Below are 193,165 nucleotides of genomic sequence, written 5' to 3' on the forward strand. Positions count from 1 at the left end.
CCCTCCCCCCCCCCCCCCCGCGCGCGGCGGGGGGCGGGGGGGGCCCCCTCCCCGCGGCCCGCGGCGGGGGCGGTGGGGGCCCCGCCCCTGCCCGGGCGTTGCCTGGCCCCGCCGGTCTGGGTCCATGGCGACGTCGCCTCGGGCAATCTACTCGTCGAAGATGGCAAGCTGTGCGCGGTGGTCGATTTCGGTAGTTCGGCTATCGGCGATCCTGCCTGTGACCTGGTGATCGCGTGGACGGAATTTTACGGCGAGAGCCGCCAGGCGTTCCGCGACGCCATTGCCCTTGACGAGCACAGCTGGGCGCGCGCTCGGGGCTGGGCGTTGTGGAAGGCGCTGATCGTCGCTTCGGGACATGACGGCAATCAGCGCGAGGCGGAAAAATCGTGGCGGGTCATCAATGAGGTGCTGGCGGATCACACAAACAGTCAGAGCGGGAGGGCCAATTCAGTTTGAACGGATCCCGCTCTAATGACGAGCGCATTACTGGCCGCCCATCTCCTTCTTGAATGTATCGAAATCGACCTGCATGCCGTTGAAGATGGTGCTCCAATGGCGGGTCAGCGCTGAAACGGCGACCGCCTCCTGGATCTCCTCGTCGGTGGCGCCGGCCCGCTTGGCGTCCTGCGTGTCCGACCAGATACAGTAGTTGCACGGGATTTGCGCCGCCACCGCCAGCGAGATCAGCGACTTAACTTTCGGCGGCAGCGCCGTCTTGTCGCTGAGCTGGATAGCCTTGACCTCGGCCCATGCACCGGGCAGACCGGCTTTCGGGAACTGCTTTACGAAACCGGGCACCCCGCCCATGGTCGACTGGATGTCCTTGACGGTTGCGTCATACTCATCGGCATAAGAAGGAGTTGCAGCCAGCGTCAGCACACAGGCGGCGGCGAGCAGGCAGGCACGGCGGATGGAAGAGTGCTTTGATGAAAGAGTACGACAGACAGACATGACATTCTCCTCTGGCATTTGTTAGCCTTACGATGTAAGGTAATGTCGAAAATGAACCTTACAGCGTAAGTTGTCAAGCGGCACCATGGACACATCGATCAAAAAAAAGCGACCGCGCGGCCGACTGTCTCGCGAGATGATCGAGGATGCCGCTTTGAAGGTGATCGAGAGCGAGGGCCTCGCCGGTTTTTCGATGCGCAAGCTGGCGACTGCACTCGGCTGCGAGGCGATGAGCATCTATCACCACTTTCCTTCGGTGGCGCATCTCTTCGAAGCCTTGGTGGACCGGCTGATCGGCTCCCTCGAAATGCCCGACACGGACCTACCTTGGCGACAAAGGTTGCGCATCGCCGTGCAGGATTTCCGCCGCGTCGCGCGTGAGCACCCGGCTTTCGCCAGCTTCTTCGTCACCTACCGGATGAACTCGCCGACCTGCCTTGCGTGGCTGAACGGCATCCTCGGCCTGTTCGAGGCCGGCGGCTTCGGACCGGAACTTGGTGCGCGGCTGTTCCGTACCACCGGCTATTATCTGATGGGTGCCATCCTCGACGAGACTGCCGGCTATGCGAAGGGGCCTTCGGCCGTGACCACAGTCAGCGATGAGCAACTGGCGCAGGATTTTCCAAAAGTAGCTGCGGCCGGGCGTTATTTCGGCACCGCCGAATTTGACCGGACGTTTGATCTCGGCCTTGACATGCTCCTGGACGAAATGGAGCGCGCCCGCGACGGCACCAGCGCGCCGAATACCGGGTCTTGACCTCATGCGCTCTCTGTTCGCCGTGATACTGCTTATCGGTACCGGCATCGGCGTCGTCTATCCCTGGGCGATGACCAATTTCTCCGGCCGTGAGATCGGCACCTGGAGGGTTTACGAGCAGGGCCGGTTCAAGCCAGTGACAGTGGCCCTTAGCGCACGCGACGGGCCGCTACGCGTGCTGGTCGACCTTACGGCAAGAGCCGAGCGTATCGTCTCGCAGCAGCGCACCGTGTTGACCGTCACTGCCGCCACCGGCGGCAGGACGGTGCTCGCCTCGACGCTGCAGTTCAACCATTCCGACAATCCTCGGCAGGTCAGTCCGCAACTGCCGGACAGGATCTTTCGCGACGAGGCGGGCCTGATCCCGACGGTTACCGCCGGCCCCTACATTTTCACCGTTGGTCCGGGCGACGCCGAGGGCATTCCGATGCGGGCCGTCGACCTCGTCCTGCGCTCGGCTGCCGGCGAGATCGACCGCCGAGCGCGGCCGGTCGGTTTTTCGCTGATGGCGGCCGGCCTGGCCGGGCTGGTGCTGGCATTCCGTTTCGGCGGCCGTCGGCCGGAAAATCCGAACTCGCAGCCGCCACCGCCTCGCTGGGGCAGGGGCTCCAATTGAACTATCGCCACGCCTACCATGCCGGAAACTTCGCCGACGTCGTCAAGCATGTCGTGCTCAGCCGGCTGATCGAATATCTGAAGCAGAAGGACAAGGCGTTTCGGGTCATCGACACCCATGCCGGGATCGGCCGTTACGATCTGTCCTCGACCGAAGCGCAAAAGACCGGCGAATGGCAAGGCGGCATCGGCCGGCTGGTCGATGCGGCCCTCGATGCGCCGGCGGCAGCACTGCTGGCGCCGTATCTTGAAGCCGTCCGCTCGCTTAATCCGGACGGCGACGTGAAAAAATACCCGGGTTCGCCGCTGATCGCTCGGCACCTGATGCGCAAGCAGGACCGGCTGTCGGCGGTCGAGCTGCATGCCAAGGATGCCGCCAGGCTGAAGTCGCTGTTCGACGGCGACTTCCAGACCCGGGTGATCGAGCTCGACGGCTGGCTGGCGCTCGGCGCGCATCTGCCGCCAAAGGAGAAGCGCGGCCTCGTCCTCATCGATCCGCCTTTCGAGGAAGAGGGCGAGTTCGGTCGCTTGGTCGACGGGCTGCAAAGAGCCCATCGGCGCTGGCCAGGAGGGATTTACGCGCTCTGGTATCCGCTCAAGGACCGCAAGGCGGTCGCCGCCTTCCGCAGGGCGCTGAAGCAGACGGGCGTTCCCAGGCTGCTCGACATCGGTTTTGAGATCAGGCCGGCCTCCGTCGAGCCGAGCCTCGATGGCTGCGGCATGGTGGTGGTCAATCCGCCCTTCACCCTGGAGGGCGAGTTGCGGACGCTGCTGCCGGCGCTGCACCGGCTGCTTGCTGTCGAGCAGCCATCGCATTGGACGCTGGACTGGCTGGCGGGAGAGTAGTTTGAGATGCGGTCCTTGCCGTTCCCTCAGTGCAACCGCGTCACCACAACCATAGTCGCTACAACCGCTTGACCGCGCGTCAGCGAATCCGCACAGTGGGCGCAGTCGACCTTGAGAGGCTGCCATGACTCGCTTCGCCCAATCCGCCCTTGCCGTACTGCTCGCCGTTTGCACGCCGCTGGCTGCGCCTCTTGGCGTTACTCCGGCGGTGCAGGCCGCCGACCTTGCAATCTATACTGACGAGGACAGCGGCGTGTGCGGCGAGGCCTGGGTGCTGAACAAAATCACCGACCGCTTCTCCTATCAGGTGCATCACGTGCCGCATCTGCCGGATGTGCAGATCGTCGACTTCCAGCGCATCCACCAGCATCGCTATCTGCCGGCCGACGACATCTGGCCGATCGGTCGCCGTTATTGCGGCGCGACCGTCAGCCTCTCCGACGGTCGCGCCCGCACCATCTGGTACTTGATCGAGGAAGGCCAGGGTTTTGCCTCGATCGGCGACAATGTCGAATTCTGCGTGTCGGGCTTCGACCGCTGGATGGTCTACAACGGCCGCTGCCGCGTCCTGCGCTGATCGCGCACTCGCTGATTCCGACTTTTTAGCACCGGCCACCTGATCGACCGTCACCGTTTCCATGCGGCGCAGCATTCGCGGGAAGCGCGATCTGCTGTCACGAGTTTGCGGGGAAACAGCACCACATGGATTTGCTCGTTTATACTGTTGCTCTCGGCGCGGTCGTTGCTGGCTTCGTCCAGGGGCTTTCCGGGTTCGCTTTCAGCCTGGTTGCCATGTCGATTTGGGTTTGGACCGTGGAACCCCAACTGGCTGCTGCCATGGCGGTCTTTGGGGCGCTCACCGGTCAGATCATCGCTGCCGTCACCGTCCGCCGGGGTTTCGACCTCAGGCTTCTGCTGCCCTTCCTGATCGGCGGGACCATAGGGATTCCGGTCGGTGTCGCCATCCTGCCCTTGCTGGATGTGCAGTTGTTCAAGCTGGTCTTCGGCGCGCTGCTGGTCGTTTGGTGTCCCTTGATGCTCTTTGCGCGTCGCCTCCCTCCCATCACGGTCGGGGGTCTTGTTGCAGACGGTGCAATAGGTCTGGTCGGTGGCATCATGGGTGGACTTGGCGGCTTCACCGGCCCGGTTCCAACGCTGTGGTGCGTGCTGCGCCAATGGGAAAAGGACAGGCAGCGTATTGTCATCCAGAATTTCAACCTTGTGACCCTCTCCATGACGATGGCCGCCTATCTTGCGGCCGGAAAGATCAAGCTCGAAATGCTGCCGATGTTTGCCGTCGTCGCGCCGGCGATGTTGATACCGACACTCCTTGGCGCGAGACTCTACATCGGCGTTAGCGAGGCGACTTTTCGAAAGATCGTCCTCACACTCTTGGCCGCATCAGGTGCGGCATTGTTGGCATCGTGCTTGCCGCACCTCACAAGCCGGGTTTGAACGACACACAGAAATCCCGACTTCCGCCGTGCCATGCGCTATCGACCGGTACGGCCCGCTCCCGACAGGTAGGCGCAGATCAGTTCGACGAGTTGCTTTTGCAGCTCCGGCGCGGCGAGCATGTTCCGGCGTGCCGCGTTGTGGATCACACCTTCGATCGCTGACGAAAGCACCCGCGCCACGGTCTCCATGTCGGCGCCTTTCCTTGGCTTGCGATAACTGGCGACAGCAGTCGCATAGTGATTGAGGTATTGTGCCTGGAACGAAGCATGGGCGGCCCTGGAGCCACGATCGCCAGGCGCCTCGTCGAGCAGCACCTGGTGTAGTGTCGGGTGAATGCTGTGTGCCGCGATCATGCCGCGCACCAGCTCCTGCGCGAATGTCCTGAGCGGCTTTTGGTCTTCCGCCGAATCGCGAATGACCGACAGCACATGATCGAAGTGACGGCGCCGGACGGCTGCGAGCAGGGAGAGCTTGTCGGGAAAATACTGGTAGAGCGTGCCGATGCTTACACCTGCTGTCTCGGCCACTTTGTTGGTGGTGAAGCCGGCCCAGCCCAGCCCGCTCAGAACATGAGCCGCTGCCTCGATGATCGCCTCGACGGTTGCCCTGGAACGCGCCTGGCGCGGCTGCTTGCGCATGCGCGTATGCGGTTTTGCAATGCGAGTAGACACGCCCTCTCATTCTCCTGAAAATATAAACAACATACTCGCATTTCCGGAAAAGGACACCGACCATGAGTGCGCTCGCTCTGGTTCGCGGCCTGTTTGCCTATCAGGCCTGGGCCATGACGAACTGCTGGAAAAGCTCGCGAGTCTCGACCCGCATGTTCACGGCAAGGAACGGCAGGCCGTGATACGGCTCGTCGATCACAGCCATGTGGTGTCGCGGATATTCTCGGCGCACCTGGTTGACGCAAGCCATGGCTACTCCGCCGCCACCACTGAGGACACGCCGGCGTTCGACGAACTTCGCGCCGCGGTCGCAGCGACCGATCGCTGGTATCCCGATTATCTCGAAACCGTTTCGTCGCGGCAGCTGTCCGAGCCCCTCGCTTTCGTGTTCACCGACGGGGATAAGGTATTGATGTCGCGACAGGAAATGCTGACCCACGTCGTACTGCACGGCGGCTATCATCGCGGTGAAGCGGGGCGCATCCTGGCACAGATTTCCGTCATGCCGCCATGGGATACCTTCGCCGTCCATCTCCACAGGGCCGAGCCTTCGCGCCGGCTGCAGATGAGCCGTGAGCCGCCCGGCGCCTGAACGGCCAAGCGCTTTCGATCACGCGGTCGGCTCGACCGGATCTATCGAACGATATCCTGTCCTTCAGAAATGTGAGCTGTCTGCTTACTTTCATCGCGCCGTGCAAGATAGTGCAGCGGCGTGCTCGTCGCGTTGCTTCCTACTTACCTGTAGTTTATCTTTTCAAACAAGACGAGGCGGGCGACCGCCTTCGTTCTGGACAATGTTCGCGCTGCGCGCCGGACGTTGAAGCGCAAAGCTGGTCGAAAAGGTCCTGAGCTTGACGAGAAGACCGGTCGAGATAGAGCGGCCAGAATTTCTGTCGCAGAACTTCACTGCGGGAGACAAAGATTCGCAGCCGGTTTTTGCGAGGGTAAAATGGTCGTGCGCTCGCCGTAACCGAAACTTAAGCTGCAAAAATCATTCTAATGCTTCGCTGGCTAGCAAGCCGCGAGTCAGATATGCAATGCGCGCCGGGTCAATAACGGCCGTCGGCACAACGGAAGGGGCATGATATGGCTAAGCAGTCATCCAAGGCGCCGGCATCCAAGGCACCGGCAAAGAAAGCACCAGCAAAAGCAGCCGCGGCAAAGGCCGCAACTGCTGTGAAGAAAGCGGCACCCGCTGCCAAAGCGAAGGCCGCCGCGCCTAAGGCAAAAGCAGCGCCGGCCAAAAAGCCGGCCGCCAAGGCCGCGGCAAAACCGGCCGTGAAGAAAGCAGCACCTGCTAAGGCAAAGGCAGCACCGGCCAAGGCTGCACCCGCAAAGAAGGCGGCACCGGCCAAGAAGCCGGCTGCAAAGGCGGCCGCGAAGCCAGCTGCGAAGAAGGCAGCACCGGCAAAGGCCGCCGCTGCGAAATCTTCTGCGGCAGTGAAGAAAGCAGCGCCCGCGGCCAAGCCGAAAGCAGCGCCCGCAAAGGCGAAGGCCAAGAAGTAGTCGCCGCCCTGCTACCGTCGGGGACAATACTCAAGACAGTCAGGGCGGGATGCCGGACAGGCGCCTCGCTTCTTGGTTGACGGTCGGGCAGAACGAGAAAGAGGCGGGAGGAAGACGTCTTTTCGCAGCTCCCAGGGCTTCGCCATGCGGCGAAGTCCGGTGGGATTTTCGTGGCTGCCAAAGGCTAACCTTCGGTGCAAGGCCGAGTTGGTAGCCAATCGGATTTGGATTGTCCGACCCGCTCGCGTCTGCCGCCGCACTGCGGCTTATCGCATCGCGATTGACGTCGAGACAATGGTTGTACGCTGGCGGCGCGGTTTTCCGCCTCTGGCCGTTGATGAACCCTGCATGATCGGTCAACAGTGCCCACGCACGAGCCCCTGTCGGAATCGATTTTCGGTGAGGGTCATGCGCGAAGTCACAATGCTACCGCGTCCTTTTGCGCGTCCAACGGGGCATATGGAGCTGTAGCCGCCAAACAGGAATCGACAATGCCCAGACTGCTCTACGCGTCTACTTCCCCCTACAGCTCCAAGGCGCGCATGGCAGCACTTTATGCTGGCATCGCGGTCGATCTCGTGCCGATAAAGACGGAGGAAAGGCCGGCCGAACTGATCGGCGCCAATCCGCTCGGCAAGATCCCGGTGCTGGTGCTCGATGACGGCCGCTCGGTCCACGACAGCCGCGCCATCACCCAGCATCTCAATCGGATGTCGAAGAACGCATTGTTTCCGCGCAATCCCGACAGGCGCCTTGAGGCGGAGGTGCTGGAGGCATTGGCCGACGGTATCTGCGACTGCGCGCTGTCGATGGTCTATGAGCGGCGCACGCGGCCGGAAGAGATGGTCTACCAGCCTTGGCTCGAGCGCCAGTGGACGAAGATTTCGGCCGCGCTCGATCTGCTCAACGCCAATCCGCCGAAGCTGCCGAAGAAAATCACCTTAGGCCAAATCGCATTGCGCGCCTGCCTTGGCTATCTCTCGCTGCGCTTCGCCGGAAAATGGGAAAAGGGCCGCGGCCGGCTGACGCGCTGGGCGGCACGCTTCGACGAGAAGTTCCCGGAACTGAAGCCCGCCATCCCGGCTTGAGGGCGGGCGGCCTCAACCGGTGCCACAAAAAAAGCCGGGCGCGAGGCCCGGCTTTTTCGTGTCGTGGCTTGGACGACTCAGAACTTCATACCGACGCCGAAAGTGACGCGATTGTCGGTCGACTTAACTTTGCCGATACCGTCGAAGTCCTTCCTGCCGAAGTCCGTGTAACGATACTCGACACGGCCGAACACATTGTCGGTGATCTTGATGTCGGTACCGACGCCGGCTGTCCAGCCGAACTGCGTGTTGGTGTCGCTTACGCCGGCAGCTTCAATCTTCTGGTTCTTCAGCGCGCCACCGGCGGTGCCGTAGAGCAGGATGTCCGGGCTGACGGCATAGCCGAGGCGGGCACGCAGCGAGCCCTCGAAGCCACCCTTGGCCTCGATGCCGGCATCGTCGCCCTTGACGCCGTTGTAGCCGATATCGGCTTCGGCACCGTAGACGAAGTTCTCCTGCTGCCAATTATAGCCGCCGAAGACGCCGCCGACAAAACCCTTGGTGTCGACGTCGACGCCAATGTCTTTGGCTTTGGCATGGCCGGCGAAGCCGTAGCCGACGCTCACACCGGCATAGGGACCGGCCCAGGATGCGACCGGAAGTTCTGCAATCGGGGCAGGTGCCGGCGGCTCTTCCTGAACCACGTCCGCGGCATAGGCAGTTCCGCCGAGGGCGAACAGCCCAAACGCCACCGCCAGCGGTCGCGCAAATTTAAGATTGGCTTGCATTGTTCTTTACTCCTTAAGCCACAGGACACAGGCTTGTTTTTCATGAGCGCCCTCAACCCGTCCGGGGGATGAAACGGATCCGGCGTTCAACGGTTGCAAATGTCGTGTCGAAATGCGGCTGAAGCGAACCTGAACTTGGGTCATTCCCTGGCACGAATGAGGCAGAACCTTGACGTTGCATCTTCGCAACAGCGAATGTCAGCAGGTTCGCCGTGCTGCACTGCACACGGCTTGGTATAAGGGCTCCAGCGCCCTATATTGCGGACGGGCTGGCCCGAATTCCGGTCGAACCAGAACGCCCACCGGCCACTTTGCCACAATCTTGCCCCAGGTGGAAATGGGATTTAACGCTTGGCGGGCCATAATTTGCCGGCGCTATCCCGGCAGGTCGGAATCGGCATCGGATTAAGGATTGACAGATGAGCAAGGTCGCCGCGACGGCACTGGTGACGGGCGGGGCGAGGCGGATCGGCAGGGCGATCGTCGAAGATCTTGCCGGGCATGGTTTTGCCGTCGCCATTCACTGCAATCGCTCGCTGGCCGAGGCGGAGGCGCTCGCGGCCGAAATCAACGGTGGTCATTTTGGTCGACATGGCCAGGCCGCCGTGGTTGCTGCCGACCTGACCGACATGGATGCCGTCGGCAACCTTGTCGGCCGCGCGGCGGCGGCGCTCGGGCCGGTGTCGCTGCTGGTCAACAACGCCTCGCTGTTCGAGCACGACAGTGTTGAGGATTTCGACTGGCCGGCCTGGGATCGCCATTTCGCCGTGCATGTCAAGGCGCCGGCGCTGTTGGCGCAGACTTTCGCCCGGGCCTTGCCGCAGAACAGTGAGGGGCTGATCGTCAACATGATCGACCAGCGCGTCTGGCGCCCGACGCCGCGTTATTTTTCCTATGCGCTGTCGAAGTCGACATTGTGGGCGTCGACCGAGATGATGGCGCAGGCGCTGGGTCCCCGCATCCGCGTCAACGCTATTGGTCCTGGCCCGACCTTGAAGAACACGCGCCAGCACGACAGCGATTTCGATGCCCAGATTGCCGGGCTGATCCTGAAACGCGGCCCGGAATTGCCGGAATTCGGTGCCACCATCCGTTATCTGTGGGCGGCACGCTCGGTCACCGGCCAGATGATTGCGCTCGACGGCGGCCAGCACCTTGCATGGCAGACGCCCGATGTGACAGGCATGGCGGAATGAGCCCCATTGACCAGAAACAAAAAACGCGCGGTGGCGCCGACGACCTGCCGCCCGAAATCGACCTCGAGGACGAGGCGGCCGAAGAGGTCGTCGAGCCTGCGGCCGGCGGTCCGGACGTCACCTTCACCGCCATCGACTGGACCCCGCATGCCGGCGACGCCGACGGCATGGTCGGCGCCGAGGTGATCCAGACGCTGGTCAAGCGGCTGCCCAATGCGCCCGGCGTCTACCGGATGATGAATGCCGCCGGCGACGTGCTCTATGTCGGCAAGGCACGCAGCCTCAAGAAGCGGGTCACCAGCTACGCGCAAGGCCGGTTCCACACCAGCCGCATCGGCCGCATGGTGCGCGAGACGTCGACGATGGAGTTCGTCGTCACCCGCACCGAGATCGAAGCGCTGCTGCTTGAAGCCAACCTCATCAAGCGCTTGCGGCCACGCTTCAACGTGCTGATGCGCGACGACAAGTCGTTCCCCTATATCCTGTTGACCGGCGATCATGTCTCGCCCGGTATCTACAAGCATCGTGGCGCGCGCTCACGCAAGGGAGACTATTTCGGCCCCTTCGCCTCGGCCGGCGCCGTCGGCCGTACCATCAACTCGCTGCAGCGCGCCTTCCTGCTCAGGAGCTGCACCGACTCCTTCTATGAGAACCGCACCCGGCCTTGCCTTTTGTTCCAGATCAAGCGCTGCGCCGGCCCATGCACCGGCGAAATCTCGCATGGCGATTATGCAAGGCTTGTCGCCGAGGCGAAGGGTTTCCTTTCCGGCCGCAGCCAGAAGGTGAAGACGGAGATCTCCGCCGCCATGCAGCAGGCTTCGGAGAACCTCGATTTCGAACGCGCCGCCATCTATCGCGACCGGCTGGCGGCGCTGTCGCATGTGCAGAGCCATCAAGGCATCAATCCGCAGACCGTCGACGAGGCCGATGTCTTCGCCATCCATCAGGAGGGCGGCCAGGTCTGCATCCAGGTGTTCTTCTTCCGCACCGGCCAGAACTGGGGCAACCGCGCCTATTTTCCCAAGGCCGATCCGGCGCTCGAAGCCGGCGAGGTGCTGGGATCGTTCCTGGCGCAGTTCTACGACGACAAGCCGACGCCGCGCACCATCCTGTTGTCGCATGGCGTCGAGGACCAGGAATTGCTGGCGGAGGCGCTCTCCACCCGGGCCGGCCGCAAGGTGTCGATCTCGGTGCCGCAGCGCGGCGAGAAGAAGGACCTGACCGACAATGCGCTGCAGAATTCGCGCGAAGCGCTCGGCCGGCGGCTGGCCGAAACCTCAACTCAGGCGCGGCTGCTCACTGGCTTTGCCGAGACCTTCGGCCTGGAAAAGCCGCCGGTGCGCATCGAGGTCTATGACAACTCGCACATCATGGGAACCAACGCCGTCGGCGCCATGGTCGTCGCCGGGCCGGAAGGGTTTGTGAAGAACCAGTATCGAAAGTTCAACATCCGCTCGACCGAGATCACGCCGGGCGACGATTTCGGCATGATGCGCGAGGTGATGCAGCGGCGCTTCTCGCGGCTGTTGAAGGAACATGGCGATGCCCCGCAAACCGAGGGCACGGGCGAGGCGAGCCCTACCGAACCGGGCGACGATATCGAGGACGCGGGCGGCTTCCCCGCCTGGCCCGACGTCATCCTCATCGACGGCGGCCAGGGCCAGATGACGGCGGTGCGCAAGATCCTCGCCGATCTCGGCATCGAGGATCGCGTTGTCGCCATCGGCATCGCCAAGGGTCAGGACCGCGATGCCGGCCGCGAACGCTTCTTCGTCAAGGGCAGGGCCCCATTCTCGCTGCCCGTTCGCGATCCGGTGCTCTATTTCGTCCAGCGGCTGCGCGACGAGGTCCATCGCTTCGCCATCGGTTCGCACCGCGCCCGCCGCAAGAAGGAGATGGTCAAGAGCCCGCTCGACGAGATCAGCGGCATCGGCCCGGGCCGCAAGCGCGCGCTGCTGATGCATTTCGGTACGGCCAAGGCGGTCAGCCGTGCCGCCGTCGAGGACTTGGTCAAGGTCGATGGCATTTCCGAACAGGTGGCGAAATTGGTCTACAATCATTTTCACGAGAGCTAAGACTTATTGCCGATATTTCGGCTGGCTAATCGATTCTGGCCTGTTGACCCCCCACATTCGCTTCTGATTTGACTAAGCAGGCAGAAAGAGTTCCCAAAACATGTCCCAGCGCGCGTTCAACCTGCCCAACATGCTCACTTACGCCCGCATCCTGGCGGTGCCGCTGGTGGTGCTGTGCTTCTTCCTGGAGGGGCATCTGAAATCGAGCGACTTCGCGCGCTGGTCGGCGCTCATCATTTTCCTGCTCGCCTCGATCACCGATTACTTCGACGGCTATCTGGCGCGCGCCTGGCAGCAGACCTCCAACATCGGCAAGATGCTGGACCCGATCGCCGACAAGCTGCTGGTCGCCACTTGCCTGCTGCTGCTTGCCGCCGACACCGACCGCCATGCCGGCATCGCCGGCTGGTCGCTGTGGGCGGCGATCATCATCCTGTGCCGCGAGATCCTGGTCTCGGGCCTGCGCGAATATCTGGCGGCTTTGAAGGTCTCGGTGCCGGTGACGCAGCTCGCCAAATGGAAGACCACCATCCAGATGATCGCCATCGCCTTCCTGCTTGCGGGCCCGGCCGGCGACAAGCTCTTTCCGCTGACCACCCAGACCGGGCTGGTGCTGCTGTGGATCGCCGCCCTGGTGACGCTCTACACTGGCTACGACTATTTCCGCGCCGGCCTCAAGCACATCATGGACGAGTAGCATGTCGACGAAGCTCATTTATTTCGCCTGGGTGCGCGAGCGGATCGGCAGACCGGAAGAAGACGTCGAGTTGCCGGCCGGCATCGAAACGGTCGCCGACCTGTTGCGCTGGCTGAAATCGCGCGGCGAGGAATACGAGCACGCGCTGCAATATCCTGACGTGATCCGCGTCGCCATCAACCAGGAACATGTCGAGCACCGCGAAAAGATCGCCGGCGCGCGCGAGATCGCGCTGTTCCCGCCGATGACCGGTGGCTGAACCATGTCCGCGGTGGTGCCTGTCGTGCGCATCCAGGCGGAGGATTTCGACGTCGCCGCCGAGATCGCCAGGCTGACCAGGGGTCGCAACGACATCGGCGCTGTGGTGACCTTCTCCGGCCTTTGCCGCGACGAGCAAGGCAGGCTCTCCGCGCTCGAGCTCGAACATTATCCCGGAATGGCTGAAGCCGAGATATCCCGCATCGCCGGCGAGGCAATCGAGCGCTGGCCGCTGCAGGGGCTCACCGTCATCCATCGCCACGGCAAGATCGCGCCGGGCGAAAACATCGTGCTGGTGGTGTCCGCTTCCGCCCACCGGCAGGCGGCGTTCGAGGCCGCGAATTTCCTGATGGATTATTTGAAATCACGGGCGCCGTTCTGGAAAAAGGAACACCATAGCGACGGTTCCGAAGGCGGCTGGGTCGACGCCAAGGAGGCCGACGACAAGGCGGCGAGCCGCTGGAAGCGAGACTGACCAGGCTTCCGCGAGCCCTCAACCTTTGTCAGTGCCGATCAGATGATCGAGCGAAATCCGGCCGGGTCCCCAGGCCATGATGCCAAGCGCCATCGCCGCCCAGGTAATGTGCAGCGGCGAGCCGTCCGGCACGGTGAGCTCGATGACCAGCGTCATCAGCAGCAACCCGAACGCCGCCAGTCGCGTCGCCAGGCCGAAAACAAGGAGAACTGGCAACACGATCTCCGCTGACCCTGAAGCGAACGCCACCAGCGCGGGTGCCGGAAAATCATAAGGACCGCCCGGCAGATGCAATTTGAGTTCCGAGCTGAAAAGCAGCACTGCGACATCGTTCAACTGTAGAAAACCGTCCCATGTTGACGCCGGACCGCCAGAACGGGACAGCGAGCGCGCAGCGCAGGACAAGCTGCGTCAGCGATGGCGTCGCGATCGTGCGCAGGGCGGCATTCAGCCTTTCGACGAGAGCGGCGAACCCTCGCGGTTCGGTGCTCGCGTTCTGCCTATGGCTCATCGTGCTCACCTTTCCTGATGTGCCGTCGTGAAGGCTCCCGCTTCCAGCACACCGGCAATGTTGGCGGAAAGCTCGAATTCGGCACTCTCCGCAAACGCTGCCGCGGCCGCTGCACCGAGCGACTCGCCCGCGACCAGATGCGAGATAAATACTGCGCCGCCGGGCGGTAGGTGGCGGACGAAGACCTCGAGGCCGGGCCGCGTGACCAGCGCATCTTCAGCGCCCGTTGCCCGGATCGGCCCAACAGGAGCGTCGTTCCGGTTTGCCGCGAAGACTGTGACTGCCGGGAACCGGGAGCGCGCGATCCGCGTCGCCGGATGCGGCCGCAGCACGGTGTCGGCAAGCCTCTCGCGAGGGATCGACGCCAGTGCCTCAGCCGACAGCGCCTCCGCGTCGGCGGCATGATAGGCATCGAGCCAGGCCCGCTCGATGCGCGCCACGTCGGCCAGCCACGGCATCGACTGCGCGTGTTCGTAGCGCTCGATGAAATCGGGAAAGTCGCGGCCATATTCGAATAGAAGCGGCGAGGTGGGTGGCGTTTCGCGGATGTGAAAGCGCGCCATCGCGCGAAAGAAATCCGGGCCGGTGATGCGCAGCGTCGCTGGAAAGCTGGCGGCCAGCGCATCGATCAGGCTGACCGTGACGTTGTTGCGGTAGACGGCATGTCGCTTGATCGCAGCCTTCCCGTTCGGCCCCGAGACAGAGTCAGGCGGGGCACGGTCAGGATCGAGCAAACCGGCGGTGAATGCCGCCGCATAGTCAAACCGGCGGCCGAGATCGCCCGACTGGAGCTCATCCTGCGGCATGGGCTTTTCCGAGACAGTCGCCGAGCGTGGACTGAACAGAGTTTGCGGAGCGGCCAAGAAGCCCGACGACAAGGCGGCGGGCCGCTGGAAGCGCCCCGCCGTCCAAACAAATTCCTGGGACAGCCATGCCAATACGCCGCCGGCCATTCATTGACCGCAATCCTGCGAAACCCTTTGCCGAAGGGGAGCAGGATCATGCTGGACAGGATCGCCGAGTTCTTCATCTTCGGACTGGTGCCGCTGGCCGTTGGCATACTTGCCGTTCCGGATCGTTCCGTGGCTGCCGAAAAGACCCTCAAGGGCGAGGTGATGTATCGCGAGCGCATCGCGCTGCCGCCCAATGCCGTGCTTTCCGTGCAGCTTGCCGACGTGTCGCTGGCCGACGCGCCGGCAGCAATCATCGGCGAGCGCAAGGTGGTGCCGGCCGGCCAGGTGCCGATCAAGTTCGAGATCAGCTTCGACCCGCGGGTGATCCGGCCTGATATGACCTACGCGCTGCAGGCGCGCATCACCGTCGATGACCGGCTGCTATTCGTCACCGATACGCGCCATCAGGTCGACCCGCTCAGCGACGCGCCACAGACCATCATGCTGAAAATGGCGGCGCCGGGCGACGAGCCGGCGGCACCTTCCGTGTTCGGCCAAAGCTGGCTGGTCGAATATATCGACGGCGTCGGCGTGATTGCCGAGCCGCGGGCGACATTCCGCATCAGCGAAGCCGGCAAGGCCGGCGGCAGCGGCCCTTGCAACGTCTATTTCGCCACCGCCAGGATAAACGGCTCGACGATCGCTATCAGCGACATCGGCTCGACCTTTAAGGCCTGCGCGCCTCAGGTCATGGCCGAGGAAAAGGCGCTGTTCGAGGCGCTGGCCAAAGCAGCATCCTACCACGTCGACGCCGGCAAGCTTGTCATCGCCGACAGAGATGGCCGCGCGACATCCTGCGCTTCAATGCCGCGAGCTAGCGCTTAGTCCGCGCCGATTGGCCCGCGCGGCAGCCGCATGTCGATCACGATGTGTTTCAGCGGGAAGAGGCCGGGCAGAGGGCGCGTTAGTTCCACATAAAATGGCGGGTAAGGCAAAAGGGACATTTGTCCCTTCGTTGAAGCCGCCAGAATGGCTGCGGCTCGTTCTGGCCTTAACTCAAAGGAGTCCAGACATGAAAACGCACACGCTTATCCTTGCCGCCACCGGTGCATCGCTCCTTGCCTTTACCGGCCTTGCCAAGGCGGACGACCATCTTGTCAATGCTCTTGACCACGGTCTCAAAGCGGACAGCCAACCGTTCCAGACCAACAAGGCCGGCCATAGCGGCGATCTCGCACCGGGGCAGGGCAGCCCGTTTTCAGGTGAAGAGACCAAGACCCCGTCCACCGACACGGAGGCGGCGAATGAACATGCGAACGTGAAGGAACGCCAGGCGAAATAGACTGACAGAACCCGCCGCTAGGGGGCGGCGGGCGACACACATCCTAGCGACAAAGTCGCATACGCCCGGCATTCTCAATTTGTCGCTTGTTTGAATACCGCGCCATAGTGATAGGGCGGCACATCAACCAATTCGGCAAGCTTGAACCCGCTCGCTTCCACCGCCGCGATGGTCTGTTTGGGTGACAGCCTCAGCTCGGTCTTTGGCCCGCGCGGCTCGCCCAAGAGCGTGGTTTGCTCGCGCGGATACTGGTGCCAGTTGACGATGGCAAAACGACCGGCAGGGTCAAGCGTCGTCCGCACGGCGCGGGCAAGGCGCGGCCGGTCCGGAATGCCATGGAAAGCGTTGGCCATGAAAACGAAGTCGACGGTCTGAGGCACCAGCCCGGCAAGCTCATAGGCGTCGCCCGCCACAAACTCGCAATTGCCCGCGCCGCCTTCGGCCAACCGCCGCCTTGCGACTTCGAGCAGATCGGCATCGATGTCGATAGCGATTACATGACGGGCGACCCTGGCGATTGGCAGCGTGAACCAGCCGTCGCCGCAGCAGAGATCGACCACGTCCGTGCCGGGCTTCATGCCTACTGCCGCCAGGACGCTGGCGGGCTCGGGCCACAGCGCTTCCCACCAGCCGCTGGTTGGCATTTCGGTGCCCTGGAAGAAGCCGGGAATGGCGCTGGTCATGGCCTTGTCGGCTCCCCAAAATCCTCATTGTCGGGACGGCGTTTGATCCGCCCTCCGAGCTTAACGCACCGGTGACCCGTCGAGGAGCCTGAAGCTGAAAATGTCCGCTACTGCATATCGCGCAGCAGCGTGCAGCGGTTTTGCGATACCGGCATGCATCAAAACAAGAACCTGAAGTGCATCGCATGAGACCGATCGAACGCGACGCGCTTTAGCGAAAAAGGCCGGCGTTGCGCCGGCCTTTTGATGGGGTTCGGAATGCCGGCTTAGCCGACGATCTCGGTATCCGAGAACCAGTATTTGATCTCTTGCGCGGCGGTTTCCGGCGCATCGGAACCGTGCACGGAGTTCTCGCCGATCGACAGTGCGTGCAGCTTGCGGATAGTGCCTTCGGCGGCGCTTGCCGGATTGGTGGCGCCCATCACTTCGCGGTTCTTGGCAATGGCGTTCTCGCCTTCCAGTACCTGCACGACTGTCGGGCCCGACGACATGGATTCGACCAGCTCGCCGAAGAACGGACGTTCCTTGTGCACGGCATAGAAACCTTCCGCCTCGCGGCGGCTCATCCACACCCGGCGCGAAGCCACGACGCGCAGGCCGGCATCTTCCAGTATCTTGGTGATAGCGCCGGTGAGATTGCGACGGGTCGCGTCCGGCTTGATCATGGAAAAGGTGCGTTCGAGCGCCATGGGGTCGTCCTTGTGATGGAGAGTGGAATTGAGGGTGGCGGGCTCTATACAAGCCGCCCGCCGCCTTGCCAAGGGGAGGCCGGCGCAGCGCGCATTTCTGCGGTGGGGCGGCGGACTTTCAAGTCGAACCATGCCGCCGCTCATCTTTTTGTTGAGATCGGATTTTCCGACAACCGGTACCCACTTGGGTCCGATCGACTGGCCGCCCTATAGCGCGTCGTCGTCAGCCTGACCCGACGTCGTCATAACTGCATCTCGATCGTCAGGTTGGCCGTGTCGCCAGCCCCGAGGCCTTCGCGGACCCGCACCGCGGTCTTGATCGGCAAGAGCAGGCTGCCGGATTTCTTGTCGGGAAACAGCGATGTCCGCCATCTGGTCTGGCCGATGACGGCCTCCACGCCAAGGGAGCCCCAGGGGCCTTGCCATCCCAACCATCGCCGCCTTGATCCGGGCTCCAAGCTCCGGCGGCAGGGTCACGAAATGCCAGCCGCCCTTGCCCGGATAGACCCAGATCTCGGCCTGCATGTCGTAGCGAAACATTCTATGCACTTCCTCAGGTCAAGGCCTTCACGACCGGCTTTGCCATGGTGTCTTGCTGGCATGCTGACGATCGGCGAACCATCCATGATATCCACAGCCCTGCTGGGGAGGAGTCATTCTTCCCCGCAAGGAGGATGGCAGCGCTGCCATTCCACTACCGCCTTGTCACGATAGACGGCCGCCGCGTTTCCCAGCCTTCCCGTTCCAGTTCCGGCACGCTGTGGTTCTCGCTGGGGTAGCCGATGCAGAAGTAACCGATCAGTGTCCACTCCGGCGGCACGTCCAGGATCGTCGCCATCTCGGCCGGGTCGAGGATCGAGACCCAGCCCATGCCTATTCCCTCGGCGCGCGCCGCCAGCCACATCGTGTGGACCGCCATGACAGCGGAATAGTCTATGGTGGCTGGCATGGTCTGGCGGCCAAGCCCATGCCCTTGCTCGGTTGCGCGGTCGGCGAAAACCGCAAGCTGGCAGGGCGCCTCGTTCAGGCCGGCAAGTTTCAGGCGCCCATACAGCGCGGCGCGTTCACCGCAAAAATTTGCGAGTGCCTCCGCGTTGCAGCGCTCGAAGCATGCCCTGACGGCGGCGCGGCATGTTTCGCTCTCGACGATGACGAAGCGCCAAGGTTGGCTCAGCCCGACGGACGGCGCGGCGCTGGCAAGCTCGAGCAGCCGCTCCAGCGCCCCTTCCGGGAGCGGCGTCGGCTTGAACCGCCTGACGTCGCGCCGCCACAGGAAGAGCTTGGCAAGCCCGGCGCGAAAATCGGCCGGGAACTCTGGGTTTGCGGTCATGGCGCGCTGCCTCTGTTGTGGTTGCCCGGTTCGCCGGTTTTTCGTCTTGTTTGCTTCGATCCGGGCAGTGATGCGGCGCCTCAAGCGACACTTCGTCTACCCGCGTTGTCGCATTTCGCCGGGCGGGAATTCTAATGCATGTCGCGCAAAAGTGTGCAGCGGTTTTGCGGCAACGACAAACAAGTGCATGCCGCGCAAAGGTGTGCAGCGGTTTTGCGGTAACGACATGCATCAAAACAAGAACCTAAAGCGCGTCACATGAGGCCGGTCGAACGCGACGCGCTTTAGCCGAGGCCGGGCGACGTTGCCGTCATCTACGCCGTTGAACCTTGATCGGCAAACAAAACCCGCCTCGGCAAGCCGGGCGGGTCGTCGGTACGAATCAGCACCATACCGAAATTAGTAGCATAGCTGCCGGCACAAAGCAAGAACAGAATGTGGCGTTGCCGATGAAGCTGCCGAGCTCAACTTGCGAGCGGGGCGATCGCTGCCGGCGCGACCGTGCGGCCGAGGCCGCCATGCAGATCGAGGCATCGTTCGAACCATTGAGCCACGACATCGCTGTCGTCGAGCAGCCGGTAGGGCGTGGCGATACGCGCCCATTGCAGCGCGCCGAAAACGATGTAATCGGCAAATAGCGGCGACGGGCCGCCAATGAAGGGCTGACAGCCGAGCATCGAGCGGAGCGGCTCCAGCGAGGCGCGGAAGCCGGCGAGTCCGGCGTCGCGGGTGGCGCAAACCGCCTCCAGGCACCTGCCGAAGCGCTGCTCGCGGTTCTGCCGGAAATAGGCGGCGTTCGCTTCGTCCTGCATGGCATGCAGGTCCAGTAGCGCCGCGGTGGTGACGTAGGGATGGATGGTCAGCTGCGACCAGCGTTCGATGAAGCGCGCCGTCGCCTTACCGCCGTCGCCGGAAAACAATGTCGGCCGCTCGGGATAGGTCTCCTCGAGATAGAGCGCGATGGCGAAGGAATCGGCGACCACCGTCTCGCCGTCGCGGATCACCGGAACGAGCTTCGAAACGCCGCCTTCCACCTTCGGCACTTCGAGGAAACAGGTCGGCACGCTGGCGATGTCGAGTCCCTTGTGGGCCAGCGCCATCGCCGCCTTCCAGCAATGTGGGCTGAACGGGCGAGCGGCGTCGCGTCCAACAAGGTCGTAGAGCAGAATGGTCATTGGCGGCAGCGTCCTTGCAGTCTAACTATGGCCGAAACAGACCCGCGCGAAACAGGGTCTCGCAGGTCGAGAGAAAATGAAACAGCATTTCAGGATGTTTGCGGCCTACAATCAATGGGCCAACGGCCGCATCTACGATGCCGCCGCCGATCTCGACGAGGAAGAGTTCGACCGCAATATCGGCGTCTTCTTCGGTTCGATGATGGGAACGCTCAACCACCTCCTGGCAGCCGACCGTATCTGGATGAAACGCTTCACCGGCGAGGGCGACGCGCCGGCAAGGCTCGACACGATCCTGCACCGCGCCTTGCCAGGCTTGCGGCTGGCGCGCGAGGCCGAGGACAAACGGATCATCGACTGGGTCGACGGCCTGAGCGACAAGGCGCTGTCGGGCCGCTTCTCCTACATGACCGTGTCGGATATGCGCACCGTCTCGCAGCGGCTGGCGCCGGCGCTCGACCACTTCTTCAACCACCAGACCCACCACCGCGGCCAGGCGCATGCGATCCTGACCATTCTGGGCAAGCCAAGCCTCGGACTGGACCTGACGATGTTCCAGCGTAGCGAGGAGGGCAGGGCTTTCGCCTGAACCTGGGGCGGCTGGTGAAGCGGACGGTGGATAGAGGACAATCTGCCGAGATTGCAAAACGCGCCAAAACATTTTATGGAGCGGACGGTCGTGAGGGCGGCCGCTCCAGCAGCATTCAGCAGCAACAGCGAGAATTGGCACGCATGCCCAATGAACCCTTGCGCCTTGTGGCGTTCTTCGCCGTGGTCCTGGCGCTTCTCAACTCCGGTTATTATTTCCACCAGGGCGACATTGTCGCGACCATCTATTTCATGATCGGCGCCATTCTTGTGACCGCGGTGACGCGGATGAGCATCAGAAGGCAGCTGATTTAGGACCGATCTTCTTATCTGGCCGCCATCTCGACGGCTGGTTCGCTTCGACTGCGATCGAATTGAAAGCAAAGTCTTAGGACTTCGTTTGTGCTGTTGCTTCAAGGTAGCCGGCTGAAGCAGGAGCAAAAGCATGCAGATCGATTTGTCCCCGACGAGCTGGGGCAGGGTCGTGGCGGTTACCGTCGCGGGTACGGCGGTCTGCATTGCAGCCGCATTCCTCGTCGACTCCTTCAATTTCCCATATTTGTCGCCGGAAGCGCTGTGGCGGGCGCAGCTGACCGACCTGCTGCTGCCGCTTATCCTGGCCAGCTCCTTCTTCTTTTTCCTGATGTGGAAAATGCGCCAGTTGGCGATCGCGCAGAAGGCACTGGCCGTCGTCGCGGCGACCGACAGCCTGACGGCGGTGTTCAACCGGGGTGCGTTTTCCATGCTCGTCGAGGCCTATCTCGAACAGGCCCGCAGCCATTCTGTCGTTAATGCCGGCGCCTTGCTGATCGTCGATGCCGACCATTTCAAATCCGTCAACGACCGCCTCGGCCACGACTGCGGAGACCAGGCGCTCAAGCTGATCGCCAAGACAATCCAGGGCCAGCTACGCGGCGCCGATATCGTCGGCCGGATCGGCGGCGAGGAATTTGCGGTTTTCCTTCCCGGCGCAGATCCTTCGCAGTCCTGGCTGGTGGCGGAGACAATTCGCCGACGCGTCCGTGAGGCGGAGTTCTCGCCTGACGGCCGGCCCTGTCCTCTCTCGGTCAGCATCGGCGGCGTCGCCTTCAGCGGGCCGACCACCTACGCCGAGATGTTCGTGGTGGCGGACAAGCACCTTTACAAGGCCAAATCGAACGGCCGCGATCAGGTCAGTTTCGAACCCGCAGCAGCGGGCGACCCGCCGGGCAGCGGCCCGATGACGGTCCATTGATGGTCGTTTCGGTCAGGCGGCGTAGCCGCCGAGGCCCCGGGCGACCGGCTTGACCGAGACCGCCGGCTGGGCGGCCGGCCAGAGGATGCCTGCCGTCACGGCGAAGGTGATCAGAGCGTCGCGTGCCGCTTCGGCCGAGATCTCGCCGGCACGTGCCGCCTCGCAGGCCTTCACCGCGGCGCCATAGCTCAGCCGGCGGCGCGAAGGCGGGAACTCGGTGAGGAATTCGTGCATCTCGGAGAACGAAGCGATCGTACGCTTGTAGCCGGCGCCAACGGTTAGGGCGACCGGGGTGGAAAACGTCCTGTCGTGCATTCTGGCCTCTCGAATGGGCGGAGGTCACGGCGGACGCCGTTCTCCGGTCTGGGGGTCGGGCAGAAACGCGGATCACGGCGCGAGGTTCCATGTTGCCGGGATTGTTTTTTCGCCGGCTCTGGGAGCGGTCGCCGGGCGAGCAGCGCCGGCGTCGAGGCGGGTGCCTATTTCCACATGCCGCGCATGCGGGCGCCGAGGTCGACACGCACCTGCGGCTGGCGGCGCGGATCGTCTCTGGCCTGGACGCTGGCCCATGCCACCTGCTCGAAGGCGCCGAGGATCGAGCGCGGGATGAAGCGCGTGCGCGAGGCATAGACGTGGCGGTCGCCGCGCGCCGCCTGGCCGTGGACGAAAAAGCGATGCGGCATGACCAGGTGCAGGCTGTCCTTGGCCCGCGTCATCGCCACGTAGAGCAGCCGCCGCTCCTCGTCGACGTCCTCCTTGCTGCCGACGCCGAGATCGATCGGGATGCAGCCGTCGACGGTGTTGAGCACGAAGACGTTCTTCCACTCCTGGCCCTTGGCCGAATGGATCGTCGACAGGATCAGATAATCCTCGTCGCGGTGCGGCGGGCCGGCCTCGTCGCTGGTCGCGTCCGGCGGATCGAGTGTCAGCTCCGTGAGGAAGCGCTCGCGCGACGCATAGCCGGAAGCGATCTGCTCGAGCTGCAGGAGATCGGCCCGGCGCGTCGTTGCATCCTCGTGGATACGTTCCAGATGCGGCTCGTACCAGAGCCTGACCTGTTCGATGTCGGCCGGCCATTTTTGCGCGTCGGCACGCAGGCCGCTATAGAGCGCGACAAAGCCCGGCCAGTCGTCGGCGGCACGCTGCGGCGGCCGATAGCGGGCAAGCCCCATCGTCTCGTCAAGCGAATTTGCCATGGTCTCGACGATCGCATTGGCGGCCGAAGGGCCGATGCCCGGCAGAAGTTGCAGCACGCGAAAGCCGGCGACGCGGTCGCGCGGGTTTTCGGCAAAGCGCAGTACAGCCAGCAAGTCCTTGACGTGAGCTGCATCGAGGAATTTCAGCCCGCCGAACTTGACGAAGGGGATGTTGCGGCGCGTCAGCTCGATCTCCAACGGGCCGCTATGGTGGGAGGCGCGAAACAGCACCGCCTGTGCTTTGAGAACGGTGCCGGCCTCGCGTTCGGTGAGTATGGCCTGGCAGACATAGCTCGCCTGCTCGGTCTCGTCGCGCACGCTCACCAGCTTCGGCTTTTCCGCCGATTTGCGCTCGGTCCAGAGATTTTTGGTGAAACGTTCCGAAGCTTCGCCGATCACCGCATTGGCGGCAGCCAGGATGGTCTCGGTCGAGCGGTAGTTGCGCTCCAGCATGACGACCTCCGCCGGCCGCGCGAACTGCTTGGGAAAATCCAGGATATTGCGCACTTCCGCGGCGCGGAACGAATAGATCGACTGCGCGTCGTCGCCGACCACCGTCAGCCCCGATCCGTCGGGCTTGAGCGCCGTCAGGATCGATGCCTGCAGCCGGTTGGTGTCCTGGTACTCGTCGACCAGCACATGGTCGAAACGTGCACCCAGATGCGCGGCGATTTCCGGCTCGCCGGCCATCTGCGCCCAGTAGAGCAGCAGGTCGTCGTAATCGAGCACGTTCTGCCCCTGCTTGGCCTCGACATATCGGGCGAACAATTGCTTCAGCTGTTCGGCCCAGCCGGCGCACCACGGGAACACCGAACCCAGCATCTCGCCGAGCGGCGCCTGTGCGTTGACGGCGCGCGAATAGATCGCAAGGCAGGTGCCCTTGGTCGGGAAGCGGGCTTCGGTCTTCGAAAACCCAAGCTCGTGGCGGGCGAGGTTCATCAGGTCGGCGGAATCCTCGCGATCGTGGATGGTGAAGGCCGGATCGAGGCCGATCTCCAGCGCATAATCGCGCAGCAGCCTGGCGCCGATGCCGTGGAACGTGCCGGCCCAGCTCAGCGCATCGGTAATCACCGAGGCATCGCGCCCCAGCACCTCGCCGGCGATGCGCTCGACCCGCTTGGCCATTTCCGCCGCGGCACGGCGCGAAAATGTCATCAAAAGGATCCGCCGCGGGTCAGCACCCCTGACGATCAGATGCGCGACCCGGTGCGCCAGCGTGTTGGTCTTGCCGGAGCCGGCGCCGGCAATCACCAGCAACGGCCCGGCGATCTTGCCGTCGCCATGTTCGACGGCAAGCCTCTGCTCGGCATTGAGCTTCGCCAGATAGGCCGGCTGGAAGGACGAATCACGGGCGGCGAGGTTCATCGCCCATCAAGCATCGTTTCTGCTTTGTTCGCAACGGTTTGCGGAGCCGGAATAGGGCCCGTGAACGAAGAAGCCTTGCGGGCAGGCCTGTCGACTAACGCTCGGGCTCGACGCCCATGCTTGCCGATTGCCGCCGCAGCGCCTCGCGATCGTCCTGTGGCGGCGGCAACAGCAGCGGATCGAAATCGTCAGGCACCTCGTCGATCACTTTCCTGGCGACGCGATAAGCAACATAGACGATTGCCCCGGCGATGAGCAGACGGATCATGCCTTCCTCCATTGATTGTGCAGCAACCGGAGACGCGGCATTTTGTTCCCCGGCTCCTCGGCGAATGCGGGAACGACACCGGCCGCGCAACCAAATCGCCGACGCCTCGTTGTCGGGCGAGAGGAGACTGCGATGAAAAAGCGCTCAATCCTGCTGCTTATGGCGGCTCTGACAGTTGCGGGTTGCGACAACAACATCCAGCCGACCAAGGCCCCTGGCGATACGGTCGAGCAGAACCCGCAGGTCGACAAGAATCCGGTGCCGAAATCGACGACCGGCGGCGATCAGCCTGGCACGCCGCCGAAACAATGATCGCCTCAAATGGAGTCGGCTCCGGTCAAGGAAGGTGGCCGGCGCCGCTTGGGAGGAAGCTGATGGCGCCGGCCAGGCGGAGATCAGGCCCGCCGCACATCCAAGGATAGCTGAGTCTTTCCGCAGCGTCATGGGCGATAGCGTACAGACGGCACGCCCCTGTGGACAAACCTGCCGGCCACAGCAGCGTTTGTTCATCACATAGTCCGTTCTTCCCATGGAACAAAGCGGGCTGCTGCGTGTTTGGGTGTCGATCGGACGCTCCCAAGGCCGCCGTTCACGAAAGGGCCCGCTCTCCTTGTCCCCCCTCAGGATAGCGGGTTCTTTTTTGCGTTTTGCGGGACGTTGCGGCGCGCGGGGTCGACGTCACCTGCTTGCCGGTTTTCGCGCCCTTATGCGGCGAACCGGGGCTCAAGGCCTTGCGAAGCATGGTTGTCCCGTGCAAAAGCCCGGCCATGCTGATCATCAACGACCTTTCGCTCCGCATGGCCGGACGCCTGCTTCTCGACCATGCCTCACTGACCTTGCCGGCCGGCAGCAAGGCTGGCCTTGTCGGCCGCAACGGCACCGGCAAGACGACCCTGTTCAAGGCGATCACCGGCGACCTCGCCTCCGAGACCGGCTCGATCAGCCTGCCCAAAAACACGCGCATCGGCCAGGTCGCGCAGGAAGCGCCGGGCACCGAGGAGCCGCTGATCGAGATCGTGCTCAAGGCCGACCTCGAACGGAGTGCCCTGCTCGAAGAGGAAAAGACGGCGACCGACCCGCACCGCATCGCCGACATCCACATGCGGCTGGCCGATATCGATGCGCACTCGGCCGAGTCACGCGCGGCCACCATTCTCGCCGGCCTTGGCTTCGACGATGCCGCGCAGCGGCGCCCGGCCTCGTCCTTCTCCGGCGGCTGGCGCATGCGCGTCGCGCTGGCCGCGGTGCTGTTTGCCGAGCCCGATCTGCTGCTGCTCGACGAGCCGACCAATTATCTCGACCTCGAAGGCACGCTCTGGCTGGAAAACTACGTATCGAAATACCCGCATACCGTGCTGCTGATTTCGCATGATCGCGACCTGCTCAACCGCGCCGTCAATTCGATCGTTCATCTCGACCAGAAGAAGCTGACCTTCTGGCGCGGCGGCTACGACCAGTTCGAGCGCCAATACACCGAGCAGCGCGAATTGCAGGAGAAGGGCCGCGTCAAGCAGGAAGCCGCGCGCAAGCACATGGAATCCTTCGTCGAGCGCTTCCGCGCCAAGGCATCGAAGGCGAGGCAGGCGCAGTCGCGCATCAAGGCGCTGGAGAAGATGAAGCCAATCGCCGCGATCGTGAACGACACGGTGCGGCCATTCTCCTTTCCGGAGCCGGTGAAGACGGTGGCCTCGCCGATCATTGCGCTCAACAACGTCAACGTCGGCTACACCGAGGGCGAGCCGATCCTGAAGAAGATGACGCTGCGCATCGATGCCGACGATCGCATCGCGCTGCTCGGCGCCAACGGCAACGGCAAGTCGACCTTCGCCAAGCTTTTGGCCGGCCGGCTGAAGCCGGAGACCGGCAGCATGACGGTGGCGCCCGGGCTTAAGGTGGCAATCTTCGCCCAGCACCAGCTCGACGATCTCAGGCCCGACGAAAACGCCTATGAGCATGTCCGCCGGCTGATGCCGGATGCGCCGGAATCCAAGGTGCGCGGCCGCGTCGCCCAGTTCGGCCTGACCACCGAAAAGATGAACACCGCCGCCAAGGATCTGTCCGGCGGCGAAAAGGCGCGGCTCCTGATGGGCCTGTCGGCCTTCGAGGGGCCGAACCTTTTCATCCTCGACGAGCCCACCAACCATCTCGACATCGACAGCCGTGAATCACTGATCCATGCGCTGAACGATTTTCCCGGCGCCGTCATACTGATCTCGCATGACCGCCATCTGCTCGAAGCGACCGCCGACCGGCTGTGGCTGGTCAAGGACGGCGCGGTCAATCCATATGACGGCGATCTCGAGGATTACAAGACGCTGGTCACCGGCGTCTCCGGGGACCGCCGCGGCAAGCGCGAGGCGGACAAAGCGTCGAAGGCCGACCGCCGCCGCGATGCAGCCGCGCGCCGCGCCGCCTTCGAGCCGCTGGCCAAGGAAATCCGCGCCACCGAAGCGCTGATCGACCGCATCCGCAAGCGCATCGACCTGATCGAGGACGAACTCGCCAACCCGGCCGTCTACGAAAAGGACCCCTCGAGCGCGACAAGGCTGGCCAAGGAGCGCTCCCAGCTCGCGCAACAGCTGGCCGGCCATGAGGAAAAATGGCTGTCGATGTCGGCGGAGTACGAGGAAGGCACGGCGGAGTAGGAAGAGCGCAATCTCCCCCCTCGCGGGGGAGATGCCCGAAATGCCGCGCCTACGACGCGTTGCTCAAGCGTGTCGCGGTCATGTGGCCGGGTACGTTCCCGGATACCCAAATGGTTCGCGGTAGGAGGTGAATGAGATGCTTGAAGGTCGGGAGTGGCGCAAAAAAGATGGAGCGTCAGACGAAGCGATCGAGAAACTCAGGGGAGTGGGCCCTTTGGTCCTGCCTGAAAGCTATGCTGCCCTTCTCTCTTTCAGCAACGGTGGTGAGGGCCCCCTGCCAGTCCAGCCGCTATGGCTTGCCTTGCACGCTGCGGAAGAGGTGATCGAAATAGAGCAACAGGGGACATTCAAGGAGTTCTTTCCGGGTTTTTTCGTTATCGGCAGCAACGGGGGCGGCGAGGCGATTGCGTTCGATCTACGCACAGTGGGGCTTTATCCGCTCGTTGCGTTTGACATGACAAATATTGATCTTGTCGAAAGCGTTTGGCCCATTGCGCCGGACTTTGATGCATTCTTGGACTTGATCGGCCTTTCCGACGAATAGCCCAGAGGGGGATGTAGGCCCGCCCATCTGGCCCTACACGTCGCCATAACAACCGGCTAGTTTGCTCCCATGAATCAGCACGCCAAGCTCAAAATCGGCCATTCGGCCTGTCCGCATGATTGCCCTTCGACCTGCGCGCTCGAGGTCGAACTGCTCGACGCCAGGCGCATCGGCCGCGTCCATGGCGCCAAGGCCAACAGCTATACGGCCGGCGTCATCTGCGCCAAGGTCGCCCGTTACGCCGATCGCGTCCATCATCCCGACCGCCTGCTGAAGCCGCTGGTGCGGGCCGGCGCCAAGGGCGACGGCGCCTGGAAGGAAGCGAGCTGGGAGGCGGCGCTCGATCTGGTCGCTGAAAAATTCATCGCGGCGGAGGCAAAATACGGCTCGGAGACGGTCTGGCCCTATTACTATGCCGGCACGATGGGGCTGGTGCAGCGCGACGGCATAGAGCGGCTCAGGCACGCCAAAAAATACTCCGGCTTCTTCGGTTCGATCTGCACCAATCTGGCCTGGACCGGCTGGATGATGGGCGCCGGCGCGCTGCGCGGCTCCGACCCGCGCGAAATGGCAAAGTCCGACTGCGTGGTGATCTGGGGCACCAACGCCGTGGTCACGCAGGTCAACGTCATGACCCACGCCATCAAGGCGCGCAAGGAACGCGGCGCCAAGATCGTCGTCATCGACGTCTACGAAAATGCAACGATGAAGCAGGCCGATCTCGGCCTGGTGCTGAAGCCCGGCACCGACGGCGCGCTGGCCTGCGCGGTGATGCACGTGCTGTTCCGTGACGGCATGGCCGACCGCGCCTATCTGGAAAAATACACCGACGATCCGCACGGTCTGGAAGCGCATCTCAAGACGCGGACGCCGCAATGGGCCGCAGACATCACCGGGCTTTCCGTCGACGAAATCGAGGCCTTCGCCCGTCTCGTCGGCACGACGAAGAAGACCTACTTTCGCCTCGGCTACGGTTTTTCGCGGCAGCGCAACGGTTCGGTCAACATGCACGCCGCGGCCGCGATCGCCGCGGTTACCGGCTGCTGGCAATATGAGGGCGGCGGCGCCTTCCATTCCAATTCGGGCATCTTCAAGCTCAACCAGGAACTGCTCGAAGGCACACGGATGCGCGACCCCGCGATCCGTCATCTCGATCATTCGCGCATCGGCCCGGTGCTGACCGGGGCTGAGGATGCGCTCTATGGCGGCCCGCCGGTGACGGCGCTGCTGATCCAGAACACCAATCCGGTGAATGTCGCGCCGGAGCAGCGGCTGGTGAAGCAAGGTTTTCTGCGCGACGATCTGTTTTCCTGCGTGCACGAGCAGTTCATGACCGACACCGCCAAGCTCGCTGATGTGGTGCTGCCGGCGACGATGTTTCTCGAGCATGACGACGTCTACAAGGGTGGCGGCAACCAGCACATCACACTCGGGCCGAAGCTGATCGACCCGCCGGAAGGTCCGCGCACCAACCATTTCGTCATGGAGGAGCTCGGCAAAAGGCTCGGTGTCGCCGATCGTCCTGGCTTCGGCATGACCGAGCAGCAGCATATCGACATCATTCTGGGCAAGCGCGGGCTGGGCAGCTTTTCGAGCCTGAAAGAGCAGAAATGGGTCGATTTGCAGCCGGATTTCGCGGCCGCGCATTTCCTCGACGGCTTCGGCCATGCCGACAAGAAGTTCCATTTTCGCGCCGACTGGACGGGCCAGGCCGCGCCCAACCGGCCACCGAAAAGCATGGGCCTGTTCGGGCCGGTGGCGAGCCTGCCGGAATTCCCCGACCATGTCGACCTGATCGAAGTGGCGGACGAGGCGCACCCGTTCCGGCTGACCACCTCGCCGGCGCGCAATTTCCTCAATTCGACCTTTGCCGAAACGCCGGTATCGCAGGCAAAAGAGCGCCGGCCGGAGCTGCTCTTGCATCCCGATGATGCGGCGGCACTCGGCGTCGGCGACGGCGGCCGTGTCGAAGTCGGCAACCAGCGTGGCGAGGTGGTGCTGCACGCAAAGCTGTTCGACGGCATCAAGTGTGGCGTGGTCGTCGCCGAAGGCATCTGGCCGAACAGCGCCCATGAGCGCGGCGAGGGCATCAACGTGCTCACCGGCGCCGATGCGCCGGCGCCCTGTGGCGGCGCCGCCTTCCACGACAACAAGGTCTGGCTGCGCCCGGCGGGTTGAGCGTCGGAACGATATCTCCATCCGGCCGTTTTCGCGTGGCGGGTGGAGGCATTGTCATGGCGGAAGTGTTGCCGGCGCCGGATCCCATCGGAAGGACACTGTCGTCCGGCGAACTCGTAACCACGATGTCCCACTTTCATCGCGCCGAGATTGCGCGCATGGCTGGGTGGCGCGACCGCCTGGACCGGACGAGCAACTGGGCGATAACCGTTGTCGCGGCGATGCTCTCCGTTTCGCTTTCGACAGCCAGCGCTCACCATGGCGTGCTGCTGTTTGCCATGCTGCTTGTCCTGCTGCTGCTGTGGATAGAGGCCCGCCGATATCGCTTCTTCGACTTCTATCGGGCTCGCGTGCGCCAGTTCGAACGGCACTATTTCGCGCAGATATTCTCGCCGCAGCCGGACTTCGCGTCCGATTGGCTGTTGATCGTCGGCGAGAGCCTGCGCGCCCCGAAATTCTTGATTTCGCAACGCGTGGCTTTGGCGCGCCGCCTGCGTCGCAATTACATCTACATGCTGCTGATTCTGCTGCTGGCCTGGATCCTCAAACTGTCGACCCCCAGTCTTCTGACCGAAGGCGTCCGCATCGGCTTCGTCGGGTCGATGCGTGAGGCCGTCGCCAGTGCTGCGCTGGGTCCAGTTCCTGGTGGCGCCATCGTCGTGCTGGTCGCCCTCCTCTATGCGGGCCTGCTGGTGACAGCCTTTCTGACGGAGAGCGACGACGGCGAACTCTCGTTCGGTGACGTTCACGTCTAGCAACGCAACGCCCTGTCGCGCGTTGTTGGACACGTGCATTTGGGCGATGGGGGTTTCATGGGTTGGCAGGCTCCGACACGTTCCAGCCTGGCGCTGCTGGTTTGCGCTTTCGTCCCCGCAGGCGCGGCCGGGGCAGCGGAGACGCTTGTTGCCGGGACCAAGGCCTCCGGCATGGGTGGTTCGGGCGAAGGCGCTTTCGTCGCCGAGATCGTGCTTCTGCTGCTTGTCGGGCGCGGCCTGGGCGAAGTGTTGCAGCGCTATGGCCAGCCGGCAATCATGGGCCAACTGATCGGCGGCATCCTGCTCGGTCCTTCGCTGTTCGGCTGGCTATGGCCGTCGGCCCAGCACCTGATCTTTCCCACCGATCCCGCGCAAAAGGGCATGATCGACGCCGTCTCGCAGCTCGGCATCCTGATGCTGCTTTTGCTGACCGGCATGGAGACGGACCTGCGGCTGGTACGCCGGGTTGGCGCGGCCTGTTTTTCCATTTCGGCTACCGGCGTCGTGGTGCCCTTCATCTGCGGTTTCGCGCTGGCGCAGTTCCTGCCGGACGCATTGCTGCCCAACCCGACGCAACGCACCGTTGCCGGGCTGTTCCTGGGCACCGCGCTGTCGATCTCGTCAGTCAAGATCGTCGCCATGGTGGTGCGCGAGATGAACTTCATGCGTCGCAACCTCGGACAGGTGATTATTTCCTCGGCGATCATCGAGGACACGATCGGCTGGCTGGTCATCGCCGTAACCTTCGGCATCGCCACCAATGGCAGGCTGCAGCTCGTACCGCTGGTGACCACCATCGCCGCCGTGGCACTGTTCATGGTGTTCTCCTTCACCATTGGCCGCCGTCTTGTCTTCACCTTGATCCGCTGGACCAACGATCAATTCCGCAGCGAGTTTGCGGTGATCACCATGATCCTTATCATCATGGGCGTCATGGCGCTGATCACCAACATGATAGGCGTCCATACGGTGCTGGGGGCGTTCGTCGCCGGCATCCTTGTCGGGGAATCGCCTATCCTCTCCAGCCATATCGAAGGCCAGCTGCGCGGCGTCATCACCGCGCTGTTCATGCCAATCTTCTTCGGCATGGCGGGGCTTTCCGCCGATCTCACAGTGCTCGCCGACCCGACGCTTGCCATGCTGACGGGCGCACTTGTGGTCATCGCCAGCATCGGCAAGTTTGGCGGCGCATTCATCGGCGCCAAGCTCGCCGCCATGTCGTTCAAGGAAGCACTCGCCGTCGGCAGTGCAATGAACGCGCGCGGCTCGACCGAGGTGATCGTCGCCAGCATCGGCTTGTCGATGAACATCCTGTCGCACAACCTCTTCACCATGATCGTCACCATGGCCGTGATCACCACCTTGGCCATGCCGCCGATGCTGCGCTGGGCGCTCGGCCGGCTGCCGGTTGGGCATGACGAGCAGCAGCGTGTCGAGCGCGAGGCGTTGGACGAATACGGCTTCATTTCCAGGCTGGAGCGGCTGCTGGTGTTGGTCGATGACAGCAGGATCGGCAAGTTCACTGCCTATCTCGCCGGGCTGGTCGGTGGAGGCAGCGGCATGCCCACCACCTTGCTTCAGCCGAAAGACGGCCGAGTTGACAGGCCGACCGACAGCAAGGGACAGGAGCGCGCCCTGCAGGAAATCAAGAAGGGTGCAAAAAAAAGCGCTCAGGCGGTGAAACGGATCGAAGATACGCTTGTCGACAAGTCCATCTGACGGCCCGCACCGAATTGGAGGCCACGGGTGAGACGATCGCCGAAGAGGCCCGCAAGGGATACGGCCTGTTGCTGGTCGGCCTTGACAATGTGCTGACCGCCGATGGCGCCTTCGCGCCGGCCCTCAACGACATTGCCGCAGGATTTGACGGCCCGCTTTGCCTGGTCCTGAACGGCGGCAATGCTGGCGAAAAGATGCCGACGCTGAAGGCCGGAACCAGCATTCTCGTCCCCGTCAACGGTACCCAGGTGGCGCGTCGCGCCGCCGACTTGGCGCTGGCGCTGGCCCGTCCAAACCGGGCACGGATCAAAGTTCTCTACGTTTCGCAAAAGGCAGCCAAGGGCCGCAGGTCGACATCGGTGTCGCATAGCCGCGAAGAGGCCGTGCTGAAAGACATCGCCGATTTGGCGGGCCGCTACGGCCTGCATATCGACACAGCGTTCCATACCCGCGTCACACCCGACAAGGCCATCACCCGGGAGGCGGCCAACGGCGCGGCGATCGTCGTGATGGGCGTCACCCAACGTCCGGGTGGGGACCTGTTCTTCGGCGAAACCGCCGGCGCTGTTTTGGCCGCCTGCAATTGCCCCGTCGTGCTTCTGGCCAGCGCGCGGCCCAAGCATGACGCCGCTGGCGCTGAGCTGGCGGCGTGATTTTCATGGCGCGCACTGACCCGTCGGTAGACATGTCGATTGAGGCTCTGAAGCGCTGATCAGTCAAACGTAAAGAACTAGAACCGAACGGTTCGGTTCTGTTGACGGAGCGTACAGGAAAGGGTGAACGCCGGCTCCCAGAATGTTCGCCAAGAAAATCACCAATGACCGCGTAACCAATTGACAATAAAGAAGAACAGTGTGGCGGAAGGAGCCGCATGTCGAATTTCAAGCGGCCAATTTGGCGCACCCGAACAAAATTTTCGTGATTGGAAACGACAGGCTTGCCGACCCATCTCGGGGTGGTCCGAGCGACGCGAATTCCTCCCAAGGCACGCCACTTGACGGACAGAACAAAGACTACCGGAGTACCCGAAATGACCAAGATCGCTCTTACCGCCGCCGCCATCCTTGTTGCCACCGGCACTGCTTTTGCCGGCAGCGACCACTATGGCTCGGACAACGTCAACCAGCCGGCCGCTCCTGCTGCCAACGTCGACAACACGTTTACCGGCTCGATCCGCAAGCCGGTTACTTCCGAGCATGCTGGTGCCAAGACGACTTCCGAGTCGGTGGCGCCTGAATCCGGCCAAGGCATCTGGGGCCGCTGATTATCACGGCCCCGGAGCACAAAGAGCGGCGGGCTTGGCCCGCCGCTCTTGTTTGGTGCGAAGCGGGTTTTGGCCGAAGGTCGGCGATCCCCGGCCTGCCAGGCAATCCCTAGCGAAGATCCTTCGGCCAGATGCAGTGCGTCAGCCGGGCGCCGCCGAAGGTGAGACCGTCCCAATCGCCATCGACGTCAAACCGAGCCAGGGCCGCGGTCGGGAATTTATCCGCCAGTTTTTTCAGCGCCGCTTGATCCGATCCAGCCCCGGCAAGACCGCGCGCGAACTCCTCCAACCCTGGATTGTGGCCGAGCAGCAGCAGCGTTCCGGTTCCCGCCTTTACTTGCCGCACCTTGGCGAGGATGTCCGCCGCCGCTGCCTCGTAGAGCGCCTGGGCAAATTTGACCTGCACCTTCGCCGGCAATTCCGCCGAGAGCAGCCGCCACGTGTCGCGGGTGCGCAGCGCCGGCGATACCAGCGCCAGTTCCGGCAGCCAGCCGCGCCGGGCCAGTTCGCGTCCGACCAGCGGCGCTGCCTTCAGCCCGCGCGCGGACAGCGGCCGGTCGAAGTCGATGAGGTCGGGATCGTCCCAACTCGACTTGGCGTGACGCAGCAGCAGCAGTTGCTTCATGGATTCAATTCAAATCCAAGGGATGTCCGGCTGAAAGTCTTTCCCATATCCGCCGCCATGTCTTGCACCCGTGACGGCATCAAAACTCGCCCAAAGCGCACCAAAGATAAACAGGCCTACGCACCGTTCATCTTTATCCCATCTGACCGAAATGTCTGCTTCAGTAATGGCCCAATCGCCCGATCGAACGTGAATTGCACCAACGACAGGACCTACTCGCCCGTCCTCGATCCGACAGAGATAAAAATATGCCGTGGCAGTTTTCGGATGGTCCGCCTCGTCGTACTCGAAGACGCCGGCCAGATCACGCTTTGTCCGGATCGCGCTGTCGAAAACGTCCATTGGTCTATTTCTGCCGACCCGACGATTTATTGGCTTTTTCGACGGACCCTTACGGGGTGATCCGCGCCAGGTGCTCGAGATCGGTCTCTTCGCGCAGCGGGTCGGGCGCGATCACCACCGACGTGGCGTTGTCGGCATCGTCGGCGAAGCGCGAAAACACCGTGCGGCCGCCTTCCATCCGCGCCTTGCCTTCGGCGACCAGCCCCAGCGCCAGCGGATAGAGTTGGTGCTCAGCCTTGAGCACGCGCGCGGCCAGCGTATCCTCATTGTCGCCGACCATCACCGGCACCGCGGCCTGGGCGATGATCGGCCCATCATCCATGTCGAGCGTGACGAAATGCACTGTGCAGCCATGGATGCGCATGCCTGCGCGGAGCGCCCGCGCATGTGTATCCAGCCCCTTGAAGGCAGGCAGCAGGGCAGGGTGGATGTTGACCATGCGGCCCTGCCACTTCTCGACGAAACGCGCGCCGAGAATGCGCATATAGCCGGCCAGCGCGACGATCTCGGCGCCAAAAGAGACAAGGGCCGCGTCGATCGCCCCGTCATGCGCTTCCTTGCTGGCATGGTCCGAGCGCGAAATCACCCTGGTGGCGATGCCGCGCGCCGCGGCGATGCCGAGGCCGGCGGCATTGGCGCGATCGGAGATGACGCCGACGATTTCGGCCGGATAGGCCGGGTTGCTCGCCGCCGCGATCAGCGCCGTCATGTTGGAGCCGCGCCCCGAAATGAGCACTACGGTGCGTTTTCTGGTCATAGGCCGATCGAGCCCCGATAGATGACGCCGGCATCGCGGCGCGGCACGATCTGGCCGATCGGCGTCACCGTCTCGCCGGCCTCCTGCAGAACGGCGGCGACCTGCGCCGCCTGGCCGGAGGCGACGACCAGGATCATGCCGATGCCGCAATTGAAGGTGCGCATCATCTCTTCCGGCGCGACGCCACCGGTCTTGGCCAGCCACGAAAACACCGGCGGCACCTCGATGGCGCCGAGATCGAGCTCGGCCGAAAAATCCTTGGGCAGAACGCGCGGGATGTTTTCGGGAAAGCCGCCACCGGTGATATGGGCCAGCGCCTTGATGCCATGCGTGTTGCGGATCGCCTTGAGGATCGACTTGACGTAGATGCGCGTCGGCTCGAGCAGCGCCTCGGCCAGCGTCGCCTCGTCATTGAACGGCGCCGGATCGCCCCAGCCAAGGCCGCTTGCGGCGACGATGCGGCGGACCAGCGAGAAGCCGTTCGAATGCAGGCCCGACGAGGCAAGGCCGAGCAGCACGTCGCCCTCGACGATGTCGTCGGTCGGCAGCAACTGGCCGCGTTCGGCGGCACCGACTGCAAAGCCGGCAAGGTCGTAGTCCTTGTCGTGATACATGCCGGGCATTTCCGCCGTCTCGCCACCGATCAGCGCGCAACCGGCCTGCCGGCAGCCGGCGGCAATGCCGCCGACGATCGAAGCGCCCTGGTCGGGATCGAGCTTGCCGGTGGCAAAATAGTCGAGGAAGAACAGCGGTTCGGCGCCCTGCACGACGATGTCGTTGACGCACATGGCGACGAGGTCGATACCGATCGTGTCATGCTTGCCGGCATCGATGGCAATCTTCAGCTTGGTGCCGACGCCGTCATTGGCGGCGACCAGCACCGGATCGGTAAAGCCGGCTGCCTTGAGATCGAACAGGCCGCCGAAACCGCCGATCTCGCCATCGGCGCCCGGCCGGCGGGTGGCGCGCACCAGCGGCTTGATCTTCTCGACCATGAGATTGCCGGCGTCGATGTCGACGCCCGCTTCGGCATAGGTGAGCCCGTTCTTGCGCTTGCTCATACTCTTTCCCTGCTTTCTCGGGCTCTTCGCATGAACGGTTTCGGTCCGCAAGGATAACGGCGCTGAAACTGCCAATCTCCCCACTTGAGGGGGAGATGGCCGGCAGGCCAGAGGGGCGCTGTCCCGCCGACCTGCCGATCGGCACCATTGCGCATCCAGGTCAAACCCCAACCTGGTTCCAGATCAATGAGAAAGCCCTGCTGTCGGCTCAGCTTTATGAGGTAATGCTGGTTGATGGGGCGTTGATCGCAAATTGCGCGGTGAAAGCCCGGATATAGGCCGGCCGTGCTTCCCCGCGCGCTACATAGGCAGCCAAGTTTTGATATTCGTCCAAAATGCCGGACATTCTTAGTCGCAGCAGCACTGACACCATCAATAAATCGCCCGCGCTGAACGTATCATCGAGCCAGTCGGCGACGCCTAAGTGGGCCGAGAGTTTGTCCAGCCGAGCCCGAACACGGTCCTTTACCAACGGCAAGCGCTCCTCGCTCCAAGGCTTGTCACGTTCGAATATTCTTGCCGTCGTTAATTCGAGGATCGGCGGCTCGACGGTATTAAGTGCGGCAAACATCCACGTGATCGCACGCGCGCGGGCATTGCGATCCTTCGGCAGCAATCCCGTATGCTGCTCAGCAAGGTGAAAGACGATCGAGCCGGTTTCGAACAGCGAGAGAGAACCTTCCTCATAGGTGGGGATCTGGCCGAAGGGATGGATGGCCAGATGGCCAGGCGCCTTCATTTCTGCAAAGGAAACAAGACGAACCTCATACGGCTGCCCCACTTCTTCGAGCGCCCAGCGAACGCGCGTATCGCGCGCTAGTCCCTTGCCGCCATCGGGCGATCGTTCAAAAGCTGTGATAGTGATTGTCATCGCGTCCGTTTTCCTTGCTCGCGGTCCAGGAAGGTCTGGGCGAATTCTTCGGCTTCCCATCGTGAGACGAATGAGCCTCCCCGAAATCGACATCTGTCTTGACCTATTTCATTTGTCTTGACCTATTTCATTGCTGGCGCCCTCGAGGGGTGATTGGCAGCTTCTGTGTCGCTTCTCACTTGCCGTAACCCTCCTTCTCCATCATGTATCGACAAACAAGAGCGACGGGATATGCGTTTGACCATCCCTAACATGATCACGATCATGCGCTTCGTGCTGGTGCCGGCAGTGGTGCTGGCCATGCTGCAGGAACGCTGGGACTGGGCGTTTGCCGGCTTCCTCATTGCCGGCATTTCCGACGGCGTCGACGGCTTCATCGCCCGCCATTTCAATCAGTTTTCCAGGCTCGGCGCCTATCTCGATCCGATGGCGGACAAGCTGCTGCTGGTCTCGGTTTTCGTGGTCCTGGGCTTCAGCGGCGAACTGCCGCTGTGGCTGGTCGTTACCATGGTATCGCGCGACGCACTGATCGTCTGCGCCGTGCTTTTATCCACCGTCATGGCGCATCCGGTTGAGATGAAGCCGCTCCTGGTGTCGAAGGCCAACACCGCGATTCAGATCGTACTGGCGGCAGTGGTGCTGGGCGAACTGGCCTTCGACATCCGTCTCGATCCGCTGAGGCCGGCCCTCATATTGCTGTCCGGGGTCTTGACCGTGGCTTCGGCCGCGGCCTATCTCGTGGCTTGGCTGAGGCATATGAGCGGCTATGGCGAAGGCTCCACACCCGGCACCTGAACATCGGGCACCTGACGAACGGTCCATCGACGCCGAGGCCGAAGCCGCGGCAGCGGAGGCTGCGGCATCGGCGTCGTTTCGCCGGCAGATCCGCTTCTGGCTGGTCAGCGCCATCATCCTCGCCGTCTTCCTTTACGTCTTCAGCGGCATCCTTCTGCCCTTCGTTGCCGGCATGGTGCTCGCCTATTTCCTCGACCCTGTCGCCGACCGGCTGGAGCGTCTCGGCCTGTCCAGGCTGATGGCGACGGTGGTCATCCTCGTCGCCTTTATCGTCGTCCTGGTGCTGGCCGTCGTCATCCTGGTTCCGGTGCTCGCCTCGCAGATGGCTGATTTCGCTAGCAAGCTGCCGGACTATCTGACCCGGCTGCAGAGCCTGATCACCAGCTTCGACCCGAAATGGCTGGAAGAGAAATTCGGCGTCGACGCCAATGGCCTGCGTGAAGGCTTGAACTCGCTGCTGACCTCCGGCTTCGGCCTCCTGACCACCGTCTTCACCTCGATCTGGAGCTCCGGCGTGGCGCTGGTCTCGGTCGTCAGCCTGTTCGTGGTGACGCCGGTCGTCGCCTTCTACATGCTGCTCGACTGGGACCGCATGGTGGCAATCGTCGACAGCTGGGTGCCACGCGACTATGTCAAGACCGTCAGGGCGATCGCCAGGGATATCAACACGGCAACCGCCGGCTTCGTGCGCGGACAGGGCACGCTGTGCCTGGTGCTGGGCGCCATGTATGCCACCGGCCTGACGTTGACGGGCCTGAATTTCGGCATCCTCATCGGCCTGTTTGCCGGGCTGATCTCGTTCATCCCCTATGTCGGCTCGCTGACCGGCCTGGTGCTGGCCGTCGGCGTCGCCTTCGTCCAGTTCTGGCCGGACTGGACCATGATCGCGGCGGTGGCCGGCGTGTTCTTCGTCGGCCAGTTCATCGAGGGCAATATCCTGCAGCCGCGGCTGGTCGGCAAAAGCGTCGGCCTGCATCCGGTGTGGCTGATGTTCGCGCTGTTTGCCTTCGGCGCGCTGTTCGGCTTCGTCGGCCTGCTGATCGCCGTTCCGGCTTCCGCCGCCGTTGCCGTTCTGGTGCGCTTCGCCATCGCGCGCTATCTCGAATCGCCGCTCTACAAGGGCCATGCCGACGAGCCGGTGCCGCCGCTGCAGGTGCGCCGCCGCGGGGGCGCGCGCGGTTGAGCCAGATGCCGGACAAGATCGATCCGCCGCGCCAATTGCCGCTCGATCTAGGCCACGGCACCGGCTATTCGCGCGACGAGCTCGTCGTTTCCAGCACCAACAGCCAGGCGGCGGCGCTTGTCGACCGCTGGCCGGACTGGCCGTCGCCGGTTGTCGTGCTGGCCGGGCCGGCCGGCTCCGGAAAAACCCATCTGGCCTCGATCTGGCAGACCCGCGCCGACGCGGTCAAAGTGGAGGCCGGCCGCATCGGCGAGCGCATCGAAAATCTTGGCGCGCATCCGGCCCTGATCGACGATGTCGATGCCGGCCCGGTCGACGAGCACGGTCTGTTCCACCTGATCAATGCGGTGCGCGGCGCCGGCTCGACCTTACTGTTGACGGCGCGCCGCTTTCCCTCCGCCTGGGGCGTCGGGCTGCCCGACCTGGCATCGCGGCTGAAGGCGGCGGCTACCGTCGAGATCCACGAGCCCGACGACCTCTTGCTGGCCGGCGTCATCACAAAGCTGTTCGCCGATCGGCAGGTCGAGGTCGAGCCGCATGTCGTGCAATATCTGGTGCGCCGCATCGAACGCTCGCTGGCCACCGCAATGCGGGTGGTCGAGCGGCTCGACCGCACCGCGCTCGAGCGCAAGACGCCGATCACGCGAGCGCTCGCCGCCGAGACCGTCAGCGCCATGGACGAAGGGCAGGGCGAGTTCGAGATTTAGAGGATTCCAGTTCAGCCGCCGTCCCATTTTGGGAAAAAAGGCTGGCATCTGTCTTGCACCTGACAGCTTGCCGGCTAATCCCGGTCCTGATTGCGTATCAAATCAGGTAGTAGGCTCGCCGGGATGGAGTGGTTGGGGTTCTCGCCCGGCGAGCTTGCCGTCAGATGCATCTAGTAGCGCCATTGCGGCGGCCAGGTCTCAACTTTCACCTCCGGCAATCGCGGCTCGTTCCACGCCAAAGCGTCGGCGATAATCGCCGGGCACCAGGCCGGTTATCCTGGCGAATACCTTGCGGAAGGAGCCGGGATCGTCATAGCCGACCTCCCAGGCGATCTGGTCGATCGATCGCATCGTGGTTTCCAGCATCTCGCGCGCCTTGCCGACCCGCAGGTGCTGACAATATTCGGTCGGCCTGAGGCCAGTGGCGTTGCGGAAGCGTCGCAGAAAGGTCCGCTCCTCCAGCCCCGCATGCTCGGCCATGGCGCCAAGCGTCACGTCGCGCGCGCCGTTCGCCTGCAGCCAATGCTGCACCTTGAGGATCGCTTCGTCGTCATGGGTCAATCGCGGCGCAAACGGGCTGTAAAAACGTTGCTCGCGGCCCGGTGGATCGACCAGCATGAAACGCGCCGTGTCCATCATTACGGGTGACCCGAGCACCCTGTCCACCAGCTTCAGGCCGAGATCGGTCCAGGCCATGTAGCCGCCGGCGGTAATGATATCGCCATCGTCGATGACCAGCCTGTCGGCGTCGAGCAGGATATCGGGAAAGCGTAGCGCCAGCGCGTCGCGATAAGCCCAGTGCGTCGTCGCGGCGCGACCGGACAACAGGCCGGTCTCGGCAAGCACGAAGGCGCCGGCGCAGACCGAACCGAGCGTCGCGCCTGCCGTGTGGCGATCCCTGAGCCAGCCGGCATAGGGCGCGGCTGCTTCCCGAGCGATCGGATCCCCCAACGTCGGCGGGAGGATAACCATGGCTGGTTCATTGTCGGCGCCGGGCTCGCTGTCGAAGCTGCGGACTACGGTGTGGCCCGCGTCCTCCAATTGCCAATGACTGACGCGAAGCCTCGCCGCGTCCGGCGACCGCTCGACAGCCAGCCGGTTTGCCAGCATGAAAAGATCGGTCAGGCCGAGCACGGCTGCTTCCTGCACGCCGGGATACAAGACGAGGCCGATTTCGATCAGATCACGCGCAGCCGTCATTTGTCAGTTTTGCCACGTTGAATGTCCGTTTTGCCAATGCTCACCCTGACCGCACTGTTATAATTTTTCCAGCTGAGGGGGCTAAAAGCTTCCCTGTTACCCCCAACTTTTCCATCAAGGAGTAGGACGATGAGCACATTCACCACCCATGACGGCACCGAGATTTTCTACAAGGATTGGGGCAAGGGCCAGCCGATCGTGTTCCATCACGGCTGGCCGCTGAGCTCAGACGACTGGGACAACCAGATGCTGTTCTTCCTCGAAAAGGGCTACCGCGTCATCGCACATGACCGCCGCGGCCACGGCCGCTCGTCGCAGACCGCGACCGGCAATGAGATGGACACCTACGCCGCCGATGTGGCGGCGCTGGCGGCGCATCTCGATCTCAGGGATGCGATCCACATCGGCCACTCGACCGGTGGCGGCGAGGTGGCGCGTTACGTCGCGCTTTATGGCGGCGGCGGCCGTGTTGCCAAGGCGGTGCTGATCGGCGCCGTGCCGCCGATTATGGTCAAGACCGACAGCAACCCCGGCGGCTTGCCGATCGAAGTCTTCGACGGCTTTCGCGCCGCCCTGGCCGCTAACCGCGCCCAGTTCTACAGGGATGTGCCGGCCGGCCCGTTTTATGGCTTCAACCGCGAGGGCGCCAAGGTCTCGCAAGGCGCCGTCGACAATTGGTGGCGCCAAGGCATGATGGGCGGAGCCAAGGCCCATTACGACTGCATCAAAGCCTTTTCCGAGACCGACTTCACCGACGATCTAAGGAAGCTCGACGTGCCCGTCCTGATCATGCACGGCGACGACGACCAGATCGTGCCGATCGCCGATTCCGCGCTGCTTGCGATCAAGCTGGTGAAGCATGGCACGCTCAAGGTCTACAAGGGCCTGCCGCACGGCATGTGCACCACCCATCCGGAGATCATCAATTCGGATCTGCTGGCCTTCATCCAGGGCTGACGGCTTGGGTATCGGACGGGCAGCGCAGACTCGTGCTGTCCGTCCGTCGCTTACGCATCAGCGGCGGCGGCAGACACGCTCAAGCATGATCCGCTTGCGCTGCCGACGAGATTCGCTGTGAGGAATGGTCGGAGTGGAGAGATTCGAACTCCCGACCCTCTGGTCCCAAACCAGATGCGCTACCAGGCTGCGCTACACTCCGAACGGTCTGTTGCCTAGTGATTTCAGCCCACCAAAGCAAGCGTAAAAAGCCATCGGCCTTGCTGCCGGCGGCATTGCGCAGTAATGACGGGCTAGTGCATGGCCAGAGAACAGTAATCTGGTGTCGGGGTCGTGCGCTTGCAACCAGCAATGAGGTGGTCATGTCAGCCCGCATTTTCAGCCCAGCCAAAACCGCGATGCAGTCCGGCAAGGCCAAGACCGGCCATTGGGTGCTGGAATTCGATCCGGAGCAGCGCAAGAAGATCGATCCGCTGATGGGCTACACCACGTCCGGCGACATGCGAAGCCAGATCAGGCTGACCTTCGACACAAGAGAAGAGGCGGTCGGCTATGCCGAGAAGGAAGGCCTGGCTTTCCGCGTCGAGGAGCCGAAGGAAATCAAGCGCCGCCAGATTTCCTATGCGGAGAATTTCCGCTATGACCGCAGGACGCCCTGGACGCATTGATCCCATACCGGCCCTGCCGGCACAATCCGCCGGTCATGCGGCCGGCCAGCGGTCCCGTAGCTCAGCTGGATAGAGCACCGGCCTTCTAAGCCGATGGTCACAGGTTCGAATCCTGTCGGGATCGCCAATATCTCAGGCCGCTCACAGGTCCATTCGGGACAGGTTCACTCGCCAGTCGCATAGGATTTCCGACACATGACAGCGATGGGCGCGGCGGCGCTGCTGATCCTTGTCCTGACTTATGCCGGCGTTGCCGTCGGCAGAATACCCGGGCTGCGCCTCGACCGGGCAGGGATAGCACTGCTCGGCGGTGCGGCGATGATCGCCATCGGCGCGCTCGACATGGAAGACGCCTACCGCGCCATCAGCTTCGACACCATCACGCTTCTGCTCGGCATGATGATCGTCGTGGCGCATCTGAAAGTGTCGGGCGCCTTTCGCGCGCTCGGCGGGTTCGCCATCGAGCATGCGCATGCGCCATTCATGCTGCTGGTGATGGTGACGCTGTTGACCGGCCTCCTGTCGGCATTCCTCGTCAACGACGCTATCTGCCTGGTCATGGCGCCGATCGTCGTCCACGTCACCCGCGTCATCAACCGCAACCCGGTTCCCTACCTGATCGCCACGGCGACCGCATCCAATTGCGGCAGTGTCGCGACCATCACCGGCAATCCGCAGAACATGGTCATCGGCGCCCTGTCGGGGATTTCCTATCCGGCCTTCTCGGCGGCACTTGCGCCGGTGGCCCTGTTCGGCCTCGTCGCCGTCATCGTCATCATTCGCATCGTCTACCATGCCGAATTTTCGCGCAAGGCCGAGCTCAGCCCCGAAGTCTACCGAGGCCGCATGCTGCCGGGACAGGTGCTGAAGGCGGTGGTCGTCTGTATCGGTTTGGCCATCGCCTTCTTTGCCGGCGTTCCGGTTGCCAAGGCGGCGCTGATCGGCGGCGCGATTCTGTTGCTGACCCGCGCCATCAAACCTGAGCGCATCTATCGCGAGATCGATGGGCCGCTGCTGTTCATGTTCGCCGGGCTGTTCATCGTCGTCGCCGGAGCCGAGAAGACGCTGCTTACGCCCGACATCGTGGCTTCGGCAAAGGACCTAGGGCTGAATGATGTCTGGCGGCTGTCCGGCTTCACCGCGGTGCTGTCCAACATCATGAGCAACGTCCCGGCCGTGCTGGCGCTGAAGCCGTTCGTGCCCGGACTGGAAAACCCCGAGCGGGCCTGGCTGGTCGTCGCCATGAGTTCGACGCTGGCCGGCAATTTCACGTTGCTCGGCTCGGTCGCCAATCTGATCGTTGCCGAGCACGCGCGGGTCTCCGGCAAACCGCTGGGCTTCATCGCCTTCTTCAAGGTCGGCCTGCCGTTGACGCTGGTCACCCTTCTTGCCGGGACGGCATGGCTGGCGGCCTAGAAGCGCGTCGCATTCGACCGACCTCATGCGGCGCGCATTAGGCTCTTTTTCATCATGTCGTTATCGCAAGACCGCTGCACACTTTTGCGCGGCATGCATTAGCCGGTCAGGGCGATGTCACCGTCAGATGGCCTTTCATGTTGGGATGGAAGCGGCAGAAATAATCGACCGATTCCGCCTTCTTCACCGTCAGGCTCGCCGCCTTCTTCGGCGGGATCATCACTTCCCAGGCGCCGTTGACGGTTGCCGTGTGGGCGAACACGTCCTTGTTTACCCACCTGATCGTGTCGCCGACCTTCGCCTCGATCTTCGCCGGCGAAAACACAAGCTTCTCGATCGTCACCTCGATGGTTTCGGCCTTGGCCGGCGCGGCACCCATGGCCAATGCCAGAGCAACCCACAGATGCCGCCGCGACATCATTGGCTCGATCCTCACTTCAGCATGCCGGCGACGTGTTCGGCGTGCTGTTCGTGGCCTTGGAATATTTTCAAGCCGGTTTCCAGCAGGCTCTTCAGCTCGGCATTGCTGGCGGACGGGATCAGCAGAGTTTCGAGCGCGCCATTGACCTGCTTGTGGTAGGCCACCTCGCTGGCGACATAGGCCTTGTCGAACGCTGCGCCCTTGAGCTTGGCAAGCTTGGCACGTTCCTCGGCCGCCGCCTTGGTCAGCGCTTTGCTGGTCGGATTATCCTCAGGCGTGACCTTGAGCTTCTTGACCAGGTCGAGAGCCTGTTTGTTGACCGCCTCATGATCTCGCACCATGTCCTTGGCGAAGTCCACGACTTCCTTGTTCTTGGATTTCTTCAGCGCCTGCTTGGCCGCCTCGACGTCAAGCACGCCCGCTGTGTAGGCGATATGTGCGATCTGCGGATCGGTCGGTTTGTCGGCAGCTTGCGACGAGGGCGCTGCGCCAAGCAGGAAAATTGCGGCCAGTGCCGTGGTCGATCGAATAAACATGATGCTCTCCTTCGCCCCGACGCGGAACTGCATCGGGCTTCGTTTTCAGTGATGCTCATTGGATGCAGGTCACGGGAAAACGTTCCCGCGAAAATCGCCGCGGCCTATCCGGAAGGACCAAGCCGCTGCATCACGGCATTGGTCAGCCGTTCGCAGCGCCGGCCCGCGAACGGAAAGGCGTCGAGCAGCACCGGGCCGATCTGGTCGTCCAGCGCCTTGCGCACCAGCGCGCGGGCGCGGTGCAGCCGCGTCTTGATGGTTTCTGGTCGCACGCCAAGCAGTTCGGCGGTCTCCTCGATGCTCAATCCCTCGATGACGCGCGCCACGAACACGATCCGGTAGACATCGGGCAGACTGTCGGTTGCCCGTTCGACAAGCTCAAGGATCTGCCGTTGCGCCATCGTCCGCTCCGGATCGTCGCTCGGGTTGAGGGGAAACCGGATGATTTCGGCTTGCGGGTTTTCAGGCATCGCTACCATTCGCCGCCTTTTGCGCAAGCGGCCGAGGGCTTCGTTGATGACGATACGCGACAGCCATGTGGCGAGCGAGGCATCGCCGCGAAAGGACTCGAGATGGGCAAAGGCGCTGACATACGCCTCCTGGACGATGTCCTCGGCCTCGCTGTCGTTCCGCACAACACCGCGGGCGATGCGGTAGAGCCTTTGGTTGTGCGTCTTGATGATGGTGCGAAATGCATCGCCATCACGTGCCAGCGCGCGGCCGACAAGCTGCATATCGCCGGAAGCGGCGGGCGTTGCCGTCAACGCAGCAGGCATGGCCGATCTCCTGATAGGCTTCTCATCGCGACATTGGATGCATCGGCCGACAAAAGGTTCCCGACCGATCCCGCCGGCCAACCTCGATCCGTTTCAAGGACTGGCAGAGACTATTCTACCGCCTTCACCACGCCGCCGCCCCTGTTTTGTAGAGCCGGCCGATCGGTCGCCGTGATATCGCTCAGGATCGCAATTTTTCCAGGCTGTTACGCCAATTTTCTGACTCAGTCTGGAAAGGTGCTGGCTCAGGCCTCAGCGGCCGCCGCCAGCCCGCGCGCCAGGTCGGCCTTCAAATCCTCGACATCCTCGAGCCCGATCTGCAGGCGCACCAGCGGCCCGTCATACGGGCCCTTGGCGATTGTGCGGTCGCCAAGGAATACCGGCACGGCAAGGCTCTCATAGCCGCCCCAGGAATAGCCGAGGCCGAAAAACTTCAACGCGTCGAGGAAGGCGTGCTGCTGCTTCTGTCCGCCGCCCGCGAGAACGATCGAGAAGATGCCGCTCGATCCGCAAAAATCGCGCTTCCACATAGCGTGGTCGGGATGACTGGGCAGCCCCGGATGCAGCACCTGCGCTACGCCGGGCTGATCCTCCAGCCAGCCGGCGAGGGAAAGCGCGCTCTTTTGATGATGCTCCAGCCGCACGCCCATCGTGCGCAGGCCGCGCAGCACCTGGTAGACGTCGTCCGGTCCGGCGCAGCAGCCCATCGTGTTGAACGTCTCGCAAAGCTGATTCCAGCAAGCTGCATTGGCCGACACCGTGCCGAGCAGCACGTCGGAATGGCCGGCCGGGTATTTCGTCGCCGCGTGGATCGAGATGTCGACGCCGTGGTCGAGCGGGCGGAAGTAGAGCGGCGTCGCCCAGGTGTTGTCCATCATGACGATGGCGCCGGCGGCATGTGCTGCCTTGGCGATGGCCGGTATGTCCTGCACCTCGAAAGTGTTGGAGGCCGGCGATTCGGTGAACACCACCTTGGTGTTGGGCTTGATCAGCGCCGCGATGCCGGCGCCGATGCGCGGTTCGTAATACTCGACCTCGATGCCCAGCCGCTTCAGCATCGTGTCGGCGAAGTTGCGGGTCGGATGATAAACGGAATCGACGATCAGCAGATGATCGCCGGCCGACAGGAAGGCGAGCAGCGGCAGCGTCACCGCCGCCAGGCCGGACGGTACCGCGACCGTGCCTGCCGAACCTTCCAGCGCATCGATCGCGCTGTTCAGCGCATCGGTGGTCGGCGTGCCGCGCGTGCCGTAGGTGTATCTCTGGCTGCGTGAAGCCATCGCCGCCGCATTGGGATAGAGCACGGTCGAGGCATGCACCACCGGCGGATTGACGAAGCCGAAATAGTCATGCGGGTTGTTGCCGGAATGGGCGAGCCGCGTGTTGACGCCCATCTCGCTGCCGTCTTTTGCCATTGCTTTTCGTCCCATGGGTTGGTCGTTAGCCATAGTGCGGCGGCATTGGCCGCGCAACCGCACCGCACTCGCCAGGCCAAGGTCTTGAATATGCCAATTCAGCAATGCGCCGTAGATCCTCTGAACGGCTGCCAGGTGCGCTTGGCAAGTCAAGGTCGGACTTTGCCGGCTTAATTGGCGCGCTGACCAATTTGCGAGCGCGTTTGTCTGCAATTCAGGCATTTCAGGCGGTTGGTTTTCAAAGTCTTTCGGATTTGGTCATTTCCCTTGACCTCACAGGAATAATCGCCTTCGATGTTGTTCGTGAATGGGAGGCAGCGCGTCGGTTACGATGCGCGATTCCGGTGATGGGCCGGGATTACATAGCTGCGTTCACACGGGAAAAAGTCAGGTTCGCCTGGAAAAAACAGAAAAGGGTCTGTGGGTCATGAAACACATTGCAATCGGCGTTTTGGGCGCCGCCGCGTTTGGATTCGCGGCTTCGGCTGCGTCGGCGAGCACGCTCGACGACGTCAAGGCGAAAGGCTTCATCCAGTGCGGCACCAATACGGGTCTTGCTGGCTTCGCGGCGCCTGACGACAAGGGTGAATGGAAAGGCATCGATGTGGATTTCTGCCGCGCCGTGGCGGCCGCCGTCTTCGGCGATGGCAGCAAAGTCAAGTTCACGCCGCTCAGTGCCAAGGAGCGGTTCACCGCGCTGCAGTCGGGCGAGGTCGACATCCTGTCGCGCAACACCACCTGGACCATCAACCGCGACACGGCGCTTGGCCTGAACTTCGTCGGCGTCACCTATTATGACGGTCAGGGCTTCATGATCAACGCCAAGAAGCTTCCGGGCGTGAATTCGGCACTGCAGCTTTCGGGCGCGGCGGTGTGTGTGCAGAGCGGCACCACGACCGAGCTCAACCTTGCCGACTATTTCAAGTCGAACAAGATGGAGTACAACCCCGTCGTCTTCGAAAAGCTGGATGAGGTTAACGCCGCCTATGACGCCGGCCGCTGCGACGTCTACACCACCGACCAGTCGGGTCTCTACGGCATTCGCCTGACGCTCAGCTCGCCGGCCGACCACGTCGTGCTGCCCGAGATCATCTCCAAGGAACCGCTTGGGCCGGCCGTGCGCCAGGGCGACGACCAGTGGTACCACATCGTCAAGTGGACCTATTTCGCGCTGCTCAACGCCGAGGAACTGGGCATCACCCAGGCCAATGTTGACGAGATGAAGAACTCGGACAATCCCGAGATCAAGCGCGTGCTCGGCCAGGAAGCCGACACCAAGATCGGCACCGATCTCGGCGTCTCCAATGACTGGGTCGTCAACATCGTCAAAGCCGTCGGCAATTACGGCGAGATGTTCGAACGCAATGTCGGCTCCGGCAGCCCGCTGAAGATCGCCCGCGGCATCAACGCGCTGTGGACCAAGGGTGGCCTGCAGTACGCTCCGCCGATCCGCTGATCGAAAATGGATCCGGAAGGCAGATCGTCTGCCTTCCGGTCTCTCTTTCCAGGGGACTGTCGAATGGCATCGCAGGAAGTTCTTCGCGAGGAGCCAAGCCGCGGTTCCTTCATCAATGATCCGCGCGTCCGCGGCATATTCTTTCAAGCGCTGGTCCTCGTCCTGCTGGTAGCGGGTGTCTGGTGGGTTACCCACAACGTCATCGCCAATTTGACGCGGCTGCACATCGCTTCCGGCTTCGGCTTTCTCAAGGGCCGCGCCGGTTTCGACATCAGCGAAAGCGCCATCGCTTATTCATCGGATTCGACCTATTTCCGTGCCATCCTGGTCGGCTTTATCAACACCGTGATCGTGGCCGTCGTCGGCATCATCACCGCCACCATCATCGGTTTCATCGTCGGCATCGGCCGGCTGTCGCATAACTGGCTGATCAGGAAGATCTGCACCGTTTATGTCGAGGTGTTCCGCAACATCCCCCCGCTGCTGGTCATCTTCTTCTGGTATTCCGGCGTGCTCGCCGTGCTGCCGCCGCCGCGCGAGAGCATCAATCTGCCGTTCGGCTCCTTCCTCAACCAGCGCGGCTTCTATTTTCCCCGCGCAATATTGGGCGAGGGCTCCTGGCTGATCCTGGTCGCACTGCTCCTCGGCATCGCCATGGCCTGGTTCGTGGCCCGCAAGGCGCGGCAGCGGCAGATGGCGACGGGACAGCCATTCCCGGTGTTCTGGACATCCATAGCGTTGATTGTCGGCCTGCCGCTGCTGGCCTACGCGCTGAGCGGCTTTCCGCTGAGCTTCGAATTTCCAAAGCAGTCGACCTTCAATCTCGTCGGTGGTTTTCAGGTCAGGCCCGAGTTCCTGTCCCTCTATCTGGCGTTGTCCTGCTATACGGCCGCCTTTATCGCCGAAATCGTGCGCGCCGGCATCAGGGGCGTCAGCGCAGGCCAGACCGAGGCGGCCGCGGCACTCGGGCTGCGCTCGGGATCGATCCTCAGGCTTGTCGTCGTGCCGCAGGCGATGCGCATCGTTATTCCGCCGCTGACTAGCCAGTATCTCAACCTGACCAAGAATTCCTCGCTCGCCATCGCCATCGGCTATCCGGACCTGACAGCGACTGCCGGCACGGTCTTGAACCAGACCGGGCAGGCGGTTGAAGGCGTGGTGATCATGATGGCTGTCTATCTCGCGCTCAGCCTGATCACGTCGGCGATTATGAACGTCGTGAACGCCAGGATGGCGCTGGTGGAGAGGTAGGGACATGCAGGAACACGACATGTCCTGGGTGCGGACGGAGATGGCGCTGGCCCAACCGGCGCCATCGAGCGAGCGTGGCCTCACCGCCTGGGTCCGCAAGAATCTGATCGCATCGACCGGCGACGCCATCCTGACCATCATCGGCATCGTGCTGGTTGCCATGATCCTGCCGCAGATCGTCAATTGGGCTTTCATCAACGCCCAGTGGACGGGACCGGACCGCACGGTCTGCGCCACCGTGGCGCAGGGCGGCATCCAGCCGGACGGCTGGACCGGGGCCTGCTGGGCCTTCGTCAACGCCAAGTTCGGCCAGTTCATGTTCGGCCGCTATCCTCTGGAAGAGCGTTGGCGCCCGATCCTGGTGGCCATCCTGTTCGTGGCGCTGCTGGTGCCGCTGCTCATTCCGCGCGTACCGCGCAAGGGGCTGAACGCCATTCTTCTCTTTTTCGTACTGCCGGTCGTCGCCTTCGTTCTGCTGGTCGGCGGCATGTTCGGCCTGCCCTATGTCGAAACCCCGCTCTGGGGTGGACTGCTGGTGACACTCAGCCTGTCCTTCGTCGGCATAGCCGTGTCGCTGCCGGTCGGCATCGTGCTGGCGCTCGGCCGGCGCTCGAACATGCCGATCGTCAAGCTGCTGTGCGTGATCTTCATCGAGACGGTACGCGGCATCCCGCTGATTACGGTGCTGTTCTTTGCCAGCGTGATGCTGCCGCTGTTCCTGCCGGCCGGCGTCAGCTTCGACAAGTTCCTGCGCGCGCTGATCGGCGTGTCGCTGTTTGCCGCCGCCTACATGGCCGAAGTGGTGCGCGGCGGCCTGCAGGCGATCCCCAAAGGCCAGTATGAGGGCGCCGATTCGCTCGGCCTCAGCTACTGGCAGAAGATAGGTCTGGTCGTCATGCCGCAGGCGCTGAAGCTGGTCATTCCCGGCATCGTCAACACCTTCATCGGCATGTTCAAGGACACCAGCCTGGTCATCGTCATCTCGATGTTCGACCTCCTCGGCATCGTCAAGCAGAACTTCTCCGACGCCAGTTGGGCGACGCCGCAGACGGCCAGATCCGGCCTGGTGTTCGCGGCTTTCATCTTCTGGCTGTTCTGCTTCGGCATGTCGCGCTATTCAATGTACACGGAACGCCGTCTCGACACCGGCCACAAACGCTAAAAAGGGGACCTTGTCATGGCCATAGAAAACGCCGTCAGTGCGGAAGAGATCAAGGTCAATGCCGCCAAGATGCACATTTCCACCACCGATGTCGCCATCGACATCATCGCCATGCACAAATGGTACGGCGAATTCCATGTGCTGAAGGACATCAATCTAAAGGTGATGCGCGGCGAGCGGATCGTCATCTGCGGCCCGTCGGGTTCCGGCAAATCGACGATGATCCGCTGCATCAACCGGCTGGAGGAACACCAGAAGGGCAAAATCATCGTCGACGGCAAGGAACTGACCAACGATCTGAAGAAGATCGACGAGGTGCGCCGCGAGGTCGGCATGGTGTTCCAGCACTTCAACCTGTTCCCGCATCTGACCATTCTGGAGAATTGCACGCTGGCGCCGATCTGGGTGCGCAAGATGCCGCGCAAGCAGGCCGAGGAAATCGCCATGCATTTCCTCAAGCGCGTCAAGATCCCGGAACAGGCCAACAAATATCCCGGCCAGCTTTCCGGCGGCCAGCAACAGCGCGTGGCGATCGCCCGCTCGCTGTGCATGAACCCGCGCATCATGCTGTTCGATGAGCCGACCTCGGCTCTCGATCCGGAAATGATCAAGGAAGTGCTGGAGACGATGGTCGGGCTGGCGGAGGAAGGCATGACCATGCTCTGCGTCACCCACGAGATGGGCTTTGCGCGTAAAGTCGCCAACCGTGTGATCTTCATGGACCAAGGCCAGATCGTCGAGCAGAACACGCCGGCCGAGTTCTTCGACCACCCGCGCCATGAGCGCACGAAGCTGTTCCTGTCGCAGATCCTGCACTGATCCTGTACCCCGGTGCGGACAAGAGCGGCGGATCAAGCCTCTCTGTCTTGCTGGCTTCGCGCGTATTCGACGAGCGCTGACCGTGCGCTGCGCGAGAAGATAGCAAGCGTGCTTCAGGTCGTTCGAGTGGTCACGTTGCAACCTGGTAACTAAGGCCGGCGCGGATCATAAGCGCGCCGGCTGCGTTCATTGCCATTGGGAGTTGTATAGCGAGCCGCGTGGGCGCGTGCGGCGGCAGGTCACGGGTTCATCCTGATGCTCATCCAACCGATCGATTATTTCCTCGTCGTCTGGTTCGCGCTGGCGCTGGCTTCGACGCTTTATGTCGGCTTCGACCAATATCGCAACAATCCCGAGCCGGTGGTGATGAAATGGGGCTTCATTCTGGTCACCCTCTATATGGGTCCGCTCGGCTTGCTGCTCTACGTGCTCGCCGACAAGGAGCCTCGGCCGGGCGAGCATGAACTCTTCACCCGCCCGCTCTGGAAGCAGGGCGTCGGCTCCACCATCCATTGCGTCGCCGGCGATGCCACCGGCATCATTCTTGCCGCCGCCGTCACGGCGGCGCTCGGCCTGCCGATGTGGATCGACCTGATCGTCGAATATCTGGCCGGCTTTGCCTTCGGCCTGTTCATCTTCCAATCGCTGTTCATGAAATCGATGATGGGCGGCACCTATTGGGAGAACGTGCGCAAGAGCTTCCTGCCCGAGTTCATCTCCATGAACTTCATGATGGCCGGCATGGCACCGGTCATGAGCTTCCTGATGATGGGCCGCGACATGCGCGCGATGGAACCGACGGAGCTGTTGTTCTGGGGCGTGATGTCGATCGGCGTCATCGCCGGCTTTGCGCTTGCCTACCCGGCCAATGTCTGGCTGGTCGCCCGGGGGCTGAAGCATGGGCTGATGACGCAGCGCGCGCAGGCAGCCGGCATCGATGGTCGAAAGCAGCCTGCAACGAGACAACATGCGCAGATGCAAATGCAGCAGGCCGACGCCAGCGGCCATCGCGGGCAGCGCCACGATATGGCTTCCCACAAAGGCAAAGGCGGCGGCCATCACATGGAGACAGATGCCACGACGCCGCAGGTCGCTGCCCTGGGTGCCGTCTCCCTGCTGGCGCTCGGCATCGGCATGATCGCGCCGGCGAACTGGCTGAACCTGACGCTGTCGGCACGCGACGTCGGCGGGGTGATCATGCCGCAAGGAATGATCATGGATCGCGATACGCCGGCTGATGCGATGCGCGACATGGCCGCTACCGATCCGCGCCTCGTTGCCGCCTCTTATGGTCTGTCGACAAGGGGTGACCAGGACCTGCCGTTTCGGATGGAGAACGGCATCAAGGTATTCGACCTCAGGCCTTCGGTGGTCCGCTGGCAGATCCTGCCGGATGTTGCAGTCGACGCTTATGCCTATAATGGCCAGATTCCTGGTCCGCGAATTCACATTCGCCAGGGCGATCGGGTCAGGATCAACGTCACCAACGGCCTGCCTGAGGAAACGACGGTGCATTGGCATGGCTTGATCCTGCCGAACCAGATGGATGGGCCGGCCGAGATCACGCAGGCGCCGATCGAGCCCGGCCAATCCTATTCGTACGAATTCACCGCAACCCAGCACGGAACCTATTTCTATCACCCACATGCCAAGCCGGACCGGACCCAGGCGCTCGGCCTCTACGGTGCGCTGATCATCGACCCCGCCAATCCCGCCGATGAGGCCGCGGCCGACCATGATTACGTCATCGAGCTTCAGGAATGGCTGGTGCGGGAAGGGCTGACCTACCCGTCGATGCCGATGGACGGGGGCATGCCGAATTTCTTCACCATCAACGGCAAGGCCTATCCCTCGACCGAGACGATCCCGATGAAGGTTGGCGAGACGCTCAAGGTGCGGTTCATCGGCACCAACAACGGCTTCATCCATCCGATGCATATCCATGGCGGACCGTTCGAGGTCGTTGCCCGCGACGGCGAAACGATCCCTGCCTTGGGTCGTTTCCTTGCCGATACGGTCAATGTCGGGCCGGGTCAGCGCTACGACGTGATCTGGAAGGCGCAGCGTCCGGGCAAATGGCTGATCCATTGCCACATCCCGCATCACACCACGAACAACAATGTCGAGGAGAAGGGCGGAGGCGGGCTGATGGTCGTCATCGATGTCACCTGACCGTAGCCGTCTAAAAAGGAGCGTCAGTGCTCGTGGCCGTGGTTTTCGTCATGCACGTCTCGTGAGGGTGCGGATGGTCGTTCTCTCCACGTTCGGTTGAAAACCGCACATTCGCCGTAACCAAGGCCGGCATATGCTGGGACAGTTCGTCCTTCAGCGCTGCCGCGATGTTGTTCGCTTCCGAGAGCGGCAGGGTTTCGTCTGCGGCAATTGCGATGTCGGCGTGCAATCTATGACCGATCCAGCGCGCCTTGGCATCGACAATGCGTGCGCCCGGAACGTGCTCGGCGGCATGCCGGATTTCATCCATCACACCGGGTTCGATTCCATCCAGCATGCGGGTCAGCACCGAGCGGGCCGATTGCCAGACGATACCGAAGATCGCAATCGTGATCAGCAGGCCGACAATCGGGTCGGCCAAGGAAAAGCCGAGCCAGACGCCGATGGCTCCGATGACCACGGCAAGGCTGGTAAGTCCGTCGGTGCGGGCGTGATAGCCGTCGGCAATCAGTGCCGCGCTGTTGATTTCGCGGCCGACACGGATACGGAACACGGCAACCGCCTCGTTGCCGAGGAAGCCGACAATGCCCGCCGCCGCCAGCCAGCCCAGGTGCGTCACCGCTTGTGGATTGATCAGCCTGTCGATGGCTTGGTAGGCGGCGACTACAGCGCTGAACAGGATGATGAGCACGATGATGATGCCGGCCAGATCCTCGACCCGGCCCAAGCCATAGGTGAAGGTCCGCGACGGCTTGCGCCGCGCCAGCACGAACGCAATCCATAGCGGGATCGCCGTGGTCGCATCGCCGATGTTATGGATCGTATCGGCCAGCAATGCCACGCTCCCCGACAGCACAACCACGACCATCTGCAATGCTGCGGTGATCGCCAGGATCACGAACGACCATTTGATTGCCCAGATGCCCCGATCGGTGGTGGCAATTGTCGCATCGATGACGCCATGGCTGTGGCCGTGCGGACCGTGATCGCCGTGATGATGTGCGGCGTGCGAGCCGAACCCGAGCCATTCCAGAATGCGGGCTACGATGGCATTCATAGATATTTCGCCAGCTGCTTGAGCTCCGCCAGCGAGTTGCCGCCGGTTTCGACGCTGTCCGTCAGGCAATGCTCGATGTGATCGTTGATCAGCTCGCGCTTGGCGCTGCTGATGGCCCGTTCGACGGCATGAAGCTGCTGCGCCAGATCAACGCAAGGGCGATGCGCCTCGATCATCGCCAGCACCGCCGCGAGGTGGCCTTGCGCGCGCTTCAGGCGCTTTATGATGGAAGGATGCGAAGCGTGGAGGTGATCTGACATGCCTCTGCATATCCTCCCCGGGAGGATACGCGTCAAGCTCTAAGTCAGCTGTGCAATTTCCGGAGAGGCTTCACCTTGAACATTGCTTGGCCTATGCCTTCCCCATGAAGAAGCTTGCTCGTTTTCTCGGCCTGCTGGTCGTTGCAGCAGTCCTTGCGGTGGCGCTGGGCACGCTGCTGCCGCGCCCGCTCTGGCCGGCGGCCGCTGCCGATCCGATCGGCACAAGCCACCACATCGTGGTGCTGAAAAATCCGATCCACACCGACATCGCCATCCCGGTCGACGACGATGTGCGCCGGCGCTTCCACTTCCTGGTCGATGCCGGCATTCCGGCCGACATGGCGGAGGTCCGCTACATCGTCTTCGGCTGGGGCGGCCGCGCCTTCTATCTCGAGACGCCGACCTGGTCGGAACTGAAGGCAGTGCCGGTGATGAAGGCGCTGACCGTCGATGCCTCGGTGATGCATGTCGACATTTCAGGCGAAATCGCCGAGCCGCATCCCGACGTCGCCGGCTTCGACGTAAGTGAGGAACGCTTTGCGGCGCTGCTCGATTTCATTGCAGCGAGTTTTCAGCAGGGACCGAACGGGGCCATGCCGATCGAGGATGCGGCCTACTCCCGTTTCGATCGTTTCTTCGAAGCCAATGGCCATTTCAACGCGCTGGTCGGCTGCAACACCTGGGCGGCGGCGGCACTGCGCACCGCCGGCCTGCGCACCGGCTGGTGGAACCCGCTGCCGGCCTCGCTTAGCCTGTCGATGCGGCTTTACAATTGACAAGGCTCCGATGACTTAGGACCGCCGAGCGTCCGCCCGCCAGCCATAGAGCCAGTCCAGATCAGCGGCGAGTTTTTCGGGTGAGCGCATCGCCAGGAACAGGTTGCGGGCCATCGCCACCGGCCCGGCCGCATGCCAGGCGAGGCGGTTGAGGGCGCCGCGGCGGGCGACCTGGGATACGCGCGGCCGCCGCGCCTGTTCCCAGGCGACAAGCGCGTTGCTGAGGTCGGCAGGCGAGCTGGCAACGAAACCGGCAAGGGTTACCGCGTCTTCGATCGCCATCGCCGCTCCCTGTGCGGCAAACGGCGTCATCGCATGCGCCGCATCGCCAATCAGCGCTATGCCCTCCGGCGTCGTCCACCGCCGCTGCTCGACGGTATGGATCGGCCATGCCGTCCATGGCGTGGCCTCGCTCGCCAGACGGACCAGCGCCGGCGCGGTACCGCGCATGGCGCTGGCGAGGATGGCGGGGTCGGCATGCCCCGACCAGCTCTCGGCGATGCGCTCGCCCTTGGTGAAGGCCGCGAGGTTGAAGACCGCGCCACGGCTGACCGGATAGGCGACCATATGGAAGCCTGGATAGAGGAATGCGGTAACGCAATCCGGCGCACCGATCACCCTGAAGGCTTGTCCGGCGAGGCTGTCCGCGGCCACCGTTGCGCGCCAGGCAAGCTCGCCCGAGAAGCGGCTTCTCCGGAAATCGGCCGCCTCGCGGGCGAGCGTTTCTCGCACCGACGACCAGACGCCATCGGCTCCGACCAGCAACGATGCTTCGGTTTCGATGGTCGTGCCGGCAATCTCGACTGTTGCGGTGATGCCATTCGGTCCGGTTGCGACGCCGCCGACGCGGGCACCGGTGGCAAGCTCGACCTCGGAGCGCTCGGCTATCCGCTCCATCAGCGCTGACTGCAGATCGGCGCGGTGGGCGACGAGATAGGGTGCCCCCCAGCGCGTTTCAGCTACCTGGCCAAGCGGTACGCGCGCCAGCTCGCGCAGCGTGACGGCATCCTTCAGCACGACCGTCTCCGGCCGCACCGCCGTCGGCAGCAGCCGATCGAGTACGCCGAATTGTCGAAGGATGCGTGTCGCGTTGGGTGAAAGCTGGATGCCGGCGCCGGCAGCCTCGAGATGCTGCGCCTGTTCGAACAGTTTTATCCGATAGCCGCGCTCGGCGAAAGCCAGTGCCGCGGTCAGCCCGGCGACGCCCGCCCCGGCGATGACCACCTGCCGGGACTGCGTTTGTCGCATCAGGCTTGTCGCGGAAGTATCAGGCGGCCTGGTCGATATAGAGGCAGCCCGGCGGCTGCGTTTCCAATGCCTTCAGCTTGGGCGAATAGCGATAGAGCGTCGAGCAATAGGGGCAGACTTTTTCATTGTCGTCGCCCATATCGAGAAATACATGCGGGTGGTCGAAAGGCGGATTGGCGCCGGTGCACATGAATTCCTTGACGCCGATGTCGATTGCCGGATAGCCCGCATCGTTCTGGAAATGGGGAATGGAACCGCCTGCCATCGTCGTCTCCTGATCTTGTCGATTGCATCTGGATCATAACCCATCTCTTTGCAAGATCGATGAAATGAAACTGTCGCAAAAGCCTGTCAGAGGATAAGTTAAGCCGGTTAAGGCTGTGGTCGTCGAACGGTGTGGGAAGAGCGGAAACCATGAACGAACTGAAGCCGGTCCAGAACGAATTCATCACCGTCGAGGCCGCGAGCCACGAAGGCGGCAATCCCGACCGCTTCGTCAATCGCGAGTTTTCCTGGCTGCAATTCAACCGGCGCGTGCTCGAGGAATCGCTGAACGCAAATCATCCGCTGCTCGAGCGCGTGCGCTTTCTGTCGATATCGGCCGCCAACCTCGACGAGTTCTTCATGGTCCGCGTCGCCGGTCTTGCCGGCCAGGTGCGCGAGGGCATCGTGCTGAAGAGCCCGGATGGGCGCACTCCCGAGCAGCAGCTCGAACAATTGCTGCGCGAGGTCGAGCGCCTGCAGGAGGACCAGCAGAACAGCCTTTCGGCGCTGATGCTGCTGCTCGACAGACAAGGCATCGAAAGCATCACCCGCGATGCGCTGACCAAGGACGAGAAGACCTGGCTCGAGGACCATTTCCAGGAGCAGGTATTTCCGGTCCTGACCCCGCTGTCGATCGACCCGGCGCATCCGTTTCCGTTCATTCCCAATCTCGGTTTCTCGATGGCGCTGCAATTGCGCCATCGCAAGAACGGCGAGGAAATGAGCGCGCTTCTGCGCCTGCCTGTGGCGCTGAGGCGCTTCATCCGTTTGCCGGATCGCAAGCATCATGTCCGCTTCATTCCACTCGAAGAGGCGGTCAGTCTCTATATCGGCAAGCTGTTCCCCGGCTATGAGGTCAAGGGCTCCGGCACGTTCCGCATCATCCGCGACAGCGATATCGAGGTCGAGGAAGAATCAGAGGATCTGGTGCGGCTGTTCGAGACGGCGCTGAAGCGGCGACGCCGCGGCTCGGTCATCCGCATCGAGTTCGACAGGTCGATGCCGGCCGAATTGCGCGATTTCGTCGCCGGCGAGCTCGGCGTCTCGGCCAGCCGGATCAGCGTGCTCACCGGTCCGCTGGCGCTCAGCCAGATCTCGGAGATCGTCGCCGTCGCCCGCGACGATCTGAAGTTCACGCCTTACAATCCGCGCTTTCCCGAGCGCATCCGCGAGCATGGCGGCGACTGTTTTGCCGCGATCCGCGAGAAGGACATCATCGTCCACCACCCTTACGAATCCTTCGACGTGGTGGTGCAGTTTCTGCGCCAGGCAATGGCCGACCCGGAAGTGGTGGCGATCAAGCAGACGCTCTACCGCACCTCCAACGACAGCCCGATCGTACGGGCTTTGGTCGATGCGGCGGAAGCCGGCAAGTCGGTGACGGCGCTGGTCGAGCTCAAGGCGCGCTTCGACGAGGAGGCCAACATCCGCTGGGCGCGCGACCTCGAGCGCGCCGGCGTCCAGGTCGTCTTTGGCTTTCTCGAACTGAAGACCCACGCAAAGATGTCGCTGGTCGTGCGGCGCGAGGACGGCAGGCTGCGCAATTACGTGCATCTCGGCACCGGCAACTACCACCCGGTCACCGCCCGCATCTACACCGATCTGTCCTTCTTCACCACCGACCCGACAATCGCGCGCGATGTCGCCCAGTTGTTCAACTTTATCACCGGCTATGCCGAGCCGGCCGAGCAGATGCGGCTGGCCATCTCGCCGTTCACGCTGCGCGACCGCATCCTCCAGCACATTTCGGATGAGATCAGCCACGCGCTGGAGGGCAGACCGGCCCGCATCTGGATGAAGATGAACGCCTTGGTCGACCCGATCGTCATCGATGCGCTCTACGATGCCAGCCGCGCCGGCGTCGAGATCGATCTCGTCGTGCGCGGCATCTGCTGTCTGAGACCGCAGGTGCCCGGCCTATCGGAGAACATCAGGGTGAAGTCGATCGTCGGCCGCTTCCTCGAGCACAGCCGCATCTATTGCTTCGGCAACGGCCACGGCCTGCCCTCGGACGGGGCGATCGTCTACATCTCCTCGGCCGATCTGATGCCGCGCAATCTCGACCGCCGCGTCGAGACCATGGTGCCGATCACCAATCCAACTGTGCATGAGCAGGTGCTCGGCCAGATCATGCTCGGCAACATCATGGACAACCAGCAAAGTTTCGACGTATTGGCTGATGGAACCTCCCGGCGCGTCGTGCTGGAGGAGGGCGAGGAACCGTTCAACGCGCAGGAATATTTCATGACCAATCCGAGCCTGTCCGGACGGGGCGATGCGTTGAAGTCGCATGCGCCCAAGCGCATCGCGCAGTTCAAACGCCGCAAGAAACAGAACGCAGCGACGGGCTGATGATTTCAGCGTCCCAGGGCCGGCTCCAGGACCGCCGACCGCTGTCCATCATCGATATCGGGTCGAACTCGATCCGTCTTGTGATCTATGAGGGGCTGGCGCGCTCGCCGACCTTGCTGTTCAACGAAAAGATGCTGGCCGGCCTCGGCCGCGGCATCGTTTCGACCGGAAAGCTCGATCCCGAGGCGGTGACACGTTCGATGGAAGAGTTCCGCCGCTTCCGCGCGCTCTCCGACCAGGCCGGCGCCGAGCGCATGTATGTGCTGGCGACCGCCGCCGCTCGTGAGGCGGTCAACGGCCCCGACTTCATCCACCGCGCCGAGGATGTGCTCAGGACCGAGATCCAGGTGCTGAGCGGTCGCGAGGAAGCTCATTATTCGGCACTCGGCGTCATCTCCGGTTTCCATCCGGCCAACGGCATCGCCGGCGACCTTGGCGGCGGCAGCCTCGAACTGATCGATATCGACGGTGAGACGATCGGTGACGGCATCACGCTGCCGTTGGGCGGCTTGCGCCTGCAGGACATGGCGAAGAACTCGCTGGCCCAGGCGGCAAGGATCACGCGCGAGCAACTGGCGCGGGCGAAATTGCTGAAGGGCGGGCAGGGCAGGGCCTTCTACACGGTCGGCGGCACCTGGCGAAACCTCGCCCGGCTGCACATGGAAATGACCAACTACCCGCTCGGCGTCATGCACCACTACGAGATCGGCATCGAAAGCGCCGCGAACTTCCTCCGGCAGGTCGCCAAAGCCGAGATCGATAAGATCAAAGGCATCGAGGGCATCTCCAAGAACCGCCGCTCGCTGCTGCCCTATGGCGCCATCGTGCTGCAGGAGATCATGGCGGCGATGCAGCCGTCGAAGATCATCGTGTCGGCGCTGGGCGTGCGCGAGGGCTTTCTCTATTCACTGCTCGATAAGGCCGAGCAGAAGGCCGATCCGCTGATCTCGGCTGCGGAAGAGCTTGCCCGCCTGCGCTCGCGCTCGGTCGACCACGCGCATGAGCTTGTCGAATGGACCGGCAAGGCGTTCGCCGCCTTCGGCATCGACGAAACCAGGGATGAGGCGCGCTACCGCCACGCCGCCTGCCTGCTCGCCGATATCGGCTGGCGTGCCCATCCCGAATATCGCGGCAAGCAATCGCTCAACATCATCGCTCACGCCTCTTTTATTGGCGTCGACCATCCCGGCCGCGCCTTCCTGGCGCTTGTCAGCCTGTTTCGTCACGAGGGCGTGTTCAATGAAGCCGCTCCGGAAATCCGCGGGCTGGCGACACCGCGCTATCTCGAGCGCGCCCGCGTGCTGGCCGCGCTGCTGCGCGTCGTCTATTTGCTGAGCGCGGCAATGCCCGGCGTCATGCCGCGACTGAAATGGGAAAACCGCGGCAATGGCGTGCTGGCGCTGGTGCTGCCGGCAGCGCTGGCCGATCTTTACGGCGAGCGGCCGGCCGGCCGGCTGGCACAGCTGGCAAGGGTCACCAACCGCCGGCTGGTGCTGGCGGTCGAGGGCGGGCCTAGCATGTCTGTCAAATAGACGCCCGCGCTGTCGCGTCGCGACCGTTGAGGAAAGAAGGGAAACGCCGTGAAATCCAGGCAGGTTCTTCAGCTGTTGGTTGCCGGGATCTTCGTCCTCTTCGCGGGCCCGTCAATGTGAGCCGTCTCGCAAAGTTCGTTTTTCTGGACACTGAATAAACCGGGCGGCAGCTTAGGCGCTCGCTGCAACCAGCCGCCCGTCGGCCGACCAGGCGCCCGCACCAGCCATTGCCAGCGCCAGGAAACCGCCTGCTATGGCGATGTCCTTCATCAGCATCTGTGAATGCATGAAGGTCAGCGTCGGATCGTCGCCGCCCTGGCCATAATGACCGAGGAAGCCCGCCGCGATGCAGAAGGCAGCGAGCAGCAGCGCCACGACCGGCGTCTTGAAGCCGACGAGGATGAGCAGCCCGGCGATCAGCTCGAACAGGCCTGTCGCCCAAGCCACCAGCGTCGGCAGCGGCAGGCCGAGGCCGGCGAAATAGCCTGATGTGCCGGCGATGTCGGCAAGCGCATGGAAGCCGGACGGCACGAACAGCGCGGCGAGCAGCAGCCGGGAAAGCAAGAGCAGCGCATTGCGAGGCATGGTCTCCTCCGATATCGGCCACCGATCCTAGCAGAGTTCCAGCCAGCGGATATGAACCGACAACGAAAAAGGGGCGCGGAAAATTCCGCGCCCCTTTGTTCAGGAACGCTGGACTGCTTCAGCCGCGCTTGGCGTCGATCGAATACGCGCCTGGGCCCGAGGAGGCGAGCACGAGGAAGCCGCCGGCAATGCCGAGGTTCTTCATAAAATTGATCATCTGCATCTGATCGGCCCAGCCGGTGTGGGCGACCAGCGCGGTGGCGACGGTGAAGATCGCCATTACCCAGCCGACGATCCGGGTCTGGAAGCCGACGAGGATGGCCAGGCCGCCAAGCAGTTCGATAAGGCCGACGACAATGGCGGTCACCATCGGCAGCGGCAGGCCAAGGCTGCCGAAATAGCCGGCGGTGCCGGCAATCGCCGTCAGCTTGCCGAAACCGGAAAGCAAGAAGATGACAGAAAGCAGGAGGCGGCCAAGCAGGATCGTGCCCGAGGCGCCGGCGGCGGTTCCGGAACCGGCAAACGAATTGTTGGTGGACGTGTTGGTGGACATGCGTAACTCTCCAGAAGGGTTTGGCCAAACGGCTTGGGATACCCGCCTAGTTAGCGCAGGCCGACTGTTCACCAAAGACGCCAGATTGGTTACGGATTGTTCACCCAGGTAACGTTTTCGCGATCAACAGGGGTGTTGAGATCCAGGCATATCAACACCCTAGGCGGCGTGGACAAATTTTAGCCAGTATCTGGCGGTGGCGGTATCGACCATTGATCGGCAGCAATCCTTTCAGAATTCGCCAATAGCCGCTGCGCAAGGCTTGGCAGTGAGTGTCGACCCTTACGACAGCAGGCCGCCGGAGATGAGTTGCTGGATCAAACGTGCGTCGTGCTCAGGGCCGGGCGATTGGTACCACTCTTTATCCCCGCTGACCCATGCATCAGTCACACGAATACCATTCGGCGAACCCTCGAGACGGAGGCCATAGATGCAGGCTCCTGTCCACGAACGATGAAAATAGAGCCAGCCATTCTCAAAAAATATGAACCACTTATCGTCCATATCCCGCGGAATGTGCCCAAGCCTGATCTTCTCGCCTTCGGCGTCCGAATACAGCAATGCAAGATCTATCCGATCTTGCTGCGCTGGGAGGGGGAGCGTTTTCCAAGAGGAGCGTGTGGCTGCTTGCATGCCTCATCTAACCAAAGCCATGAAAATCACACAACGAGCGATTTGCAGGCCGCTCAATTTGTCCACGCCGCCTAGCCCGGATGCGTCATGTCCTCCGGCCGCACCAGCCGCTCATAGTCGGCTTCGCTGACCAGCCCGGTGGCCAGCGCTTCCTCGCGCAGCGTGGTGCCGTTCTTATGTGCCGCCTTGGCGATCTTGGCGGCGTTGTCGTAGCCGATCGTCGGCGCAAGCGCCGTCACCAGCATCAGCGAGCGGTCGAGCGCCGCCTTGATGTTGTCTTCGCGGGCCTCGATGCCGATGACGCAATTGTCGGTGAAGGACACGGAAGCGTCGGCCAGCAGTTGTACCGATTGCAGGAAACAATAGGCCATCAGCGGATTGTAGACGTTGAGCTCGAAATGGCCCTGACTGCCGGCGAAGCTGATCGCCGCATTGTTGCCGAACACCTGCACGCAAACCTGTGTCATCGCCTCGCATTGGGTCGGATTGACCTTGCCAGGCATGATCGACGAGCCCGGTTCGTTTTCCGGCAGCGACAGTTCGCCGAGGCCCGAACGCGGGCCGGAGCCGAGCAGGCGGATGTCGTTGGCGATCTTGAACAGCGCCGCCGCGCAGGCATTGATGGCGCCGTGCGAGAACACCATGGAATCATGGGCGGCCAGCGCCTCGAACTTGTTCGGCGCAGTGACGAAATCGATGCCGGTGATCGCAGCGATGCGCGCCGCCACCTTTTCGGCAAAACCGACCGGAGCGTTGAGACCGGTGCCGACCGCGGTGCCGCCTTGCGCCAATTCCTGCAGGCCGGGCAGGGTCATTTCAATGCGCTTGATCGACGAGGCGACCTGCGCCGCATAACCGGAGAACTCCTGGCCGAGCGTCAGCGGCGTCGCGTCCTGCGTGTGGGTGCGGCCGATCTTGACGATGTGGGCGAAAGCCCTGGTCTTGGCGTCGAGTGCCGCATGCAAATGCCTCAGCGCCGGCAGCAGGTCGTGAATGATGCGCTCGGCGCAGGCGATGTGCATGGCCGTCGGATAGGTGTCGTTCGACGACTGGCTCATGTTGACGTGGTCGTTGGGATGCACCGGCTTCTTCGACCCCATGACGCCGCCCAAAAGCTCGATCGCGCGGTTGGAAATCACCTCATTGGCGTTCATGTTGGACTGCGTGCCCGAGCCGGTTTGCCAGACGACTAGCGGGAAATGGTCGTTCAGCTTGCCGTCGATGACCTCCTGGGCGGCCTCGATAATGGCCTTGCCGATCGCCGGATCGAGCCGCTTCAGCTCCAAATTGGCTTCGGCGGCCGCCCGCTTGACGGTGCCCAGCGCCCGCACGATCGAGGCCGGCTGTTTCTCCCAGCCGATCTTGAAATTGGCCAGCGAACGCTGCGCCTGCGCGCCCCAATAGCGATCGGCAGCGACCTCGATGGGACCGAACGTGTCGGTTTCGGTTCTGGTCTCTGGCGCGCTCACGAAGTCTCTCCCGTTTGCAATTTGCAAACGGCGTATCGCGTTGCACAAACGCCTTCAAGCGGAGATTGCGGGCGATGGAGATGCAAATCGGTTGAAGCCGCGCCTTTTCCTTCTCCCACAAGGGAGGAGGAAGGGCGCGCTCCTCACCCCGCCGTATACCCGCCGTCGATGGCAAAGATACCGCCGCTGGTCCACGCCGCCTCGTCGCTGGCGAGATAGACCGCGATGCCGGCAAGGTCGCTGGTCCGGCCGATGCGGCCGAGCGGATAGCTGCGCTCGACATAGGCCTTGAGCTCGGCTTGCGCGGCCTCCGGCAGGTTTTCGATCGACCTGCGCCGCATCGCTGTGTCGACCGTGCCGGGCGCGATGGCGTTGACCCTTATGCCGCGCGGCCCAAGCTCGAATGCGAGCGATTTGGTCAGCGAATTGAGCGCGCCCTTCGACAGCGAATAGAGGCTGGACGGCCGCTTCGGGATCATCTTGTGCGCAAAATAGGACGAGATGTTGATCACCGAAGCCGCGCCCGGCGCGAGATGCGGCAACAGCCGTTGCGTGAGGAAGAATACGGCCGTGACGTTGAGCGCGAACGATTGCTGGAACTGGTCCTGGCTGACGGTCTCGAACGGCACCAGGAATGCCACGCCGGCGTTGTTGACGAGGATATCGAGAGGTGGGCCGCGCCTGGCATGCTCGACCACGGTGTCGATGCCGGCGCTGGCCGACAGGTCGGCCGACAGCGTTTCGACATTATTCCCGAGCTGCTCGCGGGCGGCGTCGAGTTTCTTGCCGTCGCGGCCGACGATCAGCACGTCCGCGCCTTCGCGCGAGAAAGCCTCGGCGATTGCCAGCCCGATCCCCTCCGAACCGCCGGTGACCAGTGCCCGTTTGCCGCCTAGTCTCATCCAACACTCCGCGCTTTGCCGTTGTCTGGTAAGGAGAGCAGCGCCGTTGCCGATTGTGGTCAAGCCTCCGGCTTATCCTACAATATGAACTTTCGGCTGATGCGCCTGGCTATTCGGCAGCGGCTGCACCGCGCCGAACAGCCAGCCGGGTAGCGACAAAATCCTTGACCTGATGAATGGCCTGTTCACGCGTAACGCTGCCTGGCTGCAGGCCAAGCCTCAACCACAGCCCGTCGATCAGGGCGGTGACGCCGAAAGCGATCTCGTCAGCATCGCGCGCCGGCGCCAGACCGCGCAGGCCGGACAGCAGGTTGGAGCGCATGCGCGCATGGATCACCTTCTGGATGCGGGCAAGCTTTTCGTCGCGCGGCACCTCCGCGCAAAGCGAAAGCCAAGCGTGGCAGAGGGACGGCTGGAAGAGATGCGGCTCGAAATTGCCTTCGATGATGGCATCTATCCGTTGCATTGGCGTACGCGCCTGCCTCAACCGCTCCACCACCGCATGACGCAGCACCAGGTTCGATTCGCGCATGGCATGCTCGAAAAGCTCCCGCTTGCTGTTGAAATAGTGCAGCACGATGCCCTTCGACGCGCCGGCCTGTGCCGCCACTTTCTCTATGGTGGCGCCAGCTATGCCTTCGCGCTGAAGCACGGCAAACGCGGCTTGCCGCAGCTCCTTGCGGCGTATGTCGCTGAGACGCTTGAGTTTCACGGGCCGGGATCCATGCATCGAAAACCGACGTTGACATTTTTGTCCGCCGAGATCAATCATTGACCGTTGGGACAATTTAAAAACCGAATGGTCAACGTCGTTGGTGAAATGAGGAGAACCGAAATGCTGCGTTGCCTTGAAATAGGCGCCTCGCTCTGCGTCCTGCTGGCGATCCAGCCGGCCTTTGCGGCTGAACCCGAGCAATGCAAGGTCGTGCGCATGGCCGAGCCTGGATGGAACGACCTTGCCTTCACCACCGGCGTCACCAGCGTCTTGCTCGATGCGCTCGGCTACAAGCCGGCAAGTTCGCTTCTGGGCATCAACGTCATCTATGAATCCTTGAAGAACAATGATTTAGACGTGTTCCTTGGCTATTGGGATCCGGCGATGATCACCTACTACGAGCCCTATAAGAAGGACGGCTCGGTGGACGATGTGCGCGTCAATCTCGTCGGCGCCAAATACACTTTTGCCGTGCCGACTTACGTCTGGGAGGCCGGCGTCAAGGATTTTGCCGACCTGCAAAAGTTCGCCGACAAGTTCGGCAGGAAGATGTACGGCATCGAGCCGGGCTCGAACCAGCTGATGATGGACGCCATCGCTGATAAGTCGCTCGGCCTCGATGGCTGGCAGGTCGTCGAATCGAGTGAAGCCGGCATGCTTTCCGAGGTCGGCTACGAGATCAAGGAAAAGCGCTTCATCGTCTTCCAGGGCTGGGCGCCGCATCCAATGAACACGATGTACGACTTCAAATATCTGAGCGGCGGCGACAAGTTCTACGGACCGAACTTCGGCGCCGCGACGGTGACGACGCAGGTGCGCAAGGGCTATCTGCAGCAATGCCCGAATGTCGGGCAGTTGCTGAAGAATCTCGCCTTCGACATCGATTTCGAAAATCTCGGCATGGGCTATCTCATCAATGACGGCATGAAGCCGGAGGAAGCCGGCCTGAAGGCGGTCAAGGAGAATCCGGATAGGCTCGGCGCCTGGCTTGCCGGTGTCACCACATTCGATGGCAAGCCCGCGCTCGACGCAGTCAAGCAGCAGCTCGGCCTGTGATATCGGCCGATCAGGCGGGCTGGAACGGCCGCAAGCGCAAGGTCGGTGCTGAAACGGCCTGCGTCGAAATCGACGGGCAGGAGCCCGCGCTGGTGCTGGTGCACGGCTTCTCCGACACGAGCCGCAGCTTCTCCTTGCTGGCGCCGCATCTCGCCGGGCGACGGCGTGTCATTCCAGACCTGCGCGGGCATGGCGCCTCGCCGGCCGGGACACGCGGCTTCGCCCCGGCGGATTTCGCGGAAGATGTGGCGAGTTTGGTCGAGCGATTGCGGCTCGAGCGGCCGGTTCTGGTCGGGCATTCCCTGGGCAGCATGGTGGCGATCGAGGCAGCCGCGCGCTATCCGGAGATGATCGGTGGCCTGGTGCTGATGGCCGGAACGCTGCGGCCGCAGATCGGTGAGGATCACCCGATGACCATTGGTGTGCGGGCACTTCGAGACCCGATATCGCCGGCCGATCCGTTCTATGAATATTGGCATGCCTGCGAGGCCGAGGTTCCAGCGGACTTCCTGACCATGGCTGCAAAGGAGGCGTCAGCTATGCCGGCGGCACTTTGGTGCGCAATCCTGGAGCAGGTTCGGCGCGTCGATCTGACCGACAAGGCGCGCACGCTGCACCTGCCGGCGCTTGTCATTGCGGGCGGGCGCGACCTGCTCTTCGACGAAACGCACCAACGGCGGCTCCTCGAAGAAATCCCCGCCGCCGCGTTTGTAAGCGCGGTGCGATGCGGACACAACCCGCACTGGGAGGATCCGGCATTGGTTGCGGCAGCCATCGCCCGGTATTTCAAGGTCTGGAATGAAGCCGACCTCGAAGCGACCGGCAATCTGGGCTGAGAGCAGTCATGAACCTTTCCGAATACGTGGCGTTGGATGCCGTCGCCCTGGCCGGGCATGTTCGCTCGGGTGAACTGTCGGCTGTCGAGGCCGTTGAGGCGGCTATCGAAGCGATCGAACGCATCAATCCCGCCATCAATGCCGTGACACTGATCGATGCGGACCGGGCGCTTTCCGCGGCGGCAAGCTGCAACCGGCAGGCTGCACTCGCCGGCATTCCCTTCTTGGTCAAGGACACCGGCGTCAATGTACGGGAGTGGCCGACGACGCACTCGTCGCTCTACTTCAAGGATGCCGCGCCGAAGCCCGACAGCGAGATCGTCCGGCGCTGGCGGGCCGCCGGTCTGATCTTGCTGGGAAAGACAAACACGCCTGAATTTGCCAACGACTTCGTCACCGAACCCAGCTTTCGCGGCCCCACCTTGAACCCCTGGGATCCTTCGCTGACGGCGGGCGGCTCAAGCGGCGGAGCTGCCGCCGCGGTGGCAAGCGGCATGGTGCCGGCCGCCCACGGTTCCGACATCGGCGGCTCGATCCGGGTGCCGGCTGCCTGTTGCGGCGTGTTCGGCATGAAGCCGTCGCGCGGGCTCACGCCTGTCGGCCCTGATCGAGGTCAGGTTGGCGCCGGGCTCTACGCCGACAGTGTCCTATCCCGCACCGTTCGGGACAGCGCCGCTATGCTGGACATGACTGCCGGTCCAGAACAAGGAGCGCCTTACTCCGTGCCGAAATCGGTGCCATCCTACCTGGACTGGCTGTCTTCCCCCGGCGAGCGTCTGCGCGTCGCGTGCCTGGCGCACCGGCCGGATGGCACGCCGGTCGCGTCCGAGATCGGGGAAAAATTCCAGGAAGCCATGCGCCTCCTCGAGGACAGGGGGCTCGAGGTCACAGAGGCGCGTTTCCCGCGGGAAGCCGGCGCCGAAGCGGACTGGAGCATCTTCTGGATGTCGGAGGTCGCGCGGCTGGTTGACGAGCGCGCCGATGAGATCGGGCGGATGCCGGGTGCCGGCGAAATCGAAAGCCTGACTCGTCACGCGCTCGACTGTTTTCGGCGATCCTCGGCCGCCGATTATCTCAAGGCGCAGGACCATGTGCACAGCGCTTCGCTGGCGATGGCGATGGCATTCGATGCGTTCGACCTGATCATGACGCCGACGACGGCCGAGCTTACGCCCCGGATTGGCGCCATCCATGGCGATGGTGCTGTCTTCGACTACGAGGCTTGGGCGAGCCGGGCCTACGGCTTTGCGCCCTTCACGGAAATCTTCAACGTCACCGGGCAACCGGCCGCCAGCCTGCCGCTGTTCCAGTCGAAAGGCGGCCTGCCGATTGGCATCCAGCTTATTGGCCGCAAGAACGAGGACCACCGGCTGCTTCGCGTTTCCCTTGACCTGGAGCAGGCAACCGCATGGACCACGCGTTACCAGGCGATCCATGCCAGGCACTTTCAGGCATGAACCAGGAGGCTCCGGCGACGTAGGGGGGCGTCGACGATGTTGGTTCATACCGAAATTGGGTGCTGCCCGAGCAGCGATCGCGCCGTCGGTAACAGACGCAAAACCTCCGCGGGCCTGGCGAATTCCCCTTGTACGGTCTGCTGAAGCGCCTGCCAGTCCGGGGAGGCAGCCAAGGCTGCCTCATGGCGGGCATACGCTTCGGCGCTGGCGAAACCCGTGACGCTGATGAAGACGTTTTCGCTGGCCCGCACCGGCAGCCGCGGAAAGCTGTTTTCGGCATGTTCGGTGACGAAGGCGGCCAGCGGCTGTGCGCCAAATGCGGCAAGCACCGGAAGAGCCGCGGTCTGGAAGTCCCGGGCGAAGCCGGCTTCCAGGCCCGGTCGCAAATGATGAATCTTGATGACAACAATTGTCTGCAAAGCACTGCTTGTGCTTGGTTCTTCGAGATCCGTCTGGATTGCTCGTTGCGATCCCGAGAGATCGAAGCCGGCGCCGGGCCAGGCCGGCCTCAGCAGCAATACGTCGTCGGAATCGATCATCGTGGCGTTGGCGGCGTCGCGCCAGGCAGCCCAGACCGGCCCGTCATAGAAGGCGGTCAGAGCGTCTTTCCGCGCTTCCATGCCGTCGAAGCCGCGCAGCCAGACGAACATGTCCGGCCGGTCGAGATCGCGGAACTGGCCGATGATGGTCATTCCCGCGGTTTCCTGCCCCTCGACCAGGTGATTGTCGAAGATGCCGATCAGCGTCTCGCGCCGGCCGGGTTTCAGCGTGTATTGCCTGAGTTCGACGACGGGCGAGGCGAGCAGATCGGGATTAGGTATGGCGTTCAAAGGCAGGTTCATCGCGCGAGCTCCAAAACAGGACAGTCATCCTGTTTTGCAAAACAGACCGGTTGTCCTGTTTTGTCAATCTGCTATCGTGTGAAGATGTCAGCAGAGATATCCGCTCGCCCAAGGTCGCGGGCTCAAAAACGCACCAACGACCCCGAAGGCATGCGCAAGAAAGTGCTCGACGTCGCCGAGGAGGCGTTTCAGGCACGCGGCTATCATGCGTCCAGCATGGGCGACCTGATGGCGACGGCGGGCGTCACCGGCGGCGCGCTGCACCACCATTTCGCGACCAAGAAGGCGCTGGCGCTTGCAGTGATCGAGGAGCGGGTCGCCGCCGCGGTCGAAGAGACATGGATCGCACCGGTGCGGATGGCTCCCTCAGCGCGCGAGGGCGTGCGCTCCGTGTTCGCGGCCGTCGCGGCGGAGCTGGAGCGGCAAGGTTTCGTGCGCGGTTGCCCGCTCAACAACCTGGCGCATGAACTGTCGCTTGCCGATCCGGATTTCCGCATTGCCCTTGCCGGCATTTTTTCGGCCTGGCGCCAGGCGATCGCCGACAAGATCAGCGCCGACCAGCGGGCGGGACGGGAGCTGGGCACTGATCCGCAGCGCTTCGCAGCGCTTGCTGTCGCCAGCTATTCGGGCGCCATGTCGATGGCCAAGACCGCACAGGACGCAAGCGTGCTGCGCGACTGCCTGATGGCGTTGGAGCAGGGAGTTATGTCGTCCAAAACAGGAACGAGGCGACGTAGCAGGATATTGCACAGAGCCCTTTGACGCCCGCAGGACCGTCGCTCACTATGACCGAGGCGGGGAGGCCGAGCTCTTAATTCGCTAGCGGCTTGATCAGCTCGTAGCCGACCACGCTTTCGGCGCTGGTGCCCTCGTCATAGCGCCTGGCCACAACTGCCTGCAGATCGGGTGCGTAAAGCGCGGTGAACTCGTCCCGCGTCTCGCCGGCCTCGCTCCTGATCGTCTGCTTGACCGCGAGCACGGCGTATTTGCAATCACCCAGGCTGAACGTCTCCTTGCCCTTGACGTTGATCTCCAGCGTCTCGGTGCCCTTCGGCGGCTTGTTCGGTGCAAGACGGGCAAACACGATCTTGCTCTTGGCCCCCGCCTTCAGTGGGAACACCTTCCTGAGATCGGAAAACGGGATCATCGCCATCTCCCCTGTGCTGCTGTCGCGAAACACTTCGATCAGCCCGCCGAACAGGTACTGCGACTGCGGCGATTGCGACTGGTATTTGTTGGCAACCGCCACCATTCCGCCCGCCGCCGGACGAAATTCGCTGTGGATGCCAGGCCTTTCGAGAACGAAGCCGGCCTTGGCCGATTTGGCGTCGATGCACGCGGAGGCGTGCGCTGCGCTCGTCATCGCCAGGATCGCCATTGTCATGCCGATGGATGCAGTTTTCATGGCGTCCTCCTCTGCCCGCGCAAGTTGAATGCCGAAAGCAATGCCAGACCTGGGAGAACGTGTCGACACACTTTGCGAGCAACTGGACTGCCGGTTCGCGTCGTGCTGAATTTTAGCGCATGATGCATCGCATTTCCGCCCGACCGGTCTCCCGGCGCAGTTTCCTGATGAAGGCAGCGGCCGTTGCCGCGGCCGGCGCCGTTTCGCGCCCGGCCTTCGGCCAGACCGGGCAGCGCATTCCACCGATCGACGCCACCTTCCTGTTTATCGCTGATGTCCATGCCTGTCGCATGGCGAACGGATTGAGCCCGCACTGCGAGCAGGAAGGCAAGACCGACGCCGCCCTGCTGCGCAATGTCGCCGCGCTCAACGGCGTCGCCGACAGACAATGGCCAGCTGAAATCAACGGCGTCGCCACCGGTCTGCATTCGACGGGCAATATTGGCACGCCGCTCGGCCTCGTCGTTGGCGGCGACATCACCGATGATGGTGGCGGCCAGATCACCCAGCCCAGCGAAGGCACGCAGCTGCTCCAGTTCAGCCAGCGCTACCAGCAGGGCGTTGGCCCCGACCGCGTGCACATGCCGGTCTATGTCGGCCTCGGCAATCACGACCTCGACCAGAACGGCCCGCGCTCGCATGTCGACTGGTACCGCCGCGAAATGCGCGACTACGTCGAGGTCAATCACCGCCCCGGCGTTTTCTTCAAGCCGCCCGCGCCGGCGACCAACTACGATCTCGAGACCGATTGCTATTCATGGGATTGGGGCGGTCTGCATCTTGTCCAGACGCACCGTTTCGCCGGCGATACCGGCCATGGCGCCACCAGCAGCCTGCCATGGCTGAAGCAGGACCTGGCGACCTATGCCGGCGACGGCCGCCCGGTCATCCTGTTCCAGCATTATGGCTGGGATAATTTTTCGATCGAAAGATGGGACGCCGCCGAGAAGACCTTCGACGACAACGGCACGGGTCCGCCGCATTGGTGGAGCGAAACCGACAGGCAGGCGCTGCTGGCCGTGCTGAAGGGCTACAACGTCGTCGGCATCTTCCATGGCCACCAGCACGCGACGCCGATGATCTATCATCGTGACGGGCTCGATTTGTTCAAGCCGAAGGCTGCCTTCATGGGCGGCTTCGCGTTGGCGCGGGTGACCGGCAGCAGCATGGATGTGGTGCTGGGCGAAGCCGCCGGAGATCATGGCGAGGTCGCCTTCACCAATGCGTACAGCAAAAGTCTGACTTTCTGACGGGCAGGAGAGGGCGCAAAAAAAGGCGGCCGAGCCGCCTTTTTTCTGGTTTGCGAAGGGCTCGGCGTCAAAGCGCCTTCTTCACCTTGTGCTTCACGTCGCCGTAAGCCTTCTGCATCTTGCCGGTCGCCTTGTCGACGTCGCCTTCGGCCTCGGTGCGCCTGTTGCCGGTGGCCTTGCCGGCGGTCTGCTTGACCGAGCCCTTGGCTTGCTTGGCAACGCCGGCAACCTGATCCTTGTTCACCATCTCGCATCTCCTGATCCGTTCGCCTGGAGAAACGGTCGCGGACCGCTTAGGTTCCGGGTTCTGCCCGTCGATTGGCATAGCTTCCGGTCGCGAAGCCGACAGGATAGGGTACACCAGGACGCCGAACAGACAGAGGCCGGAGGGACAATGGCTGAATTCACGCTCTTCATCGGCAACAAGTGTTTTTCGTCGTGGTCACTGAGGCCGTGGCTGGCGATGAAGTATCTGGAGATCCCGTTCGAGGAAGGTCTTGTGCGCCTGCGCACGCCCGAGACCGCGGCCAATCTGGCCAGGATATCGCCGACCGGCCAGGTGCCGGTGCTGAACCATCGGCTGCCGAATGGCGAGGTCCGGATCGTCTGGGAAACCCTTGCCATCCTTGAATACCTCGCCGAGCTGTTTCCCGGGAAAAAGCTCTGGCCGGCCGACATCGGCGCCCGCGCGCTGGCCCGCTCGGCGGCGACAGAGATGCATTCCGGCTTTCGCAAGGTCCGCTATGGCTGGCCGATGAATTTGCGCCGGCCAAAAGGCCACAAGCCGCTCGACGCCGAAGGTGAGGCACAACGGGCGCGCATCGAGGAGCTATGGCGCGAATGCCGCGAAAAATACGGCAAAGGCGGCCCGTTCCTGTTTGGCCATTTCACCGCGGCCGACGCCATGTACGCGCCGGTCGTCACCCGCTTCGACACCTATGGCGGCACGCTGGCAACCGATACCCGCGCCTATGTCGACGCTGTGCTTTCGATGCCGGCGATGCGCCACTGGTATGCCGAGGCGGCAAAAGAGCCTTGGCCGGAGCCCGGCCCAGACGAATAGAGCCGAGCAACCCGCAAGCTGGTCTTCCGCTTCGCCGCCCGCGGCCTATCTGAAGATCGGGCTGGGGCCTCGGAGACTTCACAATGATATCTGTTCCTTCCGCATTGGCCGGCAAGGTCGCGCTGGTCACCGGCGCATCGTCGGGCATTGGCGAGGCGACGGCTGCGGCTTTGGCCGCCGCCGGGGCCAAGGTGGCGATTGCCGCACGCCGCGCCGATCGCCTCGAAGCGCTGGCCGCGCGTATCGAAAAGGCCGGCGGCGCGGCGCTCCGCATCGAGGCCGACGTCACCAGCAACGATGATGTCACCGAGATGGTCGACAAGGTTGTCGCCGAATGGGGCCGCCTCGACATCCTCGTCAACAATGCCGGGGTGATGCTTCTGTCGCCCGCCGCCGAAGCGGTGCTCGACGACTGGCGCCGCATGGTCGAGCTCAACCTGCTGGCGCTGATGGGGGTCACCAAGGCGGCGCTGCCGCATCTCAGGGCCGCCAAGGGTCACATCGTCAACGTCTCGTCGGTCGCCGGCCGTGTCGCCAATCCGGGGGCCAGCGGCTACGCAGCAACCAAGTTCGGTGTCGTCGGCTTTTCCGAATCGCTGCGCCGCGAAGTCTACGCCGACAAGGTTCGCGTCACCGTCATCGAGCCCGGCCTGGTGCGCACCGAGCTCGGCGACCACATCACCAATCCGGCGTTCAAGGCTGATCTGGACAAGCGGCTCGCCGCCATGGAGGCGCTGACCGCCGAGGACATCGCCGCGGCCATTCTCTACGCCGTGAGCCAGCCGCCACACGTCAACGTCAACGAGATCGTCATCCGCCCGACAGGAACGGTGAACGGCGTCAGATATTTTCGCTACGCCTCAAATCCCGCCCGCAGGAAATCGCCACACTCCTCGACCAGCCGCGACGGGTCCCTCGCGAGGTAGACGCCGAAATCCGCCATCGGCGCCGGCGGCAGGTTGAAGCGTCCGTTGAGGCTTTGGCAGTCGGGCGGCAGTCCTTCCTGCAGCAGAAGCCCGATGCCAAGCCCGGCCCTCAGCGCCGAGATCAGTGTCGCGAAGGTCGACACGCGGCAGCCGATCTTCCAGCCGATCGCGGCCTCGGCGAGCGAGGCCAGCATCCTGTCCTGCCAGGAGCAGGCGCCTTCGAAGATGATCAGCGGAAGCTCGACCTCGTCATCGATCTCGATCATGCGGCTTGCCGCCCAGACCAGCTGTCGTGACAGATGGCCTCGCGGCGCCTTTGTGAAGCGCGCCGGATCGGCCATGACGATGTCGCATCTTCCTTCGCCCAGCGACATGCTGAGATCGCTGCTGCTGGCCGACGTCAGCTCGATCTCCACGGAAGGATGTCGGCGGCGGAAGTCGGCGATGATCAACGGCAGCCGCGTTACCGCCAAATCCTCGACGATGCCGAGCCGGACACGGCCGACCAGCCTGCGGCCTTCTATCTCGCGCCTGGCATCGTCGCCGATCGCGATGGCCTTGCGGGCGAAGGCGAGCAGGATCTCGCCGGCCTCGGTCAGCGTCACGCCGCGCGGCGAACGGCGCAGCAGCTCGGCGCCGACTTCGCCCTCGAGGCGCTGAAGCTGCATGCTCACCGCCGCCTGCGTGCGGGCAAGCCGATCGGCCGCCCGGCTCACCGTTCCCGTATCGGCCACGGTGACGAAGGCGCGCAGCAGCCGGACGTCGATATCTCCAGTCATAAGAATTCCTGATAGCTGTGTCAGCACTATCAGGCTATCCGAAAGCCCGATCTGAATTCAAGGTCCGCTCGCGCCAACGAAACAGGAGCAGCCACCTTGTCCTACAGAAGAAGATTTGAGGAGCTCGGTGTCGCCTGGCCGTCACTCGAGCGGCCCGCTTTGCCGTTCTCGCCGACGGTTCGGGTCGCCGACATCGTCTATGTCTCCGGTCAGATCCCCGAGATCGGGCAGGAGATCGCCGCGATCGGCCAGGTCGGCGCAGAGATCGATCTGGCCGCGGCGCGGAACGCCGCCCGGCTCTGCGCGGCCAACATCGTCTATTGGCTGGACAAGGAATTGGACGGCAATCTCGACCGCGTCGTGAAATTCGCCAAGCTGACCGTCTATGTGAACGCGGCGGCCGGCTTTGCGGCCTATTCGGAGGTCGGCAACGGAGCATCCGAATTTCTGCTCCATGTTTTTGGCGAGCGTGGCGAGCATGCCCGCTGCTCGCTCGGCATGGCCGGCTTGCCGGCCAATGTTCCGGTCGAAGCCGACGCCATTGTGCATGTCCGCTGATGCACGCCCAAAGCATGCACTCAGGGCTTATCCGGGAGTGCGCAGTGAAACCAGAGGGGGCTTGGCTTGATAAGTACAAATCTTGAGGGGCGGAAGGCGCTGGTTCTCGGAGGAGGCAAGGGCCTCGGTTTCGGCGTCGCCGAAGTGCTCGCGGCGAAAGGCGCCGAGATCATCCTGGTCGGACGAGGGGAGGAGACCCTGGATGCGGCGCGGCGCGCGATCGAGTCCGCCGGCCCCGTCTGCTCGACCTTCAGCGCCGATCTTTCCGATAACGACAGCGTCTCCCGGCTGATCCGTGCCATCGAGGACGAGCATCAGCGGATCGACATCGTCCTGCTCAATGGCGGCGGCCCGCCGCCCTTCGCGGCCAGCGTCTTCGATGCGAGCGTCTGGGAGAAGCAGTTCACCAGCATGGTGCTAAGCCAGATGCGTATCGCCATTTCTTTCCTGCCAGGCATGCGGTCGCGGCGCTGGGGGCGCATCATCGCCGTTTCCTCCACGTCCGTCCGCGAGCCGATCCCCGGCCTCACCGCTTCGAATGCGTTGCGTGCGTCGCTTGCCGGCTGGGCCAAGACCCTGGCCGGCGAAGTGGCGGCGGACGGCGTCACCGTCAACCTGTTGCTGCCTGGCCGTTTTGCGACGGACCGGACGAAACAGTTCGACGCGATGGACGCCGCCGACAGGGGTGTGGACGCTGCTGTGATCGCCGCCGAGAGTCAGGCCGAAATCCCGGCAAAGCGCTACGGGACCCCCGCCGAATTCGGCGCGGTTGCCGCATTCCTGGCCAGCGACGACGCCGCCTATATCACCGGCGTGGCTTTGCCGGTGGATGGCGGGCTCAGCCGGGCCATGCTGTGAGGGGCAGGGTGAAGCGGCGCGAATGGTCGCATCACAGGAACGCCCCTCGTGCCTTTTATCTGCGCGGGGGGCGTCCTGTTTGTCGTCCGCTTCTCTCAAGATCGCTCTTTCAAGAACGGCTTTCGACACCGAAAGAATGCCCGCGGTGCCAAAATGGTTCCCGGCTAAGTGGTTTTTTCGGCGGGCAATAGCCCGGCTTTCGCCGTCCGATGTGCTGGCGCGGGCCGCCGCCGCGCGTCTCCGCGAGTGTGGAAAATCAAAAAAATTGACACAACGCGCAAAGAAGTCTATAAGAATTTTGTCGATATTTGTTTGACCGACTTTTGTTATCCGCGTGCTTAGGCGCGCCTTTGGCGAACTTCCCCCATCAAAATCGAGACAAACGTTGTTGTGCATCCGCATGACGGCGAACGAATATTTGCCATGGAAAGGGTTCGTTATGAGCACAGGCACAGTTAAATGGTTCAACGCCACCAAGGGTTTTGGTTTTATTCAGCCTGACGACGGTTCTGCCGACGTTTTCGTCCACATCTCAGCCGTCGAGCGCGCCGGAATGCGCGACATCGTCGAGGGCCAGAAGCTTGGCTACGAGATGGTCCGCGACAACAAGTCGGGCAAGATGTCCGCCGACCAGTTGAAGGCGGCCTAAAACGGAATTAAGCCTCACCGGTGACCACGGATGTACTGGCACCGGTGAATGGCAAATTCCAGCGCATGATCGCGGGGATGTTAAGTCCCCGCTCATGCGCATGAGAAGAACGTTTCCTTGCGCGTCTCTCGGGATGCTCGGGCGCTCTCATGGAAGGTCAGGCGGTGCCTGGCCTTTTTCATTTTTGCGCTTCGATCGCCGAAAGAGCGCTGCTCGACGGCCCGGACGTGCTAAGGACGTTCCAGCAATTTGAAACCGGCTGCCGTATTGCTTTGTGCGGGATCCTGGCCGAAAGACCAGTCTCGCCACTTTTCGGCGGCGTGCTCCGAACCGGGAGAAAGACCTTGACCGCAACTTCAAAAAAACCCCGCGACCAGGCCGAATCCATTTTCAGCAAGACGCGGACCCAGTCGATGTCGCTCGACCGCATCAATTCCGAACGGGATGCCGTCAGCCAGGCCCGCGAAGCCAAGACCGCGCGGCTGCGCGAATTGCGCCTGGAGAAGGAAGCCGACGACATGGCGGCGGCGGTTGCGCTCGCGGCCTCGCCGAAACGCGCAGGCAAACGCTGATGGCCACCAAACGCGTGCCTCAAAAGGCGATCGCCGCAGATTCGACCATCGCCGATGTCGTGGGCGAACTAGACAAGCCGGTCGAATATGTCCGGCGCGTGCTCGAAAAGCTCGAGCGCTGCAGGCGTGTCCACGGCGATGCCCAGGTTCGGCTCGGCGTGCGCGGTCGTGCCGAATGCCCCAATTATCTGATCGAATACGTCCGGGAAAACGCCAAGACCCGCGAGCGCGTGACCTTTCAGGATGCCGCCTACAGCGGCAGCACGCATCGCGAGCTGGCGCCCCGGCACATCGAGGAAGCCAGGAACTGGTCGCCCGAAGAAATGAATATCACGGCCGTTTCGGCGCTCATCGGCCGCCTTCGCAATCCGAATGCGCCATCATCGCGTTTCTCTGACGAGGATTGATATGGCAATCAAGTTTTCCGCCAAGGGCCAGCCGGCAGCGCCTGCTGCCGCCGTGAAGCCGGCCAAACCGGCGGCCGCGCCAAAAACCGGCGAAGCCGCCGAAGCGGGCACCGATCTGTTCAGGTCGCCGGCGGAAGCACCGCCGCGTAAGCCCAAGAAGAAATAGCGCCCTTGCAGCAAAATGCCGACCGGAAATCTGCGCCAAGGCTGCTTGACCTGGCGGTCGCAGAGGAGTTTTCGTCGCTACAAGAGGGCGCCGGTCCGATTGCCTTCGATTGCCAGACCTGTGGCGCCTGCTGCGCCTACTCGTCCAGATGGCCGCGCTTCTCCACCGAGGATGACGCGCAGCTCGACCTTATCCCGCAAAAATACGTGGCTGCCGACGAAGCCGGTATGCGCTGCGACGGCGCGCGCTGTTCGGCACTGTGCGGCGAGGTCGGCAAGTCGACGGCCTGCGGCATCTACGACATCCGCCCCGACGTCTGCCGCGCCTGCATGCCGGGCGATGACGACTGCCTGATCGCGCGTCGGGCTCACGGTCTGCCGACGCTGTAATGACGGCCCTCGGGCTGGCGTCTCAGTTTGAATTTCGTCAATCAGATGCGCGAAAGTCGCTGCGGTAGAGGCCGGGCGATCGTCCGGTCAATCGTTTGAATGCCTGCGAGAACGACGGCACCGATTCATATCCGAAGGCGCGCCCGATCTCGCCAATGTTCTGGTTCGTTTCCCGCAGAGCCTTGGCGGCAAGGTTCATCCGCCACCGGGTCACATAGGACAGCGGCGGCTGTCCTACCAGTTGAGCGAAGCGACGCGCGAAGGTGGCCCGGGACTGTGCTGCGCCGCTGGCAAGGGAAGCGATGGTCCAGGGATTGCCCGGCCGCTCGTGGATCAGGCGCAAAGCCTGCGCAATGCCTTTGTCGCGCAAGGCGCCAAACCATCCCCCTGTTCCGAGTGGCTGATGTTCGATCCAGGCACGCAACAAGAAGATCAACGTGCTGTCGAGAAGGCGTGGGGCGACAATGTCGTGGCCGCCGAGATCGCCTTTCGCTTCGACCTGCAGAAGTTCCAGGGCAAGCCGCAGCGGCTCGCTGGTGCCAATCTGATTTCGGGTCAAATGGATCAGCGGAGGAAGCAGCGAAACCATCGGGTATGGCCCGACGCCGTCGAGTGAATATCTCGCACAAAGAAGAGTTGTCGCGTCGCTCTCGCTTTTCGGTTCCAGTCCGCTCCGATTTGCGGAAAGGACGGCGGATATCGATGCCGTCGGTGCATCCGCCGGATTGCAAAGGGCATGCCCGATACCGCTCGCGACAAGGATGACATCTCCCTCGCCTAAGCGGATCGGCTCTTTTGGACCAGTCAGCCGCAACCAGCATTCGCCGTTCTGTATGACGTGGATGGCGGCATTCCTTGTCGGATCCACCGAAATACCCCATGGCCGATGCAGGGTCGCGCTGCCGATCATGGCGCTGCCAAATCGCAGCGAAGCAAGAAGTTCGGACAAGGCGTCCATGAGAACCATCCTCCGACAATGAACCAGACGATATTAGACGATTGGATAAGAATCCAGGCGAATAGCATATCGATCATCTCACAAGCGTGGCTGATTATATTGGCAATGTCGGCCGAGCCTGCGGACGCTCCAGTCCACAACAGGCAGAAGCAGGCACCTGAAGGAGCAAAAACATGCGTGACGAACCATCAAATCCAGTTCCAGCCAAGATCCATAATTCGCTCGAGACCAACAAGGCGATCGTCCTGGACTTCATCGACAAAGCAGTAAATCAAGGCAACATCGAAGCTGCTTCGATGCATTTTGGCGAACGCTACATCCAACACAATCCCAACATTGCCGATGGTGCGGACGGTTTCAAAGCCTATCTGCAGCAGCTCAAACAGTCATTTCCCCTCGTGAGGGGAGAGGTGAAGCGGATTTTTGCCGAAGGGGATTTCGTCATCGTGCACATGCACGCAAAACGCGAACCGGAGGAGGAGGGCTTGGCCATTGTCGACATTTTCAGGCTGAAGGACAGCAAGCTGGTCGAACACTGGGAAGTTCGGCAGCCCATCGCGGATAGCAAGCTGCACGCCAATAGCATGATCTGAATGCGGACAGGCTCTCAGGCTGGCTTGTGCCCGCACGTTTCGCTGATTACGCTGCCGGCGGCGGGGCCAGCACCGGGAGACCATCTGTGAGCATCGAATTTCTGTTGACGTCGCTGATTGTCGTGGCTTCGCCCGGCACCGGCGTTCTCTATACGCTGAGCGCCGGGCTTTCGCGTGGTGCGCGCGCCAGCATCATTGCCGCGTTCGGCTGCACGCTCGGCATCATTCCGCACATGGCGGCCGCCATCACCGGCCTCGCGGCTCTGCTGCATACCAGTGCCGTCGCCTTCGAGACGCTGAAATATCTCGGCGTCGCCTACCTGCTCTACATGGCCTGGAACACGCTGAAGGAGAAGGGTGGCCTGAGCGTCGAAGAAAATGTTGCGCCGCGCTCGGCCGGCAAAGTGATCACTTCGGGCATCCTCATCAACATCCTCAATCCGAAGCTGTCGATCTTCTTCTTTGCCTTCCTCCCGCAATTCGTCAGCACCACCGAACCGCATGCGCTGTCGCAGATGCTGGAGCTCAGCAGCGTCTTCATGCTGCTCACCTTGGCGGTCTTTGTCGGCTACGGCGTTTTCGCGGCGTCAATCCGCAGCCATGTCGTGTCGCGGCCAAAGGTGCTGACCTGGATGCGCCGTACCTTCGCCGGAGCCTTTGTCATGCTCGGCGCCAAACTGGCGCTGGCGGACCGGTAGACAGGAAGGTCGCGGGCAGCGCAAATCTATCCCTTGACATAGCCCATGGCCTCGACGATCTGCCCGTCCGCCACGCGCATCAGGTTGACGCCGCGCAGCGAATTGCCGTCGGCCATCCAGTAGCGCCAGCGGATCGTCGCCCGGTCGCCGGCGACGAAAGTTTCTTCGATGTCGAAGCGCGTGCCGGGTCCGGTCGCGATCGCCGACCACAGTTCGACGCAGGCGCCCTTGCCGATGCGGCGGGCGCCGTCGGGGGCCGGCGTGGTGTTCTCGATCACGCAATCTTCCGCCACCAGATCGTCGAGCGCCGACGGGTCGTGGCGCTGGAAGACGTCGTTGTAGCGCCGCATGATCTCGGCCGTTTCGGCGGAGCGTTTGGCCGCGGCGATGTCGATGACGAGTTCCTGTGTCATTGGATATTCCTTCCCTTCAGTGATCGGTAGCGGTTTCGATGAGGCGGGCCTTGAGCGTGATCACTGCGACGCCGGCCAGCGCCCGCGACACGAGGCAGCTCTCCTTGGCCGTCTGCGCCAGCCGCTCGAACTCCCCCGCCGCCAGCCCGGCGACGCTTGCCTCGGTCTCCAGCTCGATGCGGGTCAGCGTCGGTCCGGCCGCGGTGGCGCCGAGATGCGCTTTCGCGATCGTGTGGATGCGTGCGGGAGTGTAACCTTCGCGGCCGAGGATGGCGCTCAGCGCCATCGAGAAGCAGCCGGCATGCGCCGCGGCAATCAATTCCTCGGGGTTGGTGCCGGGACCGTTCTCGAAACGTGACGGGAACGAGTAGGCGCCTTCGAAGACGCCGCTGCCGAGCTTCAGCCGGCCCGAACCTTCCTTCAACGATCCCTGCCATTGGGCCTCTGCTTCACGAATGGTCATTGTGTCTCTCCTTTGATTTGAGGGGTCGATCAGATTTTGGGGCGGACCAGTCAGGCGCTGTCGACGACCACTTTCCCGAAGACGTCGCCTTGCTGGAAATAGCGGTAGGCGTCGTTGGCCTCGTCGAAGGCGAACACCTTGTCGATCACAGGCTTAAGCCGATGCACCGAGATGGCGCGCAGCATGGCTTCGAGGTTGGTGCGATTGCCGACGAACAGGCGGCTGATGGTGGCGAGGCTGCGCTGGTAGACCGGGCCGGGGATCTGCACCGTCCTGCCTTTAGCATCCTGTATGGTGAGAAGCACGATGCGCCCGTAAAGCGCGCAGGCGATCATCGATTGCGCGAAGGTCGGCGGGCCGCCGGTCTCGACGACGAGGTCGATGCCGCCGGTCTGCTCGCGCACCGCAGCACCCCATTCCCGCATGTCGGCGGTCGAGACGACGAGGTCGGCGCCCAGCGCCTGCAGCCGGTCCAGCTTCTCGTTGCGCGAGCTGACGGCCACGACGCGGCAGCCGAGCAGCTTGGCGAATTGCAGCGCAAATAGCGCGACGCCACCTGAACCGATGACAAGAACCCATTGGCCGGGCTTCGGCATTTCGGCCGCCGTCACGGCATTCCAGGCGGTCAGGCCGGCGCAGGTTAGTGTCGCCGCTTGATGCCAGTCGAGATGATCGGGAAGCCGCACCGCCCATTGCTCGTCGAGCACGGCGTATTCGGCCAGCATCCCGTCCAGCGTGCAGCCAAGCTGGTCGATCAGACCGGCATTGATGCGGCCGTCGATCCAGCGCGCAAAATAACTGCCGGTGACGCGGTCGCCGACGGCAAAGCGGGTGACGGAATCGCCGACGGCAACGACTTCGCCGGCACCGTCGCTCAGCGGGATAACGCCTTGGCGCGGCGCCAGCGGGTAGGTGCCGTTGAGGATCATCGTATCGCGGCGGTTGAGCGAGGTGGCGCGGACACGCACGACGATCTCGTGCGGCTTCGGCGTCGGCTGCGCCTCGTCGCGCATCACCAGGCGTTCGATTCCGCCGGTTCCTTCAAGCGATAACTGCGCATATCGGCTTTCTCTCCCGAATATGTAGACTGATCTACATATTATGTAGACCGATTGCTATATTCGAGGCAAGGCATATAGTGTTCACTCCTGACAGAGGTTGACATTGGCGAACGACACCCGTACCCGCATGATCGAGACGACGGCGCGGCTGCTGAGGCAGCGCGGCTACCACGGCACGTCGCTCAACGATATTTTGAGCGCCTCAGGCGCACCGAGAGGTTCGCTCTACTTTCACTTTCCGGGCGGCAAGGATCAGCTGGTCATCGAAGTGACGCGCGACAGCGTCGCCGATGTGACGCAGAGGCTGGACGCCGCGCTCGCTGCCGAAAAGGACCCGGCGGTGGCTGTCCACCACATCTACCAGTCGGTCGCGCGCATGCTGGAAGACAATCGGTTCACGCTCGGTTGCCCGATCGCACCCGTGGTGTTGGACTCGCCGATCGACATGCCGGAACTGGCCGAGTTGTGCCGGTCCGCCTTCGAGCAATGGATAGGCTTGCTCAGGGCGGCCTTCGTCAGGACAGGGGTGCCCGAACGGCGCGCGCACGCGCTGGCATTGCTGGTCGAATCATCGCTTGAAGGACTGATGGTGATCGCACGCGCCACCCACGACCGCGCCCCGGTGCTGGCGGTAGCCGATGAGGTCGCGGCGCTGATTGAGGGGGCATTGCCGGCCAAGAGTGCCACTGCCGCGGTGCATTGACGTTTATGCCTTCATCGCATCGAAGGCGGCGCGGCATTCCGCCAAAAGGGCCAAGGCTGCAGCTCGACGATTCATGTTCTGCGCCGCCGCGACGCCTGGAAGTAAGTGGCCGAACAGACGCGTCCTGCGGGATACGCGCCTGCTTACTTGGGATCGGACGGCCTCTCAATCTCCGCCACATCAACGAAAAAGGGCGGCATCGCTGCCGCCCTTTCCGTAAGCTTGCGAGATTGGCTGGATTAGAAGTCCATGCCGCCCATGCCGCCCATGCCGCCGCCGCCCATGCCGCCAGGCATGCCGCCGCCAGCCGACTCCTTCTTCGGAGCCTCCGCGATCATGGCTTCGGTGGTGACCAGGAGGCCGGCGACCGAGGCCGCGTCCTGCAGAGCCGTGCGCACAACCTTGACCGGATCGACGATACCCATGGCGATCATGTCGCCATATTCGCCGGTCTGGGCGTTGTAGCCGAAGGTCGCGCCCTTGTTCTCGAGGATCTTGCCGGCAACGATCGATGCTTCCGCACCGGCGTTGGACGCGATCTGGCGGGCCGGAGCCTGCAGCGCGCGACGCACGATGGCGATGCCCGCGGTCTGGTCGGAGTTGGCACCGGTTGCCTTGATGGTCAGCGAGGCGCGCAGCAGTGCGACGCCGCCGCCGGGAACGATGCCTTCTTCGACGGCCGCGCGGGTCGCGTTGAGGGCGTCATCGACGCGGTCCTTCTTTTCCTTGACTTCCACTTCGGTCGCACCGCCGACGCGGATCACGGCAACGCCACCGGCGAGCTTGGCGAGACGTTCCTGCAGCTTCTCCTTGTCGTAGTCCGAGGTGGTCTCCTCGATCTGCTGCTTGATCTGGGCGACGCGGCCCTGGATCTCGGCCTTCTTGCCGGCGCCGTCGACGATGGTGGTGTTCTCCTTGGAGATCGACACCTTCTTGGCGCGGCCGAGCATGTTGAGGCCGACATTCTCGAGCTTGATGCCGAGGTCTTCGGAGATGACCTGGCCACCGGTGAGAATGGCGATGTCTTCCAGCATGGCCTTGCGGCGGTCGCCGAAGCCCGGCGCCTTGACGGCAGCGATCTTCAGGCCGCCACGCAGCTTGTTGACGACCAGCGTCGCCAGGGCCTCACCTTCGACGTCCTCGGAGATGATGACCAGCGGCTTCGAGGTCTGCACGACAGCCTCGAGGATCGGCAGCATGGCCTGCAGGTTGGAGAGCTTCTTCTCGTGGAGAAGGATGTAGGCGTCTTCCAGATCCGCAACCATCTTCTCGGCATTGGTGACGAAGTAGGGCGAGAGATAGCCGCGGTCGAACTGCATGCCTTCGACGACTTCGAGCTCGGTCTCGGCGGTCTTGGCTTCCTCGACGGTGATGACGCCCTCATTGCCGACCTTCTGCATCGCTTCAGCGATCATCGAGCCGACCGAAGCATCGCCATTGCCGGCGATGGTGCCGACCTGGGCAACCTCTTCCGAGGTCTTGATCTTCTTGGCGTTCTTGATCAGCGTCGCGACGACGTCGGCAACGGCGAGGTCGATGCCGCGCTTGAGGTCCATCGGGTTCATGCCGGCGGCAACCGCCTTGTGGCCTTCCTGGACGATCGACTGCGCCAGAACGGTCGCGGTCGTGGTGCCGTCGCCGGCGATGTCGTTGGTCTTCGAAGCAACTTCGCGGACCATCTGCGCGCCCATGTTCTCGAACTTGTCTTCAAGCTCGATTTCCTTGGCGACGGTAACGCCGTCCTTGGTGATGCGCGGTGCGCCGAACGACTTGTCGATGACGACGTTGCGGCCCTTGGGGCCGAGCGTGACCTTCACCGCGTCGGCGAGGATGTTGACGCCGCGCAGCATGCGCTCACGAGCGTCGCGGGAGAATTTTACGTCTTTGGCAGCCATTTTCAGCTCCTGGCAGGGGCTTGGATTAAGCCCGAAGATTTAAATGAGGGTGAGGCCGATATTCAGCCGATGATGCCCATAATGTCGGATTCCTTCATGATCAGAAGGTCTTCGCCATTGAGCTTGACTTCGGTGCCCGACCACTTGCCGAACAGGATGCGGTCGCCGGCCTTGACGTCCAGCGGGACGAGCTTGCCGGCTTCGTCGCGGGCGCCGGAACCGACGGCGATGATCTCGCCTTCCTGCGGCTTTTCCTTAGCCGTATCGGGGATGATGATCCCGCCCGCGGTCTTGGATTCGGATTCGACCCGACGAACGACCACGCGGTCATGAAGCGGGCGGAACTTCGACTTTGCCATTTTTTATTCCTCGATGAGAATGGTGAGAACAGTTCCTCCGTCCGGCGGCGCCGGACATGTGGTTAGCACTCATCTTGGGGGAGTGCTAACGTGGCGCTGAAATAGGCTGGCAGCCCGCGCGAGTCAAGACGCCCGGTGACCATTCTCAGGACGATTGCTTCAAACGGATACTTGACTAAGTCAACTAAATGGCTGATCTTGCCGGGCAGGAGGATGCCATGACCATTCATCATCACCCAGGCAAGGAGCGGATCGACGCGGTGCGGGCCTTCAACCGCTTCTACACCCGCCAGATCGGGTTGCTCGAGGAAGGCTTGCTGAAAAGCGACTTCTCGCTGACCGAAGCCCGGGTGCTCTATGAGCTGGCGCATCGCGATGGCCTGACCGCCACCGAGCTTGCGCGCGATCTCGGCCTCGATGCCGGTTATCTCAGCCGGCTGCTGAAGAAGTTCGAGGAGCGTGATCTGGTCGAGCGCGCCACGATCGAGGCGGATGCGCGGCGCTCGTCGATCGCGCTGACCAAGGCCGGGCGGCAGGCCTTCGCGCCGCTGAACCAGGGTTCGCACGAACAGGTCGCGGCTTTGCTCGAACGGCTTTCGGCTGCCGAACAGGACAGGCTGGTCAGGGCCATGCAGACGGTGCAGCGTCTGCTGGGCGGAAGTGCCGAGCCCAAAGTTCCCTATATGCTGCGGTCTCTGCAAGTCGGCGACATCGGCTGGATCATCCATCGCCAGGGCCTGCTCTACGCGCAGGAATATGGCTGGGACGAAACCTATGAAGCGCTGGTCGCCGAAATCCTTGGTGCCTTCGTCAAATCCTTCGATCCGAAATGGGAACGCAGCTGGATCGCCGAGCGGGAAGGGGAGGTCGTCGGCTCGGTCTTCGTCGTGCGCCAGTCGGACGCGGTGGCGAAGTTGCGCCTGCTCTATGTCGAGCCTTCGGCGCGCGGTCTCGGCATCGGCAGGCGGCTGGTCGAGGAATGCATCGGCTTTGCTCGAACCAAGGGTTACAGGACACTGACGCTGTGGACCAACGACGTGCTCACCTCGGCGCGCCGCATCTACGAGGCGGCCGGGTTCAAGCTGACCGACGAGGAGCGCCACCATTCCTTCGGCAAGGACCTGGTCGGCCAGAACTGGAATTTGGAGTTATAGCAGCGCCGCAGAATTTCGAGCATCGGCCTGCGGTCGCTCAGGTCGCAGGCTTAATGTTTTGGTTCAAGCGAAAGAGATTGGTGGGGTCATACTTGTTTTTTAGCGCGGCCAGCCTCGGATAATTCTCGCGGTAAGCCGCCAGAACCCGATCAATGCCCTCTTCGCCGAGATTGTTGGCGTAGACGCCGCCGGTCGAGAACGGTCTCATTGCATCCCACAGGTCACGCGCCCATCGGATGTGCGTTTCGTCGTCAGACGGATTGTCCCAGATCGATATCGGGAAACAATCGTAAAGAGCATCTCGGTTGGCATAGGGCGTTTCATCCATCGGTACTCGCGAGATGGCGCCGCCAACCTGCTGCAGGACCAGAAGCGACTCGCGGGGTGCGGTCATGTAAGCCGCAAGCATGGCATCGATCGCCTGATCTGCGATTTCGCGCATGAACTGCGCCTTCCAGTAGTAGCGCCGCCCGCGCGGAAAGAGGCTATCCCCGGCCGATTGGATTTGAATATAGGGGACAGGAGCAATCTGGCACTCAACCGGCGTGCCATATTCTCTCAGAGGTTGAATGATTTGCTGGCCCTCGTCGAGTGGGCCGATGTAGCACGCCGATATGCTGAAGAAGCGTTCGCCCGAGGGCGCCGTCACAAGTGCTGCATCCAGGCTCAGCTCATCCGGGGCGCCGCTCGAGAATGCATGATAGAACCGCATCGCATCGCGTGCCTCTTCGTAGCGGTATAGCATCGATCCCGCGATGAGGAGCGGACCCACGGGATGGAGCTTGTATTCGAAGGTCGTGACTATTCCGAAATTGCCACCGCCGCCCCGGATGCCCCAGAACAAATCTGCATTTTCGGCCGCGTTTGCCGTGAGCAACCGGCCGTCCGCCGTCACGATTTCGACAGCGACAAGGTTGTCGCAGCTCAGTCCATGTTTGCGGCCAAGCTTGCCGAACCCCCCGCCGAGTGTCAGTCCGGCTATGCCGGTATCCGCGTTGACACCCATGGTCGTCGCAAGACCATGGACCTGAGTGGCTGCGTCGAACTCGCCCAGGTTCAAGCCGGCTTCTGCGCGCGCAACACGGTGGATCGGGTCGACTTCGATCCGCTTCATGCGGGACACATCGATCACCACGCCGCCGTCGCATACCGAACTGCCGGCGACGTTATGGCCACCGGCGCGGATGGCGACGAGGAAGCCTTGCGATCGGGCGAAGTTGACCGCCGTGACGACATCGCTGGATTCGGCGCAATAGAACACAGCCGCCGGCCTCTTATCGACCATGCCATTCCAAACTCTGCGCGCCTGGTCATAGCTAGGGTCGTCCGGAAGGATCAGATCGCCGCGAATCGCCTGCCTGAGCCGCGCGATATCTGACGCCTGCAACGTCGGCTCGGAACCATCCATAAGCTTGAACATGCTCATCGACCCTTCGTGATCCGGCACGGTTGGACAGGCCGCTTTCGTTCACCGACATGTGTCGGATCATAATGATCTCATGCGGCGCCATTCGCTGCAAAATCGAATATCTCAGTCGCTGGATGAGCTAAATTCATCTAAACTGCGTGGATGAGAAAACTTCCGCCGCTCGGATCGCTTCGCGCCTTCGAAGCCGCTGCCAGGCTGATGAGCTTCAGGAAGGCCGCGACGGAACTCGGAGTGACGCCAACGGCCATCAGCCACCAGATTCGATTGCTGGAGGAGGTCTGTGGGCAACTGCTGTTCCGGCGGCGCCCACGACCGCTCGTGCTCACAGGCGTGGGCGAACGGCTGTTCCCGGTAATTTGCAGCGGCTTCGACGCTTTCGCTGCGGCAATAGCATCAGCCTCGGCCGGTGTTGGCCAACGCCCGTTGCGCGTGACGAGCCCAAATGCATTTGCCAGCCGATGGCTGGTTCCGCGCCTGTCGAAGTGGCGCGAACAGCATCCGAACATTCCATTGGAGATCATCGGGACAGACGCCGTTCTGGACCTGCAAGCCGGTGACGCCGACGTTGCTATCCGCTATGCGCGCAGGATGCCGCGCAGGAAATTTTTCGGGACGCATTCTTTCCGGTATGCAGCCCCGATCTGTTCGCAGGAGGCGACCGACAGATCGAGCGCGCCGCCGATCTGCTGCAATACCCGCTCATCCATTTCAATTGGACGAACCGCGACCCGGAAGCGCCGACCTGGCAGCGATGGCTGGCGATCGCACGCTCGATCGATCCCAGCATCCCCAATGCGAACCGGGCATGGGACTTGAGTTTCCGCGAAGAGCTGCACGCGATTGACGCGGTAGCGGCAGGCCAAGGCATCGCTATCTGCAGCGATGTGGTCGTCAGTGGCGAACTCGAGGCTGGCAGGCTGGTCAAGGCACATGATCTCTCTCTGCCAGGCTATGGCTATTACCTTGCCGGCGTAGCCAGTCACCCCCGACAAGCGCATGTCGAAGCCTTTTCCGCCTGGATGAGATCGATAGTCTGAGCATCTGAACGCCGATCTTCCGCATGCTCGTCACAAGCGCCCGGCGTAATAAATCGCTAACCACGATCGCCCTGCACTGACTGCAATGCACATTTGTCACCCTCTGGCACAATCGGGCTCCTTGAATTATGAGCACGCTTATTATATATGTCGCTCATGGTTTCCGACGGCATCGACAGATTAGGCTTTTTGATCCACGACGTGCAGCGCCTGATGCGCAAGCGCTTCGAGGCGCGCGCTAGTGGTTTCGGCCTTTCTTCGGCGCAATGGCGGCTTCTGGTACGTGTCGCCAAGGAGGCGGGTGTCGCGCAGGCGCGGCTTGCCGAACTTCTCGAAATCGAACCGATCAGCGTCTCGCGTCTTGTCGATCGCATGGAGGAGGGCGGCTGGATCGAGCGCCGTCCCGACGCAACCGACAGGCGAGTGCGCATGATTTTCCCGACCGCCAAGGCGAACGCGGCCTATGCCCACGTCAAGAGCCTTGCCGGCGAGGTCTATGAGGAATCGCTCGTCGGCGTTTCGCCGGAAGATCGCCGCGTCCTGGTCAAGGCGCTGGAGATAATGGTGCAGAATCTTGCAGATGGTGAGACGCCGCCCTCGGAAAAAGTGAAGAATACGGAAGGCGCAGCAACATGAACGCGGTAGCCAAACTAGATGAGAATGCGGCCAAGCTGGAGATGGAAGCTCCCGCGAAGCCGGCGGCAGCTCCGGTAACGGTCGCTCCGCAGGTAGCTCCGGCGCCGGTGGTGCCGAAGAAGAAGCGCCGTGCCGGCCGCTTCCTTTTGATGTTTGTGCTGCCCGCTGCGTTGATCGCCGCCGGCAGCTATGTCTGGGTGACCGGCGGCCGCTATCAGGAGACCGAGAACGCCAATCTGCAGCAGGCCAAGGTGTCGATAGCCGCCGATACGGCGGGCCGCATCGTTCAGGTCGACATTTTCGACAACCAGTCTGTCAAGCAGGGCGACGTGTTGTTCGCCATCGACCCCGAGCCCTATCGGATCGCGTTGGCCCAGGCCGACGCGGCGGTGGCCGGTGCGCGGCTCAATGTCGAGCAGCTGCGTGCGGCCTACAGCCAGGCGCTGGCGCAGGGGAAGTCTGACGAAAGCCAGGTCCAGTACGCGCAGTCGCAATATGACCGCGCCGCCGACCTTGCCCAGAAGGGCATCAACGCCAAGTCGTCGCTGGACGAAGCCAAGAACGACCTCGACAAGGCCAAGCAGCAGCTGGCCGTAGCCCAGCAGGGGATCGTCAGCGCCAAGGCGGCACTTGGCGGCAATCCCGACATCGAAACCGACAAGCATCCGACAGTAATGGCGGCGCTCGCCGCACGCGACAAGGCGGCCTACGATCTGGTCCAGACCAAGGTCAAGGCGCCTGCCGACGGCATCATCAGCCAGGCCGCTTCGTTCAAGGTCGGCCAGTATGTCGGTTCGGGCACGCCGCTGTTTTCGCTGGTCGAGACCGGCGACACCTGGGTCGACGCCAATTTCAAGGAAACCCAGCTCACCAACATGAAGCCAGGCCAGAAGGCCGAAATCGTAGTCGATACCTATCCGGGCAAGACCTTCGAAGCCACCGTCAAGGCGATCGGCGCCGGCACCGGGGCCGAGTTCTCGCTGCTGCCTGCGCAGAACGCCACCGGCAACTGGGTCAAGGTCACGCAGCGCATTCCGGTCCGCCTGGAATTGGCCGATGCCGACGCCAAGACGGCGCTGCGCACCGGCATGAGCGCGACGGTCACGGTGGACACCGGCGTTTCCCGCGGGCTGCCGAGCATTTTCCGCGGCGCCACGGCAGGCCAGGCCAAGTAAGGAGGCCGAACAGCGGCCGCATAGCAAACAGTGAGATGGATGCAGGATTGGTCCGAAGAAGGCGCAGGAAAAGTTGAATGCGTAAACGGACTGCGCTGTAGCCTGCCTGAGCAGACAACTCCGCGCAGGATCTTCGGTCCTCAGGTTTCCGGGCGGCGGGCGCCCGCTTGTCGAGACGCTCAGTTGATGTAACCCCCACATCGATGCTCGCGTCCCACCGCGATGAGGGTCTCTCTACGGCGAGGGCCTCGCCGTCCGGAAACCTAATGTACACGTTTTTGTTACCTGCTGGAAGTTTTACGTCATGAGCAGCCCAGAACCCTTTCGCGAAGTACCGCACCGCGGCCTGATCACAGTCGCGCTCATGCTTGCGACGATCATGCAGGCGCTCGACACGACGATCGCCAACGTTGCGCTGCCGACCATGACCGGCGATCTCGGCGCCTCCCCCGACAACATCAACTGGGTGCTGACCTCCTACATCGTTGCCGCGGCGATCATGACGCCGGTGACCGGCTGGCTGGCCGACCGCTTCGGTCGCAAGGAGCTGTTCCTGACGGCCGTGGTAGGCTTCACCGTCTTCTCCATGCTGTGCGGCATCGCCTGGAGCCTGGAGACCATCGTTTTGTTCCGGCTCATGCAAGGCGTGTTCGGCGCCGCCATCGTGCCGCTGTCGCAGACCTTCCTGCTTGACATCAACCCTAGGGAACGCCACGGCCAAGCCATGGCCATCTGGGGCGCCGGCATCATGCTGGGACCGATCCTTGGCCCGACGCTGGGTGGCTGGCTGACCGAGAATTTCAACTGGCGCTGGGTGTTCTTCATCAACCTGCCGGTCGGCATCATCGCCTTCCTCGGCATGGCGGCGTATCTTCCCAGCGTTGCCCGGCGGGTGCGCAGCTTCGATTTCTTCGGCTTCACCATGCTCTCGCTCGGTGTCGGCGCGCTGCAGCTGATGCTCGATCGCGGCGGCGAGGTCGACTGGTTTTCCTCGATCGAGATATGGATCGAGCTCGGTCTTTCCATCACCGGCTTCTGGGTGTTCACCATTCACACATTGACGGCGGAGCACCCCTTTATCGACCCGAAGATCTTCCTCGATCGCAATTTCGTCACCGGGCTGGCGTTCATCTTTGTCATGGGCGTGCTCATCTTGGCGAGCATGTCGCTGCTGCCGCCAATGCTGTCGACCATCTTCGGCTATCCGACCCTCACCATCGGCATTGTCCTGGGGCCGCGTGGTGTCGGCACGATGATCGCGATGCTGTTCGTCGGGCGGATCATGCACAGGATCGATGCCAGGATCCTCGTCGTCATCGGCTTCCTGCTAACCGCGCAGTCGCTCTACACGATGTCCAGCTTCTCGCCGCAGATGGACGACTGGCTGATCCTCAGTTCCGGCGTCATCCAGGGCCTGGGAATGGGCATGGTGTTCGTGCCGCTGTCGACCGTAGCCTTCGCCACGCTTGACGCACGCTTCCGTACCGATGCCACGGCGTTGTTCAGCCTGGTGCGCAATCTTGGCTCGTCGATCGGCGTGTCGGTGGTGACGGTTCTGCTGGTACGCAACACGCAGATCAATCATGCCGAGCTTTCGGCCTACATCAATCCGTTCAATCCCAACCTCTGGGCGGCATCGCCGGCAGCGGCGGGCGGCGATGCGACGGCGCTGTCACTGATGGATCGCATGGTCAATGTCCAGGCGATGATGATCTCTTACGTCAATGACTTCAAGCTGCTGATGATGATGACACTGCTTGCCGTCCCGTTTGTTTTCCTGCTGCGCAAGCCAAAGGCCGCACCGCCCGCCGGTGGGGCGCCTGCCGCGCATATGGACTAAGCCTCAGGGCTTACGGCAACCGCGACCGGCTCGAGGCTTCCGTTGGCTGTCCCGGTCGCGTCGGCGTTGAGCTGGGTTCACCTGCCATTAGTATATCCGGACCAATATGCACTCGCTTTTGGGTTGAAGGCGAGCCTCCATTGCTTGCCTCAAGCATCAGCGGGAGGAATTGTGTTTGGCCACGAAATCATCCAGGCAAACCGCCGAAGCGCCCGAGTCCGCCAATCTGACGACGCTGGCAAAACTGGCGACCACCTCGTACGAAGTCCTCGAGCGCGAACTTCGCTCCACGATTGCGGCGCTTCAGGACCAGGCATTGCGGTTCCAGACCGCGATAGAGAACATCTCGCAAGGCATCTGTTTCTTTGACGCCGATGAACGGCTGATCCTGTGCAACCGACGCTACGCGGAAATCTATCGCCTTGCACCGGAGCAATTGCAGCCGGGTGTGGCGCTGCGCGAAATCGTCGAGCGGCGCGTCGCTGTCGGGACCTCGGCAATGAATGCGGACGCCTATCTGGGGTTGGCCCGGGCGGTCAATTCGGGCACGGCTTCGGGGAACTGGACAGCTGAGCTCGCCGATGGCCGGACAATTCAGGTCTGCCATCAACCAATGCCTGACGGCGGCTGGGTGGCCACGCACGAGGACATCAGCGAGCTCAGCGCCAATCGCTTGGTCGTTGACGAGCGTATCTCCTTGCAGATGCTGATCGACCTGGTGCCTGACTACATGTGGGTGAAGGACACCGAGAGCCGCTTCGTCGTCGCGAACCGAGCCATTGCGTCCGACAGCGGTCGGGACAGTACGAGCGACATGATCGGTCTGAGCGACTTCGACCTTCATGCGCCGGAACTTGCGCAGAAATTTCGCTTCATCGAGCAGCAACTGATGCGCGACGGACAACCGATGATCGACGAGGAAGAGTTCGTCATCGATGCGTCAGGCACCGGCAAATGGTTCCTGTCGACGAAACTGCCGTTGCGCAACGTTCAAAACAACATTTTCGGCCTCGTCGGCATTGCCCGCGACATCACTGCGCGCAAGCAGGCCGAAATCCTGCGCGACGGGCAGGCGCATATCCTCGAGATGATCGCAAAGAGCGCTCCCCTCGAAGATGTGCTCGAGCGGCTCATGCGTCTGGTCGAATCCCAACTGGCGGGGATATTCGGTTCGGTCTTGCTGCTCGACAAGGATGGCAGCCACTTGCGTCACGCCGCCGCGCCCAGCCTGGCGAGAGACTACACCGACGCCGTCGACGGCGCCGCGGTCGGCCCCGGAGCAGGGTCTTGCGGAACCGCAGTCTATCGGCGCGAGCCGGTGATCGTCGCTGACATCATGCGCGATCCGCTTTGGCAGGATTATCGCGAACTCGCGCGGCCGCACGGTTTGCGTTCATGCTGGTCGACCCCGATCCTGTCGCATCAGGGCGCCGTGCTTGGCGTCTTTGCGATGTATTCGATGACGGTGCGCGAACCGACCGAGGCCGAGACTCGCCTCATCGATTTCACCACGCGCATCGCCGGGATCGCCATCGAACGCAAACAGGCCGAAGACCGGATCCACTTCATGGCCAACCATGACGTGCTGACCGGGCTTCCCAATCGCGCCTTGTTGGAGGATCGGCTTTCACAGGCGGTCTTGTACGCCCAGCGATACGATCGCTGGGTGACGGTGGTGTTCATCGATCTGGACAATTTCAAATTCGTCAACGACACGCTCGGCCACAATGCCGGCGACGAGCTTCTGAAGACCGTCGCTAGTCGCATGGTCGACTGCGTAAGGGCGACCGATACCGTCGTGCGGCTTGGCGGTGACGAATTGTCATCGTGCTGTTCGACCAGCCGGCGAACGTTGATCTCGTTTCCGAGACGTTGCAAAAGCTCAGGGCTGCACTCGCCGAGCCGGTTCGGCTCGGAGCACATCTGGTGCGGGCGACGGCCAGCATCGGCATTGCCAATTATCCCAAGGATGGAACGGATCCCGATACGCTGCTGGCAAATGCCGATGCGGCCATGTATCGCGCCAAGGAGTTCGGCCGCGACAATTTCCAGTTTTACGCTCCCGAGTTCAACACCAGGGCGCATGAAAAATTCGTGCTTCAGGAAGAGTTGCGAAACGCCTTGGCGCGTTCGGAATTCACGCTGCTCTACCAGCCGCAGGTGGACCTTCGGTCAGGTCGGATTTTTGCGGTCGAGGCGCTGATACGCTGGAACCATCCAACGCTTGGCACGGTAATGCCGACGATGTTCATCCCGACCGCCGAGGAGACAGGTCTGATCGTACCGATCGGCGACTGGGTTCTGCATGAGGCGTGCCGGCAGAACAGAGCCTGGCAAGACGCTGGACTGCCGCCCTTGACCGTTTGCGTGAATGTGTCGGCGCGGCAATTCAGGGAGCGCAACCTGATCGATCGCATCGTCAGCGCGCTGAAGGACAGCCGCCTGGAGGCTAGGTATCTCGAGCTGGAGGTGACCGAGAGCCTTATCATGCAGGATATCGAGCTGGCGGTCGCCACCATGAACGCCCTGCAAAGCCTGGGTGTCCAGATCTCGATCGATGATTTCGGCACCGGCTATTCCAGCCTCAGCGCTCTCAAGACCTTTCCCGTGGCGCGGCTGAAGATCGACAAGTCCTTCATCAAGGATCTCGCCGCCGACGAGAACGATCAGGCTGTGGCCAGCGCGGTGATTTCATTAGGGCAAAATCTCAACCTGAGGGTCATCGCCGAGGGCGTTGAGACAGATGATCAGGTCGCTTTCCTGCGCAGGAACAATTGCGACGAAATGCAGGGCTATCATTTCAGCAGGCCGGTTTGCGCGCAGGACATCGAGGAATTGCTCGGCGGCGGCCGCAAAGGCTGACGGATCGGTCGCCAGCAGGCTTCCGCCGACCAAATGGCGGAAGTTATCTGCCGAGCACAAGGCACCAGTAGCGAAGCGTGCTGTCGCGGCCGTCGCGCACATAGGCGAGACCGAAGCGGGTGAAGCGCGGGTCGAGCATGTTGCGGCGGTGGCCTGGCGAATGCACCCAGATATCGAACAGCTTCTGCTGGTCGAAGCGGCCTTCGGCGATGTTTTCGGCGGCAGCGCCGGCAATGCCATTATCTTTGACGCGCGAGGCAAAGTCCTTGCCCCAGCCGGTGGTGTGGTTCATTCGGCCGCCGCGCGCCATATAGCCGGCCTGCTGCAGCGCTGCCTGCTCGAGCTGCGAATCGGGGACAAGCGGCCCGAGACCCGCCGATGCGCGGATGCCGGCCAGCGTGCCAGCGGCGGAGGCAGAGACACCGGCGCCTTCGCCGGTGGGCAGCACGGTGGCGCAGGCGACGAGCCCGGCAAGGGCGCCAAGGCCGGCAGCTCTGAGCAGCACGCGCCTGCTTAGGCTTGGTTGGGCCCCATAATTTTCGATTTTCGTAACGGTCATGCCCGCCTGACATAAGCGCGATCATGGCTTTTGCCGGGCGGGGCGGTGAAAATGCGTGATGATGGTTTCCGGCTCGATACCAGTCAGGCACGGACAGACAGTTTCTTTTGCCCCATCTCTGCGGCTTCACGAGCGCTGGCGAGGTATCCTCGGTTGCAAATTTTCTCTGGGGGATATCGCTTGCAGTGACGACCGGAGCGATTCGTACGCCTGAGCACCAAGCAGCCTCCGGTATTGGTCTTCGAGACGCTGATTGAAATCGTGGACGGTCCGGATCACCGCAAGCGCCGCGTCAGTTGCAACGATTAATTTGGCCCGTCGGTCGTTCGGATCATGCGAGCGCCGAACATAACCGAGGCGCTCCAGTTCATCGATCAACTCACCCATCGATGCTTTGCCAATGCCCGCACGCTCTGCGAGGACGCTGGGTCGGGTTCCCTCCGCGTCGATGTTGGCGAATAAAGCGCCGTGTTTGGGCTTGATTGCCGAATGGCCGCTCTCCCGGAGAACCTGGACCAAAGCGCTCGCCGACGATTGATAAGCATAGAGAAGCAGAGACTGCGTGTATGGCGGATTATCCATCTTTCCAAACTTATATGGTGCCCATATAGTATGGCAACCGAACTATATGACAGGAGGTCAGCATGGCTGCCGGCAACGTCCGAACTGAAGGGGTGGAAAGTGTCGCGCACAGGCTGATCGAAGCTTGGAATCGTCACGATGCTCGCGCCTTTGCCGCCGTATTCGCGGCAGATGCCGAATTTACAAACGTCTTCGGTATGCAGGCGACTGGACGTGACAAGATCGAGCAGTTCCATGCCCCAATTTTTGAGAAGATGTTCAAGCACAGCCACCTATCCGCGGAAAGCGTGCGGAACAGGCTTGTTCGCCCTGATGTTGCCACGCTCGACCTGCGGTGGTCCATGACTGGCGCACTCGATCCGATGGGAAACGAATGACCGCCTCGGCTCGGATTAATCAGCGTAGTGGCGACGCGGGATCACGATGAATGGTTGATTGCAACGATGCACAATATGGAACTTGGAGACGATCAAATGGCAAAGTCTCAGGAGAAACTTCAAGAGGATAAGTAGGCTCTTCATTCACGTCAGAGTCGAAAGCGACAGCCATCCAGCACGGTCAGCCGATCTGATCGGGCAATGAGATCGAACGGCGGGTCAGGTGAATCGGGATTGGCGAGCCATGCTACAGGAGTTGGTGCTGGATGGCCCGCGCCTTGCCCGGTTTGGCCGGCCACAATGGCGCGCCATATAAGCCGGTCGCTTGGTCTTGCGGGATCTAATGTATGAACGGCTTGGCGCGCGCTGGGCTCTCGCCGGCAGTTCTTTGCGGCGCGGTGATCGCCGGTCGGCTATTCCGCCGCCACGAGTTTGGTTTCCGGCGTCGATGAAACCCGGCCGGCCCGATCGTCTTCGGTATGTTCCCACCAGTCGCCCAGGGCGTCGATAAGCGGCACAAGCTTGAGGCCGGGCTCCGTGAGGTCGTAATCCACGTGTAGCGGATAGCCGACATGCGCCGTTCGCCGCACGATCCCGGCTTCCTCCAGCTTGCGCAGTTCCAGCGCCAGGATGCGGTGCGACACTGCCGGGTTGTCACGCCTCAAATCGCTGAAGCGCTTGGTACCATCCTTGAGATAATAGAGCAGCAAGGTGGGCCATCGACCACTGAGCACACGCATGGTCTCCTCGATCGGGCAGCGTGAGACGACATCTTTCATGGCGGGGACCTGGTTACAGAATAGTGCCTAATTTACATGGGGCGACCAGCGTTTAGGGTCAAGTTTCGCTGCGCAGCGTGACCCCTAACATGGAAGAGACAAAGAAATGGAACCTATTCTCCTTTACGGCTTCCCGCTGGGAAGTTCGATGGGGCTTGTCGCTGCTTTTGAACGCCTCGGACAACCCTATCGCCTGTGTCGTGTCGACATGCTCACTGAGATGAAGAACGAGGCCTATGCCAGCATCAACGGCCGTCAGGAAACGCCGGTGTTGATCACGGACGAGGGCAGGGTACTCACCGAGACCATGGCGATTGCCGCCTGGCTCGAAGCCCGCGATACGCAACGCCGTATCAGCTTCGATCCTCGCTCGCCGGAGGCCGACCGGATGCACCAGCTGGTCGCCTTCATAAACACCGGCTTCACCGCCGCCTTCACCCCGCTCTGGGCGGCATATGAAATGGAGTCGGCCGAACCGGTGCTGCTGGCGACTTTACGTGATTTCGGCCGCAAGGTCGTTACCAACCGCCATAACCAGCTTGAGGCGATGATCCTCGACACGGATTTCCTGATCGGCGAGCGGCTGACGCTTGCCGACACCACGTTGATCGGCGTGGCGCGCTGGGCGGAATTCCACCAGGCGGTCGACGGCGCCGCTTACCCAAAGTTGGCGGCGCTACGCCGCCGCATCGAAGCCGATCCGGCCGTGCAATACGCGCTCGCTGTCGAGGCTGGCGAAAAGCTCGCCGGGTCAGGCGCTTGCTTCGGTCACTTGCCGCTGGCCGAGGTGATCGATCGCTTCGCGGCGTAACTGTTCGCTCAGCGCCCGGCGCCCTGGCGCCGGGCGCTGGCGACAAGCACGCCCAGATCGGCTATCATGTCACCGTTCTTGAAGTGGCAGCTGCAGGCGGCCATCCTGGCGGTGACCGCCCCGACACACGGGAGAAAGGTTATGGCCGGCTTTCATGTCATGGCTGATGCACGTGGAATGCATGTACAGCCCACGGTGCGCCGCATCAGCACCGAGGATCTGATTGATGCGCTCCGTCTCGGCGTCGAGGATTTCTGGGCCAAGCCGTCGCATTATGTGTTCCTGTGCCTGATCTATCCGGTGGTCGGCCTGATCCTGACGCAGTGGACCTCGGGCTCGAACGCCATCCAGCTCATCTATCCGCTGATGTCCGGCTTCGCTTTGGTCGGTCCGTTCGCGGCTATCGGCCTTTACGAAATCAGCCGCCGGCGCGAGTTCGGCATGGATACATCCTGGTGGCATGCGCTCGATGTGCGCCACTCGCCGGCGCTCCCCGCGATTGCAGTCATCGGTATCATGCTGCTGGTACTATTCCTGCTCTGGCTGTTCACCGCGCAGTCGATCTACACCGGCCTGTACGGCAATCAGCCTCCGGCCTCTATTGCCGGCTTTATTCGCGAGGTGCTGACGACCAGCAAGGGCTGGAAGCTGATCCTGCTCGGCAACCTGGCCGGGTTCGCTTTCGCCGCGATCGTTCTGGCGACGACCGTCGTCGCCTTTCCGCTGCTGCTGGACCGCGATGTCGGCGCGGTCTCGGCAGTCGAGACGTCGGCGCGCGCCGTCCTGACAAACCCGCTACAGATGGCGCTGTGGGGCCTGATGGTCGCCGTGCTCCTGGTCATCGGCTCGATCCCGCTATTTGCCGGGCTTGCCGTCGTCATGCCCATCCTTGGCCACGCGACCTGGCATCTTTATCGCAGGGTGGTCGAACCGGAGCGGGCGGAGCAGGTCAGGCGGCCGATGTAGGACCGATCAGCGTTGCGCGTCGGTTGCCATCTTGACGGCCAGCGCGGTCAGCACCGTGCCCATCATCCAGCGCTGGATCACCATCCATAAGGGCCGCCCGGCGAGGAAAACCGCGATCGAGCCGGCCGTCACCGCGATGATGGCGTTGACGGTCAGGCTGATCGCGACCTGCGTGGCACCGAGCACCAGAAGCTGCGACAGCACGTGGCCCTTGCCGGGGCTGATGAATTGCGGCAGCAGCGACAGATAGAGCACTGCCACCTTCGGGTTGAGCAGGTTGGTCATCAGGCCCATCGCGAACAGCTTGCGCGGCCTGTCTTTCGGCAGTTCGCGGATCTGGAAGGGCGAGCGCCCGCCGGGCTTCACCGCTTGCCAGGCGAGCCACAGCAAATAGAGCGCGCCGGCAAGGCGCAGCACGTCATAAGCGAACGGCACGGCGAGCAGCAGCGCGGTGATGCCGAACGCCGCCGACAGCACATAGAACAAGAAACCGAGCGCCACGCCGCCCAGCGAGATCAGCCCGGCCTTCGGCCCCTGCGACAGCGAGCGCGAGATCAGATAGATCATGTTCGGGCCGGGCGTCAGCACCATGCCGAGGCAGACCAGCGCGAAGGCAAGGTGGTTGGCGGGTTCAGGCAAGAGCGCATCTCCGGATGGGAACACTCACCACATGCTTCCATCATCCGCAAGGGCATGAGGGCAGGAGCCTTTGCGCCAGTGCGCCGGGCCTCCTGCCTTAGTTCCCGGACGACAATCTTGCGGACACAATGAAAGCTGGTGACAGGGCGAAGCGCTTCGGTTAATCCGGGCCGGCCGCTACGGACCGTCGGTCGCGGCGCTTGCAAGCATCATGGTACAGGGACAACGGCATGGCGGATTCGCCCGACATCATCGGTTCGCTCGCAGACTTGTCGGGAGCCTATTCAGCCATACTGTGCGACGTCTGGGGCGTGGTGCATAATGGCGAATGGCATTTCCCGGCGGCGGCTGCCGCGCTGATCGCTGCTCGCGCGGCGAGAATACCTGTCGTGCTGATCACCAATTCGCCGCGCCGCAGCGCCGACGTGGTGGCGCAGATGAACGCCATCGGCGTTCCTCCCGCTGCCTACGACCGTGTCGTAACGTCCGGCGACGTTACCCGCGATCTGATCGCCGAAGGGCCGCGAAAGATCTTCCATATAGGCGCCGATCGGGATTTCACGCTCTATGAGGGCCTCGACGTCGAGCTCGTCGAGGAGTTCGAAGCATCCGGCGTGGTCTGCACCGGCCTGTTCGACGACGAGGTGGAGAAGCCGGAAGATTATGCCGATCTTCTGCGGCGGCTGCGTGCCAGGAACCTGCCCTTCATCTGCGCCAATCCCGACATCGTCGTCGAGCGCGGCGAACGGATGATCTGGTGCGCAGGCGCTTTGGCCCGCGAATACGCACAGCTTGGCGGACGCACGCTGATCGCCGGCAAGCCGTACGCGCCGGTCTATGACGTCGCCATGAAGGAGGTCGCCGTCATTCTCGGCCGCCCGGTCGAGCGTTCGCAAGTTCTGGCCATCGGCGACGGCATGATGACCGACATCAAGGGCGCGGCCGACAATGGCTTCGACGTGCTCTACGTATCGGGCGGCATCCATGGCCGCGATTACGGTGAGACGCTGCAGCCGGATCCGGCCAGGCTCGCGGCCTTTCTGGAAAAATACGGCTACAGGCCGGTCGCGGTGATTCCCAGACTGCAATAGGTTCAAGCCATGACGGCAATGTTCGAACGCATTTCCGCAACCGCACCGCTGCCGGCCCATCTGCGCGGCGGCGTGGTGGCTATCGGCAATTTCGACGGCGTCCACCGCGGCCACCAGGCGGTGCTCGAACGCGCGCGCGCCGAAGCGGAGCGTCGCGGCGTACCCGCCCTGGTGCTGACCTTCGTACCGCATCCGCGAAAGGTTTTCAGGCCGGACATGCCGTTGTTCGTGCTGACGCCGCCGCCGATGAAGGCGCGGCTTTTGTCGCATCTGGGCTTTGCGGCGCTGGTCGAGCAGCCGTTCACACGCGAGTTCGCCTCCTTGTCGGCGGAGGCTTTCGTCACCGGCGTGCTCGAGCGCAACCTCGGCATAAGCCACGCCGTCACCGGCTTCGATTTCCATTTCGGCAAGGACCGCCAGGGCGGTCCGGCCTATCTGATGGCTGCCGGCGAGCGCCACGGCTTCGGCGTCACGCTGGTGGATGCGTTTCGCGACGAAAGCGCCGAGGTGGTGTCGTCGAGCCGCATACGCACGCTGCTGTGCGAGGGCAATGTGGCCGAGGCCGCCGGCTTGCTCGGCTACCGTTTCACCGTCGAGGCGGAGGTGATCGGCGGCCAGCAGCTCGGCCGGACACTCGGCTTTCCGACCGCAAACATGAGGCTTTCGCCGGAAGCCACCCTCAAGGAAGGGATTTATGCCGTCCGCTTCCGCCGCGCCGACGGTTCCCTTCATGATGGCGTCGCCAGCTTCGGCCGCCGGCCGACGGTCGACGACAATGGCGCGCCATTGCTGGAGACCTTCGTCTTCGACTTTTCCGGCGACCTCTATGGCGAGATTTGTGCCGTGTCCTTCTTCGGCTACCTGCGCTCGGAGGTGAAGTTCGACGGGCTTGACGCGCTGGTCGCCCAGATGAAGCGTGACGAGGCCGAGGCGAAGGCACTGCTCGCCGGCGTCAGGCCGCTTTCCGGGCTGGACCGCGCGATCGCGTTTTGACAACCCGCGCCGTCGTCGTCCGCGTCGCTTCGCCCTGGGATGACGAAGCTGGGGATTTCAGCCAATCTCGAAGGTATGCGATAGAAATGAACGACGAGCATTACCTGTCGGCGTCCTGCAATCCGCCATGTCGATCACAATTTATCTCTTCAGCGCCAGGCCGACGGCAATGAAGGTCCAGCCTTGGAAAATCAGGTCGACGGCTAGGAACAGGCCGAGCACCCACACGCTGTTGAACGGCCAACCCATGGCGATGACCAGTCCCGCCAGCGCGCTGATGACGCTGGCCGTGACCACCCAGCCCCAGCCCGGCTGCGGCCGGTGGCTGTAGCCGACCCAGGCCCTGAGCACGCCTGAGGCAAGCAGCGCGACCGCCAGGAGGAATGTCAGCACCGCCGAGGCCAGCAGTGGATTGTAGAAGGCGAAGAACCCGGCGACGGCGTAGAGAAGCCCGCTGAGCAGCCAATAGAAGAAGCGGCCCCATGTCTTCACGCCGAAGGCATGGATGATCTCGACAATGCCGGCCATCAGCATCAGCCAGCCGACGACATAAACCGAGGCGACGGTTGCGATGAACAGATTGCCGAAAGCAATGCCGCCGAAGATGAGCAGCAGCACCCCGAGCGCGACGAACCATCCCCACTTCGCCCGCGTCTGGCCAATGGCGTCTTTCATGGCATCGCTGTGCACGGTCATTGCCCTTCTCCGTCAAGGTTGCCTAGCTTCTTTGTTCCGAAAGGTAGCGCCGATCGCCTTGCCCGTCCAGCGAGCAGGGTGTGAGCGCCACACTCCCGAGCGATCCGCTTGCCAACCTTCGCTTTTTATCCGAAGCGGCCAAATACCAGATGGAATATTCGATCGTGTGCAGGGGTGGGCCAGCGCTAAAAGATGACAAGCGGGTTTACGGGCGACCCCCGTCGTCCCGTGTATTCGCCATGGCGCAAGTGAAACGAAAAATTGCCAGCGCTGGCATTGGCCCCTTTATCGATGACGTGCGGCTGCTGCTGTATACCGTTTTCTACGCTTGATGAGGCTGGGGAAGCAAAATGAGCGATATGGACGAACACCGCGATCTGCTGGAGATCAACGCCGTCCGCAGGCTGTTGACGTCAAAACCACGAACGGTCCGCTGGGACGAACGCCGGGCACGGCTCGACGAAGTCGGTTCGGTCTGGCCGGTCGCGGAGGACATCCGATGCGAGCATGCGGTTTTCGATGGCCTCGAGGGAGAGTGGTCCCTGGCGCCTGGCAGTGACAAGGATAAGATTCTGCTCTTTTTCCACGGTGGCGGCTACTGCTCCGGCTCTCTTAAAAGTCATCGTCGAATGGTGACCGAGGCAGGCCGGGCAATGGGAATGCGCACCCTCGCGATCGCCTATCGACGCGCGCCGGAACATCCTTTCCCTGCGCAACATGAAGACGCACTCACCGCATGGCGCTTTCTGAGGCGGCAGGGCATTGCGCCGGATCGCACCGTGGTTGGGGGAGACAGTGCGGGCGGCAACCTCACCCTGTGCCTGGTCAGTATATTGCGCACGGCAGGCGAGCGGTTGCCGCGATGTCTTTGGCTGTGTTCGCCCTGGACGGACCTTTCGATGTCCGGCGCGACACTATCAACAAAGGACGCAATCGACCCTATCATCCACCGGGCGTATTTGGGGGAACTGGCAACCGCCTATGTTCCCAATGGCGTTGATCGGAGCGATCCGCTGATCTCGCCTTTGTTCGCCGATCTGAGCGGATTTCCCCCAATGCTTATACAAGTCGGTTCGGCCGAGACGCTGTTGTCGGACGCAACTCGGCTCGCGGAAGCCGCTGGCGCGGCTGACGTCAAAGTACGTCTCGAAATTTGGCCGCATATGATTCACGCTTGGCCGGTTTGGAATGCGGGGCTGGGTGCCGGTCGGCGCGCTCTTCACAGCGCGGGCATGTTTGCCCGCGAATATTTATAACCCCTGCCGAGGCAGCTGCTGGCGCATTCCAAACGTCTTGATCTGGAATCTTGGTGCGCCAGTACAATTCGCTGCAATGCGGAAAACAGCCCGGCCAATGCCGCCAACGTTACGGACATTAAGTCAAATTTTACCGAACTGGCGCCATGGCTTGGATAAAGGCTGATAGTGTTGGTCAACGCGTTCGACATATGGAGTAATGATGCGGTCTGTCCCGACGGTCTTGGCCGCATTCATGCTCGGCACCTGCGGCGTTGCCAAGGCAGGCGAGGGCACCTTCGGCTGGATGTCCGGAGACTGGTACCTGACGGTCGGCGCCACCGGCATGGTTGCCCCGAATTTCGAAGGCGGCAAAAAGTACCTGCTCAGCGCCTCGCCGATCATCTCGCTCGGCAAGGCTGGTCCCGCGGCGCGCTTCACCTCGCGCAACGACAATATCTCGTTGGCATTGATCGACGATGGCGGCATCCGAACCGGCCTGACAGGCAAGTTCCTGTTTTCCCGCGACGGTGGTGACGCCGACGAGTTGAAGGGCCTCGGCCCGGTGCGCTGGGGCGGCGAGGCTGGCGGCTTCTTCGAATTCTATCCTTTGGATTGGCTGCGTGCCCGCGCCGAATTGCGGCATGGCATTCGCGCCCATAACGGCTTTGTCGCCGACATCGCCGCCGACGCCTTTTACGATGTGACGCCCGATGTCAGGATTTCGGGCGGGCCGCGCGTTTCATTCGCCTCATCGGACTATTTCGACGCCTATTACGGCGTTGATGCCGAGGAGTCCCTGGCCTCGGGGCTCAGCGAATATCATCCCGGTGGCGGGGTGAAGTCGGCGGGCCTGGGCGGCGCGGTGACCTGGAAGGTGACCGAGCCGATGACGGCCAGTCTGTTCGGCGAATATTCCCGCCTGATGGGCCCGGCCGGCGATTCCAGCCTGGTCAAGGAGCGCGGCGATCGCAACCAGTTCACGATCGGCGTGTCGACAACCTACCGCTTCGATTTCTCGATGTGAGCGGGCGGGCGTCGGCTCATTTGATCAAACGGCTGTCGAACGGATAATGGTATAGGCCCGCAATCGTAATGCGTGACGCATCGTCATGGGTCGGGTTGAGCAGATAGTTGTTTGCCTTGCGCATTATGATCGAAGGAATTTTCATGAGCGCGTAACGATTGGCCGAGAGAAAGTCCGTGCCCTGTCGCCGGGTCGATTCCATGTCCTTGTCCCAGCCGTCCTGGATAACCGGTTCGGTCATTTCTATTCCGTCCGGAACGTCGATTTCGATAAGCTGGTAGGTTTCCGGAACGGTTTCGCGCGTCGCATGCACCAGTATCTCCAGCAGTGCCGTCGAAGGGTGGTCGGTGCAATAGACGATGGGCATTCCGCGCCTGTTCCATCTTCCATCAACGAGCGTTCCGCCACGACCCGAGAGATCCGCGAAACTGGAGATGCGCCAGATGCGCATCGTCAGGCAAGCATGCCAAAGTCGATACGGATAAGCTCTTCGGAAACGACGTGGGCGCCGGTCTCTGTCTCAAGGAGATCGATCGGCCTTGCACCATCCAATGCTATGATCTCGCTTCTCAGCCAACGCTGGGCTTTCTCATGGCTACCGAATACCCGATCCGCCTGCTCGGCGATGCGTTCAAGGCGCAGGGCGCGGTCGGATTCAGCTGGCGAAAGCGGCTCGGCATGTTCCTTGCGACGCGCCAGCGTGCGGCGGGGGGCAACGATACGATAGAGTTCTTCGCTACTGAAACCCAGACTGCGCAGATGATCGATCTTGTCCGTAGGGACGGAAAAGTCGCGTGTTGCGCGAATTGCCCTTGCTGCGACCGACATGAATTGTTTCCTTGGCACTGCAGGCCATTTGCCTACAAATGTATGCGCAATTGGCACCTAACGCAAGGAAGCATCAGAGTTCGGGCTTTTCAATATCGCCTGTCTCGGTTAAAAGCCCAGCCATGACGAGCTTTTCGCGCCTTCTCGCGACTGCGATACGAATTACAGGCCCGGTGTTCCGGGCGGCTTGACCGCCGCCGGGGCCGCCGGGAATCTTGCGCGCGGCCTCTCGCGCTTTTTCCAGATCATCAACGCATATCGCCCAAAAGTGGGTCCGGTTTTGGGAAGACGATATGCGTCAAAGCGAAGAACTTCAACGCCCGGCTCTTTTGCCGCCGGCAACGCATATGGGCAGACGAATGACTGATACCGAGACCGCCGAGACGATCGACTATTCCAAAACGCTCTACCTGCCGCAGACGGATTTCCCGATGCGCGCCGGTTTGCCGGAAAAGGAACCGCTGCTGGTCAAGCGCTGGCAGGACATGGACCTTTACCGCAAGCTGCGCGAAGACGCAGCCGGCCGCGAAAAATACGTGCTGCACGACGGCCCGCCTTACGCCAATGGCAACATCCATATCGGCCACGCGCTGAACAAGATCCTCAAGGACGTCATCACCCGCTCGTTTCAGATGCGCGGCTATGACTCGAACTATGTACCCGGTTGGGATTGCCACGGCCTGCCGATTGAATGGAAGATCGAGGAGCAGTACCGCGCCAAGGGCAAGAACAAGGACGAGGTGCCGGTTAACGAGTTCCGGCAGGAATGCCGTGAGTTTGCGGCGCACTGGATCAAGGTGCAGGGTTCCGAATTCCAGCGCCTCGGCGTCGTCGGCGACTTCGACAATCCCTATACGACGATGGCTTTCCACGCCGAGGCGCGCATCGCCGGCGAGCTGCTGAAATTCGCCATGTCCGGCCAGCTCTATCGCGGCTCCAAGCCGGTGATGTGGAGCGTCGTCGAACGCACCGCGCTGGCCGAGGCGGAGGTCGAATACCAGGACTATGAGTCGGACACGATCTGGGCGAAGTTTCCGGTCGTCAGCCTCGCTCGCCAGGTCATCAACATCGAGGATGGACAGCCAGCCCTGGATCCCAAGCTGACGCAGACGTCGCTCGATCTGCTTGATGCCAGCGTCGTCATCTGGACGACGACGCCGTGGACAATCCCCGGCAACCGCGCCGTCAATTACTCGCCGCGCATCAACTATGGTCTCTATGAGGTTACGGCGGCCGAGAACGCCTTTGGTCCCCAGCCCGGCGAAAAGCTGATCTTTGCCGAGAAACTTGCAGACGACGCTGCCGCGAAGGCCAAGGTCACCCTGAATCGGCTTCGCAACGTTGGCGCCGAAGAGCTTGAAAATCTTACGCTTTCGCATCCCCTCAAAAGTCTGGGTGGCGGCTACGATTTTCCCGTGCCCATGCTCGCCGGCGATCATGTCACCGACGATGCCGGCACCGGATTCGTCCACACCGCGCCGGGACACGGCCGCGAAGACTTTGACGCCTGGATGGATGCCGCCTCTGACCTTCGCCAGCGCGGCATCGACACTGCGATCCCCTTCACCGTTGACGATGCCGGCTTCTTCACCAAGGACGCGCCGGGCTTCGGCCCGCACCGCGAGGGTGGAGCGGCGCGCGTCATCGACGACAATGGCAAGAAGGGCAACGCCAACCAGGCTGTCATCGACGAGCTGATCAAGCGCAACGCGCTGTTCGCGCGCGGCCGCCTGAAGCACTCCTATCCGCATTCCTGGCGCTCGAAGAAGCCGATCATCTTCCGCAACACGCCCCAATGGTTCGTCTATATGGACCAGGAGCTTGGCGACGGCACGACGCTGCGCGGCCGCGCGCTGAAAGCCATCGACGATACCCGCTTCGTGCCCGCCGCCGGCCAGAACCGCATCCGCGCGATGATCGAGGAGCGCCCCGACTGGGTGCTGTCGCGCCAGCGCGCCTGGGGCGTGCCGATCGCCGTCTTTGCCGATGCCGACGGCAACGTGCTGCGCGACGAGGCAGTCAACCAGCGCATCATGGACGCCTTCGAGAAAGAAGGCGCCGACGCCTGGTTCGCCGCCGGCGCCAAGGAGCGGTTCCTCGGCAATCACGATGCCTCGAAATGGCAGCAGGTCATGGACATCCTCGATGTCTGGTTCGATTCAGGCTCGACGCATGCCTTCACGCTTGAGGACCGGCCCGACCTGAAATGGCCGGCCGACCTCTATCTCGAAGGCTCCGATCAGCATCGCGGCTGGTTCCACTCCTCGCTGCTCGAAAGCTGCGGCACCAGGGGCAGGGCGCCCTATGACACCGTCGTCACCCATGGCTTCACCATGGATGAGGAGGGGCGGAAAATGTCGAAGTCGCTCGGCAACACCGTCGTGCCGCAGGACGTCATCAAGCAGTCCGGCGCCGACATCTTGCGGCTGTGGGTGGTGACGACCGATTATTGGGAAGACCAGCGGCTCGGCAAGAACGTGCTGCAGACCAATATCGACGCCTACCGCAAGCTGCGCAACACCATCCGCTGGATGCTGGGCACACTCGCCCATGACGACGGCGAGGAGGTGCCGCTGGACAAGATGCCGGAGCTGGAGCGGCTGATGCTGCACCGGCTCGCCGAACTCGATGAAGTCGTACGCTCGGGCTACGACGCGTTCGAATTCAAGCGCATCACCCGCGCGCTGCTCGACTTCATGGTGGTCGAGCTATCGGCCTTCTATTTCGACATCCGCAAGGACGCGCTTTACTGCGAAGCGCCTTCCAGCGTGAAGCGCAAGGCTTCCGTGCAGGTGGTGCGCCATCTCTTCGACTGCCTGGTGAAATGGCTGGCGCCGATGCTGCCCTTCACTATGGAAGAGGCTTGGCTCGACCGTCATCCGGATGCGGTCTCCGTGCATCTCGACCAGTTCCCGAAAATCCCGGCGGACTGGAAGGACGAGGCGCTGGCGGAGAAGTGGCGCAAGGTGCGGCAGGTCCGCCGTGTCGTCACCGGCGCGCTGGAAATCGCCCGCGCGCAGAAGGTCATCGGCTCTTCGCTGGAAGCGGTGCCGGTCGTCACCCTCGACGATCCCGCGCTCGAAGCGTCGATCGCCGATGTCGATATGGCCGAGATGGCGATCACCAGCGATCTGGTAATCGTGCACGGCAAGGCGTCGGCGGGCAGCTTTACCCTCGACGACATCAAGGGCGTCGCCGTGGTCGTCGAGAAGGCGGAGGACCGTGGCCTGGTGAAGTGCGCGCGCTCCTGGCGCTACACCGCCGATGTCGGCTCAGATCCGGAATTCCCGGATGTTTCGGCCCGTGACGCCGCTGTCCTGCATGAACTCAAGGCTTTGAGCCGCCTCTAAGGCGGTGCACAAATGCCACGGCGGGCGGCCGATCGGCCCCGGCGCGTTGCCCTTAACGAGTGGTTGAGGTAAACACGCGAAACTCCGGACGACAAATTGTCGCCGGAATTCCGTCGGAAGAGCATAGGCGACGGGGACCGGACCTTTCTTTGGCCGGCGGCAATCGAGAGGCTGTCTACAGTGGGACTTTTTGGCATGACCGAGAGAACTTACGCGCGCGTTGCGCTGCTGGCGCCGCTTGTCGTATCGGGCCTTGCCTTGTCCGGCTGCATGGGCTCGCCCACTTATGGGACCGACAAGCCTGCTGCCTCGCAGCTTGCCGACGACCTCACGGGGGCTTTTTCCTTCGCACCCAAGCGCAAGAACAACATCGACTACAAGCCGCGCCCCACGCTGGTGAAGCCAGGGCCGGGGCAGAAGGAAGTCTTGCCGCCGCCCCAGGAAAGCATCGAAACGGCAAGTGCTGAATGGCCCGAATCGCCGGAGCAGCGCCGTGCCCGCCTGCGCGCCGATGCCACCCTGCATCAGGACGACCCGGCCTACCAGGCGCAGATTGTCGATGACGTGCAGACCGACCCGGTGGCCGTCAAGGCCGCGATGGCGCAGTCGGCTTCGAGCCATCCGCCGGCCTGGACTCCAGCGGATTCGGACAAGGGCCGCGCCGCGGAAGTCAAGCGCCGTCTGGCTGAAGGCAAACAGGGCGACCCGACCACCCGCAGATATCTGAGCGAGCCGCCGGTGCAATACCGCGCCGCCGCCCCCACCGCGCCGGTGGATGACCTCGGCGAGGATGAGTACAAGAAGGAACGCCGCCTCAAGAAGGAGGCGGCCGCCAAGAGCAAGAGCGGCGGCATGTTCGACTGGCTGCCCTGGTAGCCTGACAGCGCCAGAGACGTTCTTGCCTGGATTGGCTGACTTGGATTTGGACCGTCTGCCGGACCAGAAAATCAGGGTCCGCGTCGCTCGCGAAAAAAGTCTTTCAGCAGCACTGCTGCAGCGTTCTCGGCCATCCCCGGATAGATGTCGGGCACATGGTGGCAGGTCGGTGACGTGAAGAAGCGAACGCCGTTGACCACTGCGCCGCCCTTCTCGTCGGCAGCGCCGAAATAGAGCCGGCGCAGCCTGGCGAAGGAGATGGCGCCGGCGCACATGGCGCACGGCTCCAGCGTCACATAGAGATCGTGGCCGCTGAGCCGCTCGCTGGAAAGCTTGCGGCAGGCTTCGCGGATCGCCAGCATCTCGGCATGAGCGGTGGGATCGGCGAACTCGCGGGTGCGGTTGCCGGCACTCGCAACGACCGTATCGCCGCCGACGACGACCGCGCCAACCGGCACCTCGCCACGCTGGGCGGCGGCTTCGGCTTCTTTCAGCGCCAGCGCCATGAAATCCTGCCGCCTCACGCGGTTTCCATTCCGATTATCTCCTCGCCACTAGAGCGCGATCCTGTTACTACCCGCGCAAACGAGCAAAGGCCACATGGACGACAAAAATAAGAAATTCCCGCGCAAGGCCGGCCCGAAGCCGGCAGGGCCGCGCGGTCGCGATAGCGCTCCCGGCAAGGGCGGCAAGCCGTCCTTCGGCGCCAAAAGAACCTACACTCCGCGCGGCGATCGGCCGGCGGCCGAAGGCGAACGGCCGAAGCACGACTTCAAAGGCGACCGGCCATTCAGCAAAGGGCCGCGTCCGGAAGGCAAGCCTTATGAACAGCGCGAGGGTCCACGCAAGCCGTACGCACCGCGCGGCGACCGGCCAGCGGCGGCTGAAGGCGAACCGCCGAAGCGCGACTTCAAGGGCGGCGACCGGCCGTTCAGCAAAGGGCCGCGTCCGGAAGGCAAGCCTTATGAACAGCGCGAGGGCCCACGCAAGCCGTACGCACCGCGCGGCGACCGGCCGGCCGCTGCCGAAGGCGAGCACGGTGAAAGGCGCTTCGACCGTCCCAAGCGTGACTTCGGCGATCGTCCTAAGCGTGATTTTGGCGGCGATCGGCCGCAAGGTGCACAAACGGCACGGGCGGCGTCGGACGGCGGCTTCAGGCCGCGCCCGCGTCGCGTCGAGGTAACGGAAGAAGCCGGCGAACGCATTGCCAAGCGGCTGGCGCGTGCCGGCCTGGCCTCGCGCCGCGACGCCGAGGAACTGATTGCGGCCGGTCGCGTCAAGGTCAATGGCAAGGTGTTGTCCTCGCCGGCCTTCAACGTGATGCCCGGCGACATCATCCATCTCGACGGCATGGAGATCCCGCCGATCGAGCGCACCAGGCTGTTCCTGTTCCACAAACCGGCCGGCGTGGTCACCACCAACCGCGATCCCGAAGGCCGCAAGACCGTCTTCGATGTGCTGCCCCCCGGGCTGCCGCGGCTGATGACCATCGGCCGGCTCGACATCAACACCGAAGGCCTCCTGCTGCTCACCAATGATGGCGGCCTGTCGCGCGTCCTCGAACTGCCGGCCACCGGCTGGCTCAGGCGCTACCGCGTGCGCGTCCACGGCAAAGTCGAGGAAAGCGCGCTTGCTGGCCTGCGCGAAGGCCTTGCCGTCGACGGCATCTTTTATGGCGCCATCGAAGCGACGCTCGACCGCGAGCAGGGCTCGAACGCCTGGCTGACACTCGGCCTGCGCGAAGGCAAGAACCGCGAGGTCAGGAATATCCTGGGCTCGCTCGGTCTCGACGTGACGCGGCTGATCCGCATTTCCTACGGGCCGTTCCAGCTCGATGATTTGCCGGAAGGCCATGTGCTGGAGATCAAGGGCCGCGTGCTGCGCGACCAACTCGGCGAGCGTCTGGTCGAAGAGTCCGGCGCCAATTTCGACGCCGATATCGCCAAGCCGTTTTCCAACAAGCCGGTCAGGCGTGAGCGGGAGGAGGAGCCCGAGCGGCCGAAATTCACCCGCGACGGCGAACGCCGGCCGATCGGCGAGGGCGGCCTGATCAAGAACCGCAAGCGTCGCGAAGGCAGCCGCGACGAAGCGCTCGGCAAGCTGTCGACAAGCCCCGACAGGAGCTTTGGGCCGAAAAAGAGCTTTGGCGAGCGTGGCCCCAGACCTGAACGCAGCGACTTCGGGGACAAACCCCGTGGCGACAAGCCGCGTGGCGGCTTCGGTGGGAAGAAGTCCGAACGCGAGCAGCGGCCGATCGAGCCGCCGGGCCAGCGCAAGGCCAATGTCTGGATGGCGCCGGGCGCACGGCCGATCGGCAAGGGCAGGGCGGAGGCAGACGCCGCCAAGGCGGCAGAAAACAAGGCGCGCAAGGCCTCGTTCAAGCCATCTTACAGCAAGCCCGGCGGCAAGCCGCAAGGCGGCGGCGCAAAGCCGTTCGGCAAGCCACGCGGCGAGCGTCAGGATGGCGGTGGCGACCGGCCGCGCGGCGGCCCGAAGGGAAGCAATGCGGATCGTCGGCGGTGAGTTTCGCGGGCGTCCGCTGGCGACGCCCCGCACCTTTGCCATCCGCCCGACGACCGACCGCACGCGTGAGGCGGTCTTCAACGTGCTGGCGCATCGCTTTCCCGAAAGACTGGACGGCGCGCGCGTCCTCGACCTGTTCGCCGGCACCGGTGCGCTCGGCCTCGAAGCGATGTCGCGCGGCGCCTCCTACGCTGTCTTCATCGAAGAATCCGCCGAGGGGCGCGGCCTGATCCGCACCAATGTCGAGGCCTTCGGCCTCACCGGCCGCACCAAGATATTCCGCCGCGACGCGACGGCCCTGGGCGAGGCGGGCACCATCGCCGCATTCGGCCTGGTCTTCGCCGATCCGCCCTATGGCAAAGGCCTTGGCGAACGGGCCTTGCGCTCGGCCAAGGCCGGCGGCTGGCTCGCCCCCGGCGCGCTCTGCGTCGTCGAGGAAGCGACGGCGGCGCTGTTAGAGGCAGGGCCGGGCTTCTCGGTTGTCGACGAGCGCAACTATGGCGAGACGGTCATCCGGTTCATCGAGGCCGCCTGAGTTCGGTGTCCGCGATGGCGCCTTCAAAATGACGCACAATTCGCTTTGCCTCGACCTGCAACCCCGCCTATCGTCCCACCACCAAACCGGAGCCATCTATGACATTTCAGGCTGAATGGCTACGCGCAACGCTCTTGGGGCTGGCTCTGGTGATGGCCGCGCCGGCTCTGGCGGGCAACAATCCCGACGACGGCGTCGTGACCGATTTCCTGCTCGACAACGGCATGGAGGTCGTGGTCATCCCCGATCACCGCGCCCCGATCGTCACCCATATGGTCTGGTACAAGATCGGCAGCGCCGACGAGCCGCCGGGCAAGTCCGGCATCGCCCATTTCTTCGAGCATCTGATGTTCAAGGCGACCAGCAACCATGCGGCCGGCGAACTCGACCGCGCCGTCGCCGCCATCGGCGGCTCGGACAACGCCTTCACCTCCTACGACTACACCGCCTTTCACGAGACGGTGGTGCCGCAGGCGCTCGGTGAGATGATGGGCTTCGAGGCTGACCGCATGCGCAATCTCATCCTCAACGACGATGTCATCAAGACGGAGCGCGACGTCATCCTCGAGGAGCGCCGCTCGCGCATCGACTCCAATCCGCAGGCGGTGCTCGACGAGGAAGTCGATGCCACGCTGTGGCAGAACCAGCCCTACCGCATCCCGGTCATCGGCTGGATGCAGGAGATGGAGAAGCTGAACCGCACCGACGCGATGGCCTTCTACAACAAATATTATACACCCAATAACGCCGTGCTGGTGGTGGCCGGCGATGTCGAGCCGGAAACGGTCAAGGCGCTGGCCGAAAAGACCTATGGCAAGGTCGCGCGCGGCCCGGATCTGCCGCCGCGCATCCGCCCGGTCGAGCCGGAACAGAACACCAGGCGTACGGTGACGCTGACCGACGGGCGCGTCAGCGTGCCGAGCTTTACCACGCAATGGGTGGTCCCGTCCTATCACACGGCAAAGCCCGGCGAAGCCGAAGCGCTCGACGTGCTGTCCGAAATCCTCGGCGGCGGCAACCGCAGCCGGCTCTACCAGGAGCTTGTCGTCAGGCAAGGCATCGCCGCGACGGCCGGCGCCTTCTTCCAGGGCACCATGCTCGACGACACCAATTTCACCGTCTACGGCGCGCCGCGCGGCGATGCCAAGCTTGCCGACGTCGAGGCCGCGGTCGACGCCGAGATCGCCCGCATCGCCAAAGACGGCGTCACCAGCGACGAGCTGGAAAAATCCAAGGACCGTTTCGTACGCTCGATGATCTTCGCCCGCGACAAGCAGGAGGACATGGCCAACATCTATGGCTCGACGCTCGCCACCGGCGGCAACGTCCAGGACGTTCAGCAATGGCCGGACCGCATCCGCAAGGTCACCGCCGACCAGGTCAAGGCGGTCGCTGCCCGCTATCTCAATCTCGACCACGCAACGACCGGCTATCTTCTGCCGCAAATCCAAGCTGGGAATTGATGTGATGATGAGCCAGCATGGTCCCGCTCTGCCTTCTCCCCTCGTGGGCTCCTCCCCTTCTCCCACAGGGCGAGAAGGGAAGCGCCAGCACGCCGGCCCGCTTCTAGCAACCCTCATCCTCTCCCTCGTCTTCCTCGTCCTGCCCGCGCTTTCCGCCCGTGCTGCCATGAACATCCAGGAGGTGACCTCGTCGAAGGGCATTACCGCCTGGCTGGTGGAGGATTATTCGGTGCCGATCGTCGCCATCCGCTTCGTTTTCGATGGCGGCGCGACGCAGGATCCGCCCGGTAAGGAAGGGCTTGCCAATCTGATGAGCGGCCTGTTCGACGAAGGTGCCGGCAACCTCGACAGCGAGGCCTTCCAGATCAAGCTTGACGAGGTCGGCGCCGAGATGAGCTTCGATGCGCAGCGCGATGGCATTTACGGTTCGATGCGCATGCTGGCCGACCAGCGCGACGGCGCCTTCGACCTGCTGCGCGTGGCGGTCAACCAGCCGCGCTTCGACCAGGTGCCGATCGACCGCATCCGCGCGCAAATCCTGTCCGGCATCATCGCCAGCGAGCGCGATCCCGATACGCTCGCCCAACGCAAATGGCTGGACGCGATCTACGGCAGGCATCCCTATGCGCGGCCCGACCAGGGCACCAGGCAAAGCATCGCGACGATCACGCCGGCCGATCTCAGCGCCTTCCACAAGGCAAATTTCGCCCGCGACGGCCTGCATGTCGCGGTGGTCGGCGCCATCGACGCCGAGACGCTGAAGCAGAAGCTCGACCTGGTGTTCGGCAGCCTGCCGGAAAAGCAGGCGCTGACGCCCGTTCCCGACATCGACCTGAAGCTCGGCCAGCAGCTCGAGGTCGTTTACGACCAGCCGCAGGCCTCGCTGCAGCTCGCCTATCCCGGCGTGAAGCGGAATGCGCCGGACTTCTTCGCCGCGGTGCTGATGAACGAGATCCTCGGCGGCGGCGCCTTCACCTCGCGGCTGTTCGACGAGGTGCGCGAAAAGCGCGGCCTGGCTTACAGCGTCAGCTCCGACCTCGTCGACCACCAGCATTCCGAGGCGCTGTCCATCACCACCTCGACCCGCGCCGACAGGGCGGCCGAGACGCTGGCCGTGGTGCGCGACGTGGTCAAGCGCATGGCCGCGGAGGGGCCGACCGAAGCCGAGCTGGCGGCGACCAAGAAATACATGATCGGCGCCTATGCCATCAACAATCTGAATTCCTCGGGCGCGATCGCCTCAACGCTGCTCGAGATCCAGCTCGGCAAGCTCGGCATCGACTACATGCAGCGCCGCGCCGCCCTGATCAACGCGGTGACGCAGGACCAGGTGAAAGCGGTGGCGAAAAAGCTGCTCTCCGCCGAGCCGGCCGTCATGGTGGTCGGGCCGAAGCTGGGCGCGGCCAACAAGGGATGAGCCCTAGCTTCGGCATCGCCTTTGGCGGCGGCGGCGCGCGCGGGCTGGCGCATATCCATGTTATCGAGGCGCTTGACGAGCTGGGCATCAGGCCGGCGGCAATCGCCGGCTCGTCGATCGGCGCCATCATGGGCGCCGGCATGGCCTCTGGCATGACCGGCAAGGACATCCACGACTATGCGCGCTCGATCCTAGGCCGGCGCGCCGAGGTGGCGACGCGCATGTGGCGGGCGCGGCCCGGCACTTTTGCCGAGGCAATGCAGGGCGGCCTACGGGTCAGCCAGTTCAATGTCGAGCGCATCCTCAAGGCGTTCCTGCCCGATGCCATTCCCGAGACCTTCGCCGAACTCAAAATTCCGCTGAAGGTGACGGCAACGGATTTTTATGGCCACAAGCTCGCGGTGTTGGCCGAAGGCGAACTGCCTTCGGCGCTGGCCGCCTCGGCGGCGATTCCGGCGGTGTTCCGCCCGGTGATGCGCGACGGCAGGATGCTGATCGACGGCGGCATCTACAATCCCGTGCCGTTCGACCTGATCGAGCTGGACGCCGACATCATCATTGCCGTCGACGTGGTCGGCGCGCCGACCGAGGCCGGGCGCAAATTCCCGACCTCGGTCGACCTGATGTTCGGCGCCACGCAGCTGATGATGCAGTCGATCATCGCCAGCAAGCTGAACCAGAGCCGGCCCGACATATTGGTCCGGCCGGCGGTGTCGAAATACCGGGTGCTCGACTTCATGAAGGTCGAGGCGCTGATGGCCGAGACGGTTGCGATCAAGGACGAGCTGAAGCGCGAGGTGGAGCAGGCGCTGAAGGCGAGGGAAGACGCTGCGGTCGCGGGCAGGCAGCGGACGGTGTAGGGAAGCTGCCAATCTCCCCACTTGAGGAGATGTCGCCGAAGCCGACAGAGGGGTCGTCTCGCGCAATGCGCCAACCCCCCGCTGTCGAAAGAGAGGAGCCGCGCCCGGTCGAACCGACCCCCTCTGCCCTGCCGGGCGTCTCCCCCTCGAGGGGGGAGATTGGCTGATCACGCCATCCCGGCCGCATACTCCAGCGCCACCACGCCGTTGCTGAATTGCGTGGCCGAGATCAGCTCGAGCGGCAATTGCGCGCCAGGCGGGAACAGCAGCTTGCCCTGGCCGACGGCACCGGGGTAGCTGAGCAGCCTGATGCGGTCGACCAGGCCGTTGCGCAGCAATTCCTGCGCGACGCTGAGGCTGCCATGCACATAGATGTTGCCGCCGCTGCCTTGCTTCAGCCCTCTGACCGCTTCCGGCAACGCGCCCTGCAGGAGTTCGGCCGGCTGCCAGTCGAGCGCCTGCAAGCTGGTCGAGGCGACATATTTCGGCAGCGCGTTGAAGCGGTCGGCGAAGTCTCCGGTCTCCTTGGGCCACGAGCCGGCAAAAATCTCATAGGTCGTGCGCCCCAAAAGCATGGCGCCGCTGTCGGCAAGCTCGTCCTCCTTGAACTTCTGCATCTCATGGTTCCAGGCGACGCTCGGCAGCTTCTCGACCTCGGCGATGCCGTCGACGCTGATGAATTCGGTGACGATGAGTTTTCGCATGGCGGGTTCCTTTCTGCCGAGCGCGGGTCTTGTGCGAACTGCTCCGTCAACTAGCGCGGCACTTTTTCAGGGGGAGGGCTTTCCCTGTTCAGATTCGATCTGCAATGACCGCCCGCTGAGCAATACCAGTTTCCTGGCCAGTATCTGCTCCACGTCGAAGCATGCCTCGGCGACTGGATCATCTACCATGAGCCAGCAAGGTAGAAGAGAGCCGAGCTATTTCGCCGTGGCTAAGGTCCAGCTTATCGCCGATCGTGCGCGTCACGTGCTGCCTACAGCTTGGCAATACCGGCTTTCAGCAGTCCTTCGCGGACGTGCTGCACATCGGACTCCTGGGCATAGTGCAGGGTGGCGATGAATGAATCGAGGTCGAATTGGGGATCGAGCGTTCTGATCTTGCCCAGATGCGCCGCGGCCGCGATTTCGTCGCCGAGCCAGCCGTAGCAGGCAGCGGCGAAAGCGTGCTGAACCGCGTCCATGGTCGACAGATGCATGAAAGCTTCGATCGCCTCGCCATACTGGCGCGCGGCGAAATGCGCCTTTCCCAGATGGCTCCAGAACCTCTCCGGATGGTGCGGGTTCAACTGCATGGCCTTGCGGATCCATTCAATTCCCTCTTCCGGCCTCCCGAGCCACGTCAATAACTCGCCTTGCTGCACCACCACGAGGTCGTAATTGGGGTTGAGGGCCAGCGCCCGCTCCTGATGGTAGCGCGCAGTGGTCAGCTCATTGTTGTTCACGTTCACTGCCGCGAGAATGCGGTGGACATCGGCATCGTTGTTGTCCAGCGCCAGCGCCCTGTCCAGCGCCGCCATGATGTTGTTCCAGACGGCATCCCTGTCTTCGCACCAGTTATGGACCCAGGCCTGGCCAAGAATGCAGGCCCGCCAGGCATGGGCATGGGCATAATCGGGGTCGAGCGCGACGGCCCTTTCTATCAAGGTTCGCGCGCGTTCATTATCGGCAATGGTGCTTCGGTGATGCAGCACCTTGGCAGCAAGGACACATTCATACGCGGCCATGTTTGCAGGTTTCGCCCGCGCGAGCTGGTCGCGCTGAGCCGCCTCGACACGACCGGGCAGCGTGGCCGCGATCGCCGCCGTCACCTCATCCTGAATCGCGAATATGTCGACCAGCTTCCGGTCATACTTGTCTGCCCAGATATGAGCGTCATTCGCCGTGTCGATGAGCTGAACCGTCACGCGCACCCTCTCGCCGATCTTGCGGACGCTTCCCTCCACCAGGTATTGGACGTCGAGTTTCTCGGCCACCTCGCGCACATTCACGGCGCGGTTCTTGTAGACGAAGCTGGAATTGCGCGAGATGACGAACAACTCATGGTGGCGGGACAGTTCGGTGATGATGTCCTCGGTCAGTCCGTCCGCGAAAAATTCCTGCTCGGGGTCGCCGCTCATGTTGGTGAATGGCAGCACCACTATTGAAGGTTTCGAGATCGATCGCTTTACCTCGACTTCCGGCAGGACAGGACTGTCAAGCCCGATGCGATAGAGGCGAACCGGGCGGCTGATGTTCTTCAACGTCTTCTCGCCCAGGTCCTCCATGGCAATTTCGAGACGGTCGGCAATTTGGGTCGCCACCGCTGCGGTCACGCAGATGCCGCCGACGTCGGCGAGTTGCTCGATGCGCGAGGCAATATTGACGCCGTCGCCGAAAATGTCCTCATCGTCGAAAATGATGTCGCCGAGATTTATGCCGATCCTGAACTCGATACGCCGTTCTTGCGGCACATCCGAATTGCGCCGTTTCATGCGCTGTTGGATTTCCACGGCGCATTTCACGGCGTCGGTCACGCTCTGGAACTCAACGAGCATGCCGTCTCCGGTGGTCTTGATGATCCGGCCCTTGTTCTTGGCAATGGCGGGATCGACCAGTTCTATGCGATGGGTCCGAAGGCGTGCGAGCGTGCCGGATTCGTCGGCCTCCATTAGCCGGCTGTAGCCCGCCATATCGGCAGCCAGAATTGCGGCTAGTCTCTGTTCCATCGCTGAACCAAAAACCAAGCCTACGCTTCCTGGGCCGCCAAATCCAGCAATTTGGGCTTGTGGCTGAAGTCCTCCTACTGCAGCAGCAAGAAAGGGCGGATCAGAACCCTCCGCCTGGTGGCTGCCGATCGCATCAATGGCGGGAGGCGCGGCGCCGAGCTCGTCGAGGCGACATATTTCGGCAGCGCGTTGAACCGGTCGGCAAAGTCGCCGGTTTCCTTGAGCCACGAGCCGGCAAAGATCTCGTAGGTCGTAGGCTTCGTGAAAATTAGCTCGGGATTTGTCATTTTTGGCCGATGGCAGAGGCAAGCGTCGACTTGGTGGTCCGCTAGAAAACAGAACGGGGTTAGTCCCCAGGCACTTGTCCCCCGCGTGCACTTTAGCGCCAAGGTGGTAAGCTCCAAAACTGAGTCGGAGCACTGGTGGAGGGGTCATGGGGCAGACAAGCAAAGTTTTTGATCGAGAGCGCTCGCCGTCTGTCAAGGCCGGCGGTCTGCGGTGACGAAACCGATCAAGTCCCTCCGACCCTTCTTCAGCTACTACGGCGGAAAGTGGCGTGATGCGGTTCGTCTCTATCCGAAGCCGGAGCACGAAACGATCATCGAACCATTTGCGGGGTCAGCCGGATATAGCCTAAGGTATCCGGACAGGGCGGTGATTCTGTACGAGATTGACCCAGTTATAGTCGCGGTCTGGCGTTTCCTGATCTCTGCTACACCAAAAGACATCTTGGCAATTCCAGACCTTCCTCTTGATGGGACTTGTGACGACCTAAAGGTTTCTCAAGAGGCCAAGTGGTTAGTCGGTTTCTGGCTCAATCGTGGCACTGCCAGTCCACGCAAATCTCCGTCAAAATGGATGCGCGACAAGATTCGTCCTGGATCGTTTTGGGGCGAAAGAGTGCGAAACACGATCGCGACCCAAGTCGAAAATATTCGCCACTGGAAGGTATACAATAGCGGCTATGTTGAGTGTCCCGAAAACTCAGAGGCTACCTGGTTCATCGATCCACCCTATCGCGAGGCGGGCCGGCACTATCGCTTCGGCTCGGAAATCATCGACTATTCCGCGCTGGCAACTTGGTGCCGAAATCGGTCTGGGCAAGTTATTGTTTGTGAAAATGCGGGAGCAGACTGGTTGCCTTTTCGAGATCTAGGATCAACTAAGACCACTCGAGCAGACCGTCGCTCAAAAGAGGTCTATTGGCTAAGTAAGTTCGACAAAGACTTGAATTCCATTGATGAGAACGCAATCATTGATGCAGGTACAAATGGGACCGTAGACAACGGGGTGCCACAGGAGAAGAACGCCGCATGACCGCCCGAGCGGTGCACTTGCATAGAGCGTTGTTAAAAGCCCTGGGTGGCCGGGTGCATTGGACCAGTCCTACCAACGAAAAGCCACTAATCTTAGACTTACGTGAACCAGAGTCCCTGCGTCTGAGGGTCTATATGTACAGCCTAGTTGGCGGCGCTGGCGAACGGGCTCGGCGCGAATACAAAATCGTGCTGCGGGTTCGGGATCAGGCGGTGGGCCAGTATGGTTCGTTCGATCATTCCGACGGTCGGTTCACCACTGTAGTCGGCTATGATGCAGACTTGGACGTCTTTGTGTTTTGGGACGCTAGCCTGCATCCTCGATTTAAGAATGGCGGTAACTTGCAGGTGCGGGATCAGGTCGTCCGCAAAGCTGCCGTCTATGGGACCGCCGAGCAGGTGCGGTACCTGACGAACGGCGCCAAGGAAGCAGTGTTGGTCTGCCAAAGCCCGGACTTGTGGCGAACTCTTGAGACAAGGATAACCACTACTGGCGGGATCGAGGAAGGTGAATGTTTGACCTTTCTCAACTGAATTTGAAAACCTCTTATCATAAGGGTCGCGATGATATTGCGCGCGACTTCTATTTACCTTGCATGATGCAAGCGACCCATTTTGATCGAGCTGTAGGCTATTTTCGGAGCACAGTCTTCATCATTGCTTGGCCGGCATTAAAGGGCTTCATAGAGCGTGGCGGTAAGATCCAAATCCTATGTTCGCAGATTCTAGCTGATGCCGATGTCGATGCTTTGGAGGCTGGCTATGCGGCACGGGTCGACGAGGTAATCGGAAGGCGGTTGCTCGAACAGGTTACATCTTTGCTGCAGAATGAAGAACTCTGCGAGCCAGCCAAGATTTTGGCGGGACTGGTCGCCCGCGGTCTTCTTGACCTTCAGGTGGCAATTCTACGAGAGAACGACCTGCTTTCCGCCAAGGGACGCATATTTCATGATAAACTAGGTATTTTCCGCGACCCGATTGGTCATCGGGTGATATTCAAGGGCTCTATGAACGAGACTTGGACGGGTCTCGCTTCGGACGGAAATTTAGAGTCGGTTGACGTTGCCGTAAGTTGGCTCGGCCTTCGTGACCTTGAGCGATGCAATGTTGAGGAAGGCTATTTCAGTGATCTTTGGCAACGAAAATACCCTGGGCTCTGTGTTCGCCCCTTTCCGGAGGTGGCGCGCGCTGAACTGACCAGCGCCGCGCCCGACGATTTCGAACGAGCATTCGATGATTTTCTCCAGAAAACCACCTCAACAGAACCTGCGGATCCCCGCGGCCGGGTTCTGAAACCACACCAAGCACTCGGCTTGACCTCTTGGGCAGCCAATGGCCGCCGAGGCATTCTCGCGTTCGCCACTGGGGCAGGTAAGACCTTCACAGCAATCACCGCCATTCGCGAAGCTTTGAGAGAACATCGAAATGTAGTGCTAGTGATCGTCCCGGATCAGACTCTCTTTGGCCAATGGGAAAAGGAAATCCGCGAGACTACCGCGGACCTCACTCCACGGATCCTGCGCGCGGGCGCCGGACATAGCGGCTGGCGTGCGACATTGCGTCAGTGGACGACGCCCAGCGAGCAGCTGCGTATCGTGCTGGCTACCGTCCAAACCGCATCGAGTGATGAATTTCGCGGCCAGCTTGATGGCGGGGCGCATCTTATGATCGTTGTAGACGAAGTGCATCGCTTGGGATCGCGGAAACATCGGAAACTAATGGACGATGCCAACTTCGGGCCACGGCTTGGGCTGAGTGCGACGCCTGAGCGTTATGGTGATGCTGATGGAACTGCTGCAATCATGACTTTTTTCGGCGGCGTCCTGCGGCCACGTTACACGCTTCCCGACGCTATTCGCGATGGAGTTTTGACACCCTACTTCTACCGGCCCCACGCCCTGCGTCTAGAGCCAGATGAGCAGGATGCTTGGGCGAAGTTGAGCCGGGAGATCGTACGGATACAAGCGCGAATTCGCGCCAATGACAGAACGCCCGGTTTGGCCGAGAAGGCGCAAAATCTGCTGATCCGCAGGGCGCGCCTAATTAAGCAGGCGCGCGCCAAGGTGCAACTAGCCGTCCGCGTGATTAGCCAGGGCTACGTGGTCGGCGAACGATGGCTGATCTACTGTGACGACAGCACACAACTTAACACTGTCAACGCCAACTTGGCAGCCGCGGGCATTTCGACCTTGGCGTATCATTCCGCGATGGAAGGTGATCGAGATCAAACGCTAAGGTGGTTGGCTAAGCGCGGTGGCATTGTTACAGCTATCAAGTGCTTGGACGAAGGCGTGGACATCCCCTCTGTGACTCACGCCCTAATCCTGGCTTCATCCAAGAACCCGCGGGAGTTTGTGCAGCGCCGTGGCCGCGTACTTCGTAAGGCCGAGGGCAAGGCGCTAGCGTACATCCATGACGCCATCGTCCTTCCATCTAGGCTGGACTCGGACGAAGACAGTGATGAGCGAAGGTCAGATCCAATAACATCCGGAGAGCTGGCTAGGGCGATCGAATTTGCCACATATGCGTCCAACCCCGCGTCAGCGACCGACCTACAACAAATTGCAGTACAAGCAGGACTCGACTGGCACGCACTTATGAGGCTTGGGGTGGAAGATGCGGAAGACTGATCTGGAAGACATTCGCTCGGTGATCCATCGGATTCGTGCAGATCGCTTTTCTCATCTGGACGAGCAGTTTCTCGACGCCGTTTTGGACGCTGAGGCACGTACATTGGAGGACGACGCTGGCGCGGTCCAATTGATCCGGCGCGCTGTGGACACTGCGCTAGCAAAGATGGGCTAAAGCAGATGCTGCTGCTTAAGAAACTGGAAATCGAAGGATTTGGGCCGTTTGCGGACAAGCAAGTCCTGTTGTTTCCGGCAAAGCCCGGTGTACTGGTTGTCTATGGCGAGAACATGCGGGGCAAGACTACCCTTTTGAACGCTATCCGATACGCGTTTTTCGGCAAAGTGTTAGGGAGGGGGCGGCGTGAACGACTAGTCCATAGCTTATCCAATCGCGAGCGAGCATCGGCGGGCAAGTTCGGCTTCAATGTCGCTTTGGAATTCGAGTTCGATGGTCAAGCCTTCGAGCTCTATCGCGGGCATGAAGCACGTGGCCCAAGCCCCATCAATGACGGCGACTATCGCTCTGAGGTACTCCTTCGGCGAGGTGGCCAGGTGGTAAGCCAGCAGGAGCAAGACCGGCTTCTTGGTCAAATTTTTCCGGAGGACATTTCACGGTTTTTTCTTTTCGATGGCGAGCTTCTCCAAGAGTATGAGGAGTTGATCATCAACGAGAGTGAGGTTGGACCTCAGATTTCAAGCGCGATCGAAAGAATTCTTGGCGTGCCGATCCTCAAGGCGGGACGCCGCCACCTTCTTGGGTTGGCGGACGAGGCCGACAGGCAGGCCGCTACGGAGGCGTCTCGACATCAAGAAACTCAGAGCTTGGGCAACGCGCTTCAGGCGGCTATTACGCTGCGCAAGGCTCAACAAGATGAACTCGTCCGACTAAAGGACAATCTCGCAGACCTCACTCGACAAAAGGGCGAAATCGACGCCAAGCTCGCGGCTGATCGACGAGCCGCTGATCTCATGAACCGTCGCCAGGATGCGCTCAATCGCGCTGCTGCAGCGGCGACGAGGCAAGTGGATTTGCGATTGGACATCAAACGCGCCATGAGCGATGCGTGGCGGACGGTTTTGCACGAGCCCATTCGTAAGGCCAGGGAACAAGCACAGATCAACTTGCAGTCGCAGATCGAGGCCTTAAAAGTCGAGCTGCGCCGCGCGGCCGTTGAGCGAAGTCATTGTGACATCTGTGAACAGGATGTTGCCCCAGCCCTGCGGTCGAGGCTGCTCGCGACATTGGGCGACACGGGAGCAGCGCGGCCTGCAGACCAAGCGTCGATCCGCTTGGGGGCCGTAGGCGGGTTCAGGGATTTCGATGTGTCCGGCGAAGTACGTCAATTGGTCCGGCAAATTCAAGATATGGCAGTGGTGGAACAACACGAGCGCGAAGAAGCGAAAGATCTTCTCTCTTCGCTGGCCGATACGGACCAAGCGTCCGTCCGCAGTACCCAAGCAACTTACGTCGAAGTCATCGAACAAATTGCGATCGTCAAGCAGGGTATCGAGAAGCAGGCGGCCCAGCTCGAGCAGCAGGAGACGCGCGTCGATGGATTGCGTCGAAAATTACAGAACACCGCTCGAGCTGATGTTATGGCTGTAGAGGCTCGAGCCAAGCTCTTGCGAGACAGTGCCGCCGTGTTCGACGATGCGGTAGAAGCATACAAGACGGAATTGCGAAAACGTGTTGAGGCCAGCGCCACTGAACTGTTTCTAGCAATGACCACCGAGAAGACTGACTTTGCTGGCCTGAGAATTAACAATGACTATGGCCTGACGATCATACATAGGGATGGTCGTCCCGAGGACGCGCGTTCTGCGGGAGCCGAACACGTCGTCGCCTTGGCGTTGATGGGTGCGTTGCAGCAAAATGCCCCGTTGCGCGGCCCCATAGTGATGGACTCGCCCTTTGGCCGTCTTGACGATGGCCACACGTCCAACGTCGTGAGCGGTCTCCATAAGATGGCCGATCAAGTTGTTCTTCTTGTCTATGAAGCAGAAGTTGGCCGTCAGCGTGCCCGGGAGCTTTTGGGCTCTCGGCTGGTTGCTGAGTACGAGCTCGAACGCGTGAACAGCCGGCGTACCAACATAAGAGAGATTCGCTGATTATGGATCAAGACCGGCGTAGCATTGGCCTTTCGGCCGAATCTCAACGCCTCATGGAAGAGATTCTGAACAAAGACTGGTTCAATGAAGCTCAAGAAGCGGCCCGCTTCTCCATGGCCTATGCGATCAAAGCAGGTGTCACCCCTGGTGCGACGCCGGGCGTGGACACTCGTTGGGCGAGCGGACTATTTGACCCGACCGGCGAGATCGTATCCCTTGTGAATGCGCTCTATCCAGAAGTGACAACTCCAGTGCGTGCGATCGAAAACTTCGTCAACGAAGGCCTGCGATTGGTGCACGAACGATTGGTTATCCGAGGCGAAACACCCGCGGATTTGCTGGGCTGAAGTCATCGCCGACGTAACATACTTTGATGGCATATCTCTTGCCATCCTCGCACCCTTCCCCTAATCGCCCATTGGCGAAAACCTGTTCCCAATCGCCCCGCCGTCGCTGACCTCACCATTTCAGCACCCGCAGGCCCCTAAGAGAAAAGCTTTTCCCACCGGGAGATCGATATCCAAATCATGGCGTCCGACGCCCAGCCAACGCCCGCCAAACAGCCGGTCACCCTCCGCGAGGTAGCCACATCGTCGGCGTCAGCCTCGCCACCGCCTCGAAAGCCCTGAACGGGCGGATGACCGCCGAGACGCGGACCCGTATTCGCGAGACGGCGCAGCGGCTTGGCTTTCGCCCGAACAGCCTGGCGCAGAGCCTCCCCAGGCGGCTCCTTTACCGTCGGGCCCGCTGACCAACGACCTATCGCCGCGCCTTCGGCGCGCATTTGTGACGGTCACCGCCTTCATGAAGCAACTCTGATCCCAAATGTCATCGTGCGATGCCAAGCCGTTGCGTGAGCGGATGCGGGTAACATCGGCGAAATGGAACAATCCGGCAGCCGGCGGGTTTGTAGGATGAAGGGCGATCTGTTTCGGAGGAAGATTACGATGAAACGCGTCCTCGCCCAACATGCGGTGCGACTGATGCTCGGCGCCGCCTGCCTGCTCACAGTTGTCGAGATTCCCAACCCAATTGCGCCATTGTCGCTTGTGTCCGAGGCAAGGGCTGCCACCACCGTTTCGATCAGCACATTCTACGAAGACCTGTCTTCCTATGGCGATTGGGTCTCGTATCACGGAGCGACCGTTTTCGTGCCGGTCGATGTGCCTGACGACTGGCGTCCGTATACGCTTGGACATTGGGTCTACACCGAGCAGTATGGCTGGCTGTGGGTGTCCGACGAGCCATTCGGCTGGGCGACGTACCATTACGGCCGGTGGGGCTATGCCGACGATATCGGCTGGTATTGGGTTCCGGGCACTCGCTGGGCGCCAGCGTGGGTGAGTTGGCGTCGTGACAGGGAGCACATGATTTGGGCTCCGCTGCCGCCGCGCCGCGATCCGGATTTGATTTCAATCGAGGTGACCTTCGACACGACGCCGGATTACTACTGGGTTGTGGTCCCCACCCGCGAATTCCTTGCCGCGGACATTTCTACCGTCGTTATCCGTGATGAGCCGGAGTTTGTGCGCATCGTCGAGGCGGCCGAGCCGGCCGGCGACGTGACGATCCAGAACAACGTCGTGATCAACAAAGTCATTGATGTCGATGTGATCGAAAAGGAGACGAACCAGAAGGTGACTGCCGTCAAGGTCAGCAAGACCGACGCGCCCGAGCAGTCCGGCAAACTGGAAAAAGATACGGTCGCTGTCTTTGAGGGCGAGGTGAAAGCCGACCCTAAGGCCAAACCAGCCAAGCTCAAAGACATCGAGGAGGTGAAGCAGGTTCAGGCTGGCCGCAAATCGAAGCCGACCGAAGGCGCTGCATCGACCGAGCAGGCGAAGCCCGAAGAAACTGCCAAGCCTGAGAAGCCGAAGGTCGGCGAGCAGCCGACCACCGAGCAGCAGCAGGCCGAACCTGGCAAGGCGGCCAAGCCTGAGAAGCAGAAGACCAAGGAGCAGCCCGCCGCCGAGCAGCAACAGGCCGAGCCGGAACAGGCGGCCAAGCCTGAGAAGCAGAAGACCAAGAAGCAGCCCGCCGCCGAGCAGCAACAGGCCGAGCCGGAACAGACGGCCAAGCCCGAGAAGCCGAAGACCAAGAAGCAGCCCGCCGCCGAGCAGCAACAGGCCGAGCCGGAACAGACGGCCAAGCCTGAGAAGCCGAAGACCAGGAAGCAGCCCGCCGCCGAGCAGCAGCAGGCCGAGCCCGAACAGGCGGCCAAGCCTGAGAAGCAGAAGACCAGGAAGCAGCCCGCCGCCGAGCAGCAGCAGGCCGAGCCCGAGCAGGCGGCCAAGCCTGAGAAGCGGAAGGCCAAGGGGCAGCCCGCCGAGCAGCAGCAAGCCGAGCCGGAACAGGCGGCCAAGCCCAAGCCGGAGAAGCAGAAAAACAAGGCGTGCGATCCGCAGACTGAGAGTTGCTAGCCTACGGGTAGACTGCGGCACCGCGATTATTCGATCGCGGTGCCGCTGAGCGGCCATTCCCCCTTGCCATCCCCACATCCTTCGTCCTAATCTCTCCCTTGAGAAAACCTTTTCCCAACTCGCCTCGCATCCGCTGACATCACCAATCAGCACCCTGAGGGGCCATAAGAGAAAAGCTTTTCCCACTTGGGAGGATCGATATCCAAATCATGGCGTCCGATGCGCAGCCAACGCCCGCCAAGCAGCCCGTCACCTTGCGTGAGGTGGCAGCCCTTGCCGGCGTCAGCGTTGCCACCGCGTCCAAGGCGCTGAACGGGCAGGGGCGGATGACGGCCGAGACGCGGACCCGGATTCGCGAGACGGCGCAGCGGCTTGGCTTTCGCCCGAACAGCCTGGCGCAGAGCCTGCTCAGGCGGCGCTCCTTTACCGTCGGGCTGTTGACCAACGACACTTATGGCCGCTTTTCGCTGCCGCTGATGGCCGGCGTTTCCGATGCGCTGGTCGATGCCGGCGTCTCGGTGTTTTTGTGCAATGTCGAGGACGACCCGCGCCTTGCCCAGCTGCATGTCGATGCCATGCTCGACAAGCGCGTCGACGGCATCATCGCCACCGGCAAGCGCATCGACCGCCATCTGCCGGTCGACCTCGCCAATCTCGGCATTCCGGCGATCTATGCTTTCACCGAGCCCGATCCCAACGCCATCGCCTTCGTCTCCGACGATGCCGGCGGGGCGCGGCTGGCGGTCGAGCATTTTTGCCGGCTCGGGCGGCGGCGCATCGCCCATGTCAGCGGGCCGGCGAGCTTTGCCGTGGTGCATGCCCGCGCCGAGGCCTATCGCGCGGTGCTGGCCGAGAACGGCCTGCCGGTCATGGAGCCGCTGCTTGGCCGCTGGTCGGAGGCCTGGGGCCATGAGGCGGTCAAGACGCTGTTCGACCGCGAGGGGTTTGACGGCAAGCGCGAAAAACCGGACGCGGTGTTTTGCGGCAACGACCAGATCGCGCGCGGCGTCATCGACGCCTTGCGCGAACGCGGTATCGGCGTGCCGGACGAGGTCGGCGTCATCGGCTTCGACAATTGGCAGATCGTCGCAGAGGCAACCCGGCCGCCGCTGACGTCGGTCGACATGAATCTCGCAGCACTTGGCCGCGAGGCCGGCCTTGCCCTGCTTTCGCTCGTCGGCGGCGAACCCGCTGTGCCGGGCATCAGAAAACTGCCGTGCCGGCTGGTGGTGCGTCAGTCATGCGGCCGTCCGCCGGACGGCTGAAACGAAACGGGCCGTGTCGATTGCAAAGCGCTGGGGCGCGGTCGAGTTAAAACCATGTGGAGGAGAAGCATGAGAACCACCATTACCGGGCTCGCCATCGCCGCGAGCATTTTGGGCACGCTGGCAACAGTCGGTCCGGCCGCCGCCGACACCGCCAACATCTGGGTTCGCGCCGACGGCTCGAACTTCATGCCGCGCATCGTCGACGCCTTCAACAAGGGGCATCAGAACCAGATCAAGCTGGACATCATCCCCAACGCCGAAATCATCCCCAAATACGGCGCCGCCGCCGCTGGCGGCACCGCACCGGATGCACTCTCGCTCGACCTGATCTACACGCCGTCCTTCGCCGCCGCCGGCCAGCTGGAGGACATCACCGACTGGGCGAAATCGCTGCCCTATTTCGCCAGCCTGTCGCCGGCGCATGTCAAGACCGGCACCTATAAGGGCCGCATCTACGGGCTGCCGTTCTCGGCGGATTCCTCGGTGCTGATCTGGAACAAGAAGCTGTTCAAGCAGGCCGGCCTCGACCCGGAAAAGGGCCCGACCAACTGGGCCGAGATCGAGAGCGACGCCGAAAAGGTCAACGCGCTCGGCGGCGACATCAAGGGCTTCTACTTCTCCGGCAATTGCGGCGGCTGCAACATCTTCACCTTCACGCCGCTGATCTGGGCCTCGGGCGGCGACATCCTGACGGAGGACGGCTCCAAGGCGACGCTCGACACGCCGCAGATGCGCGGCGCCATCGACCTCTACCGTTCGATGGTCAAGAAGGACCTGGTGCCTTCAGGCGCACAGACCGACACCGGCTCCAACTTCTTTGCCGCCTTCGCCACCGGCAATATCGGCATCTCACCGTCCGGCGCCTTCGCCATCGGCGCGCTGAACACGCAATATCCCGATATCGACTACGGCATCACCTTCCTGCCCGGCAAGGACGGCGGCTGGTCGTCGTTTGCCGGCGGCGATAATTTCGTCGTCACCAAAGGCACCACCAAGGTCGCGGTGGTGAAGGAGTTCCTCGATTTCGCCTATTCGCTCGAGGGCCAGACCATTCTGGCGAAATACGGCAGCCTGCCGGTGCGCGGCGACATCGCCAATGAGGCGCTGAAAGACCTCGACCCGCGCTACAAGGTTGCCGCCGAAGCCATGGCCAAGGGCCGCACGCCCTATTCGGTGGTATTCAACGACCTGATCAACTCGGCCAACGGTCCGTGGAACCAGATGATGAACGAGGTCTTCTTCGGCGAAGACGTCGACGGCGCCATCGCCAACGCGCAGGAGACCATGCAGTCGATCATCGATTCGGCGCCGCAGAAGTAAAGCGCCACCTCCCCCTCGAGGGGAGGTCGGACCGCAGGTCCGGGTGGGGTCATCGCGGCAGTGCTCGACGCTCTTTTGACGTCGGCGCGCCTCGCGGAGGACCCCACCCCCGGCAGCCCCTTAACCTCCCCCTCGAGGGGAGGTCGGACCGCAGGTCCGGGTGGGGTCATCGCGGCAGTGCTCGACGCTCTTTTGATGTCGGCGCGCTTCGCGGAGGAACCCAACCCCGGCCTTCGGCCGGACCCTCCCCTCGAGGGGGAGGGGGACGTCCCGCCAATGGAACAACAGGCATGAGCACCATCACAGTACGCCGTTGCAATGCTGGCTCCCCCTTCTCCCCTTGTGGGGTCCGAAGGACGGGGCGAGACCAGTGGCTCGCCCCCGGGCGGTGTCGCCGAAGGCGACGGATGAGGGGTGCTCCAGCTTGGCGCGGACGGCGATCCTTCCAACACCCCGTCTCGGCGCTGCGCGCCGATCCACCTTCTCCCACAAGGGGAGAAGGAAAAGGCCAGCCATGACCACCATCACAGCAATCTCCGCCCCGACGCGCCCCCGCAAACTCGTTGGCGCCGGCCGCCGGCAGTGGATCGGCCTGCTCTATGTCGCGCCGGCCGTCGCGCTTGTCGTCGTCTTCTTCATCGTGCCGCTGTGCATGACCGCCTGGATGTCGCTGCACAACTGGCCGCTGATGGGCGCGCACAGCTTTGTCGGGCTCGACAATTACTGGGCGATCCTGCGCGACACCCGCTTCTGGAACGCGCTGAAGTTCACCGGCTACTACACGGTGGTGGTGACGATCGCGATCTTCGCCGTCGCCTTTCCGCTGGCGCTGTTCATCGAAAGGCCGCGGCAGCTGACCGGCTTCTACCGCACGTCCTTCTTCATGCCGGCGGTCATCGGCTTCGCCTCGGCCAGCCTTTTGTGGTCGTGGCTGCTCAATGTCGATTCCGGCCTGTTCAGCCCGGCCGCCTTCGAGCTTGGCCTGACCGAGAAGAAATTCAACCTTTTGGCGACCTTCCAGCCGGCCTTCTGGTCGATCATCGCCATGGTGGTGTGGAAGGTGGCGGGCTTCACCATGATCATTCTGATGACCGGCCTGCAATCGATCCCGCCGGATCTGCAGGAGGCGGCGATGATCGACGGGGCAGGGCCATTCGCGCGGTTCCGGGCGATTACCTTGCCCTTGATGCGCCGCACGCTGGCGCTGGCGCTGATCCTGTCGGTGGCCGGCTCGATCCTCGCCTTCGACCAGTTCTACATCATCCTGCGCGGCGGCCCGCGCAACCAGACGCTGACCGCCGTCTACTGGATCTTCAACCAGTCCTTCGTGTCGTTCAAGCTCGGCTATGGCGCGGCACTTTCGATGGTCCTGCTGGTCATCCTGGTGGCGCTCAGCCTCATCCAGCTGCGGCTGCTGCGCCAGCCCGAGGGGGTCGACTGATGGCGCAGGCAAGGAGCCGCAACCGCCGCATCGGCATGCAGATTGCCGAGCACTCGACCGGCATCATCGCGTCCATACTGTTCCTAGCGCCGATCGCCTGGACGGTGCTTTCGGCCTTCAAGCCGGCGCAGGAAGCGCGCCAGCCGCCGCTGCCGCCCTGGCCGACCAGCGGCATCTCGCTCGAGAACTACGCCACGCTTAACACCTTCGGCGATGGCCTCTGGCTGCCGGCGCAAAACAGCATCTACGTCTCGGTCATGACCGTGGTGCTGTCAGTGATCGTCAGCGTGCTCGCCGGCTACGGTTTCTCGCGCTTCCGTTTTCCGCTGAAGAACCTGCTCTTCGTCGTCATCCTGTCGACGATCATGATCCCGTTCCAGTCGATTCTGACGCCGATCTTCCTGGTGCTGACAAAAATCGGCCTGCACAACACGCTGACCGGGCTGGTCTGCGTCTATGTCACGCTGCAGCTGCCGTTCTCGATCTTCATGATGCGCAACGCCTTCGACGCGGTGCCGCGCGAGATCGAGGAGGCCGCGCGCATGGACGGCGCCAATAATGTCACCATGCTGTTGAGGGTGATGCTGCCGCTGGTCTGGCCGGGCATCGTCACCATCGCGCTGTTCGCCTTCCTCGGCGCCTGGAACGAGTTTCTGGCGGCGCTGGTGCTGATGACAGACCAGTCGAAATTCACGCTGCCGATCATGATGACCGCGCTGCAGTCCGGCCGCTTCGGCGCCATCGACTGGGGCGCCGTGCAGGCCGGCGTCACCGTCATGATGGTGCCGTGCCTGGTGCTCTTCCTTTTGCTGCAGCGCTTCTACATCCGCGGCCTGATGGCAGGGGCCGTGAAGTGACCACAAGAAATCGAACCGGAGTAAATTGATGACCGCATCGCAATCCGCCAGTCAGGGCGCCAAGCCGAAACTCGCCTTCCGCCCGCTGCCCGTGCCGCAGGTCGATGTGCGCGGCTTCTGGGGCGACCGCGTCGATGCCGTCGCCTCGAAGACCGCCGGCATCCTCTATGACCGCTGCGTCGAGGCGCGCATGCTCGAGCAGATCGATCCGGACCGGCCATCCCCGGGCGTCGTCATTCCGTTCCACTCACCTTCACCGGACGAGGCGGCCACTGCCGGCAACGAGTTCACCGGATCGACGGTGACCACGCAGATGTTCTGGGACTCCGATTGGGGCAAGACCATCGAGACTGCCGCCTATTCGCTCTACCGTCGCCGCAACGAGGAGCTGGAGAAGAAGATCGACGCTGTCATCGATATGTACGGCAAGCTGCAGCAGCCCGATGGCTATCTGTCGAGCTGGTACCAGCGCATCCAGCCCGGCCTGCGCTGGACCAATCTGCGCGACTGCCACGAGCTCTATTGCGCCGGCCATCTGATCGAAGGCGCCGTCGCCTACTACCAGGCCACCGGCAAGCGCAAGCTGCTCGACATCATGTGCCGTTATGTCGACCATATCGCCGAGACGTTCGGTCCCGAGCCCGGCAAGAAGAAGGGCTATTGCGGCCATGAGGAGATCGAACTGGCGCTGGTCAAGCTGGCACGGGTGACCGGCGAGCGCAGATACATGGACCTCGCCAGATATTTCATCGACCAGCGGGGACTTGAGCCGCATTATTTCGACGAGGAGGCGCGCGCCCGCGGCGCCGACCCCAAGGCGTATCATTTCAAGACCTATGAATACAACCAGTCGCACAAACCGGTACGCGAGCAGGACAAGGTCGTCGGCCATGCGGTGCGGGCGATGTATCTCTATTCGGGCATGGCCGACATCGCCACCGAATATGGCGACGACACGCTACGGGTGGCGCTCGACCGGCTTTGGGACGATCTCATGACCAAGAACCTCTACGTCACCGGCGGCCTCGGGCCGTCCTCGCACAATGAGGGTTTCACCGCCGACTACGACCTGCCAAACGACACCGCCTATGCCGAAACCTGTGCTTCGGTCGGCCTGGTGTTCTGGGCGAGCCGCATGCTCGGCATGGGTCCCAATGCGCGCTATGCCGACATCATGGAGCGGGCGCTTTACAACGGCTCGATCTCCGGCCTGTCGCTCGACGGCTCGCTGTTCTTCTACGAAAATCCGCTCGAAAGCCGCGGCGCCCACCACCGCTGGAAATGGCACCGCTGCCCGTGCTGCCCGCCCAATGTCGGGCGCATGGTCGCCTCGATCGGCAGCTATTTCTATGGCCTGTCGGACGACGCACTCGCCGTCCATCTCTATGGAAACGGCACGGCTCGTTTCGATATCGCCGGCCGGCAAATAGAGCTGACCCAGACCAGCAATTATCCCTGGGACGGTGCGGTCTCGATCTCCGTCGAACCGGAAGCGCCGACCGCGTTCACCTTGCACCTGCGCCTGCCGGGCTGGTGCCGCAAGGCAACGCTCAAGGTGAACGGCGCCGATGTCGATCTGGCTACTGTCACCAGCGACGGTTATGCCGCGGTCCGCCGCGAATGGCGCAAGGGCGACCGCGTCGAGCTCGACCTCGAAATGGCGGTCGACCGTCTATACGCCAACCCCCAGGTGCGGCAGGATATCGGCCGCGTCGCACTGGCGCGCGGGCCGCTGATCTATTGCGTCGAGGAGACCGACAATTCCAGCCAGCTGCACCGCATCGCCCTGCCGCGAACGGCCGACATCGAGGCGCATCAGCAGCCGAATCTTCTGGGCGGCGTCGTGACACTTTCGGCGATCGCCAAAAAGGCGGCTTTCGAAAACTGGCAAGAGGGGCTCTACCGCACCGAACCGCCGGCGGTCGAGGAGGCAAAAGTCACCGCCGTGCCGTATTTCGCCTGGGACAACCGCGACCCCGGCGAGATGCTGGTCTGGCTCAGGGACGAATGAAGCCCGGCGGCAGCGCCCGACCGATCTCCTCGGCCACAAGTTCCTGCAGCTGCCAGAGATTGCGGTCGCGGATGCCGCAGGCGTCGAGATGGCGAATGGTCTCGAACAGATATTCGGCGCCCGAACCCCAATGGCCGACGGCCGTTGCCAGGGTCGCCGCTATCGCTTGCTTTTCGAGCTTTCCTGCATAGCGCGGATTGGCGCGATCGACAACGAAACCAAGCGCTTGGCCCATGCCGCCGCCCGTCCTGACCTGCAGCCAGCGCGGCACGTTGACGGAGGGCAGGATGGTCATCTCGCGGCGCAGCAGCGCCTCGAGATTGGCCGCCACGGGCTCGGCGGTCTCGAACACCATGCCCTGGCATTGGCCGCCGCGGTCGAGCGCCATCATCAGGCCGGGCTGCTCGACGGTGCCCCTGAAGCGCTGCACCGTAAAACAGAACGAACGGTGCCAGCCCGTCGCCACGGCCCGTTCGCCACCTCTGACCTCGCCGGCCGGCTTCCACAGCAGCGAGCCATAGGCGAACAGCTTCACCGGCCTGGCCGGCGCGCCGGCCAACACCTCGTCGCGAATGCGCGCGTAATCGGCATCGGTCATGTAGACCATGCCCGGTGTCGGCCCGGCATCCTCGACCGCACGCAAAGTGCGGGCGACCAGCGCCTCGGTCAGCGCCATCGGTGTCTTGCGCGGCGAACGCCGTGATGCGGCGGAAATGACCTTGCTCATCCTCATGCTCTCAGCCTTGCCGCCATGTTGCCGAAGGCTGAAAGATTCTCAAGGGCCGAGTACACCAGCGCGGTATCAGGATTCGAACTGTCGTGTACAACAGCTTGACTGCACAAATACCTACGCGACGGGTTAAACGCGTCGACTGAACCCATTTCAATGTGATGCAGCGAGATGCTGGTCTGGCTCAGGGACGCCGGATCGCTGGTATCACCAATTTGAGCCGCCAAATGCATGCCTTGAATTCGCCCGGGCGCGCGTCATCTAGCTTTGAGTGGCGCCAGTCACTTGAACGGGTGGAGGCAGATTGTGGCGCTCGAAGCTGTCGCGCGTCCCGGCGGTCGCTATATTGCGGTCGCCGTCGTGGCGGTGCCATTGCTGTTCGTCGTCGGTGGACTGGCCATTCGCTATGCGGCATTTGCCTCGATCTCGGCGGAACCAGGCTTCGCAGCCTATGCCCAGGCGCTCTGCCGGTGGGATTGCGCGTGGTATGTCGACATTTCCGAACACGGTTATGAGCGCTTTCCCATTCCAGGCCAGAGCAATGTCGGACGCTGGGGCTTCTTTCCGCTCTATCCGATGCTGGTGGCGGCAATCCGGTCTGTTTTCCCTTTGCCGACGATACTGCTCGCGTCGATCGCATCGATTGCGTGCAGCTACGCGGCCTGTCTGGTGGCGTGGCCGCTGCTCGAGAAGAACATGCGCGCTTATGTGCTGTATTGCGCCTTTCTGCTCAGCGGCCCGTTCTCCTTTCACTTCACGACTTTCCTGACCGAACCTCTTTTCGTGCTCCTGACGTCGTGCGTTTTTCTGGCACTCAAACGCTCCAGCTATCTGACCGCGGGGCTGTCATCGGCTCTGCTGTCGGCAACCAGGCTCGTCGGAGTGCTTGTTGTATTTGCGACCGTCATTCAGATGTTCAGGGATTACCGCGCAAAGGGCGGATCGGCGCTTTCGTTCCCACGTTGGGTGCTTGGCCGACCGGATCTGCTCGTTGCAATTCTCATCTCGCCTGCCGGCTTGTTCGCCTACATCCTGTTCCTCTATTTGACGGTCGGGGACGGCTTTGCCTTCCTGCACGTCCAGCGCGCGTTTGGACGGGTGGCGGGCAATCCGCTCGCCTTCATATGGGATGGACTCTCGGCCGTTCCGACGACTGGATGGCTGCCTACGGCGCCGCAATGGAGCGCGCTCGCCGCACTCATAGGACTGGCATTATCGGCGGTTCTGGCGGTTCGCAGGCAATATGGCGCCGCGCTGTTCTGCGCCTGCTGCATCATCCTGCCGCTGATCACGAACCTGGCCTCCATGGTCAGATACGTCATTGGGCTTGCGCCTCTGACAATGTTGCTGACCACGTTGTTGTCGGCGTCGAAGCTGACTTTTCTTTCGGCTCTGGGTCTCTTCCTTGGCGCCTGCTATTTCATGACGGTGGCATGGATCGGGGGCTATCTTGCCCTGGTCTAGCACTCCGGGCCCGCATCGGCGCGCGGCCTCGCTTGGCGGCTACACGCTGGCGGCGGTTCTGGCCGGGGCGGAAGTCATCATCCTTGCGCTTGCTGTCAATCCAAACGTCAATGCCGACTATCGCGCCTATTACATCGACTGGATGACAACCTGCCTCAATCGCGATGCGGTCGGCAGCTACACCCTTGGCCAGACGGTGTCGTTCCGGTCCGACGGAGCCAAAAAGGCAGCCGGCATGAGGGTCTGCGGCTGGTCGGGACCGGTAGCCGACGGCACCCATTCGCTGGGCGAGACCTCGCGGCTTCGCCTGAAGATACCGCCGCTCCGCGACGGCCTGACGGCTACGCTGCAAATGGCCGCCGTCATTCGCCCGCCACAGGTCACGCAAAGGGTCGTGATCTCGGTAAACCGCGTTCGGGCGCATGCGGTCACGCTGTCCGGCAAAGAGCCACGAACGGTCTCGTTCGTTATCCCACCGGCGGCTCTCGCCGAGGCTAAAACACTCGACATCGCTTTCGACTACCTCGACGGCATTCCGCCAAGTCCGGCCGCCAGCAACATCTACAAGCGCTCCATCAAATTGTTGTCGCTCCGGCTCGATCCCATTGAGGCGGATTAGGGCAGGCGATCACGCTGCTGGCCGCGTCTTCGCTGCGCGAAAACCCAGCGGTCGAGCATGAGAAGATTGACCGCCGGAACAAGCAAGCATGTAACCAGGATGGCGATGATCGGTGGAAGGCCGAATTTCGCGGTCAAAAGTGCCGGCGCCGCGTAGGCAACGGCGAAGCCTGTCGCCGTCAACAACAGAAAACGCGGAGCCTCCGATCGATGCGATCCGCTCGACGCGAAGGTCACGAACTTATGCGCGAGATAAGAAAACAGGGCGGCAGCGGTATAAGCCGCGAGCGAGGCACCGACCGGCGAGAGGCCGAACCGTTGCCATTTGACCAAAGCGGTGGCCATCACTGCATATAGGATCGTTGCAGCAATGCCGACCGACCCGAAGCGCGCCAGCAGCCTCAGCCCAGCGTCGCCGGTCGAACGGCGCTCAGACATGCGCACTGCACGCATACTGCGCTCCAAGCGGCAGGGCGGAAAGCAGGCGCTCGACCTTTTTGGCCAAGGGCGTTGCCGAGGGTAGCAGCAGAAAATGCTCGGAGCGGATGTCCCTGAAGCCTGTTTCCTGAAAAAGGGACCTTGCTTTAGCGGCGTTGAGCAGGACTGCCTCGTGATCGAACGGACACCGAAACACCGCAAGACGCGTCAGTGGATTGTAGGGATTGTGCTCGATGATGCAGGCGACGCCGCCCGGCCGCACGACGCGGCGCAGTTCCAGGAAGAAATCCAGCCAGACAGCGGGCGAGACATGATGGACGACGCAGCTGGCGAAAGCCAGATCGAACGTGCCGTCCTCATAAGGCAGCCGCTGCGTGCTGCAGGTCCTGTAGGCCACACGCGAATTGTCTTGGCTAGCACGCAAGATCGATTCTTGCGAGACGTCGCAGCCATCCAGGCTGTCGAAAGCACCTTCGAGGTAGGGGTGGAGCGAACCGACGCCGCAGCCGACATCCAGCGCCCTTACGGTCGCCCCACCCTGTCCAAGCTTTCGCTCGACGAGCAGACGCCGCAGCAGGTCCGCCTTGGCGACAAGGAAGAAGTCGTGCCTGAGTCCGGAAAACCGGATGGACCCTTCGACCGCCTCGCCATAGTTGGAATTATAGCTGTCGAAGAGTTCGCCCATTGGCGGGGACTCCACTCCTGGGCTTGTGAAACGATCGGCGGCGCTCACCAGAGACGGCACGCATCGCCTCGTCGAAGCCGGTGAGCCGATCGATCACATACAGCGGGCGGCGTTTCACCTCGGCGTGGATGCTGCCGACATAGAGTCCGACCACGCCGGTCATGAAAAGGTTGATGCCGCACAGGAGCGACACGATCACCACGGTTGATGTCCAGCCGGCAATGATGCCGGTTTCAAAAAACCAGGCAAAGATGGCGTAGGCACCAAAGACCACCGCAAGCGCGGAAATGGCCAATCCGCCCCAGAGGGCCAGGCGCAACGGCTTCTCGGAGAAACTAACGATGCCGTGAACCGCAAGGTGCATCATCTTCCAGAATGGGTATTTGGTCTGGCCCAGGGTTCGGGCGTGGCGCTCAAATGGCACTGCCGTCTGCTTGAAGCCCATCCAGCCGAACATGCCCCTGACGAAGCGGTCATGTTCGGGCATATGCTTGAAGGTTTCCAGCGCCTTGCGGCCGACCAGGCGGAAGTCGCCGACGTCGCGCGGAATATCGACCGACGTCATTTTCTCCAGCAGGCGATAAAAAAGACTTGCCGTAAAGCGCTTGAACCAGGATTCGCCCTCGCGCTTGACTCGGCGGGCATAGACGATCTCGAAGCCTTCCTTCCACTTTGCCACCAGGTCGAGAACGACTTCCGGCGGGTCCTGCAGGTCTGCATCCATGACGATGACGGCATCGCCCGCAGCGGCGTCCATACCGGCGGTAATCGCCACCTGGTGACCGAAATTGCGGGAAAATTCGATCAGCCGAAAGCGCGGCTCGGCGGCAACCACCTTTTGGAGGTATTCGACGCTTCCATCGAGGCTTCCGTCATCGACGAAGATGGCCTCCGTTTCGCCGTCCAGCCGGCCGATAAGCGAACTGATCCGCTCGATCAGCCGAGGAAGCACCTGTTCTTCATTGTATACGGGCAGGACCAGCGAGTAGCGAGGCGGTGACCTGTTCACCGTCATTCCAGGGTCGTGGACCACAGACTCTCGCATGCGGTTGAAAATGGAACGAAAGCTACAAAGTTCCAAAGGCACTTAAGAAACTGCTAATTTATCTAGTTCTGGAGGGAGTACCGGTTCTCGATAAGCACTTGGAGGATGTCGTCGTGAGGTCGGACGTCCACATCGAGGCGTAAACTATCGGTGGCTGCCGGCGCGATCGGGCTGGCGAGAAGCAGTCGTTGAGGCATAACGCGTTGACCGCGAGGCCTACTCTCCCGGACTTGTCGGTTGAAGCGGGGCTACGGGTGACCCTAAGGGTGCGGGCCGACCGCTTTTGACGCATGCCGGACATCGCTCATGGAACACGGTCGGCGAGCGCGGCCGAGTGTCCCGCTGGCAGGCCAGCGAGCGCCCTAACCGGCCGCCTTATCGTACCGGCCAAGCCTCAGCTGGCCCGCAGCCGGTACGACACTTGCCGGCCTGGCCGGTCGCCGCCGTCAAGCAGCCGGCCGGATGTTTTGGTTCACCCGGAAGAGGTTGTTTGGGTCGTATTTCTTCTTCAGCGTAGCCAGGCGCTCATAATTGTCGCCATAAGCCGCCTTGAGCCTTGCATCGCCCTCGTCATCCATCATGAAGTTCAGGTAGGCGCCACCCAGATCGAACGGATGCACAGCCTCCCAGTAGGCCTTGGTCCAGCGCGTCACCGGCCCGGCTTTCTGTGGGTCCGGATCGATCCCGGCGATGACCATCGACCAGGTCGCATCCCGGTAATTCCAGGGTGTCTCGTCTTTGCCGACGCGATGGACCGCGCCATCGATAGGGTAGAGGTGCATGAGCGATAGCTCGCTCGGCGTCTTCGCCGCCTGCTCGAGATGGGCGTCGATCGCCTCGTCGGACAGCGTCTTGACGAAATCGCCCCGCCAGTACCACTGCATTCCCTTCGGGTAGAGCCCATCGAACATGCTCTGCACCGCGGGATAGGGCATCGTTCCCATCCAGTTGAACCAGGGCGCGGGCAGCGCATCGAGCAGCGGGGCCAGCGCCTCTCTGCCCTTTTCCTCCGGGCCGTTGTAGCAGCACATCAGCAGGCACATCCGCTTTCCCCAAAACTCTTCCGGGAACGGTGCGCTCGAGAGGACGGTCTTGAGCCCGAGAAAGATCCCGAGTTCCTCGGGCGCATTCGGCAGGAACTCGCGATAATGCTGCATGATGGTGCGGGCGTGGCGCTGATCCCATGCGATCGGCCCCGCAAAGACCATGCTGACCTGGTGGAGCTTGAACACAAAGCTGGTGACGATGCCGAAATTGCCGCCGCCGCCGCGAAGCGCCCAGAACAGGTTGGGGTTCCGCTCCTTGCTTGCTGTGACGAAGCTTCCATCGGCAAGCACGACATCGGCCTCGACCAGATTGTCGATGGTCAGGCCATATTTGCGCGTCAGATAGCCATGGCCGCCGCTCAGCGTCAGTCCGGCGACCCCGGTGGTCGAGATGATGCCCGCCGGTACGGCCAGGCCAAAGGCATGGGTGGCGTGGTCGACGTCGCCCTGAGTGCAGCCCGGGCCTACCCGCGCCGTACGGGCATCCGGATCGACGCGCACACCATTCATCGCCGACAGGTCGATCACCAGACCGTCGTCGCAACTCCCCAATCCTGGTCCGTTATGGCCGCCGCCACGTACCGCAACCAGCAAATTGTCGTCGCGGCCGAAATTCACCGCTGTGATCACGTCGGCGACGTCGACACAGCGGGCGATGATCAGCGGCCGCTTGTCGATCATGCCGTTGTAGAGCTTGCGGGCCTCGTCATAGCCGGCGTCGCCGGCGCGGATGACTTCGCCTCGCAGGCTTGCTGCGAATTTGGTGATGTCTTCATCGTTCATGACATTTCTCCCTGTTATTGGACCTGTCGGCCGGCCGACGAAACGCTAATCCCGTCCGCTGTTCCCGCAAATGTCACATCGTCCATTTCTGTTGCCCGATCGTTCAGAGTAGGATTAGACCGGATGGATGGTTGCTCGGGCGGCCATATTGCCGGATAGTTCGAGATGCCTGGCGGAAAAACTCGTTGTCAAAGGGAGTAGCCGATCGTTTCCGGAGGTGTAGTGCATGGATGTCCTTTCCGATGTGCTCCGGGCCGTTCGCCTCACCGGTGCGATCTATTTCGACGTCGACGCCAGTTCTCCCTGGGTCGGCGAGTCGCCGGGCACTGCCGACATTGCCGCCGCCGTCATGCCGGAGGCAGAGCACATCATCTCTTTTCATGCCGTGATGTCGGGGTCGTGCTGGGCCGCGCTGGCAGACGATTCCGTCCCCCCGGTGCTCGTGAACGCTGGTGATGTCGTTGTCTTCCCCGGTGGTGTTCCGAATGTGTTGAGCTCCTCGCCGGGGGCGCGGGGCGAACCCAATATGGCGATGTATTATCGGCCGATAGACGAGAGCCTGCCGTTCGCGGTGATCCATGGGGGCGGGGGAGACGAGCGGACCCGGTTCATTTGCGGGTATCTTGGGTGCGATGCGCGTCCCTTCAATCCTCTCCTCGCCGCATTGCCGGCCATCCTGTGTGCCCGCAAGCCCGCCGATGGAAGCAGCTGGGTTATCGACCTTTTTCGGCTGGCGCTGGCAGAAGGTGGCAGTGGGCGGGCGGGCTGTGAAACGATCCTTGCCAAGCTGAGCGAGCTGATGTTTGTCGAGATCATCCGCCGCCATCTCGAGACCCTCCCCGACGATTCGCGCGGCTGGCTGTCAGGCCTACGGGATCCACATGTCGGCGAGGCGCTCCGGCTTATTCACGCTCGCCCCAGGGAGGAATGGACATTGGACCGGCTCGCCCGCGAAGTGGGGCTCTCACGCACGGCGTTTGCGAGCCGCTTTACCCACTATGTCGGGGTTTCGCCGATGCACTATCTTGCTCGCTGGCGTCTGCAACTGGCGGGACGTCTGCTCGAACGGCCCGGAATGAGCATCGCGCAGGCGGGTGCCGAGGTCGGCTACGAGTCGGAAGCCGCCTTCAATCGCGCCTTCAAAAAGTTCGTCGGCATTCCACCTGGCACCTGGCGAAAGGGACGGTCGGCATTGCTCGAGGCTCACAGATTGCCCGCTGGCGTCGTGCAATAGGAAAGAACTGGCTGGGGCGTTGACGCTTCGGTCTGCGTGCAGCGTCCCAATACTCGAAAGCCCCTGGCACAAAGCGGTAGACGATGACCGGCCGCCGCGACGCTTTCGGCGAGCTTCGCGCCTCAATCCTTCGCGCGCTCGACATAGGCGCCATCGGCCGTCATCACCACCACGCGGGTGCCGGCGCTGATGTGTGGTGGCACCAGGGTGCGCACGCCGTTGGACAGCGTTGCCGGCTTGTAGGATGAGGATGCCGTTTGGCCCTTGGTCACCGGCTCGGTCTCGACCACCTCGAAAGTGGCGCGCTGCGGCAGCACCAGCGAGATGGCGATGTTGTTGTATTGCGAGATCTGTACCGGCATCCCTTCCACCAGATAAGGCGCCATGTCGCCGACCACGCTTTCCGGCACCGCGACCTGATCATAGGTCTCCGGGTTCATGAAGTGAAAGCCTTCGCCGTCGCGATAGAGGAACGTGTGCTCGCGCTCCTCGACATAGGCGCGCTCGACCTGCTCTGTGGTGCGATAACGCTCGGAAACCTTTACCCCGTCGGAGATGCGCCGCATGTCGAGCTGGGTGACCGGCGTACCCTTGCCAGGATGAATGTTTTCGGCAAAGAGGATCACATAAAGCTTGCCGTCCTTTTCGACGACGTTGCCTTTACGTAAGGAGCTGGCGATGACCTTCACGGGTTTCCATCCTGATAAAATTTGTTGGCGCAAATCGGCTGGAGAGGCCGTTGCGTGCGGCCTAGCGCATCTTGGCCGCAATCGCCAGCCCTCTGTGCAATTCCCCTGAAGCCGATGACCGCCGCTTCGCCGTGGTGGACGCCGCATGTCCACGCCGACCGCCGGCCGCGGCTGATTCTGCGCAACGCCATTGCCGCCGGCATGCGCGACTGGTTCGCCCGCCGCGACTTCGTCGAGGTGGAGACATCGGCCCTGCAGGTCTCGCCCGGCAATGAAGCGCACCTGTCGGCCTTTGCCACCGAGGCGATCGGGCCGGACGGGCAGCGCCAGCCGCTCTATCTCCATACTTCGCCAGAATTCGCCTGCAAGAAGCTGCTTGCTGCCGGCGAAGAGCGCATCTTCAGCTTCGGGGCTGTGTGGCGCAACCGCGAGCGCGGCCCCTTGCACCATCCTGAGTTCACCATGCTCGAATGGTACCGCGTCGGCGAGACCTATGAGAGCCTGATGCGCGATTGCGCCGAGCTCGTCGCGCTGGCGGCCGAACGGGCGGGCGCAAAGCGTCTTAGCTTCCGCGGCCGCGAGGCCGACCCGTTTGCCGAGCCGGAACGGTTGAGCGTCGCCGAGGCCTTCATGCGCCATGCCGGCATCGATCTGCTGGCGACGGTAGCAGCCGACGGCAGCACCGACCGCGAGGGCTTGCATGCCGCCTTGGTCCAGGCCGAATTGCGGACCGCGCCCGACGACAATTGGGCCGACCTGTTCAGCCGGGTGATGGTCGAAAAAATCGAACCGGCGCTGGGGCAGGGGTGTGCCACAATCCTCTACGGCTACCCGATCTCGGAGGCGGCATTGGCCCGGCCGAGCGCCGACGATCCACGCACCGCCGAGCGCTTCGAGCTCTATTGCTGCGGCGTCGAGCTCGCCAACGCCTTTGGCGAATTGACCGATCCGGCCGAGCAGCGCCGGCGCTTTGCCGCCGAGATGGACGAGAAGCAGCGCGTCTATGGCGAACGCTACCCGATCGACGAGGATTTCCTCGCCGCGCTCGCCATCATACCGCAGGCGAGCGGCGCCGCGCTCGGCTTCGACCGGCTGGTAATGCTCGCCACCGGCGCGCTCAGGGTCGACGACGTGATCTGGACGCCGGTGGCTGGTCCCTGACGATAGGTTGGGCTGACCGACGCGTCAGATTTGGACCAATTACATGTCAGGCCAGGCCGCCGCTGGCTCCGTCGGCCAGAAGATTAGCGACGACGAACATCGACAGACCCATCATCAGCGTGCCGGCGGCGGTGATTGCCGGGAGAGCTTTTCGCGCGGCCGTTGGCACTGGCCGGGAACTGCACCACGACGACTGGTCATGGGCGAAGCGCTGCAACCGTTCCGTGTGTTGCCGCGATCATGGTGGGCCGGCATAGTGCTGGCGGAGTTCGCGGCGCAGCGGAGCTAGCGGCCAGCGTACTCAGAATGGGCCTGGGCACAATGCCAGACAAGAACGCGCTGGACGCAAAGCATGGCGGCGAATGGACAATGTCCTGGCGCTTGGTCATACTTGCGGCCGCAGCGATTAACGTTGTGATGCTCTTGGCAGCGCTGTTCGTCGCGCAAATTCTTGGTCTGGACGCTACGATCTTCTATCGAGATCCATCTGCAGCCGCCGACGTCGGCTTCTATACGGGGTGGATTTCGTCTCTAGGTGCCTCATTATGGATCGGCACCGGCGCTGCGACCCTGTTTGCTGGTCGGCTCACGCGCCGATGGGATTGCACGTTTCTCGGCGGCCTTACCCTGGTTTTGGGCCTCGATGACCTGTTGTTGATCCATGAGGACGTGCTGCCCGTTGTTGCGATACCAGAGATTGTTCCCATGATTGCCTATGCCGTCGCCGGGTTGTTCTGGTTCTTTCGGCTGCGACGGAAGACATTCGAGGGCACGATCGTATTTGTGGCCGCAGGCTTCCTACTCGCGATGTCAGCAGCCATCGACCAGCTGGGAGAGCTGTTTCCAACCTCGGATTCGGCGGTCGACATCGCCGAAGACGCCGTCAAAGAGCTTGGCATCTTTCTTTGGGCGGCAGGTGCCGTCGGGTACGCGGCGATGGTGACACGATTGGGCCGCCCGTGGGTGGATCCAGCCGATCCCAACTCTACAGGCTGACTGCCGCACATGCTATGAGCCAACGGCGGTGATCACCACCGGCACGATCAGGGGCGACAGCAGCAGCGGCATGACGATGCGGCGGCCGGGAAACTTTTCGTCGGAAAGCGCAATCGCTGCAAACGTGCCGAGTGTCGTTGCGATCAGCGTCGTCCCGAACGCAACGATCAGGCTGTTCCCGATCGCCGATTGCCAGCGTTGGGTGCCGAGCACGACCGCGTACCAGCGCGTCGAAATCCCCTCCAGCGGAAAGATGAAGAAGGCGCCGCTGTTGAACGATAAGGGAACCGGAACGAGGATCAGGAGGAGAAACAGGATCATCATGCGAGGCCCTTGGGCACGGAGGCGATGAGGCAGGCGAGGGGGAAGCCCAGTATCAGCGTGGCCAGCGTCTCCGCCGCGGCGACGAAGAATGTGGGCATGAACACCTGCAGGAAGATCGCCTGCTCCGGCGGCACTCTTTCAATGCCTCCAATTCGTGCGCCAATCGCTTCCGGCGGCCACCCGCGCCAATGCGCTGGCGCTCGCCGGTCTGCTGGCCGAGCCCCTGACGGCCTGGGAGGAGGTGGTGGCGGACGCTGACCTGGCAGACTTGCCGCGCTCCAACGGCTGTCTCTACTTGTATCGTCGCGAGAGCGATTTCGCCAAGGCCGCTGGGGGCAGGGCGCTGCGCGCCGGGTTTGGCGTCCATCAAGAGGTTCTGATGCCGGAAGCGGTGGCCGCGCTGGAGCTCGGCCTGCCCGCGACCGGGGCCAGCGGTCTGTACTTCCCGGACTCGATGAATGTCACCGATTCCCGGCCGGTCATCGGTCCGTCGCCTCCAGGGTGATCCATGCCTTCGGTCATGGTCATCTCGGCCTGACACTCGCGCCGATCACCGCGCGCCTAGTCGCCGAGCTGATCACTGGTCGCGGCGATCCAGCGCGTCTCGCGGCGTTTTCGGCTGATCGCTTCCGCGCCTGATCGATCGAACATTTCGCCGTCGGGTTGCGATCAAGTCGCGCCGACCTGGGCTGGATACCCCCTGATTGTCCGCTTCTCCCATTGCAGAAGCCGCACCGGGACAATAGATGGTGCAGCAACGGCTGCCCTTCTGCCGGCCGGAAATAACAGGATCATGCGCATGACCGATACGCTCGACGCAGCGAAACTGACCGATCGCGTCGCAGCCCTGGTCGAGGCTGCCAAACGGGCCGGCGCCGATGCCGCGGATGCGGTTGCGGTGCGCGGCCGTTCGACCGGCGTGTCGGTGCGGCTCGGCAAGGTCGAAGGCACAGAGGCGTCCGAGAGCGAGGACGTCTCGCTGCGTGTCTTCGTCGGCAAGCGGGTAGCGAGCGTTTCGGCAACGGCGGCATCCAACCCCAATATGCTGGCCGAGCGTGCCGTCGCCATGGCCAAAGTGTCGCCCGAAGATCCCTATCAGGGTCTCGCCGATCCGGCCTTGCTGGTCAAGACGCCGCGCGACCTCGATCTGTTCGACGCCACTCAGGTGTCGGCCGACCAGTTGAAGGAAGCAGCCCTTGCCGCCGAGGCGGCGGCGCTTGCCGTCAGGGGCGTCACCAATTCGGCCGGCAGTAGCGCCAGTGCCGGGCTGGGCGGCCTTGTGCTCGCCACTTCGCATGGGTTTGTCGGCCATTATGTCGCGTCGCGCTTTTCGCGCTCGACCAGCGTGATCGCCGGCGAGGGCACCGGCATGGAGCGCGATTACGAATTCTCTTCGCGCCAGCATTTTTCCGATCTCGACGCGCCGGAAGACATCGGCCGCAAGGCCGGCGAGCGCGCCGTACGCCGTATTGGCGCGCGCAAGGCTGCGACCGGGCCGGTCGACGTGGTGTTCGATCCGCGCGTGGCTCGCGGCATTGCCGGCCATCTCGCCGGTGCCATCAATGGCGCCGCCGTGGCGCGCAAGACCAGCTTTCTGCGCGACATGATGGGCAAGAAGGTGGCTTCGGCCGCAATTACCGTCACCGACGAGCCGCTCCGGCGCCGCGGCCAGGCCTCGCGCCCGTTCGACGGCGAAGGCGTCGAGGGCGAAAAACTGTTCATGGTCGACAAGGGCGTGCTCAACCACTGGTTCCTGTCGACCTCGGCAGCGCGGGAGCTCGGCCTTGTCACAAATGGGCGCGGCTCGCGCAGCGGCTCGTCCGTCTCGCCGTCATCGACCAATCTCGCAATCGAGCCTGGCGAACGGACGCCGGAAGAGCTGATCAAGTCGCTCAAGACCGGCTTCTACGTCACCGAAGTGTTCGGCCAGGGCGTCGACATGGTGACAGGCGAGTACAGCCGCGGCGCTTCCGGCTTCTGGATCGAAAACGGCGAGCTGGCCTATCCCGTCGCCGAGGTGACCATCGCCTCCAATTTGAAAACCATGTTCCTCAACATGGTTCCGGCGAGCGATCTCGATCGCAATTTCGGCACTGCCGCGCCCACGCTTTTGATCGAAGGAATGACCCTTGCCGGAGCTTGATCCGGCCGTCTCGGCCGGCGCTACTGAAGACCTGCAGCTGCTGCGCGACGCGGCCCGCGAGGCAGGGCTCATCGCCATGCAGTACTTCAACAACAATCCGCAGGTGTGGATGAAGGGCGGCACCTCGCCGGTCAGCGAAGCCGATCACGCCGCCGACAAATATCTGCGCGAAACCTTGCTGGCGGCCCGGCCGGACTATGGCTGGCTGTCGGAGGAAACCGTCGACGACCCGGTAAGGCTTATCGCGCGCCGCACCTTCGTCGTCGATCCGATCGACGGCACGCGCGGCTTCCTCGAGGGCTTGCCCACATGGTGCGTCAGCGTAGCGGTGGTCGAGAACGGCCGCACGCTTGCCGGCGTGCTCGACTGTCCGGCGAAGGGCGAGATCTATTGGGCGCTGCGCGGCGAGGGCGCGTTCCTGAATGGCAAGCGCATCAGCGTGCGTCCGCCGTCGGAAACGGCCGAAATCGCCGGACCGAAGCCGATGATCGACCTGCTGCCGGCGAAATGGCACAAACGGCTGAAGCGGGTGCCCTATATTCCTTCGCTCGCCTACCGGCTGGCGATGATCGCCGGCGGCCAGCTCGATGCCACCTTCGTCAAGGCCAACGCGCATGACTGGGACATCGCTGCGGCCGATCTCATCCTGCGCGAGGCAGGCGGCGCCGTGCTCGATCGGCACGGCCGCGCGCCGCTCTATGCCGGCGAAGTGATCCGTCACGGACCGCTCGCCGCCGGCAGCGGCGAACTCCTCGCCGTGCTCGCGGGCGTCATCGCCGGGCTGGACAATTGAGCGCTATCAATAGTTCCAAAGTCGGCGGCTTTGGTCTAGACCTGTCCCAAACTCACGATATGTGAAGGATCGACATGGCCGCTGAAGACGGAAAGAAACAGCTTTTGCACCTGGTGTTCGGCGGCGAACTCAAGAAGCTGGGCGGCACCGAATTCCGCGATCTCGACGCGCTCGACATCGTCGGCATTTATCCGGACTACCAATCGGCGCACGCCGTCTGGAAGGCCAAGGCGCAAGCTAGTGTCGACAATGCCCATATGCGCTATTTCGTCGTTCACCTGCACCGCCTGCTCGACCCCGAAAACAAGGCTGTCGGTTGACATCGATGAACCATGAAGCGGTCAAGCGTTCAGCCCCGCGGTCGGCGGTCAGACGTCGCAAGCCGAAGACGTTCTGGCGCAAGATCCGCGAACCGCTGGCGCAGTCGCGATTCGTCAAGAATGCGCTTGCCGCGCTGTTTGCGTATTTCGTCCGCCTTGTCCGCTTGACCAACCGCATGGTCGACGGATCGGCCAAGTTTTCCGGCGGCGCCTATGCGCAGCTCGAGCCTGGCATCATCGCCCTCTGGCACGGCCAGCATTTGCTGACCCCGGCCTATTATCCCAAGGGACGGCCGCTGGTTGCCATGGTGTCGCGCAGCGCCGATGCCGAGCTCAACGCGCTGATGGTCGAGAAATTCGGCATCGAGGCGGTGCGCGGCTCTGGCGGGCGCCAAAGCGCAAGGCATCTCGACAAGGGCGGGGCCAAGGCGCTCATCGCCCTCAAAAAGTCGCTCGCCACCGGCAAGAATGTCGCCATGATAGCTGATATTCCCCACGGAACGCCACGCGATGCGGGGCTGGGTGTCGTCCTCCTGGCGCGGCTGTCCGGCCGGCCGATCCTGCCTGCCGCGATAGCCACCAGCCGCCGCAAGGTGATCGAGGGCAGCTGGGACAAGACGACGATCAACCTGCCCTTCGGCCGCTCCTCGATTGTCGTCGGCACGCCCGTCTTCGTGCCGGCCAACGCCGACGCCGCGGAAATGGAACGCAAGCGCCAGGAGGTCACGGCCTCGCTCAATGCCGCGACCGCCGAGGCCTATCGGCTTGTGGACGGTTCGAAATGAGTATGCGCTGGGCGCGCGCCTTCCTGACGGCATACCGTTTCGCCGGGGCCGCCGCCTACCCGCTGGTCGGACCTTACGTCGCCTGGCGCACTTCCAGAGGCAAGGAGGACCGCATTCGCCGGCGTGAACGCTACGGCGTCGCCGGACGCGAGCGCCCCGAAGGCCCGGTGATCTGGATCCATGCAGCCAGCGTCGGCGAGACCATCGCCGTCGTGCCGCTGGTCGAGAGCATTCTCGATTACGGCGTCAACATCGTGCTGACCACAGGCACCGTCACCTCGGCGCAGGTCGCCGAAGAACGGCTGGGCGACCGCATCATCCACCAATATGTGCCGCTCGACCTCAAGCCGGCGGTCAGCCGCTTCCTCGACCATTGGCAGCCGGACCTGGCGATCATCGCCGAATCGGAGATCTGGCCGATGACCATCCTGGAACTCGGCGCCCGCCGCGTGCCGCAGGTTCTGGTCAATGGCAGGCTGTCCGACCGCTCTTTCAAATCCTGGAAGAAGCGCGCCAACATTGCCGAAGCATTGTTCGAGAATCTCGCCCATGTCGTTGCCCAATCGGATCTCGATGGCGAGCGCTTCCTTTCGCTCGGCGCCCGGCCGGTCACCGTGTCCGGCAATCTCAAGGTCGACACCGCGCCGCCGCCGGCCGACGAGCGAGCACTGGCGGCGCTGAAACGCCAGATCGGCGGTCGCCCGACCTGGGCGGCGATCTCGACCCATGATGGCGAAGAGGCGGTCGCCGCCGAAGTCCACGCCATGCTGCACAAGCGCCACCACGGGCTTTTGACGATCATCGTGCCGCGCCATCCCGATCGCGCCGGGCAGCTGGCCGCCCAGATTTCCGGCATGGGCCTGAAGCTGGCGCAGCGCAGCAAGGGCGACAGGATCACTGCCGACACCGATATTCTGCTCGGCGACACGATCGGCGAGATGGGGCTTTATCTGAGACTGACGGAAATCGCCTTTGTCGGCCGTTCGCTGACTTCCGAGGGCGGCCAGAACCCGCTGGAACCGGCCATGCTGGACACGGCGGTGCTTGCCGGCCGCAATGTCCAGAATTTTCGCGAGGCCTATCAGCGCCTGCTCGATAGCGGCGGCGCCAAGCTGGTGCGCGACCGCGATATGCTAGCCGGCGCCGTCAATTTCCTTTTGACCAACGAGGCGGCCCGCCATGAGATGATGGCGGCCGGCGCGGCGACGGTCGACGAGATGCGCGGTGCGCTGGCACATACGCTCAGGTCGCTCGAGCCCTATATCCAGCCGCTGGTCGTCAAGTCGCGCCTGAAGGGCGCGAACGGGCGCTGACGTGACCTCGGAAGCGCCGCCCTTCTGGTGGGAAGAGCCCGACTGGCGGGTCACGGCGCTGTCGCCGCTCTCCGCCATCTATGCGCTTGTCGCCGGTCGCCGCATGCGGCATGCACCGCGCGAAAAGGTCGAGGCGCCGGTGCTCTGCGTCGGCAACTTCACCGTCGGCGGCACCGGCAAGACGCCGGTGGCGATCGAATTGGCCGAGCAGGCCCGGCGCATGCAGCTCAACCCGGGTTTCCTGTCGCGCGGCCATGGCGGCTCCTTCGCGCAGCCGCATATCGTCGATCCGCGCCACGACGCCGCCAAGCATGTCGGCGACGAGCCGCTGCTTCTGGCCGAACACGCGCCGGTCGCGGTGACGCCGAACCGGGCCGCCGGCGCCAGGCTTCTGCTGGAGAAGCTCGGCTGCGATTTCCTGATCATGGATGACGGTTTTCAGAGCGCGCGCATCCACATCGACTATGCGCTCGTCGTCGTCGACGCGCGCCATGGCATCGGCAATGGCTGCGTCATCCCCGGCGGGCCGCTGCGGGCAAACATCGTCGACCAATTGGTCTTCACCAGCGCCTTGCTGAAAATGGGCGAGGGCACCGCGGCCGATACGGTCGTGCGCCAGGCAGCGCGCGCCGGCAGGCCGATCTTCGAGGCGCATACCGCGCCGAGCAGCAAGGTGACGCTGGCCGGCAGGCGGTTCCTGGCGTTCGCCGGCATCGGTCATCCCGACAGGTTTTTCGACACCGTAAGCGAGGCCGGGGGCGAGCTTGCGCTGACCCGACCATTTCCTGACCATCATTTCTACAGTGCGGACGAGCTTGCCGAATTGGCGGCGACAGCACGTAAAGCCGGGCTTGGCCTCATTACCACCGCCAAGGACGCTGCCCGCCTGCGTCACGGCGCAGCACCGCCGGAATTCCTCGAAGGACTCGATGTGCTGAAGATCGACACTGTGTTCGAGCTTGACCACGTGCCGCAGCGCATTATCGACGAGACGCTGGATGCCTGGCGGCAGCGCAGGCTGAGGGGCCGATCAGCAGCTTGAGCACCGAGGCGATGTAGGACTGGAATTTGCAGCTTTCCGCCGGTCGAGCGTATTTTGTTCTTGCTTTGTGCCGGCAGCTATGCTACTAATTTGAGTATGGTGATGATTCGCCGGTGACCCGCCCTCGAGCGCGAGGCGGGTTTTTTATTTCAAGATAGCCTTTAAGGTTTCGGCGTTGCCGGCCTGACGCGGCGGCAGAGGGCGCAGGGTCGCAACGGGGCGACTCTCCATTTGCGCTGGACTAGCGTCGGCGGCGCAGTTCCGGATGCGCTTCGATCTCGCGGCGCAGCGAGGCGGCGGCATTCACATAGGGTTCCTGCCTGGCGACACTCCAGTATTTAAGCTCGTCGAGCGGGATGCTCTCGCCGGTCACCGCGCAGCGCACGAAGGCGCCGGGGCTGGTCACCTGGAAGTCGCCATCGAGATAGCGGATGCGGGCTTCCTTGCCGCCGGGTCCTTCGAAACGGTTCATCATGGGGTGGTGCCGAAATTCATGACGATGTCATCGCCACAAATTGCGGCGAGGTCAAGCTTGGTTGGCCTTGCCTGGTTCTGTTTCTGGCGACACTTGCTCAAACAAGCCGGCAAAGCGAATGCCAATGCATGTCGCGCAAAAGTGTGCGGCGGTTTTCCGCGACATGCATAAAGACAAGAACCTGAAGCACGTCGCATGATGCCGGTCGAACGCGACGCGCCTTAGGCATCTCATTCCTCGGCCGTGATAAACTGCTCGATCTTCTCCGCTGGCAGCCCGGCCTGGACGGCGATGCGCCGGGCGAGTTCGGCGGCGGCGGCGCGCGGGCGCCCCAGCGGCCGGTCGAGCCAGTAGGATATCGGGCTCAGCGCACTGCGTTCGTCGACGGCGACGATGCGGCCCGATTTCAATTGGTCCACCGTCAACGGCGGACGTGCCAGCGCAATACCGAGCCCGTGCGCGGCGGCGTCGAGCACCAGATTGTAGTCCTCGAAACGGCGGTCGTGCGGCCGCGGCCGATAGTCCATCTCCTGCGCCGCAAACCAGGCGCGCCAGGCCGAAGCGTCGGAATCGTTGATCAGCGGAAATTCGAGCAGCCGGGCAGGATCTCCGCGGCCGATCTCCCTGGCCAATTCCGGCGAGGCGACCGGGAACACATATTCTTCGAAAAGCTGCACCGAGATCCGGCCCGGAATGCGGCCGCGCCCGCAGCGGATCGACAGGTCGATGCCCTCGTCGGCAAGATCGCCTTGGCGGATGTCGACGTCGAGCACTATACGCAGCTTCGACGGGTGGTTCTCCAGCGCCGCCATACGCGGCATCAGCCACAGCCCGCTGACCGAAGGGATCGAGGTCAGCCGCACCACCGCCGTGCCGCGCGGCTCGACCCAGCGATCCGAATTGCTGGCGATCAGGGCAAAGGCTTCGGTGGTGCGCAGATGCAGCCGGTTGCCCTCGATGGTCAGCGAGACGCCGCGCGCGCCGCGATCGAAGACTTTCAGCCCGAGCCAACCCTCGAGCTTGGCGATCTGCCGGCTGACGGCGCCGTGAGTGATGTTGAGCTTCTCGGCCGCCGCCGAAAAGCTGCCGGTCCGAGCCGCGGCGTCGAAGGCGCGCAGCGTTTCGAGCGGCAGCATCGGGTCTAAGCTGTGATCCATAGTCACAGGTGATCCTCGATTTGTTCGTTTGTCAACCGACCCGCAATAGCGTTTCTCTACTTCATGGCATTGGATCGCGAGGACACCCAGATGAGCGCTTACACCGGCACGTTGAATACGACACAGCGCATGGATGCCACGGCTGCCATCGCGGTGGCGCTGACGGTGGTCGGCTGGGCCTCCGCCTTTCCGGCGATCCGCGCCGGCCTTGCCGCTTTCGGGCCGCTGGAACTTGGCGCGCTGCGCTTTGCCATCGCCGCGGTTCCGGCGGCGATCTTCCTCGCGGTCAAGCGGCCGGCGCTGCCCAGGCTCGATGAACTCTGGCGCTTTGTCTTCGGTGGTGCCGTCTTCGTCGCGCTCTACACGGTGATGCTCAATTTCGGCGAGCTGACCGTTTCGGCCGGTGCGGCCGGCTTCATCATCAATGTCAGCCCGATCTTCACCGCCATCATGGCCATGGCGCTGCTCGGCGAACGCTTCTCGGGCCTCGCCTGGGCCGGCACATTCCTGTCCTTCGCCGGTATCGGGATCATCGCCATGGGCGAGGGGCAAGGGCTGCATTTCAACAATGGTGCGCTGCTTGTCCTCGGCTCGGCGCTGTGCTCGGCCGTCAACACCATCGTCCAGAAGCCGCTGTTTGCCCACCATCACCCGCTGACGATCTCGGCCTCGAACATGGTGCTTGGCGCGCTCTGCCTGTCGCCGTTCCTGCCGAGCGGTCTGGCGCAGGCGGCGGTCGCCGACACCGCCGGGCTCGGCGCCGTCATCTTTCTCGGCATCGTGCCCAGCCTGATCGCCTATGCCGCGTGGGCGACAGCACTTTCCCGACTGCCCGCGGCGCGTGCCTCGACCTTCCTCTATCTGGTGTCGCCGATGGCGACGCTGATCGGCTTCTTCTGGCTGGGCGAGGTGCCGACGCTGCTCGGCATAATCGGCGGGGCGCTGGCGCTGGGCGGCGTCATTGTGGTGAATTTGAAGAGATGAGAGCTTTAGTGCTTGACTGCTGGTGGCGTACGCGGCTGATTTAACTAGAAGTACGGTTGCCACCAGTGAGCTTTGAATGCCTAAGACGTTTTTCAGGGATGGTTCGACGTTTCGCCCAATAGCAGTTGGTTACGGCAGCTGTATTGCGACCGACCGCATCACCGTGGATGGCGCGCAAGTAGGCTATCTTTACCGCGAAACGCCAGATCATCCGGTTGATAGCGGATGGTGCTTTTTTGCAGGCGATGAATCTGACGAATACATCAACGACCCCAACAATTCCGGGTTGTACGATGTCAATACAATTGCGAATTACGACCCGCTCATTACCTCTTGTTTAGAGGCGCCTTGTGGAAGTGCGTTTTTGAGAATCGAGGGGAAGTTTGTCCGTCAGAAGTTCGAACCCCCAGATGATGATTAAAGCCGCCTGTGGAACCAGCCTTGCTAGCGAGTTATAGACAGCGCCAGCGCGAGCGACCTTCTCACCGCCTCCCAAACAGCCTCTCGATATCCGCCAGCTTGAGCTCGATGTAGGTCGGGCGGCCATGGTTGCAGGTGCCGGAGCCCGGCGTCGCCTCCATCTGCCGCAGCAGCGCGTTCATCTCTTCCGGTTTGAGCAGGCGGCCGGAACGTACCGAGCCGTGGCAGGCCATGGTCGCGGCTATTCTGTCCAGCCGCTCCTTCAGCGTGTCGACCGTGTCGTTGTCGGCGATCTCGTCGGCGAGATCGCGCACCAGCTGCTGGACGTTGGTCTCGCCGAGCATCGACGGCGTCTCGCGCACCGCGACGGCACCGGGGCCGAAGCGCTCGATGCCGAGGCCGAAGCGGGCCAGCGTCTCGGAATGCCTGGCAAGCCGCTCGGCATCCTCTTCCGACAGATCGACAATCTCGGGCAACAGCAGCATCTGCGACGGCACCGAGCGTGAGTGGAGGGCGTTCTTCAAGGCCTCGTAGACCAGCCGCTCATGTGCCGCGTGCTGGTCGACGATGACCAGCGAATCCCTGGTCTGGGCGACGATATAATTCTCGTGCACTTGCGCGCGCGCCGCGCCCAGCGCCGTGCCGAGCAGCGTTTCCGCCGCTTCGTTTTGCCCGGCGCGCGCATCGGCGCTGTGCAGCGGCCCGGCGTCGAAGGCCGCCTGCTCGTCCTCGCCGAACCCGTCGCCCATATTGAGCGGCCGCTGCGGCGAACGGGCAGGATCGAACCCGGCAAAGCCCGATGCCCGATAGGCGGCCTCGTAGCTGCGGTGACCGTTGGCCGGGCCACCATGCGCATAGGATGCGGCGCCTGGCCGGAACGCCGCCATCATGCCGGCGGCCCCTGTGGTGGCGGGGCGGATGCCGGCATTGGCCAGCGCTTCGCGAATGGCGCCGACGATCAGCCCGCGCACCAGCCCCGGGTCGCGGAAGCGCACGTCTGCCTTGGCCGGATGGACGTTGACGTCGACGATCGCCGGATCGAGCGCCAGGAACAGCACGGTGACGGCATGGCGGTCGCGCGGCAGCACGTCGGCGAAGGCGCCGCGAATGGCGCCGGCGATCAGTTTGTCACGCACCGGGCGGCCGTTGACATAAGCGTATTGCTGCAGCGCGTTGGCGCGGGTGAAGGAGGGGACCGAGACATGGCCGGCGAGATGCACGCCGTCCCGCGTCGCGTCGATGGCGATCGCATTGTCCGGAAAGTCGGCGCCCATCACCTGCGCCACCCGGCGCAGCCGGCCTTCCAGGCTGTCGTCGGTCGCCGGCAGTTCCAGCGTCGAGCGGTCCGGGCCGGCCAGGGTGAAGCGCACGGCGGGAAAGGCGATGGCGATGCGCTTGACCACGTCGCCGATGGCCGAGCTTTCGGCGCGCTCGCCCTTCATGAATTTGAGCCGCGCCGGCGTGGCGAAGAACAGGTCGCGCACCTCGACCGTGGTGCCGCGATTGGCGGCGGCCGGCCTGACGGCGGAGACGCGACCGCCGTCGATGCCGATCTCGGCGGCGTTTTCACTGGACGCGGTGCGCGAGCGGATCGACAGCCGCGCCACCGAGCCGATCGAGGGCAAGGCCTCGCCGCGAAAGCCGAGCGAGCGGATGTCGTGAATGTCGTCGGCGAGCTTGGAGGTGCAATGGCGCGCGATCGCCAGCGCCAGTTCCTTTTCCGGAATGCCCGAGCCGTCATCGCTGACGCGGATCAGGTTCAGCCCGCCGCCGGCGGTGACGATCTCGACTCTGGTAGCGCCGGCATCGAGCGCGTTCTCGACCAGTTCCTTGACCACGCTTGCCGGACGCTCGATGACTTCGCCGGCGGCGATCTGGTTGATCATCGTTTCGGAAAGCTGGCGGACGGGCATGGCAGCACTATAGGCGGATTCGTGGCCGATGCGGGAGGGTAGAATTGCGGAATCCACGCAGCTGACCGCGAGCGCGCGTTCAACTCATGAGCTTGGGCAGCGCTGCTGCCAGTGCATCGACGGCAAGGCGGACTTTCATCGGCAGATGAGGCGTCTGCAACCAAAGGGCATGAACGTCGTAGAGAAACCGGGATTGTTCCGGCAATAGCAGGACAAGCGCGCCCGCCTGGATGCGCTGGCGAACCAGCCAGTACGGCAGCCAGGCGAGCCCCATGCCGGCGGCCGCGGCATCGGCGATGGCATCGAGATCGTCGAGCCGCAATCTGCTGACGGGCCGAATCTCCGTCGCGAGCTGGTCGTTGCGCGGAAACAGCCACGGCTGAACGGCGCGCCCGGAACGGCGGTAGATGATCGCGTGATGGCTGCCCAGGTCATCTATTTCCTGCGGCTGGCCGTGCCGGTCGAGATAGGACGGCGACGCGCAGACGACCATGTGCTGGCGCGCGATGCGACGCGCCATAACCCCGGCCTGGTCCTCCAGGTCGCCCGTTCTAATGGCAAGATCGCAGCCGTCCTCGGCGAGGTCGGCGAGGGTGTCGCTGAACGACAGGTCAAGTTCCAGCGCCGGATATTGCTGCGCAAGCCCGAACAGGATCGGGGCAACGCAGCGCCTGCCGAAATGCACCGGCATGAGCACGCGCAGCTTTCCGCGCGGTTCGGCAAGCTGGTCGGCGGCGAGTGCATCCGCGGCCTCCGCCTCGGCAAGCACCAGCCGGCAGCGTTCGTAATAGGCGCGCCCGAAATCCGTCAGGCTTTGGCGGCGCGTGGTCCGGTTGATGAGGCGCACGCTCAGGCGCTCCTCGAGAAACCGGACATGCTTGCCGACCATCGGCCCGGACAGATCGAGCGCGGCCGCCGCGGCCGCGAATGAGCCCAGATCGACGGCTTTGACGAACACGGCCATGCTCGTAAGGCGATCCATATTCAAAACCTACAGTTTCTGCTGATCTACTCAAGCGGCTATTTATCCGCCTGATCGCCGCTGGCATAGACGATTCAGTTCAAATATTTTGGAGTTGTGACCGATGGCGCGTGTCGTTCGTTTTCATGAGCTTGGTGGTCCCGAGGTTCTGCGCATCGGGAATGTCGACATGCCTGCGCCCGGGCGAGGCGAGGTCCAGATCCGTGTCAAGGCGTTGGGTCTCAACCGGGCCGAGGCGCTGCTGCGTTCAGGCAGATACATCCAGACCGCGCCGTTGCCTTCCGGTCTTGGGCTTGAGGCCGCTGGCCTCGTCGAGATGGTGGGCGAAGGCGTAGAGGGCCTTGTGCCTGGCGATGCCGTAAGCGTCGTGCCGCCATTGTCGATGGTCCGCTGGCCTGCCTATGGTGAGATTGCCACATACCCGGCCGAGCTCGTCGTCAAGCACCCGCCGGCGCTGAGCTGGGAAGAGGCGGCCGCCGCGTGGATGCAATATCTCACGGCCTATGGTGCGCTGATCGACATTGCCCAACTTGGCCGGGACGACTTTGTCGTTATCACCGCGGCATCGAGCAGTGTCGGACTTGCGGCGATCCAGATCGCCAACCTGGTTGGCGCGATCCCGATCGCGGTCACACGGACGTCCGCCAAGAAGCGGGCTTTGGTTGCGTTCGGCGCGGCCCACGTCATCGCTTCGGCGGAAGAAGATCTGGAGGCCAGGCTGAAGGAAATCGCCGGCCCGGACGGCGTGCGCGTGGTGTTCGACGCCGTCGGCGGTCCGATCTTCGAGCCTCTGACGGCAGCGATGGCACCGGGTGGCATTCTCATCGAATATGGCGGATTGAGCCTCGACCGGACACCCTTTCCGCTACCTGCAGTGCTGGCGAAGACACTGACGCTGCGCGGTTATCTCATGCATGAGATCGTGCGCGATCCGGTCCGGCTGCAGGCCGCCAAGGCGTTCATCCTTGACGGACTGAGCTCGGGTTCGCTGAAGCCGGCAATCGCCAGAACCTTTCCGTTCGACCAGATCGTCGAGGCGCATCGTTATCTCGAAGCGAACGAACAATTCGGCAAGATCGTTGTAACGGTTTGACCGGGCATTTATCGGCATCACGCCTGCGCCGCCAGCCAGTCCCGCACCTTGCGGGCGTTGTCGCTGAGCTCGCGGTTCCTCGACCAGATGACATGAAAGCCCTTGCCGGTCGTCATCGTGTGGTCGGTGACGCGCACCAGCAGCCCTGATGCCAGCAGCCGCTCGGCGAGGTGACCCCAGCCGAGCGCGATGCCTTGCCCTTCCATGACTGCCTGGATCACCAGCGCATAGTCGTTGATACGCAAGCCACGTCCGGCATCGGCGATGTCGACACCAGCCGAGGCGAACCACTCGTCCCAGCTCGCGGCCTCGCGAAATGGCTCTTCGAGATGGATGAGGCGGTGCGATTGAAGGTCCGCGACACGCTCCGGCAGCCCGAACCGGGCCACATAACTCGCGCCGGCGACGGGGAATATCACTTCATCGGCCAACGGCAGCGAATGATAATCCGGCCATTCCCTGGGCTCGCCGCCGCGCACGCCGAGCGGGATGTCCTCGGCGATGATGTCGAGATCGCGGTCGGCGGTCTGGATGCGCAGGTCGATGCCCGGCAATTCGTCGCGAAACTGCTGCAGGCGCGGCATCATCCAGAATGAGGCGAAGGCGGTCGAGGCGGCGAGCGTCACATGCGCGCCGACGGCGATCTGGCGCAGATCCTCCGCCGACTTGCGGATGTGCGACAGGCCGAGCGAGACGTCGGCATGGAAGCGGTCGCCGGCCTCGGTAAGGCTGACTTGCCGGTGGCGGCGCTGGAAGAGTTTGGCGCCGAGCTGTTCTTCGAGCCCGCGGATCGCGTAGGACACGGCAGCCTGCGTCATGCCGAGTTCCCGTCCGGCGGCGGTAAAGCTCGACAGCCGCCCGGCGGCCTCGAAAACGATCAGGCTGCCCGCCGACGGCAGCAGATGGCGCAAGCTTCGCATAAGCTGACCTTATACAAGAGATCAGGATTTTCCAGCGTCACAGCTGCATTTTGTCTGGCTAGATTGGTCACCAACAGGAAGATGGAGCCTCCATGAACGCACCGGCCGTTGAAGTGAGCGAACATACCAATCGTCGCGCAGGTGGCCGCCTGGGGCGCAAGGCGCTGCGAGGCGCACCCGTTGCGTCATTTCCGACCCTGGTCCGCAAGATTCCGGTGTATCAGATGGTCCCGGACGAGGCGGTGGAGCTGATCCACCAGGAATCGCTCAGCATCCTCGAAGAGGTGGGATGCGAGTTCCGCGACGACGAGGCGATTGCAATGTGGAAGGCGGCGGGCGCCGATGTCTCGGAGACAAGGGTCCGCATCGACCGCGCCCTGCTGATGGAGCTCATCTCGAAGGTCCCGTCGGAGTTCACGCTCAATGCGAGGAATCCCCAGCGTTCCGTTCGTGTGGGTGGCAACAACTCCATCTTTGTGCCGATGTATGGCGCGCCTTACGTGCGCGACCTCGACAACAACAGGCGCTACGGCACACTCGCCGACCTCAACAATTTCCACAAGCTCGCTTACATGGCGCCGGCGCTGCACTCGTCGAGCTCCATCATCTGCGAGCCGATGGAAATTCCAGTGCCGAAACGTCACCTCCACATCATCCATTCGGCGCTGAAGCACTCCGACAAGCCGTTCATGGGCATCGTGACGTCCAGGGATCGAGCCGAAGACACGATGGCGATGGCGGGCATCGTGTTCGGCGAGGACTATGTCCGCGACAACCCGGTCCTGGTGGCGATCACCAATTGCAATTCGCCGCTGGTCTGGGATGCCACCATGCTGGACGCGATGAAAGTCTATGCGCGCCACAACCAGCCGCTGATCCTCGCGCCCTTCGCCCTTTGCGGCGCCTCGACTTCGGCCTCTGCCGTCGGTGCGGTCGCGCAGGTCAACGCCGAAGCGCTGGCGGGCGTCGCGTTCACACAGCTGTTGCGTCCGGGTTCGCCGCAGATCTACGGACAGTTCATGGTGACGGTCGACATGAAGACCGGCGCTCCCATGGGCGGCACGCCGGAGGCGGCCCAGATGATGTATCTCATGGGCGCGCTGGCGCGGAAGTATCGGCTGCCGTGGCGCACGTCCGGTTTCCATGTCGGCTCGAAGCTGAACGACGCCCAGGCGGGCTACGAGGCGAACATGCTGATGCATGCCGCCATCCTTGCCGGCGCCAACTACATCTGGCACTCCGCCGGTTGGCTCGAGGCCGGCCTGACCTGCGGCTATTCGAAATTTGCCACCGACTGCGAGCAGCTTGTCGGCTGGTACAAATATGCTGGCGGGCTGCCATTCGACGATTTCAAGGAGGCTATGGCGGCTATCCGCGAGGTCGGACCGCAGGGCCATTTCCTCGGCACCCAGCACACGCTCGAACATTTCGAGTCCGCCTTCTTCATACCGAGCATCATGGACTTCAATTCGTTCGAACAGTGGAAGGCGGAAGGAGCAAAGGACCACGACACCCGCGGCCGCGAGAAAGCGCGCAACATGCTCGCCGATTACGAGGAGCCGAAGCTCGATGAGGGCATCGCCGATGGTCTCAAAGATTTGATTGCGCGGCGCGAGGAGAAACTGCCGGACAGCGTTAGTTGATAACGGGCGAAGACCCGATGGGAACCATAACGGAGGAAAAAATGACACTCTTCAGAAGCAACGGCGATCGCGTACCGAGCGCCATCGAAGCGATGGCCAGCGAGGCTCGTGCAGGTCGTGTCGACCGACGCGAGTTTCTGGCGCTGGCAAGCGCCTTCGGCGCATCGACGGCCCTTGCCTACGGCATGATCGGCCTTGCCGTGCCGCAGCGGGCCTTGGCTGAAGAGCCGAAGAAAGGCGGCACGCTCCACGTTTCGATGTCGGTGAAGGCACAGAAGGATCCGCGCACCTACGACTGGGTGGAACTCGCGAATATTTCACGCTGCTGGCTGGAGCCGCTTGTCCGCTACACCCGCCAGTTTACATTCGAGCCGGTTCTGCTCGAAAGCTGGGAGGTCAACGACGACGCCACCGAATACGTGCTGCATGTTCGCAAGGGCATCGCCTGGAACAACGGCGATGCTTTTAGCGCCGAAGATGTGGTCTACAATCTGACGCGCTGGTGCGAGAAGGCTGCCGCCGGCAATTCGATGGCCGCGCGCGTTGGTGCGCTGATTGATGCAAAGACCGGCAAGGCCAGGGAAGGAGCGATCACCAAGGTCGACGACAACACGGTGAAGCTGAAGCTGAACGAACCGGACATCTCGCTGATCCCGAACTTCACCGACTATCCGGCGCTGGTGGTCCATCGCAACTTCGACGCCGACGGCGCCAATCCGATCGAGAAGCCGATTGGCACCGGGCCGTTCGAACTGGTGTCTTATGCGGTCGGCCAGAAAGCGGTCGTCAAACGTCGTGAGACTGGCAAATGGTGGGGTGGTGAAGCGCTTCTCGACGGCGTCGAATTCATCGACTACGGAACCGATTTCAACGCCTCGATAAATGCATTCGACTCCGGCGAAATCGATCTCAACTTCGAGACGCCTGCCGACTTCATAGACATCCTCGACAAGATGGGACTGGTGAAATCGGAGGTCGCGACAGCGACCACGCTCGTTGCCCGCACCAACATCACGCACAAACCCTACGATGACAAGCGAGTCCGCAACGCCCTCCAGATGGCCGTCGACAACCAGGCGGTGCTCGAACTTGGTTACGCCGGGCGAGGGACCGTTGGTGAAAACCACCACGTCAGCCCGATTCATCCGGAATACTACGCGCTGCCCAAGAAGACCCGGGACGCCGCGGGCGCCAAGAAGCTGATGGCGGAGGCCGGGCAGGCCGACTTCGAGCATGAACTGATCACCGTCGAGGACGATTGGCAAAAGAACACTGGCGACGCGATTGCCGGCCAGTTGCGCGATGCCGGGATCAAAGTGAAACGCACGGTGCTGCCGGGTTCGACCTTCTGGAACGACTGGACGAAATATCCTTATTCCATGACCATCTGGTACATGCGCCCGCTTGGCGTCCAGGTGTTGGCGCTCGGCTATCGCACCGGCGAGGCCTGGAACGAAACCGGCTACTCGAACCCTGATTTCGATGCCAAGCTCAAGCAGGCTCTCTCGCTCATCGACGTCGAGAAGCGCCGCGAGGTCATGAAGGACATCGAGCAGATCCTGCAGGATTCGGGCGTCATCATTCAGCCGTTCTGGCAGAAGCTGTTCAGCCACATGAACGAGAAGGTGAAGAACTACGGTGTCCACCAAACCTTCGAGATGGATCTCCAGAACGTCTGGCTGAACGCCTGAGTTGCCAGCAGAGGACGCGTTGCAGGATTTCATGGACCGCAAGAAAGCCGACGGGCAAGATGCGTGGTACTGATAGCTTCCGTCAGTGAACAATCGGGGACACGCATGAAACTGCCACTTTTTGTTGCCGCGCTTTCGATGGCCTTGCCGGCGGCCGCGTTTGCCGGCCCCGCTGCCAACGCCGTGAAGTTCTTCTATGTCCCGTCGGTCAAATTCGAGGCCGATGCACAATATCGCGACCGCTTCACCGCGCCAGTGACGAAACTGTTCGAACTGAACGACAATGCGGCAAAGAACCATCCGGATGAAGTTCCCTGCATCGACTTCGCCCCTGGTCTCGATGCGCAGGACTATGACGAGAAGACCGTGGCCAAGACGCTGACGCTGGCCGAAACGCTGGATGGCGACAGCGCCGAGGTGACGGCGACCTTCAACCTTTTTCTGGAAGGGGATGATTCCAAACGCGAAATGGTCTGGTCGTTGAAGAAGATCGACGGCCAGTGGAAGGTCGCCGACATCACCTCGAAGACCAGCGGCTGGACGCTGAGTGCGCTCGAATGCCTGGCCGGGCAGTCGCCGGAGTGATGCCGTGCTCCGCTGCCATCCCTGGCTTTTGGCGACTGCGTGCCTGCTGGCCGGATTGAGCAGCGCCGCCGCTCAGGGCCTGTTCGGCGCGCCGCCCGCAAACGCGCCGGCCGACAGTGCGGCACCGCCGAAGGCAGTTTTGCCGCCGGCAGAAAACGCGCCGGCCACACAGCCGGGCTCGCCGACGGCGGTGGTGAAGCCGTTCTACGAGCATGCCGGGCTCGAGGTCGATCCGGCTCAGCGGGGCCATTTCACCGACCCGGCAAAGTCGGTGCTGGACAAGAGCGATGCGCTGCGGAAGTCGGGGCAGGGCGAGTGCCTCGATCCCAACATGGCACTCGACAATTCCGAATACGACAAGGCGGAGATCGACAAGAGCCTGAAGACAATCGAAGCGATCAAGGGCGACGAGGCCAAGGTCGTCGTCGCCTTCGTCGTCGCCGGCAACCCGCACCGGCTGGAGTGGAAATTCAGGAAAGTCGACGGGGACTGGAAAATATCGGACCTACTCTCGGTGACCGGCGAATGGGCGCTGAGCCAATACCAGTGTGAGTGAGAACGGAACCGATGAAGATCATCAACATCCGCGTCACCCACGTCAACGTCCCGCTCGATGCTCCGTTCTGGTGGACCGCTGGTCTCTACGGCGGCGCCTCGAAATCGATCATCGAGGTCGAGACGGACGAAGGCGTGGTCGGACTGGGCGAGGCGCCATGGTGGCATTTCGGCGAGGTGATCAAGGCCGAGATCGCGCCGGCGCTGATTGGCGCCGATCCGCTCGACATCGCCGACTGCGAGGCGCGCTGTGTGCCGCCCTGGCAGATCACCGCCAACACCGGCGAGAACGCAGCCACGGTGGCGTTCGGCGCCGTCGACCTGGCGCTGTGGGATATAAGAGGCAAGGTCTTCGGTATGCCGCTCTATAAGCTGCTCGGCGGCGCGGTGCGCAAGGACATTCCGTTTTCGGAATATTTCGCCTTTCGCCCCGCTCAAGGCGGAGCCGGCGGCGAGATGACCGCCGAAGCGATCGTCGACTACTGTCTCGGCATGCGAGAACAGCACGGCTCGACGATCTTCGAGGGCAAGCTGATCATGGGCGATCCCGAGCTCGAGATCAGGACAGTGCGCATGCTGCGCGAGGCGCTTGGCGACAAGGCGCAGATCAAACTCGATTCCAACATGCAGTGGTCGCTAACCACAGCGCGCTGGGTACTGCGCGAGATCGAGCCGTTCAACATCCGCAATTACGAGGATCCGGTCGCGACCTTCGAGGAGATGGCGGCGCTGCGCCAGCATTCGCGCATTCCGTTCTCCACGCACATCCCGGATCTCAGGCGGGCAGTCGCGCTCGGTGCGCCGGATTACTTCGTCTGCAATTTCGCAGCACTCGGCGGATTGTCGAAAACTCTGAAATTCATCGCCGCCTGTGAGGCGATGGGCAAGGGGTTCTGGTGCTATTCGAACGATCTCGGCATCATGACATCGGCTTATTTGCACGTCGTGGCGGCGACACCGTGGATCACCGAAGCATCGCAGTCGCTGTTTCGCTGGCAGATCGGCGATGTCATCAAGGACGGCCCATTCCGGCAGACCGGCAATACGGTGCGTGTGCCGGAGGATGACGGGCTGGGCGTCGAGCTTGACCCTGCCGCCATGAAACGCTGGTCAGCACACTTCGCCGAACATGGGCCGATGCACCATTTCAGCGATCCGAACAATCCCGGGCGTTACCGGCGGCTGCCGCTCAACTGATGCAACATTTTCTTCGTAGTAACTCAGGCTCACCCGCGCCCGCGATAGGGGGCGACGCCGGTGTCGGGCAGCCACACACCTTCCGGCGGTGCGCCGGTTTGCCAGAACACGTCGATCGGAATGCCGCCGCGCGGATACCAGTAGCCGCCAATGCGCAACCACAATGGCTTGGTCGCGGCGATGATACGGCGACCGATCATGACGGTGCATTCTTCATGGAAGGCGCCGTGGTTGCGAAACGAGGTCATGAACAGCTTGAGCGACTTCGATTCCACCAGCAGCGCGTCGGGTGCGTAGTCGATGACGATATGGGCGAAGTCCGGCTGGCCGGTGACGGGGCAGAGCGAGGTGAATTCCGGGCAGGTGAAGCGAACGATGGCCGGCGGGCCGTCGCCGCGCGAAAACGGCACGGTTTCCAGGACGGCCGCTTCAGGGCTCTGTGGCGCCTCGACGTTGGTGCCGAGCTGGGTGAGGTTTTTCGTATCGGTCATGAGCAGGTTCCTTGCTGCATGTCGCCCAAAACTGCGCAGCGATTTTGGGACAGCGACATGCGTAAAAACAAAAATTTGCCGCTCATTAGCACAATTTGAAACAGCAGGAAGACGATGACTAGCAACGACCCGCTCCTCCAGCCCTATCAGCTCAAGCATCTGACGCTGAAGAACCGGGTGATGTCGACCAGCCATGAGCCGGCCTATTCAGAGGACGGCATGCCGAAGGAGCGGTACCGGCTCTACCATGCCGAAAAGGCCAAGGGCGGCATGGCGCTGACCATGACCGCCGGTTCGGCGATCGTCTCGCGCGACAGCCCGGCCGCTTTTGGCAATCTGCATGTCTATGACGACCGCATCGTGTCGTGGCTCGCCGAGCTGACCGATGCCTGCCACGAGCACGATTGCAAGGTGATGATACAGATCACCCATCTCGGCCGCCGCACCGGTTGGAACAAGGCCGACTGGCTGCCAGTCCTGTCGGCTTCGCCGGTTCGCGAACCCGCCCACCGCGCCTTTCCCAAGACTATCGAGGACTGGGACATCGAGCGCATCGTCGCCGACTATGCCGCTGCCGCCCAGCGCTGCCAGGCTGCCGGCCTCGATGGCATCGAATTCGAGGCCTACGGCCACCTGATGGACGGCTTCTGGTCGCCGGCCACCAACCAGCGCGACGATGATTTCGGTGGCTCGCTCGACAACCGCTTGCGCTTCACCGGCATGGTGCTCGACGCGGTGCGCGCGGCGGTCGGCCAAAAATTCGTCGTCGGCATCCGCATGGTCGCCGACGAGGATTTCGAGAAAGGCCTGTCGAAACAGGAGGGCGTCGAAATCGCCAGGCGGCTGGCCGAATCCGGCAAGGTCGATTTCCTCAACATCATCCGTGGCTCGATCGAGACCGATGCCGCGCTGACCAAGGTCATCCCGGTGACCGGCATGCGCTCGTCACCACATCTCGACTTCGCAGGGGAGGTGAGAGCGGCGACGAAATTCCCGACCTTCCATGCGGCGCGGATTTCCGACGTCGCCACCGCGCGCCACGCCATCGCCACCGGCAAGCTCGACATGGTCGGCATGACGCGTGCCCACATTGCCGACCCGCATATCGTCAAAAAAGTGATGGAGGGCCGCGAGCACGAGATCCGTCCTTGCGTCGGCGCCACCTATTGCCTCGACCGCATCTATGAGGGCGGTGAGGCACTGTGCATCCACAATGCGGCAACGGGCCGCGAGGCGTCGATACCGCATATTATTCCGAAAACCGAGGGACCGAAGCGGAAGGTGGTCGTCGTCGGCGCCGGCGCCGGCGGGCTGGAGGCGGCGCGGGTCGCCGCCGAACGTGGGCACCAGGTGACGGTGCTGGAAGCATCGAGCCAGGCCGGCGGCCAGGTGCGGCTGGCAACGCAGAACCCGCGCCGCAAGGAATTGATCGGCATCATCGACTGGCGTCTGGCCGAACTCGACCGGCTCGGCGTCGAGATCCGCTACGATAAATGGGCGGAGACGGACGACGTGCTGGCGCTGTCGCCGGACGCGGTGGTGATCGCCACCGGCGGCCTGCCGCAGAACCCGCCTCTGACAGCGGGCGACGATCTCGTCACCTCGAGCTGGGACATCATGGCCGGCAGCGTCAAGCCGGCCGAGAACGTGCTGCTCTATGACGACAATGGCGGCCATCAGGGCATGGGTGCCGCCGAACTGATCGCCAATAGCGGTGCCAGGCTGGAGCTGGTTTCACCGGAGCGCTTCTTCGCGCCGGAAATGGGCGGCATGAACCATGTGCCCTACATGCGCGCCTTCCAGGAAAAGGGTGTCACGGTGACCATCAACACACGGCTACGTTCTGTGCGGCGCGAGGGCAACCAGCTGATCGCCGAGCTCGCCTCCGACTTCGCCGATGGCTGGCGCGGCGAGCGGCGCGTCGACCAGGTGGTGGTCGAGCATGGCACGCTGCCACTCGACGATCTCTATCTGGCGCTGAAGCCGCTGTCGAAGAACGCCGGCGCGATCGATTACGAAAAACTGGTCAATGGCGGCGACATCTTCCCCGTGCGCAATCCGCAAAGTGGCTTCGTGCTCTTCCGCATCGGCGACGCAGTTGCCTCGCGTAACATCCATGCCGCAATCTATGACGGCATCAGGTTCGGCTTGCGGATCTGAGGAATATTTTGGATTGATTGGTGGCGCGCAGCCGAACCTCCGTACGGAGAGCCACCACGGTACTTTGGTCCGGGCTGCGCGCCGCGCACGCCGCCCGGCCATCGCCGGGCACCGTACGACCTTGCGATTGCGGCAGGACGTTCAAAACATCCTGGCGGTGGCCATGCAGAATACGGTGATGACCAGCAGGCCGCCGGCGATGCGTTCGCCTTTTGTCATCTTGGCGCGCAACTGGGTTTGCTTCGCCGCATCAGCGCCGGCCAGCTGCCTGCTGGCGGAACCCACCAATGCGCCCTGAACCGCGGCTGCGATCAAGGCAGTCAAGATGCCGAGCGCCAGGACTTTTTCCATCGAACCGAAAGAACCGTTGTGGAAGAAATACCACAGCAGCAAACCCGTGAGGAAAACCACGCCGGCGGCGCCCATTTGCGGCCGGAAGAAACGTTCCGCCCTGATCTCCGGTTCGCGGGCAACCGCGATGGTGGTGCCGGCCCAGAACACACCCGCCATGACGTGAAGGCCGAGGACGATGATGTAGACATATTGCATGACCGCATTTCCTCTCTTGCCCGCCGCTAACCATATTGATAGATATCAAATGATTAGATGTCAACGCATAAGCTCGAGCCGGTTCCATCGGCTTTGCCCTTGTTCTAGTGTCCGACCATGACGCCCTTTGACCGCCCGCCGATCGGGATGAATCTCGCGCGCACCGCCAAGCTGGTTGCGCAGGCTTTCGACGCTGCCTTGGTCGAGGCCGGCGGCACGCTGCCGGTCTGGGTCACGTTGCTGTCGGTCAAGTCGCGGGAGCTGGCCAACCAACGCGAGCTCGCCGGCATGATCGGCATTCGGGGCGCAACGCTGACCCACCATCTCAACGCCATGGAGACGCAGGGCCTGCTGATGCGCCGCCGCGATCCCGAGAACCGCCGGGTTCACCAGGTGGAGTTGACCCAGGCCGGAGAGGCGTTGTTCCTGAAATTGCGCACGGCCGCGTTAGCCTTCGACAAACGGCTGCGGAAAGGGCTGTCCGACGACAGGCTGGCGGAGTTTGCACAGGTGCTGGCTGCGCTGCGGGCCAATGTCGAGAGCTAGAAATTAGGCTAGGAAGACGCCATGCGCGAAATTTCGCTGAAGGATGCCAGGGCTAAACTCTCGGCGGTGCTCGATCAGGTCATCGCGGGAGAACCGGCCGTCATCACCCGGCGTGGCCGCAAGCAGGCGGTCATTCTGTCGTTCCAGGACTATGAAAAAGCTGGCGCGTGTGCCAGCTTTGGACAATTGCTGGCAGCATTTCCCGGTGATGAGGATGACCTTCCGCCTCGGCCCATCAGGTCGGTTCGCAAGGCCGAACCATGACGGATCTACGCCCGGCTGCCCTGCAGCACTGTCAGCCTGGCCTTTTTCGGCGTCCGTGCCACCAGCCATTCACGCACCCTGTCCGGCGGCATCGGGAAAGCGATGGAATAGCCTTGCACCTGGTCGCAGCCGATCGCCATCAGCGAGTCGAGCTCGGCTTCGGTTTCGGCGCCCTCGGCAACGATCGAGATGCCGAGACCGCGGGCGAGCTCGGTGAGGGCACGCACGATCTTTGTGTTGCCGCTGTTCTCGTTGATGTTCTGGACGAAGCGGCGGTCGATCTTCAGCCGGTCGATCTCGTTTGGATTGACATGGCTGAGCGATGCGTAGCCGGTGCCGAAATCGTCGAGCTCAAGATGGATGCCGGCGGCGCGGATGTGCCGCAGCTTTGCCGCGATACCGGTCTTCTCGTCGTCGAGAATGACGGATTCGACGATCTCCAGCGATAGTTTGTGCGCGGGCAGGCCGGTCCTTTCCAGCGTCCCGAACAGGAAGACTTCGAAATCTGTCTCGCGCAGCTCCGAACCGGACACGTTGACGGCGATCCGGCCGAAGCCGATGCCTGCGCGGTTCCATTCGGCTGCTTCGTTGATCGCCTTGGCAATGACGATGCGGCCAATCTCGGACATCAAGCCGCATTTTTCCGCGATTGGAATGAACTCGCCCGGCGCGATCATGCCGCGTTCGGCATGCCTCCAGCGAGCCAAAGCTTCGATGCCACTGATGGTGCCGTCCGACAGCGACACCTGCGGCTGGAAATAGACTTCGAACGCCTTCTCCGAGATGGCGACCCTGATGTCGAGCTCGAGCTGCTTTCGGTTGTCGAGTTCGCGCCTCAGCTCATCGGAGAAGAACGACAAACTGCCGCCGCCCTGCTTCTTGGCGGAACACAACGCCAGATCGGCATGGACGAGCAGATCCTGCGCATTGTCGGCCTCGACAGGATAGACCGCAATCCCCGCACTTACGCCCGGATGGATCGTCGTGCCTCGGAATATGACCGGTTCATTGAGTTTGGCCAGCATGCGCCTGGCGACGATATCGATGTCCTCGGTGCTGCCGGCGTCGTTGAGGACGACGACGAATTCATCGCCGCCGAGACGCACGTTGAGATCCGACGTACGGCACGAATCACGCATGCGTTGCGCAGCCGCCACCAGCACATAATCGCCGGCGGCGTGGCCGAACGTGTCGTTGATCTGCTTGAACCGGTCGAGATCGAACTGCACCACGGCAACCCGTTCACGCCGTCGCTGCGCGGCATTGATCAACGTATCGAAATGCTCGGTCAGGAAGGTGCGGTTGTGCAGGCCAGTCAGCCCGTCATGCACGGCAATAAAGGCCATGGAATTGCGCGCATCGACCAGCTCGCGGGTCCTGCGCAAGATAGCATTCGACATCGGCCTGAAAATGAAAAGCGCCACCAGCACGATGACGCCGATGGTCGAGTAGAACAATGTGCGGTTAAGCTCGAGAAGTGTTTCGGATCGCTGGTCTGCAAAGGCGCTGATGCGCTGGCCAAGTGCGGCATAGCCCGACAATGTTGCGTTGGCAACGGAAGCGTTCAGGTTGACGCGCTCCTCTCCACCTTTGTAGCCACCATTGCCGGCCATGTTGAGCCGCGATTCGAACGACGAGATCAGGCGTTCGCCGTTGGCAATAAGCCCGACCGAGAAATAGTCGAGATGGAACGGCTTGGCGAAAAGCACGCTCTCGATCGATTTGGGATCGAACCTTGCCGGCGACGCCGGGTCGGCGGCGGTCCGCTCGAGCAGCAGATCGTAGTTCTTCTCGAACTCTACCGTCGCTTGCTTGAGCGCGGTAACCAGGGCGCGCTGTTGATCGCGCTGCGCGCTGCCTGTCGCTCCGGCAAGGAAGACGATGCGCTGCGACAGGGCTTTTTGTGTGCTGACAATATCGAGCAGCGCCTGATTGTGCCGTTGGGTCGCCATCACCTGTTGCAGCAGGATGAAGGAGGCCACGACCATGGCGGCGATGATCAGCAGAGCCAGCCAGTAGCCGGACTTGATCAGGAGTATGAGCCTGCCTGAAACGGCGTGCGCCGGCTGCTGCGACATTTTCTGATGCGGCCCTCTCGCCAACGAATTCTTGTGCGACAACCTTTGGCTTCAAAGTGTTAAAGGTTTGGGACGGCAGCAGGTCGGCGGCGGCGACCGTGGCGGGAAACCCGCAAAGTGGTTATTGCAATCTTTCGCAGCACCTCCGCATTTGAACATCGTGGCCTCTGCCGTGCCATTGCCGCCACCGAAGCGGTCGCTTTTGCGATGGATTTTTCGTCCGCGCGGCGCGACAGTCCTCATCGATCTCAACAGGGCCTGATCATGACCGCAGCATTCCTCTCCCACATCGACAGCGAGCTTGAAGGGCTGAAATCGGCAGGCCTCTATAAATCCGAGCGGGTGATAACCTCGACCCAATCGGCCGAGATCGAGGTCGGCGGCGAGAAGGTGCTGAATTTCTGCGCCAATAATTATCTCGGCCTCGCCGATAGCGCCGAACTGCGCGAGGCGGCCAAGCAGGCACTCGACCGCTACGGCTACGGCATGGCATCGGTGCGCTTCATCTGCGGCACGCAGGAAGAACACAAGCAGCTCGAGGCGACCATTTCTGACTTCCTCGGCATGGAGGACACCATCCTCTACGGCTCCTGCTTCGACGCCAATGGCGGCCTGTTCGAGACGCTGCTCGGCGAAGAGGATGCGGTCATCTCCGATGCGCTGAACCACGCCTCGATCATCGACGGGGTACGGCTGTCGAAGGCAAAGCGTTTCCGCTACGCCAACAACGACATGGCCGATCTCGAAGCGCGGTTGAAAGAGGCGCGCGACTGTCGGTTCCGGCTGATCGCCACCGACGGCGTGTTCTCTATGGATGGCATCATCGCCAATCTGAAGGGCGTCTGCGACCTCGCCGACAAATATGACGCAATGGTCATGGTCGACGACAGCCATGCAGTTGGTTTCGTCGGCAGGAATGGCCGTGGCTCGGCCGAACATTGCGGCGTCGAGGGCAGGGTGGACATCATCACCGGCACGCTCGGCAAGGCATTGGGCGGCGCGTCGGGCGGCTACACGTCGGGCAGGAAGCAGGTGGTCGACTGGCTGCGCCAGCGCTCGCGGCCCTATCTGTTTTCCAACACGCTGATGCCGGCGATCGCTGGCGCCTCGATCCGGGTTTTCGAACTGGTCCGCAATGGCGATGCGTTGCGTCAGCACCTATATGCCAACGCAGCGCGGTTTCGCTCCGAGATGGGCAGGCTCGGCTTTACACTGGCCGGCGCCGACCATCCGATCATCCCGGTGATGCTGGGCGACGCGACGCTGGCGCAGGAAATGGCCGCGCGCATGCTGAAGCGCGGCATCTATGTCATCGGCTTCTCCTTCCCGGTGGTGCCGAAGGGCCAGGCGCGCATCCGCACGCAGATGTCTGCCGCCCATTCCAGCGCCGACATTGACCGTGCGGTTGAGGCGTTCGCCGCAGTCGGTCGCGAACTCGGCGTGATTTCCTGAATGACCGGCAGTCGAAAAGCGATTCCGGATCAAGACCTTCAAGGGACTGCAGAATGTCGAACATGATGAAGGCGCTGGTGAAGGCCAAGGCCGAGCCGGGCATCTGGATGGAAGAGGTGCCGGTGCCGGAGATCGGCCCCAACGACGTGCTGATCAAGGTCCGGAAGACGGCGATCTGCGGCACCGACGTCCACATCTACAATTGGGACCAGTGGGCGCAAAAGACCGTGCCGGTGCCGATGGTGACCGGGCATGAATTCGTTGGTTCGGTCGCCGATTTCGGCGCGGCGGTGACCGAATACAAGGTTGGCCAGCGTGTCTCCGGCGAAGGCCATATCGTCTGCGGCCATTGCCGCAACTGCCGGGCGGGCAGGGGGCATCTGTGCCGCAACACGCTCGGCGTCGGCGTCAACCGGCCGGGCGCCTTCGGCGAATACCTGGCGATCCCACAGCACAATGTCGTGCCGATCCCCGACGACGTGCCGGACGAGATCGCGGCAATCTTCGATCCCTTAGGCAATGCGGTTCACACCGCACTATCTTTCGACCTCGTCGGCGAGGACGTGCTAGTCACCGGCGCCGGGCCGATCGGCATCATGGGCGCATTGGTGGCGCAATGCGTCGGCGCGCGAAAAGTCGTCATCACCGACATCAACCCGGTGCGCCTGGCACTGGCAAAAAAGCTCGGCGTCCAGCATGTCGTTGACGCCTCGAAAGAAAAGCTGCGCGATATCATGCCGGCGCTCGGCATGACCGAGGGTTTTGACGTCGGTCTTGAAATGTCCGGTGCCGCACTGGCATTCCGCGACATGATCGATACCATGAACAATGGCGGCAAGATCGCCATTCTCGGCATCGCGCCGACCGGCTTCGAGATCGACTGGAACAAGGTCATCTTCAAGATGCTGCATCTGAAGGGCATCTACGGCCGCGAGATGTTCGAGACCTGGTACAAGATGATTGCGCTGGTGCAGGGTCCTCTCGATGTCAGCGGCCTGATCACCCACCGCATCGGCATCGACGACTATATTTCCGGCTTCGAAGCGATGAAGAGCGGCAATTCCGGCAAGGTGGTCATGGACTGGTGAAGGCCCGAAGGAACACGGTGCGAACTGAAAGCTGTCCCGCCAAGGTGCCTGTAATTCTGGCAGGAACCTAGCTTTTCGCCAATGCCGCCTCCAGTGCTGCCACTCCGCCGACAATGGCCACACGCTCGGCGGGGCTCAATCTTGCCAGCAATTCCCGTTCGAACTCCTTCGCCAGCGGCACCATCTCGCGATAGGCGGCAACGCCAGCCTTGGTCAGCCCCAGATGCTCGACACGGCGGTCTTTTTCGTCAGGCGTCCGGCTGAGCCAGCGGCGCCGTTCGAGCTCGGCGACCGCGCGCGAAACCTTGGTCTTGTGCATGGCCGATTGCTCGCCGAGCGCCGTCGCCGTCATCGTGCCGTGCTGTCCAAGCCCGGCCAGCGTGCGCCATTCGGGCCGGGTCAGTCCGTGACGGTCCTTGTATATCCTTGAGAATTCGCGGCTGACGGCATCGGCAAGCCGATAGAGCCGGTAAGGCAGGAAGGATTCCAGCTCAAGGATTTCCATGGTTGGCCCTGACTGGGGATGCTGGCGGCTTGGCGAAATCACCGTTGATGGTTACATTTTCAATGGTTACAAATGAAACCGGTATGGTCAACCCGGAGCATCTTTGCGGATGCGCAAACGATGCTACGAGACCATGAATTCGGGAGGGTTCTATGGCCTACTCCTACATGCCGGGTTTCGGCAATGACTTCGAAACCGAGACTTTGCCGGGCTCGCTGCCGCAAGGGCGAAACTCGCCGCAACGGCCGGCCTACGGCCTCTATGCCGAGCAGCTTTCGGGCTCTCCTTTCACCGCGCCGCGCGGCACCAATGAGCGCTCCTGGCTTTATCGGATAAGACCGAGCGTCAGGCACACCGGCCGCTTCAAAGCGGCGAATTATCCGCTTTGGAAAAGCGCGCCGAACGTCGGCGACCACCAGCTCGCACTCGGCCAGTATCGCTGGAGCCCGGTGCCGATGCCGAAGGAGCCGACCGATTTCATTGCCGGCATGCGCTCGATCACCACCGCCGGCGACGTGCTCGGCCAGACCGGCATGGCGGCACACGTCTATGTCGCCAATCGCTCGATGGTCGACGATCATTTTTTCAACGCCGACGGCGAGTTGCTGGTCGTCCCGCAGGTTGGAGCCTTGCGCTTCGTCACCGAGATGGGGGTCATCGAACTCAGGCCGGGCGAGATCGCCGTGCTGCCGCGTGGTCTGGTGTTCAAGGTCGAACTGGTGGATGCCGAAGTGCGCGGCTATGTCTGCGAGAATTACGGCGCCAAGCTGACGCTGCCGGATCGTGGCCCCATCGGCGCCAATTGCCTGGCCAATCCGCGCGATTTCAAGACGCCCTGTGCCTGGTTCGAGGACAAGGAGACACCGTGCCGGCTGATCGCGAAATGGTGTGGCCAGTTCCATGTCACCGACATCGACCATTCGCCGCTGGATGTAGTGGCGTGGCACGGCAATTATTCGCCCTACAAATATGATCTTGCGACCTTCTCGCCGGTCGGTGCGATCCTGTTCGACCACCCCGATCCGTCGATCTTCACCGTGCTGACCGCGCCGAGCGGCGAGGAAGGCACCGCCAATATCGATTTCGTCATCTTCCCGCCGCGCTGGCTTGTGGCGGAAAACACTTTCCGGCCGCCTTGGTATCACCGCAACATCATGAGCGAGTTCATGGGCCTCATACATGGTCAGTACGATGCCAAGGAAGAGGGCTTCGTGCCGGGCGGCATCAGTCTGCACAACATGATGCTGGCTCACGGACCCGATGCGTCTGGCTTCGAAAAAGCCTCGCGCGCGGAGCTGAAACCGGTCAAGCTCGACAACACCATGGCCTTCATGTTCGAGACACGCTTTCCGCAGATGGTGACCCGCTATGGCGCCGAGCTCGAAACCCGGCAGGACAATTACATCGACTGCTGGGCCGGCCTGAAGAAGCGCTTCAACGGCACGCCCGAGGGCGACTGGTCTTGAGCGCCGTCGCGTGACGGATCGTCTGGTGCTTCTTGGCTCGAAGGGTGGTCCCGCGCTGCGGCCGGGCGGGCCGTGGCCGAGTTCCTCACTGCTGGAGATTGGCGGCCGCACCATCGTCGTCGATTGCGGGCTGGGCGTAACGCGCGGGCTGACCGGTGCCGGCATCAGCCTGAAGGCGCTCGACCTGATCTTCATCACGCATTTGCATTCCGACCATGTGCTGGAACTCGGACCGTTGATCCACACTGCATGGACGGCCGGCCTGGCAACAAAGGTCACCGTATTCGGCCCGCCCGGCACCGGCCATTATTGGCAGCGCTTTTGCCAGGCGATGGAGTTCGACATCGAGATCCGCATCGCCGATGAAGGCAGGCCGGATCTCCGCGACCTGGTTTCGATCGTCGAATTTGATGAAGGCCAGGTGGCGCAAGAGCGCGGTCTCAAAATATCGGCGCTGCGTGTCGACCACCCGCCGGTGACGGATTGCTTTGCGCTGCGCTTCGACTATGCGAGGCAAAGCATCGTCTTCTCGTCGGCTACGGCGTTCTTTCCGCCATTGGCGGATTTCGCCCAAGGCGCCGACGTCCTGGTCCACGAGGCCATGCTGGAAGGGGGTATCGAGCGGCTGGTCGCGAAGACCGGCAACGGCGCAAGGCTGAGGGAACACCTGCTTGCCAGCCATAGCTTTGCCGAGGAAGCGGGCCGCATCGCCAGCGACGCAGGCGTCAAAAGACTGGTGCTCAACCATCTCATTCCCGCCGACGATCCCGAGATCGACGAGGCCGACTGGATTGCCGCCGTCAGGAAAACATGGGCCGGCGACTTGACGATCGCACGCGACGGCCTTGTTGTGGGGCTGGAGCATGATCCCGAAAAGTGGAAACCGGTTTTCGGAAGAGATCATGCGTAGAACAAAAAATCAAAGCAGCACCAAAGCTGCGCCAGAGAGGAAACCGCATGAAGCTTGCCACATTGAAGGATGGGACGCGCGACGGAAAGCTTGTCGTCGTCTCGCGCGACCTGACGCGGTTTACCGATGCTTCGTTTCTGGTGCGGACGCTGCAGGCCGCGCTTGACGACTGGCTTCGGATCGCGCCGCATCTCGCTGCCATGGCTGAATCGCTGGAGAATAATGCGGTGCCGTTTGCCCGCTTTCACGAGCATGACGCCCATTCGCCGCTGCCGCGCGCCTACCAATGGGCCGATGGCTCGGCCTATGTGAACCATGTCGAGCTGGTGCGGAAGGCGCGCGGCGCCGAGATGCCGGCAAGCTTCTGGACCGATCCGCTGATCTACCAAGGCGGCTCGGACGCTTTCCTCGCACCGCGGGAGCCAATCCGCATGACCGACGAGACCCTTGGCATCGACATGGAAGGAGAGGTCGCGGTCATAGTTGACGATGTGCCGATGGGCGCAAGCCTCGAAGAGGCGCGGGCAGCGATCCGCTTGGTCATGCTGGTCAACGATGTGACGCTGCGCGGCCTGACCGGACCTGAGCTTGCCAAGGGGTTCGGCTTCTACCAGTCGAAGCCGTCATCGGCCTTTTCGCCGGTAGCGGTAACGCCGGAAGAGCTGGGCGATGCCTGGGACGGCGGCAAGGTCAGCCTGCCGCTGCTGGTCGATCTCAACGGCAAACCGTTCGGCCGGGCGAACGCCGGCATCGACATGACCTTCGACTTTCCGGCGCTGATTGTTCACGCCGCAAAAACGCGGCCGCTGGCCGCCGGCGCTATTATCGGTTCGGGCACCGTCTCCAACAAGCTCGACGGCGGGCCGGGCAAGCCTGTCTCGGTGGGCGGCGCCGGCTATTCCTGCGTCGCCGAGCTGCGTATGATCGAGACCATCGAAACCGGCGAACCGAAAACGCCGTTCCTGCGCTTTGGCGACACCGTGCGTATCGAGATGAAGGACCGGGGCGGGCATTCGATCTTCGGCGCCATCGAGCAGAAGGTCGAGAAGTACGAGGGGGCAAGAGAATGACGGGCGAGACATTCTATCTGCTGTGCGGTGTCTGGGCCCTTGTCATGCTGGCGATCTTCATCCTGGCGATCCGCCTGAGCTATCGCATCGAGGCGCGCTCGCCCGGCCTGACCAACCGCAGCGGCTTTCCGCGCAAGGCGATGATGTTTCACACCGTCACCAACACGAATGTCGCGCTGGACCAGGAAACGCAAGCCATGCGGCGGCGCATGATCGGGCTGCTGCTGATTGTTTTGGCTGGATTCCTGCTAATGTGGGCAGGCTTGTCTTTGGTCCGGTCACCGGCGTGATCTAGCTCAATCGTTCCTAACGCTGGTGGACCCCAAGATGCCTTACACCGCTACTTACCTTTGGATTGTGGGAATTTCTGGCATCGCTGCTGCCTGGCTTTTGATTTCGGCCATCCGGGTCTGCCGTCAGGTCGAGGATCGATCTGAAGGACTTCGTAACTTCAGTAGCGTGGCGCATCGGCCGAAGTTTGCTAACGTCGTTATGAATCGGGATGTTGCGAGCGATGTTGAAACGCAAGCGCTGCGCCGCGGTATGATCGCTCGTCTGCTAGCCATAGGTGCTATCGGTATCGCTGTGAATTTGATTGCCTGGGCTGGTGTGTAACATGGACCTGCTGAACCATTTTCGGCGCATGGCAGCCAACAATCTCTGGTCGAACGACCGGCTCTACCGCGCCGTGCTGCAGCTTGAGCCCGGCGAATTCGAAGCCGAACGGACGAGCTTCTTTCCGTCGATCAAGGCAACGCTGAACCACATCCTGGCGGTCGATCACCTCTATCTCGATTTTCTCGAAGAGGGCGGCGTCGGCGCCGCGGCCTACGATGAGTTCTTGCTCTTCGACGAAGCGGACGCGCTCTTTGGCAAGCGGACGGAGGCCGACCGGCGGCTGATCGCCTTTTGCGACCGCCTGTCGGCGGACGATCTCGAGCGCCGCGTCGTCACCGATCGGCGCGAGGACGGCATGATACCGGAACGGATCGGCGACCTGCTCGCCCATCTCTTCATCCACGACATCCATCATCGCGGCCAAGTGCACGCGATGCTGTCGGGCACCTCGGTGAAACCGCCGCAACTCGACGAGTTTTTCCTCGATTATGATCTGAAACTCAGGAAAGCCGAGGTCGAGAGGTTGGTGCTCGAAGGTCGCAATTAGTTGTAGTTACGAAAATTATTGACTTAATTATTGTAGGTACATAAATTCTGATGAAGATCGTTTGGGACGCCATCTCGAAAATTTCGATGCGCCCGGCAAGTCCCGCGGAAAGGAGATTGTTCAATGGCAAAGCGTAAGGTGCGCACCGAGTTCGAAGCTGGTCGCGGCTACAGCAAAGAGGACTGGGAAGCCGTTTCGGAGAATCCGGAATGGACAGAGGAGGATTTTCGAAACGCTCGTCCTTTCGCCAAAGCATTCCCTGAGCTTGCCGAAAGCATTCGCCGTTCGCGCGGCCGGCCGGCTCTCGATAATCCGAAGAAGCAGGTAACACTCCGTCTCGACAGTGACGTAGTCGCCCACTTTCGTGCCGGCGGCCCCGGCTGGCAGAGCCGCATCAACGAGATTCTGCGCAAAGCCGCCGGCCTCGCCAAATAGACGTTTGCCTGTGACAGCGTCATTTGGCATACCCGTCCCATTCGGGACCGAGTTCGTCAAAATCGTCGGCAATCCTGATTTTGCCCTTCATGGCGCCGACACGAGGCAGGGACTCGGGCACGGCTAGCGGCACGAGGCGAGCCGCAACCTTGCCGCGACGGGTAATCACAATCTCTTCGCCAGCTTCCGCGCGGCTGACGAGTTCCGACAGTCTTGCCTTGGCCTCTGCGATAGCAATGTTCATGGCCAAAGTCTGAGCTACTACTGACCGAATCGCAAGTCCGGCCGGTTAGCCTACTCCGCCGCCTGAACCTTCAGCACGCCGCGCTTGATCTGGTCCTGCTCGATCGATTCGAACAAAGCGCGGAAATTGCCCTCGCCAAAGCCTTCGTCGCCCTTCCTCTGGATGAATTCGAAGAAGATCGGCCCGATCACGGTTTTCGAAAAGATCTGCAGCAGGATCTTGGTCGTGCCGCCGTCGACGACGCCCTCGCCATCGATCAGGATGCCGTGCTTTTTCATACGTTCAATCGGCTCTTCATGGCCGTTCACGCGGGCAGAGGACATGTCGTAATAGGTCTCCGGCGGGCCCGGCATGAACTTCAGGCCGTTGGCAGCCAGCCTGTCGGTGGCGCCGTAGATGTCGTCGGTGCCGACGGCGATGTGCTGGATGCCCTCGCCATTATACTTCTTCAGATATTCGGCGATCTGGCTGGTCTCGTCCTTGGACTCGTTCAGCGGAATGCGGATCTTGCCGCAGGGCGAGGTGATGGCGCGGCTGACCAGCCCGGTGATCTTGCCGTCGATGTCGAAGAAGTGGATCTGCTTGAAGCCGAACAGGTCGCGATAGAAATCCCACCATTTGTCCATCTGGCCGCGATAGACATTGTGGGTCAGGTGGTCGAGATAATAGAAGCCGACGCCTTCCGGCCTGGGGTCGCGCTCGCCCAGCCAGTCGAACTCGGCGTCGTAAGCCGAGCCCTTCTCGCCGTAAGTTTCGATGAAATAGAGCAGCGATCCGCCGATACCGACGATCGCCGGCACGTCGAGCGTCTTGTCGTAGCCTTCATAGGGCGTCGCGCCCTTGGCCACCGCGTGATCGAAGGCATGCCTTGCATCGACCACCCGCCAGGCCATCGAGGCGGCGCAAGGGCCGTGCTTGTCGACGAATTTCATGGCATGCGAGCCGGGCTCGGCATTGACGACATAATTGATGTCGCCCTGCCGCCAGACGGTGATGTTCTTGCTGCGATGCTTGGCCACCGGCACATAGCCCATACGGGTGAACAGTTCGGCGAGCTTTTCTGGCTCGGCATGCGCGAATTCGACGAATTCGAAGCCGTCGGTGCCGGCGGGATTGGTCTTGCTGATCTTGGCGGGCGGTGCGTCGTGCGGGAAGGGACCCATGGCAGTGTCCTCCAAAACTGTTTGGCCTGGAAAGGCCATCTCAACCTAATGATAGCAAGGACGCAGTGCATGGTGCTTGCATTCAAACGCTTGAAATGATCAGGTAATGCGTGAATTGTGCATGTATGGAGAGAAACCCATGGATGAGGCGCGCATCGACCAGTTTGACCGCAAGATAATGGCTCTGCTGCAGGGCGATGCACGCCTGACCAACAACGACCTCTCGGAACGGGTGAACCTGTCGGCGTCGCAATGCTCGCGCCGTCGCCAGCGGCTGGAGGAGGACGGCTATATCAAGGGCTACCGGGCGGTGCTCGACCGCGACAAGCTCGGCTTTTCCCTTGTCAACGTCATCTCGGTGACGCTTGCCACTCACAACCGCGACAATGCGCGGCGTTTCGGCGAATTGGTGGCGCGGCTGCCGCAGGTGCAGGAAGCGCACGCGCTGACGGGCGAGATGGACTATATATTGAAAGTGGTGACGCCCAACCTGAAGTCGCTGTCGGAATTCGTCAACAGCGTGCTGCTGCCGCACGAATCCGTGCAGCACGTGAAGACGGCGATCGTGCTGGAGACGCTAAAGGAAACCGGCGCGCTACCGATCTGAGGGCGAATGTCACCCCTTCGACTGCTGGATCAGCCCATAAAGATTGGTGCAGCGGGCGCCGGAACGGCAGTAAGCGAAGACCGGGCCTTCAAGTTCCTCAAGCGCCTCGGCCTGGTCCTCGACATTCTCTGCCGTGATCTGGCCGCTGATGACGGGGATGTAGCGGAAGGCGAGCCCGGCGCCCTCGACCGCCGCCTTGACGGTGTCGGCCGATGGCTGGCCGAGCTGCTCATCGTCCGGCCGGTTGCAGATCACGCTTTTGAAGCCGGCGGCCTTGATGGTCGCGACGTCCTCGGGCTGGATCTGGCCCGAGACCGAATAGTCCTCGCTGATCTGTCGGTATTCCATGGCGGTGTCCTCGCAATCTGGTTAGCGGCAGTCTTGCCACTCCCTGACCCGGTCGGCAATCCGCGCGAAAAGAAATCCATCCGCGCAGATAGAGATTTCGATGCCGGAAATCCAGCCGGACGGCGCCGCGTGTGCTTGGATGCGCCATACGCCAGCCCGGCTGGATGAACGAGGTCGATCGCTCAGCTGCCGAGGATCGCGCCTTTGATCTGGGCGATGTTGTTGTGCATCAGGTCGATATAGGTCGCGGCCGGGCCGTCGGACTGCGACAGCGCATCGGAATAGAGCGTGCCGCCCACCTTGATGCCGGTCTCGCTGGCGATCTGCTCGATCAGCCGCGGATTGGTGATGTTCTCGACGAAGATCGCCGCCGCCTTGTCCTGCTTCACCTGGCTGACCAGCTTGGCCACGTCGGCGGCGGAAGGCTCCGACTCGGTCGACACGCCTTCCGGGGCCAGGAAGGTCAAGCCATAGGCCTTCTCGAAATAGCCGAAGGCATCATGCGAGGTGATGACGACGCGCTTCTCTTGCGGGATCGACTGGATCGCCGCCTGCACTTCGCCCTCGAGCGCATCGAGCTTTTGCGTATAGGCGGCTGCATTGGCCTTGTAGCTGTCGCAACCCGCAGCGTCGGCCGTGCAAAAGGCGTCGGCGATGTTCTTCACATAGATCTTGGCGTTGGCGATCGACTGGAAGGCGTGCGGATCGGTGACCGTCTTGCCGCCATCGGTTTCCGCGCCTTCGGCGGCGTCGGCCTCGGCGAATTCGGGTTTGAAATTGATCGGCGTGACCCCCTTGGTCAGCACGGCAATCGAAGCCTTGGTAGCGCTGGCGTCGACCAGGCGCTGCAGAAAACCTTCGAAATGCAGGCCGTTGACCAGCACGATGTCGGCCTTGGCCATGGCCACCGCATCGGCAGGGCTCGGCTCGTAGACGTGGGCGTCGCCGTCCGGCCCGACGATGGTGGTCAGATCGATGCGGTCGCCGCCGACATTCTTGGCGAAATCGGCGATGATGGTGAAGCTGGCGACCACTTTCAACGGCTCAGCAAAGGCCGACGAAGCGCCAAGGGCGGTTAATGTTATAACGCTCACGGCCAACGCGGTGCGGATCGATTTCAGCATGGACAGTTTCTCCTTGTTGGGATCAGGCAGTTCTGTGGCGGTGATGGACGATGCGGGCGCGCAGGATGCCGCGCGTGCCGAACAGGATCGAGGCGAAATAGACGACGCCGGCGGACAGGATGATCGCCGGGCCGGAGGGCAGTGACGCATGGTAGGACAACAGCAGCCCGGCAATGCAGGAGGCAAAGCCGATCACTGTGGCCAACACGCACATCGGCTCGACGCGCGACGTCCAGAAGCGGGCCGCCGCCGCCGGCAGCATCATCAGCCCGACCGACAGCAAAGTGCCGAGCGCCTGGAAACCACCCACGAGATTGAGCACGACGAGGCCGAGAAAGATGAAATGCACCGGGCTGCCCATCCGGCTGACCGAGCGCAGGAACAAAGGGTCGAGGCATTCGGCGACCAGCGCCCGCCAGAAGATGGCGAGGCTGGCCAGCGTCACCACGACGATGCCGCCGATCAGCGTCAGCGCCTCGTTGTTGAGCGCCAATACGGTGCCGAACAGCACATGCATGAGATCGACGCTGGAACCGCGGATCGACACCATAAGCACGCCGATGGCCAGCGAAATCAGATAGAAGGCCGCCATCGAGGCATCCTCGCGCTGGATGGTGAAGCGCGAGACGGCGCCGGCGCCGAGCGCCACGATGATGCCGGCGATCAGTCCGCCGATAGTCATCGGCAGGATTTCCAGGCCATAGAACAGGAAGCCGGCGGCAGCACCCGGCAGGATGGCATGCGCCATGGCGTCGCCGGACAGGCTCATGCGCCGCAGCATCAGGAACACGCCGACCGGGCAGGCGCCGAGCGACAGCATCATCGAACCGGCGAGCGCCCGCTGCATGAAGGCGTAGTCGGCGAACGGAGCGACGAACAGACCGTAGAGCACGTCCATCACGCCGCCCTCGGCCCCGGGCCGTGATGATGGTCATGGTCATGCCCGTGGCCACTGTGCTGGTGATCATGCTCGCCGGGCTCACACCATGGCGCGTTATCCTCCCAGGCTTCGTGGAAACGGCGCGCACGCAACAAATTCTCCGGCCGCAGCGTCTCCTTAGTCTCTCCCCAGGCGATCGGCTGGCGCGCCAGCAGCAGTGTTTCGGGGAAATTCTGCCGCACCAGATCGAGATCGTGGACCACAACCATGATCGTGCGCTCCTCGCCGTGCCAGCGCTTGATCAGCGCGATCAGGTCACCGACCGTCTTGGCATCGACGGCGTTGAACGGCTCGTCGAGCAGGATGAGCTCGGCATCCTGCAACAGCACGCGGGCAAACAGCGTGCGCTGCAGCTGGCCGCCCGACAACGTGTCGATCGGGCGCTTCTCGAAACCGCCGAGGCCGACGGCCATCAGCGCCTCGCTGACCGAGTCGCGATCTTCCCTTGTATAACGGCCGAGCATGCCGCGCCGCGGCCATAGGCCAAGTGAAACCAGGTCGACGACACGGGCCGGAAAGGAGCGGTCGAGCTCCGATTGCTGCGGAAGGTAGGCGGCGCGCACGCCGGGCGCCCGGATCACCGCGCCGGCCATCGGCTTCAGAACGCCGACGATGCCCTTCATCAGCGTCGACTTGCCGGAGCCGTTGGCGCCGACGACCGCCGTCAGCGATCCCTTGCGGATCGTACCATTGAGGTGGTGGACCGCAGGATGGCTGTTGTAGCCCAGCGTCAGGTCGCGGAAGGTCAGGCAGGTTTGGCTCATGTGACGATCCATGGGGCGACGATCGGTGGTGCAGGGGCGGATTCGATATGTGATGTTATTACATTAGTCAACAAGCCAATCGGGCGGAATTGCGGCCGGGCCGTCATGTTGTGTGCTTTGGCTTGGCTCAAGAAGTTCCGCTCGAGCGGCCTTGCTCCCGGCGAACCCGGCCCCTAAACAGGCGCAGCTGACAAGAGGAGAAGGAATATCCAATGAGCATTCGTCGCATCGATGTAGGCCCACGCATGAGCCAGATCGTCATCCACGGCAACACCGTCTATCTGGCCGGTCAGGTCGGCAAGCCGGGCGGAAATGTCGGTGCCCAGACCAGGGACATTCTGGCGGCGATCGACGAATTGCTGGCCAAGGCCGGCACCGACAAAACCAAGATCCTGCAGGCGATCATCTGGCTGGCCGACATGAGCACCTTTGCCGAGATGAACGCGGAATGGGACAAATGGGTGCCGCAGGGCAACACGCCGGCCCGCGCCACGGGCGAAGCGAAACTTGCCGGACCGGAATATCTGGTCGAGATCATTGTTACCGCGGCGATTTGAGAATGCGGCTCTAACCCTCCCCCTCGAGGGGAGGGTCGGCGAGTAGTCGAAGCGAAGCGGAGACTGCGAGACGGGGTGGGGTCGGCGAGGTTGCTCCGACCCCACCCCGCGTCACAAAATGCCGCCGCGCGGCAATTTGCTCCGCGACCCTCCCCTCAAGGGGGAGGGTTAGGAGCTCACCCCTGCGATGGCGTGAACCTTGCCACCAGCGTGTGGTTCTCTGCCGCATAGGTAAAGCGGACATGGGTGACGGGGTGCTCGGCGCTCCATGTCCGCCGCTCGATCACCAGGCACGGCGCGCCGGTCTCGATGTCGAGCGCCGCCGCGATGTGCTTTTCGGCGGCAACCGCGCGAATGCGATGCTCGGCGGCACTCCACGGCACGCGCCCGATCAGCCACGGACCGGGCGCGGTCTCGAAAAAGGCCTCTTCGGCGGCCTCCGGCACGGCAGCCAGGTTGATCAGCCGCTGCTCGTGGGCAAACGGCCGCTTGCCGGCGAAATGCAGGCATTCCAGCGCCAGCACCGGCCCGGCGACGTCGAGTTCCAGCAGGGCTCGGTCGTCGGCGCTGCTGCGCCTTCCGCTTCGCGCCATGCGCTCATAGCGGTAGGGCAAGCCAAGTGCCTCGACCTCGATCCGGATGTCGTGGATTTCGAGAACGGCCGCCTGCGATTGCGGCCGGCGGACAAAGCTGCCCGAACGACGCCGGCGCTCGATCAGCCCGGCCTTGGCCAGTTGCGACAGCGCCTTGTTCACTGTCATGCGCGAACAATTGTATTCGGCCGTCAGTTCATGCTCGAACGGAATGCGGTGGCCGGGCGCCCAGGCACCCGACAGGATCCGTTCGCTGATGTCCGACAGGATGCGCTGGTGCAGCGAAAGAGCCTCGCCGCCGGCCGCGCTTCCAGAATCCGCGCTTATTGTCGCGATCATACTCATGCCGAAAGCGCCGTCATCACCTTGCGGAACCGCTCGGCGATAGCATCGCGCCTGGCATGCATGCCGCCGCTGACCAGTTTCTTGCCATGCACCCAGACGCAATCGATCTTGGTGCCGTTGGCAAAAATCCAGGCGTCAAGGATTGTATCGCCCGTCTTGCCGGCCAGCGATGGATGCTTGCCGTCGAGCGAGACGAAATCGGCCGGGGCACCTGCTGCGATCTGCGAGGGGCCGGCGCCCAACGCGGCACTGCCACCATCGAGCGCTGCATCGAACAAAGCACGGCCGGTCGAGCCACCGGCCACCGCCAGCACGTTGCGGGCGCGGTGGGCGAGGCGCTGCGAATATTCGAGCTGCCGCAACTCGTCCGGCAGGCCGATCAGGACGTTTGAATCCGAGCCGATGCCAAGGCGGCCGCCATGCTGCATGAACAAGGACGCGGCAAAGGTGCCGTCGCCGAGATTGGCCTCGGTGATCGGACAAAGGCCGGCAACGGCGCCGCTTTTCGCCATTTGCACCGTCTCTGTGTCGGTCATGTGGGTGGCGTGGATGAGACACCAGCGCCGGTCGACCTTGGCATTGGCAAGCAGCCACTCGACCGGCCGCGCCCCGGACCAGGCAAGGCAGTCCTCGACCTCCTTCATCTGCTCGGCGATGTGGATGTGGATGGGCCCCTCCGGCGCCATCACCGTGATGTTTTCCAGTTCCTCCGGTGTCACGGCACGCAGGCTGTGCGGGGCGACGCCCACGACGCCTTGATTCAGCGCGCGAATGGATTCGCGGCATTTCTCAACAAGCCGCGAGAACTGGTTCACATCGTTGATGAACCGGTGCTGGCCTTCATTTGGCGCAGCGCCGCCGAAAGAGGAATGCGCGTAGAACACCGGCAGCAAAGTCAGCCCGATGCCTGTCTCGGACGCTGCGGCAATGATGCGCTCCGCCATCTCGGCGATGTTGACATAGGGCCGGCCGTCGCGGTCGTGGTGGAGATAGTGAAACTCGCCGACGCGCGAGAACCCGGCCTCCAGCATCTCGACATAGAGCTGGGCTGCAACCGCCTCGACCTGGTCCGGCGTCATCGACAGCGCAAATCGGTACATCACCTCGCGCCAGCTCCAGAAACTATCGGCGGAAGGGCCGCGCAATTCAGCAAGGCCGGCCATGCCGCGCTGGAAGGCATGGCTGTGCAGGTTCGGCATCCCTGATAGCAGGATGGCACGGCGCTCGTCGCCAGGCAGGAGCGAGGTATTCGCCTCGACCGTGGCGATCCTGCCGTCGGAGATGACGATTCGCACATTGCTGTGCCAGCCGTCGGGCAGAAGCGCCTGTTCCGCAAAGATTGCTGTCACGTTTTTCTCCAAATCCCGGTCTGCCGTGCGATGATAGCGCTTGCAGTGCCTTTTCATATGTATATACATAATCGTCACCTATTGAAACGGAAAAGATGATGGCTGCAGAGAGCAAAAGCCGGGCAGGAGAGCTTCGCCTCTGGCGCAATGCGCGCCTCGCGACCATGGCCGAAAGCAGCGCCGGGTCAGGCGTCGTCGACCACGGTGCGGTCGCCGTGCGCAACGGCCGGATCGTCTATGCCGGGCCGGAAGTCGACATGCCGGCGGCTCTCCGCGAGGGCGCCGAGGCGACCGACTGCGAAGGCCGCTGGATTACGCCCGGCCTGATCGACTGCCACACCCATCTGGTCCACGCCGGCAACCGTGCCAATGAATTCGAGATGCGGCTGGCCGGCGCCACCTATGAGGAGGTTGCCAAGGCCGGCGGCGGCATCGTCTCGTCGGTCAAGGCGTTGCGCGCGGCGAGCGAGGACGAACTGGTCGGCCAGTCGCTGCCTCGCCTCGATGCGCTGATTGCCGAAGGCGTCACCGCCGTCGAGATTAAATCCGGCTACGGTCTCGACCTCGAAAACGAGAAGAAGTCGCTGCGCGCCGCACGACGGCTGGGCGGTGAGCGATCGGTGGTGGTCAGGACCACTTTCCTCGGCGCTCATGCACTGCCGCCCGAAGCAAAAGGCGACAAGGACGCCTTTATCGATCTTGTCGCCAACGAGATTTTGCCGGCCGTCGCTGCCGAGGGCCTGGCCGATGCCGTCGACGGTTTTTGCGAAGGCATTGCCTTTTGGCCGGAGCAGATCGCCCGCGTGTTCGATGCCGCAAAGGCGGCGGGCCTGCCGGTCAAGCTCCATGCGGACCAGCTGTCCAATCTGCACGGCGCCGAACTTGCGGCGCGCTATGGTGCGCTATCGGCCGACCACCTCGAATACACCGACGAGGCCGGTGCGGCGGCGATGGCGAAGGCCGGAACCGTGGCGACCATCCTGCCCGGCGCCTACTACTTCATCCGCGAGACCAAGAAGCCGCCGATCGCCTTGTTTCGCCAGCATGGCGTCAGGATGGCCGTTGCCACCGACAACAATCCCGGCACGTCGCCGCTGACCTCGCTGCTGCTGACCATGAACATGGCCGCGACATTGTTTGGCCTGACCGTCGATGAATGCCTTGCCGGCGTTACCCGCGAGGCTGCCCGCGCGCTCGGGCTGCTTGGACAGACCGGCACGCTGGAGGCCGGAAAATCCGCCGATCTGGCGATCTGGAACGTCGAGCGCCCGGCCGAACTCGTCTACCGCATGGGCTTCAACCCGCTGCATGCCCGCATCTGGAGGGGACAATGACCGAACTCAAGCTAAGGCCGGGCAATGCCACGCTGGCCGATTGGCGCGCCATCTATCGCGGCGCCGCACTGAGGCTCGACGATGCCTGCCGGCCGAAGATCAAGGCCAGTGCCGAGGCCGTCGCCAGGATCGTTGCCAAGGGCGAGCCGGTCTATGGCATCAATACCGGCTTCGGCAAGCTGGCCAGCGTCCGCATCCCCGCCGCCGATCTGGAAACGTTGCAGCGAAACATCGTGCTGTCTCATGCCGCCGGCGTCGGCGAGCCGATGCCCGTCGCAATCTGCCGGCTGATGATGGCCCTGAAGCTGGCCAGCCTGGCACAGGGCGCCTCCGGCGTGCGGCCGCGGACGATCGAACTGATCGAGGCGATGCTGGCCAACGACGTTATCCCCGTGGTGCCGGCGCAAGGCTCGGTCGGCGCTTCCGGCGACCTTGCGCCGCTGTCGCACATGACCGCCGTGATGATCGGCGTCGGCGAGTGCTTTACCCCGCATGGCCGCTTTCCCGCCAAGGTCGCCTTCGTTTCGCACGGCCTGGAGCCGGTGACACTTGGCGCCAAGGAAGGCCTGGCGCTGCTCAACGGTACCCAGTTTTCGACCGCCTATGCGCTTGCCGCTTTGTTCGAGGCGGAAGTGCTCTACCAGTCGGCACTGGTCGCCGGCGCGCTGTCGACCGATGCCGCCAAGGGCTCCGACGCTCCGTTCGATCCACGCATCCATCTGCTCCGGAAACATCGCGGCCAGATCGAGACGGCCGAGGCGTTGCGCAATTTGATGGCCGGCAGCGCTATCCGTGAATCGCACCGCGTCGGCGACGAGCGCGTGCAGGATCCGTATTGCCTGCGCTGCCAGCCGCAGGTGATGGGCGCAGCGCTCGACGTGCTCCGCAAGGCCGCCGAGACGCTCGGCACCGAGGCCAACGGCGTCACCGACAATCCGTTGATCTTTGCCGAGGACGACTCCGCACTTTCGGGCGGCAATTTCCATGCCGAGCCGGTCGCCTTCGCCGCCGACATGATCGCACTCGCCGTCTGCGAGATCGGCTCGCTGTCGGAGCGGCGCATCGCCATGCTGGTCGATCCGGCGCTGTCGGGCATGCCGGCCTTTCTCACGCCGAAGCCGGGTCTGAATTCCGGTTTCATGATCCCTCAGGTCACGGCGGCAGCACTGGTTTCTGAAAACAAGCAAAAGGCCTATCCGGCCAGCGTCGATTCGATCCCGACCTCGGCCAACCAGGAAGACCATGTCTCGATGGCGGCGCATGGCGCGCGCCGCCTCATCGGCATGGTCGAGAATGCGACGGCCGTCATCGGCATCGAATTGCTGGCCGCCGCGCAAGGCTGCGATTTCCACGCACCGCTGGCCTCGAGCGCGGCACTGGAGGCGGTGCGCCGGCTGGTCAGGGCAGAGGTGCCCCATCTCGACAACGACCGGCACTTCCACCCCGACATGGAGAAGGCCATCGCCATGATACGCAGCGGCGCGGCGGTCGAAGCGGCAAGCGCGGTAAAGCTGCCGGGGGTGACGTCGTGAGACGGTTCACCATCACAGGCCGCGTTCTGTCGCGCCCCCCTCTGTCCTGCC

General features: G+C 62.8%; 203 protein-coding genes, 2 tRNA genes and 8 pseudogenes. 131 read left to right on the top strand and 82 right to left on the bottom strand.

Translation table 11 applies throughout. The features are described 5' to 3' along the window. Positions 1-456: phosphotransferase (locus NKH50_RS24090; protein WP_502906911.1), on the top strand; the 456-nt coding region annotated here is incomplete at its 5' end. A 27-nt stretch (positions 457-483) separates the two neighbouring features. Here NKH50_RS24090 and NKH50_RS24095 read toward each other — a convergent pair. Beyond that, positions 484-951: a carboxymuconolactone decarboxylase family protein gene (locus NKH50_RS24095; RefSeq protein WP_352881412.1), complete on the bottom strand. Its 468-nt coding sequence runs from the start codon at positions 949-951 to the stop codon at positions 484-486. Positions 952-1,087: 136 nt separating this feature from the next. On the opposite strand from NKH50_RS24095, the gene NKH50_RS24100 reads away from it, so the two are divergent. From NKH50_RS24100 to NKH50_RS24120, 5 genes are all read left to right on the top strand, one after another. Further along, on the top strand, positions 1,088-1,708 hold the full coding sequence (locus NKH50_RS24100) for a TetR/AcrR family transcriptional regulator (protein WP_352881415.1): 621 nt from the start codon (positions 1,088-1,090) through the stop codon (positions 1,706-1,708). Positions 1,709-1,712: 4 nt separating this feature from the next. Beyond that, positions 1,713-2,324: a hypothetical protein gene (locus tag NKH50_RS24105; protein WP_352881418.1), complete on the top strand. Its 612-nt coding sequence runs from the start codon at positions 1,713-1,715 to the stop codon at positions 2,322-2,324. Then, positions 2,321-3,169, top strand: coding sequence for a 23S rRNA (adenine(2030)-N(6))-methyltransferase RlmJ (locus tag NKH50_RS24110; RefSeq protein ID WP_352881421.1), 849 nt, complete (start codon positions 2,321-2,323; stop codon positions 3,167-3,169). Before NKH50_RS24105 ends, NKH50_RS24110 begins: the two co-directional genes overlap by 4 nt. A 124-nt stretch (positions 3,170-3,293) precedes the next feature. After that, positions 3,294-3,746, top strand: a complete 453-nt coding sequence (locus NKH50_RS24115; RefSeq protein WP_352705333.1) for a hypothetical protein — start codon at positions 3,294-3,296, stop codon at positions 3,744-3,746. A 125-nt stretch (positions 3,747-3,871) separates the two neighbouring features. Beyond that, entirely contained in the window at positions 3,872-4,624 is a 753-nt protein-coding gene (locus NKH50_RS24120) for a sulfite exporter TauE/SafE family protein (RefSeq protein WP_352881424.1), read from the top strand. Between the two features lie 38 nt (positions 4,625-4,662). Here the strand turns inward: NKH50_RS24120 and NKH50_RS24125 are convergent, their stop codons facing one another. Then, entirely contained in the window at positions 4,663-5,298 is a 636-nt protein-coding gene (locus NKH50_RS24125) for a TetR/AcrR family transcriptional regulator (RefSeq protein WP_352705329.1), read from the bottom strand. A 178-nt stretch (positions 5,299-5,476) separates the two neighbouring features. Here NKH50_RS24125 and NKH50_RS24130 point away from each other — a divergent pair, with 178 nt between their 5' ends. From NKH50_RS24130 to NKH50_RS24140, 3 genes are all read left to right on the top strand, one after another. Further along, positions 5,477-5,890: a DinB family protein gene (locus tag NKH50_RS24130; RefSeq protein WP_352689594.1), complete on the top strand. Its 414-nt coding sequence runs from the start codon at positions 5,477-5,479 to the stop codon at positions 5,888-5,890. 494 nt (positions 5,891-6,384) lie between these two features. After that, positions 6,385-6,804, top strand: coding sequence for a hypothetical protein (locus tag NKH50_RS24135; protein WP_352479251.1), 420 nt, complete (start codon positions 6,385-6,387; stop codon positions 6,802-6,804). Positions 6,805-7,295: 491 nt separating this feature from the next. Further along, complete coding sequence (locus NKH50_RS24140) at positions 7,296-7,892, top strand: glutathione S-transferase family protein (protein ID WP_352881428.1); 597 nt, start codon at positions 7,296-7,298, stop codon at positions 7,890-7,892. 77 nt (positions 7,893-7,969) lie between these two features. Here NKH50_RS24140 and NKH50_RS24145 read toward each other — a convergent pair whose 3' ends face one another. Beyond that, positions 7,970-8,620 (bottom strand): outer membrane protein, encoded by a 651-nt coding sequence (locus tag NKH50_RS24145; protein WP_254820293.1) that lies wholly within the window; start codon positions 8,618-8,620, stop codon positions 7,970-7,972. Between the two features lie 419 nt (positions 8,621-9,039). Here NKH50_RS24145 and NKH50_RS24150 point away from each other — a divergent pair, with 419 nt between their 5' ends. The 5 genes from NKH50_RS24150 to NKH50_RS24170 all read left to right on the top strand — a co-directional run bounded on the left by NKH50_RS24150 (position 9,040) and on the right by NKH50_RS24170 (position 13,321). After that, positions 9,040-9,816 (top strand): SDR family oxidoreductase, encoded by a 777-nt coding sequence (locus tag NKH50_RS24150; protein ID WP_352752890.1) that lies wholly within the window; start codon positions 9,040-9,042, stop codon positions 9,814-9,816. Further along, positions 9,813-11,891 carry an excinuclease ABC subunit UvrC gene (gene uvrC, locus NKH50_RS24155; protein WP_352881431.1) on the top strand — a complete coding sequence of 693 codons (2,079 nt, stop codon included), beginning with the start codon at positions 9,813-9,815 and terminating at the stop codon, positions 11,889-11,891. Before NKH50_RS24150 ends, uvrC begins: the two co-directional genes overlap by 4 nt. Positions 11,892-11,991: 100 nt before the next feature. Continuing rightward, positions 11,992-12,588 (top strand): CDP-diacylglycerol--glycerol-3-phosphate 3-phosphatidyltransferase, encoded by a 597-nt coding sequence (gene pgsA, locus NKH50_RS24160; RefSeq protein ID WP_254820290.1) that lies wholly within the window; start codon positions 11,992-11,994, stop codon positions 12,586-12,588. Between the two features lies 1 nt (position 12,589). Then, positions 12,590-12,847 (top strand): molybdopterin converting factor subunit 1, encoded by a 258-nt coding sequence (gene moaD, locus NKH50_RS24165; protein WP_352507910.1) that lies wholly within the window; start codon positions 12,590-12,592, stop codon positions 12,845-12,847. Positions 12,848-12,850: 3 nt separating this feature from the next. Then, positions 12,851-13,321: a molybdenum cofactor biosynthesis protein MoaE gene (locus NKH50_RS24170; protein WP_352689597.1), complete on the top strand. Its 471-nt coding sequence runs from the start codon at positions 12,851-12,853 to the stop codon at positions 13,319-13,321. A gap of 18 nt (positions 13,322-13,339) precedes the next feature. Here the strand turns inward: NKH50_RS24170 and NKH50_RS24175 are convergent. Both NKH50_RS24175 and NKH50_RS24180 read right to left on the bottom strand, forming a co-directional pair. Then, a pseudogene (locus tag NKH50_RS24175) lies at positions 13,340-13,832 on the bottom strand (DoxX family protein). Between the two features lie 5 nt (positions 13,833-13,837). After that, positions 13,838-14,638, bottom strand: a complete 801-nt coding sequence (locus NKH50_RS24180; RefSeq protein ID WP_352881435.1) for an HvfC/BufC family peptide modification chaperone — start codon at positions 14,636-14,638, stop codon at positions 13,838-13,840. Between the two features lie 195 nt (positions 14,639-14,833). Here NKH50_RS24180 and NKH50_RS24185 point away from each other — a divergent pair, with 195 nt between their 5' ends. Continuing rightward, a complete protein-coding gene (locus NKH50_RS24185) occupies positions 14,834-15,610 on the top strand; it encodes a YbaY family lipoprotein (protein ID WP_352881438.1) in 777 nt (258 codons plus the stop codon). A 187-nt stretch (positions 15,611-15,797) separates the two neighbouring features. Beyond that, on the top strand, positions 15,798-16,067 hold the full coding sequence (locus NKH50_RS24190) for a hypothetical protein (RefSeq protein WP_254820285.1): 270 nt from the start codon (positions 15,798-15,800) through the stop codon (positions 16,065-16,067). 74 nt (positions 16,068-16,141) lie between these two features. Here the strand turns inward: NKH50_RS24190 and NKH50_RS24195 are convergent, their stop codons facing one another. The 5 genes from NKH50_RS24195 to NKH50_RS24215 form a co-directional block, all read right to left on the bottom strand. Continuing rightward, the gene (locus tag NKH50_RS24195; protein ID WP_352881441.1) at positions 16,142-16,750 is read right to left on the bottom strand and encodes a class I SAM-dependent methyltransferase; all 609 of its coding nucleotides are present in this window, start codon (positions 16,748-16,750) and stop codon (positions 16,142-16,144) included. A gap of 266 nt (positions 16,751-17,016) precedes the next feature. Beyond that, positions 17,017-17,439, bottom strand: a complete 423-nt coding sequence (gene ndk, locus NKH50_RS24200; protein ID WP_023677669.1) for a nucleoside-diphosphate kinase — start codon at positions 17,437-17,439, stop codon at positions 17,017-17,019. A 242-nt stretch (positions 17,440-17,681) separates the two neighbouring features. Then, on the bottom strand, positions 17,682-17,897 hold the full coding sequence (locus NKH50_RS24205) for a DUF1905 domain-containing protein (protein ID WP_502906431.1): 216 nt from the start codon (positions 17,895-17,897) through the stop codon (positions 17,682-17,684). A gap of 236 nt (positions 17,898-18,133) precedes the next feature. Continuing rightward, positions 18,134-18,769 carry a 5,6-dimethylbenzimidazole synthase gene (gene bluB / locus NKH50_RS24210; protein WP_352507903.1) on the bottom strand — a complete coding sequence of 212 codons (636 nt, stop codon included), beginning with the start codon at positions 18,767-18,769 and terminating at the stop codon, positions 18,134-18,136. Positions 18,770-19,233: 464 nt separating this feature from the next. After that, entirely contained in the window at positions 19,234-19,944 is a 711-nt protein-coding gene (locus NKH50_RS24215) for a glutathione S-transferase family protein (RefSeq protein WP_352881446.1), read from the bottom strand. Positions 19,945-20,020: 76 nt separating this feature from the next. Here NKH50_RS24215 and NKH50_RS24220 point away from each other — a divergent pair, with 76 nt between their 5' ends. The 3 genes from NKH50_RS24220 (at position 20,021) to NKH50_RS24230 (ending at position 21,766) form a co-directional block, all read left to right on the top strand. Beyond that, positions 20,021-20,533: a DinB family protein gene (locus tag NKH50_RS24220; RefSeq protein ID WP_352457652.1), complete on the top strand. Its 513-nt coding sequence runs from the start codon at positions 20,021-20,023 to the stop codon at positions 20,531-20,533. Between the two features lie 14 nt (positions 20,534-20,547). Beyond that, entirely contained in the window at positions 20,548-20,847 is a 300-nt protein-coding gene (locus tag NKH50_RS24225) for a hypothetical protein (RefSeq protein WP_352752883.1), read from the top strand. 130 nt (positions 20,848-20,977) lie between these two features. Continuing rightward, positions 20,978-21,766 carry a GGDEF domain-containing protein gene (locus NKH50_RS24230; RefSeq protein WP_352649748.1) on the top strand — a complete coding sequence of 263 codons (789 nt, stop codon included), beginning with the start codon at positions 20,978-20,980 and terminating at the stop codon, positions 21,764-21,766. A 12-nt stretch (positions 21,767-21,778) separates the two neighbouring features. Here the strand turns inward: NKH50_RS24230 and NKH50_RS24235 are convergent, their stop codons facing one another. The 3 genes from NKH50_RS24235 to NKH50_RS24245 all read right to left on the bottom strand — a co-directional run bounded on the left by NKH50_RS24235 (position 21,779) and on the right by NKH50_RS24245 (position 24,595). Next, entirely contained in the window at positions 21,779-22,081 is a 303-nt protein-coding gene (locus NKH50_RS24235; RefSeq protein ID WP_352452964.1) for a DUF982 domain-containing protein, read from the bottom strand. 164 nt (positions 22,082-22,245) lie between these two features. Beyond that, positions 22,246-24,327: an ATP-dependent helicase gene (locus NKH50_RS24240; RefSeq protein WP_352881450.1), complete on the bottom strand. Its 2,082-nt coding sequence runs from the start codon at positions 24,325-24,327 to the stop codon at positions 22,246-22,248. 94 nt (positions 24,328-24,421) lie between these two features. Beyond that, on the bottom strand, positions 24,422-24,595 hold the full coding sequence (locus NKH50_RS24245) for a hypothetical protein (protein ID WP_254820276.1): 174 nt from the start codon (positions 24,593-24,595) through the stop codon (positions 24,422-24,424). A 132-nt stretch (positions 24,596-24,727) separates the two neighbouring features. On the opposite strand from NKH50_RS24245, the gene NKH50_RS24250 reads away from it, so the two are divergent. The 7 genes and pseudogenes from NKH50_RS24250 (at position 24,728) to NKH50_RS24285 (ending at position 33,700) form a co-directional block, all read left to right on the top strand. Then, positions 24,728-24,907, top strand: a complete 180-nt coding sequence (locus NKH50_RS24250; protein ID WP_254820275.1) for a hypothetical protein — start codon at positions 24,728-24,730, stop codon at positions 24,905-24,907. A 455-nt stretch (positions 24,908-25,362) separates the two neighbouring features. Further along, complete coding sequence (locus NKH50_RS24255; RefSeq protein ID WP_352739633.1) at positions 25,363-27,240, top strand: ABC-F family ATP-binding cassette domain-containing protein; 1,878 nt, start codon at positions 25,363-25,365, stop codon at positions 27,238-27,240. Positions 27,241-27,376: 136 nt separating this feature from the next. After that, positions 27,377-27,784, top strand: coding sequence for an SMI1/KNR4 family protein (locus NKH50_RS24260; protein ID WP_352507897.1), 408 nt, complete (start codon positions 27,377-27,379; stop codon positions 27,782-27,784). Between the two features lie 69 nt (positions 27,785-27,853). After that, positions 27,854-29,962, top strand: a complete 2,109-nt coding sequence (locus NKH50_RS24265) for a molybdopterin oxidoreductase family protein (RefSeq protein WP_352881453.1) — start codon at positions 27,854-27,856, stop codon at positions 29,960-29,962. Between the two features lie 56 nt (positions 29,963-30,018). Continuing rightward, complete coding sequence (locus NKH50_RS24270; RefSeq protein WP_352507895.1) at positions 30,019-30,717, top strand: DUF2270 domain-containing protein; 699 nt, start codon at positions 30,019-30,021, stop codon at positions 30,715-30,717. A 171-nt stretch (positions 30,718-30,888) separates the two neighbouring features. After that, a pseudogene (locus NKH50_RS24275) lies at positions 30,889-33,089 on the top strand (cation:proton antiporter domain-containing protein). 377 nt (positions 33,090-33,466) lie between these two features. Then, a complete protein-coding gene (locus NKH50_RS24285; protein ID WP_352507893.1) occupies positions 33,467-33,700 on the top strand; it encodes a DUF680 domain-containing protein in 234 nt (77 codons plus the stop codon). Positions 33,701-33,809: 109 nt separating this feature from the next. Here NKH50_RS24285 and NKH50_RS24290 read toward each other — a convergent pair whose 3' ends face one another. The 5 genes from NKH50_RS24290 to NKH50_RS24310 form a co-directional block, all read right to left on the bottom strand. Next, the gene (locus tag NKH50_RS24290; protein ID WP_352881462.1) at positions 33,810-34,325 is read right to left on the bottom strand and encodes a SixA phosphatase family protein; all 516 of its coding nucleotides are present in this window, start codon (positions 34,323-34,325) and stop codon (positions 33,810-33,812) included. A 9-nt stretch (positions 34,326-34,334) separates the two neighbouring features. Then, positions 34,335-34,667: a hypothetical protein gene (locus NKH50_RS24295; RefSeq protein WP_352507891.1), complete on the bottom strand. Its 333-nt coding sequence runs from the start codon at positions 34,665-34,667 to the stop codon at positions 34,335-34,337. A 49-nt stretch (positions 34,668-34,716) separates the two neighbouring features. After that, positions 34,717-35,424, bottom strand: coding sequence for a phosphoribosylglycinamide formyltransferase (gene purN, locus NKH50_RS24300; RefSeq protein ID WP_254820266.1), 708 nt, complete (start codon positions 35,422-35,424; stop codon positions 34,717-34,719). Continuing rightward, positions 35,421-36,485, bottom strand: a complete 1,065-nt coding sequence (purM, locus tag NKH50_RS24305; RefSeq protein WP_352881465.1) for a phosphoribosylformylglycinamidine cyclo-ligase — start codon at positions 36,483-36,485, stop codon at positions 35,421-35,423. The genes purN and purM overlap by 4 nt, the downstream gene beginning before the upstream one ends. A gap of 214 nt (positions 36,486-36,699) precedes the next feature. Further along, positions 36,700-37,356, bottom strand: a complete 657-nt coding sequence (locus tag NKH50_RS24310; protein WP_254820264.1) for a glutathione S-transferase family protein — start codon at positions 37,354-37,356, stop codon at positions 36,700-36,702. A gap of 237 nt (positions 37,357-37,593) precedes the next feature. Between NKH50_RS24310 and NKH50_RS24315 the strand changes: the two genes are divergently transcribed. The 3 genes from NKH50_RS24315 to hdaA are packed head-to-tail and all read left to right on the top strand — an operon-like array spanning position 37,594 to position 40,041. After that, on the top strand, positions 37,594-38,151 hold the full coding sequence (locus NKH50_RS24315) for a CDP-alcohol phosphatidyltransferase family protein (RefSeq protein ID WP_023677645.1): 558 nt from the start codon (positions 37,594-37,596) through the stop codon (positions 38,149-38,151). After that, entirely contained in the window at positions 38,123-39,334 is a 1,212-nt protein-coding gene (locus NKH50_RS24320) for an AI-2E family transporter (protein ID WP_254820263.1), read from the top strand. The genes NKH50_RS24315 and NKH50_RS24320 overlap by 29 nt, the downstream gene beginning before the upstream one ends. Before the next feature lie 5 nt (positions 39,335-39,339). Next, entirely contained in the window at positions 39,340-40,041 is a 702-nt protein-coding gene (hdaA, locus tag NKH50_RS24325; RefSeq protein ID WP_352507944.1) for a DnaA regulatory inactivator HdaA, read from the top strand. 198 nt (positions 40,042-40,239) lie between these two features. Here hdaA and NKH50_RS24330 read toward each other — a convergent pair whose 3' ends face one another. After that, positions 40,240-41,241, bottom strand: coding sequence for a GlxA family transcriptional regulator (locus tag NKH50_RS24330; RefSeq protein ID WP_352479277.1), 1,002 nt, complete (start codon positions 41,239-41,241; stop codon positions 40,240-40,242). A 129-nt stretch (positions 41,242-41,370) separates the two neighbouring features. Here NKH50_RS24330 and NKH50_RS24335 point away from each other — a divergent pair, with 129 nt between their 5' ends. Beyond that, complete coding sequence (locus tag NKH50_RS24335) at positions 41,371-42,198, top strand: alpha/beta fold hydrolase (RefSeq protein ID WP_352881469.1); 828 nt, start codon at positions 41,371-41,373, stop codon at positions 42,196-42,198. A gap of 125 nt (positions 42,199-42,323) precedes the next feature. Here NKH50_RS24335 and NKH50_RS24340 read toward each other — a convergent pair. Continuing rightward, positions 42,324-42,400: transfer RNA gene (locus NKH50_RS24340), tRNA-Pro, on the bottom strand. 160 nt (positions 42,401-42,560) lie between these two features. On the opposite strand from NKH50_RS24340, the gene NKH50_RS24345 reads away from it, so the two are divergent. From NKH50_RS24345 to NKH50_RS24355, 3 genes are all read left to right on the top strand, one after another. Continuing rightward, positions 42,561-42,866: an ETC complex I subunit gene (locus tag NKH50_RS24345; protein ID WP_352881472.1), complete on the top strand. Its 306-nt coding sequence runs from the start codon at positions 42,561-42,563 to the stop codon at positions 42,864-42,866. Positions 42,867-42,916: 50 nt separating this feature from the next. Continuing rightward, positions 42,917-42,993 (top strand) — tRNA-Arg (locus NKH50_RS24350). Positions 42,994-43,061: 68 nt separating this feature from the next. Then, positions 43,062-44,282: an anion transporter gene (locus NKH50_RS24355; protein ID WP_352479283.1), complete on the top strand. Its 1,221-nt coding sequence runs from the start codon at positions 43,062-43,064 to the stop codon at positions 44,280-44,282. Positions 44,283-44,388: 106 nt separating this feature from the next. On the opposite strand, the gene NKH50_RS24360 is transcribed toward NKH50_RS24355, so the two are convergent. The 4 genes from NKH50_RS24360 to NKH50_RS24375 form a co-directional block, all read right to left on the bottom strand. After that, on the bottom strand, positions 44,389-44,700 hold the full coding sequence (locus tag NKH50_RS24360) for a cupredoxin domain-containing protein (RefSeq protein WP_352508883.1): 312 nt from the start codon (positions 44,698-44,700) through the stop codon (positions 44,389-44,391). Between the two features lie 14 nt (positions 44,701-44,714). After that, the gene (locus tag NKH50_RS24365; protein ID WP_254820743.1) at positions 44,715-45,239 is read right to left on the bottom strand and encodes a DUF4142 domain-containing protein; all 525 of its coding nucleotides are present in this window, start codon (positions 45,237-45,239) and stop codon (positions 44,715-44,717) included. Between the two features lie 104 nt (positions 45,240-45,343). After that, positions 45,344-46,015 (bottom strand): RNA polymerase sigma factor, encoded by a 672-nt coding sequence (locus NKH50_RS24370; protein ID WP_352881475.1) that lies wholly within the window; start codon positions 46,013-46,015, stop codon positions 45,344-45,346. 245 nt (positions 46,016-46,260) lie between these two features. After that, positions 46,261-47,430, bottom strand: a complete 1,170-nt coding sequence (locus NKH50_RS24375) for a cystathionine beta-lyase (protein ID WP_352881642.1) — start codon at positions 47,428-47,430, stop codon at positions 46,261-46,263. A 104-nt stretch (positions 47,431-47,534) separates the two neighbouring features. Between NKH50_RS24375 and NKH50_RS24380 the strand changes: the two genes are divergently transcribed. From NKH50_RS24380 to NKH50_RS24405, 6 genes are all read left to right on the top strand, one after another. Continuing rightward, positions 47,535-47,861: a hypothetical protein gene (locus NKH50_RS24380; RefSeq protein ID WP_352881478.1), complete on the top strand. Its 327-nt coding sequence runs from the start codon at positions 47,535-47,537 to the stop codon at positions 47,859-47,861. Further along, positions 47,858-48,886 (top strand): amino acid ABC transporter substrate-binding protein, encoded by a 1,029-nt coding sequence (locus NKH50_RS24385; protein WP_352649730.1) that lies wholly within the window; start codon positions 47,858-47,860, stop codon positions 48,884-48,886. Before NKH50_RS24380 ends, NKH50_RS24385 begins: the two co-directional genes overlap by 4 nt. 63 nt (positions 48,887-48,949) lie before the next feature. Next, the gene (locus NKH50_RS24390) at positions 48,950-50,137 is read left to right on the top strand and encodes an amino acid ABC transporter permease (protein ID WP_352753267.1); all 1,188 of its coding nucleotides are present in this window, start codon (positions 48,950-48,952) and stop codon (positions 50,135-50,137) included. A gap of 4 nt (positions 50,138-50,141) precedes the next feature. Continuing rightward, positions 50,142-51,299: an amino acid ABC transporter permease gene (locus tag NKH50_RS24395; RefSeq protein ID WP_352649728.1), complete on the top strand. Its 1,158-nt coding sequence runs from the start codon at positions 50,142-50,144 to the stop codon at positions 51,297-51,299. A 69-nt stretch (positions 51,300-51,368) separates the two neighbouring features. Next, positions 51,369-52,118: an amino acid ABC transporter ATP-binding protein gene (locus NKH50_RS24400; protein WP_031212005.1), complete on the top strand. Its 750-nt coding sequence runs from the start codon at positions 51,369-51,371 to the stop codon at positions 52,116-52,118. A gap of 255 nt (positions 52,119-52,373) precedes the next feature. Continuing rightward, complete coding sequence (locus NKH50_RS24405) at positions 52,374-54,290, top strand: multicopper oxidase domain-containing protein (RefSeq protein ID WP_352881482.1); 1,917 nt, start codon at positions 52,374-52,376, stop codon at positions 54,288-54,290. 94 nt (positions 54,291-54,384) lie between these two features. Here the strand turns inward: NKH50_RS24405 and NKH50_RS24410 are convergent. After that, positions 54,385-55,338: pseudogene (locus tag NKH50_RS24410) on the bottom strand (cation diffusion facilitator family transporter); the annotation flags it as partial. A 5-nt stretch (positions 55,339-55,343) separates the two neighbouring features. Continuing rightward, positions 55,344-55,607, bottom strand: a complete 264-nt coding sequence (locus NKH50_RS24415) for a metal-sensing transcriptional repressor (RefSeq protein WP_023719742.1) — start codon at positions 55,605-55,607, stop codon at positions 55,344-55,346. Positions 55,608-55,711: 104 nt separating this feature from the next. On the opposite strand from NKH50_RS24415, the gene NKH50_RS24420 reads away from it, so the two are divergent. Next, positions 55,712-56,383, top strand: coding sequence for a TIGR02117 family protein (locus NKH50_RS24420; protein WP_352881484.1), 672 nt, complete (start codon positions 55,712-55,714; stop codon positions 56,381-56,383). A 15-nt stretch (positions 56,384-56,398) separates the two neighbouring features. Here NKH50_RS24420 and NKH50_RS24425 read toward each other — a convergent pair whose 3' ends face one another. Both NKH50_RS24425 and NKH50_RS24430 read right to left on the bottom strand, forming a co-directional pair. Beyond that, a complete protein-coding gene (locus NKH50_RS24425) occupies positions 56,399-57,631 on the bottom strand; it encodes an FAD-dependent monooxygenase (RefSeq protein WP_352881487.1) in 1,233 nt (410 codons plus the stop codon). Positions 57,632-57,650: 19 nt separating this feature from the next. Then, positions 57,651-57,896, bottom strand: coding sequence for a zinc-finger domain-containing protein (locus NKH50_RS24430; protein WP_254820632.1), 246 nt, complete (start codon positions 57,894-57,896; stop codon positions 57,651-57,653). A 149-nt stretch (positions 57,897-58,045) separates the two neighbouring features. Between NKH50_RS24430 and NKH50_RS24435 the strand changes: the two genes are divergently transcribed. Next, positions 58,046-60,247 carry an RNA degradosome polyphosphate kinase gene (locus NKH50_RS24435; RefSeq protein ID WP_352881490.1) on the top strand — a complete coding sequence of 734 codons (2,202 nt, stop codon included), beginning with the start codon at positions 58,046-58,048 and terminating at the stop codon, positions 60,245-60,247. Then, positions 60,247-61,779: an exopolyphosphatase gene (gene ppx, locus NKH50_RS24440; RefSeq protein WP_352690666.1), complete on the top strand. Its 1,533-nt coding sequence runs from the start codon at positions 60,247-60,249 to the stop codon at positions 61,777-61,779. The genes NKH50_RS24435 and ppx overlap by 1 nt, the downstream gene beginning before the upstream one ends. A 171-nt stretch (positions 61,780-61,950) precedes the next feature. On the opposite strand, the gene NKH50_RS24445 is transcribed toward ppx, so the two are convergent. From NKH50_RS24445 to betI, 6 genes are all read right to left on the bottom strand, one after another. Then, on the bottom strand, positions 61,951-62,364 hold the full coding sequence (locus NKH50_RS24445; protein ID WP_352508872.1) for a DoxX family protein: 414 nt from the start codon (positions 62,362-62,364) through the stop codon (positions 61,951-61,953). Positions 62,365-62,482: 118 nt separating this feature from the next. Then, entirely contained in the window at positions 62,483-62,917 is a 435-nt protein-coding gene (locus NKH50_RS24450) for a DoxX family protein (protein WP_352690670.1), read from the bottom strand. Positions 62,918-63,199: 282 nt separating this feature from the next. Next, a complete protein-coding gene (locus tag NKH50_RS24455; protein WP_352881494.1) occupies positions 63,200-63,478 on the bottom strand; it encodes a hypothetical protein in 279 nt (92 codons plus the stop codon). Positions 63,479-63,621: 143 nt separating this feature from the next. Then, the gene (gene fumC / locus NKH50_RS24460) at positions 63,622-65,019 is read right to left on the bottom strand and encodes a class II fumarate hydratase (RefSeq protein ID WP_352881496.1); all 1,398 of its coding nucleotides are present in this window, start codon (positions 65,017-65,019) and stop codon (positions 63,622-63,624) included. A gap of 143 nt (positions 65,020-65,162) precedes the next feature. Further along, entirely contained in the window at positions 65,163-65,921 is a 759-nt protein-coding gene (locus NKH50_RS24465; protein WP_352881499.1) for an SDR family NAD(P)-dependent oxidoreductase, read from the bottom strand. 109 nt (positions 65,922-66,030) lie between these two features. After that, entirely contained in the window at positions 66,031-66,633 is a 603-nt protein-coding gene (gene betI / locus NKH50_RS24470) for a choline-binding transcriptional repressor BetI (RefSeq protein ID WP_352479299.1), read from the bottom strand. A 123-nt stretch (positions 66,634-66,756) separates the two neighbouring features. On the opposite strand from betI, the gene choX reads away from it, so the two are divergent. Genes choX through NKH50_RS24485 form a run of 3 tightly spaced genes read left to right on the top strand, consistent with a single transcriptional unit; the run spans position 66,757 to position 69,985 of the window. Beyond that, a complete protein-coding gene (gene choX / locus NKH50_RS24475; protein ID WP_352802589.1) occupies positions 66,757-67,692 on the top strand; it encodes a choline ABC transporter substrate-binding protein in 936 nt (311 codons plus the stop codon). Next, entirely contained in the window at positions 67,689-68,528 is an 840-nt protein-coding gene (locus NKH50_RS24480; protein ID WP_352881502.1) for an alpha/beta fold hydrolase, read from the top strand. The genes choX and NKH50_RS24480 overlap by 4 nt, the downstream gene beginning before the upstream one ends. An 8-nt stretch (positions 68,529-68,536) precedes the next feature. Continuing rightward, a complete protein-coding gene (locus NKH50_RS24485) occupies positions 68,537-69,985 on the top strand; it encodes an amidase (protein WP_352881505.1) in 1,449 nt (482 codons plus the stop codon). 44 nt (positions 69,986-70,029) lie between these two features. Here NKH50_RS24485 and NKH50_RS24490 read toward each other — a convergent pair whose 3' ends face one another. Next, positions 70,030-70,827 carry an NIPSNAP family protein gene (locus NKH50_RS24490; protein WP_352881508.1) on the bottom strand — a complete coding sequence of 266 codons (798 nt, stop codon included), beginning with the start codon at positions 70,825-70,827 and terminating at the stop codon, positions 70,030-70,032. Positions 70,828-70,977: 150 nt separating this feature from the next. Here NKH50_RS24490 and NKH50_RS24495 point away from each other — a divergent pair, with 150 nt between their 5' ends. Continuing rightward, on the top strand, positions 70,978-71,589 hold the full coding sequence (locus NKH50_RS24495) for an LmrA/YxaF family transcription factor (protein WP_352690688.1): 612 nt from the start codon (positions 70,978-70,980) through the stop codon (positions 71,587-71,589). Between the two features lie 49 nt (positions 71,590-71,638). On the opposite strand, the gene NKH50_RS24500 is transcribed toward NKH50_RS24495, so the two are convergent. Beyond that, a complete protein-coding gene (locus tag NKH50_RS24500; RefSeq protein WP_352881511.1) occupies positions 71,639-72,232 on the bottom strand; it encodes a hypothetical protein in 594 nt (197 codons plus the stop codon). A gap of 119 nt (positions 72,233-72,351) precedes the next feature. Between NKH50_RS24500 and NKH50_RS24505 the strand changes: the two genes are divergently transcribed. Continuing rightward, the gene (locus NKH50_RS24505) at positions 72,352-73,482 is read left to right on the top strand and encodes a metallophosphoesterase (protein WP_352881513.1); all 1,131 of its coding nucleotides are present in this window, start codon (positions 72,352-72,354) and stop codon (positions 73,480-73,482) included. 67 nt (positions 73,483-73,549) lie between these two features. Here NKH50_RS24505 and NKH50_RS24510 read toward each other — a convergent pair whose 3' ends face one another. Beyond that, positions 73,550-73,729 carry a CsbD family protein gene (locus NKH50_RS24510; RefSeq protein WP_352479307.1) on the bottom strand — a complete coding sequence of 60 codons (180 nt, stop codon included), beginning with the start codon at positions 73,727-73,729 and terminating at the stop codon, positions 73,550-73,552. Positions 73,730-73,876: 147 nt separating this feature from the next. Between NKH50_RS24510 and NKH50_RS24515 the strand changes: the two genes are divergently transcribed. After that, positions 73,877-74,545, top strand: coding sequence for a glutathione S-transferase family protein (locus NKH50_RS24515; RefSeq protein ID WP_352881516.1), 669 nt, complete (start codon positions 73,877-73,879; stop codon positions 74,543-74,545). Positions 74,546-74,628: 83 nt separating this feature from the next. Then, positions 74,629-75,471 (top strand): SDR family NAD(P)-dependent oxidoreductase, encoded by an 843-nt coding sequence (locus NKH50_RS24520; protein WP_352881519.1) that lies wholly within the window; start codon positions 74,629-74,631, stop codon positions 75,469-75,471. On the opposite strand, the gene NKH50_RS24525 is transcribed toward NKH50_RS24520, so the two are convergent. Further along, entirely contained in the window at positions 75,399-76,250 is an 852-nt protein-coding gene (locus NKH50_RS24525; RefSeq protein ID WP_352881521.1) for a LysR family transcriptional regulator, read from the bottom strand. The two genes, NKH50_RS24520 and NKH50_RS24525, sit on opposite strands and share 73 nt — an antisense overlap. A 96-nt stretch (positions 76,251-76,346) precedes the next feature. Between NKH50_RS24525 and NKH50_RS24530 the strand changes: the two genes are divergently transcribed. From NKH50_RS24530 to NKH50_RS24560, 7 genes are all read left to right on the top strand, one after another. Then, positions 76,347-76,808, top strand: coding sequence for a RidA family protein (locus tag NKH50_RS24530; RefSeq protein ID WP_023677611.1), 462 nt, complete (start codon positions 76,347-76,349; stop codon positions 76,806-76,808). Between the two features lie 66 nt (positions 76,809-76,874). Then, positions 76,875-77,666: an SDR family oxidoreductase gene (locus NKH50_RS24535; protein ID WP_352881523.1), complete on the top strand. Its 792-nt coding sequence runs from the start codon at positions 76,875-76,877 to the stop codon at positions 77,664-77,666. Between the two features lie 439 nt (positions 77,667-78,105). Continuing rightward, the gene (locus NKH50_RS24540; protein ID WP_010915421.1) at positions 78,106-78,315 is read left to right on the top strand and encodes a cold-shock protein; all 210 of its coding nucleotides are present in this window, start codon (positions 78,106-78,108) and stop codon (positions 78,313-78,315) included. 344 nt (positions 78,316-78,659) lie between these two features. Beyond that, positions 78,660-78,887 carry a hypothetical protein gene (locus NKH50_RS24545; RefSeq protein ID WP_023677608.1) on the top strand — a complete coding sequence of 76 codons (228 nt, stop codon included), beginning with the start codon at positions 78,660-78,662 and terminating at the stop codon, positions 78,885-78,887. Beyond that, entirely contained in the window at positions 78,887-79,294 is a 408-nt protein-coding gene (locus NKH50_RS24550) for a hypothetical protein (RefSeq protein WP_292664441.1), read from the top strand. Before NKH50_RS24545 ends, NKH50_RS24550 begins: the two co-directional genes overlap by 1 nt. A 1-nt stretch (position 79,295) precedes the next feature. Next, positions 79,296-79,460, top strand: coding sequence for a hypothetical protein (locus NKH50_RS24555; RefSeq protein ID WP_023722752.1), 165 nt, complete (start codon positions 79,296-79,298; stop codon positions 79,458-79,460). Between the two features lie 50 nt (positions 79,461-79,510). Further along, positions 79,511-79,849 carry a YkgJ family cysteine cluster protein gene (locus NKH50_RS24560; protein ID WP_352706953.1) on the top strand — a complete coding sequence of 113 codons (339 nt, stop codon included), beginning with the start codon at positions 79,511-79,513 and terminating at the stop codon, positions 79,847-79,849. Between the two features lie 37 nt (positions 79,850-79,886). On the opposite strand, the gene NKH50_RS24565 is transcribed toward NKH50_RS24560, so the two are convergent. After that, positions 79,887-80,816: an AraC family transcriptional regulator gene (locus NKH50_RS24565; RefSeq protein WP_352881525.1), complete on the bottom strand. Its 930-nt coding sequence runs from the start codon at positions 80,814-80,816 to the stop codon at positions 79,887-79,889. Positions 80,817-80,980: 164 nt separating this feature from the next. On the opposite strand from NKH50_RS24565, the gene NKH50_RS24570 reads away from it, so the two are divergent. Both NKH50_RS24570 and NKH50_RS24575 read left to right on the top strand, forming a co-directional pair. After that, positions 80,981-81,400, top strand: a complete 420-nt coding sequence (locus NKH50_RS24570; protein WP_352706938.1) for a nuclear transport factor 2 family protein — start codon at positions 80,981-80,983, stop codon at positions 81,398-81,400. Positions 81,401-81,486: 86 nt separating this feature from the next. Beyond that, positions 81,487-82,098 carry a LysE family translocator gene (locus tag NKH50_RS24575; RefSeq protein WP_352706941.1) on the top strand — a complete coding sequence of 204 codons (612 nt, stop codon included), beginning with the start codon at positions 81,487-81,489 and terminating at the stop codon, positions 82,096-82,098. A 26-nt stretch (positions 82,099-82,124) separates the two neighbouring features. Here NKH50_RS24575 and NKH50_RS24580 read toward each other — a convergent pair whose 3' ends face one another. Genes NKH50_RS24580 through NKH50_RS24590 form a run of 3 tightly spaced genes read right to left on the bottom strand, consistent with a single transcriptional unit; the run spans position 82,125 to position 83,987 of the window. Next, complete coding sequence (locus NKH50_RS24580; RefSeq protein ID WP_352569753.1) at positions 82,125-82,511, bottom strand: nuclear transport factor 2 family protein; 387 nt, start codon at positions 82,509-82,511, stop codon at positions 82,125-82,127. Positions 82,512-82,527: 16 nt separating this feature from the next. Continuing rightward, positions 82,528-82,974, bottom strand: a complete 447-nt coding sequence (locus NKH50_RS24585; RefSeq protein ID WP_352881529.1) for an OsmC family protein — start codon at positions 82,972-82,974, stop codon at positions 82,528-82,530. Positions 82,975-83,024: 50 nt separating this feature from the next. Beyond that, a complete protein-coding gene (locus NKH50_RS24590; RefSeq protein ID WP_352881532.1) occupies positions 83,025-83,987 on the bottom strand; it encodes a zinc-dependent alcohol dehydrogenase family protein in 963 nt (320 codons plus the stop codon). A 151-nt stretch (positions 83,988-84,138) separates the two neighbouring features. On the opposite strand from NKH50_RS24590, the gene NKH50_RS24595 reads away from it, so the two are divergent. Next, positions 84,139-84,738: a TetR/AcrR family transcriptional regulator gene (locus tag NKH50_RS24595; protein WP_352881535.1), complete on the top strand. Its 600-nt coding sequence runs from the start codon at positions 84,139-84,141 to the stop codon at positions 84,736-84,738. Between the two features lie 239 nt (positions 84,739-84,977). Here NKH50_RS24595 and groL read toward each other — a convergent pair whose 3' ends face one another. Both groL and groES read right to left on the bottom strand, forming a co-directional pair. After that, complete coding sequence (gene groL / locus NKH50_RS24600) at positions 84,978-86,633, bottom strand: chaperonin GroEL (protein ID WP_352649698.1); 1,656 nt, start codon at positions 86,631-86,633, stop codon at positions 84,978-84,980. A gap of 62 nt (positions 86,634-86,695) precedes the next feature. Next, positions 86,696-86,992, bottom strand: coding sequence for a co-chaperone GroES (gene groES / locus NKH50_RS24605; protein WP_006203049.1), 297 nt, complete (start codon positions 86,990-86,992; stop codon positions 86,696-86,698). A 218-nt stretch (positions 86,993-87,210) separates the two neighbouring features. Here groES and NKH50_RS24610 point away from each other — a divergent pair, with 218 nt between their 5' ends. After that, positions 87,211-88,146, top strand: a complete 936-nt coding sequence (locus NKH50_RS24610) for a bifunctional helix-turn-helix transcriptional regulator/GNAT family N-acetyltransferase (RefSeq protein ID WP_352508884.1) — start codon at positions 87,211-87,213, stop codon at positions 88,144-88,146. 37 nt (positions 88,147-88,183) lie between these two features. Here NKH50_RS24610 and NKH50_RS24615 read toward each other — a convergent pair whose 3' ends face one another. Further along, positions 88,184-89,572: an FAD-binding oxidoreductase gene (locus tag NKH50_RS24615; protein ID WP_352881539.1), complete on the bottom strand. Its 1,389-nt coding sequence runs from the start codon at positions 89,570-89,572 to the stop codon at positions 88,184-88,186. Between the two features lie 201 nt (positions 89,573-89,773). Between NKH50_RS24615 and NKH50_RS24620 the strand changes: the two are divergent. The 7 genes and pseudogenes from NKH50_RS24620 to NKH50_RS29030 form a co-directional block, all read left to right on the top strand. Then, positions 89,774-90,103 (top strand): annotated as a pseudogene (locus NKH50_RS24620) (LysR family transcriptional regulator); the annotation flags it as partial. A 113-nt stretch (positions 90,104-90,216) separates the two neighbouring features. Further along, the gene (locus tag NKH50_RS24625; protein WP_352881644.1) at positions 90,217-90,612 is read left to right on the top strand and encodes a LysR substrate-binding domain-containing protein; all 396 of its coding nucleotides are present in this window, start codon (positions 90,217-90,219) and stop codon (positions 90,610-90,612) included. A gap of 156 nt (positions 90,613-90,768) precedes the next feature. Next, complete coding sequence (locus NKH50_RS24630; protein WP_352703393.1) at positions 90,769-91,248, top strand: MarR family winged helix-turn-helix transcriptional regulator; 480 nt, start codon at positions 90,769-90,771, stop codon at positions 91,246-91,248. Further along, a complete protein-coding gene (locus NKH50_RS24635; RefSeq protein WP_352703368.1) occupies positions 91,245-92,423 on the top strand; it encodes an HlyD family secretion protein in 1,179 nt (392 codons plus the stop codon). Before NKH50_RS24630 ends, NKH50_RS24635 begins: the two co-directional genes overlap by 4 nt. Before the next feature lie 304 nt (positions 92,424-92,727). Continuing rightward, the gene (locus NKH50_RS24640) at positions 92,728-94,263 is read left to right on the top strand and encodes a DHA2 family efflux MFS transporter permease subunit (protein ID WP_352881541.1); all 1,536 of its coding nucleotides are present in this window, start codon (positions 92,728-92,730) and stop codon (positions 94,261-94,263) included. Positions 94,264-94,579: 316 nt separating this feature from the next. Further along, positions 94,580-94,864, top strand: a pseudogene (locus NKH50_RS29025) (PAS-domain containing protein); the annotation flags it as partial. 131 nt (positions 94,865-94,995) lie between these two features. Then, positions 94,996-97,125: pseudogene (locus tag NKH50_RS29030) on the top strand (putative bifunctional diguanylate cyclase/phosphodiesterase). Between the two features lie 43 nt (positions 97,126-97,168). Here NKH50_RS29030 and NKH50_RS24655 read toward each other — a convergent pair. Continuing rightward, positions 97,169-97,684, bottom strand: a complete 516-nt coding sequence (locus NKH50_RS24655; RefSeq protein ID WP_352881544.1) for a CAP domain-containing protein — start codon at positions 97,682-97,684, stop codon at positions 97,169-97,171. Positions 97,685-97,810: 126 nt separating this feature from the next. Further along, on the bottom strand, positions 97,811-98,266 hold the full coding sequence (locus tag NKH50_RS24660) for a MarR family winged helix-turn-helix transcriptional regulator (protein WP_352508890.1): 456 nt from the start codon (positions 98,264-98,266) through the stop codon (positions 97,811-97,813). 62 nt (positions 98,267-98,328) lie between these two features. On the opposite strand from NKH50_RS24660, the gene NKH50_RS24665 reads away from it, so the two are divergent. Beyond that, on the top strand, positions 98,329-98,643 hold the full coding sequence (locus tag NKH50_RS24665) for an SgcJ/EcaC family oxidoreductase (protein ID WP_352881547.1): 315 nt from the start codon (positions 98,329-98,331) through the stop codon (positions 98,641-98,643). Positions 98,644-99,056: 413 nt separating this feature from the next. Here NKH50_RS24665 and NKH50_RS24670 read toward each other — a convergent pair whose 3' ends face one another. After that, complete coding sequence (locus NKH50_RS24670; protein ID WP_352508892.1) at positions 99,057-99,422, bottom strand: winged helix-turn-helix transcriptional regulator; 366 nt, start codon at positions 99,420-99,422, stop codon at positions 99,057-99,059. Between the two features lie 106 nt (positions 99,423-99,528). Here NKH50_RS24670 and NKH50_RS24675 point away from each other — a divergent pair, with 106 nt between their 5' ends. Then, positions 99,529-100,233 (top strand): glutathione S-transferase family protein, encoded by a 705-nt coding sequence (locus NKH50_RS24675; RefSeq protein ID WP_352508893.1) that lies wholly within the window; start codon positions 99,529-99,531, stop codon positions 100,231-100,233. 141 nt (positions 100,234-100,374) lie between these two features. Next, the gene (locus NKH50_RS24680; RefSeq protein ID WP_352508894.1) at positions 100,375-101,199 is read left to right on the top strand and encodes a DUF2189 domain-containing protein; all 825 of its coding nucleotides are present in this window, start codon (positions 100,375-100,377) and stop codon (positions 101,197-101,199) included. Positions 101,200-101,205: 6 nt separating this feature from the next. Here NKH50_RS24680 and NKH50_RS24685 read toward each other — a convergent pair whose 3' ends face one another. Next, the gene (locus tag NKH50_RS24685; protein WP_254817423.1) at positions 101,206-101,838 is read right to left on the bottom strand and encodes a LysE family translocator; all 633 of its coding nucleotides are present in this window, start codon (positions 101,836-101,838) and stop codon (positions 101,206-101,208) included. A gap of 230 nt (positions 101,839-102,068) precedes the next feature. On the opposite strand from NKH50_RS24685, the gene NKH50_RS24690 reads away from it, so the two are divergent. Together NKH50_RS24690 and NKH50_RS24695 are read left to right on the top strand one after the other, a co-directional pair. Then, a complete protein-coding gene (locus NKH50_RS24690; RefSeq protein WP_352739156.1) occupies positions 102,069-102,929 on the top strand; it encodes a TIGR01459 family HAD-type hydrolase in 861 nt (286 codons plus the stop codon). A gap of 9 nt (positions 102,930-102,938) precedes the next feature. Then, positions 102,939-103,922 (top strand): bifunctional riboflavin kinase/FAD synthetase, encoded by a 984-nt coding sequence (locus NKH50_RS24695; protein ID WP_254817425.1) that lies wholly within the window; start codon positions 102,939-102,941, stop codon positions 103,920-103,922. Positions 103,923-104,063: 141 nt separating this feature from the next. Here the strand turns inward: NKH50_RS24695 and NKH50_RS24700 are convergent, their stop codons facing one another. Beyond that, a complete protein-coding gene (locus NKH50_RS24700; protein WP_352881553.1) occupies positions 104,064-104,618 on the bottom strand; it encodes an HdeD family acid-resistance protein in 555 nt (184 codons plus the stop codon). 80 nt (positions 104,619-104,698) lie between these two features. Between NKH50_RS24700 and NKH50_RS24705 the strand changes: the two genes are divergently transcribed. The 3 genes from NKH50_RS24705 to NKH50_RS24715 all read left to right on the top strand — a co-directional run bounded on the left by NKH50_RS24705 (position 104,699) and on the right by NKH50_RS24715 (position 106,880). After that, positions 104,699-104,950: a hypothetical protein gene (locus NKH50_RS24705; protein WP_352739158.1), complete on the top strand. Its 252-nt coding sequence runs from the start codon at positions 104,699-104,701 to the stop codon at positions 104,948-104,950. Positions 104,951-104,968: 18 nt separating this feature from the next. Further along, positions 104,969-105,874: an alpha/beta hydrolase gene (locus NKH50_RS24710; protein WP_352881555.1), complete on the top strand. Its 906-nt coding sequence runs from the start codon at positions 104,969-104,971 to the stop codon at positions 105,872-105,874. Between the two features lie 199 nt (positions 105,875-106,073). After that, positions 106,074-106,880 (top strand): MipA/OmpV family protein, encoded by an 807-nt coding sequence (locus tag NKH50_RS24715; protein ID WP_502899876.1) that lies wholly within the window; start codon positions 106,074-106,076, stop codon positions 106,878-106,880. 16 nt (positions 106,881-106,896) lie between these two features. On the opposite strand, the gene NKH50_RS24720 is transcribed toward NKH50_RS24715, so the two are convergent. Continuing rightward, a complete protein-coding gene (locus tag NKH50_RS24720; RefSeq protein ID WP_352479905.1) occupies positions 106,897-107,331 on the bottom strand; it encodes an RES family NAD+ phosphorylase in 435 nt (144 codons plus the stop codon). Between the two features lie 2 nt (positions 107,332-107,333). Beyond that, on the bottom strand, positions 107,334-107,765 hold the full coding sequence (locus NKH50_RS24725) for an Xre family toxin-antitoxin system antitoxin (protein ID WP_352881559.1): 432 nt from the start codon (positions 107,763-107,765) through the stop codon (positions 107,334-107,336). A 302-nt stretch (positions 107,766-108,067) separates the two neighbouring features. Between NKH50_RS24725 and ileS the strand changes: the two genes are divergently transcribed. After that, positions 108,068-111,058 carry an isoleucine--tRNA ligase gene (ileS, locus tag NKH50_RS24730; protein WP_352881562.1) on the top strand — a complete coding sequence of 997 codons (2,991 nt, stop codon included), beginning with the start codon at positions 108,068-108,070 and terminating at the stop codon, positions 111,056-111,058. 195 nt (positions 111,059-111,253) lie between these two features. Further along, positions 111,254-111,934 carry a hypothetical protein gene (locus tag NKH50_RS24735; protein WP_352649680.1) on the top strand — a complete coding sequence of 227 codons (681 nt, stop codon included), beginning with the start codon at positions 111,254-111,256 and terminating at the stop codon, positions 111,932-111,934. A gap of 71 nt (positions 111,935-112,005) precedes the next feature. Here NKH50_RS24735 and NKH50_RS24740 read toward each other — a convergent pair whose 3' ends face one another. Further along, positions 112,006-112,458 carry a nucleoside deaminase gene (locus NKH50_RS24740; RefSeq protein ID WP_352739164.1) on the bottom strand — a complete coding sequence of 151 codons (453 nt, stop codon included), beginning with the start codon at positions 112,456-112,458 and terminating at the stop codon, positions 112,006-112,008. A 76-nt stretch (positions 112,459-112,534) separates the two neighbouring features. Between NKH50_RS24740 and NKH50_RS24745 the strand changes: the two genes are divergently transcribed. The 5 genes from NKH50_RS24745 to NKH50_RS24765 all read left to right on the top strand — a co-directional run bounded on the left by NKH50_RS24745 (position 112,535) and on the right by NKH50_RS24765 (position 118,732). After that, positions 112,535-114,457, top strand: coding sequence for a pseudouridine synthase (locus tag NKH50_RS24745; protein WP_352739165.1), 1,923 nt, complete (start codon positions 112,535-112,537; stop codon positions 114,455-114,457). Beyond that, entirely contained in the window at positions 114,438-114,992 is a 555-nt protein-coding gene (rsmD, locus tag NKH50_RS24750) for a 16S rRNA (guanine(966)-N(2))-methyltransferase RsmD (RefSeq protein ID WP_352881566.1), read from the top strand. Before NKH50_RS24745 ends, rsmD begins: the two co-directional genes overlap by 20 nt. Positions 114,993-115,090: 98 nt before the next feature. Continuing rightward, entirely contained in the window at positions 115,091-116,455 is a 1,365-nt protein-coding gene (locus NKH50_RS24755; protein WP_352881568.1) for a M16 family metallopeptidase, read from the top strand. Positions 116,456-116,621: 166 nt separating this feature from the next. After that, a complete protein-coding gene (locus NKH50_RS24760; RefSeq protein ID WP_502906913.1) occupies positions 116,622-117,872 on the top strand; it encodes a M16 family metallopeptidase in 1,251 nt (416 codons plus the stop codon). Beyond that, positions 117,869-118,732, top strand: a complete 864-nt coding sequence (locus NKH50_RS24765; protein ID WP_352703336.1) for a patatin-like phospholipase family protein — start codon at positions 117,869-117,871, stop codon at positions 118,730-118,732. Before NKH50_RS24760 ends, NKH50_RS24765 begins: the two co-directional genes overlap by 4 nt. 167 nt (positions 118,733-118,899) lie before the next feature. On the opposite strand, the gene NKH50_RS24770 is transcribed toward NKH50_RS24765, so the two are convergent. Continuing rightward, complete coding sequence (locus NKH50_RS24770; protein ID WP_352823995.1) at positions 118,900-119,436, bottom strand: dihydrofolate reductase family protein; 537 nt, start codon at positions 119,434-119,436, stop codon at positions 118,900-118,902. Between the two features lie 111 nt (positions 119,437-119,547). Between NKH50_RS24770 and NKH50_RS24775 the strand changes: the two are divergent. After that, a pseudogene (locus NKH50_RS24775) lies at positions 119,548-119,689 on the top strand (HNH endonuclease); the annotation flags it as partial. A 19-nt stretch (positions 119,690-119,708) separates the two neighbouring features. Here the strand turns inward: NKH50_RS24775 and NKH50_RS24780 are convergent. Continuing rightward, the gene (locus NKH50_RS24780; RefSeq protein WP_352824000.1) at positions 119,709-121,439 is read right to left on the bottom strand and encodes an adenylate/guanylate cyclase domain-containing protein; all 1,731 of its coding nucleotides are present in this window, start codon (positions 121,437-121,439) and stop codon (positions 119,709-119,711) included. A 498-nt stretch (positions 121,440-121,937) separates the two neighbouring features. Between NKH50_RS24780 and NKH50_RS24785 the strand changes: the two genes are divergently transcribed. The 12 genes and pseudogenes from NKH50_RS24785 (at position 121,938) to NKH50_RS24840 (ending at position 136,811) form a co-directional block, all read left to right on the top strand. Next, the gene (locus NKH50_RS24785; RefSeq protein ID WP_352823994.1) at positions 121,938-122,756 is read left to right on the top strand and encodes a DNA adenine methylase; all 819 of its coding nucleotides are present in this window, start codon (positions 121,938-121,940) and stop codon (positions 122,754-122,756) included. After that, positions 122,753-123,289, top strand: a complete 537-nt coding sequence (locus tag NKH50_RS24790; RefSeq protein ID WP_352823993.1) for a hypothetical protein — start codon at positions 122,753-122,755, stop codon at positions 123,287-123,289. Before NKH50_RS24785 ends, NKH50_RS24790 begins: the two co-directional genes overlap by 4 nt. Next, positions 123,268-125,385 (top strand): DEAD/DEAH box helicase family protein, encoded by a 2,118-nt coding sequence (locus NKH50_RS24795; RefSeq protein ID WP_352881575.1) that lies wholly within the window; start codon positions 123,268-123,270, stop codon positions 125,383-125,385. The genes NKH50_RS24790 and NKH50_RS24795 overlap by 22 nt, the downstream gene beginning before the upstream one ends. Positions 125,386-125,565: 180 nt before the next feature. Beyond that, positions 125,566-127,494: an AAA family ATPase gene (locus tag NKH50_RS24800; RefSeq protein ID WP_352823991.1), complete on the top strand. Its 1,929-nt coding sequence runs from the start codon at positions 125,566-125,568 to the stop codon at positions 127,492-127,494. Between the two features lie 53 nt (positions 127,495-127,547). Beyond that, a complete protein-coding gene (locus NKH50_RS24805; RefSeq protein ID WP_352823990.1) occupies positions 127,548-127,841 on the top strand; it encodes a hypothetical protein in 294 nt (97 codons plus the stop codon). A gap of 180 nt (positions 127,842-128,021) precedes the next feature. Next, positions 128,022-128,237, top strand: a pseudogene (locus NKH50_RS24810) (LacI family DNA-binding transcriptional regulator); the annotation flags it as partial. 204 nt (positions 128,238-128,441) lie between these two features. Then, entirely contained in the window at positions 128,442-129,914 is a 1,473-nt protein-coding gene (locus NKH50_RS24815) for a DUF6600 domain-containing protein (RefSeq protein ID WP_352823989.1), read from the top strand. Between the two features lie 209 nt (positions 129,915-130,123). Beyond that, positions 130,124-131,179: a LacI family DNA-binding transcriptional regulator gene (locus tag NKH50_RS24820; RefSeq protein WP_352881578.1), complete on the top strand. Its 1,056-nt coding sequence runs from the start codon at positions 130,124-130,126 to the stop codon at positions 131,177-131,179. Between the two features lie 69 nt (positions 131,180-131,248). After that, complete coding sequence (locus NKH50_RS24825) at positions 131,249-132,502, top strand: ABC transporter substrate-binding protein (protein WP_352690737.1); 1,254 nt, start codon at positions 131,249-131,251, stop codon at positions 132,500-132,502. 514 nt (positions 132,503-133,016) lie between these two features. Next, positions 133,017-133,943, top strand: a complete 927-nt coding sequence (locus NKH50_RS24830) for a carbohydrate ABC transporter permease (RefSeq protein ID WP_254817448.1) — start codon at positions 133,017-133,019, stop codon at positions 133,941-133,943. Continuing rightward, positions 133,943-134,800, top strand: coding sequence for a carbohydrate ABC transporter permease (locus NKH50_RS24835; RefSeq protein ID WP_352703313.1), 858 nt, complete (start codon positions 133,943-133,945; stop codon positions 134,798-134,800). Before NKH50_RS24830 ends, NKH50_RS24835 begins: the two co-directional genes overlap by 1 nt. 28 nt (positions 134,801-134,828) lie before the next feature. After that, on the top strand, positions 134,829-136,811 hold the full coding sequence (locus NKH50_RS24840; RefSeq protein WP_352881582.1) for a glycoside hydrolase family 127 protein: 1,983 nt from the start codon (positions 134,829-134,831) through the stop codon (positions 136,809-136,811). Here NKH50_RS24840 and NKH50_RS24845 read toward each other — a convergent pair. Together NKH50_RS24845 and NKH50_RS24850 are read right to left on the bottom strand one after the other, a co-directional pair. Next, positions 136,798-137,538 (bottom strand): gamma-glutamylcyclotransferase, encoded by a 741-nt coding sequence (locus tag NKH50_RS24845; RefSeq protein WP_352703309.1) that lies wholly within the window; start codon positions 137,536-137,538, stop codon positions 136,798-136,800. The genes NKH50_RS24840 and NKH50_RS24845 overlap by 14 nt on opposite strands. Positions 137,539-137,540: 2 nt before the next feature. Further along, on the bottom strand, positions 137,541-137,774 hold the full coding sequence (locus NKH50_RS24850; RefSeq protein ID WP_352881585.1) for a hypothetical protein: 234 nt from the start codon (positions 137,772-137,774) through the stop codon (positions 137,541-137,543). Positions 137,775-137,847: 73 nt separating this feature from the next. On the opposite strand from NKH50_RS24850, the gene NKH50_RS24855 reads away from it, so the two are divergent. Together NKH50_RS24855 and NKH50_RS24860 are read left to right on the top strand one after the other, a co-directional pair. Then, entirely contained in the window at positions 137,848-139,005 is a 1,158-nt protein-coding gene (locus NKH50_RS24855) for a putative hexosyltransferase (RefSeq protein ID WP_352509451.1), read from the top strand. Then, positions 138,992-139,624 (top strand): hypothetical protein, encoded by a 633-nt coding sequence (locus NKH50_RS24860; protein WP_352509452.1) that lies wholly within the window; start codon positions 138,992-138,994, stop codon positions 139,622-139,624. The genes NKH50_RS24855 and NKH50_RS24860 overlap by 14 nt, the downstream gene beginning before the upstream one ends. Here the strand turns inward: NKH50_RS24860 and NKH50_RS24865 are convergent. From NKH50_RS24865 to NKH50_RS24880, 4 genes are all read right to left on the bottom strand, one after another. Continuing rightward, entirely contained in the window at positions 139,621-140,061 is a 441-nt protein-coding gene (locus NKH50_RS24865) for a GtrA family protein (protein ID WP_352509454.1), read from the bottom strand. The genes NKH50_RS24860 and NKH50_RS24865 overlap by 4 nt on opposite strands. Next, complete coding sequence (locus NKH50_RS24870) at positions 140,054-140,746, bottom strand: class I SAM-dependent methyltransferase (RefSeq protein WP_352509455.1); 693 nt, start codon at positions 140,744-140,746, stop codon at positions 140,054-140,056. Before NKH50_RS24870 ends, NKH50_RS24865 begins: the two co-directional genes overlap by 8 nt. After that, positions 140,721-141,761 (bottom strand): glycosyltransferase family 2 protein, encoded by a 1,041-nt coding sequence (locus NKH50_RS24875; RefSeq protein WP_352509473.1) that lies wholly within the window; start codon positions 141,759-141,761, stop codon positions 140,721-140,723. The genes NKH50_RS24870 and NKH50_RS24875 overlap by 26 nt, the downstream gene beginning before the upstream one ends. Before the next feature lie 476 nt (positions 141,762-142,237). Continuing rightward, a complete protein-coding gene (locus NKH50_RS24880) occupies positions 142,238-143,620 on the bottom strand; it encodes an FAD-binding oxidoreductase (protein WP_352703302.1) in 1,383 nt (460 codons plus the stop codon). A 226-nt stretch (positions 143,621-143,846) separates the two neighbouring features. Between NKH50_RS24880 and NKH50_RS24885 the strand changes: the two genes are divergently transcribed. Then, on the top strand, positions 143,847-144,854 hold the full coding sequence (locus tag NKH50_RS24885; RefSeq protein WP_352479928.1) for an AraC family transcriptional regulator: 1,008 nt from the start codon (positions 143,847-143,849) through the stop codon (positions 144,852-144,854). A 122-nt stretch (positions 144,855-144,976) separates the two neighbouring features. On the opposite strand, the gene efp is transcribed toward NKH50_RS24885, so the two are convergent. Further along, positions 144,977-145,543 (bottom strand): elongation factor P, encoded by a 567-nt coding sequence (gene efp / locus NKH50_RS24890; RefSeq protein WP_023674374.1) that lies wholly within the window; start codon positions 145,541-145,543, stop codon positions 144,977-144,979. Between the two features lie 114 nt (positions 145,544-145,657). Between efp and epmA the strand changes: the two genes are divergently transcribed. Next, a complete protein-coding gene (gene epmA / locus NKH50_RS24895; protein ID WP_352703300.1) occupies positions 145,658-146,704 on the top strand; it encodes an EF-P lysine aminoacylase EpmA in 1,047 nt (348 codons plus the stop codon). Positions 146,705-146,750: 46 nt separating this feature from the next. Here the strand turns inward: epmA and NKH50_RS24900 are convergent, their stop codons facing one another. After that, complete coding sequence (locus NKH50_RS24900; protein WP_352703298.1) at positions 146,751-146,921, bottom strand: hypothetical protein; 171 nt, start codon at positions 146,919-146,921, stop codon at positions 146,751-146,753. Positions 146,922-147,025: 104 nt separating this feature from the next. On the opposite strand from NKH50_RS24900, the gene NKH50_RS24905 reads away from it, so the two are divergent. Continuing rightward, on the top strand, positions 147,026-147,700 hold the full coding sequence (locus NKH50_RS24905; protein ID WP_352703296.1) for a DUF8692 domain-containing protein: 675 nt from the start codon (positions 147,026-147,028) through the stop codon (positions 147,698-147,700). 12 nt (positions 147,701-147,712) lie between these two features. Here NKH50_RS24905 and NKH50_RS24910 read toward each other — a convergent pair whose 3' ends face one another. Both NKH50_RS24910 and NKH50_RS24915 read right to left on the bottom strand, forming a co-directional pair. Next, positions 147,713-148,021, bottom strand: coding sequence for an ABC transporter permease (locus NKH50_RS24910; protein ID WP_352881589.1), 309 nt, complete (start codon positions 148,019-148,021; stop codon positions 147,713-147,715). Beyond that, positions 148,021-148,158, bottom strand: a complete 138-nt coding sequence (locus tag NKH50_RS24915; protein ID WP_352703291.1) for a hypothetical protein — start codon at positions 148,156-148,158, stop codon at positions 148,021-148,023. The genes NKH50_RS24910 and NKH50_RS24915 overlap by 1 nt, the downstream gene beginning before the upstream one ends. A 151-nt stretch (positions 148,159-148,309) precedes the next feature. Between NKH50_RS24915 and NKH50_RS24920 the strand changes: the two genes are divergently transcribed. From NKH50_RS24920 to lpxK, 7 genes are all read left to right on the top strand, one after another. Further along, on the top strand, positions 148,310-148,663 hold the full coding sequence (locus NKH50_RS24920) for an FAD-dependent oxidoreductase (protein WP_352739225.1): 354 nt from the start codon (positions 148,310-148,312) through the stop codon (positions 148,661-148,663). 160 nt (positions 148,664-148,823) lie between these two features. Further along, positions 148,824-150,167, top strand: a complete 1,344-nt coding sequence (locus NKH50_RS24925) for a TldD/PmbA family protein (protein WP_352703289.1) — start codon at positions 148,824-148,826, stop codon at positions 150,165-150,167. Further along, the gene (locus NKH50_RS24930) at positions 150,154-150,960 is read left to right on the top strand and encodes a 3'(2'),5'-bisphosphate nucleotidase CysQ (protein ID WP_352881592.1); all 807 of its coding nucleotides are present in this window, start codon (positions 150,154-150,156) and stop codon (positions 150,958-150,960) included. Before NKH50_RS24925 ends, NKH50_RS24930 begins: the two co-directional genes overlap by 14 nt. A 74-nt stretch (positions 150,961-151,034) precedes the next feature. Then, on the top strand, positions 151,035-151,280 hold the full coding sequence (locus tag NKH50_RS24935; RefSeq protein WP_023674378.1) for a DUF4170 domain-containing protein: 246 nt from the start codon (positions 151,035-151,037) through the stop codon (positions 151,278-151,280). Between the two features lie 5 nt (positions 151,281-151,285). After that, entirely contained in the window at positions 151,286-152,065 is a 780-nt protein-coding gene (locus tag NKH50_RS24940) for a lysophospholipid acyltransferase family protein (RefSeq protein WP_352509467.1), read from the top strand. Beyond that, positions 152,062-153,378, top strand: coding sequence for a lipid IV(A) 3-deoxy-D-manno-octulosonic acid transferase (gene waaA / locus NKH50_RS24945; RefSeq protein ID WP_352703285.1), 1,317 nt, complete (start codon positions 152,062-152,064; stop codon positions 153,376-153,378). The genes NKH50_RS24940 and waaA overlap by 4 nt, the downstream gene beginning before the upstream one ends. 1 nt (position 153,379) lies before the next feature. After that, positions 153,380-154,420 carry a tetraacyldisaccharide 4'-kinase gene (gene lpxK, locus NKH50_RS24950; protein WP_352703282.1) on the top strand — a complete coding sequence of 347 codons (1,041 nt, stop codon included), beginning with the start codon at positions 153,380-153,382 and terminating at the stop codon, positions 154,418-154,420. A gap of 241 nt (positions 154,421-154,661) precedes the next feature. On the opposite strand, the gene NKH50_RS24955 is transcribed toward lpxK, so the two are convergent. Together NKH50_RS24955 and NKH50_RS24960 are read right to left on the bottom strand one after the other, a co-directional pair. Further along, positions 154,662-154,895: a DUF2093 domain-containing protein gene (locus NKH50_RS24955; RefSeq protein ID WP_031211156.1), complete on the bottom strand. Its 234-nt coding sequence runs from the start codon at positions 154,893-154,895 to the stop codon at positions 154,662-154,664. 230 nt (positions 154,896-155,125) lie between these two features. Next, a complete protein-coding gene (locus NKH50_RS24960) occupies positions 155,126-156,052 on the bottom strand; it encodes a LysR substrate-binding domain-containing protein (protein WP_352881596.1) in 927 nt (308 codons plus the stop codon). A 90-nt stretch (positions 156,053-156,142) separates the two neighbouring features. Here NKH50_RS24960 and NKH50_RS24965 point away from each other — a divergent pair, with 90 nt between their 5' ends. Both NKH50_RS24965 and NKH50_RS24970 read left to right on the top strand, forming a co-directional pair. Continuing rightward, the gene (locus NKH50_RS24965) at positions 156,143-157,036 is read left to right on the top strand and encodes a DMT family transporter (RefSeq protein WP_352831743.1); all 894 of its coding nucleotides are present in this window, start codon (positions 156,143-156,145) and stop codon (positions 157,034-157,036) included. 76 nt (positions 157,037-157,112) lie between these two features. Further along, positions 157,113-157,457 carry a DUF2185 domain-containing protein gene (locus NKH50_RS24970; protein WP_352541554.1) on the top strand — a complete coding sequence of 115 codons (345 nt, stop codon included), beginning with the start codon at positions 157,113-157,115 and terminating at the stop codon, positions 157,455-157,457. Between the two features lie 61 nt (positions 157,458-157,518). Here the strand turns inward: NKH50_RS24970 and mutL are convergent, their stop codons facing one another. After that, entirely contained in the window at positions 157,519-159,369 is a 1,851-nt protein-coding gene (gene mutL / locus NKH50_RS24975; RefSeq protein WP_352881651.1) for a DNA mismatch repair endonuclease MutL, read from the bottom strand. Between the two features lie 79 nt (positions 159,370-159,448). Next, positions 159,449-160,351 carry a LysR family transcriptional regulator gene (locus NKH50_RS24980; protein WP_352881598.1) on the bottom strand — a complete coding sequence of 301 codons (903 nt, stop codon included), beginning with the start codon at positions 160,349-160,351 and terminating at the stop codon, positions 159,449-159,451. 103 nt (positions 160,352-160,454) lie between these two features. Between NKH50_RS24980 and NKH50_RS24985 the strand changes: the two genes are divergently transcribed. Further along, on the top strand, positions 160,455-161,444 hold the full coding sequence (locus tag NKH50_RS24985; protein ID WP_352881600.1) for a zinc-dependent alcohol dehydrogenase family protein: 990 nt from the start codon (positions 160,455-160,457) through the stop codon (positions 161,442-161,444). A 17-nt stretch (positions 161,445-161,461) separates the two neighbouring features. On the opposite strand, the gene NKH50_RS24990 is transcribed toward NKH50_RS24985, so the two are convergent. After that, positions 161,462-162,364 carry a LysR substrate-binding domain-containing protein gene (locus NKH50_RS24990; protein WP_352881602.1) on the bottom strand — a complete coding sequence of 301 codons (903 nt, stop codon included), beginning with the start codon at positions 162,362-162,364 and terminating at the stop codon, positions 161,462-161,464. A gap of 92 nt (positions 162,365-162,456) precedes the next feature. Here NKH50_RS24990 and NKH50_RS24995 point away from each other — a divergent pair, with 92 nt between their 5' ends. From NKH50_RS24995 to NKH50_RS25015, 5 genes are all read left to right on the top strand, one after another. Then, on the top strand, positions 162,457-164,007 hold the full coding sequence (locus NKH50_RS24995; protein ID WP_352739199.1) for a trimethylamine methyltransferase family protein: 1,551 nt from the start codon (positions 162,457-162,459) through the stop codon (positions 164,005-164,007). A 41-nt stretch (positions 164,008-164,048) separates the two neighbouring features. Next, positions 164,049-165,698 carry an ABC transporter substrate-binding protein gene (locus tag NKH50_RS25000; RefSeq protein ID WP_352881604.1) on the top strand — a complete coding sequence of 550 codons (1,650 nt, stop codon included), beginning with the start codon at positions 164,049-164,051 and terminating at the stop codon, positions 165,696-165,698. A gap of 105 nt (positions 165,699-165,803) precedes the next feature. Continuing rightward, on the top strand, positions 165,804-166,283 hold the full coding sequence (locus NKH50_RS25005; RefSeq protein WP_352650336.1) for a DUF3828 domain-containing protein: 480 nt from the start codon (positions 165,804-165,806) through the stop codon (positions 166,281-166,283). Positions 166,284-166,287: 4 nt separating this feature from the next. Next, on the top strand, positions 166,288-166,839 hold the full coding sequence (locus NKH50_RS25010) for a hypothetical protein (RefSeq protein WP_352650334.1): 552 nt from the start codon (positions 166,288-166,290) through the stop codon (positions 166,837-166,839). A gap of 11 nt (positions 166,840-166,850) precedes the next feature. Next, entirely contained in the window at positions 166,851-168,035 is a 1,185-nt protein-coding gene (locus NKH50_RS25015; protein WP_352650332.1) for a mandelate racemase/muconate lactonizing enzyme family protein, read from the top strand. A gap of 29 nt (positions 168,036-168,064) precedes the next feature. On the opposite strand, the gene queF is transcribed toward NKH50_RS25015, so the two are convergent. Then, positions 168,065-168,526, bottom strand: coding sequence for a preQ(1) synthase (gene queF / locus NKH50_RS25020; RefSeq protein WP_023674394.1), 462 nt, complete (start codon positions 168,524-168,526; stop codon positions 168,065-168,067). A gap of 114 nt (positions 168,527-168,640) precedes the next feature. Between queF and NKH50_RS25025 the strand changes: the two genes are divergently transcribed. Continuing rightward, positions 168,641-170,686, top strand: a complete 2,046-nt coding sequence (locus NKH50_RS25025; RefSeq protein ID WP_352650331.1) for an oxidoreductase — start codon at positions 168,641-168,643, stop codon at positions 170,684-170,686. Positions 170,687-170,827: 141 nt separating this feature from the next. On the opposite strand, the gene NKH50_RS25030 is transcribed toward NKH50_RS25025, so the two are convergent. Beyond that, positions 170,828-171,235, bottom strand: coding sequence for a hypothetical protein (locus NKH50_RS25030; RefSeq protein WP_352650330.1), 408 nt, complete (start codon positions 171,233-171,235; stop codon positions 170,828-170,830). Between the two features lie 117 nt (positions 171,236-171,352). On the opposite strand from NKH50_RS25030, the gene NKH50_RS25035 reads away from it, so the two are divergent. Together NKH50_RS25035 and NKH50_RS25040 are read left to right on the top strand one after the other, a co-directional pair. Continuing rightward, positions 171,353-171,781, top strand: coding sequence for a MarR family winged helix-turn-helix transcriptional regulator (locus tag NKH50_RS25035; RefSeq protein WP_352650328.1), 429 nt, complete (start codon positions 171,353-171,355; stop codon positions 171,779-171,781). A 21-nt stretch (positions 171,782-171,802) separates the two neighbouring features. Beyond that, entirely contained in the window at positions 171,803-172,045 is a 243-nt protein-coding gene (locus tag NKH50_RS25040; RefSeq protein WP_352739206.1) for a type II toxin-antitoxin system Phd/YefM family antitoxin, read from the top strand. 5 nt (positions 172,046-172,050) lie between these two features. On the opposite strand, the gene NKH50_RS25045 is transcribed toward NKH50_RS25040, so the two are convergent. Further along, positions 172,051-174,123, bottom strand: coding sequence for a putative bifunctional diguanylate cyclase/phosphodiesterase (locus NKH50_RS25045; protein ID WP_352881608.1), 2,073 nt, complete (start codon positions 174,121-174,123; stop codon positions 172,051-172,053). Positions 174,124-174,387: 264 nt separating this feature from the next. Here NKH50_RS25045 and NKH50_RS25050 point away from each other — a divergent pair, with 264 nt between their 5' ends. Beyond that, positions 174,388-175,575 carry a glycine C-acetyltransferase gene (locus NKH50_RS25050; RefSeq protein WP_352881610.1) on the top strand — a complete coding sequence of 396 codons (1,188 nt, stop codon included), beginning with the start codon at positions 174,388-174,390 and terminating at the stop codon, positions 175,573-175,575. A 53-nt stretch (positions 175,576-175,628) separates the two neighbouring features. After that, a complete protein-coding gene (tdh, locus tag NKH50_RS25055) occupies positions 175,629-176,663 on the top strand; it encodes an L-threonine 3-dehydrogenase (protein ID WP_352881612.1) in 1,035 nt (344 codons plus the stop codon). Positions 176,664-176,730: 67 nt separating this feature from the next. Here tdh and NKH50_RS25060 read toward each other — a convergent pair whose 3' ends face one another. Further along, positions 176,731-177,168: a MarR family winged helix-turn-helix transcriptional regulator gene (locus NKH50_RS25060; RefSeq protein ID WP_352739213.1), complete on the bottom strand. Its 438-nt coding sequence runs from the start codon at positions 177,166-177,168 to the stop codon at positions 176,731-176,733. Positions 177,169-177,320: 152 nt separating this feature from the next. Between NKH50_RS25060 and hmgA the strand changes: the two genes are divergently transcribed. From hmgA to NKH50_RS25095, 7 genes are all read left to right on the top strand, one after another. Next, positions 177,321-178,634: a homogentisate 1,2-dioxygenase gene (gene hmgA / locus NKH50_RS25065; RefSeq protein ID WP_352703250.1), complete on the top strand. Its 1,314-nt coding sequence runs from the start codon at positions 177,321-177,323 to the stop codon at positions 178,632-178,634. 10 nt (positions 178,635-178,644) lie between these two features. Next, positions 178,645-179,544 carry an MBL fold metallo-hydrolase gene (locus tag NKH50_RS25070; protein WP_352881616.1) on the top strand — a complete coding sequence of 300 codons (900 nt, stop codon included), beginning with the start codon at positions 178,645-178,647 and terminating at the stop codon, positions 179,542-179,544. Positions 179,545-179,591: 47 nt separating this feature from the next. Further along, complete coding sequence (locus NKH50_RS25075) at positions 179,592-180,614, top strand: fumarylacetoacetate hydrolase family protein (RefSeq protein WP_352703245.1); 1,023 nt, start codon at positions 179,592-179,594, stop codon at positions 180,612-180,614. Then, entirely contained in the window at positions 180,611-180,904 is a 294-nt protein-coding gene (locus NKH50_RS25080) for a hypothetical protein (RefSeq protein ID WP_352881618.1), read from the top strand. The genes NKH50_RS25075 and NKH50_RS25080 overlap by 4 nt, the downstream gene beginning before the upstream one ends. Before the next feature lie 37 nt (positions 180,905-180,941). Continuing rightward, on the top strand, positions 180,942-181,229 hold the full coding sequence (locus NKH50_RS25085) for a hypothetical protein (protein ID WP_352703241.1): 288 nt from the start codon (positions 180,942-180,944) through the stop codon (positions 181,227-181,229). A gap of 1 nt (position 181,230) precedes the next feature. Next, positions 181,231-181,779: a DinB family protein gene (locus tag NKH50_RS25090; protein WP_352703239.1), complete on the top strand. Its 549-nt coding sequence runs from the start codon at positions 181,231-181,233 to the stop codon at positions 181,777-181,779. A gap of 123 nt (positions 181,780-181,902) precedes the next feature. Then, complete coding sequence (locus tag NKH50_RS25095) at positions 181,903-182,214, top strand: BrnA antitoxin family protein (RefSeq protein ID WP_352881621.1); 312 nt, start codon at positions 181,903-181,905, stop codon at positions 182,212-182,214. Positions 182,215-182,233: 19 nt separating this feature from the next. Here NKH50_RS25095 and NKH50_RS25100 read toward each other — a convergent pair whose 3' ends face one another. Together NKH50_RS25100 and hppD are read right to left on the bottom strand one after the other, a co-directional pair. Next, positions 182,234-182,458 (bottom strand): type II toxin-antitoxin system Phd/YefM family antitoxin, encoded by a 225-nt coding sequence (locus NKH50_RS25100; protein WP_352636607.1) that lies wholly within the window; start codon positions 182,456-182,458, stop codon positions 182,234-182,236. Between the two features lie 50 nt (positions 182,459-182,508). Beyond that, the gene (gene hppD, locus NKH50_RS25105) at positions 182,509-183,621 is read right to left on the bottom strand and encodes a 4-hydroxyphenylpyruvate dioxygenase (RefSeq protein WP_352881623.1); all 1,113 of its coding nucleotides are present in this window, start codon (positions 183,619-183,621) and stop codon (positions 182,509-182,511) included. A gap of 139 nt (positions 183,622-183,760) precedes the next feature. Here hppD and NKH50_RS25110 point away from each other — a divergent pair, with 139 nt between their 5' ends. Then, on the top strand, positions 183,761-184,228 hold the full coding sequence (locus NKH50_RS25110; RefSeq protein WP_352703232.1) for an Lrp/AsnC family transcriptional regulator: 468 nt from the start codon (positions 183,761-183,763) through the stop codon (positions 184,226-184,228). Between the two features lie 9 nt (positions 184,229-184,237). Here NKH50_RS25110 and NKH50_RS25115 read toward each other — a convergent pair whose 3' ends face one another. From NKH50_RS25115 to aztA, 4 genes are all read right to left on the bottom strand, one after another. Next, entirely contained in the window at positions 184,238-184,576 is a 339-nt protein-coding gene (locus tag NKH50_RS25115; RefSeq protein WP_352703229.1) for a protein tyrosine phosphatase family protein, read from the bottom strand. Between the two features lie 182 nt (positions 184,577-184,758). Further along, positions 184,759-185,700, bottom strand: coding sequence for a zinc ABC transporter substrate-binding protein AztC (aztC, locus tag NKH50_RS25120; RefSeq protein ID WP_352703227.1), 942 nt, complete (start codon positions 185,698-185,700; stop codon positions 184,759-184,761). Between the two features lie 22 nt (positions 185,701-185,722). Next, positions 185,723-186,598 (bottom strand): zinc ABC transporter permease AztB, encoded by an 876-nt coding sequence (gene aztB, locus NKH50_RS25125; RefSeq protein WP_254817491.1) that lies wholly within the window; start codon positions 186,596-186,598, stop codon positions 185,723-185,725. Then, positions 186,598-187,404, bottom strand: a complete 807-nt coding sequence (gene aztA / locus NKH50_RS25130; protein WP_352650302.1) for a zinc ABC transporter ATP-binding protein AztA — start codon at positions 187,402-187,404, stop codon at positions 186,598-186,600. Before aztA ends, aztB begins: the two co-directional genes overlap by 1 nt. Positions 187,405-187,616: 212 nt before the next feature. Here aztA and NKH50_RS25135 point away from each other — a divergent pair, with 212 nt between their 5' ends. After that, the gene (locus NKH50_RS25135; RefSeq protein ID WP_023674415.1) at positions 187,617-187,961 is read left to right on the top strand and encodes a RidA family protein; all 345 of its coding nucleotides are present in this window, start codon (positions 187,617-187,619) and stop codon (positions 187,959-187,961) included. A gap of 176 nt (positions 187,962-188,137) precedes the next feature. Here NKH50_RS25135 and hutC read toward each other — a convergent pair whose 3' ends face one another. Continuing rightward, positions 188,138-188,899 (bottom strand): histidine utilization transcriptional repressor HutC, encoded by a 762-nt coding sequence (hutC, locus tag NKH50_RS25140; RefSeq protein WP_352881627.1) that lies wholly within the window; start codon positions 188,897-188,899, stop codon positions 188,138-188,140. Further along, positions 188,896-190,248, bottom strand: a complete 1,353-nt coding sequence (locus tag NKH50_RS25145) for a formimidoylglutamate deiminase (protein WP_352881631.1) — start codon at positions 190,246-190,248, stop codon at positions 188,896-188,898. Before NKH50_RS25145 ends, hutC begins: the two co-directional genes overlap by 4 nt. 98 nt (positions 190,249-190,346) lie before the next feature. On the opposite strand from NKH50_RS25145, the gene hutI reads away from it, so the two are divergent. Both hutI and hutH read left to right on the top strand, forming a co-directional pair. Continuing rightward, positions 190,347-191,582 (top strand): imidazolonepropionase, encoded by a 1,236-nt coding sequence (gene hutI / locus NKH50_RS25150; RefSeq protein ID WP_352881634.1) that lies wholly within the window; start codon positions 190,347-190,349, stop codon positions 191,580-191,582. Further along, positions 191,579-193,114, top strand: coding sequence for a histidine ammonia-lyase (gene hutH, locus NKH50_RS25155; protein WP_352881637.1), 1,536 nt, complete (start codon positions 191,579-191,581; stop codon positions 193,112-193,114). The genes hutI and hutH overlap by 4 nt, the downstream gene beginning before the upstream one ends. Positions 193,115-193,165 lie beyond the last annotated feature (51 nt).

Source organism: Mesorhizobium sp. M1027 (assembly GCF_040318745.1).
GTDB lineage: Bacteria > Pseudomonadota > Alphaproteobacteria > Rhizobiales > Rhizobiaceae > Mesorhizobium.

What these genes read in the sequence shown, in the direction of transcription:
- NKH50_RS25100 (WP_352636607.1), bottom strand. Translation starts at nt 182,458, where the DNA reads ATGAACATTGCTATCGCAGAGGCCAAGGCAAGACTGTCGGAACTCGTC.
- NKH50_RS24885 (WP_352479928.1), top strand. Translation starts at nt 143,847, where the DNA reads ATGGATGTCCTTTCCGATGTGCTCCGGGCCGTTCGCCTCACCGGTGCG.
- ppx (WP_352690666.1), top strand. Translation starts at nt 60,247, where the DNA reads ATGATTTCAGCGTCCCAGGGCCGGCTCCAGGACCGCCGACCGCTGTCC.
- NKH50_RS24270 (WP_352507895.1), top strand. Translation starts at nt 30,019, where the DNA reads ATGGCGGAAGTGTTGCCGGCGCCGGATCCCATCGGAAGGACACTGTCG.
- NKH50_RS24520 (WP_352881519.1), top strand. Translation starts at nt 74,629, where the DNA reads ATGATATCTGTTCCTTCCGCATTGGCCGGCAAGGTCGCGCTGGTCACC.
- NKH50_RS24345 (WP_352881472.1), top strand. Translation starts at nt 42,561, where the DNA reads ATGTCAGCCCGCATTTTCAGCCCAGCCAAAACCGCGATGCAGTCCGGC.
- NKH50_RS24355 (WP_352479283.1), top strand. Translation starts at nt 43,062, where the DNA reads ATGACAGCGATGGGCGCGGCGGCGCTGCTGATCCTTGTCCTGACTTAT.
- NKH50_RS24425 (WP_352881487.1), bottom strand. Translation starts at nt 57,631, where the DNA reads ATGCGACAAACGCAGTCCCGGCAGGTGGTCATCGCCGGGGCGGGCGTC.
- NKH50_RS24505 (WP_352881513.1), top strand. Translation starts at nt 72,352, where the DNA reads ATGATGCATCGCATTTCCGCCCGACCGGTCTCCCGGCGCAGTTTCCTG.
- NKH50_RS24250 (WP_254820275.1), top strand. Translation starts at nt 24,728, where the DNA reads ATGAAAAAGCGCTCAATCCTGCTGCTTATGGCGGCTCTGACAGTTGCG.
- NKH50_RS24375 (WP_352881642.1), bottom strand. Translation starts at nt 47,430, where the DNA reads ATGGCAAAAGACGGCAGCGAGATGGGCGTCAACACGCGGCTCGCCCAT.
- NKH50_RS24260 (WP_352507897.1), top strand. Translation starts at nt 27,377, where the DNA reads ATGCTTGAAGGTCGGGAGTGGCGCAAAAAAGATGGAGCGTCAGACGAA.
- NKH50_RS24445 (WP_352508872.1), bottom strand. Translation starts at nt 62,364, where the DNA reads ATGCCTCGCAATGCGCTGCTCTTGCTTTCCCGGCTGCTGCTCGCCGCG.
- NKH50_RS25040 (WP_352739206.1), top strand. Translation starts at nt 171,803, where the DNA reads ATGCGCGAAATTTCGCTGAAGGATGCCAGGGCTAAACTCTCGGCGGTG.
- NKH50_RS24780 (WP_352824000.1), bottom strand. Translation starts at nt 121,439, where the DNA reads ATGGAACAGAGACTAGCCGCAATTCTGGCTGCCGATATGGCGGGCTAC.
- NKH50_RS24335 (WP_352881469.1), top strand. Translation starts at nt 41,371, where the DNA reads ATGAGCACATTCACCACCCATGACGGCACCGAGATTTTCTACAAGGAT.
- NKH50_RS24925 (WP_352703289.1), top strand. Translation starts at nt 148,824, where the DNA reads ATGACCGATACGCTCGACGCAGCGAAACTGACCGATCGCGTCGCAGCC.
- NKH50_RS24115 (WP_352705333.1), top strand. Translation starts at nt 3,294, where the DNA reads ATGACTCGCTTCGCCCAATCCGCCCTTGCCGTACTGCTCGCCGTTTGC.
- NKH50_RS24365 (WP_254820743.1), bottom strand. Translation starts at nt 45,239, where the DNA reads ATGTTTATTCGATCGACCACGGCACTGGCCGCAATTTTCCTGCTTGGC.
- NKH50_RS24735 (WP_352649680.1), top strand. Translation starts at nt 111,254, where the DNA reads ATGACCGAGAGAACTTACGCGCGCGTTGCGCTGCTGGCGCCGCTTGTC.
- NKH50_RS24145 (WP_254820293.1), bottom strand. Translation starts at nt 8,620, where the DNA reads ATGCAAGCCAATCTTAAATTTGCGCGACCGCTGGCGGTGGCGTTTGGG.
- NKH50_RS24805 (WP_352823990.1), top strand. Translation starts at nt 127,548, where the DNA reads ATGGAAGAGATTCTGAACAAAGACTGGTTCAATGAAGCTCAAGAAGCG.
- NKH50_RS24675 (WP_352508893.1), top strand. Translation starts at nt 99,529, where the DNA reads ATGGAACCTATTCTCCTTTACGGCTTCCCGCTGGGAAGTTCGATGGGG.
- NKH50_RS24655 (WP_352881544.1), bottom strand. Translation starts at nt 97,684, where the DNA reads ATGACCGTTACGAAAATCGAAAATTATGGGGCCCAACCAAGCCTAAGC.
- queF (WP_023674394.1), bottom strand. Translation starts at nt 168,526, where the DNA reads ATGACCGATACGAAAAACCTCACCCAGCTCGGCACCAACGTCGAGGCG.
- uvrC (WP_352881431.1), top strand. Translation starts at nt 9,813, where the DNA reads ATGAGCCCCATTGACCAGAAACAAAAAACGCGCGGTGGCGCCGACGAC.
- NKH50_RS25060 (WP_352739213.1), bottom strand. Translation starts at nt 177,168, where the DNA reads ATGGAAATCCTTGAGCTGGAATCCTTCCTGCCTTACCGGCTCTATCGG.
- choX (WP_352802589.1), top strand. Translation starts at nt 66,757, where the DNA reads ATGCTGCGTTGCCTTGAAATAGGCGCCTCGCTCTGCGTCCTGCTGGCG.
- NKH50_RS24235 (WP_352452964.1), bottom strand. Translation starts at nt 22,081, where the DNA reads ATGCACGACAGGACGTTTTCCACCCCGGTCGCCCTAACCGTTGGCGCC.
- NKH50_RS24960 (WP_352881596.1), bottom strand. Translation starts at nt 156,052, where the DNA reads ATGGATCACAGCTTAGACCCGATGCTGCCGCTCGAAACGCTGCGCGCC.
- NKH50_RS24940 (WP_352509467.1), top strand. Translation starts at nt 151,286, where the DNA reads ATGAACCATGAAGCGGTCAAGCGTTCAGCCCCGCGGTCGGCGGTCAGA.
- NKH50_RS24565 (WP_352881525.1), bottom strand. Translation starts at nt 80,816, where the DNA reads ATGGTTCTCATGGACGCCTTGTCCGAACTTCTTGCTTCGCTGCGATTT.
- NKH50_RS24550 (WP_292664441.1), top strand. Translation starts at nt 78,887, where the DNA reads ATGGCCACCAAACGCGTGCCTCAAAAGGCGATCGCCGCAGATTCGACC.
- NKH50_RS24635 (WP_352703368.1), top strand. Translation starts at nt 91,245, where the DNA reads ATGAACGCGGTAGCCAAACTAGATGAGAATGCGGCCAAGCTGGAGATG.
- NKH50_RS24495 (WP_352690688.1), top strand. Translation starts at nt 70,978, where the DNA reads ATGCGCAAGAAAGTGCTCGACGTCGCCGAGGAGGCGTTTCAGGCACGC.
- hutC (WP_352881627.1), bottom strand. Translation starts at nt 188,899, where the DNA reads ATGAGTATGATCGCGACAATAAGCGCGGATTCTGGAAGCGCGGCCGGC.
- NKH50_RS24510 (WP_352479307.1), bottom strand. Translation starts at nt 73,729, where the DNA reads ATGGTGAACAAGGATCAGGTTGCCGGCGTTGCCAAGCAAGCCAAGGGC.
- NKH50_RS24500 (WP_352881511.1), bottom strand. Translation starts at nt 72,232, where the DNA reads ATGAAAACTGCATCCATCGGCATGACAATGGCGATCCTGGCGATGACG.
- NKH50_RS24170 (WP_352689597.1), top strand. Translation starts at nt 12,851, where the DNA reads ATGTCCGCGGTGGTGCCTGTCGTGCGCATCCAGGCGGAGGATTTCGAC.
- NKH50_RS25110 (WP_352703232.1), top strand. Translation starts at nt 183,761, where the DNA reads ATGGATGAGGCGCGCATCGACCAGTTTGACCGCAAGATAATGGCTCTG.
- NKH50_RS24135 (WP_352479251.1), top strand. Translation starts at nt 6,385, where the DNA reads ATGGCTAAGCAGTCATCCAAGGCGCCGGCATCCAAGGCACCGGCAAAG.
- NKH50_RS24395 (WP_352649728.1), top strand. Translation starts at nt 50,142, where the DNA reads ATGCAGGAACACGACATGTCCTGGGTGCGGACGGAGATGGCGCTGGCC.
- NKH50_RS25015 (WP_352650332.1), top strand. Translation starts at nt 166,851, where the DNA reads ATGAAGATCATCAACATCCGCGTCACCCACGTCAACGTCCCGCTCGAT.
- NKH50_RS24820 (WP_352881578.1), top strand. Translation starts at nt 130,124, where the DNA reads ATGGCGTCCGATGCGCAGCCAACGCCCGCCAAGCAGCCCGTCACCTTG.
- rsmD (WP_352881566.1), top strand. Translation starts at nt 114,438, where the DNA reads ATGCGGATCGTCGGCGGTGAGTTTCGCGGGCGTCCGCTGGCGACGCCC.
- NKH50_RS24990 (WP_352881602.1), bottom strand. Translation starts at nt 162,364, where the DNA reads ATGCGAAGCTTGCGCCATCTGCTGCCGTCGGCGGGCAGCCTGATCGTT.
- moaD (WP_352507910.1), top strand. Translation starts at nt 12,590, where the DNA reads ATGTCGACGAAGCTCATTTATTTCGCCTGGGTGCGCGAGCGGATCGGC.
- NKH50_RS25090 (WP_352703239.1), top strand. Translation starts at nt 181,231, where the DNA reads ATGGACCTGCTGAACCATTTTCGGCGCATGGCAGCCAACAATCTCTGG.
- NKH50_RS24450 (WP_352690670.1), bottom strand. Translation starts at nt 62,917, where the DNA reads ATGTCCACCAACACGTCCACCAACAATTCGTTTGCCGGTTCCGGAACC.
- NKH50_RS25075 (WP_352703245.1), top strand. Translation starts at nt 179,592, where the DNA reads ATGAAGCTTGCCACATTGAAGGATGGGACGCGCGACGGAAAGCTTGTC.
- NKH50_RS24465 (WP_352881499.1), bottom strand. Translation starts at nt 65,921, where the DNA reads ATGAGACTAGGCGGCAAACGGGCACTGGTCACCGGCGGTTCGGAGGGG.
- NKH50_RS24765 (WP_352703336.1), top strand. Translation starts at nt 117,869, where the DNA reads ATGAGCCCTAGCTTCGGCATCGCCTTTGGCGGCGGCGGCGCGCGCGGG.
- aztC (WP_352703227.1), bottom strand. Translation starts at nt 185,700, where the DNA reads ATGCTGAAATCGATCCGCACCGCGTTGGCCGTGAGCGTTATAACATTA.
- NKH50_RS24385 (WP_352649730.1), top strand. Translation starts at nt 47,858, where the DNA reads ATGAAACACATTGCAATCGGCGTTTTGGGCGCCGCCGCGTTTGGATTC.
- tdh (WP_352881612.1), top strand. Translation starts at nt 175,629, where the DNA reads ATGTCGAACATGATGAAGGCGCTGGTGAAGGCCAAGGCCGAGCCGGGC.
- NKH50_RS24285 (WP_352507893.1), top strand. Translation starts at nt 33,467, where the DNA reads ATGACCAAGATCGCTCTTACCGCCGCCGCCATCCTTGTTGCCACCGGC.
- NKH50_RS24695 (WP_254817425.1), top strand. Translation starts at nt 102,939, where the DNA reads ATGACGGCAATGTTCGAACGCATTTCCGCAACCGCACCGCTGCCGGCC.
- NKH50_RS24610 (WP_352508884.1), top strand. Translation starts at nt 87,211, where the DNA reads ATGACCATTCATCATCACCCAGGCAAGGAGCGGATCGACGCGGTGCGG.
- NKH50_RS24295 (WP_352507891.1), bottom strand. Translation starts at nt 34,667, where the DNA reads ATGGACGTTTTCGACAGCGCGATCCGGACAAAGCGTGATCTGGCCGGC.
- NKH50_RS24680 (WP_352508894.1), top strand. Translation starts at nt 100,375, where the DNA reads ATGGCCGGCTTTCATGTCATGGCTGATGCACGTGGAATGCATGTACAG.
- NKH50_RS24910 (WP_352881589.1), bottom strand. Translation starts at nt 148,021, where the DNA reads ATGATCCTGTTTCTCCTCCTGATCCTCGTTCCGGTTCCCTTATCGTTC.
- NKH50_RS24935 (WP_023674378.1), top strand. Translation starts at nt 151,035, where the DNA reads ATGGCCGCTGAAGACGGAAAGAAACAGCTTTTGCACCTGGTGTTCGGC.
- NKH50_RS24105 (WP_352881418.1), top strand. Translation starts at nt 1,713, where the DNA reads ATGCGCTCTCTGTTCGCCGTGATACTGCTTATCGGTACCGGCATCGGC.
- NKH50_RS24985 (WP_352881600.1), top strand. Translation starts at nt 160,455, where the DNA reads ATGGCGCGTGTCGTTCGTTTTCATGAGCTTGGTGGTCCCGAGGTTCTG.
- ndk (WP_023677669.1), bottom strand. Translation starts at nt 17,439, where the DNA reads ATGGCGCTCGAACGCACCTTTTCCATGATCAAGCCGGACGCGACCCGT.
- NKH50_RS24845 (WP_352703309.1), bottom strand. Translation starts at nt 137,538, where the DNA reads ATGAGCAAGGTCATTTCCGCCGCATCACGGCGTTCGCCGCGCAAGACA.
- NKH50_RS24370 (WP_352881475.1), bottom strand. Translation starts at nt 46,015, where the DNA reads ATGCCTGCTGCGTTGACGGCAACGCCCGCCGCTTCCGGCGATATGCAG.
- NKH50_RS25085 (WP_352703241.1), top strand. Translation starts at nt 180,942, where the DNA reads ATGCCTTACACCGCTACTTACCTTTGGATTGTGGGAATTTCTGGCATC.
- aztA (WP_352650302.1), bottom strand. Translation starts at nt 187,404, where the DNA reads ATGAGCCAAACCTGCCTGACCTTCCGCGACCTGACGCTGGGCTACAAC.
- NKH50_RS24720 (WP_352479905.1), bottom strand. Translation starts at nt 107,331, where the DNA reads ATGCGCATCTGGCGCATCTCCAGTTTCGCGGATCTCTCGGGTCGTGGC.
- NKH50_RS24490 (WP_352881508.1), bottom strand. Translation starts at nt 70,827, where the DNA reads ATGAACCTGCCTTTGAACGCCATACCTAATCCCGATCTGCTCGCCTCG.
- NKH50_RS24095 (WP_352881412.1), bottom strand. Translation starts at nt 951, where the DNA reads ATGTCTGTCTGTCGTACTCTTTCATCAAAGCACTCTTCCATCCGCCGT.
- NKH50_RS24800 (WP_352823991.1), top strand. Translation starts at nt 125,566, where the DNA reads ATGCTGCTGCTTAAGAAACTGGAAATCGAAGGATTTGGGCCGTTTGCG.
- NKH50_RS24835 (WP_352703313.1), top strand. Translation starts at nt 133,943, where the DNA reads ATGGCGCAGGCAAGGAGCCGCAACCGCCGCATCGGCATGCAGATTGCC.
- NKH50_RS24995 (WP_352739199.1), top strand. Translation starts at nt 162,457, where the DNA reads ATGAACGCACCGGCCGTTGAAGTGAGCGAACATACCAATCGTCGCGCA.
- NKH50_RS25135 (WP_023674415.1), top strand. Translation starts at nt 187,617, where the DNA reads ATGAGCATTCGTCGCATCGATGTAGGCCCACGCATGAGCCAGATCGTC.
- NKH50_RS24390 (WP_352753267.1), top strand. Translation starts at nt 48,950, where the DNA reads ATGGCATCGCAGGAAGTTCTTCGCGAGGAGCCAAGCCGCGGTTCCTTC.
- ileS (WP_352881562.1), top strand. Translation starts at nt 108,068, where the DNA reads ATGACTGATACCGAGACCGCCGAGACGATCGACTATTCCAAAACGCTC.
- waaA (WP_352703285.1), top strand. Translation starts at nt 152,062, where the DNA reads ATGAGTATGCGCTGGGCGCGCGCCTTCCTGACGGCATACCGTTTCGCC.
- NKH50_RS24555 (WP_023722752.1), top strand. Translation starts at nt 79,296, where the DNA reads ATGGCAATCAAGTTTTCCGCCAAGGGCCAGCCGGCAGCGCCTGCTGCC.
- NKH50_RS24420 (WP_352881484.1), top strand. Translation starts at nt 55,712, where the DNA reads ATGAAGAAGCTTGCTCGTTTTCTCGGCCTGCTGGTCGTTGCAGCAGTC.
- NKH50_RS24905 (WP_352703296.1), top strand. Translation starts at nt 147,026, where the DNA reads ATGCCAGACAAGAACGCGCTGGACGCAAAGCATGGCGGCGAATGGACA.
- NKH50_RS24180 (WP_352881435.1), bottom strand. Translation starts at nt 14,638, where the DNA reads ATGCCGCAGGATGAGCTCCAGTCGGGCGATCTCGGCCGCCGGTTTGAC.
- NKH50_RS24140 (WP_352881428.1), top strand. Translation starts at nt 7,296, where the DNA reads ATGCCCAGACTGCTCTACGCGTCTACTTCCCCCTACAGCTCCAAGGCG.
- groES (WP_006203049.1), bottom strand. Translation starts at nt 86,992, where the DNA reads ATGGCAAAGTCGAAGTTCCGCCCGCTTCATGACCGCGTGGTCGTTCGT.
- NKH50_RS24380 (WP_352881478.1), top strand. Translation starts at nt 47,535, where the DNA reads ATGCGCCGTAGATCCTCTGAACGGCTGCCAGGTGCGCTTGGCAAGTCA.
- NKH50_RS24590 (WP_352881532.1), bottom strand. Translation starts at nt 83,987, where the DNA reads ATGCGCGACGAGGCGCAGCCGACGCCGAAGCCGCACGAGATCGTCGTG.
- NKH50_RS24880 (WP_352703302.1), bottom strand. Translation starts at nt 143,620, where the DNA reads ATGAACGATGAAGACATCACCAAATTCGCAGCAAGCCTGCGAGGCGAA.
- NKH50_RS24970 (WP_352541554.1), top strand. Translation starts at nt 157,113, where the DNA reads ATGCCTAAGACGTTTTTCAGGGATGGTTCGACGTTTCGCCCAATAGCA.
- NKH50_RS24230 (WP_352649748.1), top strand. Translation starts at nt 20,978, where the DNA reads ATGCAGATCGATTTGTCCCCGACGAGCTGGGGCAGGGTCGTGGCGGTT.
- NKH50_RS24430 (WP_254820632.1), bottom strand. Translation starts at nt 57,896, where the DNA reads ATGGCAGGCGGTTCCATTCCCCATTTCCAGAACGATGCGGGCTATCCG.
- purM (WP_352881465.1), bottom strand. Translation starts at nt 36,485, where the DNA reads ATGAGCAAGCGCAAGAACGGGCTCACCTATGCCGAAGCGGGCGTCGAC.
- NKH50_RS25095 (WP_352881621.1), top strand. Translation starts at nt 181,903, where the DNA reads ATGGCAAAGCGTAAGGTGCGCACCGAGTTCGAAGCTGGTCGCGGCTAC.
- NKH50_RS25025 (WP_352650331.1), top strand. Translation starts at nt 168,641, where the DNA reads ATGACTAGCAACGACCCGCTCCTCCAGCCCTATCAGCTCAAGCATCTG.
- hmgA (WP_352703250.1), top strand. Translation starts at nt 177,321, where the DNA reads ATGGCCTACTCCTACATGCCGGGTTTCGGCAATGACTTCGAAACCGAG.
- NKH50_RS25115 (WP_352703229.1), bottom strand. Translation starts at nt 184,576, where the DNA reads ATGGAATACCGACAGATCAGCGAGGACTATTCGGTCTCGGGCCAGATC.
- NKH50_RS24825 (WP_352690737.1), top strand. Translation starts at nt 131,249, where the DNA reads ATGAGAACCACCATTACCGGGCTCGCCATCGCCGCGAGCATTTTGGGC.
- NKH50_RS25005 (WP_352650336.1), top strand. Translation starts at nt 165,804, where the DNA reads ATGAAACTGCCACTTTTTGTTGCCGCGCTTTCGATGGCCTTGCCGGCG.
- NKH50_RS24700 (WP_352881553.1), bottom strand. Translation starts at nt 104,618, where the DNA reads ATGACCGTGCACAGCGATGCCATGAAAGACGCCATTGGCCAGACGCGG.
- NKH50_RS24185 (WP_352881438.1), top strand. Translation starts at nt 14,834, where the DNA reads ATGCTGGACAGGATCGCCGAGTTCTTCATCTTCGGACTGGTGCCGCTG.
- groL (WP_352649698.1), bottom strand. Translation starts at nt 86,633, where the DNA reads ATGGCTGCCAAAGACGTAAAATTCTCCCGCGACGCTCGTGAGCGCATG.
- NKH50_RS24515 (WP_352881516.1), top strand. Translation starts at nt 73,877, where the DNA reads ATGGCTGAATTCACGCTCTTCATCGGCAACAAGTGTTTTTCGTCGTGG.
- NKH50_RS24540 (WP_010915421.1), top strand. Translation starts at nt 78,106, where the DNA reads ATGAGCACAGGCACAGTTAAATGGTTCAACGCCACCAAGGGTTTTGGT.
- hdaA (WP_352507944.1), top strand. Translation starts at nt 39,340, where the DNA reads ATGCCGGACAAGATCGATCCGCCGCGCCAATTGCCGCTCGATCTAGGC.
- NKH50_RS24435 (WP_352881490.1), top strand. Translation starts at nt 58,046, where the DNA reads ATGAACGAACTGAAGCCGGTCCAGAACGAATTCATCACCGTCGAGGCC.
- NKH50_RS24310 (WP_254820264.1), bottom strand. Translation starts at nt 37,356, where the DNA reads ATGACAATCACTATCACAGCTTTTGAACGATCGCCCGATGGCGGCAAG.
- NKH50_RS24615 (WP_352881539.1), bottom strand. Translation starts at nt 89,572, where the DNA reads ATGAGCATGTTCAAGCTTATGGATGGTTCCGAGCCGACGTTGCAGGCG.
- NKH50_RS24525 (WP_352881521.1), bottom strand. Translation starts at nt 76,250, where the DNA reads ATGACTGGAGATATCGACGTCCGGCTGCTGCGCGCCTTCGTCACCGTG.
- NKH50_RS24255 (WP_352739633.1), top strand. Translation starts at nt 25,363, where the DNA reads ATGCTGATCATCAACGACCTTTCGCTCCGCATGGCCGGACGCCTGCTT.
- NKH50_RS24320 (WP_254820263.1), top strand. Translation starts at nt 38,123, where the DNA reads ATGGCGAAGGCTCCACACCCGGCACCTGAACATCGGGCACCTGACGAA.
- NKH50_RS24120 (WP_352881424.1), top strand. Translation starts at nt 3,872, where the DNA reads ATGGATTTGCTCGTTTATACTGTTGCTCTCGGCGCGGTCGTTGCTGGC.
- NKH50_RS24580 (WP_352569753.1), bottom strand. Translation starts at nt 82,511, where the DNA reads ATGACACAGGAACTCGTCATCGACATCGCCGCGGCCAAACGCTCCGCC.
- NKH50_RS24415 (WP_023719742.1), bottom strand. Translation starts at nt 55,607, where the DNA reads ATGTCAGATCACCTCCACGCTTCGCATCCTTCCATCATAAAGCGCCTG.
- NKH50_RS24815 (WP_352823989.1), top strand. Translation starts at nt 128,442, where the DNA reads ATGAAACGCGTCCTCGCCCAACATGCGGTGCGACTGATGCTCGGCGCC.
- NKH50_RS24660 (WP_352508890.1), bottom strand. Translation starts at nt 98,266, where the DNA reads ATGGATAATCCGCCATACACGCAGTCTCTGCTTCTCTATGCTTATCAA.
- NKH50_RS24790 (WP_352823993.1), top strand. Translation starts at nt 122,753, where the DNA reads ATGACCGCCCGAGCGGTGCACTTGCATAGAGCGTTGTTAAAAGCCCTG.
- NKH50_RS24100 (WP_352881415.1), top strand. Translation starts at nt 1,088, where the DNA reads ATGATCGAGGATGCCGCTTTGAAGGTGATCGAGAGCGAGGGCCTCGCC.
- NKH50_RS24980 (WP_352881598.1), bottom strand. Translation starts at nt 160,351, where the DNA reads ATGGATCGCCTTACGAGCATGGCCGTGTTCGTCAAAGCCGTCGATCTG.
- pgsA (WP_254820290.1), top strand. Translation starts at nt 11,992, where the DNA reads ATGTCCCAGCGCGCGTTCAACCTGCCCAACATGCTCACTTACGCCCGC.
- NKH50_RS24150 (WP_352752890.1), top strand. Translation starts at nt 9,040, where the DNA reads ATGAGCAAGGTCGCCGCGACGGCACTGGTGACGGGCGGGGCGAGGCGG.
- NKH50_RS24265 (WP_352881453.1), top strand. Translation starts at nt 27,854, where the DNA reads ATGAATCAGCACGCCAAGCTCAAAATCGGCCATTCGGCCTGTCCGCAT.
- NKH50_RS24360 (WP_352508883.1), bottom strand. Translation starts at nt 44,700, where the DNA reads ATGTCGCGGCGGCATCTGTGGGTTGCTCTGGCATTGGCCATGGGTGCC.
- NKH50_RS24190 (WP_254820285.1), top strand. Translation starts at nt 15,798, where the DNA reads ATGAAAACGCACACGCTTATCCTTGCCGCCACCGGTGCATCGCTCCTT.
- NKH50_RS24485 (WP_352881505.1), top strand. Translation starts at nt 68,537, where the DNA reads ATGAACCTTTCCGAATACGTGGCGTTGGATGCCGTCGCCCTGGCCGGG.
- mutL (WP_352881651.1), bottom strand. Translation starts at nt 159,369, where the DNA reads ATGCCCGTCCGCCAGCTTTCCGAAACGATGATCAACCAGATCGCCGCC.
- epmA (WP_352703300.1), top strand. Translation starts at nt 145,658, where the DNA reads ATGACCGCCGCTTCGCCGTGGTGGACGCCGCATGTCCACGCCGACCGC.
- NKH50_RS24840 (WP_352881582.1), top strand. Translation starts at nt 134,829, where the DNA reads ATGACCGCATCGCAATCCGCCAGTCAGGGCGCCAAGCCGAAACTCGCC.
- NKH50_RS25000 (WP_352881604.1), top strand. Translation starts at nt 164,049, where the DNA reads ATGACACTCTTCAGAAGCAACGGCGATCGCGTACCGAGCGCCATCGAA.
- NKH50_RS24570 (WP_352706938.1), top strand. Translation starts at nt 80,981, where the DNA reads ATGCGTGACGAACCATCAAATCCAGTTCCAGCCAAGATCCATAATTCG.
- NKH50_RS24795 (WP_352881575.1), top strand. Translation starts at nt 123,268, where the DNA reads ATGTTTGACCTTTCTCAACTGAATTTGAAAACCTCTTATCATAAGGGT.
- aztB (WP_254817491.1), bottom strand. Translation starts at nt 186,598, where the DNA reads ATGGACGTGCTCTACGGTCTGTTCGTCGCTCCGTTCGCCGACTACGCC.
- NKH50_RS24870 (WP_352509455.1), bottom strand. Translation starts at nt 140,746, where the DNA reads ATGGGCGAACTCTTCGACAGCTATAATTCCAACTATGGCGAGGCGGTC.
- NKH50_RS24745 (WP_352739165.1), top strand. Translation starts at nt 112,535, where the DNA reads ATGGACGACAAAAATAAGAAATTCCCGCGCAAGGCCGGCCCGAAGCCG.
- NKH50_RS24875 (WP_352509473.1), bottom strand. Translation starts at nt 141,761, where the DNA reads ATGACGGTGAACAGGTCACCGCCTCGCTACTCGCTGGTCCTGCCCGTA.
- hutH (WP_352881637.1), top strand. Translation starts at nt 191,579, where the DNA reads ATGACCGAACTCAAGCTAAGGCCGGGCAATGCCACGCTGGCCGATTGG.
- NKH50_RS24330 (WP_352479277.1), bottom strand. Translation starts at nt 41,241, where the DNA reads ATGACGGCTGCGCGTGATCTGATCGAAATCGGCCTCGTCTTGTATCCC.
- NKH50_RS25050 (WP_352881610.1), top strand. Translation starts at nt 174,388, where the DNA reads ATGACCGCAGCATTCCTCTCCCACATCGACAGCGAGCTTGAAGGGCTG.
- NKH50_RS24665 (WP_352881547.1), top strand. Translation starts at nt 98,329, where the DNA reads ATGGCTGCCGGCAACGTCCGAACTGAAGGGGTGGAAAGTGTCGCGCAC.
- NKH50_RS24405 (WP_352881482.1), top strand. Translation starts at nt 52,374, where the DNA reads ATGCTCATCCAACCGATCGATTATTTCCTCGTCGTCTGGTTCGCGCTG.
- NKH50_RS24290 (WP_352881462.1), bottom strand. Translation starts at nt 34,325, where the DNA reads ATGAAGCAACTGCTGCTGCTGCGTCACGCCAAGTCGAGTTGGGACGAT.
- NKH50_RS25080 (WP_352881618.1), top strand. Translation starts at nt 180,611, where the DNA reads ATGACGGGCGAGACATTCTATCTGCTGTGCGGTGTCTGGGCCCTTGTC.
- purN (WP_254820266.1), bottom strand. Translation starts at nt 35,424, where the DNA reads ATGACCAGAAAACGCACCGTAGTGCTCATTTCGGGGCGCGGCTCCAAC.
- NKH50_RS24755 (WP_352881568.1), top strand. Translation starts at nt 115,091, where the DNA reads ATGACATTTCAGGCTGAATGGCTACGCGCAACGCTCTTGGGGCTGGCT.
- NKH50_RS24770 (WP_352823995.1), bottom strand. Translation starts at nt 119,436, where the DNA reads ATGCGAAAACTCATCGTCACCGAATTCATCAGCGTCGACGGCATCGCC.
- NKH50_RS24710 (WP_352881555.1), top strand. Translation starts at nt 104,969, where the DNA reads ATGAGCGATATGGACGAACACCGCGATCTGCTGGAGATCAACGCCGTC.
- NKH50_RS24215 (WP_352881446.1), bottom strand. Translation starts at nt 19,944, where the DNA reads ATGACCATTCTGCTCTACGACCTTGTTGGACGCGACGCCGCTCGCCCG.
- NKH50_RS24670 (WP_352508892.1), bottom strand. Translation starts at nt 99,422, where the DNA reads ATGAAAGATGTCGTCTCACGCTGCCCGATCGAGGAGACCATGCGTGTG.
- NKH50_RS24220 (WP_352457652.1), top strand. Translation starts at nt 20,021, where the DNA reads ATGAAACAGCATTTCAGGATGTTTGCGGCCTACAATCAATGGGCCAAC.
- NKH50_RS24715 (WP_502899876.1), top strand. Translation starts at nt 106,074, where the DNA reads ATGATGCGGTCTGTCCCGACGGTCTTGGCCGCATTCATGCTCGGCACC.
- NKH50_RS24240 (WP_352881450.1), bottom strand. Translation starts at nt 24,327, where the DNA reads ATGAACCTCGCCGCCCGTGATTCGTCCTTCCAGCCGGCCTATCTGGCG.
- NKH50_RS24830 (WP_254817448.1), top strand. Translation starts at nt 133,017, where the DNA reads ATGACCACCATCACAGCAATCTCCGCCCCGACGCGCCCCCGCAAACTC.
- NKH50_RS24690 (WP_352739156.1), top strand. Translation starts at nt 102,069, where the DNA reads ATGGCGGATTCGCCCGACATCATCGGTTCGCTCGCAGACTTGTCGGGA.
- NKH50_RS24760 (WP_502906913.1), top strand. Translation starts at nt 116,622, where the DNA reads ATGAACATCCAGGAGGTGACCTCGTCGAAGGGCATTACCGCCTGGCTG.
- NKH50_RS24195 (WP_352881441.1), bottom strand. Translation starts at nt 16,750, where the DNA reads ATGACCAGCGCCATTCCCGGCTTCTTCCAGGGCACCGAAATGCCAACC.
- NKH50_RS24955 (WP_031211156.1), bottom strand. Translation starts at nt 154,895, where the DNA reads ATGATGAACCGTTTCGAAGGACCCGGCGGCAAGGAAGCCCGCATCCGC.
- NKH50_RS24585 (WP_352881529.1), bottom strand. Translation starts at nt 82,974, where the DNA reads ATGACCATTCGTGAAGCAGAGGCCCAATGGCAGGGATCGTTGAAGGAA.
- NKH50_RS24630 (WP_352703393.1), top strand. Translation starts at nt 90,769, where the DNA reads ATGGTTTCCGACGGCATCGACAGATTAGGCTTTTTGATCCACGACGTG.
- NKH50_RS25030 (WP_352650330.1), bottom strand. Translation starts at nt 171,235, where the DNA reads ATGCAATATGTCTACATCATCGTCCTCGGCCTTCACGTCATGGCGGGT.
- NKH50_RS25035 (WP_352650328.1), top strand. Translation starts at nt 171,353, where the DNA reads ATGACGCCCTTTGACCGCCCGCCGATCGGGATGAATCTCGCGCGCACC.
- NKH50_RS24850 (WP_352881585.1), bottom strand. Translation starts at nt 137,774, where the DNA reads ATGCATTTGGCGGCTCAAATTGGTGATACCAGCGATCCGGCGTCCCTG.
- NKH50_RS24640 (WP_352881541.1), top strand. Translation starts at nt 92,728, where the DNA reads ATGAGCAGCCCAGAACCCTTTCGCGAAGTACCGCACCGCGGCCTGATC.
- hutI (WP_352881634.1), top strand. Translation starts at nt 190,347, where the DNA reads ATGGCTGCAGAGAGCAAAAGCCGGGCAGGAGAGCTTCGCCTCTGGCGC.
- NKH50_RS24400 (WP_031212005.1), top strand. Translation starts at nt 51,369, where the DNA reads ATGCACATTTCCACCACCGATGTCGCCATCGACATCATCGCCATGCAC.
- bluB (WP_352507903.1), bottom strand. Translation starts at nt 18,769, where the DNA reads ATGACCGCAAACCCAGAGTTCCCGGCCGATTTTCGCGCCGGGCTTGCC.
- hppD (WP_352881623.1), bottom strand. Translation starts at nt 183,621, where the DNA reads ATGGGTCCCTTCCCGCACGACGCACCGCCCGCCAAGATCAGCAAGACC.
- NKH50_RS24865 (WP_352509454.1), bottom strand. Translation starts at nt 140,061, where the DNA reads ATGTCTGAGCGCCGTTCGACCGGCGACGCTGGGCTGAGGCTGCTGGCG.
- NKH50_RS24965 (WP_352831743.1), top strand. Translation starts at nt 156,143, where the DNA reads ATGAGCGCTTACACCGGCACGTTGAATACGACACAGCGCATGGATGCC.
- NKH50_RS24245 (WP_254820276.1), bottom strand. Translation starts at nt 24,595, where the DNA reads ATGATCCGTCTGCTCATCGCCGGGGCAATCGTCTATGTTGCTTATCGC.
- NKH50_RS25045 (WP_352881608.1), bottom strand. Translation starts at nt 174,123, where the DNA reads ATGTCGCAGCAGCCGGCGCACGCCGTTTCAGGCAGGCTCATACTCCTG.